Source organism: Chryseobacterium nakagawai (assembly GCF_900637665.1).
GTDB lineage: Bacteria > Bacteroidota > Bacteroidia > Flavobacteriales > Weeksellaceae > Chryseobacterium > Chryseobacterium nakagawai.
This window is the reverse complement of record NZ_LR134386.1, coordinates 3863744-4094429: the sequence shown is the minus strand read 5'-3', so window position 1 is coordinate 4094429 and position 230686 is coordinate 3863744. Positions and strand designations below refer to the sequence as shown.

The following is a 230686-nucleotide window of genomic DNA, read 5'->3' as shown; positions in this document are numbered from 1 at the left end:
ATGCAGGAACTTGTTGTCATAACGATTGTTTCGGACATACTTGAAATTTAATTTCTCGGAGTAATGGTAAGTGTAGATCTCCATTTTTCCTATTTCGGTTTTCTTTTCCCAGCATCTGAAGAATCCGTATAGAGAGGCAACTGCAACTATAAGAGCAATGACATTATTAGAATTGGTAAGGTCATCAACGAGATGTATTCCGAAATAAATGAGCGAAAAGACTCCCAGGCAGAAAAGTCCAATAGAGGATAAAAAGAATAGGCTCTTCAGACTTTCCCTTTTCTCTTTTTTCTTGACATCTGTCACCCGGTTCTGATGGATAAGTTTTCGTAATATATTTCCATATTGTTCCGGTCGGAGATCACTGAATGCCAGCCTCACGTTGATATTTCTGTTCTTCAGCATAAGAAGATCATCCAATTTTACTTCATCAATATAAGGGGAAACGATAAGAACTTCTGCTTTTGCATTCAGGATGTCTTTATTCAATTGATTGCCTGCATTTTGCCCGACAAATACTTCAACACCTTCACTGTTTTCAGTATCAATTTTAAAATAATATTTTTTGTTTTCCTTATAATACACGTTTGTTGTTCTTAAGTTATATTGAAAGTATGTTTTCTGGGGTTGTTTTTTAACAAGATCAGCGCTAAGCCTGATTTTAATACTTTGAGCCGCCAAATTTACGTTTCTTTTTATTGTTTGCTTTATGGGAAAGCATAAAAAAATGATATCTTTTTAGCATCAGTCCTGATATTTCTAAATGTAAGCACTCTAATTATCATTATCTGATACCGCGTTGGGACACTTAAGTATATCATACCCAATAAATACTTTAAATAAGAAATTAAACGGATTACATAAAAACTGGAATAAGGTAAATAATTTATTTTTTTGAAAGAATTTATAGGTGTTGCTTTGTCAAAAAAAGAACATGAAACAATTTTTATTTTACGTATTAACGATAACTATATTATTTATAACAATGGGAAACTTAAAAGCACAGAACAAAACATTTGATAACGATGTAAAAACAATTGATGCTATAATGAAGGCCAGTTACGAGGTGGTTTCTGGTGAAAAAGGAGCGAAAAGACAATGGGAAAGAGATCACTATTTGCATCATCCCAAAGCGGTGTATTCTTATTTTGACAAAGTAAAACAAGAGCAGGTAACTTTGACATTACAAGAGTTTCATCAGGCAACGGATGATATGGTTTTTAACACTGCCTTTTATGAGAACGAAATTAATAGAGAAGTCAGAATTTTTGGCAATATCGCCCAGGTTTGGAGTACTTATGAGACCAGATTGGACAAAAATGGTAAAGTGGCAAGGAGAGGAATTAACAGCATTCAACTCATCTTTGAAAAAAATCGATGGTATATTATTTCCTGGATATTCAGTGGGGAAACCGACCAAAATTTAATCCCGAAAACATTCGATAGAAATTAATAAAAGAGCGGGTCTCAAAAGTCAAACGATTTGATTTTTGAGACAGCTTTTTTTACCATGGTGATTAAAAATAATATTTGATTTGGAAAATTTAGAGTGCTTTATTTCCTAACTCATAATTAATAAAAGGAAAAATAATCTTAGCAGTTTCTTCCAGCCTATTTCTTATTTTTGCAGAGACTAAGCAACTAAATTGTTTCTTCCAACATATGAACGATGTATTTTCTGACAACCATCAAATAGAAGTAGTTTCTACATTTTCTGAACTTATAAATACTCATTTTCAGGGAAAGATTAATGCGATGTGCTGGTATAGGAATTTAGACGGTGATTTTAAAGAAATTGTTTCTAAACTTCTATTGAAAGAGAATATTACTGAAATTTCTGAGGGAGATCTTTTAGCATTGAAGTTATCGGAAAAAGGAAACATCGCCAGAAAAATAATCCTCAATGATTTAGAGTTATTAGCTGATTACGGAGCACTGCCTTCCCTTAATCTGCTTAAAAATTACGAGCGGGACGAGGAGTTTGATTTTATTTCAACGGATGTCTATTCGTATCATGTGGATCGTTCACCTATTGGAACAGATACTTTTTTATGTACTTATTATGGTGCAGCAAGTGATATTTTACCCAATGAACAAGCTCTACAAAAAATTCAGGTTCCTGAAATCCGGGAAAAACTCAAAGAATTATATGATGGGCCGGAAGAAGAATTTGAAAGCTTTCTAAAAGATTGTTTTTTCGATCTGCACTATCAGGCTCAACCTAATGCACAACCTACAAATCTTGGAATAGGACATCTCTGGCGGTTGGCAGTAGATCATCCTGCACAAAAAGTGTTACCTTGTGTGCATAGGGCTCCCATTGAAAATGAAGGTGAATATCGTTTGCTTTTGATCTGTTAAATCACTTTCATAAGATAATACTGTTTTATTGTAGTTGGGATTTCTCATTCAAAAATAGTACCTTTAAAATAAATTTTCCTGTATTTACGGTCTGTTGGCTTGTAAATTGATACTACAAACTGTATTGAATTTTGATGACTAATGACTAGATCAATTGTAACTTTAATTTTCTTTTTAAGTGGTTTTTTATTTTTAAGTGCCCAGGAAAAGAAAGATTCACTTTATTACAAAATAGAAGAATTTTCGGATAAAAGAAAAGTCACTAAATTTCTTCATCGTTTCATATTTCGTAGAGAGGCAGATTCTACTTCTGTTAAATCCCGAACCGAAAAACTTCCACAGGAAGCCTACAATAAAAGATATATCCGAAACATCAGGATCGAAACCATTGACCCTTTTGGATATGATTCTAAAGATCAGAAAGAGAAATTGAAATGGTATGATTGGTTTACAGACCACCTTCATTCCACAACAAGAACTTCTACAGTTAATAATTATTTGCTTTTTAAAGAAGGGGAAGAGTATAATGCCCAGAAGCTGTATGAATCTGAACGTTTGTTGAGAACAATGCCTTTTATCAACAGAGTGAATATCAGTGTTGCAGATGACAGTTCCAACAAAGATTCTATTGATGTGGTGGTAAAAGTTCTTGATTCCTGGAGCCTAAAACCAAGGCTCAGCTATTCCGGAAGTAAAATTGGTCTTGGAGTTACCGAAGAAAATGTATTGGGACTAGGTCATACCTTCGATTTCCTTTACAGAAATGATTCTAAAGAAAAACAGGATTATGTATTAGGAAGCTATACGGCCTATAACCTTTTTGGGTCTTATGTCAATGCTCAAATCCTCGGAGAACGGGATTTTTTGAGAAATGAAAGAATCAATTTCAATGTCAGAAGAGATTTTTTCTCCCCTCTAACAAAATGGGCAGGTGGTTTCACTTTTGAATATTTTATGCGGAATGTTTTACTTCCCATAGAAACGGATACTGCATTTCCGGAAGTTCAGATCAAAGTATACAGCCAGGATTTATGGGGAGGTTATCAGATCCCGGTGTCATCAGATCCTAGTGAAAAAGTTAGCAGTAATATTGCTGTTATAGGAAGATTCCAGAACTATCAGTATAAAGACAGCCCGGGAATCGATCGGTATAAATATTTCAGCTCTTACAACAGTTTTTTGATGTCTGTGGGGCTTATTAACAGACGGTTTTCCGTGCAGAAGAATATTTTTCAATACGATTTACCGGAAGATATCGCTTATGGGAATTCTGTGAACATTATTGCAGGTGGTTTATCCAGAAATAAAGAAGTAAATCCTTATGTAGGAGTTTCTGCATCTTACGGCAGCTTTACAAAGCTGGGATATTTTACCTTGAAAGCACAGTTTGGAAGATTTTTTAATGAAGACAGCCAAAACAGAGAGTCTTTCCGTATAGACGGAACGTATTTTACGAATCTTATGAACTGGAAATTTGCGAAAGTAAGACACTTCTTTTCTCCAACTTTAGCTTTAGGAAATCCACAACATAATTATTCTTATAAAGATAGAATCAATCTCACTTCACCAGATGAATTTCCTGTTTATAATGCTGATTACATTGGAACTAAAAAAATGGTCTTAAGGTATCAGCTTCAGATGTTTATAGATAAAACCTGGAAGAATTTTCACTTCAGCCCCTATTTAACGATGGCTGTAGGCTGGCTGGGAATGCCTAATGAAAAACTGTTCAATACCCGTACGAATACTAAAATAGGAGTGGGAGTTTTGATTAATAATCCTTTTTTGGTGTTCAACAGGATTCAGATTTCCTTTACCTATTATCCTCGTGTTCCATTTGATAATAACTCTGTTTTTGATTTTAACAGCAACCGAAATAATCTTCTCCCAATGAACAGTTTTGCAACGGAGGTGCCTCATTTTGTGAATTTTGGGAATTGATGAGAAGGCTAAATATGTATTTTTCTAATATTGAATGAGTTGTCTCAAACGGGGTTTCACAACGATTTTATTATTTTCATCAATCCCTTATTCAGACGTATATCTATAGTAAAAAGGTTTTGTTTATTTAGAGGCTAAATTCGTCTGTAAAAACAAAAAAAATAATGAGAAAATTTTACAAACCTTGCTTTTGAAATGCTCGGGGACACATTGGCTTTAATAGAACCGAATGATGACTTAAATAAGTCCCCTTTATATATATGGTATGGGATTTCAGATTTCTTTGTATGCGGATGATAAAAAAGATGCACAAATATTCCATTCTTAATCTGAATAAAGCAAAATTATCCGGTAAAAAAATAGATTGAGAATCGCTCATATTGCAAAAGGTGATGTTGTGCCATGATACATTTGAATTTTTCGACTAAAAAAAATTGCAGTCTATACCCATTCTTCCATCCGAACTATTGAAAATAGAAAATATCGAATTCGTAAAAAATTCAACTTAGATTCTTCAGTTGATTTAAATACATTTTTAATATATATCTATTAGAGTTATCTAATAGGTTATACTTTGTTTTGTTTTTATTTATTTGATAATCAATCTGTTGTATAAGTGTTTTAATTAAAGAGTAGAAATAGAGTAGGCTGATTTTAGGTGCTATTTTCGCTTGAGGATATATTTGTCACATAAATTTTAATCAAAATATATCTACAATGAAACGAATGATTGTCCTTTTGATTGGGTTGTACTTCTTCGGTTTGACCTTTGATCAAGTGGGAGGGAATACGGTACAACTTGATCGCTTAGCTAATTTAGATGCCAGAAGTATCTTTTCTGCGATACGAGGGACTTCTAAATGGCAATACATCAGTGAAAACTCCGGAAAATACAGTTATTTCATATTCAAAACATTTTCATAATGCTATATAAACAAATACATATTGGCGAATGCATAGAGGAGAAAGTAAAACAGGAGAATATTGAGATGGATCGCCTTATGCGTTTCCTTGATGTCTCAGAAGAAGAAATATTAAAAATGTACAAAGAACCAGAAATTACCACCTATATGCTGCTGAAATGGTCAAAAGTTCTTGAATATGATTTCTTCAGAATTTATTCTCAACATTTAATTCTCTATGCGCCACCTAAATGCCGTGATTCTGAACATAAAATAAAGCATTCATCTTTGCTTCCCGTATTCAGGAAAAATATATATACTAAAGAGATTATAGAATTTATGATTGAAATGGTCAATGATGGTAAAAAAACAAGAGCTCAGATAATAGAAGAGTATAAAATCCCTAAAACAACACTTTATAAATGGCTTGAGAAATATAATAAACAAACACTAATGCCAGAACAAAAGGATGAAAATTTTAATTGACAGGACTTTTAAAAATGAAAAGAGTAGACCCAATTTTAAAAGGATCTATGAAGATCTCATTCATTTTAAATATCCGGATAAAAGAAAAGAGCTTTGTGAAATATTAGACAAAGAAAAGCTTACAGATTACGACTTGATACGGTTGAATATTAATTTATTTGGTGATCAGCAACATAATCAAAAGCTAAAAGCTTATGATAAAGAAACCATTATCAGGATGTTGAACTATCAGAAAAAGAACAGACTGAGTAATACTCAATTGGCAATCCACTTTAACCTCAGTAGAAATACGGTAGCTAAATGGAAAAAAAGCTTCCAATGACTAATCCTGAAAATCCGGTATAGGTTAAACACAAAATTAAATATTATTTTGATAAGAAAGAGTTCTGTATTAGAGCTCTTTCATTTTGAATAGTATCTAATTATTTTTTTATTTTTAATGATTGGCCAAATATTCACGGTCAGGATAGGCTTTCATTTGTAAAAGATCTGAAGATTAAAAAGCAAATGCAAAACAGCATAGAATATTTAAATAAAAGCCCAGAGATCGCAGATTCTATAAAGAAAAAGACAGTTTTTATAACTTTTGATTTTGATGACATAGATGGCATAGGCATCGAGGGGTTTGGTATAAATTATTCCACTCACATTCCAATGCTCTTTTCCAAAATAGATAATAATGGACAATTGACTACTTCCAGAGAGAATAATATATTATATTACAATTATTCAAAAAATATTGTCTTTGTTCTTTTTAAAGGTTTTAAATACTTTGATTTGAATACAATGGCAAAGATGTCTAATGATATTCAAATAAAAAAGGAAATCTCACATTAAATGAGTATTTCACTTTTAAAGAAAGTCAAGATTTGCAATTAGGCAACGTGGAAAATTCTATTTCATTTAATCATCTTAACGATAGCTTTGTCCCCGTTCGTTTGAATACATTTGATTTGAAAACTTTTATGGAAGTTTGATATGGAATTGAGGTAACAGAAACTACGGTCAGCCAAAATTGAGATCTGTTAAAACAGAATAAAGATGAATCGCAATACAATCTTCATTCGCATCCTCAATTACTTTTTAATTAAAGCTGCAGATTAGTATGCAAACATTTTTATTTTTATTAATTTGCAATCAAATTATCTAACAAAAATAAGTCTAGAATGATAAAAAGGCTATCTCTTTTGAGACAGCCTCTTTAATTTTATAATAAACTTTTATGTTCTAAATTCTAATAGAAGAATAACGATAAAGTTACTGATGAGATTGCTTCTTCTTTCGACTCGCAATGACAATTATTTCCCTATACTTAAGTTATATATTTCCGGAGAATTAACCAAATATCACTTCATCAAATTCTTTCTAAATGATGAAATTTTTAAAGAGACTCAATGTAAAAAACCTTAGGGAACTTATAATAAAGTTATCCAATGACATGGTTTGAGTTATACACTGACCATACTCAACACTAATTATTTATTTTTTGCTATTCTAAATCCAAATCCGTCATTGCGAGTGTTACGGGGAGATTGGTATCTAACTTCTGGCATATGAATTCCATATTCTAATGGCTTACCATCTGAACTTTGTGATTCGTAGAACCAGCTTGCGCCTTTTGATATTTTATAAGCTCCGTCTTTAGGTCCTCTTGGATTTTTCTTACTTACTAAACCATCCTTTTCAGGATTGTACCAATCAAAAACCCATTCACTAACATTGCCAGTCATATCATGTATTCCAAGCTCATTAGGTTTAAGAAGTCCGACTTTATGAAAAATACTATCAGAATTTTCTTTTACCCATCCAACCTCAATTGGGTTATTGCTTCCACTATATCTGTAACCTTTTGTTTGCTTTCCACCTTTGGCTGCATATTCCCACTCTGCCTCAGTTGGCAATCTTCCACCAGCCCACTTTGCAAAACTACTTGCTTCATCCCAAGTTGCGAGCATAGGATTTTCGTCTATCCATTTATAATACACTTTTTGTCCATACGCACTTTCAATTGGAGGAGACGGCATTTCTCTACCGGTCTCTTCGCAAAATTCTTTAAACTGCTTAACCGTTATTTCAAATTTACTAATGTAAAAACCATCAAGCTCAACTACACGATTGGGGCTTGTAAAATTGTGTATTGTGTCACCTTTGGGACTGATAATTATCTGATTTTTTCCTTCTTCGAAATGACCACCTTCTACATAAATCCAATCAATTTTGTTTTTATGCTTTTCACATGAAATGAGAATTAGAGCCCCTAGAAGAATTGCAAATTTATTTTTTATCATTACTGGTTTATGTATTCTACTTCCCAATACAAAACTTAGAAAAAATATTCCCTAACACTTCATCATTGGTGACTTCACCTGAAATCTCACCGAGGTGCTCCAATGCATTTCTCAGCTCATAAGCCAATAATTCTGTAGAAATTTTAAAAGAAATAGCTTCTTTTACTTTGTTTACGGCATCCAAAGATTTTTGTAAAGCTTCGAAATGACGTTGGTTAGTGATAACCACATTATTCTCCTGAGATTTTAGCTGTTCAACGTAAGAAGATAATTCATTTTTAAGATCCTGGATGTTTTGATTCTCAACAGCAGATATTTTGATGAAATCAAGTTCATGAGAAATAGCATTTCTGAAGACATCTTCTACCGTTTCATATTTGGTAGGAGTAACCTCGTCAATTTTTGTGGCACAAATGATTAATTTCAGATCTTCTCTTAATAATGACTGGATCATTTCAATATCTTCTGAGAAATCTTCAGTAGCAGCATCAGCCAGATACACTAAAATATTAGCATTTTCTACCTTTTCCTTCGCTTTTTTTACTCCAATGGCTTCAATTTCATCTACCGTTTCACGCAGTCCGGCAGTATCAATCAAACGGAAAGCATGGCCTTTAATGTGAAGAACCTCTTCAATGGTATCTCTTGTGGTTCCGGCAATATTACTTACAATAGCTCTCTCTTCTTTCAGTAAAGCATTGAGTAAGGTAGATTTCCCTGCATTAGGCTTACCGATAATCGCAACAGCAGTACCGTTTTTAATAGCGTTTCCATATTGGAAGCTCTCAATAAGAGAATTTAATTTAAGGTCAATTTTATCTAATAGTCCGCTTAAAGCAGTTCTGTCAGCAAATTCTACATCTTCTTCTGCAAAGTCAAGCTCCAATTCTATAAGGGAAACAAAATTCAGAAGGTCAGTTCTTAATAACGATATTTCATTGGTGATTCCACCTTTTAATTGATTGATAGCTACCTTTCTGGAGGCTTCATTTTCAGAGGCAATTACATCAGCAATGGCTTCTGCCTGGGAGAGATCAATTCTTCCATTGATAAAAGCTCGAAGTGTAAATTCTCCTGCTTTAGCCATTCTCGCTCCATTTTTAATAAGCGTTTCAAGAATACGTTTTCCGATATGGGGTGAACCATGGAAAGCAATTTCTACAGAATTTTCTGTAGTGAAACTTTTCGGTGCCAGGAAAATGGAAAGCATAATTTCATCAATAGCTTCTTCACCGTCCATAAAATACCCGTAGTGGATTGTATGAGACTTCTGTTTCTCCAGCTTTTTTGCAGGGAAACTTTTTTGAACGATGGGTAAAACATCATTTCCGGAAACTCTGATAATGCCTAGAGCGCCTATTCCATTAGCAGTAGCCAGTGCGCAAATAGTATCGTTATTCATGGGGCAAATTTACGCTTTTTAATGCAAATTTTACAGAGGTGATAATTTGGATTGTCTATACTTCTTATCTGGCTCTGCATTTCAATAATATTTGAATGGTAAAAATTAATTTTAAATAGAAAAGCGATTAAACTACATCAATATTTTCAGATTACTGGATGAAAATAAGGCGTCTGTTCATCCAAACAGGCCTGTTCCAATAGATAAATTTTATTATATCATCGATTACAATCTTTAGGCACGGAAACCACGAATTATTTCGGAATACAAAGGATTTTTGGAGGATTTATAGGCTAAGTGGAGAAAGTATTGTGTGAATCATAGAATGTTGATACATATTGATTTATGTTTTTATTAATTTGCTTTTTTTGAGATCAAAAACCAATACATATGTTTGATAATATTGAATTTTTAAATAATATGTAAAGATTTCTTAAATATATGTAGTTTTGACTTATATAGAAGGTTGTTTATCAGTAAGTTGTTTTTTGTTTCAAAATAGAATGTTATAAAAAAATCTTTTTGATGAAAATAAATTCGGCAGGGTATTATATTGTTATTTAAAACAGTAATGAAGTTTGGTATATTAATTGTTGGGTAGGGATTCGGAGATGCAAAAAAAACACATATTTATTATTAAAATGTGAATAATCCGTTAATTTAGCATAAATATATATGAATAACTTAAATTTTATTGATATTAATAAGAAAATGATTTTTCTATTAATAATTGCCTTCTACGGGGTTGTAAATGCCCAGACCTGTACACCCTATACAGGACAGGCAATGGTAAGCGGAACTACGTATTGTATTGATGGGAACTATACTACAGTAAGTGGTGTTACGATTCCGAATGGAGCAACGCTTATTGTAAAATCAGGACAGTTTCAGGTTTCTGGTATTCAGGTAATGGGAGATCTGGAAATTGGTGACGGAGCCAGTGTGAGATCTAATGGTTCTATTCAGATCGGGACATTTGGCTCTCAGCAAAATTCAAAAGTTAAACTAGGGACAAGATCTTTTCTTTCACTTACAGGGTCGGTTACTCAAGGAGATCCAACTTTTGGCGGACTTTATCCTGGAACTACCGCAGTTATTGAAATGGGAACAAGCAGCGTAGTGGAGATATGTGGAACATTTACCCAACAGTCAACAACTTATCCATCTGTTGAATATGTTGGAATTCCTACCGGCAAAGCCTATTGTATTGCGAAAGCTGATGTAAGTGGTGGTGGTGGAGCTTCTATAATCAGTGATGATAGCCAGATTGTGGCTATTGCTATGGGAAGCGTGACAGGGCTTGGTATGGGAAATGCAAGCTTCTGTGGTCCAAATGCTACATCCGCTACATGTCCATCACTTTGGCCAGTAGGATTATCTGATGATAAAAACAGCTGTGGTAACGCGCCTACAATTATTGATGATATGGATGCTTACTGTACAAAACTTGGAGCAACAGGAACACCTGATGGGTTTACCAAATTCGGCATTACGATACAGCAAAAAAATAATGCCTGGCCAGAAAATGTTCCCAACGGTTTTGTTGCGATGGAAGCTAAAGATAAAGGTTTCGTTATTACAAGAATTCAGCATGTAAGCCAGACTCCACAGCCAGGGGATGCTATTGCAGATCCGAAAGAGGGAATGTTGGTATATGATCTTCAGGATAAATGTGTGAAATTGTACAACGGCACAAGATGGAAGTGTGTAGAAAGAACCTGCAATAATTAATCTAAAAATTAGTAAAAAGATGAAAAACATAAAAAATATAAGTATAATAATTGCCATTGTTATTTTTAACTTCACAATTGCTCAGGTAGCAATTGGTAAACAGGCAGTAGATGGAAACAGTACGGTTCTGGATTTCAATAACGTATCCGGAAATACAAAAGGATTAATCCTTCCTGCAACTTCTGGCCTTCCAACCGGATCTTTGGTGAACGGTACATTTATTTTTGATGTAACTGACAATAAAATAAAGGTTTATGAGAATGATGTATGGAAGCCTTTATCTGATGCAGGAAATTCAAGTGCTGTTGTGGTAAATAATTCTGCGGAGTTAGGGAAAGGCGTGGTTATCGGGGCATCATCCAGTGCTGCAGATGGGGTGTTAGTGTTGGAGTCTCCGGATAAAGCAATGATCCTTCCGCAGATTGCAACCCCTCATATTAATGTGAAGAATCCATATCCCGGAATGATGTGCTATGATACAACAAGTAAAACATTGGCTGTATTTGACGGATCAGTCTGGAGTTATTGGAATTAAATCTAAGATGAAATAATTTCCGGAAAACCGGAGTATATATAAGTTTATAATGTGTATTAAAGCAGTGGTATATGTATATATACTGCTGTTTTTTATGAATTTTTATTAAAAAGAGAGATTACAGCTTTTTAAATGTAATCTCTCAGTTAAACAAATAATATAAATTGTAATATTCTCAGTTTTCTACGAAAGGACGCATATCATAATACTGAGATATTGTTTCATCATAGGATGTTGTGTTAAATAGGCCTCTTTTTGCTTGTGTTTTTAGTTGATATTATTTGTTTAGATGATAAAATAGATTTCGCTCCTCTTGATTTTGATTTCCCCCTGTTTGTTCTTTATACTTTTTAAGAGGAAGTAATATTTATTCTTAAATGAATTTATGTTGATCTTTTGGTAATGTTTTTTATATTGGAATAGACTTATATTTTTTACATTACAAACATATTCAATAATGGTAAATATTTCCAAAAAATAAGATACGACACAGCTACACTATAGATACTACTTGTTTTTTAATAAATTGGTTTTTAGGTTTTTAAATTTTATTTAACAAAAGGAGAAAGATTGATTTTTATAAAATCAAAATTGAGAAAGTGGCCTTAAAAGGGCTATTCTGAATCTATATAATGTAATGAAATATCTAAAATGATTGATCCCTGATGTAATTTTCCCTTCGTAAGGAATTGAAAATCATCTCCTGTTAGTTGATGAATGTTATTTTATAGTATTCAATGGCAAAACCCCAATTAAATTATAAGATTTTTTAATGAATAATCAAGCTTTCTTTATTGCTTTAAATAGAGTGGGAAATCCTATCGCTGAATATTGGATAGGAAAGTTTCAAAAGATTTAATGAGATAAGAAGTGTAAAGGTTTTAGTTATACGATTTGGGCGCTTTCCTTAATGCTGCTCATTACGAAAATACTTTTGGTCTGGCCAATTCCTTCAATTTCCGATAGTTTATTGATGAAAAATTCATGAAATTCATCCATATTGGGAGCCAGGATTTTGAGCATAAAATCAAAATCCCCGCTGATATTATAGAACTCAACCACTTCTTTCAATTTGCTGACCTCTTCAATGAATTTTCCTGCTGTTTTTTTATTATGAACATTCAAGGCGATCATACAGATAACCATCATTCCTTTATTCACTTTTTTTCGGTCCACAACAGCAGTATATTCTTTGATGATTCCTTGTTTTTCCATACGCTTAATGCGTTCATGGGTAGGAGTAGGGCTCAGGTTAATTCTTGCTGAAATATCACGGACGCTCATCTTGGCATCTTTTTGAAGAAGACGTAGGATAGAAAGGTCTTTTTCGTCGGGAGTGTAATTTTCTGTTGCCATTTGTTCTGTTTTATCAGATTAATTTTATGATTTTAGTTATTTTGTTCTTTTAATTAGTCCTATTTAGTTTTATTGTTCCAAATTTAATGTAAAATTTTTACTTACGTTCTGTTAATTTTAATTTTGCAGGAAATTTGAATATATGGATACAAGGAAAAATGTAATATTAATTTTAGCATCGGTGGGAACTTTTGTGGAGGCTTTGGATATTGCCATTATTAATTTAACCATTCCTTCTATCCAGGAGCAGTTTCATATCGGAGCAGGAACCGTTCAGTGGTTACAGACACTGTATGTATTGTTTTTTGGAGGTTGTCTGATTATTGGCGGAAAGCTTTCCGATCAGATAGGAAGAAAGAAAATATTTCTATTAGGAGCCCTTATTTTTATGTTGACTTCATTAGGAGCTGGCCTTTCCGAAAGTTTTAATGTGTTAGCTATATTTCGTGCTTTGCAGGGATTGGGGGCTGCATTGGTGATGCCGGCAGCTTTGTCTATTGTAACCAATACTTTCAGGGAGGAACAGGAAAGAAACCGTGCTATCGGAATCTTCAGTTCTTTTGCTGCCATTGGTTCAGGAAGTGGACTTTCCGTAGGTGGAATTATCAGTACATACCTAAGCTGGCACTGGGTTTTCCTTATTAATGTTCCAATTCTCTTAATCACATTAATTTTGTCTTATTATTACTTACCAACGGATGAGAAAAATGAAAAGGCACAAAAAACAGATGTTATTTCAGGAGTATTAATGGTTGTTGGTCTTTTGAGCCTTACATATGGAACACACGAGCTGGTTCATATCAAAGAAGAACCCTTTCTTGTGATAGGTTCATTAGTAGTTGCTGTGCTGTTTTTAGTGATGGTATTCTTCAGGCTGAAAACTGTTGCGGAACCTTTATTTGATTTGAAATTATTCAGACATGGTTCCTTGGTGGTTTCCAATGCCGCTTTTTTCACGTTGGGAGCATTTTTCATCGGGTTTTTATTCCTGATCTCTTTAATGCTTCAGAAGGATATGGGATATAGTGCAGCTTCAGCAGGATTAATGCTTGTGCCATTTAGTGTTCTGTCAGCTTTAACGGCTAAATTTATACTGCCTCATGTTTCAAAACGATTGAGTTCATCTCAAATGGGAGTATTAGGATGGTCATTTATGCTGGCAGGGGGATTATTGCTGTTGATTTCGGTGTATACGGGTCATCCGTTAACCATGGTTTTGTTAGGGTCTGCTTGTATTTCGGGAATAGGGATGACGTTCTGTTTTACTGCGCTTTCAGTGATGGGAATTCAGGATGTTGAACCTTCCAATTACGGATTGGCATCAAGTTTGAGTTCTACAAGTTACTTCCTGGGAGCTGGAATCGGGCTTTCATTCATGACTTTAATGAGTCAGGTCTTTCCTTCAGAATTTGCAGTAGGAAGCCTGAATCTGATCGTACTGATTAGTTATGCTCTTTTAGCCCTTGGAATGTTATTCTATTTTATATTAAAAGGCTTAAAAGTGAAGCAGACAGAAGTTGCTGTTTCATGATAAGCGACCTTAAAATTACACAAACTATATGAGCAAGGAATTGGTGTTTAGGCACCTGTTCCTTTTTTTTCTTTGAGTAGCTCATTCTTCTTTATTACTTTTGTCCTGTGAGAATACAAATCATTAGCGATCTTCATCAGGAATTTGGACGAACTGAATTATGTTTTGATAATGCAGATGTTATTGTGTTGGCGGGTGATGTCAACTTAGGAATTAAGGGGATTGAATGGATGAAAGAAGCTATTCCCGATAAGCCGGTTATTTATGTGCTGGGCAATCATGAATATTATAAAGGTTCATACCCTAAAACACTTCATAAAATAAAGGAGGTAGCTGAAGATTCTAATGTTTTTATACTCGAAAACGCTTTTGTAGACATTGGAGATATTCGCTTTCATGGGACTACTTTATGGACCGATTTTTCAATCTTTGGAAATCCTGTGAAATACGGAATGATCTGCCAACCGAAGATGAACGATTATAAAAAGATCAGGCGTGATCCATCTTACTCAAAAATGAGAACCATAGATACGTTCAAAATTCATCAGCTTTCAAAAGTATGGTTGCAGGAGAGTCTTGAAGTTTCAAAAGAACTTAAAAATATAGTCGTTACCCATCATGCACCAAGCATTCAATCTGTGCCGGAACATTATAAGGAAGATCCATTGACCTCTGCTTATGCATCCAATCTGGAAGATATGATCCTGGAACATCAGCCGCAGTATTGGATTCATGGTCATATTCATACTCCATGCAGATATGCTATTGGGAAAACGGAGATTATTTGTAATCCTCATGGTTACATAGATGAGAAATATAATGGTTATGAGAAAGAATTGATTGTTGAGATATAGGAAAAAGTGTAAAAAATGAGCAGAAAACAGAAATAGCTAGCTTTAAAAGAGTTGCTATTATTGATAACAAATGACTTCCTTCCTTGGGCGACATGATTAATGGGGTAGTTTTGCTTTATTGTAGGTGTTTTACCTTTTTGTAGTTTTCTCTTTTTCACTACCTTCGTGCCCTACAATCCATTTCCTATGGCTAAAAAGTCCCGTAAAGAACCTCTCCAGGAACCCGATTTTGTTTCACAGCTGGCTTTTGATAAAGTGTTACAGCAAGTTGAATTTGATCTCAGGATCAAAGAGTTTGTGGTAATGGAAATTGACAGGGCGAATTATATTATCAAACCTAATATGCCCTATCGCTCAGATTATTTCTGTATTTTTCTCGTTCAGGAAGGAAGTGTAGGATTTAGATTGGATGATAAAAGATATATGGTCTATAAAGGAGATGTGGTTTTTTGTCCTATGGCGGAGACTTTCTGGGTGGAAAATATTGCTGATGATTATAATGCTAAATATATTTTCTTTTCGGTAGATTTTATTTCTGAAGCTGGTTTTAACTATAAGTCTAATAATGTTCTGAAAAGTTTGTCGTCAGACCCTACCCATATCGTAAGGAATGAACCTGAGCTTTACAAAAGACTACAATTTTATCTTGATGAATTGAAGATGTTGAATAACAAGGAGAAAGATAATTATTATTTTAATGAAATGATCTGGCATCACTTCTCGTTGGTTATTTATGAAATAGACAATTATTTCAAAAAAATCGAAAAGCCGCATTCAGTGACCCCTAGGGAAGATGAGCTTACCACGAGTTTCTTTAAACTTGTTCAGGAACATTTCAAGGAAGAACACAATGTACAGTTCTATGCAGACAAGTTGTTTATTAGCCGGAAATACCTTACCAAAGTGATCAATAAAACGATGTTCAAAACACCCCGGGATATTATTCATCAGGTGTTGGCAGTAGAAGCGAGATTATTGCTCAGAAATCCAAATCTTAATGTGAATGAAGTCGCTTCAAAACTTAAATTCTCGGATCAGGCATCTTTCAGTAAATTTTTCAAAAAGCATACTGGGCGAGCTCCGTTGGAATATCGGAAAGATGATTTGTATTGATTATCAGCAAGTTGTATTTAAGATGTCTTTTTGATAAAAAAAAGTCTTTTTTTGATTTAAATTTTAGAAATATATCATTCAATTTATCTATGAATGATATTTCTCATGTTTTTTAAAATAAGGAGTCTTTTTGACAAAACAAGGAGTTTTTTGAATAATTCTATTGAATTTTTTTCGTTCGAATTTTGTGGCGAAAATTTAAATGACTAGAGTTATGCAAAGATTTTTTGTTCAAAAATCGACACTACTTTTTCTTTCACTCATTGCGTTGGCGGGATGTAAGAAAAGTAATCAAAACCAGGCTTATCAGCAACAGGCACCAGAACTTCCTGTAGAAATAGTACAACAAGGAGACGCCTCAGTTTCCAGAGAATATGCGGCATCTGTTGAGGGAATTTCCAATGTAGAAATAAGACCTCAGGTAACAGGATACCTAAGCAAAATTTTTGTAGATGAAGGTGATTATGTCCGAGCCGGACAACCGCTTTTTAAAATTGAAGACAGAATCTTTGCTGAACAGATGAAAAGTGCACAGGCAGCATTAATTACTGCGCAGGCTAATCTTTCGACTTCTAAAATTGATCTGGATAGAAAAAAGGAACTTTTTAAAAATAAAATGGTTTCCGAAATACAGGTGAAAGAAGCTGAAGCGGCTTATAATGCAGCTAGAGGAGCAGTAAGCCAATCAACATCTTCTATTGAATCTGCAAAGATCAATCTTAATTTTTCTACGATTAAAGCTCCGGTAAGCGGATTTGTCGGAAGATTCAACTATCGTTTGGGAAGCTTGATGACACCAGGCAATCAGGAAGCGATTACCCTACTGTCAGATATTCATCAGGTGTATACCTATTTCAGCTTAAGTGAAAATGACTTTAATAACTTCCAGAAACAGTATGTAGGAAGCAGTATTGATGAGGTTATTAAAAACACTCCGGCAGTATCTCTATTGCTTTCCGGTGGTGAAAAGTATGCTGAGACAGGAAGGATTGATGCCGTTGAAGGGCAGTTTAATAAAACTACGGGTTCTATTACTTTAAGAGCAAAATTCAACAACCCGAATAACATCCTGAGAAGCGGAAATACAGGAAAGATCTTATTGGATCAGTTTTACAGCAATGTTGTGTTGCTTCCAATTGCTTCTACCAGAACCATTCAGGATAAAGTTTTTGTGTTTACGATCAAGAATGGAAAAGCAGAAATGCTTCCTGTAGAAGTTAATGGAAAAGCGGGTGATAATTTCATTGTTTCCAAAGGGTTGAAAGCTGGAGATCAGTATATCGTTTCCGGTTTCGACAGATTACAGCCGGGAACTCCTGTAGTGGCACAAAAGAAAAATGCTCAACAGAAAAAATCGTAAGAAGAAATCATGTTAAAGAAAATTATAAAAAGACCCGTACTGGCCACGGTTATTTCCGTGTTGCTTGTTATTCTCGGGATCGTCGGTATGGTCAGCCTGCCGATTACAAAATTTCCGGATATTGCACCGCCTACCGTGATGGTAACGGCTGCCTATCCCGGAGCTAATGCTGAAACAATTGCAAGATCTGTGGCTCCGCCATTAGAAAATGCCATCAATGGGGTAGAAAATATGGATTACATTACTTCTACAGCGAGTAATGATGGAACATTAAGTATTACTGTGATCTTTAAGCTGGGTACAGATCCGGATCAGGCCGCGATTAACGTTCAGAACAGGGTGGCACAGGTAACCAACCAGCTTCCTGCTGAGGTGATCCAGGCCGGAATTACTACGGTAAAGAGACAGAATAGTATGATTGCGATGGTTTCCTTAACAAGTAAAGATGGTTCAATGAGTGATCTTTTCCTTGAAAACTATGCAAAAATCAATATTGTTCCGGAACTGAAAAGGGTGAAAGGAGTAGGTGATGCTATGGTGTACGGTAACAAAGATTATTCTATGCGAGTATGGCTTGATCCGAATAAACTGGCTTCCTATAATCTTACTCCATCTGATGTTTCCCGTGCGATTCAGACCCAAAATCTCGAGGCAGCACCCGGAAGATTAGGGGAAAGAAGTAAAGAAGTAATGGAATATGTTCTCCGGTATAAAGGAAAATTTACCGAGCCTGAACAATATGAAAATATTACCATTAAAGCATTAAGCGACGGGTCTGTTTTGAAATTAAAAGATGTTGCCAGAGTAGAGTTTGGAGCTTACAGTTATACGGTTTCCTCTAACTTTAATAAAAAGGCTTCTGTAACGATGGCGATCTTCCAGATGGCGGGTTCCAATGCGAACGAGGTTCAGATTGCACTACAGGAAAGAATGAAGGAATTGGAAAAATCTTTTCCGGCAGGAATGGATTATGAAATTCCATATGCGACTAAAGAGGCATTAGACCAATCAATTGAACAGGTAATTCATACCTTGATTGAAGCATTTATTCTTGTATTCATTGTAGTGTATATTTTCTTACAGGATTTCCGATCTACTTTAATTCCAGCCATTGCAGTACCGGTTTCGATTGTAGGAACGTTCTTCTTTATGAAGATTTTTGGATTCTCTATCAACATTCTTACATTGTTTGCCCTGGTGCTCGCGATTGGTATCGTGGTGGATGATGCCATTGTAGTGGTAGAAGCCGTTCATGCTAAAATGGAGCATAAAAAACTGAATCCAAGAGCGGCCACCATGTCTGCGATGAGTGAGATTACAGGAGCTATTGTTTCCATTACTTTAATTATGTCTGCGGTATTCGTTCCGGTAGCATTTATGAGTGGTTCCACAGGGCTGTTCTATCAACAGTTTGCTTTAACATTAGCAATTGCTATTATCATTTCTGCCATCAATGCATTGACTTTAAGCCCGGCTTTATGTGCATTATTCCTTAAACAGCATCATGGGGGAACTCATGAAAAAATGAACTTTAAAGACCGTTTCTTTGCTGGATTTAATGCGAGTTTTAATAAGCTGACATTCCGTTACGGAAAAGCGGTACTGTTTCTTTTGAAGAAAAAGTGGATTGCAGTGGCCATGATTGTAGCGTTTGGAGGATTGTTTGCCTGGATGTCTATGACCACTCCAAAAGGATTTATTCCTGATGAAGATCAGAGTTTTATTATTGTAACGGCTAACCTGGCACCTGGAGCGTCTAAAGACAGAACATCCAAAGTAGTATCTGATACGGAAGATCTTTTGATGAAAAATCCTGCGGTAGATAAAGTGATTTCTGTAGATGGGCTGAACTTATTCAGTGGATCAATGTCTTCCTCAGCAGCTTCTATTTTCGTTAAATTAAAAAATTCAGGAGAAAGAGGAGCTGTTAGCAATATCAATGACATTATTGGGCAGACGCAGGGAATGCTTTCCAAAGATAAAAGAGCGAATTTCCTTGTAATTAATACGCCAACGGTTGATGGTTTCGGAAATACGAGTGGAATGGAGCTTGTGCTTCAGGATCGTACCAATGGAGAACTTCAGAACCTTGGAAATATTTCCTACGGAATGATGGGTGCTTTGATGCAGAGACCCGAAGTGGCGGTCGCATTTACCACTTTTGATGTTACCTATCCTCAGTTTGAAGTGCTTGTAGATGAGGTGAAATCCGCTCAGCTTGGAGTGAATGTTTCTGATGTATTGGGAGTGATGCAGGGATACTACGGAAGTATTCAGGCTTCAGATTTCAATAGATTTGGGAAATATTACAGAGTTTTAGTACAGTCTACTCCAGAAACGAGACAGGATAAAGAATCTCTGAATGGACTTTTTGTTAAAAATAACCTGGGACAAATGGTTCCTATCAATACTTTGGTGAGTTTAAAGCAGACAACAGGAGCTGAGGTGGTAGACCGTTTCAACCTTTTCAATTCATCCAATTTAACAGTAATGGCTGCGCCGGGTTACAGTACAGGACAAGCTATGGCGGCTGTAGAAGAAGTAAGCAAGCAAGTTCTTCCTCCTGGATATACTTATGATTATAAAGGAATGAGCCGTGAAGAGGCAGGTTCCAGTTCGCAGTCAGTAATGATTTTTGGGTTGTGTATTGTATTTGTATTTTTCCTTTTATCAGCACAATATGAAAGTTATATTCTTCCATTTGCTGTATTGATCGCTATTCCTGTAGGATTATCAGGCGTTTTTGTGGGAATTACTTTCGCAGAATTATCTAATAATATTTACGTTCAGATTGCTCTTGTAATGTTGATTGGGCTTTTGGCAAAGAACGGTATTTTGATCGTGGAATTTGCCATCCAGAGACGAAGAGCTGGAAAAAGTCTTATTGCTTCAGCAGTGGAAGGAGCAAAGGCAAGATTACGTCCGATTTTGATGACCTCTTTGGCATTCATTACAGGATTGCTTCCATTGGTTTTTGTAGTAGGACCGTCAGCAATGGGTAATCATTCTATTGGATATGCGGCAATTTCAGGGATGCTTTTTGGTACCATCTTAGGGATTTTTTTCGTTCCGGTACTTTTTGTGATGTTCCAGGCTTTGCATGAGAAAATCAACGGAAGAGTAGTAACTGATGCAGATTGGGAATATTAATTCAAATGATTTTAACAATGAAAATTAAAAATATAGCATATATCGCATTCATTTCCGGAACCGCTGTTTCTTGCGGAGTCCAGAAGTATGAACAGCCTGAAGTGAAAATGCCTGAAGCTTTCAGAAGTAACAGTATTGTGGTTGAGCAGAATGAAAATATTGCGAAGATCGGTTACAAAGACTTTTTCAAAGACCCGGTTTTGGTAAAATTGATTGATAAAGCAATGGTGCAGAATAATGATTTGCAGGTAGCTTTAAAACAAATAGAATTTGCTTCATTGGCGTATACGCAAAGCAAGTGGGGAAATATTCCTACAATCAATGCCACTGCGAATGCCACTATCAACCGTGCATCAGACAACAGTATGAACGGAATGATGGGCAGACAGTTTATGGGAAAGAGGTATACAGAAGATTATACAACAGGACTCAATTTTTCGTGGGAAGCTGACATTTGGGGAAAAATTAAAGGAAGAAAGGAGCAGGCATTGGCAGACTATTTAAAAACCCAGGAAGCAGCTAAAGCGGTAAAAACACAAGTGGTGGCAGCTGTCGTTCAGGGCTATTACAATCTTTTGATGCTGGATACTCAATTGGAAATCACAACATCCAATCTTACCTATGCTGATACTACCCTTAAGTTTTTGGTAAAACAGCAGGAACTTGGGTTAACAACAGCTTTAGCAGTACAACAACAGGAAATTGTAAAAGATCAGATCCTGAAAACAATTCCAGCGATTGAAAGTTCTGTGGCTACACAGGAAAATGCTTTGAGTTTATTAACGGGTTCTATGCCTGAGAAAATCGAAAGAAATGCAAGTCTGAATAATGTCCAATCTCCGGATCATATTTCTGCGGGAGTTCCCTCAGAATTATTAAGCTATAGGCCAGATATAAAAACTGCTGAGTTGGAAGTGAGGAAGAGTGCCGCGGCAATTCATGTGGCCAAAATGAGCATGTATCCGTCATTGAATATTACGGCTCAGGGCGGTGTAAATGCTTTCCAAGTTAGTCATTGGTTTAGTATTCCAGGATCTCTTTTCGGAATGGCTGCCGGAGCCATTGCCCAGCCTATTTTGAATGGAAAACAGCTGAAAACGCAGTATGAACAGTCTAAAGTATTGGCAGATCAGGCTGAAATAGGTTTTAAACAAGCTGTGTTGAAGGCAGTAGGAGAGGTCTCTGATGCACTGGTACAGATTCAAAAGCTGGAAGAACAACAGAAAATTGCTGAAGGATTGGTAGTGAAGTCTAATGAAGCTGTAAAGAAAGCGGATTTGTTATTCAAATACAACTCAGCAACCTATGTAGAGGTCATTATGACACAGACCAATAAGCTTAATGCTGAATTGGAACTGGCTTCTCTGAAAGCTCAGCGATTGAACGCAATCACTGCGCTGTATCGCTCCGTAGGTGGCGGATGGCAATAAAGTAAAATTGAACCTGCTTCGTCTATTATGATGCAGCAGGTTTTTAATCCAAAACTATTATGAAGGATACAAATATACAGGAGGGAATCATTTTAATTCCGGATTTCAGCGGATTTACCGAATTTGTGTTCAATACCAAACTTTATACAGGAGAATATATTGTAAGACAACTACTTTCTACGCTGATTGATGTGAATGATCAGTATTTTGAAATTTCTGAAATTGAAGGAGATGCCATTTTATTTTATCGATATGATGAAAATCCGTCTTATCAGAATATTTCAGGAATGCTTTGGAAAATGCGTAATGCATTCAACAGAAAAATAAAAGAATTGAGTAAAAGCTTAAGTACTACTATAGATTTATCTCTGAAATTTATTGTCCATTATGGAGCATTTTCACAGTATAATATAGGAAGTTTCAGAAAATTGTATGGGAAGCCAATCGTGGAGGCGCATCAGCTGTTGAAAAACGGATGGGCACAGCAACCTTCATATGCTTTATTCAGTAATTCTTTTTTAGAAAGTACGAGTAATCAGGAAGCTGATTTTAATGAAGATCAGCACCATCTGCCAGAAGTGGGTATGATCCATTATTTTGAAAATATAAACTAGCATATTTTTTATTTTTTAATCCTTGTAAATTTGCTATTGCTAGCGGCCCGGGGTGAGATCCGGGCTTTTTTATGGGTAAAATGAAAATAAATATGTTAAAGTTTGGTTAATAGAAATTATTATCATGATGAAATTATTGTATATATGTTGGGAATAAGGGTTTTTAATTGTTTGTTTTATCTTAATAATTGTTATTTTTTTAAATTATTTTTAAAAATGAATTTGGTAAACTGTTAAAACCTAGAAGTTTATTCCGTTCTTTAATTTTTTTGATGTAACAAATGTTAGCGTATAGTGGTCTTATAGATAAAACTAAGATTTCACATGAAAAGAATATTATTTTCTATAGCAGCATTAACGGGTTCTTTGGCTCTGGCCCAGACTCAGGCTCCAGATCCAGTTGCTAAGGATACTGTAAAGGGAAATGCAAAAGAGATAGAAGTGGTTACCATTGTAGCGAGAAAACCAACAGTAGAGTCTAAAGTAGACCGAACTGTTTTTAATGTGGCAAACAGTGCTATCGTAGCCGGAAATACTACATGGGATGTACTGAGAATGACCCCACTGGTAAGTATTGACAATAGTGACGCTATAAAAGCGGAAGGACAATCGGTAACAGTATATATCAATGATAGAAAATCAGTTTTTACAGGAAAAGAATTAAAAGAATACCTTAAAACGATTCCGGCAGATAATCTACTGAAGATTGAGGTGATTACAAGCCCGTCTTCACGATATGAAGCTTCCGGTTCTGTAATCAATATTGTTTTGAAAAAACGCGATGATGAAGGATTAAAAGGAAGTATTTCACTCAGTAACAGGCAGAGTACAAAAAATACACAGTATTCCAACTTCAACCTGAATTACCACAAAAAGAAATTTACGCAAACCTTTATAGGAAGTTATTCTAATAATAATTATGTACAAAAAGGTTCCAGTAATATTGTGTTTTATGCTGACAATACCCTCAATAGGGATTTGAGTTATCAAACCATATCCAGAAGTGAAACGCCATCACTTTCCTCTACTTCCGAATTTGAGCTTAATGATAAAAATAATATAGGAGTTGTCCTGGAGTATTATCAAAGCCGTGGTTTATCTTCATCAGATACAGACGGGAGAGAATATGATTATCTGAAAAAAGATTTTATTGATTATCATCAGGCTCAAAACGCGAATACCTTTTACCGTAATTTGGGGACGAATGCTTTTTATAAATATTACGATAAAGAAAAAAACAGGATCCTGGATATTAATCTAGGAACCAATTACTCCGGAAATAATAATAATGAGCTCATCAATAAAACAATATTAAATGATCCAAATATTAAAGAAATAGGATCAGTAAATAATGGGCAGATGCGTAATTATTATTTGAAAGTAGATTATACCCAGCCATTAGGCAAATCCTGGGGAACAATTGAAGTAGGAGGAAAAACAGAACTTAACAATCATGTAATTCCTAATAATCTTTATGGATACAGTTTGGGGACTTCTGAATATGCAGGGCTTTCAACAAGGGATAAATTCCATTATGAGGATAATATAACTTCTGTATATGCCAACTATAGCAAAACGTTTTTCAAGAAACTGGAAACCAGGATAGGTCTTCGATATGAATATATTGATTTCAAGGTAAGACAGGACGTTGCAGGAACCGAAAGAAAAGATGGCTATGGTACTTTTCTCCCTAATTTATTGCTGAAATATAATTTTTCAGACAAATATGATTTGAGTCTTACTTACGATCGTAAAATCTGGAGACCATGGTATTCGGAATTTAATCCTTTTTTAACTCCATCTATTGATGGAACGTATTCCAGAGGAAATATGGATCTGAATCCTAATCCTAACGACAGGCTTTATCTGAAGTTTGGAATCCTGAAAAAGTATTTTATTTCTGCAAGATATATGCATACCAATCAGGATTACTGGACTACTTATTCTAGTGAAGGAGGAAGAAATGTATCTTTCCCCGGAAACTTTAATGGGAAAGTTGAGAAATATTACATTTTTGCCAATACCAATCAGAATTTTCTTAAAAATAAGCTGAATCTGAATGTTGGCTTCGGCTGGTATTATATTGATAACCATGATTTCAATCTGAAAAATGATATTGGAGGGAGAGCATATATTAATTATTGGGGTGGTTCTGCCAATCTTTCTTATACGAACCTTTTCAATAAAAATATTAACCTGAGTGCCTGGATGGAAATCTCCAATCAGAACAATGGAAATACTCAAGCCAATAATACCAACGTGTTCCACAATATTTCCATCACAAAAATATTTCCTAAAACGCAAATGGAGGCCAGTATACAGCTGATGAATATCTTTAAACGACCTTATTCTGATGATATTACTTACAATCAGGGAGGAACAGTCAGAAGATATGAATTATGGGATTGGTATGGGGTGAATATTACCTTTGTAAAGCGTTTCGGGAACCAGAAAGTGAAAGAAAATACCAAAACAGATGTTGAGAAAAATGCTGGAGGAGCAAAATAAAAAGTTAGTTCAATAAAAAATAAAGGTTTCAATTTGAAACCTTTATTTTTTATTTCAATGCTGTTTTATAGGCAGATAAGTTGAAAAAATCTGTGTAATCCGTTTAATCTGCGGGAAATTTTCTGAAGATTTGAATCACTAAAATTATAGCTGGCGCTATTGATAAAGGAACCTTTTTATTCATCAACGATGGGAAGTTAGCTTCTTTAAAGTTTTTATTTTTCTTGATGGTTAAAAATTATTTAAGTTCCCGTGGATCTCGTAGATTACATATATAGATGATAACGTCAACTTAGGCATAGGAATCTGCGAAAAATAAAAAAGCAGGCTTCAAAACTGAAACCTGCTTCATAAATTCTACAAAATTAATTAGATAGATAAGTTAGTCGCCAAATAGTAATTTCCATCTTCATGTTTCCATCTTCCCTCCTTTACTATTTCAGCGTAAACTTTATTTTTGTTTTGATGGCATCCGAAGAATTACCAATTAAAGCTTCAAAATCTCCCGATTCTGCTACCCAGTCGTGTTTCTGAGCATCAAAGAAACTTAATGCAGATTTATCAATAGTGAAAGTCACTTCTTTTTGTTCTCCTGGGTTTAAATAAACCTTTTCAAAGCCTTTTAATTCTTTGGCAGGGCGTGGAACAGATGATTTCAAATCGCTGATGTAAAGCTGCGCAACTTCGGCTCCGGCTTTTTTTCCTGTATTTTTAACAGTTACCGTAAAAGTAATAGTGTCGCTCTGTGATAAACTTGTTTTATCTGCTTTTGCTTTTCCAAATTCAAATGTGGTATAGCTTAATCCATGTCCGAAGCTGAAAAGAGGTTTGATGTTTTTGGTATCATGCCAGCGGTATCCTACAAATACACCTTCGTTGTAAGTGATATTGATCGGGTTTTTCTGATCTTTTCCTTTTCCTGCGGCCAATTCATCTTTCTGACCAGGATATTCTCCAAGCTGATGAGCTGAGTTATCTTCAAGTTTTACAGGGAAAGTAAACGGAAGTTTTCCTGATGGATTGGCATCACCTGCTACAATAGAAGCAATAGAATTTCCAGCCTCAGAACCCAGATACCATGCCTGTACAACAGTCGGTACTTCTTTAATCCAAGGCATGGCTACGGCATTTCCGGAAACTAAAACTACAGCAAGATTTTTATTTGCTTTAGCTAATGCTGTAATCACATTATCCTGGTTGTAAGGTAATCCATAGCTCTTTCTGTCATTTCCTTCACTGTCCTGAAAGTCAGCTTTGTTTAATCCACCAACGAAAATTACGTAATCGGATTTTTTTGCTAATTCTACAGCTTCCTTGATGAGTTCCGCTTCAGAGCGCGTGTCTTTCAGGTCCTGTCCGGATTTTACCCCGTTGTACTCTCCGCCAATGTCACCAACATACCCTCTGGCATATTGCACATCAGCTTGTTTTCCAAATCTATTTTTGATTCCGTCTAAAGGAAGGGTTTCATATTTTACTTTTAAGGATGAAGAACCACCGCCCACAGTCATAATCTTGATGGCATTTTCACCCACAACAGCAATTCTTTTAGCCTTATTAATGTCGATTGGAAGTATATTTCCCTGGTTTTTTAACAGAACAATTCCTTCTTCCCCGATTTCTTTAGCCACAGCTTTATGTTCTTCAGAAGCGATATTTCCGAAAGGTTTATTTCGGTTCATTGTCGTTTTGTAGGCAAGACGAAGCAGACGGGTGACCTTGTCATCAAGTTCTTTAGTTCCTACTTTTCCTGCTTTAATAAGATCAAGATAAGGTTTTGCCAGGTAATAATTGTCATAAGCATTTTTTGTTCCTGCAGAAAGACCATTCGTCCATGATCCGAATTCAAGATCCAGTCCGTTATGGATAGCCTGTTCAGTATTGTTAACAGCTCCCCAGTCTGAAACTACTACACCTTTATAATTCCATTCCTTTTTTAGAATATCATTTAATAGGTATTGATTCTGGCTGGCATATTGACCTTTATACAAATCGTAAGCCCCCATGATCGTCCATGAATCTCCTTCTGTTACTGCTGCTTTGAAAGGTGGAAGATAGATTTCATATAATGTTCTGTCATCTACATTTACATTGCTGGTATGGCGGAACATTTCCTGATTGTTCAGGGCAAAGTGTTTAACAGAAGTGGCTACACCATTAGATTGTACCCCTTTGATATAAGGAACTACCATTTTTGAGGTCAGATATGGATCTTCCCCCATATATTCAAAGTTTCTGCCATTTAGAGGAGTTCTGTAAATGTTGACACCTGGACCCAATAGAATATCTTTCTTTCTGTAACGGGCTTCTTCTCCCAATGCTTTACCGTAGTTCCAGGACATTTTCTTATTCCAGGTAGCTGATAAAGCGGTAAGGGCAGGGTAGGCGATAATGGAGTCGTTGGTCCATCCGGCTTGATCCCATTCGTCCCACATGACTTCAGGGCGTACCCCATGAGGGCCGTCAGTCGTCCAGAATTCAGGAATTCCTAATCTTGGAACACCAGGAGAACTGAATTTTGACTGTGCATGTAGCATCGCTACTTTTTCTTCCAGGGTCATTCTGGAAAGAGCATCCTGAATACGCTGTTCTACAGGTTTTGATTCATCTAAATAAACGGGAGTAGTGTTCTGGGCCATATAAGAAACAGAAATAAAGGTGAATAAACTTACAATGGCGGTTTTCTTTAACATAATGCCTTTTTAATGGATTGAAGCAAAAATAAACAAAATTTTTATATTATCTCAAATTGAGAAAATAAATTTTAAAACATAAAAAAACTGCCTACAAAATTGCTGACAGCTTGTTATTTATTGAAGGTAGAAATCTGTTGGGGGATATTTGTAGATAATAGACTGAGAAATGTAATATTTGATGTTAATAGTCAATTTTACTTCGCAAGTGAATGGTCAATCAGGAGAGAAGTGATAACGACCCTGAACTTTTAAATTTCGCATCCCGGACCCTAAACCACTCATACTCTCCAACCCTCAAACTCATTACCATCCTTTCACAGCTCCTCCTTTAAAAACTTCCAGTGCTTTCTTTTCCACTTCATCAGATTGGTAAGCTTTCACAAAGTTTTTTACCTTCTGGCTGTTCTTATTATCCTGTCTTGCTACGACAAGGTTAACATAAGGTGAGTCTTTATCTTCTTTAAATATACCCTGCTTTTCTGAATCCAATCCGGCTTGTGCAGCAAAATTATTATTGATGATTCCTACGACAACATCTCTGTCATCCAAAACCCTTGGGATCTGTGCTCCTTCAATTTCCATAATTTTCAGCTGTTTTGGATTTTCAGTAATATCGGTAACCTTTGGAAGCAATCCAACCCCTGCTCTTAGTTTCAGTAATCCATTTTTCTGCAATAGAAGTAAGGAACGTCCACCATTGGTAGGGTCATTGGGAATAACAATAGTGCTCCCATCTTGTAATTGGTTAAGATTGTTAATTTTCTTTGAATAAGCTATGATAGGGTAGACAAACGTATTTCCTACAATAGCAAGATGATATCCTCTTTGTTTTGATTGTTCGGTTAAATAAGGAGCGTGCTGAAAAGCATTCACATCAATATCTCCATTCATCAATGCTTCATTGGGAACAACATAATCATTGAAAGGAATCAGCTCCACTTCAAGGTTGTATTTTTCCTTTGCTACTTTTTTAGCTACTTCAGCCACTTCCTGCTCTGGTCCATAAGTAATTCCCACTCTGATAAAGTTCGGATCATCCTTTCTCCCTGAACAAGCACTGAAAAGCAGTACTCCAGCAGCGATTAAACCTAAGATTTTTATTTTTTTCATTCTATTCTTTTTAATTTGTAAAGAAGTTAAAATAGTAAAATCACAAAAGCAGTGTTCGTTTATTTGTTCTCCTTTACTCAAAAACTCTATTACCTTCAAACTCTCCAACCTAAATCCCGCACCTCGAAACCTTCAAACTTATCTATGGTCAAATCTCTTAGAAAGTTTATCGCCCATAAATTGTATGATAAATACCAAAAGTACTAGTAAGATCAATACCGTATTCATAATCACAATATCATACCCAATGTATCCATATTGGTATCCAACCTGTCCTAATCCACCAGCACCCACAGCACCACCCATCGCGGAATACCCTACTAATGTAATTAAAGTAATGGTTGCATTATTAATTAATGAAGGAAGCGCTTCAGGAAGTAATACCTTTCTAATGATCTGAAATGGGGAAGCTCCCAAGGCTCTAGCTGTTTCAATTAATCCGTGAGGAACTTCGATAAGGCTGTTTTCAACCAATCTTGCAATAAAAGGGGCTGCTCCTACACTGAGTGGAACCAGGGCTGCATTCACTCCAATAGATGTTCCTGCCAAAACCCTAGTAAAAGGGATCATCCATACAATTAAAATAATAAATGGAATCGCCCGAAAAATATTGACAATAATGGATAATGCTCTATAGTAGATCACATTTTCCAACAATTGTCCCTTTCTTGTTAAAAATAAGAGAATTCCTACCGGGAGCCCTAAAACAAATCCAAAAAATCCGGATACGAATGTCATATAAACTGTTTCCCAGGTTCCTTTTGCCAAAAGGGCAAGTACTGCATCACTAAGCATATCCTTTTACTGTATTTTGTAATTTATTCTGATTAAAATAATAGATGGCTTTTTGGTTTTCTTCAGCTTCACCTTGAAGTTGCAAAAGTAGTTTACCAAAATTAGAATTCCCAAAATATTCTACATCTGCTTTCAAAATTTTGTAAGGGATTTTATGTTCATTGTATAGGGCTGAAAGAATTTGTTCAACACTTATGTTTTCGTTAAGTTCTATTTCGACCAGAGGAAATAAGCCTTCCTGAGGTTCTTTCTGTAGTCTGTTATTGAGTTCCTGTGGCAGGGTCATGACATCTGAATTTATAAATTGTTGGATCACCGGATTTTCCCGGTTTGAAATGATCTCACTTAATGTTCCTTTAGCTAGTAGTTTTCCTTTGTCTATCACGGCAACGTGGTTACAAACAGCTTTAATGACTTCCATTTCATGGGTAATCAGAAGAATAGTAATTCCTAATCTCACATTAATATCTTTTAGAAGCTGTAAAATAGATTGGGTGGTAACCGGGTCCAGCGCACTGGTGGCTTCATCACAAAGCAACAGGTGAGGATCATTGGCTAAAGCCCTTGCGATGGCCACTCTTTGTTTCTGTCCTCCGGAAAGGCTTCTTGGATAATCATTGGCTTTATCTTCAAGGCCTACAATTTTCAGTAATTCGTTGACCTTTTTATTGATTTGATCTTTGCTGATGTGGTCCAGCTCCAGAGGAAGTGCTACATTATCAAAAACAGTTCTTGAAGAAAGAAGGTTAAAGTGCTGGAAGATCATTCCTATTTTCTTACGTTCTTCAGCAAGCTGCTTTGAACTTAATTGGGTGAAATCCTTTCCATTAATAATGATCTGCCCTTCATCCGGTCTTTCCAACAGATTAACGGTACGGATCAGGGTACTTTTTCCGGCACCGGAGAAGCCTATGATACCTACAATATCTCCTTTATCAATATTGAGGCTCACCTGATCCAATGCCTTAAATGCCTGCTTCTTCTGATGGAATGTTTTTGATATATTTCTGATTTCTATCATTCTGATGTTTTATACTATTTAAATAGGCTGATATCTTTTGCCTGCCCTGTTAAAAAATCTTCTAACTCTTCTGATTTTGACCTTAGACCGTTTGGAAAGCTTGAAATACTTGGTGACATTGGTCAGCAATACTCCCAGCAATATGATTGCCAAACCATATAACTGGCCTCCATTGATACTTTGATTAGCTACAATCCATCCTGCAATAACTGTAACAATAGGGTTAATGTAGGTGTGGGTGCTTACCAATGCGGCAGGTTTCACAGACAACAGCCAAATGTACGACAAATAAGCGACTATCGATCCAAAGAAGATCAAAAACAGAACACCTGCCCATGCCGATACAGGGATGTTTGAAGCCGAAAAATGAGCCCATTCCCCTCTAAATAAAGCAATAAGAAAAGCAGCTACTCCGGCCACAATAAGTTGTTGGGCAATATTCATAAAGGTAGTCTGTGAAGCTGGATTTTTCTTGGAGTATAAAGAGCCTAAAACCCATGCAATAGAACTAAGTCCTAATACCACAAAAGCGGTAATGCGAAGATGACTGTTAGCGGCTGCATGAGCTGCATTTGAATTGACGCTTCCTTTTAAAAAGAATATCAATCCTACGAATCCAATCATCAGACCTATCGGAATAAACTTATCTGAAAAATAATATTTCCAGTTTTTTCTGTCGATAGCAATGAACCAGAAGGGGCCAGTTGCTATTGAGATTGCAGCCTCTGAAGCTGTTACATACTGTTCTCCCCAAGCTACCAGACCTGTTCCTCCGGTAAGAATAAGAACTCCGGTGATGGCATTTTTTTTCCAGTTGATCAGAGAATTTGCTTTTTCTCCCTTAGACAATAGATACCCCATCATCAAAATCCCTGCTACCAGAAATCTCAATCCTGAAAGAATGAACGGAGGAAAACCTTTCAAGCCAAATGAAATAGCTAAAAACGTAATCCCCCATATTACATAGATGTTTGTAAATGCCAATGGAACCAGCCATTTGTTTTTAGAATTGGTCATTTTTATTTTTTTTAATGTTTTGGTTTTTAAATAAAAAAGGCCCTACAACTTGGTAGGGCCTTCAAAAGTATGTCATATTAAAAGTAAGGTCACCCACAGTATTCTTGATGCACAGGCATACACATATCCTTCATCATGTTTTTAATGATGTGTTTATGAGTTGCATTATTCTTTGTTATTGTGCTCATTTTGTTTTATTTCCTGAATACGTTTGCAAATATATAATATAATTTTTATTAGTCTACTAAAAATGTAGGGTTTTTAAATATTAAATTATTATTAATGATTTAACTTGTTGTTTTTAAATTGTTTAGTCTTTTTGTTTTTTTCTATTTTAAGATGTTTTGAATAGAGGTTTTCCATTTTAAATTCATTTTCCATTGGGATTTTTGTTTTTTTTGGTTGTAAGAAAAATAAAATAAATTAAAATTTTTAAGAATTGTATAAAATAGGATTGGATCATAACACTTTATCTTCATGATAAAAAGAGTTGGCTCTCAACTCCTATGATTCCTCTAAATTTTAAAATAGTTTTTATTTTTAACAATATTTATGATTAGACATTGATGATTAGTCATTAAATTTGAAATATTAATTTTAAAAAGAATCAATATGAAACGTTTTGAAAACAAAGTTGCTTTTATTACAGGAGGAAATTCAGGAATTGGGAAAGCTGTGGCTGTTTTAATGGCAAGAGAGGGAGCGAAGATTGTTATTGCAGACCTTAAAGAGAATAAAGAAACACTTGAAGAAGTTTTAAATGAAGGAACTGCTGCTAAATTTATTGCATGCGATGTTTCTAATCATGAAGAAATGGAAAGAGCCGTCAATGAAACGGTAGAGGCGTTCGGCAGTTTGGATATAGCGGTTAATAATGCAGGAATTGTAGACGCATCTCCTGTTCATGAAAAGACAATAGAAGAATGGCAGAAAGTTCTTAATATCAATCTGAGCGGGGTGTTTTACGGAATGAAATATCAGATTGCCCAGATGAGAAAACAGGCAACAGGTGGGGCTGTTGTAAATATGGGTTCTATCATGAGTCAGGTAGCTGAATTCGGAATTGCTTCGTATGCTTCATCAAAACATGGGTTGGTAGGCCTTACCAAAGTAGCCGCGCTGGAAAACGGAACTCATAATATTCGTGTTAATGCGATTGGTCCGGGATATATAGAAACTCCTTTGTTAATGGACAATGCAGCACAAAGTACAGAGTACAGATCCTATATGGAATCTAAACATGCGATGAAAAGATTGGGAAAACCCGAGGAAATTGCAAAAGCTGTATTATTTTTGGCATCAGATGACGCAAGTTTCTGTACAGGAGCTTATCTTCCGGTAGATGGAGGTTATCTGATACAATAATTAAAATAAAGAAATGAAAAAAATAAAAGCGGGAGATCTTCCACTTCGAAGGCAGTTGGGAATTACCATGGTGGAAACATATCATCATGTATATGAAAAATCACAAGAATTTTTTGCCGGTTATGGACTTACATCTCAACAGTATAATGTGCTTTCGATCCTGCATGATGCGGGCCAGCCATTATCTACTTCTGCCATTTTGAAAAAAATGTTAGAGAAAAACGCAGGAGTATCCAGGCTGGTAGACCGACTGATTCTAAAAGAATTGGTTGAAAAAAGTGTGAATACAGAAGATAAACGCCTTATAGATGTTGCACTTACGGATAAAGGAAATTCTTTATACAAAAAAGTGACCAGCGATCTTGTTGGGGTAGATGATGTGTACAGTACACTGACAGATGAAGAAGCCGAAGTTCTGATCCGTCTTTTGGAAAAGATGAGAAAAATTTAATTTTCATAATATGGCATCCAAAAAGAAATGAATTGAATAATTTTTTTAATCATTTGTGATGCTTTTTTTGTTTTGGAAAAAATAATTTTGTTTTCATTAAACTAAAATGAATGGGTAGAAGTAGATGTTGGGGCTTTTTAGTAAAAAATATATTCAGATATTAAATTTCATAAGAATCTTTTCTACATGGGTACAATCAGACTTCTTGAAAATAAACAAAATCAAAAACTTCACTTTGCTACAGATGTTTCTGATATAATTTTGGATCATCACTTCCAGAATGAAGTTCCGGATGGAATTGCGTTTGGAGAAGAGGGTTTCTTCTTATTTTTAATTAAAAAAGGTCATGGAACCCATACTGTAGATGGGGAAACAAAAGAAATTCAGAATAGGCAGCTTCATTTCGTGTTTTCAGGTCAGACCAGCCAATGGAACCTAGAAGAGGGTTATGTAATTAACTGTATAATGATTTCTGGGAAAATATTTGAAACTTTTGGTAGTTATCTAAAATACCCCTTCTCTCACTATATGAAATTGGGGAGTATTAATTTATCAGACGAAAGTTTTGAAAAATTTCAATATGAATTTATTAATATAGGAGCAGAGTTGAAAGGCGGGCAGGAAGAACAATTAACTTCTGAATTCAGGCTTAAAGTTATCATGTTGATGCTGAGCAAAGAAATCTACAGGCTTCATTATGAAAAAAGGATGGATTCTGCTTGTCTTCTCTCCAGATTTATTACCTTGGTGTTTGAACATTTTAGAGATCAAAGAACAGTCAGTTTTTATGCTAATAAATTGGCTGTTACAACAAACTATCTGAATATTTTATGCAATAAGCATCTCGGAAAAACAGCCACCGGAATCATCAATCGCGAATTATTGGCAGAGATTAAACACTATCTGACAGCCTCCAATGTATCAATCAAGGAGCTTTCTATCCTGATGAATTTCAGTTCAATCAGCAGTTTTTATGCTTTTTTTAAAAAGTACACGGGAATGACACCCAAAGAATTTCAAAATCAATATATAGGTATCGATGTTCTGAATAAAATCCCGGAAGACCTATAGATCTCCAAAAAAACTGAAATTTCCATTAAATCTTCGATTCTGAGAAAAATTCTTATCTGATTAAGATAAGACAGTATCATTATCGCCTCATTTCAAGCGATTCTGTGGTGCTATGCCTAAAAAATAAGCAACATTTAAATGCATTGATCAGTATGAATGAGAAAAACATTCCAGTTCAACGAATCCGGGAGGTTCAAGATAGATTGAAAATATATCATGACATTGTTTTTTGTCAATCCAAAGGATCAGGTTACTGGTATAATCCTATCCGTCACGACTTTCTTTCACTAATATTGTTTGAATCTGTGGAGGGAAAACATTTCATTGAAGGGAAAGAATATCTGATACAAGGAAGGCAGCTTCATCTGGTATTTCCAGGCCAGATACATTATTGGAATTGTGAAACCAGACATGAGGTCTATCAGTTGTTTATAAGTGAGGATGTATTTGAACGGATGGAAGGGCTGATGCGATTTCCGGTTTTTATGTATAAGAAAAAGCCAGTTATTGAGCTGAATGAAGAGGATTTTAAAAGACTGGTACATGAATTCAAAGATATTCGGGACGAACTTCAGATTCCTTCTCCAGTTATGAGCGAAATTATCTATTCCAAAATGAAAATTATTGCCAGAAATATCGCCAAAGAAGTTCAGAAGAATACAGAATACCTTAATGTATATGAAAGCCACCCGGTTCTTTTTGATTTTATAAACCTTCTGAATAAGTCTATAAGACAGGAGAGAACCAAAAAATATTATGCAGACCAATTAAGGATCAATGCCAATTATCTGAATATTCTCTGTAAGAAGTATTTGGGACGAACGGCTACAGAAATAATATACAGTCAAACCATGGAAAAAATAAAATATAAGCTGACGATGACGACTGATCCTTTGAAGGATATAGCCTTTGATTTTAGTTTTCAAAACTATGGGCATTTTTCAGGCTTTGTCAAAAAACATACAGGATACACGCCCAAAAAATTCCGGGAGCTGTATGGAATAATAGTAAAAGAAAATAGTAATCAACAATAAAAAATGAGTTTTTAAACAAATACGGAATATCATTGCAAAGTGGAAAAAAGCATGTTCTATACATAATATATTATTGCAGCAGGAGCTGTATATCTTAAAGATCTTGAATACAATAATTATTTAATTTGTCAACAACAATACAGGAGTCAGCACTAATAGCAGATATTGTAGACTGTCAATACAATAACCTTTCATTCAAGTTTTAAGCCAAGGAGAAGATTCAACAGAGATAGGTCTTCTTTTTGTTTTTAATACTATTAAAAATGTGAAAAATGGACCTGAAACTAAAATAGTAGTCAGTAAGCCAGAGAGATTTTGATACATTTATCTATTTCAGGAGCTAAGAACATTTTCAAAAGCTTTGACATTCAATGACTCTGAGTCTAAATTAGCTAAAGTCAAAAAAAATCCCGATTTTTGCCTCCTTCAATAAACCTGAGTTCATGAAATTATGTATTGCCGAAAAACCAAGTGTTGCCCGAGATATTGCCAAAGTATTAGGTGCTACCATGCCTAAACAAGGCTATATGGAAGGGAATGGCTATTGTGTAACATGGACGTTCGGACATCTTTGTACTTTAAAGGAACCTCACGATTACAGTCCCCAGTTTAAATCGTGGAATTTATTTTCATTACCCATTATTCCCAACAGTTTTGGAATAAAGCTGATTCCCAATAAAGGAGTTGAAAATCAGTTTAAAGTAATTGAAAGATTGGTAGAGGAATGTGATGAGGTCATTAACTGTGGGGATGCCGGGCAAGAGGGAGAACTGATCCAGCGTTGGGTATTACAGAAAGCAAAATGTAATAAACCTGTTCAGCGTTTATGGATTTCTTCATTGACTGAAGATGCGATCAAAGAAGGATTTTCAAACCTTAAGCCGGCAGAAGATTATAAAAACCTTTACCTGGCAGGAAATGCCAGAGCAATAGGAGATTGGTTATTAGGAATCAATGCGACAAGACTTTTTACCAAGAAATTTGGGGGAAATAAAGCGGTACTTTCCATTGGACGGGTGCAGACTCCTACATTAGCCATGCTGGTTCAGCGTCAGAAAGAAATTGATGCCTTTACTACAGAAGAATATTGGGAACTGAAAACCAAATATCGCGAGGTGATTTTCAATGCCGCCATTGACCGTCTTAAAACATTAGAACGTGCAGAAAAAGGACTGGAATATCTTAAAGTAAATCCATTTGAAATTGTTTCTTTCGAAATTAAAGAAGGAAAAGAAAAGAACCCAAGGCTTTTCGACTTGACAGGATTGCAGGTAGAAGCCAATAAAAAATACGGGTATTCAGCAGAAAATACATTGAACTATGTTCAGAGTCTTTATGAAAAGAAGCATGTAACTTATCCGCGTGTTGATACTACTTACTTATCAGATAGTTTATATCCGAAAATAGAAGGTATTCTTCGAAAAATGTATCCATATCAGGAGTTAATTGCTCCTTTACTGGAAGCTCCCATTCCAAAATCAAAAGCGGTGTTTGATGATACCAAAGTAACTGATCACCATGCAATCATTCCTACGGAAGTTCCTCCATCTCAAAATTTGAGCAGGGAAGAAAAACTGATTTATGACCTGATCGCAAAACGTTTCATTGCTGTTTTCTATCCTGAATGTAAAATTTCAAATACTTTGGTAGAAGGTAAAGTAGGAACTATTCCTTTCAAAACCAGCGGAAGACAAGTCCTGGAACCAGGGTGGAGAGCCGTGTATGCTAAAGAGCCAAAAGAAGAAACCACAGATAAAGATAAGGAGAAAGAAAAAGAGGAGGAACAAACCATTCCTGAATTTACCGTGGGTGAAACCGGACCGCACGATCCGATGATCCACCAGGGAAAAACAACTCCTCCAAAGCCTTATACTGAAGCAACCTTGCTGAGAGCAATGGAGACCGCCGGAAAACAGGTTGAAGATGAAGAATTGCGTGAGATGCTGAAGAATAATGGGATCGGAAGACCATCTACCCGTGCCAACATCATCGAAACCTTATTCAAAAGGAAATATATTGAAAAGAAGCGAAAAAATCTGATTGCGACCCAAACAGGAATTCAGCTTATCGATACCATTGAAGATGAACTTCTAAAGAGTCCGGAACTAACTGGAGAATGGGAGTCTAAGCTTCGTAAAATTGAAAAAGGAGAGTATGAAGCCAACCTTTTCAAAGAAGAATTGATCCAGATGGTAACAGAACTTACCGATAAAGTAGTGTATGGAAAAGGAAAAGTGATTACTCTGCAGGAAGAAGAAAAAGAAGAGGTGAAGGAAAAGAAAAAAAGAGAGCCTGCCCAGAAAAAAGAACTTCAGTCCTGGGAAGAAACCAAGTGCCCGAAATGCAAGGAACATAACCTGATTAAAGGAAAAGCAGCTGTAGGATGTTCCGATTTTAAAAACTGTGGGTTTAAAATTACTTTTGAAATCTTCGGAAAAAAACTGTCTGATAAACAGCTTTTAGATCTTGTTTTAAAAGGGAAGACTTCTAAACTGAAAGGCTTCAGCACTCATCCGGAAGGATTGGCAGAAGGAGTACTTTCTTTAACAGATGATTTCCAGGTACAGCTTGGATAATTATTTTACCAATAACGCTATATAACTTTACATCCAACAATTTTCTCCAATTAGTAATAATGGGAAACGTAATCATTTCTTCCTCCGGAGGGGAGGATTAATTTGTGGTAAACTTTTTCGGAGATTTTCCGGTGATCTGCGTAAACTTTCTGTAAAAATATTCCAGGGTATTAAATCCGGACTCAAAACATATATTTTTAATCCCGATTTCCGGATTGTTGATTAATAGCTGTTTGGCATGTTCTATCCTCAATTGAATAATATATTCCACCGGAGTACAGTGGTAAGAATACTTAAACTTTTTAAACAGATTGGCTTCACTCATTCCTGCTAAGGCCGACAGTTTCTTTATGGTAATAGGTTCTCTGTAGTTTTGTTTGATAAAATAAACGACTTCCTGAAGCCCATTTTGTGCATGATCTGTCTTATCTGATTCGAATAGAATGTGTTTTGCATTGGTTTTCATTAGCTCATAAATCAGTTCCTTAAGGTTTAAGCTTAAAAGAAAATCTGACGTATTATAAATATTTTCATCCACTCTTCTGTTGTAAAGATTGATAAGACTTCTCCATAAAGATTCATCAGAGCTTACAAACTTTTTTACAGCATTTTCTTTCATCATAATTCCTTTTTTGTTCCAGTCAGGATGCCAATTTTCGATCACTTCATGGAAAACACTGTCAATATATTCCTGTTCAATATTCAATACCAGACATTTGGTAGGTTCCCGGAAAACAGGATGAATGTCAATACTCAATTCTTTATTGCAGGGTGGAATGAATACACTTCTTTCATTAAACTCAAAAGTTTCGTCCTCACTTCGGATGATTTTATTGCCACTCAGCATGAGGGTGATGACAGGCTTTTCAAAAAAGAAAGGAAAATCATGGCATACAACATTCGTTTCAAATACATTCAGTTCGCCAAAAGGAATGCTGAAAACAGTTCTTTCTTCGATCTTTTCCATAGGATAGAGTTTAGGTTAAAAAAAATAGAGAATAGGTAAATGAATTACATCATGTTTTCGTCATTTTCGAATTGTGTAAAATACAAAATATTTAAAATAATGGAAAGAACATCATTAGAAAAAGAAAATGATACGTTAAATACTGATTTTTTATCTCTGAATCCCTCTACATTGGAGGTTATTGGTAAAGTTGAAAATACTTCCAGTGAAGAAATAGACAGTATCATTATGAAAGCAAAAAAAGCCCAAAAATTATGGGCAGCAAGACCCGATGCTGAAAGAAAAGAAATTTTATTAAAAGTAGCAGAAGCTTTGCAGACTCACTCAAAACATCTTGCAGAATGGATTACCAAAGAACAGGGAAAACCGCTTAACGGGCCGGGTGCTCATTTTGAAATGCAGGCTTGTGTTGGTTGGACACAAGTGCCGGCATCGCTAGACCTGCCTGAAGAAATAGTTTTTGAAGATGAGACCAGAAAAGATATCCTGTACAGAAATCCGATTGGAGTAGTTGCTGCAATTGCCCCCTGGAACTGGCCATTAATGATTGCTATCTGGCAGATTATTCCATCATTGAGAATGGGAAATGCTGTTGTCATAAAACCTTCAGAATATACAACTTTCTGTAGTCTGGAGATGATAAAAGTAATCAATAGTGTACTTCCTGAGGATATTTTGCAGGTAGTTACAGGAAAAGGAGAAGTAGGAGCTTATCTTACAGGTCATCCGGAAATAGGAAAAATTATGTTTACAGGCTCTATCGCAACAGGAAAAAAAGTTATTAAAGCCTCTGCTCACAATATGGCACGTCTCACACTGGAATGTGGTGGAAATGATGCCGGAATCATTTTACCCGGTTTGGATGTTGCGAAACACATAGAAAACATCTTCTGGGGTGCTTTCCTGAATATGGGACAAACCTGTGCCTGTTTGAAAAGATTATATGTACATGAAGATGATTATAAAAAAGTAGTTCAGGCTTTGGCAGGATATTCTGCAAATATTCCAATGGGGAACGGAGCTGATGAAGCCGTTGTTTTGGGACCTATACAAAATAAAATGCAATACGATAAAATTCAGGATCTGATTCGTGATGCTGAAAATATTGGGGCAGAATTTCTATTCAAAGGACAAAAACCTGATTTGGAAGGATATTTTATTCCTGTAACCCTTGTCGGAAATGTTGATAACGGTGATAGAATTGTTGACGAAGAACAGTTTGGACCTGTCTTGCCTATCATTACATATAAAACATTGGAAGAAGGCATCTGCAAAGCTAACGATTCAGAAAACGGATTGGGGGCTTCAGTGTGGAGCGATAATTTTGATGAAGCACAAAAAGTAGCTGCACAATTGGAGGCAGGAACTGTTTGGATCAACCAGCATGGAGCTATTCACCCGTTCGTTCCTTTTGGCGGTGCAAAACAATCCGGGTATGGTGTAGAATTCGGTATTGAAGGGCTGAAAGCAGTAACCACCCCTAAAGTAATCAGTATCAAAAAGCAAACCTCTTAAATTAAAAACTCATGAAATACGATTTTATAGTAGTTGGTTCTGGTTCTGCAGGAGCTGTGATCGCTAACAGATTAAGTGAAAATAATAATATAAGTGTTCTTCTGTTAGAAGCAGGACCGGATGATAAAGTTAATGAAGTACAGGAACAAGCAGGATGGCCAGCCATATGGAATACTGAAAGGGACTGGGCTTATCATACCGTTGCTCAGGAAAATGCGGGTGGAAATACACGATACTGGCCTCGTGGAAAAACATTAGGGGGGTCAAGCTCCATCAATGGGATGATCTATATCAGAGGGCATCAGCAGGATTACGATCATTGGGCTTATAATGGATGCGTGGGCTGGGACTGGGAAAGTGTTCTGTCTTACTTTAAGAAATCTGAGACTCATGAAGATGGAGAGGATGATATACATGGAGGAGAAGGTCCCCTTTTTGTAAGCCGTATCAAGCTTCCGAATGCCATTTCAGCAAGTGCTATTGAAGCATGTAAAGAATTAGGATATCCACTGACAGATGATTTTAACAAGGAAATTTGGGGTGCAGGTCTGAATCACCTTAGTGTAGGTAAGGATGGTAAAAGATGTTCTACTGCCAAAGCATTTTTAGACCCTGTCTCATCACGTCCCAATCTGCATATACAAACGGATGCGCTAGCTCAGAAGTTAGTTTTTGAAGGAGATCAATGTGTAGGGGTTCAGTATGTAAAGAATGGGAAATTATTAGAAGCCAGGTCAGACAAAGAAGTAATTGTATCCTGCGGAACTATAGAATCTGCGAAACTTCTAATGATCTCCGGAATAGGAGATAAAGAAGAACTGGAATCTGTGGGGATTTCAGTGATAAAAGATCTGAAAGGAGTAGGGAAAAACCTTCAGGATCATCTTTTGGCAAGTGTTATTTTTAAAGCGAAAAAAGACATTCCTGCCCCCCAAGCCAACTTATTGGAAGCACAGCTTTTCTGGAAAAGTAAAGAAGAAATGATTTTCCCTGATTTACAACCTTTGTTTATGGGACTGCCCTATTACAGCCCAGGGTTTACAGGTCCAGAAAATGCATTCACATTTTGTGCAGGATTTATCAGGCCTGCGAGTAAGGGGTATATTAAATTAACAGCTTCAGATCCCAATTCACCGCTGGAAATCAATCCAAGATATTTATCCGAAGAATCTGATTTGGAAGCCCTGTACAAATGTGTGGAAATCTGCCGCGAAATGGGCCGTACAGAAGCAATGAAAGAATGGAATGATGGCGAAATCTATCCAGGTGAAGGGAAAACAAAAGAAGAAGTGATAGATTATATCAAAAAATCATGTTCCACTTATCATCACATGACGGGAACCTGTAAAATGGGAATAGACGGCCTTTCTGTGGTTGATCCAAGATTAAGAGTATATGGAATAAAAGGTCTTCGTGTAGCAGATGCTTCCATCATGCCGGATGTAGTTTCCGGAAATACCAATGCTCCTACTATCATGATTGGTGAAAAAGCAGCAGATATGATTAAAGAAGATCATCATCTGAAGGAATTAGGAGTAGAAGGAAAGTTATCGTTCGTTTAAATAGAGTTTGAAACTCAGAAGCAGTCACTTCTTCAATGTTGAAGTGGCTGTTTTCTTTTCTGCTGAGAGATGTGAATGAATACAATAGAGTAATCTGGTGAAAATTATCCGTGCATCCATGGCTGAGAACAACAATCTCTTATCTTTGTTTAAAATAAAATTCATGACCCCAGAGAAAAAGAAACTCATGACCGACAGCTTTAGCCGTTCGGAAACCTTGAAATTCTATAAAGCAGAACTATTGGAAGTAGAAACTGATTATGTTTCTATTAAAATTCCCAAAATGGAAATGATGACCAGGAAAGCAGGAATGTTCAATGGGGCGATGATTGCTTCCCTTGTAGATGTTTCAGCAGGATATGCTGCGGTAAGTCATTATCCGGAAGATTGCTATGTCGTAACGGTTGAGCTAAAGGTAAACTACCTTCGTCCGGCTATGGGAGATGCGTTGGTTTCAAAAGCTTATGTTATTAAAGGAGGTTCCAAAATCAGTGTCATCAGAGTAGAAATCTATGTTCAGAATGAAGGTTCCGGATCAGAAAGTCACGTAGCCACTTCATTAGTCACGATGATGAAGATAAAATAACCCATTTTTAACCTGAATTAAGCAAAATCTTCCTTAAATAAAGGATTTAAAGAAATTTTTTTCATCGAAATGGAATGGCTTTTGCTCCTTACATCCCATAACTATTAAAAAATTACGAAATGAACTTAATTATCCGTTTGTTCGTCACAGCAATTGTGGCGTACCTTTTAACTAAAATTTTACCGGGAGTACACTTTGAAGGTTTTTCATCAGCAATTATCTTTGCTATTGTACTTGGGGTTTTAAACATATTTGTAAAACCTATTTTAAGCCTGTTTGGGCTTCCCCTTACCATCCTAACCTTAGGATTCTTTGCATTGGTTATTAATGCAGCTATTATCCTGATTGCTGATTATTTCATAGACAGTATGGTAGTAGATGGCTTTTGGTGGGCATTTGTCTTCAGTATATTATTATCAATCGTGACTTCTCTGGCGAATTCAATGTTCTCAGATGGGGATTAACAGATAAAAATAAAAATTGAAAAGTCCGTTGGTGTTTTTGCCAACGGACTTTTTTTTTTGCCTGAAAGTAAAGGGGTAAATAGGAATAGATGAAGTAAATTTCAGTATTCACCCTTTTGTTTTATTCATTGGTCATCTTTATTTTTCAATATTTGTTTCAGACCATCAATTTTATTGTTAATTCTTTCGGTAATTTTTATTTTAAATACTAACTTTGGCAATCTTTGAATTTAATGAAAGGATTTGATGAAATCAGTGTGGTTTTACTGATCCGCTAAAAATGAATGAACATATGAAACTTAAGTACAGCCTGCTGGCTCTGGCAGCTCCGCTCTTAATGAATGCACAACAATTAATGACACCTGAAATTCTTTGGACTTTGAAAAAAGTAGGAGTACAGGCTGTTTCTCCGGATCAGGCATCCCTTATTTATAAAGTAGGACAGGTAGATCTGAAAACTGAAAAAACAAAAAATGAGAACTATTTTCTGAATGTTCTTAATCACCAGGCTTCCAAAATCGATTTCGGTAAAAAAGCATTGATCCAGTGGGATAGAAATGGGATTTACGCTCAGGAAGGAGATAAAATCTATCTTTCAAAAGATGCCGGAAAAACATGGACAGAATTCTATACGATTGGTGAGGCTGACAATATTGTTATTTCTCCGGATGGGAAAAGAATTGCTTTCAGTAAACAGGTATTGGTAGAGAAATTAATGGGGAAAGACAAGTACAATGATACTCCTAAAACTACCGCTCAGGTATATACAGACCTTAACCACAGACACTGGGATTACTTCAATGAAGGAAAATATAACCACGTATTTGTAGTAAACACCTCAGATAAAGTAGAAGCAGCTAAAGATTTATTGGAAGGAAAAACATGGGATTCCCCTCAAAGACCTTTTGGTGGTGCTGAAGATTTTGTGTGGAGCCCGGATTCTGCACAGCTTTTATATGTTACCAAACCAAAAAGTGGTAAAGAATACGCAACCAGTACCAATACCGATATCTTTGCTTATGATCTGGCTACAGGAACTACTAAAAACCTGACTGAGGCAAACAAAGGGTATGATGTCAATCCAAAATTTAGCCCGGATGGAAAATCTTTAATCTGGCAGAGTATGGCCAGAGATGGTTATGAGGCTGATAAAAATGATGTAAAAATTCTGGACTGGAAAACAGGAAAGATTACAAATCTTACAGCAGGCTGGGATGACAGCGTTTCAGGAGATGTACTTTGGGGTGCAGATTCAAAGACAATCTATTTCACAGCAGCTTACAGAGGAACAAAACAATTGTTCTCTTTAGATTCAAAGTCTGCAAAAGTACAGCAGATCACCAAAGGAGATTTTGATGTGAATGAAATTTTTACAGATAATAAAACTTCGGTCATAGTAGGAAGAACAGATGTAAACCATGCTACAGAATTATTCTCTGTAAACCTTAAAAACGGAGAAATGAAGCAGGTTACTGAAGCAAATAAAGATACTTATGCGAAGTTAGCACAAGGGAAATCTGAGCTTAAAATGGTAAAAACTTCGGATGGTAAAGAAATGGGCGTATGGTTCCATTATCCGCCGAATTTTGATCCTAATAAAAAATACCCAACATTAGTATATTGCCAGGGAGGGCCACAGTCTGCATTAACACAATATTTCAGCGTAAGATGGAATTTTGCCCTAATGACAGCAAACGATTATATCGTAGTAGCCCCAAACAGAAGAGGTATGCCGGGCTGGGGAACAAAATGGAATGAAGACATCTCAAGAGATTGGGGTGGACAACCAATGAGAGATTACCTTGCAGCTACAGATTATGCAAAAACATTACCGTATGTAGATGGTGACAGAGTAGCAGCTGTTGGAGCAAGTTACGGAGGATATAGTGTATTTATGCTAGCTGGAATTCACGAAAACAGATTCAAAACATTCATTGCTCATGATGGATTATTCGATATGAAATCATGGTATCTGACTACTGAAGAACTTTGGTTTGCGAATTGGGATATTGGTTCACCATGGGAAAAACCACAGCCAAAAGCTTATACAGAGTTTAACCCAAGCAATTTTGTAGAAAAATGGAACAAGCCAATTATGATCGTTCAGGGAGGAATTGATTTCCGTGTACCTTACGAGCAGGGACAAGAAGCTTTCCAGGCAGCAAAACTAAGAGGATTAAAATCTAAACTGTTGTATTTCCCGAATGAAAATCACTGGGTACTTCATCCACAAAACGGATTGGTATGGCAAAGAGAATTCTTTGACTGGTTAAAAGAAACATTATAATATATATCAATAGAAGCGGGCTTTAGCCCGCTTTTTTTATGGTGAAAAGTCCAATGATTTTAGGAGGTAATAGTTTCTTAATTAATAGGGTAGAGAAAGATCAAAAAATCAATAGGATCGGGCTTTAGCCCACTCTGCTTATCATCAATAAATTCCAATGGCTTTAGCCGAAACCTAAAAATTAATGATTTAAATCTCCCTCACCCAAAGAAAATAAAATAGTTATATATTTGATTATGCAAAACCGTATTTCATCATTTCCCCCTCTCATAGATGAACAGTCTGAAATTTTAATTCTGGGTTCTATTCCCGGAATAAAATCATTGGAAATGCAGCAATATTACGCCCATCCACAAAACAAATTCTGGAAGATCATCCTGGAATTGTTGAATGAAGAATTTACCGAAGATTATCCCAAAAGAATTGAGATCTTAAAGGAACATCACATTGCTCTTTGGGATGTCATTGATTCCTGCGAAAGAAAAGGAAGTCTTGATTCTGAGATTAAAAATGAAGAAGCTAATCAGATTGGGAAACTGTTGGAAGGACACCCTAATGTGAAAGCAATTTTCTGTAACGGAGGGAAATCGTATAAGAGTCTGCAAAAGCTTTTAGGAAAAAGCTATAAGCTTCCCATTTTTCTAATGCCATCCACTAGCCCGCTTCATACCATTTCTTTTGAAAAAAAGTTTAAAGAATGGAAGAAAATATTGGAGTTTCTGGGGTGATTGAGTTTTGAGGGTTTAGCATATTAGAGTGTATGATGAGTTTTAAGTTTTTGATGATGGAGACAGAAAAAGCCTATATAAAAGTATGAATTTCTACGGAATGATAAAGTGTAGGAATAGTCTACTCGTTTTGTTTGTCATTCCGTAAGAATCTAAATTTTGTATCTCATTTTTAGTAAAGAACATAAAAATCATTCATATCCTAAGTATTCTCTCAATCCTTTCAATAATTCCAATTGATTCTTCGTCCTATCCAGATTATGTTCAGGATGTTGTATAGAATAATAAGTACTTCCATTCAGATAATCCGTTAGAAATCGTACTGCCTGAATGTAGATGACCACCTGAGCTGCATAATCAAGATTTTCGCGCTCTTGGGCAACTAATGTTTCTTTTAATTCAGATAAAAAACCTTCTTTTACAGCCTGATAAATTTCAGCATTGAAATTCTCTGTAGCCATTCTGTCATCTTCAACAGTATTATTGGTATAGGATCTGGCAATATCCCCGAAATCATATAATAGGGTAGAGATCATGATCGTATCCAGGTCAATGATAGCATGAGGTTTAGATTCTTTGAAAAGAATATTTCTGACATTCGGATCTCCATGAATAATCCTTTGGGGGAGGCTAAGATTATTTACCATAGCAATCCACTGCTGGGGAAGTGATAAAAGTTGATTGGTAAATTCAATTTCTGCAGCAGCATTAGCCTTCAATTTCTGGTCTGAAGTTTGTAATGCTGCTTTATAATCCAAAATTCTTTTTTCAAAATTAACAAAATCAGGAAGTGGAGTTTGAATGTCTGGAATATCTCCAGCATTGATTGTGCTCAGAAAGCAGCCTATTGCTTTTGCAGATGTATAAGCCGTTTCCGGATCAGGGATTTTGAAAAAGGTCTGAGTGTCTTCTATGAAGGCGGTCATTCTCCATGATCCTTCATTTTTATCTTTTACAATTAAATTTCCTGATAAAGAAGAGATTGGTATTACGTATTGTAAAGGATAGTTTCCTTTTTCAAGAAGCTTATTAATAATGATATGGTTATTGATAATGACTTCTGGCTGTTTGAAAACTGCCTGATTGATCTTTTGCAGAATAAACCTTTTCTGCTGATCCAGATCTTCTAAAAGATAAGTTGTATTAATGAGCCCGTCATTGATAGGAGAAAGAGTATAATTGACTGTATTGATAAACTGGGTTACAATATTATTTATTTCCATAAATCTTCCGGGTATCTGTTATTCTGAATTTCCGACATCAGAAAATCCTTAATATTTTGTTTGTCATCAGCATAAGTTACACCCATCCATTGAGAAGGAGAAGCCTTTACCATTACTTTTACTTTTTTTTCATCAATCATTCTCTGAACAGCACTGGGAATATAGAACTCCTGTTTGGGCGTTGGATCAGACTCTATGAAATCATAAAAATAGGCTTCCAGGTAGCAGAAGATATGAGGATGAAAAATAAAAAAGTTCATGGATACCAATGTATCGGGGTTCAGTTTGATATTCTCATCGTTTTCCCTATAAATGATTGAGCCATTAAGCTTTTGAATAGATGTTTGTTCCTCTACACGGATCAGATCATGTTCAGAATCCAAAGTACATATTCCTCTGGCTACAGCCCCATGACCACTCAATGTTGTACTTACAGGATAGGCAATCATACCCAATTGAGAGTCGGAAATATGATGGTGATTAATTTCATCTGCAGCGAGCAGATAGGCTTCTTTTCCATAAAAATCATCTGCATTGATCATAATAAAAGATTCCTGTATCACATATTTTGCACATAAAACAGCATGCGCCGTTCCCCATGGCTTCTCACGCTCAGGATAATCAAAACCCTGCAGAGGAATAGTGTTCATTTCCTGATATACCCAATAGAGCTCAAATCCTTTTGCTTTAGCAATAGCATTGAGACGGTCAATATAACTTTGAGGGATTAATTTATTACCAATAATAACTACTTTAGAAAAGCCAGCCTCCAAAGCATCATAGATAGAATACTCCAGAATGGGGGAGCCATTATCGAGTATTCCATCCACTTGTTTAAGGCCCTTGTATCGGCTGCCTAATCCACCCGCCAGTATGAGTAGTGTTTTCTTAGAACTCATCAGTCATTCCGAATACAGGTTTACGGGTTTTCCATTTACCACTAGTGAAATCAGGAATTTCAACTACCTGACCTCCCTTGGCAATAGACTCTTCACTTAATGGCGTAATCGAATACCATAAGGCCAGATCATAAACATCCATAGGGAATTCTATATTTCTTTTAATACATTCGATAAAGGTATTCATCACAAAGAAGTCCATTCCACCATGTCCTGCTCCAGCAGCGGTACTTTCAAACCTCTTCCACATGGGATGGTCATATTCTTTCATCCACTTTTCCGTATTGTCCCAACGGTGCGTGTGATTCATTGTCTTTTCAAAATAAATGTGTCCCTGGTTGAAGTCTCCCCAACCGAAGTCCTGCCACAATCCCTCTGTTCCCTGTACGCGGAACCCAAGATCATAAGGTCTCTGTAAGCTGGTATCATGAGTTAAAAGAATGGTTTCTCCATTTTCACAGGCAATTTGTGTGGTAACAATATCTCCTTGGTTGAATTTTACTTTGGCATTAGGATGATTTTCACCACCTTTTGCATGTTCTGTAATATATTTATGCAATCCAACAGATTTGGAAGAGAATGAAGAAAGTCTTGTTAAGCGGTTTCCACGGTTGATATCCATCATCATAGCAACCGGACCTAATCCATGAGTAGGATAAAGCTCTCCATTGCGTTTTACATAATGTTCTGTTCTCCATTTAGCTTCACTGAAGCCTTTTTCTCCAAATTCAGCTCCTGAATTATAAGGAGTAACCCCATCATTGAAAAGTACCCCTCTGAGGTCATGCTGATAGCCACCTCTTCCGTGAACCAATTCCCCAAACATTCCTTTACGAACCATATTCAGAACAGCCATAACATCTCTTCGGTAGCACACGTTTTCCATCATGAAAATAGGAACTTTCGTCTCCTCATATACTTTCACGAATTCCCAGCAATCCTGAAGCTTTATAGCTCCGGAAACCTCCATCCCAACAATTTTTTTAGCACGCATAGCTTCTACCCCCTGAGGAAGATGCCATTCCCATGGAGTTGCAATAACTACAGCATCTATCGTTTTCAATTTTAAGAGATTTCGGTAATCATATTCTCCGTTTGAAAACTCCTGAGCTGCTGATTTGTTGTTGTCTTTTAATATCTTTTGAGAAGCAGCAAGCATTCTTTTGTCCGGATCAGCAAAAGCCACAATCTCTACATCACTACGTTTAGCTAATAGCTTTACATGTTCCTGACCACGGAGTCCTACACCAATAAAGCCTACACGAACTTTTTTGTCTGTTTTAAAATCATTTGAATAGGCAAATAAAGAATTGGGTAAGACCAATGCTCCAAAACCTGCTAAAGTTGCTGTTTTGATAAAATTTCTGCGGGAAGTGCTATTCTCCATCTATTTTTTTTCTAAATATATTAAAACTTTTGCAAACGACGATGGAGTGGGAGTTATAGAGTTGCAGGTTTGAGGATAGGAGAATACCAGATTGGGAGAGTTTTGGGATGCTGTATGTATTTTGGATTTGAAAATTTAACTGTTGTAAGGCATAAACGCAAGTCTCAAATCTAAATTTAAAAAGAATTATTGCCCATAGTAAGCCTTAATTAATCTTTCTCTCATTTTGTTTAGGTATTGAATGCTTTTGGTGTTGGATAGAATGATAATACTAAGATCTTTATCAACTAAATGTACCCAATTGGCACTATGCCCGTAACCTTCTCCCTGACGTTCTGCAAATAGAGTATTGATGGAACCGAATTTTTTAGGATATACCCAAAAACCTAATGCCGTATCTTCCAGTTTTGGGTCAGCGGTAAGCATTATAGCCAACGTTTTTTTGGAAAAGAGTACAGAATTGAATATTGCCTGGTCAAAAATTAATAAATCCTTAGGAGTAGAATACATCGCTCCGGCAGAGTAAAAATTATCAATATAAGTATTAGTAGGGGTATGAAGAGCAAATGAATCAGATGGATCAGCTGAGTAACCTTCATCTATATTTTTAATGATATCATTGTGATGAAGAAAACCGGTATTCTCCATTTTGAGAGGAACGAGTATTTGTTCTTTGAGAACTTCTTCAAAAGGTTTGTTATAGATTTTCTCAATAATTTTACCTAATAGTATAAAATCTCCATTGTTATAGCTAAACTTTGTTCCGGGTTGGTCTACTAATTTTTCAGAAAGAAAAGTCGTGATAAAATCATCTAAGTTCCAGAGGGTATTGTCATAAGCCTGATGAATAAGTTCTGGTGAACTGATGTCCTTATTTTCCCGCCCACTGCTGTAGGTAAGAAGATTTTTTATGGTTGCTTTCTTTGCCGCTTCCCCTTTGTATTCTGGATAATAGGTGGAAATAGGAGCGTCCAGATTTATTTTTCCTCTTTCATAAAGCTGCATGATTAATACAGCGGTAAAAGTCTTAGTAAGTGAAAAAATATGAAATCTGGTTTCATCAGAAAAAGGAATGTTATAATGCCTGTTGGATAAACCTTTATAAGTAAGTAATTCTGTCTTTCCGTTTTTGGCCAATAGAACAGAACCATTAAAATTATCTCTCTTTACACAGGAGTCTATCACTTGCTCAACTTTCTGTATTTGTGGGTAGGCAAAATGAATTAAGATTAATAATAATCCTGAAAGTTGTTTTTTCATAGTAACAGTTTTTTATAAGGTAACTAGATGAGGGTATTTATTAAAGCTTACTGATCTATCCATGCTTTTCTTAAAGCCAGTTCCTTTGAATCTGGGTTTGACATAAGATTTACTTTTCCCGTACTCTCATCATAAGTAAAACCAACTTTTGACAGATATTCTTTGAAAGGAACAGGTTGAGTGCCTTCTATAAAATCTTGAAAGAACGTACGTATTTCAGGATAAGTCATTTTTGTAATCTCATCAAATAAATCATCATCATTAAAATATTTACCTTCCCCGTACTTTTTCATCAATTGCAGCATCAGATCCTGAGTGCCCATTTTTCCTCCTGAAAGTTCCCGTAATCTTATATCCAGGCATAATCCTAATAATGGACCTTTTTGGTAAAAATTCATATACTGATCCTGTCTGGTCATGGCATTTTTACTGATTTCTGTGAAAGATAGTTTGTCATCAAATTCTTTCATCCCTTTTATCTTTTCTTCAAGGGTTTTTTCAAAATCTTCCAAACTGATCATTTTTTGTTTTATAGGCATATGAATGGTTGCATATTCCGTCATCCCCTCATACAGCCATAGATGTTTAGACATAACAGGATTCAAAAAATCGTAATGCTGAATTTCTCCGGAATGAATATTAAGCGGAGTCACTATATGGAAAAATTCGTGAGAAGCCACTCTATTTAAAGCATTAGGAAGAAACTTCATACTTCCAGAACGGTAGAGGCATACCGTAGAATGAGAATGTTCCAGCCCATCACCCAGAAATCCCTGCTCATTAGAAGATTCATAATAAATCAGAAAAGCATACTTATTTACTGGTAATGTTCCACCCAGATAGGCTTGCTGGTTTTTCAAAATATTCTCTATCTCATGAGCTATCACTTTTGAATACTGTCGTTCTTTTTTATTATAAAACGAAATAAGCACTTCAGTATGGCCTATTTTCAGCCAGGTTGTATCAGGAACACAATATAAAACGGGAGAGTCCACCAACTGTCTATAATTTTTTGCCAAAACTATATCCGTATTTTTATCTTTCTGTTTGTAACCCAAAGCAGACGAAGCATAAAAATCCTTATTTTTTGTAATATTGATTTGATAAGGAAGATCTTTTATTTCTTCAAAATACCCCACGAGAGAATTATAATTGATCACAAAAACGCTATCTTTAATAAACATACTGCCGGCAGATTTAGCTTCATGCGTATCCTTTTCTAAAGAGTCCCATCCATCAGCCACCTTATAGGATATTTTATTGACACGCTTAAGATTATATATCATCCAGCTATTTTGATCCAAACGTTCGGTAGGTATTTTTTTTCCATTTTTATCCGTAGCCACCAGATTAGAAACATACTGTCCGAAATTCATAGCCTGATAAAATCCCGGAACCAGTTTTGGAATAATAAATTTCCCCTGTTTAAGATTGTTCTTGGGTGGAGTAAAAGAAACCGTGACTTCATCATTGGGCATATGAAGAAGGTCTATATTGTAATTATAATTTTTCTTTGATGATTGGGCAATAATTGTAGTAGGAAAGATAATCAGTACAAAAACTAACTTGATCAGGGTATTCATCCGCTTTGTTTTAGTGAGTACGAAAATACAAAAATTGCCCAAGTTAAGTGTACTTATTTTTCCATAAAGTACACTTCCTCATAAGGTTGAATCAGTACCCATCCATGTCCGGAGAACTTCATCTGGAACTCTTCGCCACTTCCTCTTCCGATAAGGCTTTTAAAAGAAACATTTGTCTTCAGTTCCGGGCTGAGATTTCCGGACCAGGCAACTGTGGCATTTGGATCTGTGAAAACCGGTGTGTCAGGAGTCACCAGTAAAGTTAAAGGATCGCCGTGTGTGGTAATCGCAATATGTCCGCTTCCGGAAAGTTTTACCTGAAAAAGACCACCCGACATCATTCCAGCGATACTTTTCAGCATGGTAATGTCACTTTTTACGCTTTGTTCATGAGCCAGTACGTCATTTCCATTTACACAAACGGATTCATTATTCAGGTAAAGGATACGAACTTTCTTGCCAGAGTCTGCTACATAGAGTTTTCCAGTACCTTCAGCCTTCATCAGTTTACTTCCTTCACCACTGATGGCTTTTTTCAAAAGGTTACCAATACCTCCTGCCAGCATTCCCTGTCTTTCGAAATTGATATTTCCCACATAGCTTACCATACTGCCTTTTTTCGTCCATACCGCTTGATTATTAAGATTAATTTCTAAAAGGTGCTTGGTTTCCAGTTCAAAATAATCTCTCTGTTGTGGATTCTCTTTTGTTTCGTTGATAAATGCTTCAATTGAATATTTGCTCATATTAATGAATAGTTTTAGAGTTGTTATAATATTTCAAATAGAAGGGAAGATTCTGTAGACCTCTCTTTGTTTCTTTTTATTATAGAAATGAGATGCGGATCGTTCAGAAAGTAATTTTGCCAACTAATTCCATCAATCTATTTTATTTTTTGACTAAAATAAACTTTTTTAACGTAAAAACTCCCATGTAATCATGGTTTTACATTTGATTGCAAATAATACTTGACAAAGGGGTGTTCAATGTCGTATATTTGCACTCCGAAAATTACACCTTGTAATTTCAATAATTTTTAAACCGTAATTTAAAAAATGAAAACATCAGATTTTAATTTTGATCTTCCTGCAGAATTATTGGCAGAACATCCATCAGAACACAGAGATGAGGCTAGATTAATGGTTCTTGATAGAAAAACACAAACTATTGAGCACAAATTATTCAAAGATGTAGTGGATTATTTTGATGAGAGTGATTTATTCATTTTCAACAACACCAAAGTTTTCCCTGCACGTCTTTATGGAAATAAAGAAAAAACAGGTGCTAAAATCGAAGTTTTCCTTTTAAGAGAGCTTGATAAGGAAACTAGAGTTTGGGATGTTTTGGTAGATCCGGCAAGAAAAATCAGAATTGGTAACAAATTATTTTTCACTGAAGATGAGTCTTTGGTAGCTGAGGTTATTGATAACACTACATCAAGAGGAAGAACATTGAGATTCTTATTCGACGGTTCTTACGATGAATTCAGAACAAAACTGAAGGAATTAGGAGAAACTCCACTTCCAAAATATATCAAAAGAGCAGTAGAGCCAGAAGATGCAGAAAGATATCAGACAATCTATGCTAAAATAGAAGGAGCAGTAGCTGCACCTACAGCAGGGCTTCACTTCTCTAGACATTTGATGAAAAGATTAGAGATTAAAGGGATCGATTTTGCTGAAGTTACGCTTCACGTAGGATTGGGAACTTTCAACCCAATTGAGGTAGAAGACCTTTCTAAGCATAAAATGGAATCTGAAGAGATCATCATTGATGAGAAAAATGCTGCCATTATCAATAAAGCAGTAGAATCTCACAGAAGAGTTTGTGCAGTAGGAACTACAACAATGAGAGCACTGGAAACTTCCGTTTCTTCCAATAAAAAAATCTCAGCGTTCAATGGTTGGACGAATAAATTCATTTATCCACCTCACGATTTCGGAGTTGCTAACTCTATGATTACCAACTTCCACACGCCGAAGTCTACATTAATTATGATGATTGCTGCATTTGCAGGAAGAGATTTTATCATGCATGCCTATGAAGAAGCCGTAAAAGAAAAGTATAAATTCTATTCTTATGGTGACGCAATGTTAATTCTATAAAAAGTAAAAAGAGCCAAGTTAAAAGTAATACAAGTGGGATGAAACAAGATGATTTGCTTACAAGAACTTTTACATTTGGAGTTAATTGTCTTAAATTTTTAAGAAAACTTCCAAATGATACTGAAAGTAAATTAATAAGGTTTCAACTTGGAAAATCAGCTACAGAGAAAGTAATTTTTGGCTTCGAGTTTTAGACAAATTAGATGGCTATGATTCTGAAGAATTTAAATACTTATTGAATGAGAGTAACAAATTGAAAAACATTTTGGCTACAATAGTCAACAATACTAAACTTTAGAACTTTTTACTTTTAACTTGGCTCTTTAATATTATGAAAGATATCCGTATATTATCACTAGATCAGCTTAAAGAATACTTTGTATCTTTAGGAGAAAAGCCGTTTCGTGCCAAACAGGTCTACGACTGGTTATGGAGTAAAAATCTCCATTCGATCGATGAAATGACGAATCTTTCGAAATCTCTTCGTGAAAAAATTGCCGAAGAATATACCATTAATCCTGTTTCTGTAGATCTTCTTCAGAAAAGTACCGACGGAACTATCAAAAATGGAGTGAAACTTCATGACGGACTATTGGTAGAGTCTGTTCTTATTCCAACAGAAACAAGAACAACAGCTTGTGTATCTTCGCAGGTAGGTTGCTCATTGAATTGTGAATTCTGTGCTACTGCAAAACTGAAAAGGATGAGAAACCTTGAAGTAGCAGAAATTGTTGATCAGGTTGCCCTGATTGACAGCCAAAGCAGAATGTATTTTGACAGACCACTTTCCAATATTGTATTCATGGGAATGGGAGAACCCATGATGAACTACAAGAATGTAGTAGAAGCCATCAGAAAGATCACTCAACCGGAAGGATTAGGAATGTCTCCAAGAAGAATTACCGTTTCTACATCCGGAATTCCTAAAATGATCAAAATGCTTGCTGATGATGAATTGCGTGTAAAATTAGCGCTTTCTCTTCACTCAGCTATCGAAGTAAAACGTAATGAAATTATGCCTTTCTCGGATAAATTCCCGCTAACGGATATTATGGAGGCACTTCAGTATTGGTATCAGAAAACAGGCTCCGTAATTACTTTTGAATACTGTGTATGGAAAGGTATTAATGATGGAGATGAAGATATCAAAGCTTTGATCAAATACTGTAAACAGGTCCCTTCAAAGGTAAACCTTATTCAATATAATCCGATTGGTGACGGAAAATATGACCAATGTAACAAACAGGCAGAAGAAAATTACATTCGCCAGCTTGAAAACGCAGGAATTACTGTAATGGTCAGAAGAAGCCGTGGAGGTGATATTGATGCTGCTTGTGGGCAGTTAGCCAACAAAAATGCGGATTAAAATTTCCTTAAAAAAACCTTAAAATCCCCTTAAAGCATCGCTTAAAACCCTACCTTTGCACAAAATTATTTTGTGATGATGGAGTATTTTATGAGCGAGAACGGGCTAGAAAATGTATATGCATGGTCAATTCCATTGCATGCTACTGTTATTTTAGCTGAGATGATTTACAGCCACGTTTCAGAGGCGAAGTTATACAGTGGCAAAGACCTTGTTACAAATGTTTATCTTGCTTTGATGAACTTTGGTCTGGATTTGATCATGAAGGCGTTTGCAATGGGGGTAATGTTTTTCTTTTACAGCCACAGACTTTTTTCATGGGATCTTAGCATCTGGTATTTACTGGCTTGCTTTATAATCACTGATTTTGCTTACTATGTCCTGCATTATGTGGATCACCGCTCCAGAGCGTTTTGGGCAGTTCATATTACGCACCATAGTTCAGAATTCTTTAACCTTACAACAGGATTTAGAAGTCCTGTATTGCAGCCGCTTTATAGGTATTTATATTTTTCACCATTAGCATTTTTAGGATTTAATCCTTGGCATATCATGGTAGCATATGCTATTGGACAGGTATATGGAACATGGGTACATACACAAACGGTTAAAAGTATGGGATTCTTAGAGTATATTCTGGTAACTCCTTCTCACCACCGTGTACATCACGCTTGTAACATTAAGTATCTGGATAAAAATATGGGAATGTGTCTCATTGTCTGGGATAAGATATTTGGTACGTTCCAGAAAGAAGATCCGAATATTCCTGTGAAATATGGAATTTATCCAAAAATGCCGGACAACAGACCTGATACGGTACTCTTCTATGAATGGAGAAAAATTTGGAAAGACCTTAAACAGCCAGGACTAAAATTCACAGATAGAATCAACTATATTTTCAACTCACCGGGATGGAGACATGACGGAACCGGAAAAACCGTAAGACAATATCAGAAAGAATACTTTGCAAAACAGGAAGAGAAAGAACAGGCAAAAAATCAGAAACAACAGAAAACTGCTTAATTTCAAGAATAAAATCAATGAAAATCTATAAGGAAAGACGAGCCAAAAGCTCGTCTTTCTATTTTTTTGAAGCTTATAAAACCATAAATAAGAAGCAACATAAGATATTTAGATAAATAACCTGAACCCGTATCTACTGAAATTTTTCGACTTTCAAATTGTAAAGCCCTCCAACTCGACAATCTTCTGTTTAAACTAAAAGTCCTATTTTTGCACCATGAAAAGAACATTTCTGCTATTGGCTTTTCTTGCCTTTCAAACTGCATTTTCTCAAAAGACCGATTTCCTGAAAATTAAAAAGTATAGAATTAATTATTTGGATGATAAAATCCAGGAAACTTCCGGACTGAATTTCTTTAATGGGAAACTATATACCTTTAATGATAGCGGAAATGCTCCGGAATTGTTTGAAATCAATAAAGCCTCAGGAGAAATCATTAAAACCTTAAAAGTAAATGCTAAAAATACAGATTGGGAAGCCCTTACAAATGATGGCAGTAATTTCTATATTGGGGATTTCGGGAACAATGACGGAAGCAGAAGGCATCTAAGCATTTATAAAGTTCCTTTCCAGGGAGATAGTTTACAAAATGGCCAGGTAAAGGAAATTAAATTCCATTATCCTGAGCAGAGTGATTATGGATCAAGCTATTTCAAGACCGATTTTGATGCAGAAGCGATGGTTTATGCCTATGGAAAACTTCATGTCTTTACCAAAGAATGGGTGTCAAAATCAACAGTACATTATATTATTGATCCTGAAAAAAATGAAAAACAGGATGCAGTAAAGGCGGAAACCTATAAAACTCATTTTATGGTAACGGATGCTGCTTACTTCGATAAAAAGCTTTATTTGATAGGGTATAGTAAGAAGACAGAAGTATTTTTAGATATTTTTACAGAAACTGAACCGGGAAGATTCTTTAAAGAAGCCCCTAAGCACTATTATTTAGGAAGTGCTTTATCAATAGGGCAAATTGAAGGGATTGCAGTAGATGAAACAGGGATCTCCATTTCAGGAGAAAAGTTTAAATCTCCCTTAGGAAAGACAAAGCCTTCTCTTTATTTTATCCCAAAAGAGCAACTCATGGATTAATTTTCGCTTAAAATTGAGCGAAAAAAATTATCTTTGTGAGAATTAATAATTATTCACCCAGCATTCGCAGATTGTGGCAAATACAGTAGAAGAGATTAAACGACCGATCAATGATGAAATGAAACTTTTTGAACAGAAGTTTTATGAGTCAATGCAGAGTAAAGTAGCTTTATTAGATAAGGTAACCCGTTTTATTGTTACTACCAAAGGAAAGCAAATGCGTCCTATGTTTGTGTTTCTTTGTGCCAAGCTGGTAGGAAATGTTACTGAAAAAACGTATCGTGGAGCTTCTATGATTGAGCTAATCCACACGGCTACTTTGGTACATGATGATGTGGTGGATGAAAGCTTTAAACGTCGTAATTTTTTCTCTATTAATGCTTTATGGAAGAATAAGATTGCTGTTCTGGTAGGAGATTATCTATTGTCAAAATCAGTGTTATTATCTACAGATCACAAAGATTACGATTTATTAGGGGTTATTTCAAGAACAATTCGTGAAATGTCTGAAGGTGAACTTCTTCAATTGGAGAAAGCCCGAAAACTGGATATTACAGAAGATGTTTATTATGAAATTATCCGTCAGAAAACAGCAACTTTGATTGCTGCCTGTTGTGAAATTGGAGTATTGTCTAACAGTACAGATGAGGTACTTGCCAAAAAAATGCAGGATTTCGGAACTTTCACAGGAATGGCTTTCCAGATCAAAGATGACCTTTTTGATTATTTAAGCTCTAATGTGATTGGTAAGCCGGTTGGAATTGATATTAAAGAAAAGAAGATGACTCTTCCTTTGATTCATACTCTTAAGGTAGCCAGTGAAAACGACAGAAAATACTATTTTGATACCATCAAGCGTTATAATAACAATCCCAAAAGAGTAAAAGAACTGATAGAGTTCGTTAAAAACTCAGGTGGACTGGAGTACGCTATCACTGTAATGAAAGATTTCCAGCAAAAGGCAAAAGATATTCTGAATGAATTCCCAGAATCTGAAGCAAGAACATCTTTACACATTATGCTGGATTATGTAATTGAGCGGAAATTTTAAATTAAATAATTTCGAGGGTTACAATAATAACGGCTAGAACTATACAAAATAAAGCAATTAAAAATAAATAATCCGCAATACTCTCAAACGAGTATTCCCGCTTTTTATTCCCTGTTCTGATCGCCAGAAAAGAAAAAAAACAGCTGCAGGCAAAAAGGATGCAGGCAAGCCCTGCAAATTCGTCTAAATATGTATTGTGGCTGATCTTAGCGATCTTTAAAGAGGTGATGATAATCAATGAAAACCCTAAAAGATTGCTTGATGCATTCAGGATATGAGGTGATTTTTTTTCCATCTTTTACAATTTTTTTCAAAATAAAGCACAATTTTTTTTATTATCAAATTTTTAAAAAAGATTATTAAAAATTAAAATTAATTTAAAAAGTGTATATTAGCGGAATACTTGAAGAACAAAAACTTTTTTACTTAGCTATGCAAACAACCTATATTGAAACACAGCAAATATCCTTCCAGGACTTTAAAAATCAAATACTTGATGATTACAGGTTAGGAAGAGTTTCTCGTGAGATGTCTTATCTCGGAAGGAGAGAAGTACTTACTGGAAAAGCTAAATTTGGAATTTTTGGGGATGGAAAGGAACTTCCTCAGCTTGCAATGGCGAAGGTTTTCAGAAATGGAGACTTCCGTTCAGGGTATTACAGAGACCAGACTTTTGCATTGGCAATTAATGCTTTAACGGCAGAAAGTTTCTTTGCACAGATGTATGCAGATACCAGTGTGGAAAGAGAGCCGGCTTCAGCAGGAAGACAGATGAACGGGCATTTTGCAACAAGAAGCTTAAATGAAGACGGAAGTTGGAAAGATTTAACGGCACAGAAAAATATTTCTTCCGATATTTCTCCTACCGCAGGACAGATGCCAAGATTATTGGGATTAGCTCAGGCTTCTACTATATATAAAAATGTAAAATTTGACGGTTCTGAGAAGTTTTCAAGAGAAGGAAATGAAATTGCTTTCGGAACAATTGGTGATGCTTCTACAGCAGAAGGTCATTTTTGGGAAACACTGAACGCAGCATGTGCGCTTCAGGTTCCTATGATCGTTTCAATCTGGGATGACGGATACGGAATTTCAGTTCCTACTAAAAACCAGAGAGCAAAAGCTGACATCAGTGAAATGCTAAGCGGTTTCCAAAGAAAGGAAGGGGAGAACCAAGGCTGTGAAATTATTCAGGTGAAAGCTTGGGATTATGCAGCATTATTAGATGCGTATGCTAAAGCAGAACATTTTGCAAGAACAGAAAGTGTTCCTGTAGTAGTACATGTGGTAGATGTTACCCAGCCTCAAGGGCACTCTACATCAGGATCTCACGAAAGATATAAGAATGAAGCACGTTTAGCTTGGGAAGCTGAGTTTGACGGATTGGTGAAATTCAAAGAGTGGATTCTGAACTATTCTATCGAAATTGATGGAAAAGAAGAAGTAATTGCTACTGCAGAAGAATTGGAAGCTATTGATGAAGACGCTAAAAAAGTAGCTAAGGCAGGGCAAAAAACAGCTTGGGAGAACTACCAGACTGCCATCAAAGAATTAATTCAGTCTATTGTTCCTTTAGTAGAAAACCTTAAAGGTCAGAATACGGAAGTAGAAACAGCGCTTACTCACTTCAACAAATTGGTTTCAAAAGCGAAGAAAGATGTATTTCATTTAGCAAGAAAAGCTTTATTAGCAACAAGAGGTACCCATTCTGCAGAAAGAAATCAGTTGATGCAGAAATACAATGAAGCCTCTGAAATTGAAAAAGACAACTATTCATCTCACTTATATTCTCAGTCTGAATGGAAGGCTGAAAACATTCAGGAAATTAAGCCTGTTTATTCTGACAGCTCTGAAGATGTAGATGGAAGAGTCGTGATCAGAAATAATTTTGATAAAATCTTTGAAAAATATCCTGAAACATTAATCTTTGGAGAAGATACCGGAAACATCGGTGACGTAAACCAAGGATTAGAAGGTATGCAGGAGAAATACGGAGCATTGCGTATTGCTGATACCGGAATTCGTGAAGCGACAATTCTTGGACAGGGAATTGGTATGGCCATGAGAGGGTTGAGACCAATTGCTGAAATCCAATATTTAGACTATGTTCTTTACTGTCTACAGGGAATGAGTGATGATTTGGCAACAGTACATTACAGAACCAAAGGAGGACAGAAAGCTCCATTAATTATCAGAACAAGAGGCCATAGATTGGAAGGAATTTGGCATTCAGGTTCTCCAATGGCGGGAATTCTTAACCTTTCAAAAGGTATTTTAGTATTGGTACCAAGAAATCTTACGAAAGCTGCCGGATTCTACAACACAATGCTTCAGGCAGACGAACCTGCGATCATCGTAGAATGTCTGAACGGATACAGATTAAAAGAAAAGCAACCTGATAACTTAGGAGAATTCACTGTTCCTGTAGGTAAAATTGAAGTGACTAAAGAAGGAAAAGATGTTACTTTGGTAACTTACGGTTCTACTTGGAGAATTGTAACAGAAGCTGCTAATGAACTAGAAAAATTAGGAATTTCTGCAGAAGTGATTGATATCCAGTCATTAATTCCTTTCGATTTATCTCACGAAATTGCTCAAAGCGTTAAGAAAACAAACAGATTGGTAGTGATTGACGAAGATGTGGAAGGTGGAACTACTGGATTTATCTTACAGCAGATCTTAGAAAAGCAAAAAGCTTTCAGATATTTGGATTCAGATCCGTTAACGATCTCTGCTAACGATCACAGGCCAGCGTATGCAAGTGATGGTGACTATTTCAGTAAGCCGTCTGCAGATGATATGGTAGAAAAGATCTACGCTATGTTTAATGAAACCAATCCTCAGAAATATCCAGCGATATTCTAATTAGGATGAAAGATAAATATGAACCGCTTCCTTTTGGAAGCGGTTTTTTTGATTATAATACCCAGATTATCAGATGGAAAATTGTGTTTTTATAAGTAATTATTCAATTTTGTTTTTGTTATGATAAAAAATAGATGCATTTTTATAGTGAAAACGCTATCCATGGATTACAATAAAAAATTATTTCAATTATCACTTTTGTTTTTAAGTGTTTTATTATATTCTCAATCAGACAAAAAAGAGGTTTTGCAGGGGAGTTTTACCTATTTGCTAAAGGCTAAAATAAATACACAGACTCCTGATTATATACATGAAGAATTTTTCTCATTGCTCATAGGTGAAAATCGTGCTTTCTTTGCTAGTACCCAATCTCTTAAAAAGGATACAGTGATGGCAAACTCTATTGTATCGACCAAAAATCCTGATGGAAGTATAGTCATGGGCTTCAAAAGTGGTACATCATTACCAAAAACAAAATTTCAATATACCATTATACAATCCAATGAAAAAGTACAGTACTTTCAACAGGTTGGAATGTCAGTGCTTACTTATAAAGATCCTGTAATAGGGAATTGGAAGCTTGTAGATGAAACAAAAATCATCAATACAATGAACTGCGAAAAAGCAACAGTTACCTATAAGGGAAGAAACTGGATCGCTTGGTATTCAGCTGAAATTCCACTCCCTTACGGTCCATATAAATTCAGTGGATTACCAGGTTTAATTATCAAAATAACAGATGAAAAAAACGAGTATGATTTCGAACTCGTAAAATCTATACCAACTTCTGCATTGGAGGGAAAATGGGTTAATATAAAGAAAACTAGATATACTGAAGCTATTGAGACTACCCAACCGAAATTTCAACAGGCCCTAAAAGCGAATAATGAAAATATTGCAGCTGTATTGGCAAGTTCTGGAACTACTATCCTAGGTGGCCAGGAAAATATCAATCAAAGGCCAAAAGAACTGGATCTCAATAGAAAATATTTAAATCCTATAGAACTGGAATAACTGATAGTTTAGATAGTAGGCTGCTTGTTTCAAGCAGCCTACTTAATATTAATCCTGTTCAGATAAAGTAATTCTTAGTTTATTCAAAGTACTCATCAAAGTGATACTTGAAGTCAATTCTGTAATTTCCCTTTCTGTAAAATATTGTAATAATTTTTCCCTGATTTGCAGCCAGTTATCATTGTTGTAGGTGATGGCTTCTGTCCAATTCAAAACAAGCTTTTGCTCTATATCAAAGACTTGGGTATGTTTCCATCCTGGCAATCTGTTAATGATATCCTGTTCAACTCCAAAATGAAGCAGTTCTTTAGCATGATAGCTACAGCAGTAGGCGCAGCCGTTGATTTGAGATACTCGTAATTCTGCTAAGGCAATCAGCTTTTCATCAATACCGGATTTTCGGATGCTGGAATGAGCTTTATACAGATGACCAATGGTTTCTTTCGCTATTTCTTTATAATTCATAATGTAAATTCTTTCTGCAAATTTGAATCAGAAATAGTTGGGAAACTATATACTTACTTTTTCGTGTTATACTAACCTTTTGGAAAGTGTATTATGAAATACCAAAGCTGAAATTTGTACATATGAAGTAAGGAATATCAAAAACTACCATGAAAATTACCTCTTATCTATTTTTTGTGTTATTACTATATGAAGAATGGTTCCTATATGCTTTATTCATAACATTTCCAGTTTCAGTCTCAGATATGCTGATTCTAGAATCTTATGGATTGTTTTTATAATCAGTTTGTGATGTTTCTTACTGTATTTACTATCACTATTTCTAAAAGGCAGAAGTTTAGATTAATGAAAATTATTTAGTGAATCAGACATTCGCAGCCTTTTTCTTTTCCTTAATCAATTCAATACAATCATCTGAGTAGGTTCCTTTCACCTGATATTTTGCTTCCCATTCTTCCAAAAGATACAAAATAGGTAACAGGGCTAACCCTTTTTCTGTAAGTGAATATTCTACCCTTGGCGGAAGTTCCCTGAATTCTTCACGAATTACTAAACCATCAGACTCCATTTCACGTAGTTGATCAGTTAAAACTTTTCTGGAGATCACATTAATACGTACAGCAAGTTCTCCAAAACGCAGCTTTCGGTCTTTAATTACCAATACAATAATCGGTTTCCATTTGCTTCCCAGAGCAGCCATTGCCTTACCTAAAGGGCAGCTATATTGCATTAATTCATTCTTTTTCATACGTTACTTTAATGTTACTAATGTAAGTTACTGCGAAGTTACCACTATTTTTTCAATAAAAGATACAAAAACGAACTATTATTAGTTACTTTGTGTAACAATTATAAAACAAGATTTTAAATATGAGTACATCATCATTATTTAAACCGTTTCAATACAAAAATTTACAGCTTAAAAATAGAATCGTAATGGCTCCTATGACCAGAGCACAATCTGATAATGGAGTTCCAACACAGAAAATAGCTGATTATTATGGAAGAAGAGCTGCTTCAGAAGTAGGATTGATTCTTTCAGAAGGAACTGTTATCAACCGACCGGGCTCAAAAAACCTGCAGAATATTCCGGATTTTTATGGAAAAGAAGCTTTGCAGGGTTGGAAAAACGTAATTGATACCGTACATCAGAATGGTGGAAAAATGGGACCTCAGATCTGGCACGTTGGAGATACCAGAATGTCTGAAGATTACCCGCTATTACCAATGGAAAAAGCTTCAACGATGACTATTGAAGATATTCAGGATACTATTGCACAGTTTGCTGCCTCAGCAAAATCCGCGAAAGATCTTGGTTTCGACTGTCTTGAAATTCATGGAGCGCATGGCTATCTCATCGATCAGTTTTTCTGGGAAGTAACCAATACAAGAACAGATGAGTATGGTGGCAAAACCTTAAAGGAAAGAAGCCGTTTTGCTGTTGATGTAGTAAAAGCAATCAGAACTGCAGTAGGAGAAGACTTTACTATTATTATTCGTCTTTCCCAATGGAAGCAACAAGATTATAAGACTAAACTTGCTCTTACACCCAATGAAATGGAAGATTGGCTATTACCACTAAAAGAGGCAGGAGTTGATATTTTTCACTGTTCACAGCGTCGTTTCTGGGAACCTGAATTTGATGGTTCTGATTTGAACTTTGCAGGATGGGCCAAAAAAATCACTGGGCAGCCAACGGTTACTGTTGGTTCTGTAGGCTTAAATGGAGATTTCCTGAATGCATTTGCTGGGCAAGGAACTGAAAAAACGGACCTTACAGAATTAATAAGAAGACTAGACAATGAAGAATTTGATCTTGTTGCGGTAGGACGTGCTATTTTGCAAGACTATCAGTGGGTAAAAAAGATCAAAGAGGGAAATACAGGAGAAATTCTGGACTTTACAGCAGAAAGTATGGGCGTATTATTTTAATATGAATGATGAATAGCTAATGAGCTTCGCTGTCAATTTTTTAACAGCATATTTTATTCGCTTGCGAAGCAAATTGATCATTCACTATTCATATTAATCATCATAATTCACTTTATTTTATATTTAATTTTCACCTATTTATTAAAGAGCCGGCTTTCAGAATTTTCTGAAAGCCGGGTTTATTTTTTTAGATTTTTCCTAAAGATCCATACAATCAACATTGGTATTCTTTTGATACGCAGCTCCAATAGGCAGGAAACCCATTTTCTGCTTTATAACGACAAGCTCTTGATCCCGGTTCACATATAGGAGCATTTCCTCCATTGATACTCTTTAATTCTGATTTTACTAATTTTTTTAGATTTTTCATATTTAGGTTTGTATAGGTTGAAAAGATTATATTTTCTAAATCATCCAGATTTTTTTAGGTATAAAATAAATCGTTTTTTGGACTTAGAATTTGTTTTTAACGTCTGCATCCGTATGCAGCAGGTACACAAACCCAATAAGCAGGATAGCCATCTGCCGCAGGATATCTGCATGCTATTTCTCCAGATTCACATAACGGAGCATTTCCTCCATTAATTTTCTTTAAATTTGACTTTGAAATTTTTTTTAAATTTTTCATGAGTAATAATTTGTAGGTTGGTATTATAAATATTGATTTGATCCTTTTAACGAATTAAGGACACTCTGCAGTTTCAGAAATACATCTCCATCGTTGAGATCCGTCTTTGCCGGTGTAGTAGCATGCTTGGGTTCCTGTTGGGCATTCCGGAGCATTTCCACCATTGATTTTCTTTAATTCTGATTTTGCTAATTTTTTAATATTTTTCATATTGTAGTGATTTGTTTGAGGTTACAAATGTAATATTTTTTATTAATCTTGCAATACTTTGTTTGAAATAGTGCGAAGGGTTTAAAAATTTGCGGTTAGAAACGTTTTTTGCTTTATTTGTGTATCAGTTAATTTTCAAATTGAAGAATTTAATAATATGGCAGATAAATGTTTATTACTTACATTACTATTTCTCTTAATGTCCTGTCAACAAGAGGTAAAGAAAACAGAGTTTCAGGCTGTAGAAAAAAAAATTCCGGAACAGAAAAAAGAAGAATATAATATTGAGAGTCAAAAAATAAAAGCCGATACTATCATCACAAAATCAACGATATTGCTGTTAGGTCCTGATGATAAAGAGGTAGAGGAAATCAAAAAGAAGCAGGGAGAAGATAATTTCTATACGATTGCTGATGACGCTAACTATTATTCGGCAGAAATATTTGAAGTTGCCCCTGAAATCATTTATACGGGTTATAAAATCATTGATTTCCCAAAAGAAAACTATGTGTTTAATAAAAATAAATCTGAAAATAAATGGCTGGTCATTGATTATACAGTAGGTTCTAAGCCTAAAATATATTCTTTGGCAGATTATTATCATTATGTAACCGAAGAAAAATAATCTTCAGATAGATAAAACAAACGCGCTACCATAATGTTGGTAGCGCGTTTTTAACAGATTTAAATATCTAAAACTGTCATACCAAAATGACAGAAGTGATTTCTTATAAACCAATATTTTTAGTTGGTTTCAATTGCTTTAGAATATTCTTTGGAATTGCGTTCTTATGAACCAAAATAGCAGTCGACTTATATTCAACATATGGTCTTGTTACATACAGGTATCCTGCAAAGTCATTGGTTACTCCCCAAGAGTTTTTTACCATATAATATTCCTTACCAGTCTGATCTTTTGCTAATCCTACGATATGCATACCGTGGTCATCCGTTGTAGAAAGGTTGTTAAGTCCTTTTTGGCGCATATCTTCAGTGATGGTTTTGTCTTTTTTAGGCTCTGTAAACAAAGTCTGTTTGTTCTCTGCGTTGATTTGGTCTAAATCCATATCCGGAACATAAGCCACTCCATTTTTATAAGAGAAATAAGGCTCAGAAACATCAGTTGCCCAACCTACAGAATATCCTTTAGTCACAGCATTGTCAATGATTGCTGTAAGGTCTTTCATTGGAACATTCCAGTCAGAATCGTGGCTCCAGTTGTCTGGAATTGGAACTACAAACTTCTGGTAGTAAGCATAATCTTTGTAAGAAGATAATTCTACATAATCCTCAGCATTGATTCCTACTACTTCTTTAGCAAAAGTTTTAGGAGTATAGTTTTTTCCTTCATAGGTAAAGTTGGCAGGCACTTTTCCTAGATATTCATCAAGAATAGAATCTACAGAATCCATCCAGTTGTCAGTAAGCTTCCCTTTAGAAGAAGCCTGAACAAGGCTGTCAAGAACCGGCTTTAATTTTCCTTGCATTTCCTTAAAGTTGTTGGTTGTCTGTCCAGCTTTTAATCCTGAATACACATCCTGAGGAACTGCACCGTACTTTTTGTACATGTTGATTACATCGTGAAGTTCTCCACCGTCACCCCAGCTGATCGCTCCGTTATTTAAAACATATAACTTCGCTTTATCATGGTAAGAGTTTCTTGCCGTAAAGATTTCAGCAAGATCTACAGGCTTTTTACCCATTCTCTGCATTTCAGATTCAAGGAAAGAGTTTCCTGAGTAGCTCCAACAAGTTCCAGATGAACCCTGGTTCTTTACAGAAGTAGCACCAACGTCTTTTAACGTTGTGAACTGAAAATTAGCATTTTGTGAGTGGTTGTTTTTTAACTTGTTGATTAAGTCATCTTGGGCAAACATCATACTTCCTGCAGACAAAACAAAAAGTAATGATGCAATTTTCGCATTTTTCATTACTATAAAAAGATTATTTACGTTAATAGTCGTTATTAATAAAGATTTGTTACAAAGCGAAAAGTTAAATTTAAATTAAAATATTGTTGAAAAAAGCAAATAAGCTAATTTTAAAAATAATCTTTTGTTCTAAAAAAGTTGACCATGTTTCCAACCACAGCTAAAGTTCCTGCATCTATTATAATATAACTTCTGACAATGGAAAGAGAATTATTAATAGAATGCCAGCGTAACGATCGCAAAGCACAGCGGAAAGTTTACGAGAAAATGGCGGGTAAGCTGTATTCAGTTTGCAAACGTTATTTGAAAAACGATGAAGATATAGAAGAAGTATTGGCCGATACCTTCTATAAGATTTTCACGAAGATAAGCCAGCTTCAGAATCCGGATACTTTCGAAGCCTGGGCAAAAAAGATTGCAGTAAATGAATGCCTCCAGAAATTAAGAAATAATAAAGCCTTATTTATTTCATTGGAAGAAAGTATGAATGAACCTTCAGAAGGATCTTCAGAGCATATTTCCTTTGAAAAAGATATTCTGAATCTGCTCAACTTTCTTCCCGAAGGCTGCAGAGCCATTTTTAATCTTTTTGCAATTGAAGGATATCCGCATAAAGAAATAGCTTCTATGCTTTCCATTAGCGAGGGAACTTCAAAGTCCCAGCTCAATTTTGCGAGAAAAAAACTTCAAGAACTTTTGGTGAATCAAAACATTTAAATTTTTACAACAATGGAAAATAATCATATTGATCAACAATTCAATGAAGCTTCTAAACTTTCAGAAGAACCAACTTTTTTTCCTGGTTTTGATACAGTTTGGGACAAAGTGGAAGAAAGATTAGATCAGAAAAAAGAAAAAAAGAAAATCATTCCTGTCTGGTTTCCTTATGGGATAGCAGCAAGCCTGATGATAGGAATAGGTGCTTTATATTTCCTGAATAAAAAAGATAGGGAGCAACCCGTAAAACAGGAAATGGCAGAACACAAAATATTACCGGAACCGACAGCCGATGATCATATTGCCAAAATAGATCATATAACAAAAGAAAATATTCAGAAAGAGAAGAATAAAGAGTATCCTAAAATAGAAAAGGCAATAGTATATACTAATAATGTTCCGGAGCCATTAAGAGTACCTAACCCTGTGTCTACAGCTTACCCTCCGCCAGCTATAGAACGCCATATGGAAACTTCTGACGCAGTAAAGAATATTGATGAAATTGTAGTGACTGGATATGGTATTAAGAAAAAGACCGCTTATACCACCTCAAGTGTAACTACGGTTTCAGAGATGCTAAGCGGAACTGTTGCAGGGCTATCTATTTCTACTCCTGGAAAAGATAACAATATAAGGATAAGAGGGCTGAGCAGCATCAAAGGAAGCACAGAAAGACCATTGGTGGTGGTTAACGGAATCCCTACAACATTAGATGCTTTGAAAGATATGAATCCTAAACGTATTAAAAAAGTATCTGTCCTTAAGCCTGAGGAAGCAGCAACATTATATGGAAGTAAAGCCTTACATGGAGTAGTCGTGGTAAAAACAAAACGTTTGCGACGGGCTGAAAAGGAGAAATTGGAAGAACTGTACTCAAAAAGTATAAAAGAATTAGATAAAAAGCAGGAAGAAAAGGAAAAAGAACTTCCCAAAGCAGGGCAGCTCACTGCAGGAGAAGTGAATGATTTTTCTAAATGGGAATATTGGAAAGATATAGCCGTTCCAAGTCTTGAAGAATACAAAAATGCCTGGAAATTTTATCCGGACAGAAGAGTTTCTGTTCAGTTGACGAACAAAAATAAGAAGCCCGTCATTGGGGAAAAAGTGAAATTACTGGATGATCAGAAAAAAGTGATCTGGGAAGCTGTTTCAGATAACCTGGGAAATGCAGAACTTTGGATCAGTCCAATAGTAGGAGAAACCCCAGATTCTAAAAATTACTATTTGTCTGATGCTTCCGGACAGATCATCAGTAATAAAGTAAATGAATTTAAAAATGGTCAGAATCTGATTGTTTTGAATAAGCCATGCCTGGAGAAAAGGAAACTGGATATTGCTTTTGTTGTGGATGCAACAGGATCCATGGGAGATGAAATCACTTATCTGCAGTCTGAATTACTGGATGTTCTGAGAAAAGTAGAAACTAATTTAAAAAATTCTGAAATTAGATATGGCTCCGTATTTTACAGGGATAAAGGAGATGAATATATTACTAGAAAGTTTGATTTCTCTGATAAAGCTGAAGATCTAATTCAGTTTATCAAAAATCAGAGAGCAGCCGGTGGTGGCGATACCCCTGAAGCGGTAGTAGAAGCACTACAGGTTTCCATTGATGACTTGAAATGGAGCCCGGAAAATTCCACTAAAATTATGTTCCTGATTTTGGACGCCCCGCCACATCAGTCTGAAGAAAATATTCAGAAGCTCTATGATAAAATAAAAAAAGCTGCTCAAAAAGGGATAACAATTATTCCATTGGCTGCAAGTGATACCAATAAAGAAACCGAATATATAATGCGGGCCTTTGCACTGCTTACCAACGGAACGTACACATTTCTTACCAATGATAGCGGGATAGGAAACAATCATATTAAGCCTACCATAGATTCTTATGAAGTAGAAAAACTGAACAGTCTTCTGCTAAGACTGATTCTCCAAAGAGCGACCCTTCCTGAATGTACAGACGGTATCTCTAACGAGAATATCAATAAAAAAATGGAAACAGAAATAGATCGCCAGGTAGATGCGAAAACTGTGATTTTTCCAAATCCGACAAAAGGAATGATCAAAATAAGAACAGCGAATAAGATTGAAGAACTATACATCTATGATCTGGCTGGAAAAATAATCATGCGGAAAGAAAACTTGGAAGAAGGTAAAAACACAATCGATATGACCTTGTATCCTCAGGGGATTTATTTAGTTCGTGTCCGAACTAATAATAACTGGGAGACTTTTAAGGTCATCAAAAATTAATTTGAAAAAGAGAAAAGAAATTTCCCACGGAAATTTCTTTTTCTTTATTTTAGTAGTCATTACCATGAAGATGAGAAAAAACTATTTACTGTTGCTGCTGCCGTTTACTGTTACGGTATTGCAGGCGCAAAATTCAACCTTATATTATTCAGGAAAATTTTTAAATCATAAAGATAGACCACAAAACTTTTTAAAAGTCTACAATAAAAACAGTGGTGTATATGAATTAACTGATGAAGAAGGATTTGCAATCATTGCAGCCAAGCCTTATGATACCTTAGTCTGGAATCAAGGGAAAAGTGCCCAGGTGGTTGTATCTTATCAGTTAAGAGAATTGAAAAATATTCTTGAAAGTCAGGTAGAGAAAAAAAATGTACAGGAGATTTACAGTAAAACATATGACAGTCTGGTTTCACAAAAGAATCATGATAAATTTAGTATTGAGAATGCCTCAACAATTCTAAATAATAATTCCGATAGATATTTTAGCACTGTAAGAAAGCTTAAGCAGAGAAGAGACAGTATGTATGTTCTGAAAGAGCAAAAGAAATGGACGTTATTATTGAATGGCGGATTTACCTCTTCTTTGGATGTAAAAAGTCATAATGCCCTGCCCGCAACCCAGAACAGATATGTACAAGGCAGATCCAATAATGGAAACTTTATATGGAATGGACCCGAGATCCATGAAGTATTTAGCTTTGGACCTGATATTTCTACCTTAGCTTTTGATGGAATCCCTTATCAGTATGATCAGAACGGCAGATTGGTTCCTTTAGCTGACGGAAAAAAACAGGCCATTATTTATAATAATAACCTGTTTAAAACGATGGTTGGATATAACAATCAGCTTAATATCAATACAATTATAAAACAAGGATATAAGGAGATATTTCGGTTTTCATTGGATTTGAGACAGCAGAAAAATCAATTATACTTCATTGACCAGTTTAATCTGAATAATTCTATTAAAACAAGGCTGAACACAGATTTAGGAGGCTATTTGGTGAAGTTTTCCTTTAATTATGAAGAGAATAAGGCAACAAATACCAATAGGATAGGACTTTTCAATAGAGCTTTTCAAAATTCTTTACTGACTCCCATTTCGTTTTCAAATGCTCAGCAGACCTTTTTGGATAATGGAAAGCAACGAAGCTACAGCCAAAATGCCGATAATCCGGAATTCCTTTTTGTACAGGATCAAAAATACCGTTATCAAAACCGGCAGAGGCATTTTGGCCTTAATGCAGATAAAGCCTTTGGTAAATTTAAATTAAATATCGTTCAGTCTTACGAAAGTAATTTCATTTGGAATCTGGATCAATATCAACCATCCACTTACGGATTCAATAATGGAATAACCAATGAAAGGGGACAAAATAACAGGTTATACCACTCCAATATACAAGGGAAATATGAATTGGGCCACTATAATTTTAAGAATGTTTTTAGTCTTAATTTTATTCTGAACGATATCAAATCTGACGTTTACAATAGTCTGACCAATAAAAAATATAACTATCAAAGAACCTCTCAGGACTATATTTTTAATTATAATATGGAAATCAAGTCCGGTGACTTTGAAGCTGATTTTACTCTTGGAAATTCCTTTTATATCTCCAATACATCAGATAAAAACATTTATTGGCTTCCAAAGTCAACAGGGTATCTGCGGTTTAAAGATATCTTTGACTGGTATAACTATGAATTTAAAATCTTAGGAAGTTATAGCCATCTAAGCTCAGAGCCTGAGATTACCCGGTCCTATGCTTCTTATGCCTCCACTTTACTGAAAGCAGAAAATTATTACCGTTATTTCCCCATAGATGAAGTGGAAAGTTTCAAAGGGCTATCCAATATCAATACAAAAGAGTGGAAAATAGGCGGAAAGATCAATTTTGGATATAACATTAGTCTTGAAGGGGAATATTTCAAAAGAAAAACTGAAGACGATGTTTTCCCGGTATTTGAAAACAATCAGTTAAGGTTAAAAAATATGGCAGATCATACGTATAGTGGGTATGAATTTAATTTCGCATATGACAGACTTTTTCTGGCCAACGATTTTTTTGCAACAAACAAAATCTCATTTTTCAAATATAAAGATATTGTAGATCGCGTGAGGCCTGGTTATAACAATACTGCTATTTCAGGATTTCAGGATATTTATAAAACCCTTGCGGAAGGAGAGGTTTTGGGTGCTGTGATGGGAAGTTATTTTGAAAGAACTTCTGATGGGCAGCTGATTATTGATGATTCCGGATTTCCGAAAAAGGCTGCCGGAATGAAGATCATTGCTGATCCAACTCCTGATTTTGTAATGAAATTCAATCATAATTTAGTCTATAAAAGATGGATTTTGGATATCAACTGGGAATGGAAAAAAGGAGGCCAGATCTGGAATGGAACTCAGGCTGTTATGGATTATTACGGACGTTCCTATGATTCCGGAGAAGAAAGAAACCTCAAAAATTATGTTTTTCAGGGAGTATTGGCTAATGGTAATCATAACCAGACTCCGGTGGATTTTTATGATCCTCATCAAAATGTTCATGAAAACAGATGGTCCAGGTATGGATACCTGGGTGTGGCAGAAAACTATATTCAGAAGGCAGATCATATAAGGATTAATACTATTTCACTATCCACTTTTTTTCCTCTGAATAATAGCCAGCGATCTATGAAAATTACGTTGTATGTAGATAATATCATGCTCTGGCAGGCGAATAAAGGAGTAGATCCCAACCAGAATTTCTATGATACTGACAATGGAAGAGGACTGGATTTCTTTAATCTTCCCTCTTTTAAAACATTTGGCTGTATTGTTTCATTCAAATTTTAGCCCATGAATTTCAAATTTATATCATATATCATATCACTGAGTCTATTGTTTTCATCAGTATTTCTGAAGGCACAGAACTCATTTAAGGATTTTGAAAAAGAAAAGACATATATCCAGACCAACCATGTTTTCTATAAACCGGGAGAGAATATGTATTTTAAAATATATGTAGTGCAGGGAAAAAATAACCTTCCTGCAGGAGAAAGCAGGGTAGTCAATTTTGAAATTGTTGACCCTTCCGGAAGTGTTTTAACAAAGTCCAAATATAAAATTAATAATGGCTATGCCAACGGATACTTCTCTTTCGCTGATGATCTGAAGGGTGGGGTTTACAAGATTAGAGCCTATACCAACTGGATGCAAAATGAGGAAGGTAAAAATGCTTTTGAAAAAGAAATTACCTTGCAGAAAATAGTATCTCCAAGGATTTTAATGAAGCTGGATTTTCCTAAGAAAGGATATGGTCCTGGTGATGAAGTCACCGCAGACTTTTCAATGCGAAGTTTGGGGAATTTGCCTATTCCTTTTTATGAAGCGGATTATGTGGTAACTCATAACGGGGAAATGGTTGCCGAAGGCAAGATTATTACAGATAAGGAAGGAAAAAAACTATTGCAGTTCAGACTTCCCAAATCCTTAAAATCATCTGATGCACTTTTAAATATTAAAGTTAATTTTGATGGGTTTACAGAATCTATTTCAAGAAATATTCCTATTGTACTGAACAATCTGGATGTGAAATTTTTGCCTGAAGGAGGAACCTTCATCAAAGGACTAGAACAGAATATTGCATTCAAAGTATTGGATGAATATGAAAAGCCGGTAGATGCCGTTTTGGGTATTTATAATCAGAACCATGAAAAAATAGCTGAAGTTTCCACTTATAATTTCGGGATGGGAAGTTTCTTTTTTACTCCGGAAATAGGAGAAACATATTATGCAAAAGTTGTAAAGCCCGAAAATATCACACAGATTTATCATCTTCCTGAATCTAAAAATAATGGTTTGATGTTGAATATCAAGAAGGAAAATGGAGCACTTTTATTCAAAACGGTGGCTACACAGGAAAAGAATATTGTTTTAAAAGGATTTTTCCGTGAAAAAGAAATATACAGCCGTGAGATTTCTTTAAAAAAGGAGGTCAACATATTGGAGGTTCCGGAAAGAGATCTGCCGGTTGGAATTTGTCGTTTTACGGTATTTGAAAATAATATTCCTCTTGCAGAACGTATTGTTTTTACCAATAAAGATCAGCAGCTGAATATCAAGATAAAACCTGGTAAAGAATATTATCAGCCAAGAGAAAAAGTAGTACTGAATATTGAAACTAAAGATAAAAATAATCAACCTATACCGGCAAATCTAGCCATAAGTGTAGTGGATGATAAGCTTTGGACTTATGCTGATGATAAACAAAATCATATCAGTTCATGGCTGCTGATGGATTCTGAGTTGAAAGGAAAAATTGAAAAGCCTCAGTTTTATTTTGATAAAAAAGAAGGAAAAGCAGAGAAAAGTCTGGATCTTGTGATGCTCACCAATGGATACCGGTATTTTGAACTGATTCCGGATATTGTTAAAACAGGTAAATACAAATTCCTGCCAGAAAAAAGAGGGACTGTATATGGAGTCGTAGAAGATGAAAATAAGAAACCCATTAAAGCCAATGTTTTTCTTGTAGAATCTTATGGAGGCCAGATTCTCAAACAAACGACAACAGAAAACGGCCAGTTTTATTTCTCAGGGATGGAAGGTAGTGATTCTTACAAAGTAATTGCTAAATCCATTCAACCTAAACATAAAGTCAACATCAGAGTATTGTCATATAAATTGGAAATAAACCCGCTTGTTAAGCAAAAATTGAATAATATAGATGTAGAAGAGATTATAAAAGAGGCTGAAGTCAAAGAAAAGCCCAAACCAATACCACCAATAATAAATAGCACTAAGAAGGATACTATTTCTGGAAAAAATATTGAGGAAGTTGTGGTGGTAGGATACGGAACTTTGATGAATAAAAAAACAAATACCTCTTCGGTAAGCATTATTGGCAATTCTGAAATTAAAGATTCTAATTATGGGTCGTTATTACAGGGAAAAGTTGCAGGAGTCACTGTAACTCCGGTTGGAGAGCAGCAAAAAGGAAATTTTGTGGTCAGAGGGACTTCATCAATATCAAACAAAAGTCCATTATTTGTGGTAGATGGAGTTCCGGTAGAAAATTTTAATACAGCCATCAATCCCAATGATATTAACAGCGTTACAGTTTTGAAGGATGCGGCGGCAACAGCCATTTACGGGAGCAGAGCCGTTAATGGAGTTGTCATTATTAATTCATTTTCTAATAGTTTGGCTCAGAATAAGCTGGATATCACCCCTAAATCTTATTTTGCAGTGCTGTCTATTCCTGCAGATAAACTTATCAAATATTCGGTAAATAAAGAGTTTGCCTATCCCGAATATAAAACAACCAATACTTCTTATAGATTTGATTATAGAGAAGCTATTTATTGGAATCCTGTAGTAGAAACCGATAAAGAGGGTAAAGCAAAAGTAGAGTTTTATAATTCAGATGCCAGTTCCACTTTCAGAGTGATGACGGAAGGCATTTCAGCGTCCGGATTGATAGGCAGAGATGAAACCACCTATGCGGCGCAAAGCCTGATCTCTATTGATGCTAAGATTCCACAGTATTTGACAAGAACGGACGAAATGCTTATTCCTGTAGTGATCAAAAATAACTCCAGAGAAACCAGAAAAATGATAATGGACGTTATTGTTCCCAATCATGTAAAGTTGATATCATCAGACAGCCTGATTACTTTAAAACCTTTGGAATCCGGAAGGCTTTACGTTAAAATACAGACCGATGAAGTGGTAAATTCTAATATTCAGTTCATCATAAGGTCTGGAGATTTTAGGGAAACGATGATTCTTCCGTTTAAGGTAGAAGAGAAAGGATTTTTACATCAGTTTTCTTTAATAGATAATAAGACCGAGAAAATTCAGGTTACTATTCCTGAATATATTAATGGGAGCCTGTTTTCATCCTATTATGTATTTGAAAATGCTGCTTTGAAGATGTTTGATGACCTTGAAAGGCTGAAGAGAGAACCTCATGGGTGTTTTGAGCAGTTGTCCTCAACAGTATATCCTAATGTTTTTATTCTGGATTATTTAAAATTAAGCAAGAAAATTGATAGTTCCACAGAAAGCCTTGTGATCAAAAATCTGAAAAAAGGTTTCCAGAAAATGTTAAGCTATAAAAATAAAGACGGAGGGGTTGGATACTTTAATACAGCTGAGTCAGATGTTTCTCTTTCTGCATTTGCTTTACTCGAGTTTACAGATCTGAAAAGACATATTGTGATTGATCCAAAGATTATTCAAGGACTATCATCATTTATTTTGTCAAAAAAAGCAGGGAATGGACTTTTTGGAGTACGAAGATATTATGAGTCCCAAACAGGACCCTACTCAGAATACGATTGGTCAAGAAATATGTATGTTCTCTATGCATTATCTCAGTTAGGCTTTACAACTGAAATTGAAGATTCTTACCAGGTAATGCTGAAAAGAGCCTTGTTGAAAAAAGATTCTTATCAACTGGCTTTATTGGCCAATGCAGCGGCGAATCTTGGGAAGCATCAGGAGTATGATAATTTAATGTTTGCTTTAAATACTCAGTTTGAAAATCAAAAACTTAACGTTGAAACGACCTTTACAGGTTCCGGTGGATATTCAGCCAATGCAGAAACACTCTCATTGTATATGATGGCACTTCAGAAAGATGAAAAACTCAATCAGCAAACTATTGCAAAAGCAGCAGATGAGCTTTTAAGTTACAATGGAGGTTATGGATTTGGATCTACTCAGGCAACAAGTTTGGCTCTACAGGCGTTGTCTCAGTTCTTTATAAAAAATGAAAAGCTGTTTAGAACTGATAGACCTGTTATTAAAATAAACAATGCTTTAGTATCATCTGGTTTAAATATTTCATCCGCCTACAAAACCGGAAATAATACAATGAATATAGATTACCCTTCAGAGACAGGGCTTCTTTATAAGTTAGAATATCAATATTATACTCTGAAGGCTCCGGAAAGTTCGGATATTCCTTTAACCATGGATACAAAATTGATGTCAGAAAACCCCAGAGTAGGGGAAACCAACAGAATGATAGTCACTCTTAAAAACAAATTGAATAATCAATTGCCCATGACTGTCGCTAAAATCGGTATTCCTGCAGGACTGACTCTGCAACCTGCTTTATTAAAAGATTTAATAGATAAAAAACAAGTTTCCTATTATGAGATCTTTGACAATTATCTGGTATTGTATTGGGAACATTTTGATGCTGAAGAAGAAAAAAACATCAACCTTGATCTAAAAGTAGAATTTGCAGGAACCTATACCGGAAAATCAAGCAATGTCTATCTTTATTATATGCCTGAATCAAAATATTGGAACCAAGGTATGAAAACGGTTATTACGCCATAGTATCTCTTAAGTATAAATCAAACCTAAAAACCGTTTCATCAATTATGGAGCGGTTTTTTATGGATGAAAATTTTATCAATTTCATTTAAATTAATTTTAATAATTTCCCACAGAAATTAATAACACATGAAAAAAACGATAATAACGATATTAGTTTTTTTTTTATTGGCGAGCTGTAAAACTCAGCAAGCTTCGGATTCATCAAAAGAAAACAAAACATACAGTATCAGAAAAGATAAAGATCAGGACGGCGTTCCTAATAAAGACGATCATTGCCCTGAAATAGCAGGACTTCCTGAGTTTAGTGGCTGTCCTGATACAGATGGAGATGGAATGGCAGATAAAGATGATGCCTGTTCAACTATTGCAGGGCCATTAGAAAATAATGGCTGCCCATGGCCGGATACTGATGGGGACGGAGTCATTGATAAGGATGATGCTTGTCCTACAGTGGCTGGACCACCTGAAAATAAAGGTTGTCCATGGCCGGATACCGATGGAGATGGAGTTCTGGATAAAGATGATGCCTGTCCTACTGTTCCGGGAGGACCAGAATATAATGGTTGTCCAAAACCGAAAGCGATGGTCGCTTCAGAAATTTCAAGTACTGTAAGAAGTGGATCAGCTTCTACAAAAGTTTCGGTAGTAAAAAAATCAAAAGGTTCAAAAAAAGATAAGGATGAATTTCCTGAAGCAGGGAAATTAACTGCAGGAGAAGTGAATGACTTTTCAAAATGGGATTATTGGCAAGATATAGCTGCTCCTGCTTTATCTCAATATAAAGAAGAATGGAAACTATTTCCAGATAGAAGAGTTTCAGTTCAGCTAGTTAATAAAAATAAAAAACCAGTCATTGGTAAGAAATTAAGATTGTTGAATGACAAGAAAGAAATAGTATGGCAAGCTGTTTCTGATAATAAAGGAAGTGCTGAACTGTGGATTGCTCCGAGAATTGATGATCAATCTTCATCAAAAAAGTATTTTATTACAGATGATAAAGGGAAAATATTATCAAGTAATGTGACTTTATTTAAGAAAGGACAAAATATAATTAGTCTTGATGTCCCTTGCCTTGAAAAAAGAAATCTGGATTTAGCTTTTATAGTGGATGCTACAGGGTCTATGGGAGATGAAATCACTTATTTGCAATCTGAATTATTGGATGTATTGAAAAAAGTTGAGAAAAAACTAGCTAATACTACAGATGTTCGATACGGATCCGTTTTTTACAGGGATCAAGGTGATGAATATGTAACCAGAGAATTCGATTTTTCTGATAAAGCTGTAAACCTGGTTAACTTTATAAAAAAACAAAGAGCAGGTGGTGGTGGAGATTTTCCTGAAGCCGTGGTAGAAGCATTAGATTCTTCAATAGATAAATTGAGCTGGAGCAAAGGAAATTCTACTAAAATTATGTTTTTAATTCTAGATGCCCCGCCTCATTATTCAGAAGAGAATATTAATAAATTGTATGATAAGATAAAGCTGGCGGCACAAAAGGGGATTACAATAATTCCACTGGCTGCAAGTGATACAGATAAGCAGACAGAATATCTGATGAGGACTTTTGCCCTGCTTACAAATGGGACCTATACATTTCTTACCAATCACAGTGGGATTGGAAATAATCATATTGAACCAACAACAGACTCTTATGAAGTAGAAAAATTAAATGAATTATTATTAAGATTAATTTTACAGCGTTCAACAATACCTTCCTGCCAGGCACCTTCTAAGAATGAATATATCAATAAAAAGATTGAAATAGAATTAGAAAATGAAGAAAACCCCAAGATTAAAATTTATCCGAATCCTACAAAAGGAGTGATCAATATACAATCAAATAAACAAATTGATGAGTTGTATTTATATGACTTCAGTGGTAAAATTTTAATAAGACAAGAAAAATTACCTAAAGGGACAAATAAAATTGATATTACGGCTTATCCGCAAAGTGCTTATTTAATGAGATGCAGATATGGTGAACAATGGGATACTTTTAAAATTATTAAAAATTAAATAACTACAGTAAAACAGGCATTCAAGCGGATGTATGTTTTATTTTAAAATTAATTTTCAAAAATTATTGAAAATTCAAAAAATATAATTACATTTGTATTAGAAATTTACAATACAGACAAAATGCAACTTTCAGAAGCCAAAGAAAAATACATTCAGACCTGGGGAACTTTTGCAACCAATTGGGGAATCAACCGTACCATGGCACAGGTTCATGCATTGCTTCTGGCGAGTGTAAAGCCATTGTCAACAGATGAGGTGATGCAAGAGCTGGAAATTTCGAGAGGAAATGCCAATATGAATCTTCGTGCTTTAATTGATTGGGGTATTGTAAGGAAAGAATTTATTAAAGGGGATCGGAAAGAATACTTCGTAGCAGAAAAAGACGTATGGTATCTTTTTAAACAAATTACCAAAGAACGTAGGAAAAGAGAAATTGAGCCGGTAATCTCCTTTCTTGAAGAGTTAAGGAATATTGAAGATAACGATTCGGAGGAAGCAAAAGAATTCATTAAGTTGATGGATGATTTCAGCTCTGTAACCGGGAAAATCAACAATATCATGGATCTGGCAATTAAAAGTGATGATCACTGGTTGGTAGGTAAAATTACCAACCTGTTGAAATAAAATATAAAGGGATGAAGGTCCTTTTTTATTTCAGATAAACTTTCAAAAATTATTGAAAATATAATATTTTTAAAATGTTCAATATTATTTCATATCTGGTTTTCCTTAGCATCAGTTTCTACATTACAATTGACGTAGGAAGAAGATGTTATCAGGCAGGAAAAGCCTATCTGAAATATTTGCTTCATGATGAAACTCTCTGTCTGACTATCAATAGAATTCTTCTTGGTTGTTATTATTTATTGAATTTAGGATACATCGCTGTAAGCTTTACCAGTTGGGAAAAGATAGAGAATATAGATGAGATGATAAGAATAACAGCGATACGCATTGGAAGTATTGTCTTGATATTATGTGGATTGCACTATATGAACATTTTTACCCTTTATTTTTTGAGAAAAAAACTAACCTTTAAATAATATTATTATGATACTTACTGTTTTAACCACCTCGTATAATTTTTCCGCTTACATGATCTATTTACCTATTGTAATTATCCTTACAGTTTTGGTATCTCAGTTTCTGTTCAAGAATTCTAAGGCATTTATGGTTGATATTTTTCACCAGAAAAAAGACATCGCTATGGCAACCAACTCCCTTTTTAAGATCGGGTTTTACCTTCTGAATATCGGATTTGCGTTGTGTATTATCGAGTTTTTTCAAATTGAAAGTATTGAAAGATTGGTTGTAGCGCTGAGTAAAAAGATTGGCGGCTTTTCCATTTATCTTGGAATAATGATGCTTTTAAATCTATTATTGTTCCTAAAAGGACGTAAACATGCATTGAATAAAGAAAACCATATCAAAAATGAAAACATTGATATTTAAGATTTGGATGTATTTTACTTTCAGATCAAAACACAAACGAACCCGAGGAGACTTTCTCAACCTTTAAAATAAATACGATGAAAAAGTTTATAAAATATGACATTTATATACAGCTCTTCTTCATTATCATTGGAGCTCTAGCTACTATCATTAAAGGTTGGGACGGATGGATATTATTTTACTTTATTGTAGGAATTCCTCAGTTAATCAGTTTTCTAGTTAAAACTTTTATTAAAGTCAAAATATCGCCGCTCTTTCTGATCTATGGAATGGCAATACTGCCTGTATGGATTTCTATCATAATGATATTAATACTGAGAACAAGCGAGATTGATTATAAAATTACAGCTATTCCCGGATGTATTGTAATGGCAGCCTTTTTCTATAGTCCTTTTGTGGCATTATTATATGTTATCGAAAGCCATAATCTGTATAAATCTTTAAAATAAATGTCATGAAAACGCTCAAAAACCACACCTTGATTTACGACAATGAATGTCCTATATGTGCAATGTATTCCAAAGGCTTTACAAAATATGGTATGCTGGATGAAAACGGAAGAGAAGCTTTTACGGAAATATCAGTCAGAAATAAAGATCTTGTGGATTTTCATCGGGCAAAAAACGAAATTGCCTTGGTAGATCATGATAAGAATAGAGTAGTTTATGGCTTAGATAGTTTGTTGCTAATCATTGGAAGCTCATTTCCATTATTAGAAAGAATAGCCAGAATACAACCTTTGTATTGGTTCTTTAAAAAAGTATATTCCTTTGTTTCCTATAACCGAAAACAGATTATTCCATCTAAAAAAGATAATACAGAACAATCTTGTATACCTGATTTTAATCTGAAATATAGGCTGATTTATATCGCTTTTGTAATGTTCTTTTCAGCTTATGTTTTAAGTTTATATTCAGGAAAGCTTGGGGGTAATGTAACGCCTAATTTCTTAAGAGAATTAGCTGTATGTTTAGGACAGGTGCTTTGGCAGACCCTATTTCTAAAGAGGTATTTAAAAGATAAGATTTGGGATTACCTAGGCAGTATGATGACCGTTTCTTTAATAGGGACACTTCTCTTGATTCCAGTTTTATTTGTGAACATTACCCCGGATTTTTACCTCATTTATTTCGGAATTGTTGTAATCATCATGTTTTTGGAGCATTTGAGAAGATGCAGGGTCTTAAAACTAAACTACATTCCTAGTATTTCATGGATACTGTTTAGGGTAACAGTACTCGTCATCATCATTTTGACTACTCTTTAAAAATTATAAAATAAACCCTTTTGATATGTCTAGAATTTATTTAGAAACTCTGATTGATGCTGATATTGAAACCGTTTTTGATTTAGCAAGAAATATAGATCTGCACCAAGAGTCAACTTCGCGAACTTATGAAAAAGCTATCGCAGGACGCACATCCGGTTTGATTGAGGAAAACGAAACGGTAACCTGGAGAGCAAAACATTTAGGGATATATCAAACCCTCACCACAAAAATTATCAGCATGGAAAAGCCTAATCAGTTTACTGATAAAATGCAGAAAGGAGCCTTTAAATCATTGCACCACCAGCATATTTTTAAAACAGTAGATGGAAAAACACGGATGACTGATATTTTTGATTTCGAATCTCCATTAGGAATAATAGGAAAAATGTTCAATAAGTTATTTCTTAAAAATTATCTCAAAAAATTCCTTCTGGAAAGAAACCAATTAATAAAAATAACTGCAGAATCAGTAAACCCATACTCAAAATCAGAACACTAACGACAACACTATCCAACCACTAAGTGACGATTTAGATTTAATCCCAGGATAGAATAAAATTCGATTAATCATACAACAAACAACAGCCATCATCAACCCATAAACCACTCACATTATGAATTTTTTAAAAGCAGAATGGCGAAAATTAGCCATCATCAATTACGAAATCGATCCGGAGGTATTATTAAAATACCTACCGGAAGGTACAGAACTCGATTTCTATAAAGGCAAATGTTATGTAAGCCTAGTTGGCTTTATGTTTTTAAATACGAAATTATTGGGTTTACCTATTCCTTTTCATCGTAATTTTGAAGAAGTAAATCTCAGATTTTATGTCAGGAAATATGAAAATGGAGAATGGAAAAGAGGAGTAGTTTTTATCAAAGAAATTGTTCCTAAGCCGGCTTTAAGTTTTGTAGCCAATTCTATTTATAAAGAAAACTACCATACAATGCCAATGAAAAACGAAATTCATCAACAAGAAGATGAACTGCTGATCCGGTATTCATGGAAAGACAAAAAGTGGAATTCTATTCAGATTACAGCAGAAAATAAGGCACAACCCATGGAAGCAAATTCAGAATTTGAGTTCATTACGGAACATTATTATGGTTTTACCAAAAAAGAAGATAAAACCTCAGAATATGAAGTTTGTCACCCAAAATGGGACTGTTATCAGGTAAAAGATTATCAATTGGAAATCGATTTTCAAAAGATTTACGGAAAAGACTTTCAATGTCTTAATCATCAGGAGCCTATTTCGGTAATGCTGGCTGAAGGTTCAGAAATAGAAGTGAAAACAAAAAAATACATCATCTAAAATACTCCAGATCACAACCCACACTCCAAAAGTTACACTTCAAATAACTCACTTTCCTAAACTTCAAAAAAATGAAAATAATCATCGCCGCCGGAACCGGATTTCTTGGTAAAAACTTAGAAAAATATTTTACAGAAAAAGGAGATCAAGTCTACATTCTGACTCGTAAGCCTACTCGTAAAAATGAAATTTATTGGAATGCGAAAACAATAGGAGAATGGAAGAATATTCTTGAAGAAGCAGATGTACTGATCAATCTTACAGGGAAATCCGTGGATTGCCGTTATGATGAAAAGAATAAAGCAGAAATTTATGGATCAAGAATTGACAGTACAAGAATATTACAAGAAGCTGTTAATCGTTGTTCTGTTTCTCCAAAAATTTGGCTGAATGCAAGTTCTGCTACCATTTATGTGCATTCAGAAAAACACTTGAATACAGAGGACAACGGAATTATCGGTGATGACTTTTCAATGAATATCTGTAAAAGCTGGGAAAGCGAATTTTTTAGAATCCAAAATGAAGGTATAAGAAAAGTTACACTTCGTACTTCCATTGTATTGGGAAATAACGGGGGAGCATTTCCAAAACTGAAAATGATAACAAAATTAGGAATGGGTGGAAAACAGGGAAGAGGAAATCAGATGGTAAGCTGGATTCATATTGATGATTTCTGCAGGGCTATAGACTGGGTTATTCAGCATAAGAATATGGAAGGTTCTATGAACATAACAGCTCCCGCTCCATTATCTAATGAAGCCATGATGAAAAAACTAAGAAAAGAAATCAGAGCTCCATTTGGGTTAAATGCTCCGGTATGGCAGTTGGAGATCGCCTCCATATTTTTGAAAACTGAAACTGAACTCTTGTTGAAAAGCCGTAATGTTTACCCTGCAAAACTCATTGAAAGCGGTTTTCAGTTTTCTTACCCAACTTTTGATGAGGCTATTCTTAAATTACTAAAAGCTTAACCTCTATCACAATATATGCTATACCAGCCTGCACGGAACTTCCAGATCTTCTGTAAGGTAATAACTGCAACACAAACGATGATAGCCATCAGCAATAATAAGTTCGTGCTGGCCTCTTACCAGAAGAATGGGAGACAGTTTTTTATTCTTTTCTACCTTTTTCAGATTCTCTTTAACATGAATATTGGTATCTGGAAGCAAAGCTAGCTTACTGGCACGAAGAATATCCTTAGATTTTTTAGTAATCGTTTTTGCCTCTTTTAAACTTTCAACAATTTTCTGTGCTTCATCAGGAGTAAAGAGCAGCTCTAGATAATCAAGTGCAGCAGGAAAATCGTGGTCTTCCGGTTCTTTCATCCAGAGATTGTCTTTGGTTAGCGTATTTTTTTTCATTATTGTTTTTGAATAGGGTTAAATGATACTTAAAGGTATAAAAAATACTTCATAATCAGAATCGTAGCATAGATGAAATCATCATAAAAACATTAAAACCCTGATTTTTCTCCTATGATGTCTTTCGTTTTTAATTTAAAAATTTCATTGTCCATTTTCAAAAATAAAAACTCCTTCAATAGTAGCATTGAAGGAGTATATATAGATTTCGGGTGACAACCTCTCAGGTTTTACGAGAGTGTCTTTACCGTATTTTTAATATTTTCTTGCCAATAATAAGTTCAGTAGGAAAGTCCCGGTCCAGTTACTGTTGTTAGCTCCATTGGTTCCAATAAAGTCAATACGGGCAACAGATACGGTCAATCTTGTTCTCCCAGCAGTACCATCATTGGCAAGACTTACAAATGATGCTGTAAATACATCGGGAAAACTTGAATTATTTCCTGCTGTTAAAGTAGGATACATATTTGTTACATTAAATGGTGTTCCCTGATATTCATAAACAATGGTCATTCTACTTGCATTGGAATATGCAGCAGTATGGGCATTGTTGATTGAAGTTTTACTGATTACCCACCATCTGTCAGTTCCAGTCCCTGTATCATACGTCGTAACGGTATGGTTAGTCCAGTCAGCAATGGCCCCACTTCCACCTCCATGAGGAGGAATAGATAACTGTGCTCCATAAATTTCCACATTACTTGGTTTAGGGAGTACGGTGAAAGATAAATCCCAGGTTCCACCTGTGGAATTGCCATTGTTTACCACTTCAGCATAGGCTCCTAAAGGAATGACAAAAGAAGTAACAGGTGTATTATCAATTCTTAGGGTGTTACCACTTGATGCCTGTAAAGTAATAGAAGAAGAGGAGATATTCTTGATCTTGTAAATTCTTCCCGTATAACTTGTCGTTCCGGTTCCAATAACCGGTAGGGTAAATGTAGTATTGGCTGTTCCATTGTAAGTAATGTAATGGTCAGTAGCTAAAATAGAGTAAGTAGTTGTTGATACTTCCTTATAGCCGGCTCTTAAAGATCCGTTAATCGCTAAAGTACTATTGGGAGTTGTGGTGTTAATACCAACCTGTGCGTTTAGGGTTACTGCACAGAATAAAAAAAATAAAATATATTTTCTCATGTTGCTTTTTTTAAATGTTTTGGCAAAAATATAGAAAAATAATTATTATTGGGTGCTTTGTTAATGAATTTTAAGATTATTTTAATACAAATCTCTTTTATGTGATATTTTTAAATTGTGAAATAATGGATTGTTTTTAATGGCAACTTGCATGATTAGTGTGTGTTATTGTTTTTTGCTATGAAAATAATATATCTTGTGATATTTGTTGAGGTTTTTATTTTTTTAACGAAATGTTAAAATATGATTAGTTTGCTTGTGATATATATAATTGCTTGGAAGCAGGTTGGTATTTAGGTATAATGCATTTACAATAAAATATTGGTACGATATATGCAGTTTTATAGTATAAACCTGAATAAATTAATATGTATTAATTCATTTAAAAATATAAACATCATGAAAAAGTTATTGATCTCAACCCTGTTCTTATTAGGCTTATCTATGAATGTTTTTGGACAAAAGCATCCGCCCGTTCCTCCACATCCCTCAAAGAGTGAATTAGTCAATCTTAAGAGACAGGAATTGGATAAAAAATACAATACAGAAAAGAAACTGATCCTGAACCATCCATTGGCTACCAAACAGATGAAGAGAGATCAGATGAAGGCTTTAAATAAAAGATACGAGGCTGAAAAACGATTGCTTAGACAAGCGAAATAATACGAATTTCTTGCACTTATTAAAATTTGATGAGTAAAATTCTATAAAGGAAATTTTACGAAGTTTACATGTAACAATAATTTTTGTTGAAAGAGAATGCTTTTTGTGTTCTCTTTTTTTATTTAAAATTGAACGAAAATGGCTTATTGATGGATTTTAAGATCAATTTGAAGAAACGTGAAACATCCAATATTTTTCCTTAAATTCGCATAAAAATTTTTAAAGTAATGAATTACGATATTATTGTCATTGGAAGTGGTCCTGGTGGATATGTTACTGCGATCAGAGCAGCGCAATTGGGTTTCAAAACCGCAATTATCGAGAAAGAAAACTTAGGAGGAATTTGCCTTAACTGGGGATGTATTCCAACCAAAGCTTTATTGAAATCTGCTCAGGTTTTTCATTATATCAACCATGCTGAAGATTACGGATTAAATAAAGTAGAAGCAAGCTTCGAATTCCCGAATGTGATTCAGAGAAGCCGTGGTGTTGCCAGCAAAATGAGCAAAGGAATCGAGTTCTTAATGAAAAAGAACAAGATTGACGTAATTCTTGGTACTGCAAAAGTACAGAAAGGTAAAAAGGTTTCTGTAACAGATAAAGACGGTAAAGTAGTAGAATATACTGGTAACCACATTATCATTGCTACAGGAGCTCGTTCAAGAGAATTACCAAACTTACCGCAAGATGGTAAAAAAGTAATTGGATACAGACAGGCATTATCTCTTCCTGAGCAGCCAAAATCTATGATCGTTGTAGGTTCTGGAGCTATTGGGGTAGAATTTGCTGACTTCTATAATACAATGGGAACTAAAGTGACGGTTGTTGAATTTATGCCAAACATTGTTCCTGTAGAAGATGAAGAAATCTCTAAACACTTAGAGAAATCTCTGAAAAAATCAGGAATCGAAATTATGACCAACGCTTCTGTAGAGAGCGTAGATACAACAGGAGAAGGCGTAAAAGCGAATGTTAAAACGGCTAATGGAAACATTACCCTTGAAGCTGATGTGTTATTATCTGCTGTAGGTATTGCTGCTAATATCGAAAACATCGGTTTAGAAGAAGTAGGTATCCAGACAGATAAAGGGAGAGTTTTAGTAAACGAATGGTATGAAACTTCAGCACCAGGGTACTATGCAATCGGTGATATCATCCCAACTCAGGCATTGGCTCACGTTGCTTCTGCAGAAGGAATTACTTGTGTAGAGAAAATCAAAGGGATGAACGTTGAGAAAATTGACTATGGCAATATCCCTGGATGTACTTACTGTCATCCTGAAGTAGCTTCTGTAGGTCTTACTGAAAAGCAGGCTAAAGAAAAAGGATATGAAATCAAAGTGGGTAAATTCCCTCTTTCTGCAAGTGGTAAAGCTACAGCTAACGGAAATACAGACGGATTTATCAAAGTAATCTTTGATGCTAAATATGGGGAGTGGTTAGGATGTCACATGATTGGGGAAGGAGTAACTGATATGGTTGCTGAAGCAGTAGTTGCTAGAAAATTAGAAACTACAGGTCACGAGATCATCAAATCGATCCACCCACACCCAACTGTTTCTGAAGCGATCATGGAAGCAGCAGCTGCTGCTTATGGAGAAGTGATCCACATCTAATCTGAAATACAGAAATTTATATAACAAAAGCTCAGATTTTTCTGAGCTTTTTTAATGGATTCTAAATGAAAAAAATTACATTTTTATTTTCTTTATTCTGTTTTATTTCTGTGTTTTCTCAGAATCATTTTCAGTATAAAGAAAATCATTTTCCCGTAAAATATGTGTTAAAAAACTCTACTGATACTATTAAAACAAGAGTTCAGAATATTGGTATTTTTACGAATAAAAAATTTTCTCCTGCTACTTATATCAAACAGGTAAATATGTTGGATTCTTTAGGGAACAAGACTGTAATAAGTGAATTTGATATCGACTATATGGAAGTTACAGACCCTCAGAATGTAGTGAGAAAGTTCACTTCTTCAACGTCACTTCGTCTTACTAAATATGATTTTGGTCTTATAGAAATATTATTTCAAGGGAAACTAAGTTGGTATAGAGATTACTTTTATATAGGATTAACGGGTTATAAAATGAATAAAACAGACTTTCTCATTAATAAGGCTGATGGAAAAGTGATTAATGAATCAGGCTTTTTTAACCCTGGTATTAAAAATAATCTCAAAGAAAAATTACAAGATCATCAGGATCTTGTGAGGTTAGTTGATAAATCTAAGAAGGATGAAGATATTATAAAAGTCCTGGAGTTATATAACAACCAATAGAATATTAATACGTTGAAATTAATTTAGCCACTAAAAACTACAGCAATTTTGCTGTGGTTTTTCTTTTCCAATATATTAAAGACATTGCTCAATTTGTTCTGTAAAGAGTAAGCTTACATTGAGCATAAATCAAACCTAAACCTGTGAGGTTTTTATTTACCCATTAGAATAAAGGTATTTCGTATTTACTTCATCATCAACTCAACCTCTTTTAAGATACCATCAATAGATAACTTTTTTTATTTTTAATTGTAAATGTATAATTGTCATTTGGAAATGGGCCTTGAATGGATTGTCATAATTTTCAAGCTGAATCTATTTTGAGGGAAAGAAAAGAGAAGAAAATTAATCAATGGCTGAATTATGTGTTAAAATAATTTTAAAATCGCATATTTATAAAAATTAATCAGATTATATCAAGGTGTTTTCTTACATTTATTCAATGAATTTTGAGAAAACAGGATTGGTTTTGTCAGGAGGCGGTACCAAAGGCATCGCCCATGCGGGGGTATTAAAATTCTTGAAGGAAAAAAACGTAGACATAGACATTCTTTCCTGTTGCAGTGCAGGGTCTATTGTAGGGTGCCTTCATGCGGTAGGAAAGACTCCTGAAGAAATTCTGGAATTTTTCAATTCCGTTTATTTTTTTAACTGGAAACATTTTGCATTCAATCAGCCAGGATTGGTTTCCTCTATTATTTTCAGAAACTATCTTAAGCCTATTTTTAGTGATATGAAATTGGATGACCTTGATATTGAAGTGAAAATTGTAGCCACTGAATTGGTTTCCGGAACCCAGAAGATTTTTGATAAGGATTTTGAAGTGGTGGACGCCATTATTGCATCATGTTCTATCCCCGGAATTACTACACCTTATATTATTGGTGACGAAATGTATTGTGATGGGGGAGTGTTGAACAATTTTCCGGCAGATATTATCAGAGATGATTGTGATAAACTTATTGGAGTATTTGTTTCTCCTCCCAATGATGCTAAAATCAAAGATCTAAATTCAATTAAAGCTATTGTCTCCCGTTCTTATGATCTTCTTTCCTATAGAATAGAGAAAGTGAAATTTGATTACTGTGACTGGTTTATTTCTTCTCAAAAACTATCTACTTATGGAACTTTTGAACGCGGAAAAGACCGCCTTGAACAAATTTTTGATATTGGATATAATGCAGCTAAAGAAAGCTATAATGACAGCCGTTTTCTTACGGAATTAAGACAAGCCGGAACATAACATTCTATAATAAAAAAGCAGGATGCTGGAAGAGAAATGCATTTGTTTAAGGTATTCTAAATTGAGCTATGGGCAAAATTCAGATGATTTAAGACTTTTGGAAATTAATTTTACAAAAATTTCCAACTTTTCTCCTTCAGCTTCCTGCTGGAATTCAATTTATATTAATTTTTAACTACCTGTGCATCCTGACGTACGACCTCCTGGTCATTAGAATCATAAACTACCAGGGTATAAGGGGCTTTTTTTGCAGAGTTAGTCAGATAGTTTCTCCATACCTGATAGCTGTGGCCATCATTATTAAAGTTGAAATAATAGTTGCCTCCGCTGCCATCAGGAATCAGCTCACCATCACTAATAATCATGCTGGGTTTAGCAGTAATTTTTGCATTAGCATTCCAGGATTGGTACAAGTATTTACCATTAGGCTGCTTATCAATTCTGATCTTAAATTTTTTAGTTTTAATAATCACGGTTTTTGGAACCTGTTGGAAAGCATGATAGGTAAGGGTGTTGCTTTTTGAAAATTCAGGAGTTTCTTTAGCAGAAACAAAAGAGAACTGAGCTAAAGAAAAAGCTCCTAATAAGAAGTACTTAATCATATTATAATGGTTATTGGTTAACTGTTCAAACATCATCAAATATGAAGCCATTGTTTATGCTTTTTAATAGGCTGTACCTCTCAATGAAGAAAGAAATCCTTCAATGCATTATTAAAAAAACTAAGATTCCTAAGGAATGTAAAACATAGTTTTACTTACCATCTTTTTCATTTCATAGGAATCTCAACAATATATTTTTAATTTGAGATTTGAATTTATCCATATCAAGCAAATCTTAATTTTTCTGAACCGCAGTATAGCTCGCAAAAGCCTCTTCCAGACTGTCAAATTTCCCTTTAAATTCGTCAATAGGGCAATCCTGAAGAATATTTCCTTTATGAATAAGAATCACTCTTGAACAAAGCGCTTCTACCTCCTGCATGATGTGTGTAGAAAGTAAAACCGTTTTTTGTTGCCCAATTTCTTTTATCACATTTCTGATTTCCAGAATCTGGTTAGGATCAAGTCCATTGGTAGGCTCATCCAAAATTAATAAATCCGGTTGATGAATAATTGCCTGAGCTAATCCTACACGCTGCTTGTAACCTTTTGAAAGCTGCCCGATTCTTTTGGATTTTTCCGGGGTAATTCCTACCAGTTCAATAACTTCATCTACCTTAGATTCAGATATTTTGTGGATATTGGCTACGAATTGAAGATATTCTTTTACATACATCTCCAGATACAGTGGATTGTTTTCCGGGAGAAAGCCAATTTTCTTCTTGCTTTCAATCTCGTGCTCGGTAATGTTGTGGCCATTAAAGATAATTTCCCCTTCATCAATTTTTAGTGCCCCTACAATAGATTTCATCAGGGTGGATTTTCCGGCACCGTTAGGACCGAGAAGACCGATGATCTCATTTTTATCAATAGAAATATTGATAGTATTTAAAGCAGTCTGCTCACCAAATTTTTTAGTTAAATTGTTTATCTGAAGCGGCATAATTTTTAATGTCTTTCTGCAAAAATAAAATAAAAAAACTCATTCGATGGAATGAGTTTCGCAATATTTATAAATTAAAATTATTTTTTTGTTTTTTTCTTAGCTCCGGTAGCCGGAGTTGTAGTAGAAGCGGAACTTGCTCCTCCTTTTTTAACCCCTTCCTGATTAATGATGGAAGCTTTATCATACATAGCGTATTTACCGTTTGTTCTTCCAAATACTTTATCAACCTGTTTTTGAGTTAAAAACTGTGATTTACCCACATATTTTCTGTTTTTATTGATGTATTGGATAAACTGTACAGTAGGCTGGCCATAGTTTTTTTCGTAATGCAGCTCGATGATATCATTGGGAAGTTCCAATACAATATTTTCTTCAGGATTAGAGATAAAGCCATCCATAATGAGTTTATAGAGTCCTGAAACGTCCCCGTTCAGATTTTGGAATGAAAAAGCTCGGATTGTGTTCAGGTTGCTGGTATTCAGATCCTGATAATTGACAGTATATTTGTCTTCTTTTTTATATAAACCAACAGAATTATCTTTGCCGATTTCCACCAAACTTTCATTTTTCAACACTTTAATCTGAGAGAAAACTGAAATACCGAACATACATGTAATAAGTAGAATTATTTTTCTCATGGAATGAATTTTAATGTTTTATAAATTGGTGCACATAAATTTACAAATAAAACGGCTAAAAAGCAATTTTATTCGCTCAGGCAAAAGTAATACTTTTTTTTAATATCCATAAGAAATGGACAGATAGGGACGGGAGCTTTTGGTTGTATGTAACTTTTTGTAATACAGTATTTTGTTTCTTTATTATAAAAAATATATCCACAAAATACTTATCTTCAATTTGAAGAATCAGAAACATGTAATAGGTTGAAAAACAGCGTAGAAATGGGTGTTCTAAAGGAGTGGTCTTAAAAAAAATTTGAAATAAATGTTAAAATGCTAATTGGGGCATAGGAAAATGAAAAGAATGTATAAAGAATCAATCTATAAGTTATTAATAAACAGTTATAAAAGTCTGTTTTTTGAGAATGTTAACATGAAATTATCAAATTCCTGTCTGTAGCTTCTTCCTATAGGAATCTGATAGGTTCCAAGATGAAGTTCATGATTGTTAAAAGCAGTGACGAAGCCAGTATTGATAATAAATGACCGGTGAATTCTTATAAACCCTTTTGATGCTAAAAGAAGTTCCAGATCCGTTATTTTATTTTTTGAGATCAGGGATTCGTTTGTAGATAAAGTTATTTTGATGTCATTTCCCTGGCTTTCAATATAAATAATGTCTGCAAGGGATAACTTTCGATGCATCCCTTCTGTTTTAAGAATGATAAAATCATCTTTTGAATCATTGATATTTCTCAACACCCGTTCTACAGATTTGAAAAAACGTTCAAAAGTGATAGGCTTCAACAGATAGTCTACGGCTTCCAGTTCAAATCCTTCAATGGCAAAGTCACGGTATGCGGTTGTAAAAATTGTTTTAGGTTTTTGTGAAAGAGATTTTAAAAAATCAATTCCGTTGAAGTGAGGCATCTGAATATCAAGAAACATCAGGTCTATAGCCTGATTTTGAAGAAGTTTATAAGCTTCCAGGGCATTCTCTGCCTTGGCTTTCAGTTTCAAATGATCGATTTTGGAAATATGGTTTTCCAGCAACCTGGCAGCTAAAGGTTCGTCATCTACAATGATACAGTTAATCATATTGTGAAGGAGTGATTATTTCAACGTTAAAAATATTGTTTTCCCGGGAAATACGGAAGGTGAAATGTTTCTGATAGTGAAGCTCCAACTGTTGATTAATATTCCGAATCCCGATTCCTTTTTCATTAGGATCTGAAATGCCATCATAGGTATTTTCAATTCTGAAAACAGAATGTTGGGTATTCGTTTCCAATTCTATTTTGATTTCCGTTTGTTCAGAGCTTTTTCCGGCACCGTGTTTAAAGGCATTTTCTACTAAGGTTAAGTAGAGTAATGGTGGAATGAAATTCACCGATGTTAATGTTATTTTCTTAGTTATTTTTAATCTTTCGTCAGCATAGCGCAGGCTTTCCAGTGCAATATAATTGTCAATAATATTCAGTTCATCAGCAACAGAAACCCATTTTTTCTGTCCTTTGTACAGAAGATAATCCAGAATATCTGAGAGCTGGCTGATGGATTGGGATGTTTTATCTGAATTACTGATAGAAAGTGAATAAATATTATTCAGTGTGTTAAACAGAAAATGAGGGTTAAGCTGGGATTTCAAAGATTTCAATTCCAGTTCGGTTTTTTCCTTTTCCAGTTGGATGGTATTTTCTTTTTCATCTTTATACCGCATAAAAAACATGATGGAAATAAAGATAAATGCTCCACTGATGATGGGAAATGTATAATGAAACAAAAGATACCGGATATCAGTAAAAATGCTGCTCAGACTGTCTTTGGGTTCATTGCTGAAAAAAGGCTCAGCAATATCCACAATAAAGATTCTGTTGGCTACCGAAATAAAGTATAAACCCAGGATCAGGCAGAATGTGAATTCAATATATTTTTTTCGGTCAAAGAAATGGCGGATCAGGATATAATAGATAAAATTGGCTGCCAGAATCTGAAAGATCCAATGACAAAAATTATAAATCACCAATTGTTTAAATATTTCTCCGTTGTAATCATCATAGGCTCTTGCTATCCCAAACAAAAACAAAGCGATCCAGAAAAATAACTGGAAGTATATATTTTGTAGGTTATACACGGTTGCTCTGGTTTTCATCATCATCAAAAATAAAAAATCTTAAGACATGGTTTGCCGAATTGATGTCAAATCCCATAAAATAAAGATCAACAGCATTGTTTAAAATTCAGACGACCTATTTTGCTATTGGCATTGAAATGCCTGTTTTCTGAACCTTCTGTTTAAAAGGAGTCTTGTTTTTAGCAAGATTTGCATCAAAAAATATGACAAGAGAACGATCAGAAAGGCTTTACGGATTAGATCATCTGAGGGCATTAGCTATTGTAATGGTTTTACTGTTTCATTATCGGGCATTTAAGCATCCTGAATGGATTGATACTATAGGGAGATTTGGCTGGACCGGAGTTGATCTCTTCTTTGTGTTGAGTGGTTTCCTGATTTCAGGACAATTGTTTAAAGAGATGAATGAAAAAGGAACAATAAGCTTAAAGACCTTTTATATTAAACGTTTTTTTAGGATTGTTCCGGCTTATTTTTTTACTCTTTTTCTGTATTTTACCATCCCTTTTTTCAGGGAGCGGGAAGCTTTACCTCCTTTATGGAAGTTTGTAACCTTCACCCAGAATTATAGATTGGATGTAATCAGCCAGGGGGCATTTTCTCATGCATGGTCTTTATGTATTGAAGAACAGTTTTACCTTATTCTTCCCTTGTTTCTTTTGGTTATAATGCCCTCAAAATTATTTAAATATTTTACTGTTTTAATTATTCTTTTTATCATGTTTTCTCTCATCATGAGACTGGTAACCTGGAATATTTGTATAGCCGATACGGATCCTGGTTCTCTGGAATTCTGGCGTTCCTGGTATATGAAAATATATTACCCAACCCATACAAGATTAGATGGTCTTGGAACCGGAGTTCTTATTAGCTATTGTATGCAGTATTTTTCCGGTTTTAAAAGGATGGTTCACCAAAATGGAAACAGGCTATTTCTTATTGGGATAGGGTTGTTGGGATTTTCATTTTGGATATGTAATGAACAGGCCTCAAAAGAAGCGTCAGTGTTTGGGTTTACTCTGGTGGCCATAAGCTATGGTTTTATTGTTTTATCAGCTGTTTCAGCATCGTCATTCTTTTCAAATAGGAAATCCTATATTACTGCGGAACTGGCAGCTTTGTCATATACAGTTTACCTTTCTCATAAGGGAATTATTCATTTGGTTCAGATTCTTTTTGAACATTTCGATCTCGAAACTTCAGATAGTATATGTTTGTTGGTTTGTGTATTGGTTTGTCTTTCGGGTGGTTTAGTGTACAGAATCTTCATTGAAAAACCTTTTGCAGGTATTAAATACAGGGTTTTAAACAAGGAGAAATAACCGGTGCACTTATTTTATCGATTGGTGGAGCTCTTCTGTTGCAGGTTGTGGATCTCTTCCTCTTTCAAAACCTTTGATAAACAAATAAATGATGAGAGAGAAAGCAATAAGGATGGTAACTGCGGACCACAAAACTTTGTGTAGCTTTGAAATTTTTAATCTGGATATAAAGAAGATGATCAATGCGATTGTGATCAAAACAATGAAAAATAGTCCCATTTTTTTCAGGAATATTTTGAAAAGATACAAAAAAGCAGGGGGAAATATTTTTGTAAATAAAACAGGTGAATGTAAAAATATTCTAGAGAATAAAATCTATCAAAATCAACGGCAGCTTCTATTTTAGAAGCTGCCGTTGATTTTATATGTTGTTTATACTATGTTCAGGAATTATTTTGATGTCATACTTTTTAGTACAGTATTTTTAATAGCAGCTTCCTGAAAGCTCCAATGTTCACTGTTTTGAGGCATTTGGTTTTCAAGAATAACCAGACTTGTATCTGTAGACGGAAAGTACACATTCAGACATGTAAAGCCATCACCAAGTCCCGTCACTGCATAATAATTGAGCCCAGCCTCTTTGATGAATCTGATATTATAGCCAAATCCCATACTTTCTTTTCCAAAAACATTATGTTGAGAAGAAGTAGAAGGAGTGAGGATCAGTTTTTGAAATTTTGGGGAAAGAAGTTTTCCTTTAAATAATGCCTGATCCCATTTTGCAAGATCCTCTACAGTAGAAACAATTCCTGCTGCGGGAGCAATTTCATCATTTAAAAATGATTTTTCTACTTTTTCAAATTGATTATTTTCACTTCTATAGCCCGGAACCAAGGCCTGATTGTTTTTACTGTTATAGACAAACGTTTTCTCCATCTTCAGCTTTTTGAAAAGGGAGTTTGCTTGTTCTGTAAAGCTTTTTCCGGTGGTGTTTTGAAGAATTTCTCCAAGAAGCATATAAGATAGATTCCCATATTTAAACTGTGATCCGGCTTTAAATGCAGTTGGTTTTTCCCTGTCTATAATACCATGAGTATGATTCAAAAGATGGTGTATAGTGACGCTATCTGCCCAGGATTGTGTAAGGGTTGGAAGATATTTTTTTATGGGAGTCTGAAGATCAAGCTTTCCCTGTTCAGCAGCCTGCAAAATCAGAACGGCAGTGACTTGTTTTGAATTTGACATGATTTCAAACTGGTCATCAACCTTTAAAGCAATTTTTTTTTCGAAATCTTTATATCCATGGGCCTTCAAATATTTTGTTTTACCATTTTGAGAAACCAAAACCACTCCATTGAATTTCAATGGGGCAGAAGTCGTCATGATACTGTCAATTTTTTTTGAATAGGAAGTTTTTTTCTGTGCCTTTGCATTAACAGACAGCAGTACGGAAACCGCAAAAGTGATAAATAATTTTGTCTTGGTCATGGATTTATTTTTTGTAGTGATTATAGGCTGCTTTGGCAATATCGGCAATAATCGCCTCTGAGTTTTCAAATGTCTCATAAGTATCATGTACAAGAACAGCAATATATATTCTCTTTTTATCTGAGAGTTCAATAATTCCATAATCATTAACGGCACCTGTCATTCCTGCTTTATTGGTGAATGAGGTTCCGGTGCGGTGGGCTACTTTAACATCCTTGGGTAACTTCCCTTTAAGCCTTTTGGCTCCTGTCGCATTATTCAGCATGGCTGTATATAGCCATTTTGTATGTTCTTTATTTAATATTTTCCCGGTGTAGAATTGTTCCAGAAGCCAGGTAGCTTCGTTAGGAGTGATGGTATTGATGAATTGGGAATCCCAGTCCTTATGCATACCTTCTTCATCATTTTTGATGACAATATTCTTGCTGTTAATGAATTGCTGAACATAATCAGGACCTCCGATTAGTCTTAGCAGAATATCTGTCAAATTATTATCGCTGTAGACGACCATCCACTGTATGCAGTCTTCCAGACTAAGCTCTATATTTCCGTCCGGATATTTGTCTTTAAATGGACTATAAGTATCCTCCAAAAGCTCTTCTTTTTTGATATAAATTTTCTGTTGTAAAGAAAGTTCACCTTTTTCCACTTTATGAAGAACAGCTAAAGCTACAGGAAATTTGAAGGTGCTTAACATGGGAAGTGGCTTATTGCCATTGATTTGGATTACTTCCTTTTTTGGGATTCCTGCTGTGACAATAGAAACTCCTACGTCTGCTTTTTTATGGGCAAGAATGGTTTCAATTGCTTTTTTTAATTCAGAATTTGTATGGTTCTGTGAAAAAAGCGGAAGGCTTAAGAATACGATAAACAGAGTAGGAATAATTTTTTTTAATTTCATTAGATGGTGTTTATTTGAATGGATCTTTGGTTCCCAAATATATGTATTTCCTGTATCTCTTTCTCCGTTTGATTTCAATATTTTTATTCATCAGAAATTCCTTTAAAAAAGGGAACCCAAAATGAATGTAACAGTAATTCCGGAATATTAATTCTGAGATTTTTTATTTTGATACTCCTGTTGTATTAAAAAATTACCACTGACCACCATTTTTGGGAGGCGGATCTGTTTTGCTGCACTGATTTGGGGTGTTTGTTCTCCATTGATCTTTATCTTTGGGAGGCGGATCTGTTTGTAAAATATTTCTCAATTCATATATGGTATAGGAATGAAAAGAAGTAAATACCATTGCGATGGCTATTGATACCAAAAGTTGTTTCATTGTTTTTATTTTAAATTTATTAAAATATTCATTCCTGTTTACATAATTTTTAGAGATATTAGCCGTTACCTTGATAAGGATGATGATTGAAACCATAAATCCATTAAACAAATGTTTATATTTTTATGATATAAGATTTATTATAATTACAGTCAAAGATCAGAGGTGTCAAAGATCTTGTCATGGAAAATAAGCAGCAAAAGATAGAATAACTGAACCAAAAAGTATAAGAAATTAACAAAAATAAATAAGAAGAAAAGATTTATTTCTATTGATTATCAACTTGTATGAATAGCATCGTTAATATTAGTGGTGCTATTTTTTTGTTTTTAAATCAATGTAAATTTTTGAACACTCTTATAATTTTAGTCTCTTGTCTAAGAGATCTGTTTATAGGGTATTATGAAGCTTTATAATAAAAAGACACCATTTACTGAAAATGGTGTCTTACTTGAAATATATTAAAATTGTTTTGTTCCTTATCTAGTCATTTTGTTTGATTTGAGGGTTATTATTAATCTCTTTATTCGGGATTTGGAATTTAAATTTATCCGGTGTGAGGTTAAATCTTCCAAAAGTATGGTTGGTTCCTGTATATATTCTTTCTAAAGGAGTATTCAATCTCTTCATATCAAACCAGGCGTAGCCTTCACCCCAAAGTTCAATTCTTTTTTGAAGGATAATTTCATTAATCAGATCGGCTCCTGTTTTGATAGACAGCGTATAGGCTTTGTCTCTTTTGGATGCAATTTCAAATAATACTTGCTTTGCTTCCGCTTCTCTTCCTTGCCTTGCAAGAGCTTCCGCCTCAATATAATATAAAGAAGAGGCTCTGATGTAGATATAATCACCTTCAAACATGCTTGGATCTTTAAATTTCCAGCTTACATAGGCAGGATAGTTTTTAGTCTTTCCGTTAAAGGTATACTTGGCAGGCTGGCTTCCATTGAATACTTTTTTACGGTAATCAGTATCCGGAATAGCATCGTACAAACGTTTGTCAATAAGCTTATAAATCTGGGCAGCTCCTGCATATCCTTCATTGGTATTATCAAACATAGAGAAGAAAGAAGCATAATAATTTCCGATACTCATGGTAGAAATTGTATTATGGAATCCCCAGATTACCTCAGAATTGCTGATATTGGAAAACCCGGTAGTAGTATAATCGTTTTCTGTCATCAGGGCAATCCCTTGTTTACCATCTGCGGCATATTTTACGGCTTTGGCGTAATCTCCAATTTGAAGGAATATATCGGCAGCAATAGCTTTAGCTGTTCTCTGATCAATCTGGGCTCTGGATGGACGGGCAAAGCTCTCCAAAAGAACAATAGATTCTTCAATATCCTGACCAATCTGTGAATATACTTGTTCTACCGTTGATCTTGGACGTCCCTGGCTGGGATTATCCGTGGTAAGTACCAATGGAAGCCCCGGATCAGACTGATGCCCTTTATAATCATTGGCATAAAAACGGATCAGATGAAAGTAAGAATAAGCTCTTAACGCAAGCAGTTGTCCTTTAATCGCTTGATTTTTAGGACTTGCATCTGCTTTTAAATCACTAAGAAGTTTATTGATAATGAATATTCTTGCATAAAAAGTGGTCCATACAATTTCTGAAGCCAAATTACTGGCATTGGTAGCTTCATAATTATAAAACATTCCCAAATGCTGATTTTTTGCCTGTATCACGTCATTTGACATTAAATCTGCACCTGCTTTTATTCCCATGATTCCGAAGTCTGAGTGAGACCCAATGTTTCCCCCTGCACCATTACTGCGAAGGTCAAGATAGATTCCGCCAAGAATCTTTTCAGGCTTTGACTGATCCTCATTCAATTGCTCACCGGAAATATCGCCCTCCGGTAAAGTATTAAGATCATTAGCACAGCCCGTCGTAATGAGGGTTACGGCTAATGCTGATATAAAGTATTTTATTGTTTTCATAATTTCTTTTAAAATGTTAGTTTAAAACCTAGTGAAACACTGGATAATAAAGAGTATTTGTAAGCGTCAGAAACTCCTGTTAATGAGGCCCTCGGATCATATCCTTTTCTCTTGGACCATAGATACAGGTTGTTTCCGGTAGCATAGATTTTTAATGCTGATAAACCGATCTGCTTTGTAAAATCATCAGATAACTGGTATGATAATGTTACATCCTGAAGACTGATATAATCAGACTTAACCAGGTACAACGTAGAATGCCCGTTCTGGTTGGTAGAAGTCAGGTCTACACGTGGCAGGGCTGCCGTCGGGTTTTCCGGAGTCCATGTTTTATCAAGATCAGTAGTGTAGTTAGAGCCGTAAGTGTCAGAATGGAATAAAGATCTGTAGATGTCATCATATCCGTATCCGCCAAACTGATAAGCGAAATTAACAGAAAGATTTACTCTTTTATAGGTAATATCCGTTCCAAATCCACCATATACCTTTGGAATTGCTGATTTTCCGGTATTGTAGTCACTGGCTTCTTTATAATTATTGGTAACCGTTTTTTCTACCTGCTGAGTGGTTGGGTTTATGGTGTTTTTATACCATAATGCATCTCCGTTTTCAGGGTTTACTCCAGCAAATTCTTTCAAATAATAGGTATACCGGTCACCACCTTCCGCAAGAACAAACAATCCTGAAACCAGACCTGTAGCTCTTTGCTGTTCCGGTAACTTGGTGATCTTGTTTTTATAATGAGTAGCGTTAGCATAAAAATTCCACTGAAGATCTTCTGTCCGGAGAATATCCACACTGATATTGGCCTGTATCCCTTTGTTGTACATGTCTCCAATATTTCCATACTTTACATACGAACCTGAGTTGGATATTGCTAAAGGAAGCGTATAGATCATATCAGATACCTTTCTCTCAAAGTAATCAGCATTTAGATTCACTTTATTGTCGAGTAGAGAGAGCTCAAAACCGGCATTCAGGTTTTTGGAAGTTTCCCATTTTAAGTCCCTGTTTCCTTGTTTTTTTAAAGTAAGTACAGGTTTTCCATCTCCAAAATCATTAATTCCATAGATGTCCTGATAAGCATAATAATCTCTGGTAGTGCTGTTCAGAAGGATATTGTCATTTCCCTGTTGTCCATAAGAGACCTTTAGTTTCAATGCATTAATCACCTTGTTGTCTTTAAGGAAGTCTTCTTTGGCTACATTCCATGCGGCTCCTAATCCATAAAATGTACCCCATCTGCTTTCCGGAGCGAAGACTGAAGAACCGTCTCTACGTACATTGGCATTAAAAAAATATTTACCATCATAGTTATATAATAATCTGGAGAAATAACCTTCTACCGCATATTCATATCCGTTTCCAGACAGATCTGTGATTTTTACGGCATTATCAAAAGCCCATGATTCAGGTAATAAAAGTTGTTGTTTCGTTCCGGAAAACCCTTCGTTCTTTGTTTTATTCAATTCATGACCCACAAGAATATTGAAGTTATGTTTATCGAATTTCTTTTGATAGGTAAGCAATTGCTGATGATTCAGGGTATAGTTGAATATAGATTCTTGAGAAATATTGCCCCCTACAGAGGAAGAAGTTCCTCCAAATGTATTTCCAAACTGAAGGTTTCTCAAATTTTCAAGATAAGCCCCAAAACTGTAAGTGAAATCCAGGCCTTTGATGATTTCATAGTTTAATCCCAGATTGATATTGCTGATATTGCTGACCCTTTGAGATTTATCCTGCTGAAGATTTCCTACCGGATTTTCAAAAACAGCATAAGATCTTGTAGCACCGTTTGGCCCCTGTCCGTCTCCATAATCATACAAAGCATTTCCGTGGTTATCATACAGTTGCTGGTAATGATCATTTCTAAGAAAAACCGGGTAGAAAGGAGCTATATTTCTCGCAAACTGGAACGGATTGGAAAATCCACCCGTTTCTCCGAAATTCTGCTTGCTGTAAGTATAAGAAAGCGCAGTGGTTAATCTTAACTTTGGGGTGATAGAGTAGTCTACGTTGGATCTGATCCCAAATCTTTCAAAACCAGACGAAATAAGATATCCCTTATCGTCCAGATAGTTTAAAGACGTATATGATTTTACCTGGTCACCGCTGGCATTGATTCCAACTGTAGCTTCCCTTCTTAAAGCAGGTCTGAAAAGAAGTTTTTTCCAGTTATCCTGATACAGCAGCTTCGCATTTTGGTTAAAAGAACCGTCCGGAGCAATCAGTTGACTAAACGGTACATTGTAAGCATTATATCCAAGCCCGTTCAATCCTGAAAGTCCTGCAGCATGGGGAGTCGTGGTGGAGGGAACGGCACCCGGCTGCTTCTGTCTTGCAATTTCTCCGATTCTTCCCCTGTTATAGTACGCTGTATAATAGTCCTGCGGTGAAGTGTAGACCGAATAATCCTCAATAGATCTGAAGTTAACCCCGGTCTTTACATCAAGATCAACACTTAGTTTCTTGTTTTTACCTCTTTTAGTATTTACGATAATAACTCCATTGGCCCCTCTGGAACCATATAAGGCGTTGGAAGACGCATCTTCCAGAAAAGAAATACTCTCAATATCAGCTGAAGAAATACTGTTCAGGTCGCCACTGTAAGGAATTCCGTCCAATACAATTAAAGGATCACTGGAAGCGTTAATAGAGCCAATTCCTCTCATTCTTATCGTAGGTTGGGAACCGGGTTGTCCGGAAGAGATTACTTGTACCCCTGCTACTTTACCTTCAATTCCCTGAAGAACGTTTCCGTTTTGAAGATTACCAAGATCTTTAGCCTTTAATGACTGTACAGATCCTGTAATTTCTTCCTTTTTTTGCTTTCCGAAGGCTACTACCACCACTTCTTTGATGGCAGTCTCCTGTGAAAGGCTGTCTTTTTTTTGGGCAAAGCCATATTCTGCGAATAAGAGCACGGCCAATACACCAAGTTTGCATTGTTTTTTTCTCATTATATTAATCTTAGGTTTTAAAAAATTGAATATTTGTAGTACGTTTTATCTTCCCGATTAGGAAAAAATAAATCCCTGCCTCCCTTTGGTAAGGAGGTGTCAGAAAGAAAATGTTAAAATAGAGGAGGTGTACCCGGATTACATAGGCCTTGAGCTTATCGGGCTTTAATTCCTACAATAATGTGCATATTTCTTTGGGAGTTATGGCATCATCATTTTACACATCATATATCCAAAGCACATGTTCTTAAAAGTGATGTTGTGCTGTGAAAGGCCATTCTCTGTACAACCCTTATGTTGTTCAGAAACTACAGCCATGATAGTGTATAGGTAAGAATTAAAGTCATTCTTATTCATGAGAATAGAGTTTTATTTTTTTTAACTGGGTCAAAATTATTTAATAATTCATAAAACTTTGTTAAAAAAGGATATGAGAAAAATCATATTAGTCTACTAATATAGTAGGGTAATTGAAAGGATAAACTTTTAATAATTGTTTTTATAATGTAAGTAGTTGTAAAACAATGTTTTATTATTTTAGTTTGTAGAGTTTTAGGGTTTTAAAAAAAAATTCATTTTAAGAGATGAATAAAATTTAACACTATAAGTCTATTGTTTTTGTAGACTTTTTGTGTATTTTGCATCCCATTTCTTTTTAGGGGGCTTTATCCCGCTATCCACTCATACTCCTCACGCCGAGGCTAAGACATAGCATGTTGCGGGGTAACCGTTTCTATCGGGGCTAGGAAAGGATAATGAAAAATGTGTCGTTAAAAGGTTTATCATTTGTTTTTTTTCAGATTGAAATTCTTTTACCAAAAAAATAATTATATTTTTGAATACTGTATTGGCAAAGTATTTTTGTCAGTAACAGGTTACTATTATTATGAGAAAATACCTTACCTATATATTAATGTTGGGATTTCCTCTGTTGGGAGCCCAAACTAAAGTGGTTGAAAAATCCACTTATCAGGAAAAATGGACGTTGCTGGATACAGAAAATGCAGCAATGGCCTTTGATGCAGATGTAAAATTATCTGATGCGGAGACTGCTTTGGACAAAAAACTATTCCAGATCAGGAAGCAGTTCCTTGCCGAAACAGAAAAACAGCATATTCCTTTATATAACCTCTCTTTTAATGAAATAAAACCATTGATAGAATCCAGTAAGCTGTTTAAAGTTATTCAGACAATGCCTAAAGGAGGATTGCTGCACACACACAGTGGTGGGTTGGCTAATGCAGAATGGCTGATAACGACAGCTAGAAAATATAAAGAATGCTATGTATATGACCAAAAAGACAATGATAAATACATTTTCGGTCAGTTAGGCTTCTTTGAAAATGGGAAAGTTCCAAAAGGATTTGTTAATCTAGATCAAAAGCTAAGTTCAGATGCCGGTTTTGAAAAGAAGCTTCACGATCTTCTGCTTTTGAAGAGGGATAACCTATGTTCCTATACCGATTATTGGATTGAGTTTGAAAAACGTTTCCAACGCATCAACTTGTTATTGCCTTATCGTCCTTTTTTCAAGGAATATTATTTAAAAGGCTTTCAGGATTTGGCCAAAGATCATGTGCAGCATGTTGAAATAAGATATGTATTTGATGAATTGTATGATTTTGAGCATGGAAAATATCCATTGGAAAAATCCATTACAGATTTACAGGATATTGTAAAGCAAATGCATCAGTCGAATCCTCAGTTCAGTCTGAAGTTGATCTATTCAAGTTTTAAATTTTTAGATTCCGACAGTATTGAAAAACAACTTGAAATCGCATTTAAATTAAAGAAGCAATTTCCGGACATGATTTCCGGCTTTGACCTTGTTGCTGATGAAGCAGCGGGCAACAGCATTAATTTCTACCAGAAAAACTGGACAAAATTAAACGAAATCACAAAAAAAACAGGAATAGAAATGCCTCTGTTCCTTCATGCAGGGGAAAGCACTTCCGTTTTCAATAAAAATATACTGGATATTACTTTATTGAACAACCAGAGAATTGGGCATGGTCTTAATCTGATCTACTTCCCGAAATCTATGGAGCTAATTAAAAAACAGAATAAATTAGTGGAAGTAAGTCCGATCAGTAACCAAATCCTTGGATATGTAAGTGATATGAGAAATCATCCGGCAAGAGTTTTACTGAGCAATGGAGTACAATGTTCTATTAATAGCGATGACCCTGCCGTATATGGCTATGAAGGACTAAGTTACGATTTTTGGATGGCCTATGTATATTGGGAATTGGATGTAAAAGCTTTGAAAAAACTGGTTTTCAATTCTATTAATTATTCTTCCCTGAATAAAAATGAGAAAAAGCAAGCGGTAGAAGCCCTGAATACCCAATGGAATGATTTTGTTCAGAAAGCGAATCAGGAGTTGAATTAATAAGCAGTTTTGTAAATATAGCATAGCACCATTTTCGAATGGTGCTATTTGTTTTCTTATGTTTAAACAGTATATTTTGTTAAGCTGTTTGATTTTCAGGGATTAGGAATCAAATAAAAATCGCACTCAAAAAAGAACAGTAATTTGATTCTAATCAAACTCTAATCTCCCTCTAATATTGGGATCATAACTTTGTGATGTTAAAATTAAAACATTGAAAGAGTAATTTTACTCAGTTGTATCCACAAAAAGGCTCAGTACCTTTTTCAATAATGATTGCTGACGGTTTTATGATCTGTATAGTTCTATCATTTACAATACTTTCTATCATATTTCATTATGCTTTAAGGAAAGAAAAAATAATTATTCATATTAGTTGATTTAAGTTTAGCAAATAGCTATTTGATGACTGGGTTGCTAAAAATTTGTATATTGATTATAAGTTAGTTGAAATATATTTTAAAAAATTATGACAGTACTAGTATTTACTATTTGTGTATTATTAGGTTCGGTAGCAGCCGGAATTATCGGTTCCTTATCGGGTTTAGGCGGTGGAATTGTAGTCATTCCTTTATTATCGATAGTATTAGGTGTTGATATCCATTACGCCATTGGTGCCGCATTGGTTTCTGTAATTGCTACTTCATCAGGATCTGCTGCAGCCTACGTGAAAGAAGGAATTGCCAATATGCGTTTAGGAATGTTTCTGGAAATTGCAACCACTGCAGGAGCGGTTGCCGGAGCACTTATTTCCAGTGCTGCGCCAAGTTCTTTTATTGCCATACTATTTGGTCTTGCACTTATTTTTTCAGCTGGAAACTCTTTGAGAAAAAAAGAAGAGCAAGTAGTGGAACAGTCCAGCCCGCTTGCAATCTCTTTAAAGCTGCCTTCTGATTACCCCAGCAATAGAGGAGAAAAAATTAATTATGGCACTAAGAATGTTGTAGGTGGATTTGGAATGATGGGGCTTGCAGGAATGTTATCAGGAATGCTCGGAATTGGATCAGGGGCATTCAAAGTAATTGCTATGGATACTATTATGAAGATTCCTTTTAAAGTTTCAACCACTACAAGCAACTTTATGATGGGAGTTACTGCCTTGGCAAGTTGTGTTATTTATATCCAAAAAGGCTATATAGTTCCTGATATCTGTTTGCCAGTGATGATTGGTGTTCTTTTAGGGGCGATTATCGGCTCCAAAATATTAATGTCAACAGATCCTAAAAAATTAAGAACCTTTTTTGCAGTTATCATCTTCTTTTTAGCGGCAAATATGATCTATAGTGGAATTAAAGGAAAAATTTAAAAGTATGGAAGTCACAGATAAAACAATTAGAAATCTTGTCGGAAATGTCTTGAAGTACGGTGTAAGATCCGTTTTATGTATCGGAATTATCGGGGGTGGGATTTTTCTTTCCAACCATGCGACTGAAAAAGTAGATTATTCTCATTTTACCGAAAAAGAGGAAAATATATTCAAAGTTATTGGCGATATTTTTTCAGGAGCTGTTAATCTTGATGGATCAAGTATTATCTATATTGGCATATTGATCCTGTTTTGTACCCCGTTTTTAAGAGTAATACTATCTTTAATTAGTTTTGCGTTGGAAAAAGATAAATTATATGTAGGAATCACAACTGTTGTCATATTAATCATTTGTCTTAGTGTATATTTTGGTTTTGGACATTAGATTGAATAAAATAATAAATAAAGGCTCAACAGCTTCTTTCTCAATTAAATATCTAAAAAGTATTCAGATAGTAAGATGGCAAAAATCATAAACAGCTTTTATACTCGTACATGAAAAAAACCTTGCAAAAGCAAGGTTTTTTGTCTTTTATAAAGTCCATTGCTGTAAAGAAACAACCTCCGCCTGTCTGGGAAATACCTTATTCATCAAAACCTGATGAACCTCCAGATCGCCATCTGCACAACAATCTTCTATGACCGTTAGCTTATAATCTTTGTCAGCAGCTTCTCTTAAAGTGGAGAGAACCACACCGCTGGTTGATATTCCTGCCAGTACCAGATGTTCTATATCATGACTTCTGAGCACAACTTCGAGATCACTTCCCGCAAAAGCACTGAATCGTTTTTTAGTAATGACAATATCCTGTTCCTGGGGAGAAAGGTCAGGATGAATAGTCATCCACTCCTGCATATTAACGTTAGCCATCTGCTGTTTTATTGCTGAGAAAACTTTGTTGTTTTTACTTACTTCAGGCATTCCCTGTCGGAATCCTACAACAATGTAGATGACCGGAATTTGGTTTTCACGCGCATTTTTAATCGCCTGAGCCATATTAGAAATCAATAGTGCTGTGTCAGGTAATGAGCTTAGAATTGATGACTGCATGTCCATAACCAGTAATGCTTTTTTTACTTTTTCCATTTTTAAAGTATTATGTTTTATTGATGAATAGTTCTTCAGATTCCTCCAGAAGTTGTTGATCCGGTGGACTTTTTTTCTTCTTTTTAATTAAAATATTTCGAAATGAAAATGCGATAATCACTCCTGCAATTCCTTCGAAAAGTAGTGTTTTGGGAGCCCCTATTTTTTCAGAAATAATTCCAATCAGCAGGCTTCCTAGCGGCAGCATTCCAAATATCGCAGTCAGCAAAATACTGATCACTCGGGAACGCATTTCCGGTGCGGCCTCAGATTGTACAATGATATTACAGGTCGTAAACTGAGCAACACCGCCAAAACCGGTAACCGCTGCAAAGAACATGGAGAGCATGAAATTGGTGGTGTAGGAGAAGCCAATAAGTCCAACACTTAACACAAGAGTACTTCCAATTAATATTCTTCTCATTGAAACGGTTTCCTTTAAAGAAGCTAAAATAATGGTTCCCAATACCGCTCCTGCACCAATGAAGCTGGATATATAACCGAATGTCTGGGCATCCCCATTGAAAATTTCTTTGGCATAGACAGGAATAAGCGTATCATAAGGAAGAATAAATAATCCTGTAATGCTGAGCATGACGATAATCCAGCCGATAGAAGATTCTCTTTTAATATAGGTAAAACCCTCCACAAGTTCTTTAAGCACACCTTGTTTTGCTTTATTGGGAATATGTGTTGTCTTCGGAATTTTCATCATTGAAATAGAAATCATGACGGCCGCAAAGCTTGCTGCATTTAAGATAAAACAAACTCCGGCTCCAAACTGATGTAAAATAATCCCTGATAACGCTGGTCCAAGTAGTTTTGCAAGACTAGCCATAGCAGCCGTTAAGGAAAGAGCACTTTGCAGATCTGCCGGATCATGTACCACTTCATTAATCAAAGATTGTCTTGCAGGGACATCATAAGCATTGATAATCCCAAGTAAGACACTTAATCCTAAGATAGGCCATACATTCTGATGGCCTGTCATCACCAACACAGCTAATAAAACTGATTGTATCAAGGAAGCAATCTGAGTGATCTGAATGATTTTATATCGGTTGTAACGGTCTGCGGCTACACCTCCAAGTGCAGAAAATAGAAAGGAAGGGAACTGTTCTGCGAAAATGGTCAGCCCCAGCATAAATGCAGAATGGGTCATACTGTAAACCACCCAAACCACCGCTGTACGCTGCATCCATGTACCAAGCTGAGAGACAGAACGTCCAAAAAAATATAAAGTATAATTATTACTCTGAAAAGCTCTAAACGTACTGATATTACTTAATTTCTTCATATTTAAAATAAACTATTTGACATATATTGTAAAAATGTCAAAATTGGGATAAAAAATTTTATACGAGCCATTTAAAAGTCATAGCAGTCAAGACCTCTACGGTTGTATTTAATCCGTCAAAACTATTTTTTAAAAGCATTTCACGTTTAATTCCTCGAATGCTGCTCTGTAAAATAAAAATAATAGTATCCAGTTCCTCTGATGGTAAAGGACGGATTTCTTTTGTATGAATACTTTTGGAAATGGCTTTTTCAAGAATAATCTTTTCTCCAGCCATCAAATGTTGGTGTACAACTTCCATGACCTGAGAGTGTCTTGATTTTTCTTCAGCATTCATTCCAGCCTCTACAGCTGTAAAAAAAGGAGTCTTGCTTTCAGATGTTTTAATCTTTGTCAGACAGAATGCCCTTATTTTTTCTTCCAGTGTTTCCTGTTGATCTACTGCATTTCCGATTTCGAAAATGACTTCTTTTACTAAAGAATTCAAGACAGCGTGGAAGACCTCTTCACGGTTTTTGAAATAATAATAAATAGAAGTTCTGCTTTTTCCGATGGCCTTGGAAATATCATCCATCGTTACTTTTTTGAATCCATACTTCAGGTAAAGTTCAGAGGCAGCTGTAAGTATCTGTTCTGAAAGTTGATCCTGTTCATTTTGTATGGATGAAAACATAAGTTTAGATTTTGCGATAACAAATTTAAAACATTTCTGACAAAAAAACAAATTTTGTCAAAATGTATAAATTAATTGAAAGCCAGAGAATTATTCAAAACAGAGATTCTGTTACAACTTCCCCTGATCCAGATACTCAGATCTGTTACGCTTTTCTGAACTTTGTCCTACCAAAACAACAGAAGATCATAATCAGAAAAATAAAACAATATGCAAACAATATTAGGAGCCAATGGACAGATTGGCGAAGAGCTGGCAAGAGAATTAAAAAGAAACTTTACTTCAGATATCCGAATTGTCAGCAGAGATGCAAAGAAAGTAAATGATACCGATGAGGTATTTTCCGCAGACTTATCTATTCGTGAAAAAGCTATTGAAGCAGTAAAAGGAAGTGAGATCGCTTACTTTACACTAGGTCTTCCGATAAGTTCAGATCTTTGGGAAAAACAATTTCCATTAATTCTTCAAAATGTAATTGATGCCTGCAAGATTAACGGAACAAAGCTGGTGTTTTTTGATAATACCTATATGTATCCACAAGATGGCCGCGTTTTGAATGAAAATACAGTATTTGATCCAGTGGGAAGAAAAGGACGAGTAAGACGGAAAATGGCGGAAATGGTATTAAGAGAAATAGAATCCGGTGAGCTGGAAGCAGTAATCTGCCGCGCTCCTGAATTTTATGGGCCTGGAAAAACGCAGAGTATTACCAATACATTGGTTTTTAATAATATCAAAGAAGGAAAAAAGCTGAAAGTTCCATTGAGTACAAGTAAAAAAAGAAGTCTCATCTGGACACCAGATGCGAGCCGCGCAACAGCTTTAATTGGAAATACACCGGATGCATATGGACAAACCTGGCATTTACCTGTAGATAAAAGTCATCCCACCTATAACGAGTTTATCAGAATAGCTTCCGGAATCTATGGCAAAGATTTGAAGTATTCTGCAATATCTAATTTTGTTTTTAAGATAGGAGCTTTATTTAATACAAAAGTAAAGGAATTATTAGAGCTGCTTCCAAGATATGAGCATGATAATATATTTGATGATTCAAAGTTCAGAATGCGATTTCCTGAATTTCAGGTGACCACTTATAAACAAGGGATCAGCCAGATTAAAAGTGAACAGCTTTCAGGAAAATAATAAAATTGTAACTTAGTATGAGTTATGTTTTTAAACCACATAGGCACATAGAAAATACTAAAATATTAGTATTTAAAGTGCTGTTATGAAATTCTAACAGCCTATAAAGCCTATGTATCTATGTGGTTAAAAAAATAAAAAAAACACAGATATAATGATTACAAAAAAATATTTAGATGACTTGACATATGAAATAATAGGGAGTGCTATTGATGTTCATAAGATTATGGGTGGCGGATTATTGGAAAGTGTTTACCATGAATGTCTAAAAGAGGAACTTTTATATAAAAAAATAAATTTTCTTACAGAGATGAAGGTGCCTGTGATTTATAAGGGGAAAACTTTGAACGTTGATTTTAGATGTGATTTATTTGTAGAGAATAGTATTGTTGTAGAATTGAAATCAGTACAGGAAATAATACCAATTTTTGAGGCACAACTTTTAACTTATATGAAGCTATTAAGGTGCCCCAAGGGAATAATCATTAATTTTCACTGTTCAAACATATTTAAGGAAGGACAAAAAACTTTTGTAAATGAATATTTTAATGCTTTGCGTAATTCTTAAAATTGTAAGTGAAGTTTAGCTTTAAACCACATAGGTACATAGAAAATGCTGAAATATTTAGAATGTCAAAAGTATTTTCATGGAATTATTAGCGTCCTATAAAATCTATGTCTCTATGTGGTTTAAAAAATATAAATTAGAAAACCAGTAATGAAAACACCCATAAAAATTTCATCAATCAATGCAATGCATCAGGCCCTGGGATTGAAAAAACCATCAAATCCATTGATCAGTGTATTTAGTTTTAATGATGTGAAATTAAAATCAGAGACGATTCTCAATGCTGTAATAACAGATTTTTATGCTGTAGCGCTGAAAAAGGATTGTGCCGGTGGAAAATTTAAATATGGACAGCAGTATTATGATTTTGATGAAGGGATTATGTATTTTACCGCTCCACAACAGGTCTTACAATTTGAAGATGTTCTTCTGAATGAAGTGGAAGGTTTTGTATTGGTTGTACATCCTGATTTTCTTCAAAGCTATCCTCTGGCTTCAAAAATTAAGGACTATGGATTTTTCTCCTATACCGCCAATGAAGCTCTGTTTCTTGCTGAGAAAGAAGAAAAATCTATTATGGATATTATTGATAATATAAGCCAGGAGATTCATGCTAATATGGATTCTTTTACACAGGATCTGCTGGTATCGAACCTGGATTTGTTATTAAAATATTGTGATCGCTTTTATAACCGACAGTTTTTAACCCGTAAAAAAGTGAATAATGATCTGCTTTCAAAGCTGGAAACCCTTTTGGATGAATGTTTTAAAAATGATAAGCTGATCATTGATGGAATTCCTACGGTTCACTTTGTTGCGGAAAAACTGAATCTGAGTGCCAATTATCTCAGTGATATGCTTCGGGTGCAGACAGGGCAGACTACGCAACAACATATTCAAAATCGTTTGATTGAAAAAGCTAAAGAACTACTTTCCACAACGGAAATGTCGGTTTCAGAAATTGCTTATCAATTAGGATTTGAGCATCCACAGTCTTTTCACCGTTTATTTAAAAATCGTACCTCTTTTTCACCCTTGGAATTTAGAGCTTCGTTTAACTAAATTATTTGAACCCCAAAAGTAACAAAAGCTTTGTAATAATATCTTTTTATTTATAAAGGAGCGGTATCCATATGAAAAAATCCATGTGCCTATGTGGTTAAAATTTTATTAGGCCGCATAGGCACATAGCCTTCTCGTAGATTATTTTTCTATTAGCTCGTTTTTCTATAATTCCAAATGGCAAAACTATTTAAAACTACAGCAAATAAAGCCAGATAACCGAGTTCTGTTCCTACATCTGCCAATCCAGATCCTTTCAGGACAATTAACCGGACAACTTTAATAAAATGGGTTACCGGAGTGAAATTGGAAACTGTGATTGCCCAGTCCGGCATACTGTCTATACTGGTAAAGAACCCGCTCATCAACATAAATACCATCATAAAGAAAAAGGCAATGAACATCGCCTGAAGCTGTGTGTCTGCAAACGTTGAAATCAACAGTCCGAAGCCAAGTAAAGCCACCAGGTAAACAGACGCAAAGAGGTAAAGTACCCATAAGCTGCCTTTTGGGAAAATACCATAAAACAGATACATCACAAGGAGCCCGAGGGTAAAGACTGTGATTCCCATTACCCAGAACGGAATGAGTTTGCCAAGGATAAATTGCCATTTCTGAATAGGGGTTACGTTGATTTGTTCAATTGTCCCGATCTCTTTTTCCTTTACAATATTTAAAGCTGTGATAAAGCCTCCGATCAATGTAAGTAATAATACCAGAATTCCCGGAACCATATAGTATTTGTATTCCGCTTTTGGATTGTACCAGTTAGAACTTATGACAGACAGTTTTGTGTTGGGGGCAATTTGACCGTTGGGTAATTTAATATTAATATCAAGATTCGTATTGAAATCTGCCAGAACCTGTAGCAGATAAGCTGCTCCCAGAGATGCTTTTGTTCCATTAATAGCATCTACCGATAGATTGACTTTCTGACTTCCTTCCCGAACAAGATTTCTTTCAAATCCAGAGGGAATTTCCAGCACCAGATCTGCATCTCCATATTCAATCAATTCCAGGCCTTCTTTGTAAGAATTGGGATGACCTGCCATCTTGAAATATCCTGATGAAGCTATTTTATGGGCCAGCTTTTGAGAATAGCTGCTGTGATCCTGGTCAACAAAAGCTACATTTACATTTTTTACCTCAAAATTGGCTGCCATAGGTAAAATAATCAGCTGCATAATGGGAGCAAAAAGCATCATAGACAAGATCGTTTTGTCCCTCAGTATCTGACGGAATTCTTTTTGTAATATAAAACGTAATATCTTCACTATAACCGGATTTTAAAATTTCTTAATGCAAGTGTTAACAGACCTGTTGCCATCAAGGCCAGAATAAGTGTTTCTTTCCAGACGTATTTAAAGCCAAGCCCTTTCAGCATGACAGATTTAATGATACTGTAATAATATCTCGATGGTACAATATGGGAGATCCATTGAAAGACCTTCGGCATATTTTCCAGAGGAAACATAAAACCTGTCAATATCATGGTGGGCATCATCATACCCATCATTGAAATCAGCATAGCGGTTTGTTGTGAAGCCGTGATATTTGAAATCAATAATCCCAGTGAAAGACAGGTGATAATGAAAAGAATGCTTTCTGCGAAGATCAATACCAGACTGCCTCTTATTTCTACATGGAGAAAGAATACAGAAAGCAGTAAAATGATAATGAAATCGATGAGTGATAAGACCAAATAAGGAATTGCTTTTGCAATCAGCACCATGATGGGCTTAAAAGGAGAAACCAACAGGATTTCCATGGTTCCAAGTTCCTTTTCACGCACTACCGCTACAGAGGTTAATGCAGTACTGACAATCATAAATATCAAGGCAATCACACCCGGAATAAAGTTGAGAGAGCCATTTTGTTCCTCGTTATACAGCTGTCGTATTTCAGGAATGATCTGATAAGATGGTTTTACCGTAGGATTGAGTTCCTGCTGGTAATTACCGATAATGGTATTCAGATAATTGGTCACGATGGTGGCATTATTCGGGTCTGAAGCATCAGCAATAACCTGGATCTGCGCTCCTTCTGCTTTATACAGATCTGAACCGAAACTGGCAGGGAAGATAACAGCACATTTTATTTCACCTTCTCTGAAGCGTTTTTCAATATCTTTGTAATGGAGTATAGGCTCTTTAACCTTAAAATAAGAACTGGATTCTATTTTGGAGATAATCTGCTCAGATTGTACATCCTGAGCATTATCCTGTATGGCAAGACCAATATTTTTCACCTCACTGCTCAAAGCAAAACCGAAAAGAACGATCTGAGCAATGGGTAATCCAAAAAGGATCAGCAGGGTACGCCTGTCCCGGAATACATGATAAAATTCTTTGCGTATGAAAGCTAATAGTTGTTTCATCTTAATCTGATTTTCTTTTTGCTCCTCTTGCCAGTTGATAAAAAACATCATCCATAGTATCGGTATTGAACTGTTTTTTCAGACTCGAAGGGCTGTCTAATGCTTCTACACGGCCATCCACCATTACACTGATGCGGTTACAGTATTCTGCTTCATCCATATAGTGTGTCGTTACAAAAACAGTGATTCCATTTCCTGCAGCCTCATAGATCATGTCCCAAAATTGCCGTCTGGTTACAGGATCAACCCCTCCGGTGGGCTCATCTAAAAAAACAATTTTAGGACGATGGAAAATAGCAACTGAGAAAGCCAGTTTCTGCTTCCAGCCCAAAGGCAGTTCACCGACTAATTTTTTGGCTTCTTTTTCAAGTCCGAGTGTCGTAATCAGTTCATTACTGCGTGTTTTTATTTCCGGCCTTGAAACGCCATATACGCCACCATAAAACTCAATGTTTTCTACTATGGTAAGATTATCATACAGGGAAAACTTCTGACTCATATAGCCTATGTTTTTTTTAATCTGTTCCTGTTGTTTATACACGTCATAGCCCGCCACTGAAGCTTCTCCTGAAGTGGGATAGGAAAGTCCGCAAAGAATTCGCATGGCAGTAGTTTTTCCTGCTCCGTTAGCTCCCAGAAACCCGAAGATTTCCCCCTGATTCACATCAAAGGTAATTCCGTCAACCGCATTGAAATCCCCAAATTTCTTGGTTAAATTTTTACAGACAATTGCTTTATTTTCCATCAGGTTGCTATTTCACGGGTTCATTATGGTGTTCATTCATGAGGCGGATAAAACTGTCTTCAATCGTTGGGGTTACAATTTTCACCTCCAGTCCGTCAGGATGATTTTGACCTATAATCCGCATGGCATCTATAACATCTGTTTCATTGGATTTCAGAGTAAGGTGCATATATTCGCCGAATGTGTAGCAGCTTTCTACTTCTTCCGTAGAACGTACATCTTGTAAAAGCTGATAAATATTATTAGCTTTGGCCGCAAACAGGGTTTTCGGAAAGCTTTTGACAATATTTTCCGGGGTATCAATAGACATAATATTGCCATTCTGCATCAAAGCAATCCGATCACAGAGAGTGGCTTCATCCATATAAGGTGTTGAAACAACAATCGTAATACCTTGTGCTTTCAGTTGACCAAGCATATCCCAAAATTCTTTTCTTGAAACCACGTCTACCCCTGTTGTAGGTTCATCCAGAAACAAAACTTCAGGTTTATGGATTAAAGCACAGCATAAAGCCAGTTTCTGCTTCATCCCACCGGAAAGTTTTCCAGCCCTGCGTTTATTAAAGGGTTTAATCTGTTCATAAATGTCTTTGATAAGGTTATAATTGTCTTCAATGGTAGTTCCAAAAACCGTAGCAAAGAAATTAAGGTTTTCCTCTATGGTCAGATCCTGATACAGTGAGAATTTTCCGGGCATATATCCAACGATATTCCTGATTTTCCTGTAGTCTTTGATGACATCAAACCCTTCTACAGTCGCTGTTCCGCTGTCTGCAAGCAATAAGGTCGTGAGAATACGGAACAGGGAAGTTTTGCCGGCTCCGTCAGGGCCGATCAGACCAAATAGCTCTCCATTCTGTACATCAAAAGAAACATCATTGACTGCTTTTACTTCCCCTTTATTATAGGTTTTGACGATATTTTTTACTGTTATTGAACTCATATCAATGATCCATTAAAAGATTACTTCTCCATACATTCCGATCTTCAGATAACCATCATTTTTCACATTTACTTTCATGGCATACACCAGATTGGCTCTTTCATCTTTGGTTTGAATGGTTTTCGGCGAAAATTCAGATTTAGAGGAAATCCAGGTAATGGTTCCCGGATATTCTTTGTAACTGTCTTTACCATTATCAATCCTAACTTTTACCTGTTGCCCTATCTTAATTTGTGATAGTTGTATACCTGTCACATACGCTTTTAAATCAAGATTTTCCGTATTGGCAATTTTATACAATGGCTTTCCAATGACCTGAAGCTCGCCCTGCAAAGCATAATTTGTTAATACTGTTCCTTTGATTGGGTTAATGATCTGCCCTTTATTAATTTGTTCCTGGATTTGTGCGGCAGCTTTCTCCATAGGTGCTTTTTCACTCAATATACTTCGGTTCTGTGTATTGGTGTTGTAAGTATTCAGTTTAAGCTGTTGTTCCGTAACAGCAATCTGTTTTTTAAGTTGATCTATGGAGGCATTGATATCATCCAGCTGTTTACGGGTGGCAGCATCTGCTTTTACCAGGTTTTCAGTACGGCTTTTTTCTCTTAATTGTTGTGCTAACTGTGATTTCTGTACTTCGAGCTGCCTGCGTACCAGTTCCGTCTGGTCACCAGGAGCGATTGTTTTTTCATTTAAGGCAGCAATACTGGCTTCAGTTTGTTGCTTCTGAAGTTCTGCAACCTTTACATCAATCTGTCCTACCGGATCACCTGATTTCAATTGTGCTCCTTCTTTTACATTGTACGAAAGGAGCAAACCGTTTTGTTGTGCGGATACAATCACTTCATCAGCTTCAAAATTCCCCGAAGCATCATAGTCGTTTTTCTGCGTACAGGCATTCAGAAATAATGCTGCTGAAACAATTACTATATATTTTTTCATGTTGTTACATTTATGATTAATGGCCTGATTTGAATTTTAAATTATATTGTGACTGAAGCAGCTGTATCTGATGAAGAATAAGGTTTTGCTTTGCTGCGTTTTCATTATTGATTTTCTGAATGTATTCGTGGGTGGTAATAACCCCATTGGTGAGCTGAGCTGAGGCAGACCTTGTGACTGCTTCCCTCAGTTCTATTGTTTTTTGATCCTGGCCGATCATTTCTGCGTATTTTTTTATATTTTCATCCTGTTGGGCAATATCCAACTTTACATTTCGGATGAAAGTTTCTTTATCAGCATCTGCTGTCTGGCTGCTGAGGTCATAGATTGAACGTTGATTTTTTAAAGTATAAAGACTTCCCAATGACCAATTCAGACGGATGCCGGTGATATACCACGCTCCAAAATCATTAGAAATAGGATTAAGAGTAGGTCGTCCGTAAGCTCCCTGAAAAAAAGCTTTGAAAGTAGGCATGTAACTTGATTTCAACTGTTTTGTCTGTGCTTCATAAATATCTTTCTGTAAATCGAACATTTTAAGCTCCGGCCTGTTGATTTCCTCTGATGATAGAATAAGTTCAGGTTTTACTAACTCGGAGGATGAGGTAAGCTCCTTACCGGTAAAAATAGAAAGCATTTTTAAAAAAGCTGAACGATTTCCTTCGTAATCAATATTTACTGATTTTGTATTCTCGATCTCAGCTTTTAGTTCATTGACATCGCTTGCATAAGCTGTACCATATTTATAGGCAGCTTCCGCTTTATCCAATTGAGTCTGCAGATTGGCAACTTTAAGTTCGTTGAGTTTCAACTGGGCATCCAGCAAAAAAATAGAAAAGAAGATGGCGTTGATACGGTCATTGATGGTATACAGTTCTATTTCCACATTTTGCTTTTGTAATCCGGCATTGGCTTTTGTGATTTCATTTTGATAATGAGTGTTTCCGCCATCAAATAATAATTGCTCAACTTCTCCGGAAATCCTGTATTGGTCTTTACTGAATGTTGGTGGAGAAAATCCCATAGGAGAGGCACCACCAAGTAAGGCACCATAATCAACTACCTGAGATTGATATGTTGCCTGACCAGAGATATTAAACTGTGGTAAAAACCTTTTGTTGACATTTCTGATGGTATAGTCTGCCGATTGAGCGACCAGATTCATTTTTTTGACAGCAGGGTAGTTTTCTCTTGCCAGAAGGTAACATTCCTCCAACGTGAGTGACTGTGCATTGACTGAAACAGCTAATAACCCCAAGCCAATAGTCAAAAGTGTTTTGTATATCATTTTATTATTTTGTTTTAATCATTTGATTAATTTGGTGGCAAAAAAATTATTTCGCCTTCATCATTGCTTTTATCCAAACCGGAATGAGTTTTTTACGCTCCTGCATCATCTGGCTGAATTGTTGGTTGTCTATTTTGCTGATGGATGTGATCAACGGCTGAGCAATAAATGGAAAAATAACTAATCCCATTACATTCATTAAGAATTGCAGAGGATTAGGTTCGGTTACTTCCTCGTTCTCAACTGCTGTCTGATATTGCTTAATAAATTCAGAATTCAACACAATATCTTTAATAGGTAATTTACCCATCAGGCCGGTAGGGTTGTTCCTCAGTTCACTCATGATAAAAAGCGGTAGACCCGGTTCTCCGGAAAGGAAATTAATATAATTGGATGCAATGAGTTCTATCTTTTTTTCCAGACTGGTTTTGCCGTCATTCAAGATGGTGGTAAGATGATGGATAAAGCCGGACAACGTTTCCAGCATGATAATATCAAATAACTTCTGTTTACTTCGGAAGTAATAGTTGAGTAAAGCGAGATTGATTCCTGCTTCTTCAGCAATATCCCTTGTACGGGTAGCTGCAAAGCCCTTTTGGTGGAATACTGTACGGGCTGCTTCCTTAATTTTTTCTTCAGTTGAAGTATCCAGATTATTAACTTCTTTAGTTTTTGCCATGTTGCATCAAAATTCGTTTCAGATACAAATATACAAACTTATTATTTTGATTTAATCAAATGATTAAAAATGATTTTCAAATCATCTTTTACATGAAATATTCTATGTGCCTATGTGGTTAATTTTTTTGAACCCATAGACCCATACATTTCTACAAATAAAATGGGTGGAGGTAATGATAAAAATATATTGTTAACAGTATATAATTTTATCGTAGATAAAATCTTAGCATCATTGCATATTCCATGAAATCCTTTTATCCATGAAGAATATATCTGATACCAATAGCGATTTTGCTTTCTTTTTAAGAGTATTGTTTGAAAACATTACTTATTTTTTTATGCTAGGCTTTCAGAATCTTATATTATTATAAAATATGCCCATTTTATTGGAAATGGGCATCCTATTTATTGAAATTGATGGTGATAAGATGAAATGATTTCCTCTAAATGAGATCAAGAAAAATATATTTTCAGTCTTTACCATAATATTTTTCGCCCAATTTTATTTTCTCTCTTCCTGTTTCCACCCGCCATTTATTGGTGTCTCTTAAAGAATAGGCACAGCCGCAATATTCCTGCATGTAAAACTGTTCTTCTTTGCTGATGTCAAGCATACGTTTTGAGCCGCCTTTCTTTCGCCAGTTGTAAGTCCAGTAAGTAATTCCTTCATAATGACCGGCTGCACGAATTCCGCAATCATTGATCTGCTCCATATTTTTCCAACGAGAAATGCCCAGTGAGCTGGAAATGATATCAAATCCGTTTTCATAGGCATACAATGCAGTCCGTTCAAAGCGCATATCAAAACACATCGTACAACGGATTCCTCTTTCGGGTTCCCATTCCATGCCTTTTGCTCTGGCGAACCATTCATCCACATCATAATCAGCATCAACGAAAGGAATATTGTGTTTCTCAGCAAAACGGATATTTTCTTCTTTTCTTAAATCATATTCTTTCTTTGGATGAATATTGGGATTATGAAAAAAGATGGTAAAATCTATCCCTGATGCTATAATTGCTTCCATTACTTCTCCGGAACATGGAGCGCAACAGGAGTGCAACAACAGTTTTTTACCTCCTTCCGGCAATACTAATTGCTCTCTTTCAAAATTCATTTTCATTATTATTTCCCTGTAAAATCAGGATTTCTTTTTTCTATAAATGCGCCTATGCCTTCGTTATGGTCTTGGGTTGTAAACAACTCACCAAATAAGGCGGCTTCTTGTTTCAGCCCATCTGCAATATGCAGTTCAAAGCCTGTATTTAATGATTGTTTTGCTTTGGCTACAGCTATTGGTCCTCTTAAGGCAATGGTTTCTGCCAGTTTTTGGGCCTCATTCAATAATTCTTCAGGAGCAATGACCCGGTTGACAAAACCAAATTCTTTACAGGCAGCTGCTGAATAAAATTCGCCTGAGAAAACCATTTCTCTTGCTTTGTATAAGCCAATCGCTCTTGGAAGACGCTGTGTTCCGCCAAAACAAGGTAATAAGCCTAAGGTAACTTCCGGCAATCCGAATTTAGCTTTCTCGCTGGCCAGAATAATGTCGCAGGATAATGCGAGTTCACAGCCGCCACCTAATGCAAAGCCATTAACTGCCGCAATGACAGCCATCGGTAATTCTTCAATAGCATTAAAAGCCGTTTGTGCCATGATGGAAAAGGCTTCAGCTTCCTGAGGAGTCATTCCTTGCATAGCTTTGATATCTGCACCGGCAACAAAAGCTTTTTCTCCGGAGCCTGTGATGATCAGAACGCGAATGCCTGGGGTGGTTTTTATCTGATCGGAAAATATTTTTAGTTCTTTTAAAACAACTTCATTTAAAGCATTTAAGGCTTGTGGACGATTAATAGTCAGTGTTCCGACAGGTCCCTGCTGTTCATATAATAGTGTTTCGAAATTCATTGTATCTGGTTTTAGTTGATGGGATGATTTTGGGTAAAGTGGAATTAGTTTCAGTTTTCTACGTTTAATTTCCCATTTAAAAATTGGATAATGCTGGAAAAATCTATGGCCCCATTTCCGGATTCGCTCCATATTCTATATAAATTTAAAGCGGCATTTCCCAGTGGAGTAGAGGTTTTGGTTTCCAATCCTGCTTCTGCTGCCAGTCCCAGGTCTTTGGTCATCAGATCTACAGCAAATCCGCCTGAGTATTCTCTTGATGCAGGAGCATTTTCCATCACGCCAGGGTATGGATTGTATACTTCTAAAGACCAGTTTTTGCCGGAACTTTTCTGCATAATTTCACTTAATGTTTTAGGATCTAATCCATGACGAATTCCTAAATTAATAGCTTCAGAAGTTCCGATCATGTGAATGGCCAATAACATATTATTACAGATTTTCGCCACCTGACCGGCTCCGGAATCTCCGGCATGGAATATATTCTGTCCCATACATTTTAAAATAGGCCTTGCTTTTTCGTAATCTTCGGTTTTACCACCTACGATAAACGTTAATGTTCCGGCTTTTGCTCCGGCTGTACCTCCGGAAACCGGAGCATCTATCATTTTACAGCCTTTAGATACAGCAAGTTTAGCAACAGAACGGGCTGTTACTGCATCTATGGTACTGCTATCAATTAATAATGTGTTAGGTTGTAAATTGTTGACAAATTCTTCAGAGTACAGTTCAGCAACGTGTTTCCCGGAAGGAAGCATTGTGATGACTACCTCTGCATTTTTAATTGCTTCTAAAGCTGAGTTGGCAGCTTGCCCGCCAGCCGAAACCAAAGCTTCTAAGGCTGTTTTTGAAAGGTCAAATCCAGTTACCGAATGACCATTTTTCACTAAGTTTGCGGCCATAGGTCCGCCCATATTTCCTAATCCTATGAATGCTATATTGGACATAATTATTTCTTTGAGGGTTAAAAAATGATTGAATTTGAATTGAAAAAAGAACGATTACGATTTAAGATCCGATCACTACTTCTTTATTCACTTTCCATTCTCCGATGATCCATTCAAAATAAGAGTTTATCCATTCCTGAGTGACCTCATCTAAGGTGGCAGGATGCCATTTTGGAGATTGATCTTTATCTATTAATAATGCCCGTACTCCTTCTGCAAAGTCGGGATGAATACAACATTGGCAGGATAGATTCAGCTCAGATTGGAAAACTTCTTCCAGGTTTAGATCTTTCCCTTGTTTCAATTGTCTGAAAATAATGTGAGCTGAACTGGGAGAACCTGCTTCAAAACTTTTAATTCCGGCATTGATCCATTCGTCTTTTTCGAGAGAATTGATCAATATTTCCCCGAATTGTTCCAATGTATCAGCCTTTTCAAACTGTTTTACAAAATTCTGATGCAGGGCTGCCTGTGATTCCGGAACAGATGCTTCCTTAGAAACTTTTTTTAATATTTCAGAAACGATTTTATGGTGATTGTTATTCCACTCTATACGTTCTAATTCGTTGAGAATGGTTTCTTTTGAAGAAGATTGTACATAGTAATCTGCCAGACCTAAAAATTTGCAATCAGCTCCATCCAGTCTGGCCCCTGTTAATCCTAGATACAATCCATAAGCGGATGGCATTTTATTTAAAAACCAGGTTGCACCCACATCCGGATACAATCCAATTGTAATTTCCGGCATCGCGAGTTTACTTTTTTCCGTTACAATACGATGGGATGCACCGACCATAATTCCGATGCCGCCACCCATTACAATTCCGTGTCCCCAAACGATAATAGGTTTTGGATAGGTATGTATCGTGTAATCTACCTGATATTCTTTTGAGAAGAAATCAAAGCAATCCTGTGGAACCTGAGTAGGATCAATAGCTCTCTGGGCAATGATAGCATCATGCAATTGTCTTACATCACCTCCTGCACACAAAGCTTTTTCACCTGCCCCATGAATAAACAGGCAGGCTATTTCATCGGCATTTTTCCAGTCTTCCAAAACGGTTTTTAATTCTTCAATCATGGGTAATGACAAAGAATTGAGTGTTTTTTCTGAATTAAGGGTAATGATTCCGACTTTGTTTTTTATTTCTGTAAGTAGTAATTTCATTTTTTAAGTGTTTAAATTAACGAATCTGTAAAGTAGCTCCTTCTTCCAGGATCTTTCTTGAAATCACGAGCTTCATAATCTCATTAGTACCTTCTACGACCTGATGTACTCGGGCATCACGCATTAAACGTTCTACAGGGAAATCCTGTGTACAGCCATAGCCACCCAATATTTGCAGTGCTTCATTACAGATGTTAAAGCACATATCAGTAGCCAGTCGCTTAGCCATCGCACAGTAAGTAGTTGCATTCGGATCTTTAGAATCAAGCTTAAAGGCTGCCAGCTGCACCATTTGACGGGCTGCTACCAATTCTGTCGCCATATCTGCAATTTTAAACTGCAACGACTGGAATTGTGCCAGTGATTTCCCAAACTGCTGTCTTTCATGCATGTACTTTTGTGCCTGGTTAATAGCTCCCTGAGCCGCTCCTACAGAGCAAGTTCCGATATTGATGCGGCCGCCATCCAATCCTTTCAGGGCAATTTTAAAGCCTTCCCCTAAGGTACCTAAAAGATATTTCTCATCTACTTCTACATGATCGAGAAATACAAAACGGGTAGGCTGGGTATTCCAACCTAGTTTTTTCTCCTTTTCTCCAAAGCTGATCCCCGGGCTGCCCGCGGGTACTACAAAAGCACTGATGCCTTTTGCACCAGAGTTCTCTGTACGAGCCATCACAATGAGAACATCACTTTCGCCAGCTCCTGAAATGAAGGCTTTAGTACCATTAATGAGATATTTATTATCCTTTTTGACAGCGGTAGTTTTCAGACCTGCCGCATCAGATCCGGATCCGGGTTCAGTAAGGCAATAAGAACCCAATAGTGCTCCCGATGCGAGTTTTGAACAGAATTCTTTTCTGATTTCATCATTCCCAAACTCGTCAATCATCCACGACACCATATTATGAATGGTGATATAAGCGGTGGTGGAAGGGCAGGCAGCGGCTAATTCTTCAAATATAATGGCGGCATCAAGCCGTGATAATCCCAAACCTCCTGCGTCTTCACTGGTATATACTCCACAAAATCCCAATTCACCAGCTTTGGTTATAGCTTCTCTTGGAAATATCTTTTGGGCATCCCATTCTGAAGCATAAGGCATGAGCTCTTTTTCAGCAAACTTTCTTGCGGCATCCTGAAATGCCAGTTGTTCATCACTTAGGTTAAATTCCATAATTTTTAGGGTTTAAAATTTGAATTGAAAGTGCTCAGATCGTGAATGGGGACTTGCCTCTTATTTTCAGTTGCCCACTTTCATCATGCACTATTTTAAACTGATCGTCATATTGAGACTTCCTCCCGGAACATCTTCTTCAAACCAGCGTGCGGTAATGGTTTTGGTTTCTGTATAGAACTTTACTCCCTGCTTTCCGTAAGAATGAAGATCTCCAAAGAAAGATTTTCTCCATCCTGTAAATGAGAAAAATGGCAATGGAACAGGAATCGGAAGGTTGACTCCGATTTGTCCTACTTCAATTTCATGCTGGAATTTTCTGGCAGCAGCTCCTGAATTGGTAAAGATCGAAGTTCCGTTTCCGTAAGGGTTGTTGTTGATGATCTGAATAGCCTCATCCAACGTGTCTGCTTTTAATAAAATTAAAGCAGGGCCAAAGATTTCCTCTTTGTAAATATCCATTTCTACAGATACATTATTGAACAGAGTAGGGCCTACAAAATATCCGTTTTCATATCCTTCTACGGTGCAGTTGCTTCCATCTAATAATACTTCAGCGCCCTGGTCATAAGCACTTTTAATAAGTCTCAATACCTTTTCCTTAGACTGTTGATTGATTAATGGGCCAAATGCAGCAGATTCGTCAGACCATACTCCAGGTTTGATAGTGCTTAATGCGGTTTTGATCTCTTCTACCCAGTTTTGAGCTTCACCTACCAGAACTGCAACGCTGATAGCCATACAACGCTGCCCGGCAGCACCACACGATGCACCTACCAGATTGTTGATGACCTGTCCTTTATTGGCATCAGGCATAACGACCATGTGGTTTTTGGCGCCGCCAAAAGCCTGAACTCTTTTCAGGTTATCGGTTCCTGTACGGTAAACGTGTTCAGCCACTGGAACAGAACCCACAAATGAAATGGCTTTGATCTCAGGATGATTCAGGATATGATTCACCTGATCTTTGGAGCCATGAACAATATTTAAAACACCTTTTGGAAAACCGGCTTCTAAGAATAGCTCTGCCATCTTCATGGAAGTCATCGGGGTTTGCTCAGAAGGTTTTAGGATAAAGGTATTTCCACAGGCAATGGCCATTGGGAACATCCATAAAGGAATCATCGCAGGGAAGTTGAAGGGAGTAATTCCTGCACAAACTCCAAGAGGCTGAATATAGCTGTAAGTATCTACGCCACGCGCCACATTTTCTACAGTTTCACCCATCATCAGGGTTGGAATATTGCAGGCATGTTCCACAACTTCAATACCACGCCATACATCTCCCATTGCATCTGCAAAGGTTTTTCCGTTTTCTTTGGATAAGATTTCGGCGATTTCTTTCTGATGCTCTTTTAAAAGGTGCTGGTATTTAAAAAATAACCTTGCTCTTTCAGGAGTGGCTACCTCTTTCCAGATTTTGAAAGCTTCTGTAGCAGCTTCAATGGCCTGGTCGATTTCTGATACTAATGTTAAAGGTACTTCAGCAAGAATTTCTTGGGAAGCAGGGTTTTCTACAGGAAGGTATTCTTGAGTTTTACTTTCAATAAACGCTCCGTTGATTAATATTTTTACTTTTTGTGACATGCTTTATTAAGTTGAAAAGTTGAGAAGGAAAGTTGAAAGTAAGTGGTGTTGCTTACTTTCAACTTTTAATTGGGTTATATTACCAGTAGATCAACGAATTCATTGACATTAAGATTAATCAATGTTTCGTATTCCAATGAGTTTTCAAGGACTGTTTTTTGCTGTTTTTCAGGGAAAATACGAGCTAAGTTGACTTTGTATTTCTTGATGAGTTCCGGAATTCCTTCCTCTCTTCTTCGTTTGTGTCCGATAGGATATTCTACCACAATTTCATCCAAAACAGTTCCGTCATTAAGTTCTACGGTCATCGCATTAGCAATGGAACGTTTTTCAGGATCATGATAATCGGTTGTAAACTGAACATCTTCCACACATTCTATTTTATCACGCAGAATATCAATTCTTGGATCTGAAGCAATATTATTTTCATAATCAGCAGCCGTTAATCTTCCATAGATCAATGGTACAGCTACCATATATTGGATACAGTGGTCACGGTCTGCCGGGTTGTTCAAAGGCCCTTTTTTATCGATGATACGAATAGCCGCTTCGTGGGTACGGATGGTCACCTTTTTGATATCGTCTGTTGTTTTTCCAAGCTTTTTCAAGGTAGAATGCAGTGTCATTGCAGCTTCTACAGCAGTTTGAGAATGGAATTCAGCCGGGAATGAAATTTTGAATAATACATTCTCCATCACATAAGAGCCATATTCTCTCTGGAATTTAAATTCATTTCCTTTGAAAGAGACATCATAGAATCCCCAAGTTTTAGCTGTTAAAACAGATGGATAGCCCATTTCTCCTGTTTTAGCGATTAATGCTAAGCGTACTGCTCTTGAAGTGGCATCACCCGCAGCCCATGATTTACGGGAACCTGTATTGGGAGCATGACGGTATGTTCTTAAAGATTGTCCGTCTACAAAAGCTAATGATACAGCATTGATGATCTCATCACGAGTTAAGCCTATCAATTTTCCAACAACAGCTGTAGAAGCCAGTTTTACCAATAATACATGATCAAGACCTACTTTATTGAAAGAGTTTTCCAATGCCATTACGCCCTGAATCTCGTGAGCCATGATCATAGCTTCCAATACCTGCTTCATTTTTAAAGGCGCTTTTCCTTCCGCAATATTGGTTCTTGATAACCAGTCTGCTGTTGCTAAAATTCCACCCAGGTTATCTGACGGATGTCCCCATTCAGCAGCCAGCCATGTATCATTAAAATCTAGCCAACGGATAATAGCTCCGATATTGAAAGCAGCCTGCACAGGATCTAATTGAAATTGTGTTCCCGGAACCTTCGCACCATTAGGAACAATTGTTCCTTTCACGATAGGGCCTAAAAGTTTTGTACAAGCTGGATAAGTTAGAGCTTCCAGACCACATCCGATGGTGTCCAGAAGACAATAATGAGCGGTCTTCCAGGCTAAATCGTTTTTAATTTCGTAGTCTAATACATAATCTGCAATATCTACTAATACTTGATCCGGTTGTGGTCTTTCATTTGAAATGTGTGATGACATCTTTGTTTTATAGTTTTATTATTAGGTAATTTGTTTATTTTCTGTCTTGTAGAGAAACGTATTCTTTATTTTCCGGGCCTGTATAATTGGCACTTGGACGAATGATTTTTCCATCCTGTCTCTGTTCAATAATGTGAGCGCTCCATCCTGTCACTCTGGAAATAACGAACAGTGGAGTAAACATAAGGGTTGGTACTCCCATTAAATGGTAAGATACCGCAGAGAACCAATCCAGGTTCGGGAACATTTTCTTTTCTTCCCACATCACGGTTTCTAACCTTTCAGCGATATTATACAACAGCATATCTCCAGCCTCTTCTGAAAGTTCTTTGGCTACTTTTTTAATGACTACGTTTCTAGGGTCTGAAATTGTATAAACAGGGTGTCCAAATCCGATAATTACCTCTTTGTTAGCAATACGCTGGCGAATATCAGCTTCAGCTTCGTCCGGTGAGTTGTAACGGCTTTGGATTTCGAAGGCCACTTCATTGGCTCCTCCATGTTTTGGTCCTCTTAAAGCACCGATAGCTCCTGTGATACATGAATAAAAATCTGATGCCGTTCCGGCAATAACACGAGCGGTGAATGTAGAAGCATTAAATTCATGTTCCGCATAAAGGTTAAGCGATATTTCCATGGCTTTTACCCAGGAATCAGGAGCTTTTTTACCATGTAAAAGGTGAAGGAAATGCCCGCCAATCGTATCATCATCTGTTTCTACATTGATTTCCTTACCATTGTGGGTGTAGTGATACCAGTACAAAAGTCCGGAACTGAATGAAGCTAATAATTTATCAGCAATATCTCTTGCTCCTGCCACATTGTGATCATCTTTTTCAGGCTGAATACTTCCAATAGCGGATACCATAGAACGCATGACATCCATGGGATGAGCCGCTGCAGGAATACTCTTTAAAATATTTCTTACAGAATGCGGAAGCCCTCGAAGGGATTTTAATTTGGCTTTATAATTTTTCAACTGAGCTCCTGTAGGCAGCTGACCATAGATCAAAAGATAAGCTACTTCTTCAAATTCTGCTTTCTCTGCCAGATCCAGAATATCATATCCTCTGTAATGAAGATCATTTCCACTTTTTCCTACGCTGCAAAGCGCGGTGTTACCTGCTGCTACTCCTGAAAGGGCTACGCTTTTCTTAGGCTTGAATGTTGGTTCGCTATTCGTTGACATTACTAATATTTTGTTTAAAAAGGTTATCTAATTTTTGTTCATAGTCATGGTATCCAATGCTTTGGTAGAGTTCTTCTCTGGTTTGCATTGTGTCTAATACATGGGCCTGAGTTCCATCTTTACGAATGTGCTCATATACATTCAACGCGGCTTTATTGGCAGCACGGAAGGCTGAAAGAGGGTAGAGGATCAATCCTACTCCTGCGTTTTTCAATTCATCAACCGTGTATAGATTGATCATTCCAAATTCGGTTATATTAGCCAATACAGGGATTCCTGTAGCATCTACAAATTTTTGATAGAAGCTTAAATCGGGAACGGCTTCTGCGAAAATGAAATCAGCCCCGGCTTCTTTATAAGCCGCTGCTCTTTCTAAGGTTTTTTCCAATCCTTCATTGGCAAAGGCATCTGTTCTGGCTCCGATTACGAAGTTTTCGTCGGTACGCGCGTCAGCAGCAGCCTTCAATCGGTCTACCATTTCTTCTTGGCTTACAATTTCTTTTCCTGGACGATGACCACAACGTTTTGCTCCTACCTGATCTTCAATATGCAGAGCAGCAGCTCCTGCTTTGATTAATGACTTTACCGTTCTGGCGACATTAAACGCTGATGGGCCAAAACCTGTATCTACATCTACCAATAAAGGCAAATCACAAACATTGGTAATACGCTGAATGTCTATTAATACATCTTCCAGCGTGGTAATTCCAAGATCCGGAACTCCTAAAGATCCGGCAGCAACACCGCCTCCCGAAAGATAAATGGCATTAAAGCCTGCTTGTTGAGCCAATAATGCATGATTGGCATTGATGGCTCCTACAATCTGAAGAGGACTTTCTTTGTGCATGGCCTCCCGGAACTGAGCACCGGGGGACTTCCAGTTTTCATTTTTAGTCATTTTAATATGTATTGTTTAGTTGAAATTTGTGCGATAAGAAAGAAGAGTTGCTATGCTGCTGCTGTGCGGTAAAAAGAAAATGATCTGAAGAAATCAGATGCGTTGTTGATGAGCATGAAGCTTGAGGTTGTTGTGAAACTCTGCAGCATGAGAACTTTGTGATAGATCTCTTGCCCATGGATGCATAATCGTGATTGGCTTGGTACATTTTTAACTTTTTACATAGATTAAACCCAATAAAAAGTTCTTGATAAACTTCACGATGTTTTGTGAGAAAGAAAAATTATGGAAAGGGGACACGGATGAGTTATAGACCTACAGAATAAGCACACGCTATTCTGCCAGTATCTACCTCAAAAATGAGATCAGTAGATAAACAATATTATCACACAATTATCCATACCGTATCATACCTGACTATAAGCTTCAGATCGCGAAAGCATCGTCACTACGAAATAGGCAGGTCTCCTGACTTGTAACAGTTTTTATCATCCTTCCCATATACCGGAGTATACAGTGGATATTGATTTGATAAAAACCTTTAGTTGTTACTTACAGTTGCGCGACAGTTCGTGATTTACACACGATTCCCTTTTAATACACCGCTAAGTGTAACCAATTTCGGTTGATAAAGAAGGTGTTAAGAACTCCTTGGTGGTAAATATAGCCATTTTATGAGAACGACAAAATATTTTATGTAAACAATAATTAATTTTGGATAATTAATTGATAATGTTTGTTTTGTGAATCTTTGTTTTTTGGTGATATGATAAAAATCAGTCTTTTTGTAGTGTTTTCTTATTACCAAATCATTAACAAATAAGGCTGAATGTTACATGAAATAAAATAAAAGATGTGTTTTTATGGCTACTTTTTATATTTGAAAATAGTGGAGTTAAGTCTTATAGCGAAGGGTGAGCACTAAGGGATGATTTTATGAATTTTAACGGGTGAATTAAGTTGAGATTATTGATGAATTTAGTGAGTTATACCATTGGCGTTCCTAAGTTTACTAGGAATTAAATTATACTTTCTCTTAAATGCTGCTGAAAAATGTCTCGGATTTTTGTACCCGATAATTTCAGAAATTTCATTAATATTCAAATCTCCTTCAAGAAGCATTTTTTTTGCCTGTTCCATCTTTGTATCATTCCAGAAATTAAAAACGGTAGTTCCAAACAGTTCCTTAAAGCCTTTTTTTAATGTAAATTCATTGGTCCCTACTTGATGAGCAAGGTCTATTAATGAACAGTTTTGGTCAAGATTGTTAATGATAAAATCTCTCACCGCATATATTTTCTCTTCATCTTTTTTAAGAAGGGATGAAGATTTGCTGTTAAAAAGCTGTTCCAACTGTAAAAGGAGAAGTTCTGCCACTTTTGCTTCAAGATAGATTCTTTTAAAAACACCTTTTCGGTCACAATGGATGATGTCATTCAGAAGTTGATACATTTCCAGACTGATCCGGTTATGATCCGGGTTGATAAGACACGAATGCTGTTTTTCAATGGCATTCCTGAATGTATTGAAGAGTTCAGAATCTTCTGGAAGAAATTTTTTAAAGAAGGCAGGGGCTAAATTGATTTCCAGGATCTGCATTTCATGACCGTCAAATTCCATCTGGCCAGACATCTGATGGGCATAAATAATGTTGTGCTGATAACTCTCAAAACATACTTTATAACCAAAATTATCTGAAAGAGCTGCACTTTTGCCCTTTAGTGAAAAATGCATCTCAACACTTTCAAAGTCTGCTTCAAAGTACAGTAATACTTTGTTTTTGAGAGAGACATTTCCAAAACCGATATGAACATTTTCAAAACAGATTTCATGATAAAACCCTTCTCCATAAGGAGGTTTCAAATGAGTAACATACTCTCTGATATCACCATCGTTTATAAAATAGGCATTGGGATATTTTCTTTCCACCAATGTTCCTCCAATTTTATCATCGTAGACTCTTAATGCCATCCTTATTTGTTTTGATTAAAATTTTCCTTTTTGCGGACTTTTTACTCCCTTTTGCATACCTCATCCTTCCGTTTTACTTATTAGTTTTGCACAAAGATAATAATTATTTAGAATGATTCTTAATAATGGGTTTTGTTTTTATCAATTGAAATCAAATAGGAAATAACAAAAAAGAAGATATCATGAAAAAAATGGAGACTATACAAGGGGAATTGACCGTGACCGGGAAAAAATACATTACACCTCATTATATCCGGATCTTTCTTACAGGGGAATGCGTACCATTGATTGCCAACACGACAATTGGAGTGAATAATAAAATTCTTATTCCGCCTCAAGGAGTTGATCGAATTTATTTCCCAGAATTTGATTATGAAAAAATGGAATGGAAGCCCCAGCCGGAGGAGACCCGTCCCGTTATCAGAACGTATACGCACCGGGGCATTGATCTTGTCCGAAATGAGATTTGGATTGATTTTGTGGCTCATGGAGATGAAGGACCAGCTTCAGCATGGGCACTTAATACAAAGGAAGGAGACGCATTGGGAATTTTAATGAAGAACGGGAAAACAGAATTGTATGCCGAGGCAGATAATTATTTACTCGTTGGCGATGCAACAGGAATTCCGGTGATTGCTTCTATTCTTGAAGATTTACCCCCTTCTGCAAAAGGAACCTGTATCCTTGAAGTAGATGGTAAGGTGGATGAGCAGGAGCTGCAGACATTGGCAGACATCAATTTTATTTGGATTCATAATGAATATCCTCAAAAAGGCAGCCGCCTTCCAGAAGTTGTAAAGCAGCAGATATTACCGGAATCATCCAGAACCGGATATGTGGCAGCGGAGTTTTCTTCAGTAAAGGAAATTCGTCACTATCTCCGTAAAGAAAAGCAATGGAAACAGGGAGAATTATATGCTTATTCTTATTGGAAATCGGGAGTTGCAGAAGATAAATCTGCAATGGAAAGGCATCAGGAAAATGAGGATAGAAATGAATAATAATGTACAATTAAGTCATGTATTGTACCAGGTACAAGACTTACATATTGCTGTAAAAAAGTTGCAGGACGCGGGTTTTATTGTAGAATATGGAACATATCCTGATAAGGCTTATAATGCTTTGATCTGGTTTGAAAAAGGGGTCTTTATCGAAATTTACCATAATTCCGGACTTCCTGGCTATATAAAATGGATGATGAAAATCTTTGGCTATCAGTCCGTTTTAGAACGGATGAGGCAGTGGGGAAACGTAAAGGAAGGCTGGTGTGAATGGTCTTTGGAGTCTACATTAGAAAACTTGAATTCAGAGAAACAGTTTTTCAAAAGCAGAAACAGCGGGTTCAGGTTTCATAAAGCTAAAAGAAAAGATATAGATGGAAATAAGCTTACATGGGAACTTCTGATGCCGGATGATATTGATTTTCCTTTTTTTATGTCTGCCTATGTTCCCAATCCCAGACCTAAAGAATTTAAACACCCCAATGGAATTGTGGGAGTGAAAAGCATAAAGGTCGGAACAGATGATTTGAATATTAGTATGTTAAATCAATTGCTTATCAATCAGGAGGGGTTAGAGCTTGTACAGGGAAAAGGATTACAAACTGTTGAATTCATCAATTCTGATTTTAAAATTGAAAATATAGTATAATCTCAGATTTTTTAGAATCAAAAATTATTAAAATAAAGAACGAAATATGAATTATTCAAGTAAAATAAACTGGTCTTTTGCAGCGGCTATCATCGTATCTATATGCTGGATCATTGGAGATGTTTTTGTTGCTGGATTTGACCCGAATCCTGCTGACTATCCATTATTTTCAAAGACTTATGCCAACCAGGTGGATGTAGAATTTGCAACCCTAATGTTAGAGGGATCGACTCCGCGATTGATGTTTGGAGCTTTAATCGGAGCACTCACAGGGCCATTGTTACTTCCGGCAACCTGGTTGGTTTTTCAGTTTTTTAAAGATACCAAAACATGGTATTCAGTGGCGGTATACTGGATTTTATTAACGGGAGCTGTCTTGTCTCCTTTAGGCCATGCAGGATTCTTTTATGTAGGAGAAATATACAAAGCAGTCTATCATACTGATCCGGTTGCTCATGCCTATCTTTTAGAAACAGGACGTGGATTTATGAAGATGCTTAATATTGCCTGGGGAGCTGCTATTGGAGTATTGGCCATTGGATGGATCTCATTTGCAGTATGTATTCTTTTGAATAAAACATTACTTCCGAGATGGATGGCTTTGCTGACGCCATTTGTATTGACTCTGTTTATCATCCCTATCAAAGGTCTTTTACCACTTCCTTACTCAGGATGGGTTGGAGGAGCGATATTCAATATTGCTTATCTGACATTCTTTGGCTCACTTCTTATCTTTTTCAGAAAAAAGCTAAACAGAGTTTAAAAAAACAGAACTAATAACGATCTCTATATATTACATTTTCAATTGGGCACTTTTTAAGTGCTCAATTTTTTATGAGCAGTTTCTTCTAAGGTGATGGGAAATATTCCTCATTGCATTTTTTGTTACAATGTATTTAAAATTATACTTTTAAGGGACAACTTCATCATTTGATATATTGACCTTCAGGGTGTTTAAAAATGAACATAAATATGAATGATATTAGAATAAAAATGACACATTATGTATTGATTGTTTTGATGATCTCTTCCATCATTACGCTTGTTTGCTGTAAAGAAAGTAATAAAAAATCAGAGCAAAATATTACGGTACATACTGAAACCATAAGATCTGTGAAGGTTGTTTCTGCCGGGGGAGAGCTGGGGTTTTCTTCCAGTACCTTGATTAATAAAGATTCCATTTATTACAATCGAACAGTGGCAGCCAATGAAGCTGAGAACCTTTCATACAGTAAAAAAGTGAAACCGGAAGACTGGAAAAAACTGGTTGCTGCAATTGATCACAAACTATTTGGTTCGGCCAAGGACGGTAAAAGTGTACAGCCTGTAGACGGAATTGATACCAAGATTATTGTAACCACGAGTGCCGGAGCTATTTCCAAAATGAATGCCTATGATGATCCTGCATGGAAAAACATCCGTGATCTGGCAGAAGGATATAGCAATTCATACAAATAATATTCTTTAAAAATACAGTTACGGAAGAATGCATTATATTTGATATTCTTATTATAAAAAGAGTTAATCTCTTTGCCCATAAAATATACCTATGTCTACATCAAAATTAAGTCTGACAGCAACTATAATTCATATTATTTTACTTGTGATACTGATGAAGTATAATGAGATGTTATTTACTTATGATTGGGAAAATGCTGTCATGTTCCTGATTGTTGGGGTTGTTATTCTAGCCTTGATATTGGGCATTGCATCAAGAAAAACAAAATTGGGAGCTGTATTGATGGTAGCCAATGGGATTTATACCGTAATCTGTCTTTTTATTTTGTTTTTCGCCTTAACTTATACTTTTAAAGTGTAAAACGTATAGTCAGAGTGAAGACCAGTTTATAGATAAATCCCTGCTCACTAAACTAAAGAGGCAGGGATTTCCATTTACTCAATGAAAAAATTGATTACATGGTTTAAAATTCAAATAACTCATAGGCTTTGTGAACAAAACAGTTTGGTGAGATGATTATCTATAAAGGCATAAAGGCAATCGCATCCACTTCTATCATCATACCATCCAATGCTAATTTTGGGACGGGAATTAAAGTACTTGCAGGAAACTTATTGTTTTTCCATACTTTATGCATTTCTTCCGTCCAGATTTTAAGCTTTTCCTGATCGTGATCCACAATCAATACTGTGATTTTAAGGACATCATCAGGCTTCAAATGATATTCTTTAAGCACTGTTTCCAGGTTTTTCAAAGCGAATTGAACTTGTTGTCTGAAATCTTCAGAAAGGTTGTGATGTAAGTCTTCACCACCACTTTGCCCGGATATAAATACATATTTTCCGTTCCCCACGCTGCTTGTAGCATGTGAAAAGGCAAAAGGAGTCGGGTCAAATAGAGTTTCCGGATTTTTAGACTCGATACTTGTCATATTTTTTTGTTTGTTGGTTTTATCGTTATTGACTTCTGAACAGCTTGAAAACATTACTATAAAAATGAGTGAAGCGAGAAGAAGCGTTTCTTTATAGATGATATTTCTAAAGTTAATCATGATTTGTAAAATTTTAATTGGTGAAGCAAAGGTAGATTCAATCATTTTTCAAAACGTTTACATATGTTGAGGAAATTAGAAATAATAATTCATAAATGAATGCTTTTGCCATTGTTATAATGACAGTACAATTTTACCAAACAAAGGTTGGATCCGTTTTTTATCTTCAATTCTTTCATGAGCACTTTGAATGTCTTCGAGAGGAAAGATACTGTCTATAACCGGTTTTACATGGCCGCTTTCAATTAATTGCGTAATATGATGAACTTCATCCCTGCTTTGTCTGGTAAAAACAAAATGATAGGTAGCATTTTTTTCCCAGGCATGAATAAGATTTTGAGGTTGAGGAATATCAACTAATGTTACAATTCTGCCATAATCAGCTAAAGCAAGCGGACTGTTTGATAATGTGCTGCCTCCAACAGTATCAATAATCACATCCACCCCTTTTCCATTTGTATGAGTTTGTATTTCCTCAATATAGTTCTTTTGATGATGGTCAATGATAATATCGGCTCCAAGATTCTGAAGTTTTTCATGTAAAATACTTTGCCCGGTTGTATAGACAAAAGCACCAAGCGATTTAGCAACCTGGATGGCTAATGTTCCGACTCCACCGGCACCACCAAGAATAAGAATGGTTTCTCCTTTTTTCAATTGTGCCCGTACTACAAGCATCTCCCAAACCGTTCCGCCAATAAGAGGAATAGAAGCCGCTTCCTCATAAGTAATATTATCAGGCATTCTTGATAATGAGGATTCATTGGTAATATGATACTCTGCATAGCTTCCGATACTGCCAAAGCGTGGTGAATAATACACCTTATCACCGGGCTTCCAGTTTTTAACAGCATCACCTACCGCTACAATATCACCTGCAATATCGTGCCCTGTTATCATAGGTAAATCAAATAATGAGGCATAATCTCCCCGTCTTATCTGATAATCCAAGGGATTCACAGATGTGGCTTTTACTTTTACCAACACCTGAGAAGGATTGGTGATAGATGGAGTAGGAACGTCTGCAAATTGAAGGGCTTCCGACCCACCGTAATTTTTAATAACAATAGCTTTCATAATAAGATGTCTGTTTATTTAATAGTTGTTATTGAGGAAGCGTTTTCATGAATTCAAGAATCTCAATACCGATTTCCGTAGCATGGGTTTCCAGTGCGAAATGTCCGGTATTGTAAAACTTGAGTCGGGCATTTGGAAGGTCTTTTTTATAAGCTTCTGCACCTTCTGGCAAGAAAAAGGGATCTTTATTTCCCCAGACTAATAAAAGTTTTGGCTGATGCTTTCTGAAATATTCATGAAATTTGGGATATAAAGCGACATTTGTTCTGTAATCTTTAACCAAATCAAGCTGTATTTCTATATTTCCAGGTCTATCCAGGAACTTTTGGTCTAATGTATACGTTTCAGGAGCGATTAAAGAAATATCTGAAACTCCATGATGGTATTGAAAATAGGTAGCTTCTTTAGAAACAAAATCTTTCAAAGAAAGCCGATTAGCTTCTGAAGGTTCCTTCCAGTATTTTTGTATAGGATTCCATTCTTTGCTTAACCCTTCTTCATAAGCATTTCCGTTTTGAGAAATAATACCTGTTATTTTCTCCGGATTATTCAGGGCAAGGCGTAATCCTACCGGAGCACCATAATCAAAAATATAGACTGCAAAACGTTTCATCCCCAGCTTATCAATGAATGCCTGCATTGTATTGGTAAGGTTATCAAATGTATAATTGAACTGCTGATGATCCGGAGCATCAGAATACCCAAATCCTGGTAAATCGGGGGCAATGACATGGTATTTCGTACTCAATATGGGAATGAGGTTCCTAAACATGTGTGATGAGGTTGGGTAACCATGTAGCAAAAGGATTGTAGGAGCATCCGTAGAACCTGCCTCTCTGTAAAATAGATTTAAGTTGTTGACTTTGATGTTGCGATAATGAACTGATTGATTTTCCATAATGTGATGAGTTAAAATTGATTTTTGAGTAGATTGGGCCATCATTAGAGTATTGGTGAATAAACCAATTGACAGACCTGTAATGAGTTGTCTGAATGTTATTTCCATTGGATTCTTTTTGTGATCCCAAAATTAATACGGATATTTGATTATTAAAAACGATTAATTTTAATAATTGTAATCACTTTTAATGATTAATAAGGATGAATACAAACGATTTGAAAATATTTGAAGCCGTTGCAGAGACAGGCAGTTTTACAAAAGCGGCTTCCCTAATGTTTACGGTTCAGTCTAATGTAACCGCAAGAATTAAAAGTCTTGAAGAGGAATTTGATACAAAACTGTTCTCCCGTACTTCCCGAAAAGTAGAACTTACCTCGGAGGGAATGATTCTGATGCAATATTGTAAACAGATTCAGCATTTGGTGGAAGAAGCCAAATATAATATCCGAAGTGGAGAAAATGTAAAAGGCTGTTTGAAAATTGGCTGTATTGAAACAACGATGGTTTTAAAAGCACCGGAAATCCTCAAAATCTTTGAAGAAAAATACCCTGGTATTGAACTGGAATTTAAATCAGATACGAGAGACTCTCTGATTGCAGGAGTTTTGGATTACAGTTTGGATGCTGCATTTGTTTCGGCTCCTATTATTGCCAACGGGTTGGAAAAAATTAATATTAAAGAAGAGCAGCTTGTTATTTTAACTTCTTCCAAAGGTCCACAACTGCAGACATTGCTTGAAAAATCACCTTTAAAAATTGTAGTATTTGATGATGGTTGTATCTTTAGAGAAAGATTCGAATCCTGGTTAAGTCATAAAGGCGTTATGAAGTATAAAGGTACTGTTTTGAATTCTTTTGAAGGCATTATTAATTTTGTGGAAGCAGGTTTAGGAATCAGTATATTGCCGGAAGAAATTGTTTCTAAATATTATGGTGGAAGAGCCATTAAAACTTATGGTTTAAATAAACAATTGGGAACCATGAATACAGTTCTTGTTTTCAGAAACGAGGGACCACAATCTAAAGCTTTACAGTGTTTTATTGATATGCATTCGTAAAGATGGTATCCTATTAAAAAATTAAAGTATGGCAAAAGCTACCGAAACACTTGAACAATTCTACCGGAACAAATATGGAATGTTATCTGAAGATTTCTCTCAAAATGAAGGACAATTTAATATCTTTAAGATTGAGGACAGGATTCATTCAGGGATGACTTCTCCTACCTTTATCCGAAGAGATTTTCATAAGATCATGTGGTTTCAGGGGAATAATGTATTTCATTATGGAGACCGGAGTATTCCTATAGCTGGAGATACATTACTTTTCTTTCATCCCTATGTACCCTATACTTACGAACCTTTAACTCCGGATTCTAAAGGCTATTTTTGTGTTTTTAAAGACGAATTTCTGAAAGATAATTTTCGTTTCAATCTATTTGAGCTTCCACTATTTACAGCAGATGCATACCCTGTTTTCACTTTAAATGAGGAGGAAGCAATGGAGGTTAAGATAATATTTGAAAAGATGTCCAAAGAAATGAATTCAGATTTTCGCTATAAATATGATCTTATTAAAAATTATGTCAGTGAATTAATTTATTGCGGATTGAAGTTACAGCCTGTAAATTGTTCCTCCGCATCTTCCAATGCTGCTGCCAGAATTACTTCGGTATTCATGGAACTTTTAGAGAGGCAGTTTCCCATTGAATCTACCGCGCAACGTTTTGAACTACGCTCCCCCAAAGCATTTGCTGATCGACTGTCTATTCATGTTAATTATCTTAATCGCGCCATAAAAAAACAAACAGGTCGAACGACTTCTGAGCATATTTTTGAACGGCTGATTTCGGAAGCCAAAATCCTTTTAAAATATACAGATTGGAACATTTCAGAGATCAGTTATGTCCTTGGTTTTGAAGATCAGTCCCATTTCAATAACTTTTTTAAGAAACAAACTAAGACCAGCCCGACCCATTTAAGATAGGTTTGAATTTGACAAGTATTGGTTTCTATATGACAAAATATCGATTGAGGCTTAAGGTAATTTTGTATGAAAATAGAATTTATGAATCATACAAAAACATGGTACATCACAGGAGCATCCAAAGGAATGGGATTTTCGGTAGTAAAAAAACTTTTAGAGAAAGGATATAAGGTTGCCGCTACTTCAAGAACACTTGCTGCTTTTGAGGGACTCAAGGATGGTGGGGAAAATTTTCTTCCGTTAGAGGTTGATTTAAAAGATGAAAAGTCCATTGCCAGATCTATTGAGAGAACAATAGAAAAGTTTGGTCAGCTGGATGTGGTGGTCAATAATGCCGGTTATGGGCTTGGAGGAGCAATAGAAGAACTTGACGGTAAAGAAATAGAAGACAATTTTCAGATCAATTTCTTTGCTGTGGTAAAAGTTATTCAACAGGTATTGCCTTATTTAAGAAATCAGCGTTCGGGGCATATCATTAATATTTCATCGATTGCCGGATTTGCTCCCGGGCTGGGATGGAGCATATATTCTGCAGCCAAATTTGCTGTAACAGGCTTGTCTGAAGCATTAGCCAATGATTTAAAACCGTTGGGAATCAATGTGACCGCGGTGTTACCCGGATGGTTTCGTACTCATTTTGCCAAACCGGATTCAATAGCTTTCAGTCAGAATCAAATAAAAGAGTATGAGTTTTTGAGGACGGCTTATCAAAAAATGGATGAAATGGACGGAAAACAATTAGGAGATCCTGATCAATTGGCAGATGCGTTTATTGAATTAATTGCTGCCAGGAATCCTCCTGCTTTATTATTCCTGGGAAGTGATGCTTTTCAAAGAGCAGAAAATAAAATGACTCACATGGCAGCCCAGCTCAAAGAATGGGAACATCTGTCTTTTTCAACAGACTTTAAAGAGTAATGAAATGAGTCTTTGGGTAGGGTAAAAATAAAAGCAGTATAAGGAGCCGGATCTCTTTATTTTTCGTAGTTTACCCCCGAAAATAGATCAATCACATATTATCAGCTTTATGAAAAGGAATTTAATCAATCAAACTGGAATCTCTGACAAATTTTGGAATATTGAATATTGGGGAAACACACAAAAAATAGTATTTGGAAAAACGGGAACCCAAGGACGTGAAACCATTAAAGAATTTACAGATGAAGAAGAATGTACCAAAGAGTCTGAAAAGCTAATCGGGCAAAAGATCAGGAAAGGATACACTGAAATTCTTGAAAATGAAGAAATCCCACAGAAGGCGGAACTTTCTGAAGCTGAAAAAGCAGATATTTATTTCTGGGAAGCTATAGAAAAATCAAATAAATATAAAAATGCCCACTGGAGCGAATATGATATTGATGAACATCTGGAGAATCTAACCCTATACCTTTCCCGGTTTGGAAAAGAAAGACTGGTTCTTTTTGAAAAGACTCTTCAGGAAAAGCTGAGTGAACTTTATACTGCGGAAATTGCCGAACTTTCCAACATCCTTGAGAATGATTTTAAAACGGAGAACGGGAGCTATATTTTTGACGGTTACCTTTCTGATGACGGATTCATTTATTTCCGTTGCTGGCTATTGCTGAAAGGTAAAGAGTTTTTTGAAGATATTAAAAAAGATATTCAGGTATTTGTCAGTGGAAAATATAGTTTCAATATCGGGGATTGCTGGGCAGAAGGGTTATTGTATGTCTCTGATGAAGCCTATTCTGAAAATCATGATAATGAAGATGAATCAGAAATACGAGATACAGTTGATGAGCTTTATCCGGAGAATCATTACGACAGTATGGATCGTAAAATGAACCGTGAACCGAAAAATGGTGCTGAGCTTCAGAAGATGTACCCTCAATTGGTAAAAGAAATGGGTGAATTAAGAAATACATAGATCAGTTCTGATAATCAATACAATGTAAGCCATAAACAAACGGCAGGCATCTCAGATGCCTGCCGTTTGTTTAAGTAACAACTGATGACAACAGGAGAGGAGAAATGTAATATTGGGAAATAGTGGTTACCTTTTTGTAATCTCTATTTTTATTTTAGTCTCTATTGGTAACTATTATAGTTTACTTTTGTAACTAAATAAATATTTCAAGAATGAATACTAACATTAAATCCACCATTCTGCTGTTAATCTGTCTTTTATTCAATAATTTGCTCTTTTCGCAAACTCATGATGCTTACAGAATCAAGATAGGAAATACAGAAGTTTACTCTCTGCTGGATGGCACCATTGAAGTGGATGCAGAAAAGTTATTTAATGATCATACGCCGGGAAAACCTGCTCGTTTACTTACCTCTCAGTTTATTAATAATCCTGTAGAGATCAGCATCAATGTTTTTCTTGTAAAAACGGATCGTAAACTTATTCTGGTAGATACAGGTTCCGGGGAATTGCTGGGAACAACCGGAGGACATATCTTGGAAAGTCTTGCTTCTGTAGGAATAAAACCGGAAGCTATAACGGATATCCTGCTGACTCATATTCATGCAGATCATTCAGGAGGACTTATGATAAATAACAAAAAGGTTTTCCCTGATGCCACCATCCATGTCAATAAAAAAGAACTGGATTTTTGGCTGAATGAAACTAATGCTCAACAGGCTTCAAAAGAACATATGGGAGCTAATCCACAGACATTTGAGAATGCAAAGAATATGTTGACCCCTTATCTTAATGATCATCAGGTAAAAACATTTGAAGGAGTGAATACTGAAGTGTTGCCTCATATTTATAGTTATGCCGTTGGTGGACATACTCCGGGGCATACGATTTATCTGTTGAAGGATGGTGGTGAAGAACTCTTCTTTTGGGGGGATGTAGTACACGTTGCTGCTATTCAGTTATCTGCTTCTGACATATTGGATCATTTCGATGTAGATCATCATGCTTCTGATATAGCCAGAAAATCCTTTTTAAAACAGGCAGCCGATAAAAATTTACTGATTGCCGGGGCTCATATTTCCTTTCCCGGATTGGGAAGACTGAAAAAAGAAGGGAAAAAATATATTTGGTATCCCGTTCCATACAGCACTTCAGGAAGATACCAATAATGACGAGGGTAAGATATTTTGTGTTTATAACAGCTATTATAGCTGTTCATTTTGTTGTTCCAGTTCATGATGCTTCTGATTCCATAGCGTTAACTGATTAAGTATGGTGAGAAGTTCTATTCCTTTTTCGCTTAAAGAATATTCGACCCTTGGTGGCATTTCATTAAACTCTTCACGAATGACGATCTTATCTTCAACAAGTTCTTTAAGCTGTTCGGTGAGTACTTTTTTAGAAATGATACTCATCAGGGCAAAGATTTGTCCAAACCTTTTCTTCTTTAAACCAATGGTATAAATGATGATGGGTTTCCATTTGGTACCAATGGTAGCCATCGTTCTGGTCATGGGGCAGTTGTGGCAAATGAAGATTTTGTTTTTCATTGAATTTTTTATATCTGAAAAAGAATTTTTAGAAAGATTGTTTACAACAAATTTAATCATTAATCAAGAACTTACCTATATATTAAACGTGCAATTTGTAATAGATATAGAGGGAGTATCCAGGACGTGATCAACATTGAATAATATAGGGAAAGGTATTATTTAATTTCCAAAAATAAATTCATATTAAGCTTATAAAAACATTATTATATCCACATATAGATTAAATTACTATTATTTTTTTATCGACTATTTTGATGAATCATTATAAAAATATATTTTTGCAGTCAATAAGATGAAGTTATTGCAACTCATTCTATTATTTTCAATAAAAAAGATTAGTAAAAAGCAAAAGTAAGCAAAACGATTAAGACCGTTGCTATACAGTGTTTTATAAAATAGTAGTCGTAGTTTGGAACTCTGTGTCTGATAAGTTTTGGGCTTAAAATGACAAGGTTAGGTTACTAATTCGTTACCGATTGATAAAGGTAATGATATATATTAACTTGTTATATTTCAGTCTTTTGCACCTCTTTTTACATTTCCTTGTAACTCAATGAAAGTTAATTTTAAACATTAAACATTTGAGTTATGGAGCAGACAAAAAAATCGACGTTCAAACTGCTTTTCTATTTGAAAAAGAACGAACTGAAAAAGAATGGTAACGCACCAATTATGGCACGTATTACCATTGACGGAACACCGAAAACTTTGGGGACAAAGTTAGAAATAAACCCTAATAATTGGAATTTAAAACACGGAAGAGTTGAGGGTAAAAGTGCCGTTGCATTGAATATTAACCAGAAACTGGATAACATACGTGGTCGTATCGACAAGATATACGAAGACATGCAGAAACATGAAGGTTTTGCCACCGCACAGAAAGTAAAGCTTTCTTTTCTTGGTGTCGGTGTGATGGATGATGCAATACTAAAAGTATTCAACGATCAAAACGAAGATTTTAAAAGATTGGTCGAAAAAGAAGAACGTTCACAAAGCACTTACAACAAGTATATCACGGTTTACAACCATCTTACCAATTTTATTAAAGAACGTTATCATCGTGATGATATGGCATTCCGGGAATTGACTGCCGAGTTTATCAGGGAATTTGATTTTTATCTCCGATACGATTTACAGTCTTCTCACAATACAGTTTGGGTTTACACGATGCCGGTGTTAGGTCTCGCTGAATTGGCTATCAAAAAAGGCTTGATACGTGATAATCCCTTTCAGGATTATGAGATAAATATGCAGGAAACCGACAGAGGTTACATTTTGAAAGAAGATGTTGAGAAGCTGATGAAATGCGTACCGTCACACCCAAGATATGAGCTTGTAAAAGATCTCTTTATCTTTAGTTGTTTCACCGGACTTGCTTATGCAGACATTAAGAAATTAACTCGGAATAATATCCAATCATTCTTTGATGGTCATCAATGGATCATCAGCAGGAGAAAGAAATCGGATATTGCGTCCAATGTTAGGTTGATGGAAATCCCAAAACGTATCATTGAAAAATATCAAGGTACGACGAGGAACGAAATTATCTTCCCGGTTCCTACAAATGTAACCTGTAACAATCACGTCAGTAAATTGATTGAAACAGCGGAGATCATTACAGAACAGAAAGTAACCTTTCATACGGCAAGACACACTTTTGGTACGATGTTCTTAACCGAAGGCGTACCGCTTGAAAGCCTTAGTAAAATGATGGGACACAAAAACATTTCCACCACACAGATTTATGCTAAAATAACCAGCCAGAAAATCAGTAAGGATATGGATTTGGTGGCTCCGAAATTTCAAGAAATGGAAGAAGCATTTTTAGCAATCGTCTGATTAGATTATTACACTTCCTTTTAACAGAGCAGAACTTTATAGGTTCTGCTTTTTTTATGCCCGTACTTTTTTACAGCCAAAGCACATTTATCTCCCTGCGTTTTGTTTCCCTCTCTCATAAAAGAGCTTTTTAAGGCTGTTTTCTAAATAGAAAATTGAAAAACTAACTCCTTATCCATTCCCTTTCAGTTTCATTTTTCAAATCTCTCTTATAGGCTTTAATAGCCTGGTCAATTACAACAAAAATTTAGGACAGAATATTTCCATAATCAACCGGTAAAAAGGCAGCCAAAGTACGGCGGTCACCCCAAGCTCAATCCCAGCCAAAAGACTACGGCATAAACGGTTTCCTCCCTAAAGGTACCCTCCAATTATTCCGTTTCCTTTTGGCTTTTCCTCTTGACCGCCTTGATAGTCTGCTTTCTTTTTTCCGGTTTTTCTTTTGGAAAAAATTATGCGAAGCGAAGCGGAGCAAACCACAACAGGAAGCAGGAAACGAGAAAAGCGAACGTAACAAAATGTAAAACTTTTAAAACAGGAACGATTATGAACATCATCGGAAGACTGACAAGGGATGCGGAAGTACGCACAACGTCACAGGACAAACAAGTAGTAAACTTTTCAGTAGCGACCAACGAAAGCTACAAGAACAAACAGGGCGAACGCATTGAGCAAACAACCTACTTCGACTGTGCCTATTGGCTGTCTGCAAAGGTAGCATCACTACTGACCAAAGGCACTTTGGTAGAACTCACAGGCAGGGTAAGCACAAGAGCGTGGACAGGCAAAGACGGAGAGCCGAAAGCAGGTCTGAATTTCCATACCTCAAACATCAAGTTTCACGGAGGTATCAAAAGAACCGAAACCGCACAGGCTACTGCACAATCTGAAAACAACGGATTTACAGCACAGGGAACAGAGGACGACCTCCCATTTTAATCAAGAACATTCAATCATTTTTTAACATCAAAATTTTATCAAAATGGCACATAATATCAATTTCAACGAGCAAACAGGAAAGCACAGTTTCTTTTCAGTACAGCAAAAAGCGTGGCACGGTTTAGGGCAAATCGTGGAGCAATACCCAACGAGTGAGGAAGCTATCCGACACGCAGGGTTAGATTACGAAGTCATAAAATCCCCACTGTTTACCAAAGGTTCGGGTATTATCGAAACAGCCAACGGCATCGAGATAGGCAGTAGCGAATTGGAAGTACCTAACTATTTCGCCAACATACGCACTGATAACAATGCAGTTTTGGGCGTAGTCGGTAAGGATTACCACATTGTACAGAACCGTGAAGCCTTTAATTTCTTTGATGCCATTGTAGGTGGTGGCGAGGGTATTCTCTACGAAACCGCAGGAGCATTGGGTAACGGAGAACGCATTTTTATCACAGCCAAACTACCCGATTATATCCGAGTGGGCAATGGCGATGATGTTACGGAAAAGTACATTTTCCTAACCACTTCGCACGATGGTAGCGGAAGTATTACCGCAGCGTTTACACCTATCCGTATCGTGTGCCAAAACACCTTAAACGCTTCGTTACGCAATATGACCAATGTAGTCCGTATCAAACATACTTCGGGAGCAAAACAGCGTATTGAGAACGCTCACAAGATTATGGGACTTGCCAATACGTTGAGTAACCAATTAGAGAACATTTTCAACAATTGGACAAAGGTAAAAGTATCAGACCGAGAAGTAAGAAAGCTAATCCAATTGGCACTTTGCCCGAACAAGGAAACTTTAGAGCTAATCAACAAAGGTGCGGAAGATGAAATTTCCACCGTGTTCAAAAACGTGGTTGATAATGCTTTTACCTATGCGATGATAAGCGACACACAGCAAATGGACACGACCAAAGGTACATTGTTCGGGGCATATAATGCCGTAACAGGCTACTATCAGAACGTAAGAAATTACAAAGATGATGAAGCCAAGTTGCAGAGCATTGTATTAGGTGGAACGGCTCAACAGAAAACGCAGAAAGCATTTGAATTGTGTACCGCCTTTGCAACAGACGGTGCGGAAATCCTAAACCTTAATTAAATAACAACAGGCTACCGCCTTAATCGGTGGTAGCCTACTATAAACAACAGTTATGACAATAGAGATATATGAAGCAACGCTAAAGCACGACACAGGTACAACAATGCTAAGAGTAATATCACTAAGCGGAAAGCAGGGAGCAATACAGCAGATAACAACCGTAGAGGGTTGTCCCGAATGTGCCATTGTGGATATAGTAGAAATTTTTAACGATACAAGACAGCAGGATATGAAAGCAAAAACCATAGAGGAAGCAAAAGAATTGGCTAAAGGCAAGAGCCTTAAAAAAAAGCACAAGGACGAAACAGTACATATTATCTACTGCAATCGTACAGAGTATTTCTACATAGACACGGACGGTTTAATACGCCTTTGGGAGCAGTCATTCGGCTACTATGTGAATGGCGTTTATACCGCTGAAAAATCACATTCATGACCTTAAACAATAAACGATTATGACAAATTGGTGCAGTAATACGGTTGTTTTCGAGGGCAAACCCGAAGCAATCGAACAGATACAACAGCTATTCAAATCAATGGTTGAAAAGGAACAGAAAGAAGAATGCGGACAGTTACCCGAATTTGTTTCGGAGCATAACGGTGGTTATTTCTTTGAAATCTATCAAAACGATGATGTAACAGGCGTATTCCAATATGAAACAAAATGGTCGCCCAATATTGTAGAAGTACAAAAGATAGCAGAACACTATAACGTGAATTTCACACAGGACTATCTGGAATTGGGTAACTGTGTATGTGGCAGGGCAACATCTGCTGACAAGCTACTCACAGATGTTTTTTTGGAGTACGAAGATTTTGAACAGTTCGAGTTTGACGAAGAAACTGACACCTACCATTTTGAGGGCGAAGATTACGACAGCGAGTACGAAATTTTAGAAACCTTATTGGAACGTAAAATCGAAAATCAATTTACCAACACTAACATTCAGAACGATGAAATTATCAGATAAACCAACAGCATACGTACTGCTCAAAGCAGGAACCAACAGCGAATGGGACAATTGCAATTTTGCCATTGTCCACATTACCGAAGATTGGAAAAAGGAACAGCAAAAAAGGCTTGAAATGGTTAAGCCGTTTGAAGAAGATTACTTTTTACAATCACTGAACTATTACGATACGGCAGTAGATTTTTATACCGCTGACGAAGACGATAACCCCGATTTATACAAATGGCTTGAAAATAAGCCTATGGCATACGTGGATATTGACAAAGAAGAACTCCAAACATTATCCGTACCCGAAAATCGCTTGGACTGTTACAGGCTTGTACTATATAAGACAGGAACAGCAATGTATAAAGCCTACGGAAAGCACACGAGCGAAGAATTTTGGTCAGAGGAATTTCCATTATCACAATTAATTACAGAGGTATGTATATAACCGATTTGAACGGTTGTGAAATTGAAATAACCGACTTAAAAGAAGCTATCAAAATAGCCAAAAGAAATACAGGGTACAGCCACGAGGACAAAAGTTTCTCGGAGTTTGACAAACGACAAAAAGCCTATTGGGTGGACATACACGAGAAACTCACAGCAATCAAAAAACGAATAGTTAACAATTAAAATTTCAGAACGATGAATACCAATTTTTTCAATCAGATACAAGCTTTGGACTATACAGGGGTACTGCAACTCAACATTTCCAAAGGAGCAGAAAACAACCTTATCGTATCGGTATTGCTCAACAACGAACAATGTGGAGATAGTGCCAAAAATCTAATTCCCCCCTTAACGTTTAACGCCACTCCGCAGGAATTTGACGAGGGATTTTTTGAGCAGATAAAAGCACCTGTTAAAACCGTTTCGGGCGTAATGGTGGATATGGAAAAATTCTTAAAACAAATGGAGGAAGTCAAAAAGCAATCGGCAATGGAAAAAGAAAAGACCGAGAAAGCCAAAAAGGAAAAAGAAGCCAAAGACAAAAAATTTAAAGACGGAATGGCAAAGGCTGACGAACTCGAAAAAGAGGGCAAATTCCGTGAAGCGTGGATGAAAGTTCCCGAGATAACCGAATTTCCCGAAAAAGCGGACGAGATACGCAAACGCAAAACATCATTGTCAGACAAATTCGCCACACCGAGCCTTTTTGGAACAATTGAGGAAACAGCACCCGAACTGCCACAAGCAGAAGAAGTTATATCCGACTATCCCATTGATGAAACGGACGAAGAAGAAACAGAGTATTAACCATTAAAAACGAGCATTATGTTATTAGCAACGCAATTGGAAAGAGTTTTTATACTCAAAGATAAAGGACAGGACATCAGACTGACCGACCCCGAACCACGTTGGAGCGTGGAAGCGGTAATGAATTTTTACGCCAATATGTACCCCATACTGACTACCGCAAAAGCATCTGCACCGCAGATAAAGGACGATGCAGTCGAGTACAGATTTGAGAGCGTAATGGGAACGAAAGGGTAAACCAAAATTTTAAAGCGATGAACTATGCACAGACATATCCTATCGGGAACGATTACAATACCCGAACAGCAACGACAAAGACAATTGCACCGCCAGTTAAACGAGTTCGCCAATTGGATGCAAAAGCCAAAGGATGCAAACGAAGTACGGAAAGACAAACGCAAATCAGTACCAACAGCGATGTTGCCAATGGTTTTCTAAAATGTTCGTTTCTGCCTAAACTGAAAGAAACGAAAACCGTACAGGCTTGCAGTAAATCAGACAAAACGGAAAGGGATTTTTTTCAGTCCCTTTCCAAATTGGCAGAACATTACAATATTGAACCTGCACAGACCAAACAATTTGACTATCCCTATAATATGGCATTGGCTATGACTGATGTAGAGGAAAAGTTAAAGAGCAAGGTTTTGGATTGGGAAGAAATCCGTTTGGTACAGGACAGTAAGAAAACCTATTTCGTAAGTGAAGAACGCTACAATACAGGAGCAACACTTTTTTACATTCCTGTTTCGCCATTGTACCGCCTTTTGCACGATAAAAAGAGAAAATCCAACGCACATTTATTATTGTCTGTTTGTGCTTATCTGTATCATATAGCCGACATTCCGTATTACAGGCAGGAAGCAAGCTATCTCTATTGGATGTACGAAATGATGAACGATTGGGTTGAACAGGACGATTATACCGAAGAAACCGAAGTTTATTTATCAGAAATCAAACAAGCCGAATTTATCGGTGATTTTATTGAACAACGGATTTATAACCGTATCAATCTGACCGTATTTGAACAGCGTATTGAAAAGTTCAAAGTAAGAAATGTTTTTGACAAGGAATGTTTAACCGTAGCAAAAGAAGCCTTTTCCCTGTATAAAACCTATCCGAATGAAAATGTACTCCGCAATGCCAAACCCAATGGAGAAGCATCTGGAGACGATATGGAAAATGTTATCGGAATGGAAAAGTACATTTCATTTTACGCAGACCATAAAGGTTGGCTGAATGAAACCTTGATAGAATCCGTAAACACCGATATACAGGAATACGGACAAATGGAAGAACCCATTATACTAAAACAGTTTGACGGCAGGGATATAACCGCCAACAATCTTTGTTTTGAAAAGAGGTTATTTCAATTATTACACAACCTAAGCGATATTTTACACCAATGTTAAACACAAGAATATGGAAACGATTAACGATATAACACAGGACTTCGGGACATTATACCACCCCAAATCGGCTTTGGTATTCTACGAAACCAAAGAACGGACAACCGATGTGTATGTAGAGCATTTTGATATGGATAAAAACGGAAATCCAATCAATGCCCACCCATTGACCGTGAGAGAAGCAAATATATTGGCAAAGTCACTTCGCACCGAAAAAGACAAGGACAAAGCCTTTTTAAAACCAAACGGAATTTTACCGACAAACATTTTGCACCTTAATCCGAGTGCAGAAAAAGCCACGGTAATCTGGTACACCAAAGCACAGCAAAGAAAGTTGTTTTTTGTGGACGGTCTGAAAATTCCCAATGGTAAAGCCTTTGTACCGCCAATGCTTTGGAAAGCAAGCAAAAACAGTCTTGCCGTTTATTCCCTTTCGAGTGACAGAAGACCGAACGATAAGACTAAACTGCATTACGCTCCGTTTTTCAATATTTACGAAGATGGTAAAGTTTGTATGGGTACAGTAAGCGTTGATATTAAAAAATCGGCTTCGGTGGAAGAATTTATACAGGCTTGGGAACACTACTTTTTCAATAGTTATTTCAGCCACTTATTGGGCAAACACAATCCCATAAAAGGCGATTGCGTAAAAGTTTGGAAAGACCTTATCAATACAGATAAACCCTTTCCGAAAGAAGTATTGAAACCGTATAACAAAACCCTTAAAAATCTATTGTAATGGAAACAGTAAAAACAGCCGTTCATTTTACGGACAACTATTTGATAAGCCCTACTAACCCGATTGAAGTCAATTTGATTGGTGCAGGTGGCACAGGTTCAAAGGTGCTGACCGCCTTAATGGAAATGAACCACAGTTTAACAGAATTGGGACACGCAGGATTGCATGTTCGTTTGTGGGATGATGATATTATCACGGAAGCCAATTTAGGCAGACAGCGATTTGCACCGAGTGAAACAGGCTTGTACAAATCGGTAGCACTCATAAACCGTGTTAATCGGTTTATGGGAACAAATTGGAAAGCAGAAACCCAAAAGTTTGAACGCAATTCTTTAGGAGGACTGCCCGAAAATGCGAAAGCTACGATTTATATTACTTGTGTGGATAATGTAAAGACAAGGTTTGATATTGCAGAAATGCTCAAAGCAATGAGTAAACAACGCAGAGCCAACCGTGATGAACCAAAATATTGGTTGGATTTTGGAAACAGCCAACATACAGGGCAAGTGTTACTATCTACCATCGGAAGTATCAAACAACCCGACTCTGAAAGGTATGAAACGGTGGCAAGCCTGCCAATGGTTACAGATGAATTTGGAGAACTGCTAAACCAGTCCGAACAAACGGACGATACGCCAAGTTGCAGTTTGGCAGAAGCTTTAGAAAAACAGGATTTGTATATCAATGCAACATTGGCTCAAATGGGTTGTTCGCTGTTGTGGAATATGTTTCGCTACGGAATGACCGAAAACAGGGGATTTTTCATTAATCTGAAAAATTTCCACACCCAACCCCTGAAAGTCGCCTGACCCCAAAAGGTCGGGCGGCGAAAAGACGCATCCTTCCTTTGGTCGGAACCGCCTTTTCGCATTTAAAAAGGTGCAACCACTTTCCTAAAATGCACCGCTATGCAGTTCCCTTTCTCTACATTTTACCAAACAGGTTGCGACATTCTTTTCATGGGATATTCATTATCCCATTTGTTGTTTTTGGAAATGACTTCTTTTCTTTTCACATCTGCGACCAAAGAAAAGAAGCAAAAGAACGTCGCTTGATTAGAAATAATACTTTGAAAGCAATTTATCATACAATACCATTTTTTTTATAAATTAGCCAAAGGCTTGAAGTATTGTTTGTTGCTCAACGAGATTGTAAAACTTATTTTCAATTTAATTGATTCTATACATACCATTATAGCTTTGTTTATTTATTTCTAACCAAGAAAAGCAAATGTATTTATCCTATATAAAAGTTGAGAATTACAAAGGAATCGAAGCAATTGAAACAGAATTTGACCCCAAATTAAATATAATTATTGGTGAAAATGGGTGTGGAAAATCAGCAATCATTGACGCTATACGTCTGTTATATAATATTGGAGAGCCTATCAGAGAGATTTCTGTTTCATCTGATGACTTTCATCAAAAAACAGTAGAGAACGGAGGAATCAAAACTATTCAAAAGTCTTCACTCATTACTATAACATATGTTTTCAAAGGGCTATCTACAGCGCAAAAAGGAGCTTTTTATGAATATATGGTAATCGATCCTAATAAAATCGAAGAAGATTATGCTAAAATATCGATTTCTTACGAAGAGAAAGATGGGAAATATCCGAACTTCTCATATAATACAGGAAATATTGATGGGCAAAAAGCCGATTATAAAACATTTGAACTTTTTCAACATTACTATTTAGGGGCATTGAGAGATAGTACTAAAGATCTACTGAGCACTCGGAATAATATTCTTGGAAAAGTTATAAGACGATTTGTAAAGAGAGAAAAGTCTGAGTCTGAAATTGAACAAATTATTAAAGATGCTAATTCTCAATTGTTGAGCCGTGATGAGGTAAAAAATACCAGAGATGGGGTGAATACAAATCTCGAAAGTATTTTTAAGAAAGTTATTGATAATAAAATTGGGGTTAGAATTGAAGAAGCAAAAACAGAATATATTGTTAATGCTATTAAACCCTATCTTCCACATGATAGATCAACCCTAACGGATGAAGGATTTCATTTATGGCAAAATAGTTTAGGGTTAAACAATCTGATATACATAGCAGTAGTTCTTGGTGATATAAAAGAGCAAATTAAAGATAATGGTCTTCCTCATTTCGCCTTATTAATTGAAGAGCCTGAATCTCATCTGCATCCCCAATTGCAACTAAGCCTTTATAACTTTCTCAACAATGCAAATGCTACCGAAAATAGTCAGCTATTTATAACTACTCATTCACCGACTTTAACTTCAAAAGTCCCCCTAAAGAATCTTATCCTTTTGGATTGTGGCAAAGCGACAAAACTTGATAAACAATTTCAAAATAGAGAGTCTGAAAAATTAATCGAAGATACCACCAAAAATAAGGAATTGTTAGATCCTGATTTGGAAAATAGAATGAAGAAGCTTCAGAGATATATAGACGTGACCAAATCTCAACTTTTATTTGCAAAATCAATTTTGTTCATTGAAGGTATTTCAGAAGAACTATTGATTTCAGCGTTTACTCTTTTGGAGGACTATAAATTGGAGGATTACAGAACCGAAATTGTTAACGTAAAAGGAACATCTTTCTATCCATTCCTCTATCTTTTTAATCATTCAAATCTATTAGAGAGAATTAACAAACCTATTTCCATCATCACAGATGATGATAGATTTACAGATTCGAAAAAAACTGAATATAGTTTTGATAGTTTGATAAATGATACCACTATTCTCGATCTGTTAGATGATTCTATTCAAAAAGGTAATGCAGTATCGAGAATAAAAAACTTGAATTCTGTAAAGAATAATGCAGATAACATTCAAATCTTTGAGTCATTCAAAACATTAGAATACGAAATTGCATTGCATAACATAAATGATGATAGGAGAAATTTTAAAAGCAACTTTTTAGTACAATATTTAGACCTTGTAGAAAGTGCTAAAATCATTAAAATTGTTGCTTATATGGCGACATTTGCTACAGATTTAATGACAGATGAGCAAAGAAGGAAAGTTGCAATTCTCCTATGGAAAACTTTTCCCGCTAAAGCTGAATTTGCACAGGACTTCTCAATTCATTTGCTGGATAATTTGGAAGATGCAAAAGCATCATTTATGGTTCCAAAGTATATATTAAATGCATTAACTCATTTAAAAAACGGATTATAATGTATTTTGAAAATGAGGAAAGATTAGCTTATCTACAAGCTAGGGGGAAAGTTATTCTAAGTGCCTGCCCAGGTAGTGGAAAAACAACCACTATTGCGAAGAAGATTTTAAATTTAGAAACTTCAAAAGAAATCGGAGGTCATTCTGGTGTAGCTTGTTTATCGTTCACTAATTCTGCTAAAGACGAAATTAATGAAGCATATAGAAAGCTAAGCGGTAAATCACTTCAGTTTCCTAACCACGTATCAACCATTGATAGTTTTATAAATAAATTTATTACACTTCCTTTTTATAATTTGCTTAATCGTGATTTCAATAGACCAAAGATACTTGATCATACAAATATCTTAGATGACATGTGGAAAACGACCTACGTAAAAAATGGAAAGACACTAGATGGTTTGTTACGACCTTTGAATAACGCAGAATATAAAGCAAAAAATAATCGCAGTATTTTTCATTTATATCCTCCGAGCGAAATAAGAATTGAGCCTGATGGTACATTTTCAATAAATGGTAATCAACCATCTCTGGATAAAGTAGATAGAGAGAATTTTAATAAGTATTGTCAGCTAATAAAAAATAGACAATTTACAAAAGGTCTTATATCAACTGGAGACTCTGCATATATTGCACTACATTTATTAAGAAATAACCCCAAAATTTGCCAATGGCTTAGTCTAAGATTCCCTTTTGTTATAATTGATGAGGCTCAGGACAATTCTTTAATACAGCACGCCATATTTGAGGAATTGGTGAACCAAGGCCTGAAAAACATTGAATTAATTGGAGACCCTTATCAAAGCCTGTATGAATGGAGAGACGCAAAACCTGATGAATTCTTAAGAAAATATGAAAGCGATCAAACTTGGCAATCTTATGACTTGACCGACAATAGACGTTCGCCTCAAAGTATCATTGATGTTTTTTCTAAAGTTAGACGTTCAGACGACTTAGCAATTAATAGTGTTGACTGTGAGGAGCAAAATAACTCTGTTATAGTGTACAAATATTCAAGCAATAATCACCAATTAATAATTAAACATTATGACGATTATTGTTCAACAAAGAAACACCTTAATAGCTGTATTGTAGTTAGGGGAAATTCGTTAAAAGATTCGTTGCTGGGAAAAAAACTAGAACAAAGACCTTGGGGTACAGAACTACCTAAAGATATCATTTATGCTAAAAATCTCTACATCAGCGGTGATATTAAAAATGCAATAAAAGAAATACGAGCAATAAGTATTCAGCTCATTTATACTGATACATCTGATTATCATATACTAAAGGAAATTGAAAAAGAAAAGAGTGTTGATCCTCATTTTAATTCTTTAATGATTACCATCTTAAATGAATTACCTGATTTTAGCAAAACTGTACAAGACTGGACAACAGAAACTCAGCTTTTTCTAAAAAACAGATTGAAACTTAATTATGACGTTGACTTTAATTTACGAAATAGAAAATCAAAATACTTCGAAAAAACTACATTATTGGAAACCGTAAGCCAGCATTTCAAGAAGTCTTTTTCTGCTTTTAATATTCCCATTACAACAATACACCAAGTCAAAGGTCAAACCTTGGATTCAATTCTTGTTTTCTTCAATGAAAGAAAGCATAAGGATAACATCTTATTTGAAAACATATCAAACAGCGGAAATATTTTTCCTGATGAAACGAGGAGATTAATATATGTAGCCCTATCCAGACCAAAATATCTATTAGCAATGGCATTTCCGGATAGTATAAAAGATATTGATCTCAAAAAGAAATTTGGTGAAGCCATAAAGATAGTAACACAAGAAGAATTGATATAACTGCTGACGTTTCGAAAAGATTGTGAAAGGGATAGTCAAAGAATATATTTACAAAAAAAGTATGCACCAAAATGGTGCTTAAAAATTAGTAAAAGCAAATGCTAACCTATAACGAACTTATAGAACTAAGAGACCAATTAGTAAATAGCGAAATTCAGTTGGAACTTGCAAAAGCACAGTATTGGAATGGGTCCAAAGAGGAACAGCGCTCCTGGCATACAAAAGACTGGAAAGAAAGGAGGTCAGAATTTATTAAAGATAAATGCGAAATTTGCAGTAGTACTGATACATTAACTATACAACATAATTCTCATCCAAGAAAATATTCCGATTATTTAAGAGAACTAATAAGAGGATATACTAAAGACTACATAGATAGCAATCAAGAAGTTAGTAAGTCTGATTTTACAGATTATGTGCTAAAAAAATATAATTATGAACCCGTTCCACTTTGTTCAAATTGCAATAACAAAAATCCAAGCGTAAGGGTAAGGAAAACTCCAAAATATCGCTGTGCAGATTGTAAGCATGAATTTGATGAAGCAATTTTCAGAACGGCAAATGAACTCATTTCTATATTTTACGAAAATGAAGATGCTTACGAGGTTCAAGATAAATGTTTTGTTTCAAAGGATAAATGGGCAAATAAGAACAATCTATCTAATATCCGATATTGGTTACAAAGAGAACGTGCTAAAAATAAGGATGCAGAGCAGATTGAGAAAGAAGCTTTTTTACTTCATGTAAATGACTGTATCAAATATCTTTCCTTTGAAGATGCAATAACTGCGTGCAGAAAATGCGCTTATAATCTTGATATCAAAAAGATGGAACTATGTCCTCAATGTAAGCAAAATTATAAAGGACTTCAGTATCCAACCTGTATCGATTGTTTGCCCGAAGAAAAGCGAAAAGCTGCACTAAAAAGTATACAATTCGGAAAAGAATGGCATGAAATGCATAAAGGGTTGGGGATTGACTAAATATAATAATTAATTTTCTACAACTTTTTCAATCGCTTTTTTAAAATCAGCAACATCACTGCCAACCAATAAACAACTCGAAAAACCAATATTTAAAAGAGCCTTGCCAACTTTCTCATCATCAATATCACTATGGGCAATCAATTTAATACGTGGATATTTTTCTCTTAATTCCTGAAGCTGTACCAGCACATCATTATCGTAAAAATCTAAGTCTATGATACAGACTTCTGGAAGTGCTTTTAAAGCGGATAATTGAGTTATTCCATCTTCGACATGCTCCAAGCGGAAGAGTATTTCAAATCCTGAACCAGAGAGGTCATTGCAAATACTATCTAAGATGAGGCTTTTATCATTGATAAATGCCAGAGATTGTTTGGGTCTGTTTATTGTATCCATAATGCCATTTTTTCTTTTTCATGAACCCTACACAAAAAAAGAAAGCGTAGGCAATCACACTTACCGGCATTAAGGCACTGGTACGCCATCCCCCAAATAAGCGGACGCCCACGCCTATGACGTGAGCGTTCTTACTTATCTGTTCCGGGGATTTAAAAATTACCAGTTTCTAATGCGGAACCTAAAGCAAAAACACTTTAAGTATTTTCTATCTTCTACAAAGATACAAAACTCATTTCGATATAGAAATATGCCCTAAACTAAATTTGATCATAGATTATTTGATTTTTTGGCTACAATAGTTTTGCTCCAATACACTCAATAAATCTGTTTCTTTATAAATGATTTTGCCTCCTATTTGAATATACGGCAGAATATTGTCATCACGATATTGTTGCAAAGTACGTTTACTGATGTGTAACAGCTTGCATACATCTTCGCCCGACAGGTATATTTCTCCGTTCATTACGGGGCGGTAGTTTTTTAATATTTCTTCAATACGGCTTCGCAACCGCATTATCATCTCCTGTTGTTCGATGATTTCTTCGGTTTCATTCGTCAGTAAATCCATTGTCATTGGTATTATACGAATGTTTGCCTTTTAGCAAAGCCTGCACATCCGAAAGTTTATAATAATTTTTGCGGTTAAGCTTGGAGTAAGGCAATAAGCCTTTATCCTTATAGGTCTGCAAAGTCCGTTTGGTAATGTTCATCATCAGGCACACTTCCTGGTTATCGAGCCATTTCTCTTCTTTGAAAATCGGGGTATATTTCCGAGTAGCGTTTTCGGTCAGTTCCAAAAGTGCTTTCAGCTCTTTTTTCATTCCATCCAGTAGGGATTTTTGTATTGCGATAACTTCCATATTCTGCTCAATTTTTCTGTGGAAGTCTAATTTATAATGGCTTATTACATAACTGGGAAATGTTGTAGTCATTGGCGTTGAGAGGCAGTGTTTGGCTGTTTTCTTTTGCCGTAAACAAAAAATCGGATAGCCTTTTGGGTTATCCGATTCGTTAAAAAGTTTATAGGGAAATTTCTATCAACGTTTGGTAGGCTGTTCAATTTTAACTTCCTGTTGTTTTTTCTCCCTTTCTTTTTTCATCTGTGTATAAGACCAAAGAATAACAACGCCAAGAATAATTAAAGCATAGGCAATCCATTTACCAACACGTTCTATAAAACGGATAAATACAGATGCTTCAAAACTCGAAAAGCCCTCTGCACCCATCGCATTACGTCTGTAAAATTTCCTCCGGCTTATCCAGTAGATAAGACCTATACCGATAACAAGCGGAATAATTCCCATTACCAATTGAGAAGTAACTGCATCCATATTGTCAAAATTATATCAAATAAATTTAAACAAAACATCCTTGGTTGAAAATCAAAAGCAAAAAACCGACCTATAAAGTCGGTTTTGTCGTTGTCAAAGTTGTTGTTCTTAATCACTACTATTGAACTGAAAACTTAATTGCTTTTCATTCCCGAAGCTGTCCGAAATCCAAACCTCAAAGGATTGTGAAACAGCAGATGTTGAAGTGTAGTACAAGCGAAACTGCTCTGTTGGTAATGAATACAAATCGTTCGGGAGGTACGGTGGTTCATCGTAGTATTGCAATGTTCCTGTACCGTCAAACTGAAAATAGCGAAGAAAATACTGAGTGTTCGTGTAGTTTCCTGTTCGATGTATGGTAATGCGGATCTCTACCGTCTGCCCATCGGCAACATCTTTGGGTACCGGCATTACATTTACCTCAAAAGGAAAATCGTTCTGTATTTCGAGTTCATCATCTTTGCTACAAGATACCAAAGAAACCGAAGCTGCGAGAATTGCCAACATTAAGTATATCGGCAATAAGCCTATTCTGAATTTATTGAATATTGCTATCATTGTTTTTACATTTTAAAAGTTAAACCTTAATCCCACACCTGCGGAGGGGCGGAACTGTTTCATATCCGTACCCCATACGACCTTAGTACGTCCTTGCAGAACTAACACAAAACGATCTGACAGGTACGTTTCAAAAGTGAGCCTTCCACCGGCTCCGTAGATGAAGTTGTCTTCATTCAAAACCTTTGCTCCATCATACAACATTGTTTCGCCACGGTTGATTGTTTCATAACCCAGTACGCCTGTTATAGCTGCATTCAGCGTGATGTTTTTACGGGCATCGCCCAAAAGAAAGAAACTATAACCTCCCTCAGCTGTGTAGGTTTCCTGTGGTATGCGAAGATCTTTGTAGTTGTGGTATTGATGGGTATATTCCAACGCCCATAGCTGATAATTGCCGTTTTTGCCGTTTACAGTCATACCAAGGCTGATGTAATAATCGTTGCCGATTTTATCATCGGATAATACACCAACATTTACTTCCAATCCTTTTTGTTTAGGCAACATTCGTTGCGCTTGGCTGGTTGTGATGCCTATCAGTATAAGCATCACAGTATAGATATACTTTTTCATATTATTGCTTTAAAGGTTTATTAAAATTTCAGATGCATATCGTTGATCAATCGGGCTTTTATCAAATCCGAATTTTCTACCTGAAGTGTTTGATGACGACCACCGTTCTTCTCGAAAATCTCAACCAACAGTACCTTATCATCGGCAATAGTGAATTGGTCTAACAGGAAAACATTTTGTTCGGTGGTTTGTCCCGAAATTTCTGTAAGTGGTTTATAGGTACGAAGCGGTATCATCGGGCGTTCCTGTACTACGGTTCGTTTGGCAACCTTTTTATCAACTACCTTGAAATTCACAAAGTCGATATTGAACGGTACATTGCTGCGATTTCTCAATTCCGTATGGAAATAGTATTTACCATTGTGTATGTAAATTCCTTTCAGAATAAACTGAATGCCGAAACTCTTAGCCCCAATATGCTTTACAATGCGTTTGTCCTTTTTGTAAATAGTTTCCAAAAGCAAGCCCGCCAATGAGGGAGAATTGTTGCCCAATTCTTCAAAAAGCACATCGTTACCGTTGGCTTTGTCCACTGCTTTTTGCATTGTCAAAAGGTCATAGCTCAATGCTTCGGGATACCCGCTGTAATACACATTGAAACTGTAAAAACGTCCGTCATTCGTGATAACGGAAAAATTGGTTTCCGCTTCAAAATCCCTTACCGATGCTTTTACACGCAATACATTTTCGGCATCTTCCGCTTTTCCTGCAATTAGGTATTCACTTCCCAAATCCACGTAACGAATGGCAGTCGGGAAAATCAGGTGCGAAGTTTTATCGTAGGTCAATTCCATACGGTACGGTTCTATCTTGCCCAGGGCAAGCGGTGTTCTAATGCTGTCCTGTGCATAAGATTGTACGGCAAAGCCAAGTATGAGGGCAATTGCCCAAAAAGTTTTAAAATGATTTTTCATTGTTTTATTATTTGAATTCAACATTATTTTTTAGATACCAAGAAGACCTGATGTCCTGCTTTCAGTGTTACCTTTGGCGTTCTTACTTTTTTGGCGAAATAGCCCGAAATACCCTGTACTACGCCACGGCTAAGGTCTGCGGCAACTTGCTGTCCGGCATTTTGAGTAAGCATCAAGCTTGTTCCTGATTGTTGGCTCATATTGCCTGCCATTTCTGTAAGGGCATTCATTTCAGGCGAATACGGAACATACAATCCTTGCTGTCCGTCCAAATCGTAAATGGTAATATCCACAGGGATGATGTTGCCCTCCAGTTCTATCGAAGTAATTTTTAGCTGTAATCGCCCTCCCTGAAATTTGGCATTAGCTGTTACAATCGTTCCTTTGGGAATGGTTCGTTGTGGTGTTTGGGCTGGCTCCAATAAACGAAGACGTACACCTGTTTCGCCAACTATTGTTTGTGTTTCGTGTACGCTTGCTTTTATACTGTTTTTCGGTTGTACCACCTGCTCAATGGAACCTGCGGTATAAAAGCCACGATTTTTGGTCTGGCTCCAATCGGCTAAAAATGCACTATCGCTGGGTTCACGGTATAAGGCAGAAACAGTGTTTTTCCTCATAGACGTAAATGCTACAAAATGCTCTTTTTGATTAGTAGTAGCAGTTCCTGAAGCATTGCTGTTATTGACAGGTAGAGCTTCTAAAGTACTCGTACTACCTTGGGGAAGATACTTTGCTGCCATCTGATAGGATTTTTCCATCAGTGCAAGCTGGTCATCTATAGTTGCAGCTTTGGGTACATCTTTTTCAGCCAATTGCTCTTTCAGTTCGTCCAATTGCCTGCGGAGTTCTATTGTTTCCAAATTATCGTCCTGATAAAACGAACCCAATGTACTTTGTGCATTGCGGTAACTGTTTAAGATAGAATTTCCATATCTGCCGGAATTTCTTTCAGAACCATAACGATAGCTTTCCTCTTCTTCAGGTATTTCTTCTTCCATACTCTGGGAGCTGTCTGTATTCCAGTAATCTGAAAGCGTTGTCAGGGCATTTCGTTTTTCTTTATCCTTTTGTTCCAGCATTTCCTGTTCGTATGCCTTTTGCTTGTCCGACTGTAATCCTGCTTCAGTAGCCTGCGGAACTGCATCGTTCAGTCCAAGACTTTCGATTTCGTTCTTATCTTCCGATGGTTTAAATATGAGATACATACAGCCTACAAAGACAATTCCCATCAAGCCGAATATGAGTGGCTTTTTCAGTTTATCGGCTTTGCTCTGCGTACTGTCTTGCAGCACATCAGCGGTTTCTTTCGGATTACCCTCGGTTACCCGAACCACCGTCTTTTTATTTTCATTTTCTTTCATAAATCTTATTTTTAAAAATGGTTGATAATGTGTCCTGTAAGCTTACAGGGCTTTCTCCTTTTCTGAGTACAGGGTTTTCCATATGCCTGATTTTCATATCGTTTTCAGACTTTCCCGTGTCGTACCAAACTTTGGCAATCACGCCTGCGGTAAGCATCAGATAACCCAAGAAAAAGTATAGGGTATATTTGTGCTGTTTGCGTACAGGCAGTTCACGCCAGCGATCATCCAATTGGTCAAAGTGCCTGTCCATCTTTGCTCTTAATTTTTTCATATTGTAATGATTATCGGCTATCGCATTCGGAACCGTCTGTTTTGGTTAGACAACTGTTCTCTGGGCTTTTCGGAAACTTGCGCAATCGCTTCTTTTCTTGTCGGAACCGAATTTGTAGTGAGATCCGTTAATTTCGATTGCTTCAATAATTGCCCATACTGGTCTATTCTGTCAATATTCATTTTCTGAACATCGAAAAGACCGTCTTTGTACTTTATCCACATATTGCATTCAACCTTTGGCTTATCATCGCCATTCCATTCCAGGTAGGTTTTCAGCATCAGAATGTTTGGCAACATCGGTTTGTCTGTTCCATTATTACAAGCCTCCAAAAATCTGCTGATGCTATCTTTGATTTTGTCGGCATAGGCCGCTTCTGTTTGGAAATAGCCGTCATACCCTTTGTTCGTGAGGGTTTGTGCGAATGTGTCTAAGTCAAGTAACTGTTTCAAAACTTCTATTTTTAGCGTTCAATTACTTCAATGTCCCTGTTTTCCGTTACGGCAAACTTTTCGATATTAAAACCTTGTGGGTTATTATCGGAACGGACAGAGTTCACGAGATAGCAGGACGTGATCAGGTTCCGTCTGGTTACATTGCTCGAACGGATGATGAATTGTTTGGCATAGGTTCGCACGGCATACGGATAGGTATCGAAGTTGCAGACAACGCTATCCACCTCAATACGCTGCTGTACGTTTCCTGAAATGATACGGTTATAGTATCCTTTTTCCGAAAGGTCTTTGTAATAATCAAAGGCACTTTTGTCGGCAAGGTTGAACGCCCGTTTCATATTGCTTTCAATGGCATTCTTATCGGGAGCCAATGTGAAGAACAGTTCGTGAAAACGTCTTACGTGTTCCCTCGCTTCAACAGGTCGGTTAATACTTGCATCCTGCGATAAGGCAAGCATTAGCGATTTTCCGTTGTCCAATACATAAACCTTTTGGCGTTGTTCCTCCGCAAAACGGTAGGACTGCCATACGGCATATCCTACCACACTAATGCAGAGAACGGCAAATACGATGGCATAAAGCCTGATCTGTCTGAAGCTGTTTTCAATATTTCTTAGTGTTTTAAATTCCATTTTTTAGATGATTAATTATTTTACATTATTTCATTAGCTGACCACCTATATTACCTGCGGCAGAACCTGCTCCGGCACTTGCTACATTTCCGGCTTTCATTGCTGTCTGATTTACATTTCGTGTAAAGTTTCCTGCACCTCCGGCCTGGATAATCCAACCTGTTACGGTAGGTATCGTAAAGTATCCGATAATGCCGATGATCATAAATATGATGTACACGGTATTACTGGTATCGGGGATATAACTCGGATCGGCGAGCATCTCAATATCCCGCTCCAATATGAGTGATTGTATCCTTGCAAGCATGGAACTGAACAGATCTGAAACCGGTAGCCAGAGATACACACTGACGTACCTAGTGAGCCACTGTGTGAGCGTACTCTGAAAGCCATCCCATACGGAAATCGCAAAGGCGATTGGTCCGAGTATGGAAAGGACGATCAGAAAAAACGTTCGGATGGTATCTATGACTAATGCGGCTGCCTGAAAGAGTATTTCCAACAGATTGCGAAACCAATCTTTAAGGGCTTTCTCTAGCTGATAAGCGGTTCTGTCCATATACATTCCTGCCATTGTTCCAATGTCGGAAGGCGACCAGCCCAATTCATCCAGTTTTTTATCAAACTCTTCGTCCGATACCATAAAAGCTGTTTCTGGATTTCTGACCATTGCTTCATATTCCAATTGGTCTTTCTGCTGTTGCAATTGGTTCAGGTCGAGTACCTGGTTTTCGAGTATGGCGTGGGTTCCCGTTACCACTGGACTTAGTACCGCATTGATGGTTCCCAATACAATTGTCGGGAAGAACATAATACATAGTCCTAAAGCAAACGGTCGTAGCAATGGGAACATATCTATAGGTTCGGCACGGCTCAGAGCCTGCCAAACCTTTAACGCCACATAGAATAATGCACCCAATCCCGCAAGACCTTTTGCCACTGCTGCCATATCGCCTGCAAGCGGCATCATATCATCGTAGAGCGACCGCAGGACTTCGTGAAGATTATTCCATTCCATAGCTTACCAGTATTTTTGGTTGGAAGTTCCGTAGAGATCAAGTACTCTTTTGGCATCATCTTTCTTTTTCGCTCTCAAATAGCTTACGGAAATGTTCTTGTTGGTGTAATAGCGTACAAGGCTGTGGTATTCCTTGACTTCTTTGTACACACGGTCGATAATGTCCATACGCTCTTTATCGTTCAGCGATAGGCTTGATGAGGTTATGATCTGCTTTAGTTCCTTCAGTAGCTCGGTACTTTCGCCCAGTAATGCCGAATAACCATTGCCAATTGCAGTCAACTCCTGAGCTGTGAAATTGGGATCGTTCATCATCTTGCCGAAATTCTGTACATACATTTCGGATACATCACCTACCAGCAAAACCGTTTGTTGCACTTTACGGGCGTCCTTTACTAAGTTGTTGATGGCTTTCAGTTTGTCGTAATACTCTTTGCCTTGCTTATAGACTTTTTCAACCTCCTTAAAATTCTTAACCACATTACTTACTGTGGAGGATGTTTGTACAATCTCATTGGCGGAGTTGAGAATACCGGATGCAAGATTTGCAGGATCGGTTACTACAAACTGTGCTTTTGCGGAGGGTGTAACGGCAAGCATAATTGCCGTACACACCAGTAACATTACTTTTTTCATTGTTTCTAAATTTTTAAATGATTAATAATTATTGATTTACTTGTTCACGCCTTTGCATAGCGATATGCTTGATGGCGAGTTCGACGTTGCCGTCGAGTTCCGATGCGAGCTGCATCACTTCCATTTTTTCGGTTTCTTCCGTGGTATATGCGTAGGATAAGAACCCGGCGCCTTGCCATATTGACTATGGTAGGTTTCCAAGAACTCTCCCCCGAACCGTACGTACCTGTCTCCAGGTATACGGCTCTCCATCAATTTATTCAGTCTAACTTGCCTGCGTGTATCTTATCGTGGCATTTTGAGCATAATGCCAAGGTTTTTCTTCTCCTTGCACTCATTCGTTTTTCCCAGTCTTGCTTACCTTTCAGGTCTTTCAATTTGCGTATATGGTGCATTTCCAATTTCTCGTTGGCACCGCATAATTCGCATTTCTGGTTTTGCAACCTTGTTATAAGGCTGTTTCTTCCTCCTGTAATGGTAACTGTGACAGGTAAACTATCCACGTAAGCACCACGGGCAGCTTTTTGGCGTTTGAAACCCTCTTTGTAAAAGCGTCTGTACATTATATCTCCTTTCCTGTTTTTGTAGGGAATGGAAAATACTCCGTTGATACATCTTTTAGTCTTTTCCTGACTGATTGAAGTTTGGTATTTCAGTGCATACGTTTTGTACATACTGTACTCCAAGATGTAAGAAAATGACTGGACAAACGAGCTGTTGTTGGCAATTGAGTAATAATTGTAAAAGCCCCGTATTTCAGCGTTGTACTGACTGATGATTTCTAAGTCATCCAAGTCTTTCATGTAATAGCGTGAGCGTGGTTTCCAAACTTCTGTGCCTTTTTTATTTACCAGTTTCATGGCATTATAGCTCAGTAGCTTTTTCTTCATCACGTCTACTGTGACACGGAGTACAATCTTATCTCCGAAACATCTTACGGTTCTACCGTGCTTATCTCTCTTGGATTCATCGGAGTTTCGCACGGAGACATCAAAGCCTAAGAATTTGGCTGGTTTCTTAGCATTAGTCACCAAGGTTTTTTCATCAGACAGTTCAAGTTTCAGTTTTTCATCAAGGTAAACCTTGATGTCTTCCTTTATCTTTTTGCAGTCTTCTTTGCTACCTATGACCCCGATAAGAAAATCGTCCGCATACCTAACGTATTTTAACTTTCTGAAACTGCCATCCATCTTGTCATAAGCTGGATATTTGTTTCTTTCCTGTCTCAACTCTTTGATGTCCTTAATCATCTGCTCTCTGACAGTTTCGTCTGTCTCACATTTGAGTTTCTTGGCCAAGCGGTATCGTCTCTGTTCGTGTAGCCTGTACTGGCGTGTTGCCGTAGTTCTTTTACCCTTATCGAAGTCCTTGATATAATCCTTGACATATTTATCGAGTTTATCAAGGTAAATGTTGGCAAGGATGGGGCTTACAATCCCACCTTGCGGTGTGCCACTGTATGTTTTGTGGTACACCCAATCTTCAATATACCCTGCATTGAGGAACTTTCGTATCAACCGAATGAACCTGTCGTCAGCGATACGCTCCTTTAGGATACCAATCAATATTTCGTGATTGATATTGTCGAAGAAGCCTTTTATATCGCCCTCGATGAACCACCGTACAGCAGTGAATGACTGTTGGACGCTTAATAGGGCTGTGTGACAGCTTCTATTGGGTCGGAACCCATGTGAAGTATGCTCAAAGCTACCCTCATAAATTGCTTCCAATATCATTCTGATAACCTCCTGCACTAATTTGTCATCAAAAGATGGTATACCAAGCGGACGTTTCTTCCCGTTCTTTTTCGGAATGTATGTCCTCTTGGATGGGTTTGGCTGATAGGTCTCGTTTCGCAACGATGCAATCAGCCTTTCAATGCGGGATATACTCATTCCGTCGATGGTCTTTCCATCAACTCCTGCCGTCATATTGCCTACTTTACTGTAGATTTTCTGATAGGCGATAAAGTACATCTCTTCATTGAACAGAACCTTGTATAGCCTTTCGAACTTATAGTCCGTGTTTCCGCTGTGCCTTATTAGACTGTTCAATACTTTTTCTGGATTTCTCATAATGTCTCTCACATTTTCCGTTAATCGTATTAAACTAAATTGACTGTCTCCCTTCGCCATGTACAGGGCTTTCCCCTGCTCGGACTACTACGGAGACTCCGTTGCCGTATCGGATATTCAGGAGCTTTTTCCATAGCCACGCCTGTGGCATTCCGACTTAGGCAATCCCCATTTAGACATATAGCAACTATTGGCACGTTAGATTGTCGGATGCGATGTTCGCCCTTTTCTGCTTATTGCAGTTACGTTGTGGTCTGTTTATGCTATCACTACTACCTGTCATTAGGATATTACCACAAAGTGACGTTGGTAACTGTCTTCCGTCACTGCCTAAGAACTGACCGTTCGGACTGTCGTTCAATCAATCAAGACTTCATCCTTATATCTAACTTTTCAACTCGCCATTCAGTCGCAACACGACAATTAGTTGACTTATGGCTTTTCCGACATGCTACACTCCCCGTCGGGTTTCCCGTTCGGATAAGTCGGCTGTTGATGGGCGTTATAAACACTTGCCCAGTGGTTGCCAAACCACATTCACTATATGCCCTTATGGGCGCACCAAATACTCTTCAAGACTAACTTCGGTGGCATAGACTGCCGAGTGCGTACCACCTAATCCAATCCACACTTCTTTATAAAGCCGTGACGGATCGTTGTTCATATTGATGGAGAGTACCTGTCCTTTTTCTTTATCGGTAAGCCCGAGCATTGCCTGTATATCATCAAACTTGTTCATATACTTTCTCTGGTCAAGCAGGATCTTACAGTCGGAATTATTGATAATACTTTCCTTGACAATGGGTGATTGAATGATGTCATCCACCTCTTGCGTTACGACAATAGCTTCTCCGAAAAACTTCCTTACCGTTTTAAATAAATACTTTATGTATTCCGCCATTCCCTCTTTCGCTATCGCCTTCCAGGCTTCTTCAATCAGGATAAGCTTTCGGATACCTTTCAGCCTTCGCATCTTGTTGATAAAAACCTCCATAATGATAATCGTGACGATGGGAAAAAGAATTTTGTGATCCTTGATGGCATCAATTTCAAACACAATAAACCTTTTGGAAAGCAGGTCTAATTGTTTGTCGGAGTTTAGCAGGTAATCATATTCACCACCTTTGTAATAGGGTTCGAGTACGTTCAGGAAATTGGCAATATCAAAGTCTTTTTCCCTTACCTGTTTTTCTTCGAGTACCTTGCGGTAATCTCCTTGGACATATTCATAGAAGCCGTTGAACGATGGAAAAATCCCTTCCGTTTTGATACGTTCGATGTATCCGCTCACGGCATTGGAAAGGGCAACCTCTTCCGAACGTGTTGGCGGCTCATCATCACGTTTCCAAAGTGTCAGTATCAAAGTCTTGACACTTTCACGTTTCTCGATGTCGAAAACGCCATCATCGGTATAGAAAGGATTAAAGGCAATCGGATTGTCTTCTGTGTAAGTGAAGTAAACACCGTCTTCACCTTTCGTTTTTCCTTTGATGAGTTCGCATAAACCCTGATACGAGTTACCTGTATCTACGAGCAGGACGTGAGCACCCTGCTCATAGTACTGTCGAACCATGTGGTTGGTAAAAAAAGATTTCCCGCTTCCTGACGGACCCAATATGAATTTGTTTCGATTTGTGATGATACCACGTTTCATCGGCAAATCGGATATATCCAAATGGATAGGCTTTCCCGTCAGACGGTCTGCCATTTTAATCCCGAATGGCGAAGGTGAATTGTGGTAGTTGGTTTCTTCAGTAAAGAAGCATAAGGCAGGTTCAATGAACGTATAAAAACTTTCCTCCGCTGGAAAGTCGCCTGCATTGCCAGGCATTCCTGCCCAGTACAATGTGGCTACGTCCATTGTGTTATGCCGTGGTTTACATTCCATCAATGCCAAGGCACTACCGCAATCGTTCTTTAACTGTTTTAGTTCCGCAGGATCTTCCGACCAGGCTATGATGTTGAAGTGTGCCCGAATGGAAGACAGTCCAAAAGAATGGGCTTCGTTCAGATACCTTTCTATCCATTCTTTGTTGATCTGGTTGGCACGGCTGTAGCGAGCCAACGAGTGCATATTCCTTGCAGACTTCTCAAACTTTTGAAGATTAGCATCGCTGTTGTCTAAAAACAAGTATTGGTTGTAGATATGATTACAGCTTAACAGCAATCCTACGGGTGCGGCAAACGATAAACGACAGTCGCTTCGGTCGGTCGATAACTTTTCAAAACGTGTATCTGCCGATACCGTTCCCGGCAGATCGTCCGTATCGGACAAAGTATGCAATGATAATCTTTTGTTTCCGATACGTACTTCTTCAGACCCCAAACCGATGTCCTGCATCGGAGTTTCGGCTTCCCTCGAAAGGGTAAGGTATTGTTCCAGCAATCCTTGTTTTTCGTCCGTCCCTATGATGTCGTCTTCGGTCAGGCGTTGCAGGCTTATGAAACCGCTATCGTTTACGATACGCTCAAACTGGGCGACTGCCTCCATAAAGCGGTGTATCGTTTCCTTGTTCCTGATTTCCTTGGGTATCAGCGAACCTTTGCAAAGCGAACTGAAGTTGCTTTGCATACGCATTCTTTCCTTGGTAGTTTTGGTCAGGAACAGGTAGCAATAATGGTTCAGGAACGGTCGCTCATTAAAATGGCGCTGGTAGGATTTAGCCAAAAAGCTCTGGTCTTCCTTTGCCAAATCGGGAGCGTAGTTTTCCTTGATGTACCAATCCTGTTTGTGAACGATTGTAAAATCCGGTAAAGTTTTGATAGCCTTATGCCACGCTGCGTGAATGGCTTCATATTCCGCAGAAGCTACCGTAAACAGTTCCGGCAAACGAACGGCAAAGCAAGCAGTTATGTCTGCATCTTTGGAAAGAATGCAGTTGTTTTCTACTGCCAGCAGAGGGAATTTGCTTTCCAATGTAGTGGTCTTAGATACATTTCTCATACAGCACTCTTTTTAGGTGTGAATTTTAAATAGCGCCTTACGGGCTTGCGGCAGATGATGTAGCGGGGATGTCGTTTATTTGCTCCAATTTTCATCAATCCGTGTTCGCCATATTTCCTGTTTAATGAAAAGGTCTGCCAGACAATGAGCGAAGCACCACCCGCTCCAAGGAACAAGCAGATATAAGAGTTTACGCCAGCCATATACAATATCATCACTAAAATGAGCGTGCCGAGCAGTCCGCCAGCGAAAATGAAAAGGTATTGTGCTTTCAGTCCTTTAAATTCCACCGTTCTTCCGATGCCTTTGTTTATGTTGTAACTGTTCATAAAGCAAAAGATTAAAGGAAGAATGAACGCAGAATGGTAGCGGCAACAATTAAAAAGATACACGCACCGAACCAGCTTGCTGCAGTCTTCGATGTATCAGGGTCGCCTGAACTGAATTTGTTGTACACCTTAACGCCTCCGATGAGGCCAACAACCGCACCGATGGCGTAGATTAGTTGGGTTGCGGGGTCGAAATAGGATGTGACCATTTGGGTAGCCTCGTTGATGCCTGCTTGCCCATTTCCCTGTGCGAACGCACCAATTCCTGACAGCATTGCCACGGCTGTCAGCAGAACTTTTTTTCTTTGTTTTTTCATAATTGAAACACATTAGTTTGTTATAGTTTTCCCGCACGTTGCGGGCTTTCGGAACAAAGGTGTTTCAGAATTCAGAGCGTGATAACAAAGTGGCAGTCAGAGGAATTGTTTGGCGGTGAGTGGCGTTATAAGTGTTAAAATTTAGTATATTAGCTTTTTTATATTTTTTGACTCAATTGAATAAAGCATAAAACTTGTTAACAACTTATACATAGCATAAAACATGGGCGGAAATGCAGGAATTAGAGGATACTTAATACAGACAATTATTTGTGTATTAGATACGCTTGAAAGTGATAATCTGTGGAAATCAGTAACTCTTGAGCCATTAGACGAATCGGAAAAAGTAGATATTAGATGGAAATATTCCGATGATACTGTAAAATTGTGTCAAGTAAAATCTTCACAGAATATAATTAAGCATTCTTCTGCAAAAAAATGGTGTGAAGAACTCGAAACTCATTCGCCAAATGCGTCTCAGTATGAATTAATTGTGATTGGAAATGTTGATGAAAAGCTTTCAAAAGCGGTAGATATTGGAAATGTAAAAATTGGAGAAATTAAACCTTTAAATACTCAAGTTTTAATTGACCAAGCATCAACCAAAATTGACAAGTATTATGAAGACAAAAACAAACCTAAGATTTCATCACAAGTTAGAGAACTTATTGTAAAAGCACTAACATTGGAATTTGGGACAAGTTCTATTATTGGAAAAGAGATCTCAAGAGCGGATTTTGATAAAAAACTTTTGGAATGGATCAGTGCCGTTGAGAATCAAATTGAAACAAATCCATTTGCATCTTTAGCTCCTCCAACGGAAAATCAAAACGTTCCTATCAATCATAGAATCGTTAAAAAAATATTAGAACTTATCGGCTGGCATCAGTTTGGAGAAAATCACGTAGTAGAACGTTTTAATGACAAAACAGAAGAAAATGAAATTCATTCAGTTGATTTTCTTGGAGATTTTGAAAGCAAACTAAAAGAAGACTCAGGAGATTTGGTGATGGTTTCATCTCTTCACTCACTTAAATACCCAGACTCTTCTAAGACAGAAATATCAAAATATTTAAATGATACAGATATTGTGTGTTCAGACTTGGAGGAAAAAAATAAAATTCCGATAAAAAGATTTGATTCTACTGATGTTTACAGCCTCTTATTTTGGCTCTCCACAGACAACAGTGAAGTTTCAACTGATTTTATTCATTATACAAAAGATAACTATAAACGTAACTTACTGCATGAAAATATAAACTACTTTTTGATTGATAACAATAAAGCAAACTTTTTAATAAGCAGTATTACAACTGCAAAAAATTACAGAGAAGATGTCCCAGTTAAATTCGCGTATCCTATTACCGAAGCCAACCAAAGTCCCAAACGTATTGGAGAAAGAGGATTAAAACTTCCACCTCAATTCATTAATACCTCTGTCCTTCCAATTACTAAAGAAAGTAAATCTAAAATTAGTTTTCTTCTTTTTTGTGTATGTCTTCAAAAGAAAGTGTACTTTTTCTTAGAGAGTGTTTTCTGTTTCAAATATAGAATTTAAAGTTTAGTTTTTTGCTTTTAAAAAGAAAAAAAATTAGGTTTCGATTAATTTTCTTTTGTAATATTCCTTTTTTCTTCTTTTTAGAGTTTCAGATTTTATCTGCTGTCTTATTTTCAACACTTCATCGGCTCTTCCAAAGTACACATCCGCTGGAGTTAGATTCTTCAAAGATTCGTGATAACGCTCATTGTTATAGCGGTTTACAAATACTTCCAAAGCCGCTTCCAATTCCTCTGGACTGTAATAATGATGCAGTTTCACCACATTTTTCATCGTCCTGTGGTAGCGTTCAATCTTGCCTTGCGTCTGTGGATGAGCGGGCTTTCCATGGATTTGCTTCATGCCGTGATTATCGTGTAAATACTCCTTTAATTCCTCGGTAATATAGCAAGAACCGTTGTCCGACAGAAGTTTCGGAACTTGTCCTTTTCTTAAACCTGCTTTCTTCACAGCTCGGTCAATGGTTCTTTGAACATCATTCACCTTCATATTTCGGCACAACTCCCAATGAATGATATAGCGGCTAAAATCGTCAATCACGGTGCTTAGATAGTACCAGCCCCAACCCAGAATTTTAAAGTAAGTAAAATCTGTCTGCCACATTTCGTGAACAAAATTGGTTTTATCTTTAAATTCATTCGAGGCAGAAATCAGGATGTGTGATGGAGCCGTTATCAGTCCTCTTTTCTTTAAAATACGGTAAACACTGGATTCTGATATAAATACGCCCTTCTCATCGGTGATTTTATGAGCCAGTTCTCTGCTGGAGAGTTCAGGATAATTCAAAGCGATTTCTACCACCAGATTTTTCTCTTCTTCAGGAATGCTGTTCCACTGCCTTCGGCTGGAAGAAGGGGAAGGTAAAAAGCCTGCTTCACCTTTCTCAAGGTACAGATTATACCACTTGTAGAAGGTGCTTTTGTGAATGCCAAGTTCCCTGAGTGTCCTGTTCACGCCGATTTCACTACGGGTAACCATTTGGATGATTTCCAGTTTTTCTTCAGGTAACAACCTCATATATTTTCTGTATTTTTCGGTTATTCCAGAATTTCCTGTACTTCGTTAAATAATATAATTTGCTCTTCTTTCTCCCATTTACTAATGTATGTTTCCCAGTAGCTTTTTTGAAATTCCAGGAACCTTCGAAGGCTATCCGGTTTCATCAAAGACATAAACATTTCTTTTCTTTGCCTGTGTGCTGAATTATCCAATGTCTGGACGCCCTTCTGGCCGAATAATGTTTTTTGCACCCTTTTAGGAGTAGCTCCTTTGCGTTGAAACTTTTCAGTATCATAGAAAACCTCCGCGGCGTCTTTTCCACTGATGCAAATTGCTTTCTTTAACATTAAGCGGGTTCTAAAAATATCAGTCCCAAGCTTTTCACGCTTTTTCTGAATAAATTCATAGCCGTCACGAAGTAGTATCAAACTACTATCAAAGTTTTTGCCTTTCGGAATAGCTGTCATGTTCTTTACATCTTTAAAAAATAATCTTTCATTTTTTAGACCAGTAACTGATACTTAATACAATTTAAGTTATGTTGAATTACAGCTACTGCATCATTTAATACAAAGCCCTCCTATATTAAATATGCAATGCCCTGTCTTCGGTAGCTGCCAGACAGGCTTCTTTAAAGGTCTCGGAAAATGTGGGGTGCCCGTGCGACATCCGTGCAACATCTTCGGCAGATGCCCTAAACTCCATTGCCACCACCGCTTCGGTATAACTGTCTGCAATGCGGGGGCCTATCATATGCACGCCCAATATCTCATCGGTCTGTTTATCGGCTATAACCTTGATAAAGCCATCGGTATCCATACTTATTTTTGCCCTTGCATTGGCCTTGAATGGAAAAGATCCTGTTTTTATAGTTTTATTGGCCTTCTTCAATTCTTCCTCTGTCAATCCTACTCCTGCAACCTCTGGCTGGGTATACACGATATTTGGGATAAGCGAATAATTGATATGGGGTTTTTGGCCAACAATCCGTTCGGCTACAAAAACGCCTTCCTCACTGGCTTTATGGGCAAGCATTGCCCCTCGGATTACATCCCCAAGGGCATATACTCCCTTGACGTTGGTTTCGAGGTTTTCATCTACCTTTATCTGTCCATTCTCATTGGTTTCCACTCCTATATTTTCAAGCCCTAAATTGGCGGTATATGGTTTTCGGCCAATGGCCATAAGGCAGTAATCGCCTTCTAAATTCATTTCTTCTTTATTGGAAAGGTTTTCCGCATTTAACGCCACTTTGCCATTAGTTGCCGTTGCATTTGTCACCTTATGTTCCAAATAAAAATCAATTCCCTGTTTCCTTAGGGAACGGTGCAATTGATGTCCCAGTGCGCCATCCATAGTGGCAATAAGGCTATCAAAATATTCTACTATAGAAACCTTTGAACCCAAGCGGGCGAATACGGAACCTATCTCGACCCCGATAACGCCGCCGCCAACGACCATTAAATGCTTGGGGATGTCCCGTAGGGCAAGGGCTTCGGTGGAAGAGATTATCCTTTTTTTATCGATTTCAATATTGGGCAGTGAAGCGGGTTTGGATCCGGTGGCAATGATGATTTTATCGGTTTCTATGGTTTCCGTTTTATCTTCGCCCTTAATTTCAATAGTATTTTTATCCTTGATGATACCGTGGCCTTCATAAACGGTGACCTTGTTCTTTTTCATCAGATAATCAACGCCATTGATGATTTCCTGTACCACATCTTGAACCCTTTGGTTCATTTTCAGGATATCGACATTGGCCTCTTTAACATCAATCCCAAATTTTTCGAATTGATGCTTGAGTTTGTAGTAATGCTCAGAAGCTTCCAACCAAGCTTTTGACGGAATACAGCCCACGTTAAGACAGGTACCGCCCAACGTGCTGTACCTTTCAACAATGGCCACTTTTAATCCCAATTGGGCGCAACGGATGGCACTTACATACCCACCCGGGCCAGACCCTATAATAGTTACATCAAATTTTTCCATATTCGTATTTTTTTAAGTTAGTTAAGGTAGAAAAAACCTGAACCTGACCTTTGGTCACGAGAATTCAGTTTTCTGTAAATCGTCAGCAAAAAGTGTACCGATTTAGTTCAGAACTAAGATAGTGTTTTCATAATAAACAGAACAAAAAAAACCATTAAATTTGATTTATTATGACAGCCAAAAAACCAATCAGTAATCCTGAAAATTATTTAAAAGACATCCGCAGAAAAACCAGAAGGATTTTCACCGCGGAACAAAAGATCCTAATTGTGATGGAAGCCCTTCGGGCTGAAACCTCCATAGCCGAACTCTGTCGCAAGCACGCTATTCAGGAATCTACCTTCTACAAATGGAATAAGGAGTTCATTGAAGCCGGTAAAAAGCAACTCTCAGGAGATACTCTTCGCCAGGCAACCTCCGAAGAAGTCTCTCAGCTTCGGGAAGAGAACCGAAAACTCAAGGAGACGGTCGCCGACCTCGTTATCCGCTACGACATTGTAAAAAAAAGTTTGGAAATTCTGGAATAACCGAAAAATACAGAAAGTATATGAGGTTGTTACCTGAAGAAAAACTGGAAATCATCCAAATGGTTACCCGTAGTGAAATCGGCGTGAACAGGACACTCAGGGAACTTGGCATTCACAAAAGCACCTTCTACAAGTGGTATAATCTGTACCTTGAGAAAGGTGAAGCGGGATTTCATTCTTCCCCTTCTTCTGGCAGAAGGCAGTGGAACAACATTCCTGAAGAAGAGAAAAATCTGGTGGTAGAAATCGCTTTGAATTATCCTGAACTCTCCAGCAGAGAACTGGCTCATAAAATCACCGATGAGAAGGGTGTATTTATCTCAGAATCCAGTGTTTACCGTATTTTAAAGAAAAGAGGACTGATAACGGCTCCATCGCACATCCTGATTTCTGCCTCGAATGAATTTAAGGATAAAACCAATTTTGTTCACGAAATGTGGCAGACAGATTTTACTTACTTTAAAATTCTGGGTTGGGGCTGGTACTATCTAAGCACGGTGATTGACGATTTTAGCCGCTATATCGTTCATTGGGAATTGTGCCGAAATATGAAGGTGAATGATGTTCAAAGAACCATTGACCGAGCTGTGAAGAAAGCAGGTTTAAGAAAAGGACAAGTTCCGAAACTTCTGTCGGACAACGGTTCTTGCTATATTACCGAGGAATTAAAGGAGTATTTACACGATAATCACGGCATGAAGCAAATCCATGGAAAGCCCGCTCATCCACAGACGCAAGGCAAGATTGAACGCTACCACAGGACGATGAAAAATGTGGTGAAACTGCATCATTATTACAGTCCAGAGGAATTGGAAGCGGCTTTGGAAGTATTTGTAAACCGCTATAACAATGAGCGTTATCACGAATCTTTGAAGAATCTAACTCCAGCGGATGTGTACTTTGGAAGAGCCGATGAAGTGTTGAAAATAAGACAGCAGATAAAATCTGAAACTCTAAAAAGAAGAAAAAAGGAATATTACAAAAGAAAATTAATCGAAACCTAATTTTTTTTCTTTTTAAAAGCAAAAAACTAAACTTTAAATTCTATATTTGAAACAGAAAACACTCTCTAAGAAAAAGTACACTTTCTTTTGAAGACATACATTTCCGCAAAGTGGAAGAACTGTCTTCCTTCGTAGTGAAAATATATTGTGGAATAGTTTAGTTGTTCTTTTATATAGCGGATTTACATTCTGCGACCGTTTCTTTTACTGATTGTATTTTCCTCTAGCTTTGGACTAATCAATTGTTTTCGTTCCACCTCTTGTCCATTGTTGCGCTTCACAGTTTCCGCGAAACGGGTCTTATGCCACGGTATTACTTTGGCTTTAAAATGCAGTTGCACTCCATGCTTTTTTAGATAGTCTGAACTATTCAAGTCACCCGCTTTGTTCTGTCCAATTGGATCAAGGGTGCGTTTGCCGGGAATTTGTACAACGATAAGGTCTTTGGGGATCTCCTTGACATTGAGGCTCACTTCCTGAAAAGTATGCGTCTTTTGATTGTAAGGAATGGTATAGGTGTCGTCTTTGTGCGAATAATAATGCTTGAGTTCAGAAAAGATAATGCCCCGTGACCAGATATCATCGTTAGGGTTCAATTTGTCATTAAACAAATCAATATAAAAAGTGTGTCCTGCGATATCTATTGTTGGTATAATACCTTCGTAAGCAATTTTATCGAATGCATCCTGATCAACCATCAACTTGAAATCATCCATTCCCTCTATTATATCTTCGGAAATATTATGCTTTTTTGCCATCCCTATTGGGTCGAGTTTTACAAAGTCGGGTATCTCTGCCAATTTTGCTCCCTGTTCGGAGAATGTCGTCAAGCTATTACTATTCGGGCTGTACCAAAATCTATAACCTTGGACTGCTTTTTCTTCCATATCAGATATGGAAATTATATTTTTAGGATTGGCTTTTTCACGTAGTTCCAACTGATTGACATCCACGATAAATTCTGTTCCGAATATTTTGCATGTTGGGAGCACTCTTTGCTTATCGGTAGGTATCCGATATAAGCTGTCCTTTGGCCCGTTGACGACATAGCCTTCTTTTGGTTGTAGCTGTTCGGCAACATTACGTTTTATATGTTCAATCACATTGGTGTCTACCCAAGGCAGGGTACGGGCTTCAAAGTGCATTTGCTTCACATCCTGTTCAGTAATGCTATTGCCATGCTTTCTATTCCATCCCACTATATCCATTTCATACTGATTTGGAAACTGCACTATGATAATATCCGTAGGCAGTTCGGTCATTTTAGAAACATCGTCTTGCTGAAATTCGCGTGTTTTTGGATTGTACGGAATTACATAAGCCCGTCTATCTCTGTCGTAGTAATCTTTAATCTCCGTGAAGTCAATGCCTTTGGAAAGAAAATCGTCTTTAGGGCGTAGTTTATTCATCTGTAAATCCACGTAAAAAGTATGACTTGCAATATTTATAGTTGGTAATATACCTTTGTTTACACTCAAATCGTACAGATCGGGATAAGTTTTATTTTCCATATTTCCCTGTTTTTATAGAAGATAAAGGGAAGTCTACACAAACTCCCCAATGTCAAAATCACTCAAATCATTATTCCGCAAAGTGGAAGAACCGGCTTCCGTTTCAGTCGTAAGCGTGCTATCCAAAAGCTCGGCAATTTTTCGGGAAGCACCCTCGATGGAGTTTTCCAGCAGGCTGAATAATTCAGTACCTTGTAATCTTTGAACTATCGCTACCGCTGTTTCCTTTTGGGATTGTTCCAAATTCTCTTTTTGTAGCAACGCCCCTACGGAGCTTAGTTCGTCATAGGTAACCCCTTGAGCAAGACTGTCATCGCCACCAGATATTCCATACCTGTTCCATTCTTCTTCCTCTTCGTCCAAATCAGGCATATTGCTGAAAACTTCGTCCAGCTCTTCCTGCGGAACCTGAATGCCGACGATTTCATTCTCGTCGTATTCGATGTCTAAATTATCGGGATTTATTTCTTGTTCTTCTATTTGGCTTTCATTGGCAATGTTTAGCCGTGAATGGCTTCTTACAGGCTTGGGCTGACCCATAATATCGGGCAGGTTCGGATTGATTTTTTCCTGTTTTGGTTTTTGTTCCGACCTTTTTTTAATGACAATCTTGTCCTGTAAAAGCAGGGCGATGACTATCAGCAGGCATATCACAATAATTATTTCCATAACCTCTAATTTTTAAAACAGTCCTTTGTATTTTTCTTTGAACTCCTTTGTAATGGCATCCTCATACACGTTAAAATGATGTTCGAGGATTTTATTGAGATAGGCAAACAAGGGTATCTTATCGTTGCCAATGATTTGAACTATTCGTGTTAGTCGTTCGTGATATTCAGGACTTAGGTATATGCTTTTACTGCCTCTTTTCTGCTCAATATCCATTTGCAGAAATGCCTGTTCATAGCTGTTTTGCGCTTGATCTCTCATTACTTCGGGAATACCATTGTCTGTAACAACATTCCTTTTTTTATTATTTTTCTTCATTATAAAATGGGTTTAAAACGTTCATTGAAATAATCGGTAATATCATCCCCAAATTCTCTGAAGTGATGTTCAAGAATATTATCGATGTACGAGTAGAGTGTTGTTTTTTCTTCCCTCGTTAATTGCACAATGCGGAGCAATCTCTCGTGGTATTCAGGACGTATGTAAACTACCTTACCACTACGACCAGACGGAAACCGGTTGACCAGAAACGTTTCCTCGTAATCCGCTTTTTTAGACGAACTGCTTCGGGCTTTTTCTTTGGCTTTAGGCTTGATTTCCTTTGGTTCTTCCTGTTGCTGGTTTTTCTGGTTTGGAGTAACAGGCTCATCGCCACTGATAATGTTCATCAGATAATCCTCATCAACATCAGGCTTTTTAAAATCATTTTTATCTGTACCCATGGTTTCGCTTTTATAGATGAGTAATTTTTAAAAATTCCTCAACGAACAAATCCATTTTCGTTGCTTTCATCAACTGAGTTTCGGCAGGTAGCAGGCTTGACCTGAACACATAACTTTCTGTATCATCCGTTTCCTTTCGGAAACGCTTGCTGTCCATTATCCTGGTTTCCATTATGGGTAGGTTGAGTGTTTTAATGACACTTTGATATGCCTCGTATAAACTTGTCTTTTCCCTGCCGTCCACCTGGTTCCAAAACAACCACAGTTTTTGTTGATCGTTGCCTTCAATGTTTTTCGGAAGTTCAAGAAAGGCTTTTGTGAAGCCCAATGTGCTTTCCACTACCAAGCGGTCGGCGGTAATGGGCGAAAAGATAAAATCCATCATTTTCAAGGTTGTCAATACCCCTTTGGTATTGGCAGTTCCCGGCAGGTCAAAGAAAATAACATCAGGTGCAACTGCCGATTGGCTTACGTATTCCGATGCCATTTCCAAAGCATTTTCAGCTTTGCTTTTGATAATCGGGTATGCCTTTTTGTTGATAGTTTGGAATTGCTTCATTGCCAACTTTTTATGGTAGTCATTCTGCATTATGGTCTTTTTATCCCGTTCACGCATATTGGTCAGACTGTGTTGTGGAAAGTCACAATCAAATACAAGCACATTAAAACCTAAGCGGTAGTGAAGCACACTCGCCAATAAGGTGGTCATCGTAGATTTTCCCACACCTCCTTTTTGGGTGGAGAAGCTGATTTTTAAGGTTTTCTTCTTTGTTTCCATTATTTAAAAATTTATTGTTACGCACTTTGCCTGTTTTACAGGTTTGAATATTGGTGTATTGGTATATTCCCTTTTTTCCATATTCCTGTATTGCTTTTTGGGAATGTTCCTGTATCGTTTTTTGCTTTCCTTACAGCCTTGTCAGGTGTATGTTTTGGCTGGTTGTAAACCGTGCAGAAAACAAAATGCTTTACCGCTTTTATGCTTTTACACTTTTATGGTTTTATGCTTTTAAAACCTTATGCTTTTATTGCCAACAGCATTTATGTAATCCTTATTTTCTTCTTTGTCTAACTACATTTTTTACTACCTGCCTTAAAACTATAAGGCAAATAAAGCGATTGATTTTTTCGAGTTTGGAAGTGTGGCAGTGTTTGGCACTCAAAGGCAGAGTTTGTCCGGGTATTGCATTGCAATACTCTTACGGGCAGGGCTTTACTTTGTAAAATGATTTTTATTAACGGATTTATGCAAAAGCATCTTGACAAAATGGACACTAAGCAGAACGGCAACAAGCCGTTTTTCCCTGTTACATCCAATCCGTCCCGCAGGGCGGATTTTTGTGTTCACCGGAACACGGCAAGTTGTGTTTTGAGGCACTCAAAAACGTTTTTAGTGCCTCAAAACAACTTGCCCTTTGCAGGGGGCATAAAAAACCTCCGAAGTCGGTTTTTCGTGTAAATTATAAATGGATTAGTGATGAATGAGAACAGTAAGAGAAAACAGAATAAAGGCGGTCGTAAGCCAAAGCTCAACCCCAGCACCCACCGCCACGTTTTCCGATTGACAGACGAGGAAAACGCTAAACTTTTATCGCTTTTTGAAGCATCGGGAATGCCCAATAAGGCAAAATTTATCATCTCGCAGGTGTTCGGAAACGAAATGAAGTCAGTTAAAATTGATAAAGGAACGGTTGATTTTTATATGCGACTAACTTCGTTTCACACCCAATTTCGGTCAATAGGTGTCAATTACAATCAGATTGTGAAGTTGTTGTACCGTCATTTTTCGGAAAAGAAAGCCGCTGCATTCCTCTATAAATTGGAAAAACAGACGGTTGAAATGGCAATGTTGTGTCAGAAAATCATTCAGCTAACCGAAGAATTTGAAGCTAAACATCTGAAAAAACAGTGTTAGAAATGATAGCAAAAATTGGAAGAAGCAAAAATCTGTACGGTGCATTGGCGTACAATAACCTGAAAGTGGAGAAAGAAAACGGGAAAATTCTGTTTACGAACAAGATTATTGAAACACCGAGCGGACAATATTCTGTGCCACAATTAGCCCAATCTTTTGAGCCGTACCTCATCGCAAATCGCAATACGCAATATCATACCCTGCATATTTCGCTCAATCCCGACCCGAATGATAAGGTAAGCGATGACCAATATAGGGAAATGGCGGAGCAGTATATGCGTGAGATGGGCTACGGCGAACAGCCTTTTGTAGTCTTCAAACACACGGATATTGACCGCAGTCATATCCATATTGTATCAGTCTGCGTGGACGAACAGGGCGTAAAGATTTCCGATAAATTTGAAAAAGTACGGTCTATGAATGTATGCCGTGAGTTGGAAAGGCAACACGGTCTGATACCTGCCACGGACAAAGAGCGTAATCAGAACGATAAGGTTTTCCGTCCGGTGGACTATCGAGCAGGCGATGTAAAAAGTCAGATTGCTTCGGTCATTAGACACCTGTCGAACTATTACCAATTTCAGACTTTGGGGGAGTATAACGCCTTGCTTTCCCTATTCAATATTACCACTGAAAAAATAGAGGGCGAGTTACACGGCAAGACACAGCAGGGTTTAGTGTATGCTCCTTTAAACGAGAAAGGCGAAAGAGCCGGACATCCGTTCAAGGCTTCGCTTTTCGGAAAGAACGCAGGGCTTGCGGCTTTGGAATTGCATTTTGCGAAATGCAAAACAACCCTGAAAGACACCCCCGCCAAACAGACCTTAAAGTCTGCCGTTACCATTGCCCTGCAATCCACGAACAACGAACAGGTTTTTAAAAAACAGTTAGGCGAACAGGGTATTAACGTGGTGGTACGCAGGAACGATACAGCTCGTATATATGGAATGACCTTTATAGACCACAATTCTAAAACCGTTTGGAACGGTTCACGGTTAGCAAAGGAACTTTCTGCCAATACCTTTAATGATTATTGGAACAACGACATCAAACCGAAAATTAAAGAGCCGACCGAGCCACAAAAAAAATCCGCTACGACCAAACATGCGGAGGAACTGCCTGCGGAAAAACCGCACCATTTCTTCGACTTCCTCAACATAGAGCCGAAACACGAGGACGGTCTGATAGAAGCCTTTGGCGGTTTGCTCATTCCCGAAGCACAGGGAGAAGATTACGAGGAACAGGACTTTGCCAATCGTATGAAGAAGAAACGGAAACGAAAAAGAGGTCAGCAGTAGTATTTAGCCAAACACTGCCACGCACTGCCAATGCCTGCCACATTCATATAGCCACGCTATACAGCCCATAAATTCACGCCCGAACATTTAAAATTTATCAAAATGCAGGGAGAAGACGATTTAAGAGGGCTTGCCAAGATAATGGCATTTATGCGGGCAGTGAGTATTCTATTGGTACTGATGCACCTTTATTGGTTTTGCTACGGTTTCTTTTTGGAACGTGGCTGGACATTGGAAATAATCAACAAAATATTAGGGAATTTTCAGCGAACGGCAGGGCTGTTTTCGCATACCCTATATACCAAAGCCTTTGCTTTGGTTTTGTTGGCTTTGAGCTGTTTGGGAACAAAGGGCGTAAAGAATGAAAAAATAACGTGGACCAAAATCTACGTGGCGTTGGGCGTTGGTTTTGTGCTGTTCTTTCTGAATACGCCTTTATTAAAGCTACCTCCGGTAATCGGTACATTTCTCTATATCCTTACCATTTCGTTAGGATATATCGCCTTGCTAATGGCAGGTGTTTGGATGAGCCGATTGCTCCGTACCAACCTGATGGACGACGTTTTCAACAACGAAAATGAAAGTTTTCAGCAGGAAACAAGGTTGATGCAAAATGAATATTCTGTCAATCTACCCACGAAGTTTTACTACAAAAACAAATGGAATGACGGTTGGATAAACGTAGTCAATCCTTTTCGGGCAACGATTGTGCTGGGAACACCCGGTTCCGGTAAATCTTATGCTATCGTAAACAACTATATCAAGCAACAGATTGAGAAAGGTTTCAGTATGTATATATACGACTTCAAATTCGACGACCTTTCCACGATTGCTTACAATCATCTACTGAAGAACAGGGATAAATACAAAGTTCAGCCGAAATTTTACGTGATAAACTTTGACGACCCACGCAAGAGCCACCGTTGCAATCCACTTAATCCCGATTTTATGACGGATATTTCGGATGCCTACGAAGCGGCTTATACCATAATGTTGAACCTCAACAGGTCGTGGATACAGAAGCAAGGGGATTTCTTCGTGGAAAGCCCGATTATTCTATTGGCAGCCATTATTTGGTATCTGAAAATCTATGATAACGGCAAATATTGTACATTCCCACACGCCATAGAATTACTAAATAAAAAGTATTCAGACGTATTCACGATTTTAACCTCCTATCCCGATTTGGAAAATTACTTATCGCCTTTTATGGATGCGTGGCAAGGCGGAGCACAAGACCAATTACAGGGACAAATCGCATCGGCTAAAATTCCATTGTCAAGAATGATTAGCCCGCAGTTGTATTGGGTTATGACAGGCGATGATTTTTCGCTGGACATCAATAACCCGAAAGAGCCGAAAATTTTGTGTGTGGGCAACAATCCCGACCGCCAAAATATCTACTCCGCAGCTTTGGGTTTATACAATTCGAGGATTGTAAAACTGATTAATAAAAAGGGACAGCTAAAGAGTTCCGTTATCATAGATGAGTTGCCTACGATTTACTTCAGGGGACTGGATAACCTTATCGCAACGGCGAGAAGTAATAAAGTGGCTGTATGCTTGGGCTTTCAGGACTTTTCGCAATTAACACGTGATTACGGCGACAAAGAGAGCAAGGTTATTCAGAATACCGTAGGTAATGTTTTCTCCGGTCAGGTTGTTGGAGAAACCGCAAAGAGCCTGTCAGAACGCTTCGGGAAAGTATTGCAGAAACGCCAAAGTATGACTATTAACCGTAACGATAAATCAACTTCTATTTCTACGCAATTAGACAGCCTTATTCCGGCTTCCAAAATTTCAACCTTAACACAGGGGATGTTTGTCGGTTCTGTATCGGATAACTTCGATGAACGTATCGAGCAAAAAATATTTCACGCAGAAATCGTGGTAGATAATGAAAGAGTTTCCGCAGAAACCAAAGCATATCAAAATATACCGCAGATTTTATCTTTTGTAGATGAGCAGGGCGAGGATAAAATGAAACAGGAGATTGAAAGCAATTACCGTCAGATAAAATCGCACATTCTGCATATCGTTGAAAATGAAATGGAGCGTATCAAGAACGACCCGAACTTACAGCATTTGGTGCAGGAGGGATAGTTTATTAATCAAACAAGACCATTCGGGATACGTTGTTTGATGAATAAGCCATCATCATAGAATATAGTTTTGTGAATACTAAATTAAAGCCTTTCGGGGCTAAATTTGTATACTTTTTTTACTTTTGTATTTTATACTCAGCGATTATTCGATTTTACCTTAAACCTTTAAAATTTATTTTTTATATTTTTACGGTAACGCTCAATATCTGATTAACTTAACAACAACCATTGGATGATAAGTGTATTTACAGAACGTGCATTATTACGGAAAGTGAAATTAGGGGACTCTTTTAGCCCCCAAAAGACTACTATTGTTATCATTGAAAAGGGAAGCATCAGCATCAAATCCAATGAGTTGATACATCACTACAAAAAAGGAAATTTGGGTATGATAATACCCAATAATGTATATAAGGTAAATGCCTTTACAGATGATGTGAAAGCATATTTTATTTTAATAGACAGGGATGAGCTAAACAATCAAACTTCTTTTGCTTTCAATAAATATGAAATGCAGCAAGCACTTCGCAGCAGTAACAATAATATTGAGAAAGTTTCAGATAATGCTTTTGCTCATATACTCAACTTATGTGAACAGCTTTTTTATTATAATCAGGAAGAAAAAGAAATCACGTTTAGCCAGCAGATAAAGCTGTCTTTATTCACATCGCTGGTGTATATTTTGGTGGGAGACTTTTTACAGGGAAAAGGAAAGGACATAAACATTCTTAAAAATTCAAGAAAAGAAAGCATCACGATGAAGTTCCTGCAATTGGTAAGCATAAATTTCATGAAAGAAAAAGAGCTTAAATTCTATGCCGACAAATTGTTGATTTCTTCCAAATACCTTTCCAATACCGTCAGGGAAATAACCAATCAGCCACCGTCCAAATTTATTACCGAAGCATTGCTGAACAATGCAAAAATCCTGCTGCTCAATTCCGACAACTCTATTAAAGAAATATCCAACGAGCTTGATTTTTCTGACCAATACGCATTTGGCAAATTCTTTAAGAAGCACACAGGACTTAGCCCCTCTAATTTCAAGAAAACGAATAAATTAGTCGATGCCATTTAGCATCGAACACACCCTTTCCTTTAATAGTAGTATTTAATCTGTGCAGATACTGTTTGAACCTCTTTTTAGGCATTATAAACCTTTACTGAAAGTCCTGCAAACCCGAACTTTGCATCAGTATTAAAATTTACATCTTAAAAAGACAGTCTATGGCAATATTTTTTAAAACAATCCGAAACACCATAAAGCACTGGTATGTACCTGCTATCATCGGGGCATTATTTATTGTATTGGGCGGTTATCTGTTTACAGTCCCTGAATCTGCTTATCTTTCATTGGTTATGCTTTTCAGTATATCGTTTTTGGCAAGCGGCATTATGGAAATTTTCTTTTCCGTACAAAACAAGGACGAGTTAGACGGTTGGGGCTGGTATTTGGCAAGCGGAATATTCACACTGCTGATAGGTGTCATATTGATAACCAAACCAGTCGTTGCAGCTACCACATTGCCATTTTTTATTGGGTTCAGCTTATTGTTCCGGTCATTTCAGGGGCTTGGTTTCGCTTTTGAGCTGAAAAACTATGGCGTGTTGCGTTGGGGAAATCTGGCAATTGTAAGCGTACTCGGTATCATCCTTTCATTTTTATTGATTGTCAATCCAATCTTTGCCGGAATCTCTTTAGTGGTAATGACAGCTTTGTCTTTCATATTTGCAGGTATTGTAAGTATTGTATTAGCGTTTCAACTGAAAAAACTGAAAACATTTCCTGAAAGAATCAACAAAGAACTAAAGGAGAAAATTGAACATCTAAAAGAAGAATACTATAAAAATATCCAATCCGAGGATAAATAGAAAATAGTTGCACATTTATCCTTAAATGGTATGCAAGGGCAGTCTTTTGTGGGTTGCCTTTTTTATTGGTATGTTTCGGAAAGCATTAGCAACATACCGTTTGAACCTCTTTTTGTGAATTACTAACCTTTTATGAAGACCCTTTCATTCAGAACTTTGCCAAGTAATATTTAAGTAATTAATGACAAGTTCAAAATGAAAAAAATCACTATGCTATTGTTAGGGCTTTTTGTTTTTTCGCAAACAATCTATGCCCAGCAAGGTCAAGAAAGAACGATAACCATTAAAGAGTTATTTGAGCTGACCAAAGAAAATCATCCGAATCTGAAAGTTTCCAAAACAGATATTGCCATAGCAAAGCAAGATGTAGAAGTTGCTAAAAACGCACAACTCCCTACTTTGAATGCGGCTTTGCAAGGATATTATCTTGGGGATGCCCACATTATTGATAAGGATTTTTCCAATTCCACAAGAGTAGATATGCCACATTTCGGCAATACTTTTTCGATAGATGCCAGTCAGTTGATATGGAAAGGCGGAATGGTAAAAAATGGTATCAAAGCCCAATCTTTGAAAGAAGAATTAACAGAGCTGAATTATCAGTCGAACGAACAAAGCATCAAACTTTTGGTGTTGGGCTACTATCTGGATTTGTATCAACTACTGAACCAAAAATCAGTATATCAGCAGAATATCCAATTGGCGGAACAACGCTTGCAAAACATCAATAAGTTTTATAATCAGGGAATGGTTACGAGAAATGATGTTATCCGCGGCGAACTGCAATTGTCTAATCTTAAACTTGCTTTACAGGTCGTAGAAAATAACCGTCAAATTCTCAATAAACAGCTTACCACCGCTTTGGGATTGTCCGAAAATACACAGATTGTGCCCGACGAAACCATACTTAGCAATGTTCCTAAAGCTTTATTGATGGAAGATTACAGAGCATTCGCACAAAATCATCCAACCATATTGATGACAAAAAAGGCAGTTGATATTTATGAAACCTCCGAAAAGATAACCCGTGCAGAAATGATGCCTTCGTTATCTGCATTTGCAGGAAATCAGCTGGCACGTCCGATTACTACATCAACGCCTGCTCTGGATATGTACACTAACGGATGGAGTGCCGGACTTTCACTGAATTTTAATATTGACGCACTGTACAAAACCCCTAAAAAAATCAAACAGGTGCGTTTTGAAAAAGACAAAGCCATTGCACAGGCAAACGAAGCTGAACAGATGATTGACGTTGCTGTAAATGCCGCTTACATTAAATACAATGAAGCCGTTACTCAGAACAATACACTTGAAACAAACAAAGAACTATCCGATGAAAATTATCGCATTATGAACAGTAAATACAACAACCAGTTGGCTATTTTATTGGATTTGATTGATGCAAGTAATCAGAAATTAGACGCAGAGTTACAGTTTGCTAATTCGGAAATAAGCATCGTTTATGCGTACTACAAATTATTAAAAGAAAGCGGAAATTTATAATAAATTGATAAACTTAAAGATAAAACAATGTCAGAAAATATAGAAAACAACAATCAGGAAAACACACCGCAACCGACTGGACAATCTGCGGAAAAGCAAAAGGTAAACAAGCAGAAAACCAAACAAAAAAAGACCAAAATCATCAATATTTTGATAGTCATTTTGGTTTTGGGCGGACTTTATTTTGTGGTAAAATCCTATTTCAATGTCGGGAACGACAAATACACCAATGCCGCACAGGTAGAATCGTTCATCAACCCGATAAATACAAGGGTTTCGGCTTATATCACTGAAATCCGTTTTGTGGAACATCAATATGTGAAAAAAGGTGATACATTATTGATATTGGACGACCGTGAAATACAAACTCAATTAGGACAGGCAGAAGCTACTTATATGTCGGCTTTGGCTTCTAAAAACGCAACATCCAGTTCGGTAAAAACAGCGACCAACAATGTAAATACCGTTGGAGCAAATGTGCAGGCAGCAAAAGCGAATATAGAAGCTACGAAAGCAAGACTGTGGAATGCGGAACAGAATTTTAATCGTTACAAAAACCTCTTGGCAGACGAAGCAGTAACCCGTCAGCAATTTGACCAGATAAAGACTGATTTCGAGGCACAAAAAGCCCAGTTGGAAGCCCAGATTTCGCAATATCAATCCGTGATTAATTCTAAAACTACGAGCGAATTATCAGTAAACGAAGTACAATCGCGATTGGGAATGAACGATGCTGACATCAAACGAACGCAGAGTGCTTTGGATATGGCAAAACTGAACCTTTCTTATACCGTTATCACAGCTCCCCACGATGGCATTATGGGAAGAAGAACAGTCAATGTAGGGCAGTTGTTAAACCCAAGCCAACAGGTTGGAACTATCGTGGACATCAATAACATTTGGGTAACGGCTAATTACCGTGAAAAACAAATGGGCAACGTACAGATAGGCGGTTTGGCAAAAATACAGGTAGATGCACTGGGCGGTAAAGAATTTGAGGGAAAAATAACCGCTGTATCAGGTGCAACAGGTGCGAGATATGCCGCTGTTCCGGTGGATAACTCAACAGGAAATTTTGTGAAAGTGCAACAGCGTATTCCGGTACGTATTGAATTTACAGATAAGAATAAACCCGAAGACTTGAAATTGCTTCGTGCAGGAATGAATGTAGAAGTGAACTTAAAATAACAGGAAGATGTACAATAAAGGTCCATTTGCAAGCTGGGTTCCCAAACCTTTGATGCTGTTGCTGATTTTGACGATCTTATTCTCGATGATGACCGTTTCCGGAGTATATACAAGTGTCATTACGGATATTACGGGAGCAATGGCTACCTATACGGAATATATCTCGCTTGCCAATAACGCAGGTACAATTGGTATGGGCTGCGCCATAATGATACTGATGCGTGTCAAGATGCGTTTCCGTACCAAAGAAATCATTTCAGTGTCAGCTATTATCCTTGCTATATTATCATATATGTGCGGTACTACAGATAGTCCTGTTGTTCTGATAAGTTGCAGTTTTCTCATAGGTTTTTTCAAGATGTTTCCGCTGATAGAAATGGTATTACCCATTATGTTCATCATTGCTCCGACAGGAGACCGTGGAAAATTCTATGCTGTATTCTACCCCTTGTCCATTGGATTTGGGCAGCTTTCGGCTTATTATTTTTCTACAATGGTGTTCAATGGTAGCTGGCAGACACCTTATATGTTTATGTCCGCTACGATGCTTGTAATTGCGGCAGTATCGCTTATTTTTCAACATAACCAACGATTTGGTTTCAAAATGCCACTGTATCAGATAGACTGGCTGTCACTTGTTTTGATAGCAACCTCCTTTATGTCGCTTAATTACTTTTTTGTGTTTATGAAACAACAGGGGTGGTTTATTTCGCCTTACATTTCGGGTTCATTGATTATCGGAGTGGTTCTTTTTGTAGCATTGATATACAGGCAGAAATCGCTCAAACGAAAGATGATTGATTTCGGAGCATTTAAAAAGAAAAATGTTATCCACGCTACCATATTATTGTTCTTTCTCGGGCTATATCTGGCAAGCACATCGGTATATACACAATATACAGTTGGTGTATTAGGGTATAATAACCTGATTAACGCACATATCAATCTTTGGATGATACCCGGTATCGTCATTGCGGGAATATTGGCATTTTTCGGTTTTAAAAATAAATGGTACATCAAGTATTATATCGCTTTTGGATTTGTGTGTTTTGCTCTGCATACATTAAGTCTTTACCTGATTATACAACCGCAGATGGACATCCGCTACCTCGAATATGCGACGGTACTGAAAGGATTGGGAATGGGCATCCTGTTCATTGGGTTATGGTTTTACGCTACCCTCAACCTGCAAATGAATGAAATGATGGGAATAATGGTTATATTAATTGTGGTAAGGTCTTTTCTGGCTACCTCATTAGGCAGTGCAATTATCGGATGGGCAACTTATCAGTCACAGTGGCAAAGTCTGACCGACATTTCGATGTATCTCGATGCCGGGGAAATTCCGAACGGAATGGCAATATACCAAAACATCAGCCTCAATGCGTTAATGGCTTCCGGGAAAATCGTATTGGGAACATTAACCTGGCTGATTGTCCCTATACTGATATTTATTGCTACACATTCTTACGGAAGTTTCCACTACAAACGGGTGGTGCTGTTCCGCAAAGCGATACGGGGAAATTCAATCAAAGGTTATCGTTTATCTTAATACAAATTATTATGAAATGAAGCATAAGAAAATATTCATTTCCATACCCAAAACAATGAATATTTTCTTATGCGAAATTCCATCTGACCATTAAAAACAATAAAAATAAACAGATGAAAAAAATACTTTTTCTGACAGATTTTTCAGAAGTAGCAAAGAACGCATTTTTATATGCCCTATCGCTTGCAGATAATTTTAACTCGGAATTGCACATTCTGCATATTACACCTATTATTGAACCGAAGACGGACGAGGAACGCTATCGGGTACACCCTTTGGCACAGATGTTCAACGATTCGCTGGAAAATGATGAGTGGAACGAATTTAAGACAGAAGCAAAAAAATTGGAGCAGTTGGCTCATAACAACAATAAGCTTCACGTTCCCGTAGAGTTCCATTTTGAAAATGGCTATTTCCAAGATGTAATTGAGAGCCATATCGTAGAAAAATCAATTGACCTGATTGTAATGGGTACGTCGGGGAATAACACTATAGACAAAAAACTGTTCGGCTCGCACGCAGTAAGGCTGATTGACAGTGGTTTTGATATACCGATATTGGCAGTGCCTGCAAAAGCCGTTTTTACCTCTACGGGGGCGTTTGCCGTTGCGGTAATGCTCGTTGAAAATGAATGTGTCATTATCAGGCGGATTGCCACAAAACTCTCCCCGTCAGAGACACCTTTAAAATGTGTACACATAGTCGATACAGAAGAAAAAGCTATGGCTGCACAACAAAAGAAAGCACATTGGCTTACAAATTTTGAGGGTCTTGATGTTCAGGTGGATATTGTTATTGATACGGATATAGAAGACGGCTTGACAAAGTATGTAGAAGATAACTATATCAATATCCTAAGCATCATACATAGACAATTACCCTTTATGAAAAGATTGTTCAATATAAACCATAGTAAAAGGCTGCTACGTCTTTCTGAAACGGCAATGCTGATATATAATGTAGAAGATAAATAAAACATTTGTTATGGAAATAAAACCAAAAATTCTTTTGCCTGTTGATTTTTATTCAACATCAGACAATACTTTCTTATATGCAATAGCATTTGCAGAACAGTTCAATGCAGATGTTCATATACTAACCGTGTTGGAAGATACGGCTGAACCGGAACAAAACAATCAATTCAGAAAAGGGCTGAAAGAACGTGAAATAGAACTGTTCTATCAACAGATAAAAAGCTATAAGAATACTTCGGAAGTAAACCTTTCTTTCGGACTGACAAAGGAAAGTTTCACGGACGCAATCATTAACTATTTACAGAACAACGCGATAGATTTCCTGATAATCGGATATGACACCAACGGAATAAAATCCAATTCACAAATTAGGCAGGAAATATCAGAGAAGAATTATAAAGTCAATGTGCCGATTATTATCGTTCCGGAAAAAGCTACTTTCAGTATAGAAAACAATATCGCTTTCGATGTACGACTACATAGTGAAGAATGTGAATTATTGAAAAAGCTCGCCGTTGATTTCAACAAAAAAGGCAGGTTAGTGCATTGTATACATATAGCAGACTCCCAAAAATCGTTTAACGAGGCGGTAGCTAAAAAAGATGCTTGGCTGAATAAGATTAATCAGACCAACCTAAGTTTGGATATACTCTTATCCAAAAATATAATGAACGGGCTAAAGAAGATAATTGAGAAATATAATATTCAGGTGCTCACTATGATAAACAGTTCTGCTAATGAAATCCAGACCTTGCTAAGAACACAGGTGGAAGCCCTTACTGTGCTAAGTCCCAAAGCAGTTTATGTTTATATTTCTACTAATCAAAGAATTGATTTTTAAATGGTATTATGCTGGATAAATTTTATAATGAAACACTACATAAACTGGAAACGGCTATCAACGAATTGGAGATTGAAGCAGATAATTGCTCGATACAACGAGTTGAAGCCATAATTCAACTTATTATCCAAACCCTGTCCAAATTAAAGGAGTATGTTTTAAAACGAGGGTTTAAAAATACTGATGAGGAAATCCATTTTTTCAAACATCAGAAACCTGTCATTGTTTCAAAGCTGATTTATTACAATGCTATCTATAAAATAGAAAGCAAAAAGCCTTATGGTGCAAAGCGGATAAAGAAATTTCTTAACAAAGAATTGAAAAAACTCAAAAAATTCTTTGACAACAATATTGACTTTTACAAGTATTACCGTAGTGGCAATTCTTTTCTTGATGAAAATTTCTTTATTCGTGGAAAACACGATATAAGGATGTGGTTGGATACGTTTTATTTTGAGGCAGACCACCGTTTTTGCACTTCTCACGATTATAAGGTCGCCAAAATAATTGCCAATGACCTGATACAAGTTTATCTTGAAGACCAGCTAAATAGCAATCATAAAAAGGTATCTGATAGTTCTTCACTCCATTGGACAGGAAGTAAAACGGCATTGACCGAGTTGATTTATGCACTCTACGCACAAGGCGTATTCAACAACGGAAATACCGATATAAAATTGATTGCCAAAACATTTGAAACTGCCTTTAATATTGATTTGGGCGATTTCTATCATACATTTATGGAATTGAAAGCCCGAAAAATAAACCGTACCAAATTCCTCGACAGCCTGTGTGAAGCTCTGATAAAGAAAATGGACGAACAAGACGAGAGGTAATATTTTATAATACCCCTCGTGGCAGATGAACGCCTTTTGTCCGAATAATACTTTCTGAAATCTTTGGTGTTTCTTGCTTTTTTTCGGTTTGCTCCGCAGGTTCTTGTTTTTGTTCCGGTTCGATAGATAGTTGTATCTTACGCTCAACAGTCGCTAATTCCGTTTTGAGTTCACTCAATCGGTTTTCCTTTGACCACGTACCATTAACGACCTCCTGAAGTATCGGAATATCTTTTTGGAACTCGGCAATATTGTCCTGTTCTTTTTTAATAAACGACGGCAGTTTTTCCAATGCCCTTAAAAAATTTAAAGAGGCGGTTTCGGGGTCTTTTGCAATTACCCCGAAATTGTGGTTGTATTTAATGTTACCCTCTCCCTGTATGAAAAATCGGTTTACCCGAATATCTACGCCGTCTTTTTCCGACATTTCCGTTTTGACGATAAGCTGAAAGCCGTACAAGCTGCCAATTTCCTGATAATCCCCGCCTGTTCGGGCTTTTTCTGCAATTTCATTGAGCTTTGTACCGATTTGTTTTGCATTAGCGTTGGACGATAAGCCGTCTAACTGAACAGGGTTTAAAACTATGCCGTCCTGCCGTTTTTGTATGCGTTGTTGTAAATTATCCCAATCCGTTGTCATTCGGTTCAGGCGTGATTGAGCTGCGTTAAATTCTTCCTTATAGTTTTCCAATTTGGATTTAGCACTATACTTGGAACGGTTAAACGCTTGCTTTTCGCTTTCCAATCCGGCAATCTGTTTTTCAACCCTCGCTTTATCCAGCAGGTCAGTATTTCCCGACAGGATTGCCACATATTCCGAAAAGTTCATTCCTGATTTCTCGTTCATACTGCCCTCGTCAATGGTGCGTTTGCCGAGATTATTGGATTTTAATTGGTCGATAAAAAGCTGTTTGTTAAACAACAGGTTGAATTTATAGCTATCCAGCGATTTTTCAACGGCGTAAATAATGACATCTACTTTATTGTTGTTGAAGTGCTTGGCAATTTCATTGCCCTTGCGGACTGCCCGACCGTCACGCTGGGCAAGGTCGGACGGTCGCCACGGCGTATCTAAATGATGAACGGCAACAGCCCTTTTCTGTGCATTTACGCCTGTTCCGAGCATACTCGTTGAGCCGAACAGCACACGGATTGTACCGTCGTTCATTCCCTTGATAAGTGCCTTACGTTGCCTGTCTGTTTTGGCTTCCTGAATAAAACGGATTTCATTCGCAGGTATATTGTGGTCTTCCACGAGCTTGCGTTTGATTTCGGAGTACACATTCCATTCATTCGGTTTGTAAGTACCTAAATCCGAGAAAACGAATTGCGTTCCTTTTTGTGCGTGGTATTGGCTGTAATACTTGGCAATGTTTGCGGCACAATGCGAAGCTTTGTTATCGGGATGGTCTTCATATCTGCTACTTACCATACGCATGTCCAGCGACATTTTGCGGGCGTAGTCAGTTGCGATAAGCATCTTTGCTTTTTCTTCGCTTTGTGATAAAGGTTCTCTTCCTAATAAGGTAGCATTTCCTGTTTTGGCAAACTCCATTAGCTTTTTGATAAATTCTTCCTGGTCTGGAGTAGGCGGTATGTTATACAATACCTCGTTCTTATTGGGGCGGTCAATGCCTATATCTTTTGCCGTTCGGTAATCCGTGATTTCCGAGTAGAATTGTGCCAGCTCCGGCACTTTGATAAAGTATCGGAAACGTTCTTTTGCTACAATGTTGTTAGCAACAGAAAATTCATAATCGGTCGTTTTCCTTGCATAAATAGCTGCCCACGCATCAAAAGAATGAATGCCTTGTTTTTCCAATGCTCTTGGTCGCAGGTATTTGAACAGCAGATATAGTTCCGTCAATGAGTTGCTTATGGTCGTTCCCGAAAGGAAAGTTGCTCCCATATCCGCATTGATGCGTTCCTGAATGGTGCGGATAGCAAAAAGCAGGTTCAATGCCTTTTGGCTGCCGTCCACATTGCCCAAGCCGGCAACCCTTGTATGCCTTGTGTTGAACATCAGGTTTTTGAATTGGTGGCTTTCGTCCACAAACAAATGGTCTATGCCCATCATCTTAAAATCCACCACATCATCTTTGCGGTTTTCAATATCGTGTTGCAGGGTTTTGAGTTTGACTTCGAGGTTTTCTTTCCGCTTGATTACTCCGGCAAGCATACCTCTGGTAACTTCCTTGCCTTGCGATTGCAATGCATCGAGGTTTCGCTCTACGCTGTCCAATTCTAATTCGAGTATTTCCTTTTGTATTTCGGGCGATTGTGGTATCATTCCGAATTGGTCTTGTGTGAGGATTACACAATCCCAATCGTTATTTTTAATATCCCCGAAAATCCGTAGGCGTTTTTGAGGTGTAAAATCCTCTTTACCCGGAAATAGGATTTTAGCGTGTGGGTAAGCAGTGCGGTAGGCTTCGGCAATTTCGTGAACATTGCTTTTCAGCCCGATAATCATCGGTTTGTGTGCCAGTCCCAAACGCTTCATTTCCTGTGCAGCCGTACACATAACCAACGTTTTTCCTGCACCTACTTCGTGGTCGCAGATAGCACCGTTGTTCAGCTTTATCATCCAAACCGTGTCCTTTTGGCTGGAATACAAATCTTCAATGCCCAATGCCTTACGGTCTAAGCCCGGAAAGTCCTGATGGCTTCCGTCATAGTTCGGTCGGACGAAGCAGTTAAAAGTGTCGTTGTATTGGTCGGTCAGCCTGTTTTTAAACTCATCGTTTTGGGCGTGTAGCCACTCGGTAAAAGCGGTACGGATTTCGTCAATCTTGGTGTTCGCCATTTGTATGGCTTCCATATCCCGCACTTTGACCTCTTGGTCGTCAACCTTAATTTTCTTGGTAATATCAGGCGTGGTATTGACAAGGGCGTGTTTGAGCAGGGCAATCCCGTCAAACGTCCGGCTTTCTGCTTTGACAGCGTATTTTTCCCATATATGCAAATTCTTACGTTCGCACTTTACTGAAAAGTCATCAGAGCTTTCAGAGTAATGAACGAGTACATCCGTATCAAAAAGATGTGAAGCAAAACGGGCATAAATGCCAGTGGGTATCCAGCGTTCGCCGAGGTTAAAATCGAGTTCCTCAAATTCGATACGTCTTGGTCGGGCTTCTTCCAAAACCGTAAGGCTTGCTTTGGCTTCGATATCATCGGGATTGCGTTCGAGGTAGGTTCGTACCTCCTCGGCTTTCTCCACTACGTTGCCAGCAATCCAGCGTTCGGATATTTCATATTCCCGTTGTAGAGGATTGTAGAAAATACGACCGTGTAAAGCTGCTTTCAAAGCATCATCGGTCATACTGCTGATTTCGGACATATAGTCCAAATCCACGCTTCCGTATTTGTTCAGCGAAGCCGCTAATGCTTCTTCGGGATTGTCCGTTGCTATGGTTGCGGTAGAAAAACTTACAGGTCGGCTGAATATATCCGCCTTGTGGGTTACGCCACCAACAACACGCTCCAAATAAGGGATTTCCTTACCGGAACTATCCGTTTTAATGAGCTTGATATTATCGGCACTGTTGAGGTTGCCATATCTTTTAACAAAGGCATCGTATAAACGGTTAAGGTTTTCCCTTTCTTCCTTGTATTCAGTCTGATGCTGTGCCTCTTTGGTGTAAAGCTCTTGGTAAACATCACGCACCCCGATATACGCTTCGGCTCTTGCTTTCTGTGAGGTCGGTAACTGCAAGGGGTGGAATACTGCCGTACCGTCTGATGTATCTACATCTTGCAGATAACCCACCCAACCATTATCCACCACAATGCAATTGTTACGGTGGAACGATTGCAGTTTATCACTATACGGAGCAGGTTCGGGAATGGTATCGGGAACGGCTGGTTGAGCAGCTTGGCCATTCCCACCCAAACCTGAAAACAGGTCGCCGATAGCTTCCTGTTTTTTGCCGTTGGCTGATGTATTTCCATTAGTGGCTCTATTAGTAATAAGAGGTTTATAAGGTTGCTGCATCGAACTGAACAGGTCGGGCTGGCGACCTATTGTACCTCTTCTTTTTTTCGTGCTTTGTCTTTTGGTTGTTGTCGTTCTTTTGGGCGGAGCAAGAACCATTACAGGCTCGTCTATATTTTGAAACAGGTCAAAAATGCTTAGTTGCTTTAATTCCTGCGGGCTTTCCTGATGGATTACGGGCGTGGGTACAGGTTGCGGTTTTTGCTGAATGATTACAGGCTCAATAACTGGAGGTGTAACATTTGGTTCAACTGGAATTTGGATAACTGGCTCATCGTCCCGTTCGCCTTTGTATAAATTCAAATTCAGGTGCTTGCCAAAATCTTCGGAAAGCATTTGTTTGAGGTCTTTGGAAATCCCTTCAACGCCGCCTTTATGCGTATAGATTAGGGCAGGTTGCCCGTAAGGGTCGGTATCTAATTTACGGTCGGTATGCACAATTCTTGTGCTGTCCTGAAAGAGTGCATTGCCCGGTGTATTGTATTCTGTTTGGCTGCTTCGGCAAAACAGATCTTCCCTTTCGGTCAGATTTTGTTTTGCCGTATTTTTTTGCAGTATAATGAGGTCGCTTCCGACTTCCGTACCTGCATATTCCGTAAACAGGTTGTTGGGTAAGCGAACAGCCGAAACCAAATTATTATCCTGCATCAACGCCCTGCGTATGGGTTCATTCTTAGGACTATTCAGAATGCCCTGTGAAGTAATATAAGCCAGCAAACCGCCCTCACGGAGCATATCAGCACCTTTCAGGAAAAAGTAATTGTGTATGCTTCGGGCAGCCTGTACTTTTGCGCTATCCCTGTTTCGGGAATAGGAAAGGTCGAAAACGGAAGTATCGCCAAACGGTATATTGCTGGCAATAACATCATAGCTGTTTTGTTCCTTTTCAGGAATTTCCTCAAAACCACTTATACGGATATTGCTTTCGGGATAAAGCTGTTTTAAAATCTTGCCTGTGAGCAAATCCTTTTCATAGGCAGTAACACTGGCTTTTCGATTTTCTGAAATGGATTGTATGAATGAGCCGATACCTGCGGATGGTTCGAGGAATTTATCAATGTTCAGACCGCTTTCACGCAAGGTTACGGAAATCGCATCTATTACCTGTGGCGGTGTATAAAAAGCCGTCAGAACAGAGCTTTTCATACTATCCACATACCTGCGGTATTGCTTTTCGTCTTCTGAATTTTCTTTGAGTAACTGGTGGAGTTCCTGCGTAATCGGGAAAAGGTCGTGTTCTGTTTTTCTCCAATGATTGATGTCTATTTCGTTCGCTATGGGGTTCAACACGAATTTAAGACCACCAAATCCGCTGTATTGCATCATTAGCAGTCTTTCGCCTACGGTGGCTTGTCGTTTCTCCTTTTCCAGTTTAAAAGCAATTCGCAGGGCATCAATATTCAGTTGGAGATGTTGGCGTTTATTGAAGCCCATTTTCCTCTATCCAGATTGCGATGGTTCCGGTTATTTCGGTATAGAGCAGGTCAAACTCAGGACCGTTTGCGAAGTCATCGTTTAGTTCATAGCTGGAGAAAACAGGCTCACAAACAGGGAGCATTTTAAGTGCGAATGGTCGCAGTTCCTCGTCTGCCATTATGGTGTCAAACTCATTGCATACCACCTGAAAAATGGTGTCGAACCTGGAGAAGTGTAAGCCTTCAAACAGGATGTAGTTAGCGATCTCATCGCACTGGTCGATGGAGTTTCCTGAACGAAAAGCACCTTCATAAGCATTGGCAGCCCACGATGAACGTTGTTCTATAAACTTGTTGTCGTATGCCTTTTCAGGAAAACTGGCATACAGTAGTTCCCGTAGTCGTAATCTGAAATACGATAGGTCTTTTTGTTGTGTATCCATATAGAATTTTATTTAGAATTGTTACCTGAACCATAAATTTAGGGCCGATCGCAGAAGCGTTTATGGAAGTTGAATGGTTTGGCGTTGAATGGCAGGATTTTGCGTAATTAAAAATACAGGCGGATTAATTTATTAATTTTGCAATGATGTATAAACAATAACACAATGAACTATCAAACCTATCAACCAAGTGAAGACTTAACATCACTTATCAAATGTTATTGGACATTGGAAGTGCCTGCCGAATACAGTTCAGAAAAACAAAGGATTGTTCCTGACGGCTGTATGGAATTGATATTTATATTGGGAGATGACATAAAACGATATACTTCTGAAAATGAATTTATTATTCAGCCAAGAGCAATAGTCGTAGGGCAAATCACCGAACCATTCATTATCCAGCCTTTCGGTTATGTTCACTGTTTTGCAACTCGTTTTTATCCTTATGGAGTTGCCAACTTTATAAAAACACCTCTTAAAAATTTAGAAAACAAAGAAACACCAATAGCTGAACTTTTCGGGCAATCAACAGCCAATGAACTGGAGCAAAAAATCATTCACGCAACCGACACACAACAAAGAATTGAGATAATCGAAACTTTTCTATTCGACAAACTCAACGAAAAATCTACAATTGACAGTATTGTAAAATCAACCGTTAACACGCTTATTGCAACGAGCGGAAGTTCGCCAATCAAAGCTATCTTAAAAGAAGACTTATCGAAACGCAGACAGCTCGAAAGGAAATTTTTGAAACAAATCGGAATGAGCCCAAAACAGTTAGGAAAGGTTGTCAGATTGCAAACCGCCTTAAAACTACTGCTCAACCAAAAGACGGGAACATTTACCGAAATTGCTTACGAAAGCGAGTATTATGACCAAAACCATTTCATTAAAGACTTCAAAGAATTTACGGGTATAACGCCAAAAGAGTTTCTTGGAAAAGAACAAATGATTTTATCTTCTCTTTTTTACACGAACGATTAGTGTGTCGTATTTTTACTATTTCGTGAGTTTCACGCAATTTAACTTTGCATTAAAATTCATAAGATGAAAAGGATTATAGCAAGTGTTGTAATGCTGATTGCAATTGGCTTTTTGGCTTGCAACGACACAAAAAACAAAGAAGAAAAAGCAGAAAATATACAAACTAAAAAAGTAAATGATATGAACAACTTAATTTCAATTGTAGAAATTTCGGTAACAGACTTTGCAAGAGCAGTAAAATTTTATCAAACTGTTTTAGGCATTGCTATTGAAGAAATGGAAATGGACGGAAATCAAATGGGTGTTTTACCGAACGACGAAGGTACGGTAAACGTGGTTTTGGTAAAAGGTAACGATTACAAACCAACAACAGACGGTGCTGTTCTCTATCTCAATGCAGGTAACGACTTGCAACCAATGCTTGACAAAGTTGCACAAAATGGCGGACAAGTAATCGTTCCAAAAACTGAAATCAGTCCTGAAATGGGCTACTTCGCTTTATTCATTGACACGGAAGGAAACAAATTGGGACTACATTCAGCACAGTAAAACGATGAAGACAGGAACAAAACTATTTATCGCTGTTATCGGTTTGCTCTTGATTTGTGCTTGGACTATAAAACAGACAGATGACATCAAAAAAACACAATGGCTTATCGGAACTTGGGAGAACAAGACCCTGAAAGGTACTATTTACGAAACGTGGAAAAAAATAAGCGACAATGAACTTTCAGGAATGAGCTATATCGTAAAAGACAAAGACACCATTGTTTTTGAAACCATACGATTGGTGCAAGAGCAAGAAGTGCTGTTTTATATTCCGACAGTCAAAAATCAGAATGATGGTTTACCTGTACGTTTTACAGCCAAACTCATTTCGGAAAATCAAATGATATTTGAAAATCTGCAACACGACTTTCCGCAAATCATTTCTTATACCAACACTGACACGAACACTTTAGTAGCTGAAATATCAGGAACTAAAAACGAACAGGAGCGTAAGCAAACTTTTTCAATGAAGCGAGTGAAATAAAGTAAATTTTATTGGTTATTTAAGATTTGTAGCATCCTGCCAATCTCAATATCTATTCTTGAAAAGGCAAACCATTTTTTGCCCAGGTCTTTGAGTGATGCCCCGATGTGGTAAAGTTCTGTATGGTCAATAATCAGAAATCGGTCATGAGCATCAGATAAGAGCTCAATTTCAATAGCAGGATATTGGCTGTTGTAGCGTTGCAGATCAAGATGTAATTGGTTACTGATATTTTTAGTATAAATCTTTACAGTTACTGATTGCTCACGCTTCCCAAGCAATGTGAGGACTGTATCGTCAACATAATTATCAATGAGTATAATTGAAATTTTGGCACTTCGGATAATATCAGAAATAAAGGTATAAGCGTCAAATATTTGTCCATCATAGAAAATACCTTTTTCGCTATGGAGTTTATCGCTTTCCAAAGCCTTAAAGATTTCCTCAAATTTCTGGTCGGCTTCTAACTGCTTCAATTCAATCTTATCCAAACGATGAAATAAAGAAGCGTTGCTGATAAGCATTCGTCGCATTTCTACAAAGGCTTCCATAATTTCAACACTGACTTTAACCGCTATATCTGAACGGAGTATGGCAGAAGCCATTGCAACCCCTTGTTCAGTAAAAACATAGGGCAAATACCGTCTTCCACCGTAGCTTAAACTTGAGGTTCCAATTTGGAACCTCAAGTTTTCAACTTCCTCTTCGGTCAGTTGAAAGCAAAAAGAAACGGGAAACCTTTCAATATTTCTTTTTACTGCTTTGTTGAGGTTCTTTGTTTCCACTTGATATAAGGAAGCGAGGTCGCTATCCAGCATCACTTGCTTTCCACGTATGGAATAAATCAGATTTCTGATTTCCTTTGTGCTAATGGTAGGCTTATTTTCCATTACTTTTTGTAGCTTTTATTTTTGGCAAACTCGAAAGAGGTTTTGCAATCCTCATTCAACACGATATAAGCATCGAATTTCTTTCCGGCTTTGCTTTTCATTCCTTTGATAAGTGAAGTTTTCTTTTTATTGACAAGGTTTTCAATATCGGCTAAGCCGATTTGTACGCCACACACATTGCGGAACTGTAACCAATTACAAACTTCATCAGGACACTTCACTATTTTATCACGGATAATGAGTTGTTGGCTTTTGCATTTCGGGCAAACCAATTTAGGCAGGTTGTTTTGTGCAATGGAAGTTTGTAACAATTCATTGGTAATAGATGAGGCGTAAGTTTCCATTTCTTTTTGAAATGCCTCTGCATCTGCTTCGTTATTTTCGATTTTTTGCAAAGCCAATTCCCATTCGGCGGTCATTGCCACATCCGCAATTTTACGATCTTTGACCAATTCGTACACCTGCAATCCCTTTTCGGTAGGGATTAGGGATTTTTTTTCTCGTTGGATATAGTTGCGGGTAAACAGGGTTTCTATTATTGCGGATCTGGTAGCCGGAGTACCAATACCGATGTTTTGTAAAACCTTGCGTTCATCTTCATTTTCGATTTCCTTTCCGGCAGTTTCCATAGCCGACAAAAGTCCTGCTTCAGTATAAAGCCCTGGTGGTTTGGTTTTCTTTTCCAAAACGGAGGCTTCTTTTATTTTTAGTTCATCGCCTTTTTTCAGTTCGGGCAAATCCTGTACAGGTTCGGTATTATCATCTGAAAAACTACCTTTGATGGAACGCCAGCCTGCTTCTATAACCTTACAACCCTTTACTGTAAAATCATAATGCAACGCTTGTAAACCTACATCGGTTATCTCTTTGATACAGGCTTGTGAAAGGGCTTCGAGCAATCGAAAGGCAATCATATCATAAACGGAGTTTTCCTTTGCGTTCAGGGCTGATGGGATTTTATCAGTAATCAATAATCCGTGGTGGTCGGTAACACGCAAATCGTTTACAATACGTTTATTGAACCGTCCCCATTTCAATTTCCCTACGGCTTGCTTGCAGGTTTCGCTGTCCTGCAAAGCCCTTACGAGGTTGGGGATTTCTGCCCACATATCTTCAGGAATGTACTTGCTTCCGGTGCGTGGGTATGTGATAAACTTCCTTTCGTAAAGGCTTTGGGCAATATTGAGCGTTTCTTCCGCAGAAAGGTTCAGCTTTTTGTTGGCTTCTTTTTGCAAGCCAGTAAGGTCGAACAATAGAGGCGGTTGCTCTGTAATGCTTTTGGTTTCCACCGATGTAACCGTTGCCGTTTTACTTCGCTGAATGGCTTTCAGCGTATCATCGGCAAGTTTTTGGTCTTCCCATTTGGTTTTGGAAAGGCTTTTAAAATCTATCAGTTCTTTGTTGTGCGATAACTGTATCTGCCAGTATTTCTTTACCGAGAAATTTTTGTTTTCCAAATAGCGTTTGCATATCAAAGCCAGTGTAGGCGTTTGCACTCTTCCGAGCGAATAAATGCCATTTCCTGCGGCTATGCTCAACGCCTGTGTAGCATTGATGCCCACGAGCCAATCGGCACGGCTTCTGCCTTGTGCCGCCTGGTACAATCCATCAAACTGTTTTCCATCTTTGAGGTTATCAAACCCTTGCTTAATGGCTTTTTCGGTAAGCGAACTAATCCAAAGCCGTTCAAAAGGCTTGTTGCATTTCAGGTATTCATAAATGTACCTGAAAATGAGTTCGCCCTCACGTCCCGCATCGGTGGCTACAATGATGCTGTTACTACGGTTAAAAAGCTGTTCGATGACTTTCAGTTGCTTTAATGCACCCGTATCCGCTGTATAACCTTTGTCTTTTTTCACTTTCCGGACGGTCAGCAAAAACGGGTTTGGGAGCATTGGCAATGATGCTTTATCAAATCCCGAAACCCCGTAATCTTCGGGCATTCCCAATCCTATCAAATGACCGAATGCCCACGTAACAAAATAGCCGTTACCTGTCAGGTAGCCGTCCTTTTTATTGGATGCTCCCACAAGTCCGGCTATTTCCCTTGCTACGATTGGTTTTTCTGCAATGATTGTTTTCATACTTGATTACCTTTTTACGCCTTTGGATTTTGCAGGAGCTTTCGGCTTTTCCTGTTGTTCCTGCTGTTGTTTGTTTTTCGGTCTTTGTTGCCCCGACTTCAAAGGCTCTTTGATGTTTTTGGTCGCTTCGTTGGTTTTGCCCTCTGAATTGACGGCAGTTTGTGTTTTATGGGCTTCGATAGGTTTTGCCTGTGCCTTAACTTGGCTTGGAAAGGCAAAATCAGTTTTTCCGGTTTCTTTGTTGAAAGTGATATAACCCTGATACGGTTGTCCTTTCTTATCTTTCAATCCGTCAATGTAAACGGTTTGCCCGGCTTTGAAATCCTTATGCTGCTCATCGGTCAGTTCTTTGCCCCTGAATGTTTTTGGAGCTTCCTGCGGCTGGCTTTGCTGATTGCTTTGTCCGTTGTTTTGAGTTTGCCCATTGCTTTGGGTCTGCCTGTTGGAGTTATTGCGGTCAAACAGGAACTCAACATAACGCTTGTCTGCATTGAACTGTACCGTTGCCGAAAACTCCGTTCCTTTGGTGGAAATCATACCCTCTAACTTTAGTGGTTTACCCTCCATTAAAGTTTGCTTTTGCTCATCGTTCAGTTTCACGCCTTTAATTTCATCGGGAATTTTTATGAAATCCGTCCGCAACGCAATTACATCATTTGTCAGCCTGTCTATACTGATAATCGACGGCATCAGTTCGCCCGTTTTGGTGTTGGTCAGGTTAACTACACGCCCCATATTGCCTGTTTCGAGCAGGTTTTTTTTGTCCTCATCCGTAAACTTGTGTCCGAAAAATTCAAAATGCAAGTTGGGTTCTTTTTTGATGCCGTGTATTCCTACTACAACTTTTCCGTCTTCGGCTTGCTGTAAAGACAGGCGGGCATCCGTGCGGAGAATAGTACCACCGAGGTTAACACCAATCGGTAAGAGTTCATTAGTTTTATAACCTTTCAATAAAGGTTCAAGCAGGTTTCTCTTTTCAAGATATTCCTTACTTAATCCGAGATTGTTCATTGTGTCCCAATCAATCTGCTCCGGCTTGTAGCGGTATTCGCTCGCTTCCGGTGTTGTTTGTGTTGTTGCCATATTATTTTGATTTTCTTGTTTTTTATCCTGTTGCGGTTCTGTTTTTACTTCGTGTTCTTTCATCACTTTTTCTCCTTCGGGAGTGGGCTTATCAACCTGCTTTTGCATTTCCTGTGCTTTTTCAACTGCGACAGGTGCAGGCACTTTGAAGAATGAAAAATTGGTAGGGTTCTTTAACTGGCTGAAAAAATTGGAGAAGAAATTGGAAAAGAAATCGCCACTTTTGTCCACACGCATAAACTGGTTTTGGTTTTTCTTCGTGGGTTCAACGGTTTCCATTTTCCCGTTCTCGTCAATACTCTTTACGGCTTGGATTTTCATTTTTTCTTTATCCAGCACCAATAATATGTCCGATAATTGTTCAGGCATTTCCTGCTTATTTGTTGTTTCTTCGCTCATAATCTGAAAAATTTAAAGTTTACCGCCGAATGTAAATTAAGCGTTGGCTGTATTGCCCAATGTGGCACTCAAAGGCAGTCTTTGTCTTTCATTGGCGTTCATTTTGAGGGTGGGTTAAAACTCTCTCTAATGAACTGATGTACATCGGATAGCTTGTAATACAATTTTCCGCTTATGGTATAATAGGGTAGTTTGCCAATGGAGCGATACCGTTGCAGGGAGCGGTTGCTGATTTTAAGCATTTGAAGCAAATCCTGATTATCCAGCAATTCCTCGCCGTCTATGCTGTTGCGTTTCTTTTGCAGTTCATCTATATTGTCGCCCAGCATATCCAAGCGACCCATTAAGCGTTCCATCCACGCCAAAAATTCCATTCTGTCAATATTCATAGGGATATACTTTTAAGGGTTCATACCTATTTTTTATCTGTCTTTAGCTTTCTGCCTTTTTCGATATAGCTTTTGCCTTTTGCCATAAGCTCCTGCACAAATTCATCACTGCTCTGTATGGCATTGGCATTGAGCATATCCTTAATTGCTCCTATGGTGTAGAAATACTGACCGTAGATTTTTGAATAAGCAATCTCGCCTTTGGTTCGCATACGCCATAAGGTCTTTTCGCTGATGTGTAGGTATTGGCATACCTCGTGGTTATTGAGCCACAGGTCATCATAGCTGGTATCGCCCAATCTTTTCAAGTAGTCGGCAATGGCATTGATACGGCTGTTTAGCTGTTGCCACGCTTCTTCTTCAATTGTTATAATTTTCATTGCACAGCTTTTAAATGTTCACTATGCAAAATTGTTAAAGGTGGCAGTGTTTGTCTGCCAATCCTTGCCAATTGGTTTGGCGGTTTTTTAAAAATTTTTACAATTAGGCAAACCCCTTGTTTAATAAGGGGTTCAGGGCATTTTGAGTATTTTGTAACAGGAATTTGCCAACATTTGCCAATTGGCAGATATGGGCAAAAAAAAGCAGTACATATTGTGTACTGCTTTGAAATCACTGTATTGAAACAGTTAAAGGTCTTTATCCATATATTCTTCGAGGGATATTTTGAGCTGGTCTAAAAATGCCGTTCGGGAGCCTGCCCTTGTTTTCATTCGGTGGAAAGAGTGATGTATATCGTTTAAGGGAGTTCGGAATAGCACTTGAAAAATCAATGCTAATTTTCGGATGCCTATTTTTCCGTATGCAATGGAATTTGAAGCATACAGGGCGTATATCAGTTCGATAAGTGCATTTTGAGAATTTGTCCACGAAATATCCTTGTTTGCTTCTCCATTTAATAAAATTAAATCTGGATTTTCTTTGGGGCTGATTTTAGTAAGCATATAAATATAAAGTAATTCGTTCGCTATAATATAGGCTATCTTGTTATCATAATATGTTGAAAAACTAAGGTCAATTTCAAATACACCACTCTTTAATCCATCGTGGTAATTGATTTGTCCGAGCCTGAAATAAGTATGGTCACGGTCTGTCCTGACTGCACGGTAATATCTGTAAAAATCCTCATTGCAAATCCTTTCTTTATATTCTGATTTGAGGGCTTTTAATTGGTTCTCATAATAGCTTTGATGTATTTTACCATTGCTTACAGGGCAGGTAGTTTCGATGCGGAAGACTTTGTTATAGTAAATGAGCTTCCCTAAGATTTGTGGTTTAATGTTCTTGAAAAAGTCAATTTCTTGCTGCTCATTTGTAAATCCATCCTGTATGACTTGGGCTTTTATATTGAACAACATTTCCTTTAGGAACAGGGTCATTTGATAAGCCTCTTCCGCCGTTGGCATCATTTGAGAAGAAAATTTCTCTTCCTGATGATGAATTTGCGCTAATATTTTATTCAACACGATTTTCATAGCATAGCCGTTTAGAAGTTCTCACTATTTGATTCGGAGTTGCATCTATTGTTGATATGCCAAAATTTGGGAATAATATTGAAACCAATATCACAGTTTTCCCCCAATGGGGAGATTTTATTGATATTGCAAGTAGAAAGGAAAGGACGAAATAAAGGGTAAAACACTAATGCACTTTACTCTTTATTTTTTATATTTGCAGTATTGATTTACAAGGTAATCAAATGAGAGCAAGTGCAGTAAGCACCATTACTAAATCGTTACCGATAGAGTTTCCCACTCTTGTAAACTACTCTTTATTAGCCGCTTTGGGCTAAATTAATCTTTTTTTTTAAAAAACTAAAAACAAAACCTGAAAATTAATTATATCATGAAAATGAACAAGACTATATTGTATTTATCCTTACAAATACATCAACACTTATTTCCTACAATTTAAATCAGCAGTAAATCCTCAGAATTCAGGTTCTATCAATGTTTGGGGATGTTTATGTTGTATCAGGTATAATGTACTTCTACTTATTTAACGAAAATACCTTTTAATCAATGAATACACATTGATTAAAATTCATATATCTCCTTTATCCAACAGAAGGAAAGATGGGGAGCGACAAGCGGATTATTTTAAAAATCAAAAAAATATAATTTAATATTAAACCAATTAATTTTTACTATTATGACAAAAAAACTACTAATCATGGCCTTTGCGGGCTTATCCAGTACGATGGCTTATGCAGCTGATTTGTATGTGAGAAATGGAGGAACAGGGGGAGCTTATTCTACTGTAAGTGCGGCTATCACTGCAGCTTCTGATGGGGACAGAATCATCATTCAACCCAAAACGAATGGAACGGCCTACGTAGAGAACCTGACCATCAACAAATCATTAACTTTTATTTCTGAAACTAATTATAACAAATATTTTATTCAGGGAACGATTACCATCAATCCCGCTGCTGGGAGAGTGGTAACCATCAGCAATTTAAGTTCTGGGGACTATTCCATTTATAGCTTAGTGGCAAGCGGGCCTACTACCGGTGGAAGAACTACGATAAACCTTTACAATTGTTATTTAAATAAGGTAATTACCAATCAAGCCAATACAACTACTAATATTTCTGGTTCTAGCGTGCTGGGGGAAATTAGTTTTTCTCATGGTAGAGTTACTGCTAATAAAGCACAGTCTATTTATGCTAATTCTACGGTAGCAGATACCAGTCTTGCAACATCGGATATTGAAGTGTATGGCAATGCTGCAAGTTTTGGGGTATCACATTCACAATCAAACTATAATTTTAAGTTTTACAATAATTTTTGCCGTGGCGTTTTTGTTTATGCTATTAAAACAGGCAGTAACAACGAGATTATTAATAACACTATCTATGATCCTTATGGTGGTGATATAGCACCGTTTTCCATCAACTTAAATAATGGAAACACTGGGAATATTTCTATTATGAATAATGCCGCTTCTTTTGTCGTAGGAGCAACCAATGTGTGTATTAGCAATAACAATAATGCGACAGTGACAGCAAGTTACAACGTATTTACAAATCCATTTGTGACACAGGGAGCAATGACTCAAAGCAATAATTCAGGAGGAGTTAATATGAATTTCAGCGAGACAGCATTCACTGTAACAGGGATGAATGTAAATGCTGGAAATCCTGATATAAACTACACTGACTTAGATTTAACAAGAAATGACGCAGGTCACTACGGTGGTTCAAACAGTTGGATTAATTATTGGCCGACAGATAGCGGAGCTAAACCTCAGGTAAACTATTTACTAACTCCGCGAACAATCAGTGGTGGTACATTAAATATCAGTGGATCTGGTTTTTCTAAATAATGACTAATGGTATAACAATATGAAGAATTATATCTATAGTATAATCGCTTTGCTTATGGCCGTGTTGTGTCCTGCACAAGTGTTCGTAAGTCAAGCTGAATATTTTTGGGACACAGATCCGGGAACCGGAAACGGCATTGCTGTTTTGGCTTCTGACGGGAGCTTCAATAGTGCTTTCGAACAACTAACCAAAACAGGAATTACTACACCCGGTAATGGTTTACATAAATTCTCTATCCGTATCAAAGATAATACGGGAGTTTGGGGTCCTGTTTTTACGAATGTTATTAATGTTCAGCAAAATACAACATCTACAATACTAGCACTTTCTCAGGCTGAGTATTTTTGGGATACCGATCCTGGAGCCGGAAATGGTACTCCGGTATTGGCTGCTGATGGAAGTTTTGACAGTGCTTTCGAGCAATTAACCAAAACAGGAATTACTACACCAGGTAATGGTTTACATAAATTATCTGTTCGTATTAAAGATAATACGGGAGTTTGGGGGCCTGTTTTTACGAATGTTATTAATGTTCAGCAAAATCCAACATCCACCATACTAGCCCTTTCTCAGGCTGAATATTTTTGGGATACCGATCCGGGAGCTGGAAATGGTACTCCGGTCTTAGCAGCTGATGGAAATTTTGACAGTACATATGAACAACTGGTTAAAACAGGAATTGCTTTACCAGCGAATGGGTTACACGTATTTAATATCCGTATCAAAGATAATACCGGAGTTTGGGGTCCTGTTTTTAAAAATGTTATTAATATAGAAACTCCAACAACTCCTTCAGGATGTTGGCAGAATCTTAGTGTGGGGGATGGATTTTCTGCAGGAATAAAAGCAGATGGAACCTTATGGATTTGGGGTAGCAATGATTCTGGACAAATAGGAAACGGAACGACAACTGATAGAAATACACCAATCCTAATAGGAACTGCAACAGATTGGAAAAGTGTTAGTATTGGCTTTAGCCACACCATAGCACTAAAAACAGATGGTACATTATGGGCTTGGGGTAGAAATGATTATGGGCAACTGGGAGATGGAACAACCATTAATAAAAATATGCCTGTCCAAATAGGAACTGCATCAGATTGGAAAAGTATCCATGTTTCATTCAATCAGACATTTGCTATAAAAGCAGATGGAACACTCTGGAGTTGGGGGTATAATCATTATGGGCAGCTAGGTGATGGGACTACTAATAATAAGCTTGTGCCAGCTCAAATAGGGACAGCTACTAATTGGAAAACGGTAGAACCAGGTTCGCTACATACTTTTGCTATAAAAACAGATGGAACACTTTGGGGATGGGGATATAATTATTATGGAGAATTAGGAGATGGAACTCAAGTCAGTAGATTGTCTCCAGTTCAAATCGGAACAGCAACGGATTGGAAAAGTGCTGTTGCTGGTAGCTACCATTCAATCGCATTAAAAGCAAATGGGGCATTATGGGCTTGGGGAAGTAATACTTTTGGTGAGTTAGGTGACGGAACTATCATTAATAAAAATTTACCTGTACAAATAGGAACGGAAACAAACTGGAACAATATATCTGCTGGAAACGGTGTTACATTTGCCACAAAAACAAATGGAACATTATGGTCATGGGGTAACAATTCCAAAGGGTTATTAGGTAATGGTACAACTGGAAGTATTAATACTAAGCTACCTACACAAGTAGGATCATCATCAGACAATATGCAGAGTTTTGTGGGAGAGAATCATGTTCTTGTAAAGACTATTGACGGGTCTTTAAAAGTGTGTGGACAAAATATGTATGGACAGTTAGGTAATGGAAATAATAATAATACAAATTCGTTTGTTTCTATTGGTTGTCCTTCAATTTGCCTTCCTCCAACACAATTTTCAGCAACGAATATTACTTCTTCGACGGCTACTATTAGCTGGACAGGATCAACGCCAGCTCCTACTGGAGGTTATTCTTATCTTTATAGTACGAATTCAGTGCTTGGAGGAATAGAGGGGAATACTTCTACCACAACAGCTAATTTGGCAAATCTATTACCAAACAACACGTATTATTGGTGGGTAGCTTCTAATTGTGTAGCCGGTCAGTTTAATTGGATACCAGCAGGTTCATTTAATACACTTCCTACTACTGAAACAGGTTGTTGGGAAAGCGTGAGTGCCGGTAATTATCATTCCGTAGGTCTCAAAACAGACGGAACATTATGGACTTGGGGAAAAAATGGTGCTGGACAGCTAGGAGACGGAACTACAAACACCAGAATTACCCCAAAACAAATTGGAACCGGAAATAACTGGATGAAAATAGCAGCAGGATATGCACATACTGTAGCCATTAAAAAAGATGGAACATTATGGAGTTGGGGATATAATTCAGCTGGACAGATAGGTGATGGAACTACAGCTGATAAAATGATTCCAACACAAATCGGAACAGCAACTGACTGGGCAGATATTTCCACTGGAGATGGGTATACATTCGCTATAAAATCGAATGGAACCCTTTGGGCTTGGGGACTTAACACATCTGGTCAGCTAGGTGATGGAACAAAAATAAACAAAACTATTCCCATACAGATTGGAACAGCAAATGATTGGAAAACCGTTGCTGCTATAGTATATCATACTATTGCCATTAAAAAAGATGGAACACTGTGGGCGTGGGGAAGTAATATGAACGGACAACTGGGAGACGGAACTAAAACGGAAAAACTTATTCCAACAAAAGTCGGAACGGCTACAAACTGGCAAAATGCTTCTGGTGGAGTTTCTCATACTATTGCCATTAAAACAGATGGTACACTTTGGGCCTGGGGAGATAATTCCTCCGGACAATTAGGTGATGGAACTACAACAGGTAAATTGAATCCAACGCAAGTGGGAACATCAACAGATTGGCAGAGTGTGGAGGGTGACTATTATGGCTCTTCTACAGGAATAAAAACAGATGGTACTCTTTGGAGTTGGGGATATAATACCTTTGGCCATTTAGGTGATGGTACAAAAGTTCCAAAATATATTCCTACAAAAATAGGAACTGCTACTGATAGAAAGATTGTTTCAGCAAATGTGTTTAACAAACTTGTGATAAGCACTAATGGATTTTTATCAGGATGTGGTTTTAATGATTATGGTCAGATAGGAGATGGAATAACAGTTAACAGAACAATTTTTGTACCTGTTGCTTGTCCTACAAGCAGTCTAGCCGTTGTAGAAGTTTCAACAAAAGCTGATCAGCTGAAAGTCTATCCGAATCCGGTACAGGATATTCTGACAGTCTCTCTTGATCAAAAGATTCTTTTGGTAACGGTTTACAATGCCGCAGGGCAGTTGATTCTTACAAAAGCAATCAATGATACTAAGGGAACAATTGATTTGTCTGCTTTACCATCAGGAGTATATATGGTGAAAGTAAATGCAGCCAATGACTTTGTAAAAACAGTAAAAGTTATCAAACGATAAGCATTAAACTTAAAGTAACAACTCAGATTTCTTTAACTATGAAATCTTTCAAAATAGCGCCACTTATCTTTAAGTGGCGCTATTCTTTTAATATTTTGTTGTTAATTTTTTAATCTACATTCCTGATATTTAGTAATATTATTCTTCATTTACTATTTGAAGATTCATAATAAAAATATACTTTTGCAATTCACAATATAAAATTGTAACAGATAATATTGTGGATTTAAAAAACTAATAAACTAAGCGTGAAAATTAATTAAACCATGAACTACACTATATTTATTTTGCCCATTCATCATAGCTAATTGTTTCCAACAATTTAAAAACAGCATTAAAATTTTGAAATTTCTTTAAAGCAGTTGTATTGAATCGATATGATTCTTTTTTCAAATCATACCTTACTGTTAAAAATCATAACAGTTATATCAGTTTGAGAATCACAAAAGCTTGAAGCAATGTCTGAAAAGTTTGATGTGGTAAGAGTTATGATGTTACCTTATTTAATCAACGAAAATACCTTTAAAATCAATGTTTATTCATTGATTGAAGTTGCTATACCGCAAGCTCTGTGCTTTAAAAAAGAAAACCGAAAGTGACAGTTCTTACGTTTGGCTATCAGAAGAGTTTTGGGAATCAAAGGACCTAAATTTAATATTAAACCAACCAATTTTTATACTATTATGACAAAAAAACTACTAATCATGGCCTTCACAGGCTTATCCGGGACTATGGCTTTTGCAGCCGATCTGTATGTTAGAAATGGCGGAATAGGCGGTGCTTACTCTACAGTAAGTGCAGCTATTACAGCAGCTTCAGATGGAGACCGCATCATCATTCAACCCAAAACAAATGGGACAGCTTATATAGAAAACCTGACTATTAACAAGTCACTTACTTTTGTTTCAGAAACCAATTATAATAAATATATCATCCAGGGAAACATTACCATTAATCCGGCAGCAGGAAGAATAGTGACCATCAGCAGTCTGAGTACAGGGGCTTCTGGCAGTTATAATTTAGAAACAAACGGAGGAACATCAGGCGGAAGAACTACTGTTAATCTTTTGAATTGTGATCTGAATAATGTTTTTTCATATCAGATCAATACAACCACCAACGTTTCCGGTAGTACGGTGAAGGGAAACCTGATATTTTCTCACGGAATATGTACGGCCAATAAAACAGGATTTATCAATATCTATTCTGTGGCACCAGATACCATTCCTGCCGCATCTGATATTGAGGTGTATGGTAATATATCAAACGGAGGGATACAGACTTCACAAATCAATTATAACTTTAAATTCTACAATAATTTCTGTACCGGGTTTAATATTACAAATCTTAAATCAGGAAGCTCTAACGAAATCGTTAACAATACTGTTTATAATCCTAATCCTGGTGATTTGGCCCCGTTTACGATTAACATCAATGGAACAACGGCTGGAAATATTGCCATTATGAACAATGCTGTTTCTTTTGTAGTGGGTCAAACCAATGTTTGTATTCAAAACGCAAGTAGTAATGTAAATGTGACCGCTAATTACAATTTATCTACGAACTCTTTTATAACACAAGGGAATATGACCCAAAGCAACAATTCAGGGGCAGTTAATATGAATTTCGATAATACAACATATACAGTAACGGGTATGAACACAAATGCAGGAAATCCTGATGTGAAATACACAGATTTAGACCTTACCAGAAACGATGTTGGACATTATGGCGGTTCTAACAGCTGGGCAAATTACTGGCCTGCAGATAACGGAGGAAAACCTCAGGTGAACTATTTGGTAACTCCAAGAACAGTTAACAATGGTACATTAACCATCACCGGATCAGGTTTTTCTAAATAATCTTAATCATACAATATATGAATAAATATATCTATAGTATAATCGCTTTGTTTATGGCGACGCTGTGCTGGGCACAGATGTTCGTGAGCCAGGCCGAGTATTTCTGGGATACCGATCCCGGAAAAGGAAACGGTACATCCGTATTAGCTACGGATGGAAGTTTCAACAGTGTTTTTGAGCAATTAACCAAAACAGGAATTGCAACACCAGGTATCGGTTTACACAAACTCTCTGTTCGTATCAAAGATAATATGGGTGTTTGGGGGCCTGTTTTTACAAATGTCATTGATGTTCAGCAAAATTCAGTGTCAAACATCCTGGCCATTTCTCAGGCTGAATATTTTTGGGATAATGATCCCGGAAAAGGAAATGGTACTCCGGTATTAGCCACCGATGGTAATTTTAACAGTACTTACGAGCAACTGACCAAAACAGGAATTGCTTTACCATCCACTGGCTTACATGTATTTAATGTTCGTATCAGAGACAACGCTGGGGTTTGGGGACCTCTCTTTAAAAATGTTATTAATATAGAAGCTTCAGTTCCTTCAGGTTGCTGGCAGACGCTTAGCAAAAAAGGTGAACATTCCGTAGGTATCAAAACAGACGGAACATTATGGACGTGGGGAAGTAATTCTAATGGCCAGCTCGGAGACGGAACAACGATCGATAGAAATGTGGCTATCCAGATAGGAACAGCCAATAATTGGTTGAAAGCAGTAACCGGATCTGATTATACTATTGCCATCAAAACAGATGGTACCTTATGGGCGTGGGGTGAGAATAACTATGGCCAATTAGGTGACGGAACTAATATAGATAGATTTAGTCCTACTCAGATTGGAACAGCCAATAATTGGCAAAGTATTACTGCTGGGCTTTATCATGTCTCAGCTATTAAAACAGATGGTACACTTTGGGGCTGGGGATATAATAATGAAGGAGAATTAGGAGATGGAACTTCAATTGCCAAAAAAATCCCAACACAAATTGGAACAGATACAGACTGGGCCATGGCCACAGCGGGAAGTTATCATACATTGGCAGTAAAATCAAATGGAACACTATGGGGATGGGGTAATAATTCTGACGGACGAGTAAATGCAATACCAGGCAATAAGTATTTTCCGGTTCAAATCGGAACGGAGAACAATTGGCAACGTGTTGATGCCGGATATAGCCATTCTATAGCACTCAAAACCGATGGTACGCTATGGTCATGGGGAAGAAATACTTATGGAGAATTAGGAGATGGAACTTTAGTTTCAAAATCAATCCCAACGCAGGTAGGAACGGCAAACAATTGGTTAAATGCATCCGCAGGAATGCAGTTTACAATGGCCATTAAAACAGATGGTACGCTATGGGCGTGGGGTAACAATTACTATGGAACATTCGGGAACGGTACATCAGGATCTACCTATCTTACATCACCTGCAAAAGTAGGATCGTCTTCAGACAATATGCAGGTTTTTGCCGGAGATAATTCTGTTCTTGTAAAAACTAACGATGGCTTTTTAAAAGTATGTGGACTCAATAGTAGAGGAGGATTAGGTGATGGTACGAATGAACATAAATTTACTTATACTTCTATTAGTTGCCCTTCAAATTGTCTTCCGCCAACGCAATTTTCATCAACCAATATTACTTCTACAACGGCTACTATTAAGTGGACTGCATCAAATTCAGCACCTAATGGAGGTTATCTGTATCTTTATAGTACCCACACAGTAGTTGGAGGAATACAGGGAGCTACTTCTTCTACAGCTGCAGATCTGACAAACTTATTACCAGGTACCAAATATTACTGGTGGGTAGCATCGTATTGTGGATCAAGCCAGGGTAATTGGGTGCCGGGAGGCTCTTTTACTACACCTGCCACCATGGATACAAGCTGCTGGAAAAGTGCCGCTGCCGGATGGGGGCATTCATTAGCCATCAAAACAGATGGAACACTTTGGGCATGGGGATATAATACCTATGGACAATTTGGAGATGGAACCAATACTAACAATTCTAAACCAACCCCAGTCGGAACAGATAATAATTGGTTGAAAATTGCAGCAGGTCATAGTCATTCTGTGGCACTCAAAACGGATGGAACACTATGGGCTTGGGGGAGTAATGAGGAAGGACAATTAGGAGATGGAACCAATACTAACAAAAACACCATAACAAAAATTGGAACAGCAACAGACTGGGTAAGTATTGCAGCTGGTAGTGATTATACAGTAGCTCTAAAATCAAATGGAACAATTTGGGCTTGGGGTGAAAATAACTATGGACAGTTAGGAGACGGTACAAAGATTAGGAAAAATGTACCTGTACAAATAGGAACAGCAACAGACTGGGCAAGTATTTCTGCAGGACAAGATCATACACTAGCTATCAAAGCAGATGGAACGCTATGGGCATGGGGATATAATAATAGTGGACAAGTAGGAGATGGTACCAGGCTGGATAAATTAGCTCCAATAAAAATAGGAACCGCAACAAATTGGAAAAGTATTGATGGTGGAGGAGACGTTTCGATAGGAATCAAAACAGACGGTACCCTTTGGGCATGGGGAAGCAATTTCAGAGGAGAACTGGGAGACGGAACAACAACTGAAAAGTATACTCCAACACAAATCGGAACAGAAACCAATTGGCGAATTGTTGATGCTGGCTTTAATAATTCTTCTATAGCCCTGAAAACAGATGGTACCCTTTGGACATGGGGAGGTAATAGCAGTGGGCAATTAGGAGATGGTACAGCAACTAACAGAAGTACCCCTATGCTTATAGGAACTGCTGCTAACTGGCAAAGTATTTCAGCAGGAATGTCTCATACACTTTTGATCAATACCAATGGACTTTTAGCAGGAACTGGTGATAATCAGCTGGGAGAAATAGGAGATGGGACTAGGCTTAAAAGGAGAATATTTACACCGGTAGCTTGTCCTCCGGCTTGTAATCCTCCAGGTCAGTTTATGTCTTCTAATATTACATCCAGTTCGGCTACTCTTGGTTGGACAGCACCTAGTCCGGCTCCTGGTGGAGGGTATTCATATATGTATAGCACAAATTCAGAGTTTGGAGGAATAGAAGGGAAAACTACTTCTACTGCGGGTAATAATGTGACCAATTTATTGCCAAACACCACTTACTATTGGTGGGTAGCATCTAGTTGTGGATATAATCAGACGAATTGGATACCGGCAGGATCCTTTACTACACTTCCTACCAATGAAACAGGATGCTGGGAAAGCGTGAGTTCAGGTGCTTTTCATTCGTTAGGAGTAAAATCGGATGGTACATTATGGTCATGGGGGGCTAATAATAGTGGTCAGCTTGGTGACGGAACTACGAGCCCAAAAAATATCCCAACACAAATCGGAACCGGAAATAGCTGGCTGAAAATAGCTGCAGGATATAATCATAACGTAGCCATTAAAACAGATGGAACGATATGGGCTTGGGGAGGTAATCAACATGGACAATTAGGTGATGGAACTACAACTTCAAGTAATAATCCAACACAAATCGGGACAGCTACGGACTGGGTAAGCATTGCTGTTGGATATAATCATACATTCGGAATCAAATCAGACGGAACACTATGGGGTTGGGGACTTAATGATTATGGTTTATTAGGCGATGGGACTACCATCAATAAAAACGTACCTGTGCAAATCGGGACTGCAAATGATTGGAAAATGATCACAGCAGGGTCTGAGCATACTCTTGCCATCAAAACCAATGGAACACTATGGGGGTGGGGAAATACAAATAATGGACGGGTAGGTGAAGGAACTACAACTTCAACAATAATATCAAGCCCTATTCAAATAGGAACCGCTACTGATTGGAAAAATGTGAGTGCTGGTTGGTTTCATTCGTTAGGGATGAAAACAGATGGAACGTTATGGGGCTGGGGAAATAATTCAGATGGACAATTAGGTGATGGAACCACCACTTCTAAAAGTACTCCAACGAAAATCGGAACTGGAACGAACTGGAAAAATGTGAGCACTAACAATTATAGTTCTTCTGTAGGAATTAAAACAGATGGCACCCTTTGGACATGGGGTAGAAATACTTATGGACAATTAGGTGATGGAACTAAAATCGTGAGATTGAATCCAACTCAAATAGGAACAGCTACTGATAGAAAAATTGTTGCCGCAGGAGAATATACTACACTTTTAATCAATACCAATGGATTCTTATCAGGAACCGGTCGTAATGATGACGGAGAAATAGGGGATGGTACCAATATTTCAAAGCCAATTTTTACACCTATTGCTTGTCCTAAAGATGTATTAGCTGTTGTAGAGAATACACCAAAGACAGATCAGCTAAAAGTGTATCCAAATCCGGTAAGTGATATTCTGACGATCTCTTTTGATCAAAAGATTCATTCGGTAACCATTTACAATGCAGCAGGACAGCTGATACTAGCGAAAGCAATTGATGATACTAAAGGAACAATTGATGTTTCCGGATTTGTATCAGGGCTTTATCTGGTGAAAGTAAATGCAGCCAATGGTTTTGTAAAAACAGTAAAAGTTATCAAACGATAAACATTAAATTGTAATGTAATCATTAAGATTTCTTTTTGAAATCATTTAATATAGCGTCACTTAAAAATAAGTGGCGCTATTTTTTAATGTTTTATTTACCACATTTAATACTGTATTATTGTTATTATTGATTATTTGATGATTCATAATAAAAATATACTTTTGTATCAAACAACATAAAGTTATAATGGATAATCATGTTGTTTTTATTAAAAAAAGCTAATTTACAATATCATGAAAAAAAAATTATTAATTATTGTCTTAACAGGTTTAGTCTGTATCATGGCTTTTGCAGCTGATCCGCATATTAGAAAAGCCAAAAACGATGGAGTGTATTTCGTTGTGAGTGATTTAATTACAGTGTTTTCAAATGATGGCTATACCACCGTTCAACCCGAAACGAGCAAAGCTAACAATATTATTTGTGGAATGAGCCAAGGCAATTGTACAGCGGAAGGTTCCCTTACTAAAGTTCCTACAACAACAACAACAACAACAACAACAACAACAACAACAACAACAACAGCAGGCTGCTGGCAAAAGGTGACTTCTGGATATTTTCATTCGTTAGGGATCAAAACAGATGGAACGTTATGGGGATGGGGACGTAATAATTTTGGTCAATTAGGGGATGGAACTGCAATTTCAAAAAGTATCCCAATACAAGTCGGGATCGGAAATAACTGGCAGAAAATAGCTGCTGGAGTTTATCATTCATTAGGACTAAAAACAGATGGAACGCTATGGGCTTGGGGTAGAAATGATTATGGACAATTAGGAGATGGAACTATAACTGACAGAAGTAATCCAGTAAAAATCGGAACAGCCACAGATTGGGTAAATATTGCCGCTGGGGATAGTTATACATTAGCTATAAAATCAAATGGAACACTTTGGGCCTGGGGTAATAACCAGGAAGGACAATTAGGAGACGGTACAACCATAGATAAAAATATACCTATCCAAATAGGAACAACAAATGATTGGAAAATGATCACATCTGGTGGGGGGAATACTTTCGCCATCAAAACAGATGGAACATTATGGGGTTGGGGAAATAATTTATTCGGACATTTAGGAGATGGAACAACAATTGACAGAATTACTCCAACCCAAATCGGAACGGCTACGAATTGGAAAAATATTGTTGCTGGAAGTTTACATTCAGTAGGACTCAGAATTGATGGAACCTTATGGGCATGGGGTAGAAATGAATTGGGACCATTAGGAGATGGTACTACTATTGATAGACTTATACCTACACAAATTGGAACAGCAACAGATTGGCAAAGCATTGATGCAGGTTTTGAACATTCAGTAGCACTCAAAACAGATGGAACATTTTGGGCATGGGGAGATAATATACTTGGACAATTAGGGGATGGAACAACAACTAATAGAAATTCACCTACGTTTATTGGAACGGTTACTAATGTACAAAGCTTTACAGCCGGTATGTTTAATACATTTATTATTAATGATAATAGCTTTTTATCAGGTTGTGGCCTTAATAATTATGGTCAGCTAGGAGACGGCACAAATATTCAAAAACCAATATTTGTATCTATTACTTGCCCTACAAGTACTTTAGCTGTTCAGGAAGATTCACAAAAAATAGATAAGCTGAAAGTTTATCCGAATCCGGTACAGGATATCCTGACGATCTCACTAGATCAAAAGATTATTTTGCTAAGTGTTTACAATGCCGCAGGACAGTTGATCCTAACGAAAGCAATCAATGACACTAAGGGAATAATTGATTTTTCTTCTTTAACATCAGGAGTGTATAAGGTGAAAGTAAATGCGGACAAAGACTTTGTAAAAACAGTAAAAGTTATCAAACGATAAACATTAAATTGTAATCATTAAGATTTCTTTTTGAAGTCATTTAATATAGCGTCACTTAAAAATAAGTGGCGCTATATTTTTTTACTAATCAATATTTTTGAATATCTTAAGTGAACCCAAAAATAAGAACCAATTAAAACTTTAAAACCATGAAAAAAACACTATTTATTAGCTTTTTTCTGTTCAGCGTTTCCATGGTAATTGCACAAACTATAGAATCTGCAAGCCGTAGCACAACAGGTTATATCAAAAGTGATGGTACCATAGAAAACAGCAGCCGTTCAACAGTGGGCTATATTAAGAATGACGGTACTATAGAAAACAAAAATCGCAGTACTATTGGCTATATCAAAAGTGATGGAACTATAGAAAACCAAAACCGTTCTACCGTAGGGTACGTTAAAAAAGATGGTACTGTAGAAAACAGCAGCCGTTCAACCATTGGCTATGTCAAAGATGATGGAACGGTAGAAAACAGCAGTCGAAGTACTATTGGGTATGCAAAAGGAATTAGAAAAGAATGGGTGGCAGTAGTATATTTCTTTTTTAAACTAAATTAAATATCAGTGCTTGCAAAAAAGAATCTTTAATTGAGGAAATACTTTTTGAAATACGGATTTTGCTATGATTGATTTCATCATGCTCATTTGGTATTTCATCCCCTTAATTCTAAACTCAATCCCAAATTTGATTTTCTAAAGCGAACATTCCGTATTTTTACAATAAATGATGTAGAATATGAAATATCTGATCGTAGAAGATGAACGTTTTGCGTACGTAGAGCTAGAACGTATGATGATAAGTCTCTGTCCAGACTATACGTTGGCCGGCAGGATAGAATCCGTAGTGGATACTGTACATTTTCTCAAAAATAATCAGGTAGATTTTATTCTGATGGACATCCGGTTGGCTGATGGTAACTGCTTTGAAATTTTTGAACAGATTGAAGTCTCTATACCAATCATTTTTACAACCGCTTACGACGAGTATGCTATTAGGGCTTTCAAATTAAATAGTATAGATTATCTGTTGAAGCCTGTTGAGGAAGCAGATTTATTAGCTGCATTGAAAAAATTGCAACGTCATAATATTGAAAAAGAACCCACTTTTGATTACAAAAAGATTGAGGCTGCCTTATTGGGACATCATAAAAAAAATCGTTTTCTTATTCAGATTGGCGACCACTATAATCATATAGATATCAATGATATTGCCTATTTTTATAGTGAGGAAAAAGTTGTGTTCCTGCATACATTTTCCGACAGGAAATTTGTTATTGATTATACCTTAAACCAACTTGATGCCCAATTAGACAAAAAAACATTTTTCCGGGTTTCCCGGAATTGTGTTGCCAATATTACATCGATTAAAAAAATCTCCAAATATTTCAATAGCCGATTGAAACTGGCATTCCAGCCGGATTGCCCACATGAAATTTTAGTCAGCCGTGAACGGGTACCGGATTTTCTTAAATGGGTAGACGGACAGCATTAAAAATGATGAAAAAAATAGATAAAAAACATAGTATTGCCTTTGTGCTCATCGTGACAACTCTGTTGGTTTTCTTTTACTTTATGTTTCAGATACTAACTGGGAAAGAAAGAAGTTTTTCAGATTTTTTTATCATCAATTTACTTCCCTTTGTATTGATTGCATGGATGGATTTTCTTATTATTAATAATATTTATAAGTATTTAAAAATAAGAAATATATACCTGCATGTTGCCTTGGATTTATTTATTTCGTCATTATTTTCTGTATTCGTGATTTTTCTGGTTAATCTTTCGCTTTTAGGGGAATCTGCATTGAAGAGCAGCCCGGAAATTATTAAATCCGGGATTTTTATTATTCTTTGGAATAGCATTGTAGTATTGCTCATTGAAATTTTCTTTTATAACCAACAACACCTGGATGCTGAAAATAAAATTACCATCATGGAAAAAGAGAAAATACAATATCAGTACGATACTTTGAAAGCTCAGATCAATCCCCATTTTTTATTCAACAGCCTGAATGTTTTGTCCTCTTTAGCCTACCAAGATGCTGAAAAGGCGAATCTTTTTGCGAAAAAAATGTCGGGAGTTTACCGCTATTTATTGCTGACAAATGAACGGCCTTTGGTTACCCTTCAGGAAGAACTTGCCTTTCTGGATTCATATATATTTTTAGAACAGATTCGGTTTGGAGATAATTTGCGTGTGGAAGTAGTCAATAAAAATGAACTGAACCGTAAAGTAATCCCTGTAAGCCTGCAATTGCTTGTGGAAAATGCTATAAAACATAATATTACCACGTATAATAATCCCTTGATGATTCGCATTGAAATAGCTGAAGAAGGAATTACTGTTTCCAACAATCTTCAGCTGAGAACTACTGCTGACTGTGGTGGAATAGGACTGAAAAACCTGCAAAAACAATATGCCCTGTACAATAAAACCATTGAAGTCATAAGAACGGATACGGAATTTACCGTAAAACTTTCGTTTTTGGATCAATAACAACCACACTGCTTTTATTCATTCGCTAAGACTTATGCAATACGTATTCTTTTGTGGAATTTTAATTCACTAAATACCACATTTCATCATGTTGATACTGAAGTTCATCAGAAAAGACTTCATACAAGCGTTTCCAATCCGGAGTTTTGCATCACAATAATTTCAGTTTATTCATCAAAAATTTTTTCACAATGAAAAAGCAGGCAATATTATCAATTTTTGCTACAGGAACACTTCTTATGGGTACCATTTCAGTAAAGGCCCAAAAAAAAATGTCTTTAGGACTTAAAGGCGGGGTCAATTCAACCTTTTATAAGTACGATTCAGAGAGCGCGTATTCAAAAAGTTCACCAGAATTAGGAGGCTCTGTGGGAGGATTTCTAAAGTATGATTTTGGCAGCTGGTTTGCCCTTCAGTCTGATCTAATGCTGCATTACAGAAATTCTGAAATGGAAAATAAGTTCACCACAGAGAAATCCAAATTAGAATCCTATGATCTTGAACTTCCTGTTTATGGGGTTTTTCAATATAAATTGGGTGTAGGTAAATTATTTTTCGGAATAGGTCCTTATCTGGGATATGGAATAAGCGCTAAAATGGGTGATATGGATATGTACAGCAAAAATACAGAAGGTAAATCCCCATTGAAACAACTTAATTACGGTGCTGCTGCCATGTGTGGCTATGATGTTGGACACTTTCAGATCAGTGCTTCCTATGTATCGCAATACGGAATAGGATCTATGAGTACTATTTCTGCCTTAAAGCGGCAAGTTTTCGGATTGGAAATTGGATACAGCTTATAGTTTCATAAATCCTGCCATGTTCGTAGGGAATTAAAGAGATGATACTTGATTTCCTACGAATAACTATTAATCTCATTTGATACTTTCTAATCAAACAATTGAACAAAATGAAGAAAATTATTCTATCGCTGATCGCAATTCTGTCGGTTTCAACTTCGGTTTTCGCACAGAATATTCAACTCAACAGACCTCAAGAACCTCTGAAACCCTATTCTTATTATTCAGAAGATATTACGTTTGAAAATAAACAGGCTGACATACATCTGGCGGGAACTTTAACGCTTCCAAGCAGGGAAGGTATTTTCCCTGCAGTTATTTTGATAAGCGGAAGTGGTCCTCAAAACAGAAATGAAGAACTGGCAGGGCATAAACCTTTTCTCGTACTGTCAGATTACCTTACCAAAAATGGATTTGCTGTTTTGCGGTATGATGACAGGGGAACAGCTTTGTCTCAAGGAGACTTCAAAAGGGCAACCTCGGTAGATTTAGCAACCGATGTAGAAAGTGCTGTTGCTTATTTAAAGACCAGAAAGGAAATCAATCCGGCAAATATTGGATTGATAGGTCATAGTGAAGGAGGCTTACTCGCTCCGTTAGTGGCCATAAAATCAAGAGAGGTTGCGTTTATTGTAATGCTTGCCGGTCCAGGGATTTCCGGAGAACAAATACTTTTAATTCAACAGAGACTGATCGCAGAAGCTTCGGGAACCAATGAAGACGAAATAAAAGGGATGGAGAAGATCAACAGAAAAACATTTGATCTTGTGAAGAAATCCTCTGATATCGGGCAGTTAAAAAAAAATATCAGAATCAGTTTAGAAAAAATAATAAGTAATAATCCTAAGCTGAAAAGACCTGATGGTATGACGGATGATGAATTCATCAACTTACAGATTGATACCTATGCTACTCCCTGGATGCAGTATTTTATTAAATATGATCCTTTTTCTACATTAAAAAAAGTGAAAATTCCGGTTTTGGCTCTTAATGGCGGAACAGATCTGCAGATTACCCCAAAGGAGAATTTAAAGGCTATAAAGAAAGCATTAAGAAAGGCTAAAAACAAACAGGCAACGATCAAAGAACTGCCAGGATTAAACCACCTATTTCAGGAGTCTGATACAGGAGCTCCTCAGGAATACCAGCGTATTGAGCAGACTTATTCGCCAACAGTTTTGAAAGAAGTATCGGATTGGTTACATTTACAATTAAAGTAGAGGATAAAAAAGAAATCATACATTAAAGACACCAAAAGATAAAGATATGAACAACAATAAGATAGACTTGGGCTTTTTTCCAACGCCATTTCAACAGCTGAAAAACCTGTCAAAGTTATATCCTGATTACACTATTTACATTAAAAGAGATGACAACACTGGCTTAGCCTCTGGCGGAAACAAAACCAGAAAACTAGAGTTTTTAATCCAACAGGCATTGGATGAAGGCTGTGATACCGTAATCACTGCGGGAGCACAACAATCTAATCATTGCAGGCAGACAGCGGCGGCTTGTGCTAAAATGGGTCTGCAATGTCATCTGCTTCTTGGTGGTGAGAAACCTGATACATACGATGGAAATCTACTGTTGTCTTCATTGCTTGGAGCATCCATACATTTTACAGGTGACAACAGAAAAGGAGAAGATATAAAACTTTTAAAAGAAACCCTGGAACACCAGGGAAATAAATGTTTTATCATTCCCTATGGTGGCTCAAATTCCACAGGAGCTTTAGGATTTGTACATGCCGTAGAGGAGCTGAAAAAACAACTTGCCGAAAAAGAGCTGACAATAGATTATATTTTTTTTGCTTCAAGTTCTGGCGGAATGCAGGCCGGGTTAACTGCCGGAAAAGCTTTGTATGATCTAAAAGCAGAACTCATCCCCATTAGTATAGATAAAGAAGAAACCAATGGAGTTTCCCTGGAAGAGGTTGTTTTTAGAATTGTTCAGGAAATAATAGCAAACCTTAATATCAACAAAAAGATTGAACCTTCAGAAATAGTTCTCAACAGGGATTATGATACTGCAGGATATGGGGTCTTAACAGCTAATGAAAGATTTGCCATTGATGAACTTGCAAAAAATGAGGGCATTCTTTTAGATCCCGTTTATACAGGAAGGGCATTTTATGGAATGCTGGATTTTTTGAAAAATAAAAAACTACCAGCACATACTAATGTTTTATTCTGGCATACAGGAGGGCTGCCTGCTGTTTTTACATTTGCCAAAGAGCTGACTTAATTGTTGATGATATAAAAATATTACGATCAATATGGAAATAACCTTACAAGAAATAACAGCGGACAACTTTTATGATGTATGTCTGTTGACCACCAATAAAAATGGAGTCCTCACGTTTGATGAAGAATTTTTATGCAGCAATTCAGTATCTATTGCAGAATCCAAATATTATCCGCTATTGAATCCACAGGCTATATACAGTGATAAAATACTGATCGGTTTTATCATGTCTGGGCCTTATTTTAAGGACAATGGAAACTTTTGGGTCCTGAGATATATGATCGATCATCAATATCAAGGTAAGGGGTACGGAAAAAAAGCATTCCACACTTTTATAGAACACGTAAAAAGAAGTGGAAATATAGAGCAGATTCACATTGGGCTTGATCCCGACAACATCCGTGCAATATCTCTTTATACTTCTGTAGGTTTCGCATTTACAGGAGAACGAAAAGATGGGGAGGATGTATATATTCTGGAACTTATCCAGCATATCCCATAAAATATAATCAAATGATTCATAAAAATGAATAACGAACTCCATAAACTCCTTTATTACTACAACGAGGAAGGATACGAAGGATATGACTTAAGTGAAGTACAGCTCCTTGAAAAAAAGGATGTTGACAGGATCGAAAAATTGAAATTGC

The 230686-nt window shown here is 36.9% G+C and carries 207 protein-coding genes, 2 pseudogenes and 1 riboswitch (2 of these 210 cut by a window edge); of the genes and pseudogenes, 115 read left to right on the top strand and 94 right to left on the bottom strand.

The genetic code is table 11. The features are described from left to right. Positions 1–681, bottom strand: partial view of a phospholipase D-like domain-containing protein gene (locus EL260_RS18445; RefSeq protein WP_164466549.1) — the 5' portion only. 225 nt of this gene lie to the left of the window's left edge; only the first 681 of its 906 coding nucleotides appear in the window; its start codon is at positions 679–681; its stop codon lies beyond the left edge, outside the window. 304 nt (positions 682–985) lie between these two features. Between EL260_RS18445 and EL260_RS18440 the strand changes: the two genes are divergently transcribed. The 7 genes from EL260_RS18440 to EL260_RS18410 all read left to right on the top strand — a co-directional run bounded on the left by EL260_RS18440 (position 986) and on the right by EL260_RS18410 (position 6527). Then, entirely contained in the window at positions 986–1453 is a 468-nt protein-coding gene (locus tag EL260_RS18440; RefSeq protein ID WP_123856887.1) for a hypothetical protein, read from the top strand. Positions 1454–1662: 209 nt separating this feature from the next. Beyond that, on the top strand, positions 1663–2361 hold the full coding sequence (locus tag EL260_RS18435) for a DUF1826 domain-containing protein (RefSeq protein WP_123856885.1): 699 nt from the start codon (positions 1663–1665) through the stop codon (positions 2359–2361). Positions 2362–2502: 141 nt separating this feature from the next. Beyond that, positions 2503–4302: a BamA/TamA family outer membrane protein gene (locus EL260_RS18430; RefSeq protein WP_123856883.1), complete on the top strand. Its 1800-nt coding sequence runs from the start codon at positions 2503–2505 to the stop codon at positions 4300–4302. A 717-nt stretch (positions 4303–5019) separates the two neighbouring features. Continuing rightward, a complete protein-coding gene (locus tag EL260_RS18425) occupies positions 5020–5226 on the top strand; it encodes a hypothetical protein (protein ID WP_123856882.1) in 207 nt (68 codons plus the stop codon). Next, entirely contained in the window at positions 5226–5690 is a 465-nt protein-coding gene (locus tag EL260_RS18420; protein WP_123856880.1) for a helix-turn-helix domain-containing protein, read from the top strand. Before EL260_RS18425 ends, EL260_RS18420 begins: the two co-directional genes overlap by 1 nt. Beyond that, positions 5674–6012 (top strand): helix-turn-helix domain-containing protein, encoded by a 339-nt coding sequence (locus EL260_RS18415; protein WP_123856879.1) that lies wholly within the window; start codon positions 5674–5676, stop codon positions 6010–6012. The genes EL260_RS18420 and EL260_RS18415 overlap by 17 nt, the downstream gene beginning before the upstream one ends. Before the next feature lie 185 nt (positions 6013–6197). Continuing rightward, entirely contained in the window at positions 6198–6527 is a 330-nt protein-coding gene (locus tag EL260_RS18410) for a hypothetical protein (protein WP_123856877.1), read from the top strand. A gap of 638 nt (positions 6528–7165) precedes the next feature. Here EL260_RS18410 and EL260_RS18405 read toward each other — a convergent pair. Continuing rightward, on the bottom strand, positions 7166–7978 hold the full coding sequence (locus tag EL260_RS18405; protein WP_123856875.1) for a formylglycine-generating enzyme family protein: 813 nt from the start codon (positions 7976–7978) through the stop codon (positions 7166–7168). Between the two features lie 16 nt (positions 7979–7994). Continuing rightward, positions 7995–9380: a tRNA uridine-5-carboxymethylaminomethyl(34) synthesis GTPase MnmE gene (gene mnmE, locus EL260_RS18400; RefSeq protein ID WP_123856873.1), complete on the bottom strand. Its 1386-nt coding sequence runs from the start codon at positions 9378–9380 to the stop codon at positions 7995–7997. Positions 9381–10055: 675 nt separating this feature from the next. Here mnmE and EL260_RS18395 point away from each other — a divergent pair. Beyond that, complete coding sequence (locus EL260_RS18395) at positions 10056–11111, top strand: hypothetical protein (RefSeq protein WP_123856871.1); 1056 nt, start codon at positions 10056–10058, stop codon at positions 11109–11111. Positions 11112–11130: 19 nt separating this feature from the next. Further along, positions 11131–11646 (top strand): hypothetical protein, encoded by a 516-nt coding sequence (locus tag EL260_RS18390; RefSeq protein ID WP_228445528.1) that lies wholly within the window; start codon positions 11131–11133, stop codon positions 11644–11646. Between the two features lie 885 nt (positions 11647–12531). Here the strand turns inward: EL260_RS18390 and EL260_RS18385 are convergent. Next, a complete protein-coding gene (locus EL260_RS18385; protein ID WP_123856867.1) occupies positions 12532–13002 on the bottom strand; it encodes an Lrp/AsnC family transcriptional regulator in 471 nt (156 codons plus the stop codon). 142 nt (positions 13003–13144) lie between these two features. On the opposite strand from EL260_RS18385, the gene EL260_RS18380 reads away from it, so the two are divergent. The 8 genes from EL260_RS18380 to EL260_RS18345 all read left to right on the top strand — a co-directional run bounded on the left by EL260_RS18380 (position 13145) and on the right by EL260_RS18345 (position 25562). After that, positions 13145–14533, top strand: a complete 1389-nt coding sequence (locus tag EL260_RS18380; RefSeq protein WP_123856865.1) for an MFS transporter — start codon at positions 13145–13147, stop codon at positions 14531–14533. 107 nt (positions 14534–14640) lie between these two features. Then, on the top strand, positions 14641–15387 hold the full coding sequence (locus tag EL260_RS18375) for a metallophosphoesterase (protein ID WP_123856864.1): 747 nt from the start codon (positions 14641–14643) through the stop codon (positions 15385–15387). A gap of 186 nt (positions 15388–15573) precedes the next feature. Then, the gene (locus EL260_RS18370) at positions 15574–16500 is read left to right on the top strand and encodes an AraC family transcriptional regulator (protein WP_123856863.1); all 927 of its coding nucleotides are present in this window, start codon (positions 15574–15576) and stop codon (positions 16498–16500) included. Between the two features lie 214 nt (positions 16501–16714). Then, positions 16715–17860: an efflux RND transporter periplasmic adaptor subunit gene (locus EL260_RS18365; protein WP_123856861.1), complete on the top strand. Its 1146-nt coding sequence runs from the start codon at positions 16715–16717 to the stop codon at positions 17858–17860. Between the two features lie 9 nt (positions 17861–17869). Then, a complete protein-coding gene (locus EL260_RS18360; protein WP_123856859.1) occupies positions 17870–21010 on the top strand; it encodes an efflux RND transporter permease subunit in 3141 nt (1046 codons plus the stop codon). Positions 21011–21027: 17 nt separating this feature from the next. After that, the gene (locus EL260_RS18355; RefSeq protein WP_228445526.1) at positions 21028–22440 is read left to right on the top strand and encodes an efflux transporter outer membrane subunit; all 1413 of its coding nucleotides are present in this window, start codon (positions 21028–21030) and stop codon (positions 22438–22440) included. A 59-nt stretch (positions 22441–22499) separates the two neighbouring features. Beyond that, positions 22500–23054 carry a DUF2652 domain-containing protein gene (locus tag EL260_RS18350; RefSeq protein WP_123856856.1) on the top strand — a complete coding sequence of 185 codons (555 nt, stop codon included), beginning with the start codon at positions 22500–22502 and terminating at the stop codon, positions 23052–23054. A 324-nt stretch (positions 23055–23378) separates the two neighbouring features. Next, entirely contained in the window at positions 23379–25562 is a 2184-nt protein-coding gene (locus EL260_RS18345; RefSeq protein ID WP_123856854.1) for an outer membrane beta-barrel family protein, read from the top strand. A 434-nt stretch (positions 25563–25996) separates the two neighbouring features. Here the strand turns inward: EL260_RS18345 and EL260_RS18340 are convergent, their stop codons facing one another. The 5 genes from EL260_RS18340 to EL260_RS18320 form a co-directional block, all read right to left on the bottom strand. Further along, positions 25997–28255 (bottom strand): glycoside hydrolase family 3 C-terminal domain-containing protein, encoded by a 2259-nt coding sequence (locus EL260_RS18340; protein ID WP_123856853.1) that lies wholly within the window; start codon positions 28253–28255, stop codon positions 25997–25999. A gap of 306 nt (positions 28256–28561) precedes the next feature. Further along, on the bottom strand, positions 28562–29368 hold the full coding sequence (metQ, locus tag EL260_RS18335) for a methionine ABC transporter substrate-binding lipoprotein MetQ (RefSeq protein WP_123856851.1): 807 nt from the start codon (positions 29366–29368) through the stop codon (positions 28562–28564). Between the two features lie 138 nt (positions 29369–29506). Then, positions 29507–30163 (bottom strand): methionine ABC transporter permease MetI, encoded by a 657-nt coding sequence (gene metI / locus EL260_RS18330; RefSeq protein ID WP_123856849.1) that lies wholly within the window; start codon positions 30161–30163, stop codon positions 29507–29509. Beyond that, complete coding sequence (locus EL260_RS18325) at positions 30156–31184, bottom strand: methionine ABC transporter ATP-binding protein (protein ID WP_123856847.1); 1029 nt, start codon at positions 31182–31184, stop codon at positions 30156–30158. Before EL260_RS18325 ends, metI begins: the two co-directional genes overlap by 8 nt. A gap of 18 nt (positions 31185–31202) precedes the next feature. Further along, complete coding sequence (locus EL260_RS18320; protein WP_123856846.1) at positions 31203–32201, bottom strand: EamA family transporter; 999 nt, start codon at positions 32199–32201, stop codon at positions 31203–31205. A gap of 612 nt (positions 32202–32813) precedes the next feature. On the opposite strand from EL260_RS18320, the gene EL260_RS18315 reads away from it, so the two are divergent. The 5 genes from EL260_RS18315 (at position 32814) to EL260_RS18295 (ending at position 38698) form a co-directional block, all read left to right on the top strand. Further along, positions 32814–33566 carry an SDR family NAD(P)-dependent oxidoreductase gene (locus EL260_RS18315; protein ID WP_123856844.1) on the top strand — a complete coding sequence of 251 codons (753 nt, stop codon included), beginning with the start codon at positions 32814–32816 and terminating at the stop codon, positions 33564–33566. A gap of 13 nt (positions 33567–33579) precedes the next feature. Then, positions 33580–34017, top strand: a complete 438-nt coding sequence (locus EL260_RS18310) for a MarR family winged helix-turn-helix transcriptional regulator (protein WP_123856842.1) — start codon at positions 33580–33582, stop codon at positions 34015–34017. 186 nt (positions 34018–34203) lie between these two features. After that, a complete protein-coding gene (locus EL260_RS18305) occupies positions 34204–35088 on the top strand; it encodes a helix-turn-helix domain-containing protein (RefSeq protein WP_123856841.1) in 885 nt (294 codons plus the stop codon). Positions 35089–35240: 152 nt separating this feature from the next. Further along, positions 35241–36122: an AraC family transcriptional regulator gene (locus EL260_RS18300; RefSeq protein WP_123856839.1), complete on the top strand. Its 882-nt coding sequence runs from the start codon at positions 35241–35243 to the stop codon at positions 36120–36122. Positions 36123–36565: 443 nt separating this feature from the next. Beyond that, complete coding sequence (locus EL260_RS18295; protein ID WP_123856837.1) at positions 36566–38698, top strand: type IA DNA topoisomerase; 2133 nt, start codon at positions 36566–36568, stop codon at positions 38696–38698. Positions 38699–38795: 97 nt separating this feature from the next. On the opposite strand, the gene EL260_RS18290 is transcribed toward EL260_RS18295, so the two are convergent. After that, entirely contained in the window at positions 38796–39665 is an 870-nt protein-coding gene (locus EL260_RS18290) for a helix-turn-helix domain-containing protein (protein WP_123856835.1), read from the bottom strand. 99 nt (positions 39666–39764) lie between these two features. Here EL260_RS18290 and EL260_RS18285 point away from each other — a divergent pair, with 99 nt between their 5' ends. The 6 genes from EL260_RS18285 to EL260_RS18260 all read left to right on the top strand — a co-directional run bounded on the left by EL260_RS18285 (position 39765) and on the right by EL260_RS18260 (position 46807). Continuing rightward, positions 39765–41180, top strand: a complete 1416-nt coding sequence (locus EL260_RS18285) for an aldehyde dehydrogenase family protein (RefSeq protein WP_123856834.1) — start codon at positions 39765–39767, stop codon at positions 41178–41180. Between the two features lie 11 nt (positions 41181–41191). Further along, positions 41192–42742, top strand: coding sequence for a GMC family oxidoreductase (locus EL260_RS18280; protein WP_123856832.1), 1551 nt, complete (start codon positions 41192–41194; stop codon positions 42740–42742). 163 nt (positions 42743–42905) lie between these two features. Beyond that, entirely contained in the window at positions 42906–43328 is a 423-nt protein-coding gene (locus EL260_RS18275) for a PaaI family thioesterase (protein WP_123856830.1), read from the top strand. A 119-nt stretch (positions 43329–43447) separates the two neighbouring features. Further along, positions 43448–43792, top strand: coding sequence for a phage holin family protein (locus EL260_RS18270; RefSeq protein ID WP_123856828.1), 345 nt, complete (start codon positions 43448–43450; stop codon positions 43790–43792). Between the two features lie 292 nt (positions 43793–44084). After that, complete coding sequence (locus EL260_RS18265; protein WP_123856826.1) at positions 44085–46079, top strand: S9 family peptidase; 1995 nt, start codon at positions 44085–44087, stop codon at positions 46077–46079. A 236-nt stretch (positions 46080–46315) separates the two neighbouring features. After that, positions 46316–46807, top strand: coding sequence for a DNA-deoxyinosine glycosylase (locus tag EL260_RS18260; RefSeq protein ID WP_123856824.1), 492 nt, complete (start codon positions 46316–46318; stop codon positions 46805–46807). 191 nt (positions 46808–46998) lie between these two features. Here the strand turns inward: EL260_RS18260 and EL260_RS18255 are convergent, their stop codons facing one another. The 6 genes from EL260_RS18255 to EL260_RS18230 form a co-directional block, all read right to left on the bottom strand. Continuing rightward, the gene (locus tag EL260_RS18255) at positions 46999–48030 is read right to left on the bottom strand and encodes a phosphotransferase enzyme family protein (RefSeq protein WP_123856822.1); all 1032 of its coding nucleotides are present in this window, start codon (positions 48028–48030) and stop codon (positions 46999–47001) included. Beyond that, complete coding sequence (locus tag EL260_RS18250) at positions 48021–48929, bottom strand: sugar phosphate nucleotidyltransferase (protein ID WP_123856821.1); 909 nt, start codon at positions 48927–48929, stop codon at positions 48021–48023. The genes EL260_RS18255 and EL260_RS18250 overlap by 10 nt, the downstream gene beginning before the upstream one ends. Further along, positions 48919–50316 (bottom strand): Gfo/Idh/MocA family protein, encoded by a 1398-nt coding sequence (locus tag EL260_RS18245; protein ID WP_123856818.1) that lies wholly within the window; start codon positions 50314–50316, stop codon positions 48919–48921. The genes EL260_RS18250 and EL260_RS18245 overlap by 11 nt, the downstream gene beginning before the upstream one ends. Positions 50317–50502: 186 nt before the next feature. After that, complete coding sequence (locus EL260_RS18240) at positions 50503–51576, bottom strand: serine hydrolase domain-containing protein (protein ID WP_185145919.1); 1074 nt, start codon at positions 51574–51576, stop codon at positions 50503–50505. A gap of 47 nt (positions 51577–51623) precedes the next feature. Then, entirely contained in the window at positions 51624–53159 is a 1536-nt protein-coding gene (locus EL260_RS18235; RefSeq protein WP_123856817.1) for a M61 family metallopeptidase, read from the bottom strand. A 53-nt stretch (positions 53160–53212) separates the two neighbouring features. Next, positions 53213–53905, bottom strand: a complete 693-nt coding sequence (locus EL260_RS18230; RefSeq protein ID WP_123856815.1) for an AIM24 family protein — start codon at positions 53903–53905, stop codon at positions 53213–53215. Positions 53906–54214: 309 nt separating this feature from the next. Between EL260_RS18230 and queA the strand changes: the two genes are divergently transcribed. The 5 genes from queA to EL260_RS18200 all read left to right on the top strand — a co-directional run bounded on the left by queA (position 54215) and on the right by EL260_RS18200 (position 59800). Further along, on the top strand, positions 54215–55264 hold the full coding sequence (queA, locus tag EL260_RS18225) for a tRNA preQ1(34) S-adenosylmethionine ribosyltransferase-isomerase QueA (RefSeq protein ID WP_123856813.1): 1050 nt from the start codon (positions 54215–54217) through the stop codon (positions 55262–55264). A 331-nt stretch (positions 55265–55595) separates the two neighbouring features. Beyond that, positions 55596–56630, top strand: coding sequence for a 23S rRNA (adenine(2503)-C(2))-methyltransferase RlmN (rlmN, locus tag EL260_RS18215; protein ID WP_123856811.1), 1035 nt, complete (start codon positions 55596–55598; stop codon positions 56628–56630). Between the two features lie 75 nt (positions 56631–56705). After that, entirely contained in the window at positions 56706–57653 is a 948-nt protein-coding gene (locus EL260_RS18210) for a sterol desaturase family protein (RefSeq protein WP_123856809.1), read from the top strand. Between the two features lie 217 nt (positions 57654–57870). Then, positions 57871–58749, top strand: coding sequence for a hypothetical protein (locus EL260_RS18205; protein ID WP_123856807.1), 879 nt, complete (start codon positions 57871–57873; stop codon positions 58747–58749). Positions 58750–58822: 73 nt separating this feature from the next. Continuing rightward, complete coding sequence (locus tag EL260_RS18200; RefSeq protein ID WP_123856806.1) at positions 58823–59800, top strand: polyprenyl synthetase family protein; 978 nt, start codon at positions 58823–58825, stop codon at positions 59798–59800. Between the two features lies 1 nt (position 59801). Here the strand turns inward: EL260_RS18200 and EL260_RS18195 are convergent, their stop codons facing one another. Further along, complete coding sequence (locus EL260_RS18195) at positions 59802–60095, bottom strand: hypothetical protein (RefSeq protein WP_123856805.1); 294 nt, start codon at positions 60093–60095, stop codon at positions 59802–59804. Between the two features lie 137 nt (positions 60096–60232). Here EL260_RS18195 and EL260_RS18190 point away from each other — a divergent pair, with 137 nt between their 5' ends. Beyond that, a complete protein-coding gene (locus tag EL260_RS18190; RefSeq protein WP_123856803.1) occupies positions 60233–62665 on the top strand; it encodes an alpha-ketoacid dehydrogenase subunit alpha/beta in 2433 nt (810 codons plus the stop codon). A gap of 162 nt (positions 62666–62827) precedes the next feature. Then, entirely contained in the window at positions 62828–63679 is an 852-nt protein-coding gene (locus EL260_RS18185) for a GLPGLI family protein (RefSeq protein ID WP_123856801.1), read from the top strand. Positions 63680–63727: 48 nt separating this feature from the next. On the opposite strand, the gene EL260_RS18180 is transcribed toward EL260_RS18185, so the two are convergent. Together EL260_RS18180 and EL260_RS18175 are read right to left on the bottom strand one after the other, a co-directional pair. After that, positions 63728–64144, bottom strand: coding sequence for a carboxymuconolactone decarboxylase family protein (locus tag EL260_RS18180; protein ID WP_123856799.1), 417 nt, complete (start codon positions 64142–64144; stop codon positions 63728–63730). 364 nt (positions 64145–64508) lie between these two features. Continuing rightward, entirely contained in the window at positions 64509–64892 is a 384-nt protein-coding gene (locus EL260_RS18175; protein WP_123856797.1) for a winged helix-turn-helix transcriptional regulator, read from the bottom strand. Between the two features lie 122 nt (positions 64893–65014). On the opposite strand from EL260_RS18175, the gene EL260_RS18170 reads away from it, so the two are divergent. After that, entirely contained in the window at positions 65015–66076 is a 1062-nt protein-coding gene (locus EL260_RS18170; protein WP_123856796.1) for an NADH:flavin oxidoreductase, read from the top strand. A 214-nt stretch (positions 66077–66290) separates the two neighbouring features. On the opposite strand, the gene EL260_RS25670 is transcribed toward EL260_RS18170, so the two are convergent. From EL260_RS25670 to EL260_RS25660, 3 genes are all read right to left on the bottom strand, one after another. Beyond that, positions 66291–66446 (bottom strand): bacteriocin-like protein, encoded by a 156-nt coding sequence (locus tag EL260_RS25670; RefSeq protein ID WP_164466548.1) that lies wholly within the window; start codon positions 66444–66446, stop codon positions 66291–66293. Positions 66447–66542: 96 nt separating this feature from the next. Continuing rightward, positions 66543–66704: a bacteriocin-like protein gene (locus EL260_RS25665; RefSeq protein ID WP_164466547.1), complete on the bottom strand. Its 162-nt coding sequence runs from the start codon at positions 66702–66704 to the stop codon at positions 66543–66545. A gap of 54 nt (positions 66705–66758) precedes the next feature. Continuing rightward, entirely contained in the window at positions 66759–66914 is a 156-nt protein-coding gene (locus tag EL260_RS25660) for a bacteriocin-like protein (RefSeq protein ID WP_164466546.1), read from the bottom strand. Positions 66915–67113: 199 nt separating this feature from the next. Here EL260_RS25660 and EL260_RS18165 point away from each other — a divergent pair, with 199 nt between their 5' ends. Beyond that, positions 67114–67539: a hypothetical protein gene (locus EL260_RS18165; protein WP_123856794.1), complete on the top strand. Its 426-nt coding sequence runs from the start codon at positions 67114–67116 to the stop codon at positions 67537–67539. Positions 67540–67642: 103 nt separating this feature from the next. On the opposite strand, the gene EL260_RS18160 is transcribed toward EL260_RS18165, so the two are convergent. After that, the gene (locus tag EL260_RS18160) at positions 67643–68845 is read right to left on the bottom strand and encodes a C1 family peptidase (RefSeq protein WP_123856792.1); all 1203 of its coding nucleotides are present in this window, start codon (positions 68843–68845) and stop codon (positions 67643–67645) included. 198 nt (positions 68846–69043) lie between these two features. Between EL260_RS18160 and EL260_RS18155 the strand changes: the two genes are divergently transcribed. The 14 genes and pseudogenes from EL260_RS18155 (at position 69044) to EL260_RS18095 (ending at position 86194) form a co-directional block, all read left to right on the top strand. Next, the gene (locus tag EL260_RS18155) at positions 69044–69562 is read left to right on the top strand and encodes an RNA polymerase sigma factor (protein WP_123856790.1); all 519 of its coding nucleotides are present in this window, start codon (positions 69044–69046) and stop codon (positions 69560–69562) included. Between the two features lie 12 nt (positions 69563–69574). Beyond that, positions 69575–71818, top strand: a complete 2244-nt coding sequence (locus EL260_RS18150) for a T9SS type A sorting domain-containing protein (protein ID WP_123856788.1) — start codon at positions 69575–69577, stop codon at positions 71816–71818. 1 nt (position 71819) lies between these two features. Continuing rightward, positions 71820–74660 carry a hypothetical protein gene (locus tag EL260_RS18145; RefSeq protein WP_123856786.1) on the top strand — a complete coding sequence of 947 codons (2841 nt, stop codon included), beginning with the start codon at positions 71820–71822 and terminating at the stop codon, positions 74658–74660. A gap of 3 nt (positions 74661–74663) precedes the next feature. Further along, a complete protein-coding gene (locus EL260_RS18140; RefSeq protein WP_123856785.1) occupies positions 74664–79160 on the top strand; it encodes a TonB-dependent receptor plug domain-containing protein in 4497 nt (1498 codons plus the stop codon). Positions 79161–79391: 231 nt separating this feature from the next. Next, positions 79392–79775, top strand: a pseudogene (locus EL260_RS26060) (thrombospondin type 3 repeat-containing protein); the annotation flags it as partial. 102 nt (positions 79776–79877) lie between these two features. Continuing rightward, a complete protein-coding gene (locus tag EL260_RS26170; RefSeq protein WP_449506078.1) occupies positions 79878–81179 on the top strand; it encodes a T9SS type A sorting domain-containing protein in 1302 nt (433 codons plus the stop codon). 123 nt (positions 81180–81302) lie between these two features. Continuing rightward, on the top strand, positions 81303–81806 hold the full coding sequence (locus tag EL260_RS18130; RefSeq protein WP_123856781.1) for a GbsR/MarR family transcriptional regulator: 504 nt from the start codon (positions 81303–81305) through the stop codon (positions 81804–81806). 74 nt (positions 81807–81880) lie between these two features. Continuing rightward, on the top strand, positions 81881–82225 hold the full coding sequence (locus EL260_RS18125; RefSeq protein WP_123856779.1) for a hypothetical protein: 345 nt from the start codon (positions 81881–81883) through the stop codon (positions 82223–82225). A 7-nt stretch (positions 82226–82232) separates the two neighbouring features. Further along, positions 82233–82634, top strand: coding sequence for a hypothetical protein (locus tag EL260_RS18120; RefSeq protein WP_123856777.1), 402 nt, complete (start codon positions 82233–82235; stop codon positions 82632–82634). A 77-nt stretch (positions 82635–82711) separates the two neighbouring features. Continuing rightward, positions 82712–83083 carry a hypothetical protein gene (locus EL260_RS18115; RefSeq protein ID WP_123856775.1) on the top strand — a complete coding sequence of 124 codons (372 nt, stop codon included), beginning with the start codon at positions 82712–82714 and terminating at the stop codon, positions 83081–83083. 5 nt (positions 83084–83088) lie between these two features. Beyond that, positions 83089–83901 carry a DCC1-like thiol-disulfide oxidoreductase family protein gene (locus EL260_RS18110; protein WP_123856773.1) on the top strand — a complete coding sequence of 271 codons (813 nt, stop codon included), beginning with the start codon at positions 83089–83091 and terminating at the stop codon, positions 83899–83901. Between the two features lie 25 nt (positions 83902–83926). After that, positions 83927–84403, top strand: a complete 477-nt coding sequence (locus EL260_RS18105) for an SRPBCC family protein (RefSeq protein ID WP_123856771.1) — start codon at positions 83927–83929, stop codon at positions 84401–84403. 115 nt (positions 84404–84518) lie between these two features. After that, entirely contained in the window at positions 84519–85223 is a 705-nt protein-coding gene (locus tag EL260_RS18100) for a YqjF family protein (RefSeq protein ID WP_123856769.1), read from the top strand. Positions 85224–85294: 71 nt separating this feature from the next. Continuing rightward, a complete protein-coding gene (locus tag EL260_RS18095) occupies positions 85295–86194 on the top strand; it encodes a TIGR01777 family oxidoreductase (protein ID WP_123856767.1) in 900 nt (299 codons plus the stop codon). An 18-nt stretch (positions 86195–86212) separates the two neighbouring features. Here EL260_RS18095 and EL260_RS18090 read toward each other — a convergent pair whose 3' ends face one another. Both EL260_RS18090 and EL260_RS18085 read right to left on the bottom strand, forming a co-directional pair. Further along, the gene (locus EL260_RS18090; protein WP_123856765.1) at positions 86213–86587 is read right to left on the bottom strand and encodes a hypothetical protein; all 375 of its coding nucleotides are present in this window, start codon (positions 86585–86587) and stop codon (positions 86213–86215) included. A 255-nt stretch (positions 86588–86842) separates the two neighbouring features. Next, a complete protein-coding gene (locus EL260_RS18085; protein ID WP_123856763.1) occupies positions 86843–87724 on the bottom strand; it encodes a hypothetical protein in 882 nt (293 codons plus the stop codon). Between the two features lie 399 nt (positions 87725–88123). On the opposite strand from EL260_RS18085, the gene EL260_RS18080 reads away from it, so the two are divergent. From EL260_RS18080 to EL260_RS18065, 4 genes are all read left to right on the top strand, one after another. Then, positions 88124–88387, top strand: a complete 264-nt coding sequence (locus EL260_RS18080) for a hypothetical protein (protein WP_228412764.1) — start codon at positions 88124–88126, stop codon at positions 88385–88387. A gap of 227 nt (positions 88388–88614) precedes the next feature. Then, on the top strand, positions 88615–90003 hold the full coding sequence (lpdA, locus tag EL260_RS18075) for a dihydrolipoyl dehydrogenase (protein WP_123856761.1): 1389 nt from the start codon (positions 88615–88617) through the stop codon (positions 90001–90003). A 65-nt stretch (positions 90004–90068) separates the two neighbouring features. After that, a complete protein-coding gene (locus EL260_RS18070; RefSeq protein ID WP_123856759.1) occupies positions 90069–90671 on the top strand; it encodes a hypothetical protein in 603 nt (200 codons plus the stop codon). 442 nt (positions 90672–91113) lie between these two features. Beyond that, on the top strand, positions 91114–91914 hold the full coding sequence (locus tag EL260_RS18065) for a patatin-like phospholipase family protein (RefSeq protein ID WP_123856757.1): 801 nt from the start codon (positions 91114–91116) through the stop codon (positions 91912–91914). 164 nt (positions 91915–92078) lie between these two features. Here EL260_RS18065 and EL260_RS18060 read toward each other — a convergent pair whose 3' ends face one another. The 5 genes from EL260_RS18060 to EL260_RS18040 form a co-directional block, all read right to left on the bottom strand. Further along, a complete protein-coding gene (locus EL260_RS18060) occupies positions 92079–92567 on the bottom strand; it encodes a hypothetical protein (RefSeq protein WP_123856755.1) in 489 nt (162 codons plus the stop codon). 184 nt (positions 92568–92751) lie between these two features. Beyond that, positions 92752–93459, bottom strand: a complete 708-nt coding sequence (locus EL260_RS18055; RefSeq protein ID WP_123856753.1) for an ABC transporter ATP-binding protein — start codon at positions 93457–93459, stop codon at positions 92752–92754. An 80-nt stretch (positions 93460–93539) separates the two neighbouring features. Then, positions 93540–94100 carry a hypothetical protein gene (locus EL260_RS18050; protein ID WP_123856751.1) on the bottom strand — a complete coding sequence of 187 codons (561 nt, stop codon included), beginning with the start codon at positions 94098–94100 and terminating at the stop codon, positions 93540–93542. Positions 94101–94484: 384 nt separating this feature from the next. Further along, positions 94485–95180: a LytR/AlgR family response regulator transcription factor gene (locus EL260_RS18045; protein WP_123856750.1), complete on the bottom strand. Its 696-nt coding sequence runs from the start codon at positions 95178–95180 to the stop codon at positions 94485–94487. Further along, positions 95173–96240 carry a sensor histidine kinase gene (locus tag EL260_RS18040; protein ID WP_228445524.1) on the bottom strand — a complete coding sequence of 356 codons (1068 nt, stop codon included), beginning with the start codon at positions 96238–96240 and terminating at the stop codon, positions 95173–95175. The genes EL260_RS18045 and EL260_RS18040 overlap by 8 nt, the downstream gene beginning before the upstream one ends. A 179-nt stretch (positions 96241–96419) precedes the next feature. Here EL260_RS18040 and EL260_RS18035 point away from each other — a divergent pair, with 179 nt between their 5' ends. Continuing rightward, positions 96420–97538 (top strand): acyltransferase family protein, encoded by a 1119-nt coding sequence (locus tag EL260_RS18035; RefSeq protein ID WP_123856747.1) that lies wholly within the window; start codon positions 96420–96422, stop codon positions 97536–97538. A gap of 390 nt (positions 97539–97928) precedes the next feature. Here EL260_RS18035 and EL260_RS18030 read toward each other — a convergent pair whose 3' ends face one another. The 6 genes from EL260_RS18030 to EL260_RS25655 form a co-directional block, all read right to left on the bottom strand. After that, positions 97929–98966 (bottom strand): serine hydrolase domain-containing protein, encoded by a 1038-nt coding sequence (locus EL260_RS18030; RefSeq protein WP_123856745.1) that lies wholly within the window; start codon positions 98964–98966, stop codon positions 97929–97931. Between the two features lie 4 nt (positions 98967–98970). After that, positions 98971–99867: a class A beta-lactamase gene (gene bla / locus EL260_RS18025; RefSeq protein WP_123856743.1), complete on the bottom strand. Its 897-nt coding sequence runs from the start codon at positions 99865–99867 to the stop codon at positions 98971–98973. A gap of 193 nt (positions 99868–100060) precedes the next feature. After that, complete coding sequence (locus EL260_RS18020) at positions 100061–100345, bottom strand: hypothetical protein (protein ID WP_123856741.1); 285 nt, start codon at positions 100343–100345, stop codon at positions 100061–100063. A gap of 387 nt (positions 100346–100732) precedes the next feature. Continuing rightward, positions 100733–102199: a RagB/SusD family nutrient uptake outer membrane protein gene (locus EL260_RS18015; RefSeq protein WP_123856740.1), complete on the bottom strand. Its 1467-nt coding sequence runs from the start codon at positions 102197–102199 to the stop codon at positions 100733–100735. Positions 102200–102207: 8 nt separating this feature from the next. Continuing rightward, positions 102208–105162, bottom strand: coding sequence for a SusC/RagA family TonB-linked outer membrane protein (locus EL260_RS18010; protein ID WP_123856738.1), 2955 nt, complete (start codon positions 105160–105162; stop codon positions 102208–102210). Between the two features lie 201 nt (positions 105163–105363). After that, complete coding sequence (locus EL260_RS25655) at positions 105364–105519, bottom strand: hypothetical protein (protein WP_164466543.1); 156 nt, start codon at positions 105517–105519, stop codon at positions 105364–105366. 529 nt (positions 105520–106048) lie between these two features. Between EL260_RS25655 and EL260_RS18005 the strand changes: the two genes are divergently transcribed. The 3 genes from EL260_RS18005 (at position 106049) to EL260_RS17995 (ending at position 109245) form a co-directional block, all read left to right on the top strand. Then, a complete protein-coding gene (locus EL260_RS18005) occupies positions 106049–107554 on the top strand; it encodes an amidohydrolase family protein (RefSeq protein WP_228445522.1) in 1506 nt (501 codons plus the stop codon). Between the two features lie 469 nt (positions 107555–108023). Next, entirely contained in the window at positions 108024–108860 is an 837-nt protein-coding gene (locus EL260_RS18000; RefSeq protein WP_123856734.1) for a sulfite exporter TauE/SafE family protein, read from the top strand. Continuing rightward, positions 108838–109245 carry a DUF1634 domain-containing protein gene (locus tag EL260_RS17995; RefSeq protein ID WP_228445520.1) on the top strand — a complete coding sequence of 136 codons (408 nt, stop codon included), beginning with the start codon at positions 108838–108840 and terminating at the stop codon, positions 109243–109245. Before EL260_RS18000 ends, EL260_RS17995 begins: the two co-directional genes overlap by 23 nt. A gap of 147 nt (positions 109246–109392) precedes the next feature. Here EL260_RS17995 and EL260_RS17990 read toward each other — a convergent pair whose 3' ends face one another. Genes EL260_RS17990 through EL260_RS17980 form a run of 3 tightly spaced genes read right to left on the bottom strand, consistent with a single transcriptional unit; the run spans position 109393 to position 111917 of the window. Then, positions 109393–109947 (bottom strand): cysteine hydrolase family protein, encoded by a 555-nt coding sequence (locus EL260_RS17990; RefSeq protein ID WP_123856732.1) that lies wholly within the window; start codon positions 109945–109947, stop codon positions 109393–109395. A 10-nt stretch (positions 109948–109957) separates the two neighbouring features. Next, positions 109958–111244 carry an MFS transporter gene (locus EL260_RS17985; RefSeq protein ID WP_123856730.1) on the bottom strand — a complete coding sequence of 429 codons (1287 nt, stop codon included), beginning with the start codon at positions 111242–111244 and terminating at the stop codon, positions 109958–109960. Between the two features lie 58 nt (positions 111245–111302). Next, entirely contained in the window at positions 111303–111917 is a 615-nt protein-coding gene (locus EL260_RS17980) for a TetR/AcrR family transcriptional regulator (protein WP_123856728.1), read from the bottom strand. Positions 111918–112127: 210 nt separating this feature from the next. Here EL260_RS17980 and EL260_RS17975 point away from each other — a divergent pair, with 210 nt between their 5' ends. The 3 genes from EL260_RS17975 to EL260_RS17965 all read left to right on the top strand — a co-directional run bounded on the left by EL260_RS17975 (position 112128) and on the right by EL260_RS17965 (position 114693). Continuing rightward, positions 112128–113063: an NAD-dependent epimerase/dehydratase family protein gene (locus EL260_RS17975; RefSeq protein WP_123856727.1), complete on the top strand. Its 936-nt coding sequence runs from the start codon at positions 112128–112130 to the stop codon at positions 113061–113063. A gap of 154 nt (positions 113064–113217) precedes the next feature. Beyond that, entirely contained in the window at positions 113218–113631 is a 414-nt protein-coding gene (locus EL260_RS17970) for a GxxExxY protein (protein WP_185145918.1), read from the top strand. Between the two features lie 150 nt (positions 113632–113781). After that, complete coding sequence (locus EL260_RS17965; protein ID WP_123856723.1) at positions 113782–114693, top strand: helix-turn-helix domain-containing protein; 912 nt, start codon at positions 113782–113784, stop codon at positions 114691–114693. A gap of 152 nt (positions 114694–114845) precedes the next feature. On the opposite strand, the gene EL260_RS17960 is transcribed toward EL260_RS17965, so the two are convergent. The 17 genes from EL260_RS17960 to EL260_RS17880 form a co-directional block, all read right to left on the bottom strand. Continuing rightward, complete coding sequence (locus EL260_RS17960) at positions 114846–115967, bottom strand: ABC transporter permease (RefSeq protein ID WP_123856721.1); 1122 nt, start codon at positions 115965–115967, stop codon at positions 114846–114848. Beyond that, the gene (locus tag EL260_RS17955; protein ID WP_123856719.1) at positions 115967–117070 is read right to left on the bottom strand and encodes an ABC transporter permease; all 1104 of its coding nucleotides are present in this window, start codon (positions 117068–117070) and stop codon (positions 115967–115969) included. Before EL260_RS17955 ends, EL260_RS17960 begins: the two co-directional genes overlap by 1 nt. A 1-nt stretch (position 117071) precedes the next feature. Next, positions 117072–117815, bottom strand: a complete 744-nt coding sequence (locus tag EL260_RS17950; RefSeq protein ID WP_123856717.1) for an ABC transporter ATP-binding protein — start codon at positions 117813–117815, stop codon at positions 117072–117074. Between the two features lie 7 nt (positions 117816–117822). Next, the gene (locus EL260_RS17945) at positions 117823–118758 is read right to left on the bottom strand and encodes an ABC transporter ATP-binding protein (RefSeq protein ID WP_123856715.1); all 936 of its coding nucleotides are present in this window, start codon (positions 118756–118758) and stop codon (positions 117823–117825) included. A 12-nt stretch (positions 118759–118770) separates the two neighbouring features. Next, positions 118771–119700 carry an HlyD family secretion protein gene (locus EL260_RS17940; RefSeq protein WP_123856713.1) on the bottom strand — a complete coding sequence of 310 codons (930 nt, stop codon included), beginning with the start codon at positions 119698–119700 and terminating at the stop codon, positions 118771–118773. Between the two features lie 16 nt (positions 119701–119716). Continuing rightward, on the bottom strand, positions 119717–120988 hold the full coding sequence (locus tag EL260_RS17935; RefSeq protein WP_123856711.1) for a TolC family protein: 1272 nt from the start codon (positions 120986–120988) through the stop codon (positions 119717–119719). A gap of 46 nt (positions 120989–121034) precedes the next feature. After that, positions 121035–121667, bottom strand: a complete 633-nt coding sequence (locus tag EL260_RS17930; RefSeq protein WP_123856708.1) for a TetR/AcrR family transcriptional regulator — start codon at positions 121665–121667, stop codon at positions 121035–121037. Between the two features lie 472 nt (positions 121668–122139). Then, positions 122140–122787 carry an epoxyqueuosine reductase QueH gene (locus EL260_RS17925; RefSeq protein ID WP_123856706.1) on the bottom strand — a complete coding sequence of 216 codons (648 nt, stop codon included), beginning with the start codon at positions 122785–122787 and terminating at the stop codon, positions 122140–122142. 8 nt (positions 122788–122795) lie between these two features. Then, entirely contained in the window at positions 122796–123578 is a 783-nt protein-coding gene (locus EL260_RS17920; RefSeq protein ID WP_123856704.1) for an enoyl-CoA hydratase/isomerase family protein, read from the bottom strand. A 50-nt stretch (positions 123579–123628) separates the two neighbouring features. Beyond that, the gene (mmsB, locus tag EL260_RS17915) at positions 123629–124531 is read right to left on the bottom strand and encodes a 3-hydroxyisobutyrate dehydrogenase (RefSeq protein WP_228445606.1); all 903 of its coding nucleotides are present in this window, start codon (positions 124529–124531) and stop codon (positions 123629–123631) included. A 55-nt stretch (positions 124532–124586) separates the two neighbouring features. Then, a complete protein-coding gene (locus EL260_RS17910) occupies positions 124587–125693 on the bottom strand; it encodes an enoyl-CoA hydratase/isomerase family protein (protein WP_123856701.1) in 1107 nt (368 codons plus the stop codon). A 16-nt stretch (positions 125694–125709) separates the two neighbouring features. Further along, on the bottom strand, positions 125710–126870 hold the full coding sequence (locus EL260_RS17905; protein ID WP_123856699.1) for an acyl-CoA dehydrogenase family protein: 1161 nt from the start codon (positions 126868–126870) through the stop codon (positions 125710–125712). Between the two features lie 90 nt (positions 126871–126960). Then, on the bottom strand, positions 126961–128457 hold the full coding sequence (locus EL260_RS17900; RefSeq protein ID WP_123856697.1) for a CoA-acylating methylmalonate-semialdehyde dehydrogenase: 1497 nt from the start codon (positions 128455–128457) through the stop codon (positions 126961–126963). Between the two features lie 74 nt (positions 128458–128531). Next, the gene (locus EL260_RS17895; RefSeq protein WP_123856695.1) at positions 128532–129983 is read right to left on the bottom strand and encodes a bifunctional 2-methylcitrate dehydratase/aconitate hydratase; all 1452 of its coding nucleotides are present in this window, start codon (positions 129981–129983) and stop codon (positions 128532–128534) included. 34 nt (positions 129984–130017) lie between these two features. Then, positions 130018–131172, bottom strand: coding sequence for a bifunctional 2-methylcitrate synthase/citrate synthase (prpC, locus tag EL260_RS17890; RefSeq protein ID WP_123856693.1), 1155 nt, complete (start codon positions 131170–131172; stop codon positions 130018–130020). Beyond that, positions 131159–132070 carry a methylisocitrate lyase gene (gene prpB, locus EL260_RS17885; RefSeq protein WP_123856691.1) on the bottom strand — a complete coding sequence of 304 codons (912 nt, stop codon included), beginning with the start codon at positions 132068–132070 and terminating at the stop codon, positions 131159–131161. Before prpB ends, prpC begins: the two co-directional genes overlap by 14 nt. A 441-nt stretch (positions 132071–132511) precedes the next feature. Beyond that, positions 132512–132705: riboswitch (cobalamin riboswitch) on the bottom strand. 343 nt (positions 132706–133048) lie between these two features. After that, complete coding sequence (locus EL260_RS17880; RefSeq protein WP_123856689.1) at positions 133049–134041, bottom strand: helix-turn-helix transcriptional regulator; 993 nt, start codon at positions 134039–134041, stop codon at positions 133049–133051. 182 nt (positions 134042–134223) lie between these two features. Here EL260_RS17880 and EL260_RS17875 point away from each other — a divergent pair, with 182 nt between their 5' ends. From EL260_RS17875 to EL260_RS17855, 5 genes are all read left to right on the top strand, one after another. Next, entirely contained in the window at positions 134224–135042 is an 819-nt protein-coding gene (locus EL260_RS17875; RefSeq protein ID WP_123856688.1) for a siderophore-interacting protein, read from the top strand. Beyond that, on the top strand, positions 135035–135691 hold the full coding sequence (locus EL260_RS17870) for a VOC family protein (RefSeq protein WP_164466542.1): 657 nt from the start codon (positions 135035–135037) through the stop codon (positions 135689–135691). The genes EL260_RS17875 and EL260_RS17870 overlap by 8 nt, the downstream gene beginning before the upstream one ends. Positions 135692–135737: 46 nt before the next feature. Continuing rightward, positions 135738–136454 carry a DUF6796 family protein gene (locus EL260_RS17865; protein ID WP_123856684.1) on the top strand — a complete coding sequence of 239 codons (717 nt, stop codon included), beginning with the start codon at positions 135738–135740 and terminating at the stop codon, positions 136452–136454. Positions 136455–136663: 209 nt separating this feature from the next. Beyond that, complete coding sequence (locus tag EL260_RS17860; RefSeq protein WP_123856682.1) at positions 136664–137149, top strand: hypothetical protein; 486 nt, start codon at positions 136664–136666, stop codon at positions 137147–137149. A 91-nt stretch (positions 137150–137240) separates the two neighbouring features. After that, a complete protein-coding gene (locus EL260_RS17855; protein ID WP_123856680.1) occupies positions 137241–137510 on the top strand; it encodes a hypothetical protein in 270 nt (89 codons plus the stop codon). Positions 137511–137670: 160 nt separating this feature from the next. On the opposite strand, the gene EL260_RS17850 is transcribed toward EL260_RS17855, so the two are convergent. The 3 genes from EL260_RS17850 to EL260_RS17840 form a co-directional block, all read right to left on the bottom strand. Further along, positions 137671–138201, bottom strand: coding sequence for a RidA family protein (locus EL260_RS17850; RefSeq protein WP_228445519.1), 531 nt, complete (start codon positions 138199–138201; stop codon positions 137671–137673). Between the two features lie 114 nt (positions 138202–138315). Next, positions 138316–139278, bottom strand: coding sequence for a zinc-binding dehydrogenase (locus tag EL260_RS17845; protein WP_123856678.1), 963 nt, complete (start codon positions 139276–139278; stop codon positions 138316–138318). A 28-nt stretch (positions 139279–139306) separates the two neighbouring features. Continuing rightward, positions 139307–140284, bottom strand: a complete 978-nt coding sequence (locus EL260_RS17840; RefSeq protein ID WP_167469964.1) for an alpha/beta fold hydrolase — start codon at positions 140282–140284, stop codon at positions 139307–139309. A 95-nt stretch (positions 140285–140379) separates the two neighbouring features. Between EL260_RS17840 and EL260_RS17835 the strand changes: the two genes are divergently transcribed. From EL260_RS17835 to EL260_RS17815, 5 genes are all read left to right on the top strand, one after another. Next, the gene (locus tag EL260_RS17835; protein ID WP_123856676.1) at positions 140380–141237 is read left to right on the top strand and encodes a LysR family transcriptional regulator; all 858 of its coding nucleotides are present in this window, start codon (positions 140380–140382) and stop codon (positions 141235–141237) included. 28 nt (positions 141238–141265) lie between these two features. Next, positions 141266–142165 (top strand): helix-turn-helix domain-containing protein, encoded by a 900-nt coding sequence (locus EL260_RS17830; RefSeq protein WP_123856675.1) that lies wholly within the window; start codon positions 141266–141268, stop codon positions 142163–142165. A gap of 81 nt (positions 142166–142246) precedes the next feature. Continuing rightward, a complete protein-coding gene (locus tag EL260_RS17825; protein WP_123856673.1) occupies positions 142247–143083 on the top strand; it encodes an SDR family oxidoreductase in 837 nt (278 codons plus the stop codon). Between the two features lie 109 nt (positions 143084–143192). After that, the gene (locus EL260_RS17820) at positions 143193–144053 is read left to right on the top strand and encodes a DUF4240 domain-containing protein (protein WP_123856672.1); all 861 of its coding nucleotides are present in this window, start codon (positions 143193–143195) and stop codon (positions 144051–144053) included. A gap of 212 nt (positions 144054–144265) precedes the next feature. Next, complete coding sequence (locus tag EL260_RS17815) at positions 144266–145222, top strand: MBL fold metallo-hydrolase (RefSeq protein WP_123856670.1); 957 nt, start codon at positions 144266–144268, stop codon at positions 145220–145222. Between the two features lie 36 nt (positions 145223–145258). Here the strand turns inward: EL260_RS17815 and EL260_RS17810 are convergent, their stop codons facing one another. Beyond that, the gene (locus EL260_RS17810; protein WP_228445518.1) at positions 145259–145603 is read right to left on the bottom strand and encodes a winged helix-turn-helix transcriptional regulator; all 345 of its coding nucleotides are present in this window, start codon (positions 145601–145603) and stop codon (positions 145259–145261) included. A gap of 591 nt (positions 145604–146194) precedes the next feature. On the opposite strand from EL260_RS17810, the gene EL260_RS17805 reads away from it, so the two are divergent. The 11 genes from EL260_RS17805 to EL260_RS17750 all read left to right on the top strand — a co-directional run bounded on the left by EL260_RS17805 (position 146195) and on the right by EL260_RS17750 (position 154668). Then, positions 146195–147445, top strand: a complete 1251-nt coding sequence (locus EL260_RS17805) for a site-specific integrase (protein WP_115169380.1) — start codon at positions 146195–146197, stop codon at positions 147443–147445. A 546-nt stretch (positions 147446–147991) separates the two neighbouring features. Next, the gene (locus tag EL260_RS17800; RefSeq protein ID WP_034871542.1) at positions 147992–148384 is read left to right on the top strand and encodes a single-stranded DNA-binding protein; all 393 of its coding nucleotides are present in this window, start codon (positions 147992–147994) and stop codon (positions 148382–148384) included. 43 nt (positions 148385–148427) lie between these two features. Beyond that, complete coding sequence (locus EL260_RS17795; RefSeq protein ID WP_034871437.1) at positions 148428–149501, top strand: DUF932 domain-containing protein; 1074 nt, start codon at positions 148428–148430, stop codon at positions 149499–149501. Between the two features lie 103 nt (positions 149502–149604). After that, entirely contained in the window at positions 149605–149937 is a 333-nt protein-coding gene (locus EL260_RS26050; RefSeq protein WP_228445516.1) for a hypothetical protein, read from the top strand. Positions 149938–149956: 19 nt separating this feature from the next. Beyond that, positions 149957–150472: a DUF1281 family ferredoxin-like fold protein gene (locus EL260_RS17785; protein WP_034871436.1), complete on the top strand. Its 516-nt coding sequence runs from the start codon at positions 149957–149959 to the stop codon at positions 150470–150472. After that, positions 150456–150905, top strand: coding sequence for a hypothetical protein (locus EL260_RS17780; RefSeq protein ID WP_034871435.1), 450 nt, complete (start codon positions 150456–150458; stop codon positions 150903–150905). The genes EL260_RS17785 and EL260_RS17780 overlap by 17 nt, the downstream gene beginning before the upstream one ends. A 197-nt stretch (positions 150906–151102) precedes the next feature. Next, positions 151103–151714 carry a PRTRC system protein E gene (locus EL260_RS17770; RefSeq protein WP_115169381.1) on the top strand — a complete coding sequence of 204 codons (612 nt, stop codon included), beginning with the start codon at positions 151103–151105 and terminating at the stop codon, positions 151712–151714. Between the two features lie 18 nt (positions 151715–151732). Next, positions 151733–151951 carry a PRTRC system protein C gene (locus EL260_RS17765; protein WP_019976352.1) on the top strand — a complete coding sequence of 73 codons (219 nt, stop codon included), beginning with the start codon at positions 151733–151735 and terminating at the stop codon, positions 151949–151951. A gap of 17 nt (positions 151952–151968) precedes the next feature. Then, complete coding sequence (locus EL260_RS17760; protein WP_059344611.1) at positions 151969–153123, top strand: hypothetical protein; 1155 nt, start codon at positions 151969–151971, stop codon at positions 153121–153123. Positions 153124–153133: 10 nt separating this feature from the next. Next, positions 153134–153859, top strand: a complete 726-nt coding sequence (locus EL260_RS17755) for a PRTRC system protein B (protein WP_034871431.1) — start codon at positions 153134–153136, stop codon at positions 153857–153859. Next, a complete protein-coding gene (locus EL260_RS17750; protein WP_094771545.1) occupies positions 153859–154668 on the top strand; it encodes a PRTRC system ThiF family protein in 810 nt (269 codons plus the stop codon). Before EL260_RS17755 ends, EL260_RS17750 begins: the two co-directional genes overlap by 1 nt. Positions 154669–154790: 122 nt before the next feature. Here the strand turns inward: EL260_RS17750 and EL260_RS25650 are convergent, their stop codons facing one another. Then, the gene (locus EL260_RS25650) at positions 154791–154946 is read right to left on the bottom strand and encodes a hypothetical protein (protein ID WP_164466541.1); all 156 of its coding nucleotides are present in this window, start codon (positions 154944–154946) and stop codon (positions 154791–154793) included. Between the two features lie 143 nt (positions 154947–155089). Between EL260_RS25650 and EL260_RS17745 the strand changes: the two genes are divergently transcribed. The 3 genes from EL260_RS17745 (at position 155090) to EL260_RS17735 (ending at position 159821) form a co-directional block, all read left to right on the top strand. Further along, complete coding sequence (locus EL260_RS17745; RefSeq protein ID WP_034871426.1) at positions 155090–157018, top strand: ATP-dependent nuclease; 1929 nt, start codon at positions 155090–155092, stop codon at positions 157016–157018. Then, the gene (locus tag EL260_RS17740) at positions 157018–158838 is read left to right on the top strand and encodes a UvrD-helicase domain-containing protein (protein WP_068791508.1); all 1821 of its coding nucleotides are present in this window, start codon (positions 157018–157020) and stop codon (positions 158836–158838) included. Before EL260_RS17745 ends, EL260_RS17740 begins: the two co-directional genes overlap by 1 nt. A gap of 98 nt (positions 158839–158936) precedes the next feature. Continuing rightward, the gene (locus tag EL260_RS17735) at positions 158937–159821 is read left to right on the top strand and encodes a hypothetical protein (RefSeq protein ID WP_034871425.1); all 885 of its coding nucleotides are present in this window, start codon (positions 158937–158939) and stop codon (positions 159819–159821) included. 9 nt (positions 159822–159830) lie between these two features. On the opposite strand, the gene EL260_RS17730 is transcribed toward EL260_RS17735, so the two are convergent. From EL260_RS17730 to EL260_RS17640, 17 genes are all read right to left on the bottom strand, one after another. After that, on the bottom strand, positions 159831–160220 hold the full coding sequence (locus EL260_RS17730; RefSeq protein ID WP_034871424.1) for an ANTAR domain-containing protein: 390 nt from the start codon (positions 160218–160220) through the stop codon (positions 159831–159833). A gap of 277 nt (positions 160221–160497) precedes the next feature. Beyond that, a complete protein-coding gene (locus tag EL260_RS17725; RefSeq protein WP_034871423.1) occupies positions 160498–160791 on the bottom strand; it encodes a helix-turn-helix domain-containing protein in 294 nt (97 codons plus the stop codon). Then, complete coding sequence (locus EL260_RS17720; RefSeq protein WP_034871538.1) at positions 160772–161083, bottom strand: helix-turn-helix domain-containing protein; 312 nt, start codon at positions 161081–161083, stop codon at positions 160772–160774. The genes EL260_RS17725 and EL260_RS17720 overlap by 20 nt, the downstream gene beginning before the upstream one ends. Positions 161084–161260: 177 nt before the next feature. Further along, positions 161261–161554, bottom strand: a complete 294-nt coding sequence (locus tag EL260_RS17715; protein ID WP_019977033.1) for a hypothetical protein — start codon at positions 161552–161554, stop codon at positions 161261–161263. A 108-nt stretch (positions 161555–161662) separates the two neighbouring features. Beyond that, positions 161663–162112, bottom strand: coding sequence for a DUF3872 domain-containing protein (locus tag EL260_RS17710; RefSeq protein ID WP_034871422.1), 450 nt, complete (start codon positions 162110–162112; stop codon positions 161663–161665). A 12-nt stretch (positions 162113–162124) separates the two neighbouring features. After that, positions 162125–162685 carry a conjugal transfer protein TraO gene (locus tag EL260_RS17705; protein ID WP_019977031.1) on the bottom strand — a complete coding sequence of 187 codons (561 nt, stop codon included), beginning with the start codon at positions 162683–162685 and terminating at the stop codon, positions 162125–162127. Between the two features lie 20 nt (positions 162686–162705). Next, positions 162706–163599, bottom strand: a complete 894-nt coding sequence (gene traN, locus EL260_RS17700) for a conjugative transposon protein TraN (RefSeq protein WP_034871537.1) — start codon at positions 163597–163599, stop codon at positions 162706–162708. A gap of 23 nt (positions 163600–163622) precedes the next feature. Next, positions 163623–164963: a conjugative transposon protein TraM gene (traM, locus tag EL260_RS17695; protein ID WP_059344614.1), complete on the bottom strand. Its 1341-nt coding sequence runs from the start codon at positions 164961–164963 to the stop codon at positions 163623–163625. Beyond that, positions 164950–165237 carry a nitrogen regulatory IIA protein gene (locus EL260_RS17690; RefSeq protein ID WP_123856668.1) on the bottom strand — a complete coding sequence of 96 codons (288 nt, stop codon included), beginning with the start codon at positions 165235–165237 and terminating at the stop codon, positions 164950–164952. Before EL260_RS17690 ends, traM begins: the two co-directional genes overlap by 14 nt. A gap of 17 nt (positions 165238–165254) precedes the next feature. After that, positions 165255–165689, bottom strand: a complete 435-nt coding sequence (locus EL260_RS17685; protein WP_034871419.1) for a hypothetical protein — start codon at positions 165687–165689, stop codon at positions 165255–165257. A gap of 11 nt (positions 165690–165700) precedes the next feature. Continuing rightward, on the bottom strand, positions 165701–166324 hold the full coding sequence (gene traK, locus EL260_RS17680) for a conjugative transposon protein TraK (protein WP_026357722.1): 624 nt from the start codon (positions 166322–166324) through the stop codon (positions 165701–165703). A gap of 25 nt (positions 166325–166349) precedes the next feature. Beyond that, on the bottom strand, positions 166350–167342 hold the full coding sequence (gene traJ / locus EL260_RS17675; protein ID WP_026357721.1) for a conjugative transposon protein TraJ: 993 nt from the start codon (positions 167340–167342) through the stop codon (positions 166350–166352). Positions 167343–167345: 3 nt separating this feature from the next. Continuing rightward, entirely contained in the window at positions 167346–167978 is a 633-nt protein-coding gene (locus EL260_RS17670; protein ID WP_019977024.1) for a DUF4141 domain-containing protein, read from the bottom strand. Positions 167979–168238: 260 nt separating this feature from the next. Further along, positions 168239–170053, bottom strand: coding sequence for a reverse transcriptase domain-containing protein (locus EL260_RS17660; protein ID WP_041461709.1), 1815 nt, complete (start codon positions 170051–170053; stop codon positions 168239–168241). 550 nt (positions 170054–170603) lie between these two features. Further along, positions 170604–172997: a TraG family conjugative transposon ATPase gene (locus tag EL260_RS17650; protein ID WP_070562252.1), complete on the bottom strand. Its 2394-nt coding sequence runs from the start codon at positions 172995–172997 to the stop codon at positions 170604–170606. Continuing rightward, complete coding sequence (locus EL260_RS17645; protein WP_070562249.1) at positions 172994–173326, bottom strand: DUF4133 domain-containing protein; 333 nt, start codon at positions 173324–173326, stop codon at positions 172994–172996. Before EL260_RS17645 ends, EL260_RS17650 begins: the two co-directional genes overlap by 4 nt. A gap of 11 nt (positions 173327–173337) precedes the next feature. After that, entirely contained in the window at positions 173338–173643 is a 306-nt protein-coding gene (locus EL260_RS17640) for a DUF4134 domain-containing protein (RefSeq protein ID WP_070562244.1), read from the bottom strand. A 223-nt stretch (positions 173644–173866) separates the two neighbouring features. Here EL260_RS17640 and EL260_RS25850 point away from each other — a divergent pair, with 223 nt between their 5' ends. Beyond that, positions 173867–175201 carry a hypothetical protein gene (locus tag EL260_RS25850; protein WP_198418050.1) on the top strand — a complete coding sequence of 445 codons (1335 nt, stop codon included), beginning with the start codon at positions 173867–173869 and terminating at the stop codon, positions 175199–175201. A gap of 33 nt (positions 175202–175234) precedes the next feature. On the opposite strand, the gene EL260_RS17630 is transcribed toward EL260_RS25850, so the two are convergent. The 3 genes from EL260_RS17630 to lpdA (EL260_RS17620) form a co-directional block, all read right to left on the bottom strand. Beyond that, on the bottom strand, positions 175235–176242 hold the full coding sequence (locus EL260_RS17630; protein ID WP_228445604.1) for an IS3 family transposase: 1008 nt from the start codon (positions 176240–176242) through the stop codon (positions 175235–175237). After that, positions 176239–176667: a cytochrome P450 family protein gene (locus EL260_RS17625; RefSeq protein ID WP_115169385.1), complete on the bottom strand. Its 429-nt coding sequence runs from the start codon at positions 176665–176667 to the stop codon at positions 176239–176241. The genes EL260_RS17630 and EL260_RS17625 overlap by 4 nt, the downstream gene beginning before the upstream one ends. A 118-nt stretch (positions 176668–176785) precedes the next feature. Continuing rightward, positions 176786–178189, bottom strand: coding sequence for a dihydrolipoyl dehydrogenase (lpdA, locus tag EL260_RS17620; RefSeq protein WP_115169386.1), 1404 nt, complete (start codon positions 178187–178189; stop codon positions 176786–176788). A 170-nt stretch (positions 178190–178359) separates the two neighbouring features. On the opposite strand from lpdA (EL260_RS17620), the pseudogene EL260_RS17615 reads away from it, so the two are divergent. Further along, positions 178360–179720 (top strand): annotated as a pseudogene (locus tag EL260_RS17615) (IS3 family transposase). Positions 179721–179902: 182 nt separating this feature from the next. Here the strand turns inward: EL260_RS17615 and EL260_RS17610 are convergent. Genes EL260_RS17610 through EL260_RS17590 form a run of 5 tightly spaced genes read right to left on the bottom strand, consistent with a single transcriptional unit; the run spans position 179903 to position 183400 of the window. After that, a complete protein-coding gene (locus EL260_RS17610; protein ID WP_083295808.1) occupies positions 179903–181231 on the bottom strand; it encodes a hypothetical protein in 1329 nt (442 codons plus the stop codon). Between the two features lie 33 nt (positions 181232–181264). Beyond that, a complete protein-coding gene (locus tag EL260_RS17605; RefSeq protein ID WP_115169387.1) occupies positions 181265–181900 on the bottom strand; it encodes a conjugal transfer protein TraD in 636 nt (211 codons plus the stop codon). Between the two features lie 12 nt (positions 181901–181912). Next, positions 181913–182218: a DUF3408 domain-containing protein gene (locus tag EL260_RS17600; RefSeq protein ID WP_059344617.1), complete on the bottom strand. Its 306-nt coding sequence runs from the start codon at positions 182216–182218 to the stop codon at positions 181913–181915. Then, on the bottom strand, positions 182218–182622 hold the full coding sequence (locus EL260_RS17595) for a DUF3408 domain-containing protein (protein WP_115000118.1): 405 nt from the start codon (positions 182620–182622) through the stop codon (positions 182218–182220). Before EL260_RS17595 ends, EL260_RS17600 begins: the two co-directional genes overlap by 1 nt. Before the next feature lie 10 nt (positions 182623–182632). After that, on the bottom strand, positions 182633–183400 hold the full coding sequence (locus EL260_RS17590) for a ParA family protein (RefSeq protein ID WP_115169388.1): 768 nt from the start codon (positions 183398–183400) through the stop codon (positions 182633–182635). A 699-nt stretch (positions 183401–184099) separates the two neighbouring features. Between EL260_RS17590 and mobA the strand changes: the two genes are divergently transcribed. The 11 genes from mobA to EL260_RS17535 all read left to right on the top strand — a co-directional run bounded on the left by mobA (position 184100) and on the right by EL260_RS17535 (position 196709). Continuing rightward, entirely contained in the window at positions 184100–184537 is a 438-nt protein-coding gene (gene mobA, locus EL260_RS17585; RefSeq protein WP_115169389.1) for a conjugal transfer protein MobA, read from the top strand. A 2-nt stretch (positions 184538–184539) separates the two neighbouring features. After that, on the top strand, positions 184540–185835 hold the full coding sequence (gene mobB, locus EL260_RS17580; protein WP_115169390.1) for a conjugal transfer protein MobB: 1296 nt from the start codon (positions 184540–184542) through the stop codon (positions 185833–185835). 102 nt (positions 185836–185937) lie between these two features. Beyond that, entirely contained in the window at positions 185938–187938 is a 2001-nt protein-coding gene (gene mobC / locus EL260_RS17575) for a conjugal transfer protein MobC (RefSeq protein ID WP_115169391.1), read from the top strand. Between the two features lie 234 nt (positions 187939–188172). Then, on the top strand, positions 188173–189018 hold the full coding sequence (locus tag EL260_RS17570; protein ID WP_059333810.1) for a helix-turn-helix domain-containing protein: 846 nt from the start codon (positions 188173–188175) through the stop codon (positions 189016–189018). A 149-nt stretch (positions 189019–189167) separates the two neighbouring features. Then, a complete protein-coding gene (locus EL260_RS17565; RefSeq protein ID WP_002978206.1) occupies positions 189168–189812 on the top strand; it encodes an HdeD family acid-resistance protein in 645 nt (214 codons plus the stop codon). Between the two features lie 195 nt (positions 189813–190007). Next, the gene (locus EL260_RS17560) at positions 190008–191318 is read left to right on the top strand and encodes a TolC family protein (RefSeq protein ID WP_002978205.1); all 1311 of its coding nucleotides are present in this window, start codon (positions 190008–190010) and stop codon (positions 191316–191318) included. Between the two features lie 27 nt (positions 191319–191345). After that, on the top strand, positions 191346–192506 hold the full coding sequence (locus EL260_RS17555; protein ID WP_002978203.1) for an HlyD family secretion protein: 1161 nt from the start codon (positions 191346–191348) through the stop codon (positions 192504–192506). Between the two features lie 7 nt (positions 192507–192513). Continuing rightward, positions 192514–194058: an MFS transporter gene (locus EL260_RS17550; protein WP_059333809.1), complete on the top strand. Its 1545-nt coding sequence runs from the start codon at positions 192514–192516 to the stop codon at positions 194056–194058. Positions 194059–194171: 113 nt separating this feature from the next. After that, positions 194172–195032, top strand: a complete 861-nt coding sequence (locus EL260_RS17545; RefSeq protein WP_002978199.1) for a universal stress protein — start codon at positions 194172–194174, stop codon at positions 195030–195032. Between the two features lie 10 nt (positions 195033–195042). After that, a complete protein-coding gene (locus EL260_RS17540) occupies positions 195043–195873 on the top strand; it encodes a universal stress protein (RefSeq protein WP_002978197.1) in 831 nt (276 codons plus the stop codon). Positions 195874–195884: 11 nt separating this feature from the next. Next, positions 195885–196709: an RteC domain-containing protein gene (locus EL260_RS17535; protein WP_059333837.1), complete on the top strand. Its 825-nt coding sequence runs from the start codon at positions 195885–195887 to the stop codon at positions 196707–196709. A gap of 4 nt (positions 196710–196713) precedes the next feature. Here the strand turns inward: EL260_RS17535 and EL260_RS17530 are convergent, their stop codons facing one another. After that, positions 196714–202137, bottom strand: coding sequence for an N-6 DNA methylase (locus tag EL260_RS17530; protein WP_123856667.1), 5424 nt, complete (start codon positions 202135–202137; stop codon positions 196714–196716). Further along, complete coding sequence (locus EL260_RS17525; RefSeq protein WP_115169394.1) at positions 202124–202561, bottom strand: DUF1896 domain-containing protein; 438 nt, start codon at positions 202559–202561, stop codon at positions 202124–202126. Before EL260_RS17525 ends, EL260_RS17530 begins: the two co-directional genes overlap by 14 nt. Positions 202562–202726: 165 nt before the next feature. On the opposite strand from EL260_RS17525, the gene EL260_RS17520 reads away from it, so the two are divergent. The 3 genes from EL260_RS17520 (at position 202727) to EL260_RS17510 (ending at position 204581) form a co-directional block, all read left to right on the top strand. Next, on the top strand, positions 202727–203548 hold the full coding sequence (locus EL260_RS17520; RefSeq protein ID WP_115169395.1) for an AraC family transcriptional regulator: 822 nt from the start codon (positions 202727–202729) through the stop codon (positions 203546–203548). A 63-nt stretch (positions 203549–203611) separates the two neighbouring features. Beyond that, the gene (locus tag EL260_RS17515) at positions 203612–204097 is read left to right on the top strand and encodes a VOC family protein (RefSeq protein ID WP_115169396.1); all 486 of its coding nucleotides are present in this window, start codon (positions 203612–203614) and stop codon (positions 204095–204097) included. Between the two features lie 4 nt (positions 204098–204101). Then, entirely contained in the window at positions 204102–204581 is a 480-nt protein-coding gene (locus EL260_RS17510) for a DUF6265 family protein (RefSeq protein WP_115169397.1), read from the top strand. Between the two features lie 8 nt (positions 204582–204589). Here the strand turns inward: EL260_RS17510 and EL260_RS17505 are convergent, their stop codons facing one another. From EL260_RS17505 to EL260_RS17480, 6 genes are all read right to left on the bottom strand, one after another. Then, positions 204590–205471 (bottom strand): ORF6N domain-containing protein, encoded by an 882-nt coding sequence (locus EL260_RS17505; RefSeq protein ID WP_115169398.1) that lies wholly within the window; start codon positions 205469–205471, stop codon positions 204590–204592. After that, on the bottom strand, positions 205471–207555 hold the full coding sequence (locus EL260_RS17500; RefSeq protein WP_115169399.1) for a type IA DNA topoisomerase: 2085 nt from the start codon (positions 207553–207555) through the stop codon (positions 205471–205473). The genes EL260_RS17505 and EL260_RS17500 overlap by 1 nt, the downstream gene beginning before the upstream one ends. A gap of 6 nt (positions 207556–207561) precedes the next feature. Further along, on the bottom strand, positions 207562–209037 hold the full coding sequence (locus EL260_RS17495) for a DUF3945 domain-containing protein (RefSeq protein ID WP_115169400.1): 1476 nt from the start codon (positions 209035–209037) through the stop codon (positions 207562–207564). 98 nt (positions 209038–209135) lie between these two features. After that, positions 209136–209426 (bottom strand): helix-turn-helix domain-containing protein, encoded by a 291-nt coding sequence (locus tag EL260_RS17490; protein ID WP_074745793.1) that lies wholly within the window; start codon positions 209424–209426, stop codon positions 209136–209138. A gap of 26 nt (positions 209427–209452) precedes the next feature. Continuing rightward, entirely contained in the window at positions 209453–209806 is a 354-nt protein-coding gene (locus EL260_RS17485) for a helix-turn-helix domain-containing protein (RefSeq protein ID WP_115169401.1), read from the bottom strand. Between the two features lie 249 nt (positions 209807–210055). After that, entirely contained in the window at positions 210056–210901 is an 846-nt protein-coding gene (locus EL260_RS17480) for an RteC domain-containing protein (RefSeq protein ID WP_115169402.1), read from the bottom strand. Between the two features lie 676 nt (positions 210902–211577). Here EL260_RS17480 and EL260_RS17475 point away from each other — a divergent pair. From EL260_RS17475 to EL260_RS17415, 13 genes are all read left to right on the top strand, one after another. Continuing rightward, complete coding sequence (locus tag EL260_RS17475) at positions 211578–212753, top strand: autotransporter outer membrane beta-barrel domain-containing protein (protein WP_123856665.1); 1176 nt, start codon at positions 211578–211580, stop codon at positions 212751–212753. Positions 212754–212772: 19 nt separating this feature from the next. Continuing rightward, positions 212773–216216: an RCC1 domain-containing protein gene (locus EL260_RS17470; protein WP_123856663.1), complete on the top strand. Its 3444-nt coding sequence runs from the start codon at positions 212773–212775 to the stop codon at positions 216214–216216. A gap of 683 nt (positions 216217–216899) precedes the next feature. Further along, positions 216900–218078 (top strand): autotransporter outer membrane beta-barrel domain-containing protein, encoded by a 1179-nt coding sequence (locus tag EL260_RS17465; RefSeq protein ID WP_123856661.1) that lies wholly within the window; start codon positions 216900–216902, stop codon positions 218076–218078. Between the two features lie 17 nt (positions 218079–218095). After that, positions 218096–222643, top strand: coding sequence for an RCC1 domain-containing protein (locus EL260_RS17460; protein ID WP_123856659.1), 4548 nt, complete (start codon positions 218096–218098; stop codon positions 222641–222643). Positions 222644–222877: 234 nt separating this feature from the next. Continuing rightward, on the top strand, positions 222878–224491 hold the full coding sequence (locus tag EL260_RS17455) for a T9SS type A sorting domain-containing protein (RefSeq protein WP_126367235.1): 1614 nt from the start codon (positions 222878–222880) through the stop codon (positions 224489–224491). Positions 224492–224640: 149 nt separating this feature from the next. Further along, positions 224641–225051 (top strand): 5-fold beta-flower protein, encoded by a 411-nt coding sequence (locus EL260_RS17450; protein WP_123856655.1) that lies wholly within the window; start codon positions 224641–224643, stop codon positions 225049–225051. Between the two features lie 178 nt (positions 225052–225229). Continuing rightward, positions 225230–225985: a LytR/AlgR family response regulator transcription factor gene (locus EL260_RS17445; RefSeq protein ID WP_123856653.1), complete on the top strand. Its 756-nt coding sequence runs from the start codon at positions 225230–225232 to the stop codon at positions 225983–225985. A 2-nt stretch (positions 225986–225987) separates the two neighbouring features. Further along, complete coding sequence (locus EL260_RS17440) at positions 225988–226989, top strand: sensor histidine kinase (RefSeq protein ID WP_228445514.1); 1002 nt, start codon at positions 225988–225990, stop codon at positions 226987–226989. A 191-nt stretch (positions 226990–227180) separates the two neighbouring features. Then, complete coding sequence (locus tag EL260_RS17435; RefSeq protein WP_123856651.1) at positions 227181–227795, top strand: porin family protein; 615 nt, start codon at positions 227181–227183, stop codon at positions 227793–227795. A gap of 107 nt (positions 227796–227902) precedes the next feature. Beyond that, positions 227903–229012, top strand: coding sequence for an alpha/beta hydrolase family protein (locus tag EL260_RS17430; RefSeq protein WP_123856649.1), 1110 nt, complete (start codon positions 227903–227905; stop codon positions 229010–229012). A 46-nt stretch (positions 229013–229058) separates the two neighbouring features. After that, positions 229059–230036: a D-cysteine desulfhydrase family protein gene (locus EL260_RS17425; RefSeq protein ID WP_123856647.1), complete on the top strand. Its 978-nt coding sequence runs from the start codon at positions 229059–229061 to the stop codon at positions 230034–230036. A 31-nt stretch (positions 230037–230067) separates the two neighbouring features. Then, positions 230068–230538: a GNAT family N-acetyltransferase gene (locus tag EL260_RS17420; protein WP_123856645.1), complete on the top strand. Its 471-nt coding sequence runs from the start codon at positions 230068–230070 to the stop codon at positions 230536–230538. 24 nt (positions 230539–230562) lie between these two features. Continuing rightward, positions 230563–230686, top strand: the 5' portion of a protein-coding gene (locus EL260_RS17415) for a hypothetical protein (protein WP_123856643.1). 539 nt of this gene lie beyond the right edge of the window; only the first 124 of its 663 coding nucleotides appear in the window; it begins with the start codon at positions 230563–230565; the stop codon falls past the right edge of the window.

Excerpts from the sequence above, each read along its gene's own strand:
- EL260_RS18440 (WP_123856887.1), top strand. The coding sequence starts at position 986 with ATGGGAAACTTAAAAGCACAGAACAAAACATTTGATAACGATGTAAAA.
- EL260_RS18435 (WP_123856885.1), top strand. The coding sequence starts at position 1,663 with ATGAACGATGTATTTTCTGACAACCATCAAATAGAAGTAGTTTCTACA.
- EL260_RS18430 (WP_123856883.1), top strand. The coding sequence starts at position 2,503 with ATGACTAGATCAATTGTAACTTTAATTTTCTTTTTAAGTGGTTTTTTA.
- EL260_RS18425 (WP_123856882.1), top strand. The coding sequence starts at position 5,020 with ATGAAACGAATGATTGTCCTTTTGATTGGGTTGTACTTCTTCGGTTTG.
- EL260_RS18420 (WP_123856880.1), top strand. The coding sequence starts at position 5,226 with ATGCTATATAAACAAATACATATTGGCGAATGCATAGAGGAGAAAGTA.
- EL260_RS18415 (WP_123856879.1), top strand. The coding sequence starts at position 5,674 with ATGAAAATTTTAATTGACAGGACTTTTAAAAATGAAAAGAGTAGACCC.
- EL260_RS18410 (WP_123856877.1), top strand. The coding sequence starts at position 6,198 with ATGCAAAACAGCATAGAATATTTAAATAAAAGCCCAGAGATCGCAGAT.
- EL260_RS18405 (WP_123856875.1), bottom strand. The coding sequence starts at position 7,978 with ATGATAAAAAATAAATTTGCAATTCTTCTAGGGGCTCTAATTCTCATT.
- mnmE (WP_123856873.1), bottom strand. The coding sequence starts at position 9,380 with ATGAATAACGATACTATTTGCGCACTGGCTACTGCTAATGGAATAGGC.
- EL260_RS18395 (WP_123856871.1), top strand. The coding sequence starts at position 10,056 with ATGAATAACTTAAATTTTATTGATATTAATAAGAAAATGATTTTTCTA.
- EL260_RS18390 (WP_228445528.1), top strand. The coding sequence starts at position 11,131 with ATGAAAAACATAAAAAATATAAGTATAATAATTGCCATTGTTATTTTT.
- EL260_RS18385 (WP_123856867.1), bottom strand. The coding sequence starts at position 13,002 with ATGGCAACAGAAAATTACACTCCCGACGAAAAAGACCTTTCTATCCTA.
- EL260_RS18380 (WP_123856865.1), top strand. The coding sequence starts at position 13,145 with ATGGATACAAGGAAAAATGTAATATTAATTTTAGCATCGGTGGGAACT.
- EL260_RS18370 (WP_123856863.1), top strand. The coding sequence starts at position 15,574 with ATGGCTAAAAAGTCCCGTAAAGAACCTCTCCAGGAACCCGATTTTGTT.
- EL260_RS18365 (WP_123856861.1), top strand. The coding sequence starts at position 16,715 with ATGCAAAGATTTTTTGTTCAAAAATCGACACTACTTTTTCTTTCACTC.
- EL260_RS18360 (WP_123856859.1), top strand. The coding sequence starts at position 17,870 with ATGTTAAAGAAAATTATAAAAAGACCCGTACTGGCCACGGTTATTTCC.
- EL260_RS18355 (WP_228445526.1), top strand. The coding sequence starts at position 21,028 with ATGAAAATTAAAAATATAGCATATATCGCATTCATTTCCGGAACCGCT.
- EL260_RS18350 (WP_123856856.1), top strand. The coding sequence starts at position 22,500 with ATGAAGGATACAAATATACAGGAGGGAATCATTTTAATTCCGGATTTC.
- EL260_RS18345 (WP_123856854.1), top strand. The coding sequence starts at position 23,379 with ATGAAAAGAATATTATTTTCTATAGCAGCATTAACGGGTTCTTTGGCT.
- EL260_RS18340 (WP_123856853.1), bottom strand. The coding sequence starts at position 28,255 with ATGTTAAAGAAAACCGCCATTGTAAGTTTATTCACCTTTATTTCTGTT.
- metQ (WP_123856851.1), bottom strand. The coding sequence starts at position 29,368 with ATGAAAAAAATAAAAATCTTAGGTTTAATCGCTGCTGGAGTACTGCTT.
- metI (WP_123856849.1), bottom strand. The coding sequence starts at position 30,163 with ATGCTTAGTGATGCAGTACTTGCCCTTTTGGCAAAAGGAACCTGGGAA.
- EL260_RS18325 (WP_123856847.1), bottom strand. The coding sequence starts at position 31,184 with ATGATAGAAATCAGAAATATATCAAAAACATTCCATCAGAAGAAGCAG.
- EL260_RS18320 (WP_123856846.1), bottom strand. The coding sequence starts at position 32,201 with ATGACCAATTCTAAAAACAAATGGCTGGTTCCATTGGCATTTACAAAC.
- EL260_RS18315 (WP_123856844.1), top strand. The coding sequence starts at position 32,814 with ATGAAACGTTTTGAAAACAAAGTTGCTTTTATTACAGGAGGAAATTCA.
- EL260_RS18310 (WP_123856842.1), top strand. The coding sequence starts at position 33,580 with ATGAAAAAAATAAAAGCGGGAGATCTTCCACTTCGAAGGCAGTTGGGA.
- EL260_RS18305 (WP_123856841.1), top strand. The coding sequence starts at position 34,204 with ATGGGTACAATCAGACTTCTTGAAAATAAACAAAATCAAAAACTTCAC.
- EL260_RS18300 (WP_123856839.1), top strand. The coding sequence starts at position 35,241 with ATGAATGAGAAAAACATTCCAGTTCAACGAATCCGGGAGGTTCAAGAT.
- EL260_RS18295 (WP_123856837.1), top strand. The coding sequence starts at position 36,566 with ATGAAATTATGTATTGCCGAAAAACCAAGTGTTGCCCGAGATATTGCC.
- EL260_RS18290 (WP_123856835.1), bottom strand. The coding sequence starts at position 39,665 with ATGGAAAAGATCGAAGAAAGAACTGTTTTCAGCATTCCTTTTGGCGAA.
- EL260_RS18285 (WP_123856834.1), top strand. The coding sequence starts at position 39,765 with ATGGAAAGAACATCATTAGAAAAAGAAAATGATACGTTAAATACTGAT.
- EL260_RS18280 (WP_123856832.1), top strand. The coding sequence starts at position 41,192 with ATGAAATACGATTTTATAGTAGTTGGTTCTGGTTCTGCAGGAGCTGTG.
- EL260_RS18275 (WP_123856830.1), top strand. The coding sequence starts at position 42,906 with ATGACCCCAGAGAAAAAGAAACTCATGACCGACAGCTTTAGCCGTTCG.
- EL260_RS18270 (WP_123856828.1), top strand. The coding sequence starts at position 43,448 with ATGAACTTAATTATCCGTTTGTTCGTCACAGCAATTGTGGCGTACCTT.
- EL260_RS18265 (WP_123856826.1), top strand. The coding sequence starts at position 44,085 with ATGAAACTTAAGTACAGCCTGCTGGCTCTGGCAGCTCCGCTCTTAATG.
- EL260_RS18260 (WP_123856824.1), top strand. The coding sequence starts at position 46,316 with ATGCAAAACCGTATTTCATCATTTCCCCCTCTCATAGATGAACAGTCT.
- EL260_RS18255 (WP_123856822.1), bottom strand. The coding sequence starts at position 48,030 with ATGGAAATAAATAATATTGTAACCCAGTTTATCAATACAGTCAATTAT.
- EL260_RS18250 (WP_123856821.1), bottom strand. The coding sequence starts at position 48,929 with ATGAGTTCTAAGAAAACACTACTCATACTGGCGGGTGGATTAGGCAGC.
- EL260_RS18245 (WP_123856818.1), bottom strand. The coding sequence starts at position 50,316 with ATGGAGAATAGCACTTCCCGCAGAAATTTTATCAAAACAGCAACTTTA.
- EL260_RS18240 (WP_185145919.1), bottom strand. The coding sequence starts at position 51,576 with ATGAAAAAACAACTTTCAGGATTATTATTAATCTTAATTCATTTTGCC.
- EL260_RS18235 (WP_123856817.1), bottom strand. The coding sequence starts at position 53,159 with ATGAATACCCTGATCAAGTTAGTTTTTGTACTGATTATCTTTCCTACT.
- EL260_RS18230 (WP_123856815.1), bottom strand. The coding sequence starts at position 53,905 with ATGAGCAAATATTCAATTGAAGCATTTATCAACGAAACAAAAGAGAAT.
- queA (WP_123856813.1), top strand. The coding sequence starts at position 54,215 with ATGAAAACATCAGATTTTAATTTTGATCTTCCTGCAGAATTATTGGCA.
- rlmN (WP_123856811.1), top strand. The coding sequence starts at position 55,596 with ATGAAAGATATCCGTATATTATCACTAGATCAGCTTAAAGAATACTTT.
- EL260_RS18210 (WP_123856809.1), top strand. The coding sequence starts at position 56,706 with ATGATGGAGTATTTTATGAGCGAGAACGGGCTAGAAAATGTATATGCA.
- EL260_RS18205 (WP_123856807.1), top strand. The coding sequence starts at position 57,871 with ATGAAAAGAACATTTCTGCTATTGGCTTTTCTTGCCTTTCAAACTGCA.
- EL260_RS18195 (WP_123856805.1), bottom strand. The coding sequence starts at position 60,095 with ATGGAAAAAAAATCACCTCATATCCTGAATGCATCAAGCAATCTTTTA.
- EL260_RS18190 (WP_123856803.1), top strand. The coding sequence starts at position 60,233 with ATGCAAACAACCTATATTGAAACACAGCAAATATCCTTCCAGGACTTT.
- EL260_RS18185 (WP_123856801.1), top strand. The coding sequence starts at position 62,828 with ATGGATTACAATAAAAAATTATTTCAATTATCACTTTTGTTTTTAAGT.
- EL260_RS18180 (WP_123856799.1), bottom strand. The coding sequence starts at position 64,144 with ATGAATTATAAAGAAATAGCGAAAGAAACCATTGGTCATCTGTATAAA.
- EL260_RS18175 (WP_123856797.1), bottom strand. The coding sequence starts at position 64,892 with ATGAAAAAGAATGAATTAATGCAATATAGCTGCCCTTTAGGTAAGGCA.
- EL260_RS18170 (WP_123856796.1), top strand. The coding sequence starts at position 65,015 with ATGAGTACATCATCATTATTTAAACCGTTTCAATACAAAAATTTACAG.
- EL260_RS25670 (WP_164466548.1), bottom strand. The coding sequence starts at position 66,446 with ATGAAAAATCTAAAAAAATTAGTAAAATCAGAATTAAAGAGTATCAAT.
- EL260_RS25665 (WP_164466547.1), bottom strand. The coding sequence starts at position 66,704 with ATGAAAAATTTAAAAAAAATTTCAAAGTCAAATTTAAAGAAAATTAAT.
- EL260_RS25660 (WP_164466546.1), bottom strand. The coding sequence starts at position 66,914 with ATGAAAAATATTAAAAAATTAGCAAAATCAGAATTAAAGAAAATCAAT.
- EL260_RS18165 (WP_123856794.1), top strand. The coding sequence starts at position 67,114 with ATGTCCTGTCAACAAGAGGTAAAGAAAACAGAGTTTCAGGCTGTAGAA.
- EL260_RS18160 (WP_123856792.1), bottom strand. The coding sequence starts at position 68,845 with ATGAAAAATGCGAAAATTGCATCATTACTTTTTGTTTTGTCTGCAGGA.
- EL260_RS18155 (WP_123856790.1), top strand. The coding sequence starts at position 69,044 with ATGGAAAGAGAATTATTAATAGAATGCCAGCGTAACGATCGCAAAGCA.
- EL260_RS18150 (WP_123856788.1), top strand. The coding sequence starts at position 69,575 with ATGGAAAATAATCATATTGATCAACAATTCAATGAAGCTTCTAAACTT.
- EL260_RS18140 (WP_123856785.1), top strand. The coding sequence starts at position 74,664 with ATGAATTTCAAATTTATATCATATATCATATCACTGAGTCTATTGTTT.
- EL260_RS18130 (WP_123856781.1), top strand. The coding sequence starts at position 81,303 with ATGCAACTTTCAGAAGCCAAAGAAAAATACATTCAGACCTGGGGAACT.
- EL260_RS18125 (WP_123856779.1), top strand. The coding sequence starts at position 81,881 with ATGTTCAATATTATTTCATATCTGGTTTTCCTTAGCATCAGTTTCTAC.
- EL260_RS18120 (WP_123856777.1), top strand. The coding sequence starts at position 82,233 with ATGATACTTACTGTTTTAACCACCTCGTATAATTTTTCCGCTTACATG.
- EL260_RS18115 (WP_123856775.1), top strand. The coding sequence starts at position 82,712 with ATGAAAAAGTTTATAAAATATGACATTTATATACAGCTCTTCTTCATT.
- EL260_RS18110 (WP_123856773.1), top strand. The coding sequence starts at position 83,089 with ATGAAAACGCTCAAAAACCACACCTTGATTTACGACAATGAATGTCCT.
- EL260_RS18105 (WP_123856771.1), top strand. The coding sequence starts at position 83,927 with ATGTCTAGAATTTATTTAGAAACTCTGATTGATGCTGATATTGAAACC.
- EL260_RS18100 (WP_123856769.1), top strand. The coding sequence starts at position 84,519 with ATGAATTTTTTAAAAGCAGAATGGCGAAAATTAGCCATCATCAATTAC.
- EL260_RS18095 (WP_123856767.1), top strand. The coding sequence starts at position 85,295 with ATGAAAATAATCATCGCCGCCGGAACCGGATTTCTTGGTAAAAACTTA.
- EL260_RS18090 (WP_123856765.1), bottom strand. The coding sequence starts at position 86,587 with ATGAAAAAAAATACGCTAACCAAAGACAATCTCTGGATGAAAGAACCG.
- EL260_RS18085 (WP_123856763.1), bottom strand. The coding sequence starts at position 87,724 with ATGAGAAAATATATTTTATTTTTTTTATTCTGTGCAGTAACCCTAAAC.
- EL260_RS18080 (WP_228412764.1), top strand. The coding sequence starts at position 88,124 with ATGAAAAAGTTATTGATCTCAACCCTGTTCTTATTAGGCTTATCTATG.
- lpdA (WP_123856761.1), top strand. The coding sequence starts at position 88,615 with ATGAATTACGATATTATTGTCATTGGAAGTGGTCCTGGTGGATATGTT.
- EL260_RS18070 (WP_123856759.1), top strand. The coding sequence starts at position 90,069 with ATGAAAAAAATTACATTTTTATTTTCTTTATTCTGTTTTATTTCTGTG.
- EL260_RS18065 (WP_123856757.1), top strand. The coding sequence starts at position 91,114 with ATGAATTTTGAGAAAACAGGATTGGTTTTGTCAGGAGGCGGTACCAAA.
- EL260_RS18060 (WP_123856755.1), bottom strand. The coding sequence starts at position 92,567 with ATGGCTTCATATTTGATGATGTTTGAACAGTTAACCAATAACCATTAT.
- EL260_RS18055 (WP_123856753.1), bottom strand. The coding sequence starts at position 93,459 with ATGCCGCTTCAGATAAACAATTTAACTAAAAAATTTGGTGAGCAGACT.
- EL260_RS18050 (WP_123856751.1), bottom strand. The coding sequence starts at position 94,100 with ATGAGAAAAATAATTCTACTTATTACATGTATGTTCGGTATTTCAGTT.
- EL260_RS18045 (WP_123856750.1), bottom strand. The coding sequence starts at position 95,180 with ATGATTAACTGTATCATTGTAGATGACGAACCTTTAGCTGCCAGGTTG.
- EL260_RS18040 (WP_228445524.1), bottom strand. The coding sequence starts at position 96,240 with ATGATGATGAAAACCAGAGCAACCGTGTATAACCTACAAAATATATAC.
- EL260_RS18035 (WP_123856747.1), top strand. The coding sequence starts at position 96,420 with ATGACAAGAGAACGATCAGAAAGGCTTTACGGATTAGATCATCTGAGG.
- EL260_RS18030 (WP_123856745.1), bottom strand. The coding sequence starts at position 98,966 with ATGACCAAGACAAAATTATTTATCACTTTTGCGGTTTCCGTACTGCTG.
- bla (WP_123856743.1), bottom strand. The coding sequence starts at position 99,867 with ATGAAATTAAAAAAAATTATTCCTACTCTGTTTATCGTATTCTTAAGC.
- EL260_RS18020 (WP_123856741.1), bottom strand. The coding sequence starts at position 100,345 with ATGGTTTCAATCATCATCCTTATCAAGGTAACGGCTAATATCTCTAAA.
- EL260_RS18015 (WP_123856740.1), bottom strand. The coding sequence starts at position 102,199 with ATGAAAACAATAAAATACTTTATATCAGCATTAGCCGTAACCCTCATT.
- EL260_RS18010 (WP_123856738.1), bottom strand. The coding sequence starts at position 105,162 with ATGAGAAAAAAACAATGCAAACTTGGTGTATTGGCCGTGCTCTTATTC.
- EL260_RS25655 (WP_164466543.1), bottom strand. The coding sequence starts at position 105,519 with ATGAATAAGAATGACTTTAATTCTTACCTATACACTATCATGGCTGTA.
- EL260_RS18005 (WP_228445522.1), top strand. The coding sequence starts at position 106,049 with ATGAGAAAATACCTTACCTATATATTAATGTTGGGATTTCCTCTGTTG.
- EL260_RS18000 (WP_123856734.1), top strand. The coding sequence starts at position 108,024 with ATGACAGTACTAGTATTTACTATTTGTGTATTATTAGGTTCGGTAGCA.
- EL260_RS17990 (WP_123856732.1), bottom strand. The coding sequence starts at position 109,947 with ATGGAAAAAGTAAAAAAAGCATTACTGGTTATGGACATGCAGTCATCA.
- EL260_RS17985 (WP_123856730.1), bottom strand. The coding sequence starts at position 111,244 with ATGAAGAAATTAAGTAATATCAGTACGTTTAGAGCTTTTCAGAGTAAT.
- EL260_RS17980 (WP_123856728.1), bottom strand. The coding sequence starts at position 111,917 with ATGTTTTCATCCATACAAAATGAACAGGATCAACTTTCAGAACAGATA.
- EL260_RS17975 (WP_123856727.1), top strand. The coding sequence starts at position 112,128 with ATGCAAACAATATTAGGAGCCAATGGACAGATTGGCGAAGAGCTGGCA.
- EL260_RS17970 (WP_185145918.1), top strand. The coding sequence starts at position 113,218 with ATGATTACAAAAAAATATTTAGATGACTTGACATATGAAATAATAGGG.
- EL260_RS17965 (WP_123856723.1), top strand. The coding sequence starts at position 113,782 with ATGAAAACACCCATAAAAATTTCATCAATCAATGCAATGCATCAGGCC.
- EL260_RS17955 (WP_123856719.1), bottom strand. The coding sequence starts at position 117,070 with ATGAAACAACTATTAGCTTTCATACGCAAAGAATTTTATCATGTATTC.
- EL260_RS17950 (WP_123856717.1), bottom strand. The coding sequence starts at position 117,815 with ATGGAAAATAAAGCAATTGTCTGTAAAAATTTAACCAAGAAATTTGGG.
- EL260_RS17945 (WP_123856715.1), bottom strand. The coding sequence starts at position 118,758 with ATGAGTTCAATAACAGTAAAAAATATCGTCAAAACCTATAATAAAGGG.
- EL260_RS17940 (WP_123856713.1), bottom strand. The coding sequence starts at position 119,700 with ATGAAAAAATATATAGTAATTGTTTCAGCAGCATTATTTCTGAATGCC.
- EL260_RS17935 (WP_123856711.1), bottom strand. The coding sequence starts at position 120,988 with ATGATATACAAAACACTTTTGACTATTGGCTTGGGGTTATTAGCTGTT.
- EL260_RS17930 (WP_123856708.1), bottom strand. The coding sequence starts at position 121,667 with ATGGCAAAAACTAAAGAAGTTAATAATCTGGATACTTCAACTGAAGAA.
- EL260_RS17925 (WP_123856706.1), bottom strand. The coding sequence starts at position 122,787 with ATGAATTTTGAAAGAGAGCAATTAGTATTGCCGGAAGGAGGTAAAAAA.
- EL260_RS17920 (WP_123856704.1), bottom strand. The coding sequence starts at position 123,578 with ATGAATTTCGAAACACTATTATATGAACAGCAGGGACCTGTCGGAACA.
- EL260_RS17910 (WP_123856701.1), bottom strand. The coding sequence starts at position 125,693 with ATGAAATTACTACTTACAGAAATAAAAAACAAAGTCGGAATCATTACC.
- EL260_RS17905 (WP_123856699.1), bottom strand. The coding sequence starts at position 126,870 with ATGGAATTTAACCTAAGTGATGAACAACTGGCATTTCAGGATGCCGCA.
- EL260_RS17900 (WP_123856697.1), bottom strand. The coding sequence starts at position 128,457 with ATGTCACAAAAAGTAAAAATATTAATCAACGGAGCGTTTATTGAAAGT.
- EL260_RS17895 (WP_123856695.1), bottom strand. The coding sequence starts at position 129,983 with ATGTCATCACACATTTCAAATGAAAGACCACAACCGGATCAAGTATTA.
- prpC (WP_123856693.1), bottom strand. The coding sequence starts at position 131,172 with ATGTCAACGAATAGCGAACCAACATTCAAGCCTAAGAAAAGCGTAGCC.
- prpB (WP_123856691.1), bottom strand. The coding sequence starts at position 132,070 with ATGACTAAAAATGAAAACTGGAAGTCCCCCGGTGCTCAGTTCCGGGAG.
- EL260_RS17880 (WP_123856689.1), bottom strand. The coding sequence starts at position 134,041 with ATGGCATTAAGAGTCTACGATGATAAAATTGGAGGAACATTGGTGGAA.
- EL260_RS17875 (WP_123856688.1), top strand. The coding sequence starts at position 134,224 with ATGAAAAAAATGGAGACTATACAAGGGGAATTGACCGTGACCGGGAAA.
- EL260_RS17870 (WP_164466542.1), top strand. The coding sequence starts at position 135,035 with ATGAATAATAATGTACAATTAAGTCATGTATTGTACCAGGTACAAGAC.
- EL260_RS17865 (WP_123856684.1), top strand. The coding sequence starts at position 135,738 with ATGAATTATTCAAGTAAAATAAACTGGTCTTTTGCAGCGGCTATCATC.
- EL260_RS17860 (WP_123856682.1), top strand. The coding sequence starts at position 136,664 with ATGAATGATATTAGAATAAAAATGACACATTATGTATTGATTGTTTTG.
- EL260_RS17855 (WP_123856680.1), top strand. The coding sequence starts at position 137,241 with ATGTCTACATCAAAATTAAGTCTGACAGCAACTATAATTCATATTATT.
- EL260_RS17850 (WP_228445519.1), bottom strand. The coding sequence starts at position 138,201 with ATGATTAACTTTAGAAATATCATCTATAAAGAAACGCTTCTTCTCGCT.
- EL260_RS17845 (WP_123856678.1), bottom strand. The coding sequence starts at position 139,278 with ATGAAAGCTATTGTTATTAAAAATTACGGTGGGTCGGAAGCCCTTCAA.
- EL260_RS17840 (WP_167469964.1), bottom strand. The coding sequence starts at position 140,284 with ATGGAAATAACATTCAGACAACTCATTACAGGTCTGTCAATTGGTTTA.
- EL260_RS17835 (WP_123856676.1), top strand. The coding sequence starts at position 140,380 with ATGAATACAAACGATTTGAAAATATTTGAAGCCGTTGCAGAGACAGGC.
- EL260_RS17830 (WP_123856675.1), top strand. The coding sequence starts at position 141,266 with ATGGCAAAAGCTACCGAAACACTTGAACAATTCTACCGGAACAAATAT.
- EL260_RS17825 (WP_123856673.1), top strand. The coding sequence starts at position 142,247 with ATGAATCATACAAAAACATGGTACATCACAGGAGCATCCAAAGGAATG.
- EL260_RS17820 (WP_123856672.1), top strand. The coding sequence starts at position 143,193 with ATGAAAAGGAATTTAATCAATCAAACTGGAATCTCTGACAAATTTTGG.
- EL260_RS17815 (WP_123856670.1), top strand. The coding sequence starts at position 144,266 with ATGAATACTAACATTAAATCCACCATTCTGCTGTTAATCTGTCTTTTA.
- EL260_RS17810 (WP_228445518.1), bottom strand. The coding sequence starts at position 145,603 with ATGAAAAACAAAATCTTCATTTGCCACAACTGCCCCATGACCAGAACG.
- EL260_RS17805 (WP_115169380.1), top strand. The coding sequence starts at position 146,195 with ATGGAGCAGACAAAAAAATCGACGTTCAAACTGCTTTTCTATTTGAAA.
- EL260_RS17800 (WP_034871542.1), top strand. The coding sequence starts at position 147,992 with ATGAACATCATCGGAAGACTGACAAGGGATGCGGAAGTACGCACAACG.
- EL260_RS17795 (WP_034871437.1), top strand. The coding sequence starts at position 148,428 with ATGGCACATAATATCAATTTCAACGAGCAAACAGGAAAGCACAGTTTC.
- EL260_RS26050 (WP_228445516.1), top strand. The coding sequence starts at position 149,605 with ATGCTAAGAGTAATATCACTAAGCGGAAAGCAGGGAGCAATACAGCAG.
- EL260_RS17785 (WP_034871436.1), top strand. The coding sequence starts at position 149,957 with ATGACAAATTGGTGCAGTAATACGGTTGTTTTCGAGGGCAAACCCGAA.
- EL260_RS17780 (WP_034871435.1), top strand. The coding sequence starts at position 150,456 with ATGAAATTATCAGATAAACCAACAGCATACGTACTGCTCAAAGCAGGA.
- EL260_RS17770 (WP_115169381.1), top strand. The coding sequence starts at position 151,103 with ATGAATACCAATTTTTTCAATCAGATACAAGCTTTGGACTATACAGGG.
- EL260_RS17765 (WP_019976352.1), top strand. The coding sequence starts at position 151,733 with ATGTTATTAGCAACGCAATTGGAAAGAGTTTTTATACTCAAAGATAAA.
- EL260_RS17760 (WP_059344611.1), top strand. The coding sequence starts at position 151,969 with ATGAACTATGCACAGACATATCCTATCGGGAACGATTACAATACCCGA.
- EL260_RS17755 (WP_034871431.1), top strand. The coding sequence starts at position 153,134 with ATGGAAACGATTAACGATATAACACAGGACTTCGGGACATTATACCAC.
- EL260_RS17750 (WP_094771545.1), top strand. The coding sequence starts at position 153,859 with ATGGAAACAGTAAAAACAGCCGTTCATTTTACGGACAACTATTTGATA.
- EL260_RS25650 (WP_164466541.1), bottom strand. The coding sequence starts at position 154,946 with ATGATAAATTGCTTTCAAAGTATTATTTCTAATCAAGCGACGTTCTTT.
- EL260_RS17745 (WP_034871426.1), top strand. The coding sequence starts at position 155,090 with ATGTATTTATCCTATATAAAAGTTGAGAATTACAAAGGAATCGAAGCA.
- EL260_RS17740 (WP_068791508.1), top strand. The coding sequence starts at position 157,018 with ATGTATTTTGAAAATGAGGAAAGATTAGCTTATCTACAAGCTAGGGGG.
- EL260_RS17735 (WP_034871425.1), top strand. The coding sequence starts at position 158,937 with ATGCTAACCTATAACGAACTTATAGAACTAAGAGACCAATTAGTAAAT.
- EL260_RS17730 (WP_034871424.1), bottom strand. The coding sequence starts at position 160,220 with ATGGATACAATAAACAGACCCAAACAATCTCTGGCATTTATCAATGAT.
- EL260_RS17725 (WP_034871423.1), bottom strand. The coding sequence starts at position 160,791 with ATGGATTTACTGACGAATGAAACCGAAGAAATCATCGAACAACAGGAG.
- EL260_RS17720 (WP_034871538.1), bottom strand. The coding sequence starts at position 161,083 with ATGGAAGTTATCGCAATACAAAAATCCCTACTGGATGGAATGAAAAAA.
- EL260_RS17715 (WP_019977033.1), bottom strand. The coding sequence starts at position 161,554 with ATGGATGCAGTTACTTCTCAATTGGTAATGGGAATTATTCCGCTTGTT.
- EL260_RS17710 (WP_034871422.1), bottom strand. The coding sequence starts at position 162,112 with ATGATAGCAATATTCAATAAATTCAGAATAGGCTTATTGCCGATATAC.
- EL260_RS17705 (WP_019977031.1), bottom strand. The coding sequence starts at position 162,685 with ATGAAAAAGTATATCTATACTGTGATGCTTATACTGATAGGCATCACA.
- traN (WP_034871537.1), bottom strand. The coding sequence starts at position 163,599 with ATGAAAAATCATTTTAAAACTTTTTGGGCAATTGCCCTCATACTTGGC.
- traM (WP_059344614.1), bottom strand. The coding sequence starts at position 164,963 with ATGAAAGAAAATGAAAATAAAAAGACGGTGGTTCGGGTAACCGAGGGT.
- EL260_RS17690 (WP_123856668.1), bottom strand. The coding sequence starts at position 165,237 with ATGAAAAAATTAAGAGCAAAGATGGACAGGCACTTTGACCAATTGGAT.
- traK (WP_026357722.1), bottom strand. The coding sequence starts at position 166,324 with ATGGAATTTAAAACACTAAGAAATATTGAAAACAGCTTCAGACAGATC.
- traJ (WP_026357721.1), bottom strand. The coding sequence starts at position 167,342 with ATGGAATGGAATAATCTTCACGAAGTCCTGCGGTCGCTCTACGATGAT.
- EL260_RS17670 (WP_019977024.1), bottom strand. The coding sequence starts at position 167,978 with ATGAAAAAAGTAATGTTACTGGTGTGTACGGCAATTATGCTTGCCGTT.
- EL260_RS17660 (WP_041461709.1), bottom strand. The coding sequence starts at position 170,053 with ATGAGAAATCCAGAAAAAGTATTGAACAGTCTAATAAGGCACAGCGGA.
- EL260_RS17650 (WP_070562252.1), bottom strand. The coding sequence starts at position 172,997 with ATGAGAAATGTATCTAAGACCACTACATTGGAAAGCAAATTCCCTCTG.
- EL260_RS17645 (WP_070562249.1), bottom strand. The coding sequence starts at position 173,326 with ATGAACAGTTACAACATAAACAAAGGCATCGGAAGAACGGTGGAATTT.
- EL260_RS17640 (WP_070562244.1), bottom strand. The coding sequence starts at position 173,643 with ATGAAAAAACAAAGAAAAAAAGTTCTGCTGACAGCCGTGGCAATGCTG.
- EL260_RS25850 (WP_198418050.1), top strand. The coding sequence starts at position 173,867 with ATGGGCGGAAATGCAGGAATTAGAGGATACTTAATACAGACAATTATT.
- EL260_RS17625 (WP_115169385.1), bottom strand. The coding sequence starts at position 176,667 with ATGACAGCTATTCCGAAAGGCAAAAACTTTGATAGTAGTTTGATACTA.
- lpdA (WP_115169386.1), bottom strand. The coding sequence starts at position 178,189 with ATGGAAAAATTTGATGTAACTATTATAGGGTCTGGCCCGGGTGGGTAT.
- EL260_RS17610 (WP_083295808.1), bottom strand. The coding sequence starts at position 181,231 with ATGGAAAATAAAACTTATCCCGATCTGTACGATTTGAGTGTAAACAAA.
- EL260_RS17605 (WP_115169387.1), bottom strand. The coding sequence starts at position 181,900 with ATGGAAATAATTATTGTGATATGCCTGCTGATAGTCATCGCCCTGCTT.
- EL260_RS17600 (WP_059344617.1), bottom strand. The coding sequence starts at position 182,218 with ATGAAGAAAAATAATAAAAAAAGGAATGTTGTTACAGACAATGGTATT.
- EL260_RS17595 (WP_115000118.1), bottom strand. The coding sequence starts at position 182,622 with ATGGGTACAGATAAAAATGATTTTAAAAAGCCTGATGTTGATGAGGAT.
- EL260_RS17590 (WP_115169388.1), bottom strand. The coding sequence starts at position 183,400 with ATGGAAACAAAGAAGAAAACCTTAAAAATCAGCTTCTCCACCCAAAAA.
- mobA (WP_115169389.1), top strand. The coding sequence starts at position 184,100 with ATGAATGAGAACAGTAAGAGAAAACAGAATAAAGGCGGTCGTAAGCCA.
- mobB (WP_115169390.1), top strand. The coding sequence starts at position 184,540 with ATGATAGCAAAAATTGGAAGAAGCAAAAATCTGTACGGTGCATTGGCG.
- mobC (WP_115169391.1), top strand. The coding sequence starts at position 185,938 with ATGCAGGGAGAAGACGATTTAAGAGGGCTTGCCAAGATAATGGCATTT.
- EL260_RS17570 (WP_059333810.1), top strand. The coding sequence starts at position 188,173 with ATGATAAGTGTATTTACAGAACGTGCATTATTACGGAAAGTGAAATTA.
- EL260_RS17565 (WP_002978206.1), top strand. The coding sequence starts at position 189,168 with ATGGCAATATTTTTTAAAACAATCCGAAACACCATAAAGCACTGGTAT.
- EL260_RS17560 (WP_002978205.1), top strand. The coding sequence starts at position 190,008 with ATGAAAAAAATCACTATGCTATTGTTAGGGCTTTTTGTTTTTTCGCAA.
- EL260_RS17555 (WP_002978203.1), top strand. The coding sequence starts at position 191,346 with ATGTCAGAAAATATAGAAAACAACAATCAGGAAAACACACCGCAACCG.
- EL260_RS17550 (WP_059333809.1), top strand. The coding sequence starts at position 192,514 with ATGTACAATAAAGGTCCATTTGCAAGCTGGGTTCCCAAACCTTTGATG.
- EL260_RS17545 (WP_002978199.1), top strand. The coding sequence starts at position 194,172 with ATGAAAAAAATACTTTTTCTGACAGATTTTTCAGAAGTAGCAAAGAAC.
- EL260_RS17540 (WP_002978197.1), top strand. The coding sequence starts at position 195,043 with ATGGAAATAAAACCAAAAATTCTTTTGCCTGTTGATTTTTATTCAACA.
- EL260_RS17530 (WP_123856667.1), bottom strand. The coding sequence starts at position 202,137 with ATGGGCTTCAATAAACGCCAACATCTCCAACTGAATATTGATGCCCTG.
- EL260_RS17525 (WP_115169394.1), bottom strand. The coding sequence starts at position 202,561 with ATGGATACACAACAAAAAGACCTATCGTATTTCAGATTACGACTACGG.
- EL260_RS17520 (WP_115169395.1), top strand. The coding sequence starts at position 202,727 with ATGAACTATCAAACCTATCAACCAAGTGAAGACTTAACATCACTTATC.
- EL260_RS17515 (WP_115169396.1), top strand. The coding sequence starts at position 203,612 with ATGAAAAGGATTATAGCAAGTGTTGTAATGCTGATTGCAATTGGCTTT.
- EL260_RS17510 (WP_115169397.1), top strand. The coding sequence starts at position 204,102 with ATGAAGACAGGAACAAAACTATTTATCGCTGTTATCGGTTTGCTCTTG.
- EL260_RS17505 (WP_115169398.1), bottom strand. The coding sequence starts at position 205,471 with ATGGAAAATAAGCCTACCATTAGCACAAAGGAAATCAGAAATCTGATT.
- EL260_RS17500 (WP_115169399.1), bottom strand. The coding sequence starts at position 207,555 with ATGAAAACAATCATTGCAGAAAAACCAATCGTAGCAAGGGAAATAGCC.
- EL260_RS17495 (WP_115169400.1), bottom strand. The coding sequence starts at position 209,037 with ATGAGCGAAGAAACAACAAATAAGCAGGAAATGCCTGAACAATTATCG.
- EL260_RS17490 (WP_074745793.1), bottom strand. The coding sequence starts at position 209,426 with ATGAATATTGACAGAATGGAATTTTTGGCGTGGATGGAACGCTTAATG.
- EL260_RS17485 (WP_115169401.1), bottom strand. The coding sequence starts at position 209,806 with ATGAAAATTATAACAATTGAAGAAGAAGCGTGGCAACAGCTAAACAGC.
- EL260_RS17480 (WP_115169402.1), bottom strand. The coding sequence starts at position 210,901 with ATGAAAATCGTGTTGAATAAAATATTAGCGCAAATTCATCATCAGGAA.
- EL260_RS17475 (WP_123856665.1), top strand. The coding sequence starts at position 211,578 with ATGACAAAAAAACTACTAATCATGGCCTTTGCGGGCTTATCCAGTACG.
- EL260_RS17470 (WP_123856663.1), top strand. The coding sequence starts at position 212,773 with ATGAAGAATTATATCTATAGTATAATCGCTTTGCTTATGGCCGTGTTG.
- EL260_RS17465 (WP_123856661.1), top strand. The coding sequence starts at position 216,900 with ATGACAAAAAAACTACTAATCATGGCCTTCACAGGCTTATCCGGGACT.
- EL260_RS17460 (WP_123856659.1), top strand. The coding sequence starts at position 218,096 with ATGAATAAATATATCTATAGTATAATCGCTTTGTTTATGGCGACGCTG.
- EL260_RS17455 (WP_126367235.1), top strand. The coding sequence starts at position 222,878 with ATGAAAAAAAAATTATTAATTATTGTCTTAACAGGTTTAGTCTGTATC.
- EL260_RS17450 (WP_123856655.1), top strand. The coding sequence starts at position 224,641 with ATGAAAAAAACACTATTTATTAGCTTTTTTCTGTTCAGCGTTTCCATG.
- EL260_RS17445 (WP_123856653.1), top strand. The coding sequence starts at position 225,230 with ATGAAATATCTGATCGTAGAAGATGAACGTTTTGCGTACGTAGAGCTA.
- EL260_RS17440 (WP_228445514.1), top strand. The coding sequence starts at position 225,988 with ATGATGAAAAAAATAGATAAAAAACATAGTATTGCCTTTGTGCTCATC.
- EL260_RS17435 (WP_123856651.1), top strand. The coding sequence starts at position 227,181 with ATGAAAAAGCAGGCAATATTATCAATTTTTGCTACAGGAACACTTCTT.
- EL260_RS17430 (WP_123856649.1), top strand. The coding sequence starts at position 227,903 with ATGAAGAAAATTATTCTATCGCTGATCGCAATTCTGTCGGTTTCAACT.
- EL260_RS17425 (WP_123856647.1), top strand. The coding sequence starts at position 229,059 with ATGAACAACAATAAGATAGACTTGGGCTTTTTTCCAACGCCATTTCAA.
- EL260_RS17420 (WP_123856645.1), top strand. The coding sequence starts at position 230,068 with ATGGAAATAACCTTACAAGAAATAACAGCGGACAACTTTTATGATGTA.